The sequence below is a fragment of the Ruegeria sp. CJ9 genome, assembly GCF_056536625.1.
Genome location: NZ_JBQFPY010000001.1, coordinates 507,511 through 729,861, shown reverse-complemented (window position 1 = coordinate 729,861; position 222,351 = coordinate 507,511). Strand labels below are relative to the sequence as shown.

Genomic DNA, 222,351 nt, shown 5'->3' with positions numbered 1-222,351 from the left:
GAGTTCTGGCGTGACGTTATGGGGATCACTTGTCAGCCGCAAGCCGATGCTGGGTATTCCGAGCCGCCAGGCAGGTCAATTTGGTCTTCAAATTCCACCGGAAACTTGAGGGGTCTGTTGCCTATCGGAAACTTTCGCACTAATTGACGCCTGCATGCCAACGTACACAATGCGGGAGAATTGACTTATGAGCGGCAGAGAAACCCGGAAAGGGCTGCAGATTGCCTGGGAGCTGGCGGATTTCATCGAAAATCAGGCATTGCCTGGAACAGGTGTCACGCCCGAGGTGTTCTGGTCCGGATTCGCCCGCTTGGTTGATGAGCTTGGCCCAAAAAATCGGGAACTGCTTGCTAAGCGGTCGGAAATTCAAAGCCGTCTTGATGGTTGGCATCTGGAACGCAAGGGGCAGGCCCATGATGCCGCCGCATACGAGGCATTCCTGCGAGAAATCGGGTATCTGGTAGAAGAAGGCCCCGATTTCCAGATTGAAACGGCAAATGTCGATCCCGAAATCGCAGCAATCCCCGGGCCGCAGTTAGTTGTTCCGATTACCAATGCCCGTTTTGCCCTGAACGCTGCGAACGCCCGTTGGGGCAGTTTGTATGATGGGCTGTATGGCACTGATGCGATGGGTGATCTTCCCACTGGCAAAGGATATGACACTGAACGCGGCGCACGGGTGATCGCCTGGGCCAAAGGTTTTCTGGATGACGCTGCACCGCTGGCCAGCGGTTCGTGGGCGGATGTCTCGGGACTGCGTGTGGAAAACGGAGCACTGGTGCCCGCGCTGGCGGACTCCTCGCGTTTTGTTGGATATGGCGGCGCCGCTGAAAACCCCGAATTCGTACTGCTGAAGAACAACGGTCTGCACGTCAAAATCGTGATCGATCCGTCCAGCACGATCGGCGCATCCGACCCGGCAGGCATCGCCGATGTGGTCGTCGAAGCGGCCTTGTCAACGATCATGGACTGCGAAGACTCGGTTGCTTGTGTTGATGCCGAAGACAAGGTTGTGGCCTATGGCAACTGGCTGGGCCTGATGAAAGGTGACTTGACGCAAGAGGTTTCCAAAGGCGGAAATACCTTCACCCGCAAGCTGGCAGAGGATGTCGGTTACACCACCGCAGATGGAGAGCAGGCAACGCTGAAAGGCCGCTCGCTGATGCTGGTGCGTAACGTGGGTCACCTGATGACCAACCCCGCCGTACTGGATGCCGACGGCAATGAGACCGGTGAAGGTCTAATGGATGCGCTCTGCACCACTGTGATCGCAATGCACGATCTGCAGCGCGAAGGCGGCAATTCGGTCAACGGGTCGGTTTACGTGGTGAAACCCAAGATGCACGGGCCGGAAGAGGTGGCATTCTCGGTCGAGATTTTTGACTTGGTCGAAGACATTCTCGGTCTGCCGCGCAACACCGTAAAACTGGGCATCATGGATGAGGAACGCCGCACCTCTGCCAACCTCAAGGAATGTATCCGAGTTGCGAAATCGCGCGTGGCTTTCATCAATACCGGCTTTCTGGACCGGACGGGGGACGAGATTCATACCTCGATGGAAGCAGGTCCGGTGCTGCCCAAAGGCGACATCAAGAACACGCCCTGGATTGCGTCTTACGAAGACCGTAACGTCGATATCGGTCTGGCTTGCGGCCTGAAGAGCAAGGCCCAGATCGGTAAAGGCATGTGGGCGATGCCCGACCGTATGGGTGAGATGCTTGAGGTCAAGATCGGCCATCCGCAATCCGGCGCGACCTGCGCCTGGGTGCCGTCACCGACCGCTGCGACCCTGCACGCCACGCATTACCACAAGGTCGACGTTCTGGCCCGTCAGGACGAACTGGCCGCTGGTGGCGCCCGTGGCACGTTGTGGGATTTGCTGACGATACCGCTGCTGGATGGCCGCAACCTCAGCGAAGATGAGATCACGCGTGAGATCGAAAACAGCGCTCAGGGCATTTTGGGATATGTCGTGCGCTGGATTGATCAGGGCGTGGGCTGCTCGAAAGTGCCGGATATCAACGATGTGGGTCTGATGGAGGATCGGGCAACCTGCCGGATTTCCTCGCAAGCACTAGCCAACTGGCTGCATCATGGTGTCGTCAGTAAAGAACAATTGATGGCTGCGATGCAAAAAATGGCTGCCGTGGTGGACCGTCAGAACGAAAATGATCCTGAATACTCGCCGATGGCGCCGGGGTTCGACGGGATCGCCTTCCAGGCCGCGTGTGATCTGGTATTCAAGGGACGTATTCAACCTTCGGGGTATACCGAGCCGGTTCTGCATGCGCGCCGTCTTGAACTGAAAGCCAGCCTTTAACTTCGCAAAAACGTTAGGACACACCATGACCATTTCTCTGCGCAAAGCCCGCACGATCATTCGCAAAACTCTTGAAAAAGGCCGCGAGATGGAGCTGAAGCCGCTCTCGGTCGTGGTCTTGGATGCGGGTGGGCACGTCATCGCGTTTGAACGCGAAGATGGCGCAGCGCCCGGCCGTTTCGCTATAGCGCATGGTAAGGCTTATGGGTCGGTTATGCTGGGCATGGCGGGCACTGCGCAAATGCAACGTGCCGAAGCTCAGGCTTATTTCATGAATGCGGTGAACGGCGTTTATGGTGGTCAGGTTGTGCCGGTTCCGGGGGGAATTTTGCTGCGTGATCGCAAGGGCGCGGTGATCGGGGCCATTGGTGTGACAGGCGACACATCGGACAATGATGTCGTTGCGGGTATGACCGGGGTCGAGGGGGCAGGCCTGACCGGAGAAGCCTGATTTCGATCAGCCTGTGGTGCCGGTTTTTCCAGAGAATAGGGAAAAACTCTCAAAAACTTGGTATCATTTGTAATTCTGTTCCGACATTTGCCGTATAGCCCGAACGTTTTGTGCGCAGTTGAACACGTCCTTGCGCCGTCATGCAGGACGTGTTCTGTTGCACGTTCTTTCTGCTGAGGATAGCTTCCCTGTTAGTTACAGAAACTGCAAGGAATGCGGAATGTCTCGACCTGTCGTCGGTATCATCGGCAACTCTTACCTTATGAACGATGAATACCCTACCCATGCGGGTGGAACGATGAACTCTGAGGCCGTGGCAAATGTTTCGCATTGCCTGCCGCTGCTGATTCCATCCGACCCGCGCTTTGTCACGGTTGAGGAATTGCTTGAGGTCTGCGACGGGTTCCTGCTGACCGGTGGGCGCCCAAATGTACATCCCGAAGAATACGGCGAGGACGCCACTGACGCGCATGGTGAGTTCGACCGGGCGCGGGATGCGGTCACTTTGCCTTTGGTTCGCGCCTGTGTCGAGCGTGGTCAGCCCTTCATGGGCATTTGTCGCGGGTTTCAAGAGGTCAACGTCGCCATGGGCGGGACGCTCTACCCTGAAATACGCGATTTGCCGGGTCGAATGAACCACCGCATGCCCCCGGACGGAACTTTGGAAGAGAAGTTTGCCTTGCGACATGTGGTGACACTGGACGAAGGTGGCGTATTCAACCAACTATTCGGCGCGCCCGAAGTGATGACCAACACTTTGCACGGGCAGGGTATCAAGACAGTCGGTGACCGTGTTGTCATCGACGGCCACGCGCCTGATGGTACGCCCGAGGCGATCTATGTCAAAGATGCGCCAGGCTTTACTCTATCGGTGCAATGGCACCCTGAATGGGATGCAATGAACGATCCCGTTTCCCGACCTTTGTTCGAGGCATTCGGTGCCGCCGTACGGGCATGGGCCACCGGTTCGGATGCCAGTCTGGTACAGCAACGGGCGTGAATGTCGCGCTGATCCACAAAGGGGACCGGCGCATTGCAATCAAATCAACAGATCAAACTGCTGATTCAGAGGCAGCTTTCGGGCGCGTTCTCCGGTCAGATCAAACAACGCATTGCCAAGCGCCGGCATTGATGGCGGCGTTCCGGGTTCGCCCGCGCCACCCATGTGGCGGTTGGTTTCCAGCACGCGCACCTCAACCTGCGGAGCAGTATGCATTCGGATCGCATCGTAGTCGGGGAAGTTGTATTGCTCGACCTCACCTTCGGCAAAGGTGATCTCGCCGAAGCAGGCTGCTGACAGACCATACATCATGCCGCCGAACATCTGCGCTTTGACGTTCTCGGGGTCCAGAGCCAGCCCCGTATCACAGGCAATCCACGCCTTGTTGATGCGGATGGTGCCGTCTTCGTCTACCACCTCGATCACTTGTGCGACCGGAGTACCGAAACTGTAGGTGAACGCCACGCCGCGCCCCACGCCGTCCGGTGTCTGCCCGGTCCAACCGGACATTTCGCGCACCGCTTCAAGGCATCCGGCCGAGGGTGCATGTTCACCCTTCATCAGTTCCAACCGGAATTCCAGCGGGTCGCGGCCCGCGGCATAGGCCATCTCATCCATGAAGGTTTCGTGGAAGAAGCCGTTATGGCTGTTGCCGACCGACCGCCAGAACCCGACGGGGACGTCAAGTTTGGGGATGTGGCCGCTCATGCGGTAGTTCGGCACCGCGTAGGGCTGGTTGAAAAAACCTTCGACCAGAACCTTGTCCGGGCCGGCACCAGGCATACCAGTATATCGCGTCACGGCCTGCTGCGTGCAGGATTGCGCCGAAACTTTGCCGTCAATCAGAACTGCCTTGCCGTCCTGCACTGCCCCGCGCATCCGGGCAATGGCGCCGGGGCGGTAATAGTCGTGGCGCATATCTTCTTCGCGGCTCCAGGTCGTCTGAACCGGGGTGCCGGGCATGGCCATGGCAACCTTGGTGGCAATCTCGCCGAAATCCAGTTCACCCCGGCGACCAAACCCACCACCCAGATATGTGGTGTGGATTTGTACCGCTTCGGTGTCCAGATTAGCGGTGTTGGCCGCGCGAAACCGGATCAGGGTTGGGGCCTGATTGCCGCACCACAGCTCCAACGCATCGCCGGTATACAGCGCGGTGGCGTTCATCGGCTCCATCGTGGCATGGGCCAGATAGGGCACTTGGTACTCTGCGGTAATCTCGGTTGCGCCTTCGGGTGTGACGCTGACATCGCCATCGTCGCGCATTGTCGAATTCGCCGAGTCATCAAACGCCTCGGCGATCTTGGTGAAAATGCCATCCGTCTCGGGCGGGTAGGGGGCGTCACCCCAATCCACGTCGATGGCCTCGACTGCTTGATTGGCGAGCCACGTGTTGTTGGCAATCACGGCGACACCTGTGCCCAGATCAACGATTTTCTCGACCCCCGGCATGGATTGCGCGGTGCTGTCGTCATAACCGTGCATCGCGCCGCCCAGCTTGGGGTTCATGCGCACGGCCGCGAATTTCATCCCCTGCAGGCGAACGTCGACGCCAAACTCGGCGGTACCGGTTGCCTTTTCGACCATGTCCAGACGCGGCTGGGTTTGGCCCAGATAACGCCATTCGGACGGATCGCGAAGGGGCACTTCGACCGGCTCAAGTCCGGCGGCGTCAACGGCCAAGTCCGTATAGGCAATCTTGTCGCCATTTGGCGCGATGACATGCCCCGAGGCTGTTCCCAGTTCCGACGGGTCAACACCCAAACGAAGGGCCGCAGCGCGCTTCAGTGTGTCTCGGGCCGAGGCACCGGCCTGACGCATCCGCTCGAACCCATCCTTCATCGATGTCGAACCACCCGTGACCTGAAGGTGCAGAGCTTTGCCAAGCACACCCAGCGCTTCGCCCAGATTGTGCTGGAAGTCCGAGATGTCATAACCCTTGTTGGGCAGACCTTCCCCCAGCATGGCAGAGTTATAGTAGGCCGCTGCCGCCGGACCGTGCAGCACAGTGATCTGGTTCAGATCCACGTCCAATTCCTCGGCAATCAGCGCGGCCCATGTGGTCTTGACGCCCTGACCCATTTCAGCGCGCGGTGCAAAGAGGGTTACGCCGTTTTGGTCGATCAGGACAAACGGGTTCAACGCCGCCTGACCCTCGCCAGGTTTCAGCGGGTTCGCGGCGGGGCGGCTGACATAATAGGCGCCGAATGCTACGCCGCCGACAATTGCGGCCGAGCCGATCAGGAAAGTGCGGCGAAGGATTTTACCAACAGAAGCCATGAGTTACGCCTCCTTCAGTTTGCCAGCCGCGTCATGGATCGCAGCGCGGATACGGGGGTAGGTGCCACAACGACACAGGTTGCCCTGCATCGCCTCATCAATATCGGCGTCCGAAGGTGCAGGGTTTTCAGCCAGCAACGCAGCGGCCTGCATGATCTGGCCCGACTGGCAATATCCGCACTGCGCCACCTGATGATCGACCCAGGCTTGCTGGATTGTCGCCATCGTACCCGGCGTCCCGATACCTTCAATCGTGGTGACATCGCCCCAAACATCCGACAGGCTCACCTGGCACGAGCGCACAGCCTCGCCATCAATATGAACCGTGCAGGCACCACAGGCCGCCACGCCGCAGCCGAATTTGGTGCCGGTCAGGCCGACCTCATCGCGCAAGACCCAAAGCAAGGGGACGTCATCGGGCAGGTCAACCTGATGTTGCTTGCCGTTAATCTTCAGGGTGGTCGCCATGGCGCACCTCATCTGGCTGTGGCTGGTTGCTGACATATTTAGCGCAAAGTGTCAGTGTGTCAATTGACAAAATATACAAAAAATGTCAGAGGTTCTGGTATGACGGAAGCAGTTGACGATTTACGGCAAAAAACCATCCTGAATTCGGCTTTTCAGGCTTTTGCCGCCTATGGGTACCGAAAAACCTCGATGGATGACATTGCGCAGGGGGCGGGGATGTCCCGGCCGGCGCTGTATCTGCATTTCAAGAACAAAGAGGCGATCGTCAGTAAACTGACCGAGATCTACTATGTCGAAAAATGCGCGGCTGTTGCCGAGGCGCTGGCAACGTCAGGTTCAGTGTCCGAGGTTCTAGCCAGTGCGATTCAGGCGCAGACGGCAGGGATGGCCGCGATACTGGCCTCGCCTCATGGGCTTGAGATGCTGGACAACACCAAATCCTTGTCCGCCGAGATCATCGCGGAGGGTGAGGCTAAACTGTCAGGGCTATACGCGGATTGGCTGACACAGCAAGAACGAGCCGGGCGGGTGCGCCTGCTGGCCGGTGCGGCCGAGACTGGTCGGACGATTACGGCCACGCTTAAGGGGCTCAAGCTGATCGGTGCAGGTGCAGAGGTCTATGAACAGCAGGTTGCGCAGATCGCGGCGTTGATCGGTGCGGGGCTTGAGGTCAGGTAACCCGCTGCCGCACTTTGAATTCCGGTGCATCCCATAAACGGTTTTGCATAATGTCAGCCAAGATTTCGACAGCGCGCTCGACGTCCCTCGCGTCGATATACAAAGGCGTGAACCCGAAGCGCATGATATCCGGCGCACGGAAATCTCCGATCACGCCGCGCGCGATCAGAGCCTGCATGGCGGCGTAACCTTCAGTAAACCGAAACGAGACCTGACTGCCGCGCTGCTGCGGATCACGTGGGCTGGCCAGTTCCAACTCAGGGCAGGTGCCTTCGACACGGGCTATGAACAACTCGGTCAAGTCGATGGATTTGGCGCGCACATCAGCCATGTCCGCCATGTCCCAGATGTCCATCGCGGCGGACAGGGCGGTCATTTGAAGGATCGGAGGGGTGCCGACCCGCATCCTCTCGATCCCGCTGCCGGGGCGGTAGTCCAGGTCGAAGGCGAAGGGTGCCTCGTGCCCCAGCCAACCTGACAAGGCCGGACGGGCGCGATCTGTCAAGCGTGGCGCGACATAGATAAAGGCTGGCGCACCGGGGCCCCCGTTAAGGTATTTATATGTGCAGCCCACCGCGAAATCGGCGTTACAGCCGGACAGGTCCACTGGGATAGCTCCGGCGGAATGGGCCAGATCCCAGACAGTGACCGTCCCGTTTGCATGTGCCAGTTCGGTCAGCGCCTTCATGTCGTGTATGCGCCCGCTGCGATAGTCCACCTCGGTCAGCATCAACACGGCGACGTCGTCGGTTATGTTAGCGGCCACGTCCTCGGGTGCGACAACGCGTAGTTCATAACCCGGCCCCAGCGAGCGTAGTAGCCCGTCCACCATATACAAATCAGACGGGAAGTTGCCGTTATCCGACAGGACCACCTTGCGGTCCGGGCACAGTTCCAGCGCAGATGCCACGGCCTGATACACTTTGATCGACAGGGTGTCGCCGGTCACAACCGTCCCGGGTTCCGCGCCGATCAGACGGCCAATGCGGTCGCCCAGGCCGGTCGGCAAACCCATCCATCCGGCCTTGTTCCAGCCGGTGATCAGCATCTGGCCCCATTCCTTGACCATCATGTCACTGACACGATCACTGGCAGCCAGCGGCAACGGACCCAGCGAATTGCCGTCCAGATAAATGACATCCTCGGGCAGATCGAACATGGCTTTGGTCGCGGCAAAGTCGGTCATGGGCGGCTCACTACTTTGTGTTGTGTTGCTTTCTTTCGGCCTAGCCGATCCGTATCGGCCTGTCCATTGATGCGACAACCTGAGCTTTTGCCAATTCGGTTCGAAAGCGGTAGGACATCGGCCAGAAACGACATGCCTGTGCATGTTGTCAGTTGCGGGGATGCGCATGCACCGGATCGACATACCGCCCGTCTGGCTTGTTGGGTTCGCTTTTCTGGCCTGGCTGCAGGCGCGTCATTTCCCCCTGGGCTTGTCGCTGGACGGTGGACTGACTGACTTGTTAAGCGGGTTGCTGATCGGGGGCGGCATTCTGCTCGCCGTATTGGCGATTATGGAGTTTCGCCGTCACAAAACAACCGTTATCCCGCACGAAACACCTTCGGCGCTGGTTCAGTCAGGCATTTATAAACGCAGCCGCAACCCGATCTATGTTGGCGATGTTCTGATTCTGGCTGGTTTGGTTTTACGGTTTGATGCTGTGCTGTCTCTGATCCTTATCCCAATCTTCGTCTGGGTGCTTGAGCGCCGGTTCATTCTGCCCGAAGAAGATCGCCTGCGCCGTACTTTTCACGCGGATTTTGCCCGTTATGAACGTAAAACCCGACGGTGGGTTTAGGATGGACAGACCGATAATATCATATCGTGAATGCTGCACTTGCGAAATAATGTTGCGCAAGATACATGTTTGCTTAACGAAGAATACCGACCACCCGCTCAGCTTGAGTGAGAACTAGGGGGACTGCCAGTGAAGATAGGCACACCGAAGGAAAAATATGAGGGCGAGAACCGGGTTGCGATGACGCCGGACTCTGCGGTGCAGTTGCAGAAACTGGGCTATGAGTGCCTGATTGAGAAAGGCGCTGGGGCTGCTGCGGGCTTTTCGGATGCGGCGTATGAGGCTGCAGGCGTTGAGGTCGTCAAGACGGCGGCTGCGCTGTGGAAAGAGGCCGACATTGTTGCCAAGGTTCGTCAACCCGACGCAACCGAGCTGAAGCGTCTGACCAAGGGTAAGACGCTGATTTCGTTCTTCAACCCGGCAGGGAACGAAGAAGGGATGGAAGCGGCTAAGGCCAAGGGCGCCAACGTCATCGCCATGGAGATGGTGCCGCGTATTTCCCGCGCACAAAAAATGGATGCGCTGTCGTCGATGGCCAATATTGCCGGTTACCGCGCGGTGATCGAGGCGGGCAACAACTTTGGCCGGTTCTTCACCGGTCAGGTGACGGCGGCCGGTAAGGTGCCGCCTGCGAAGGTGCTGATCGTAGGGGCCGGTGTTGCCGGTCTGGCGGCGATCGGGACCTCGACCTCGCTGGGTGCGATCACTTACGCGTTCGACGTGCGCCCCGAAGTGGCCGAGCAGGTCGAATCCATGGGCGCCGAGTTCGTCTATCTGGATTTTGAAGAAGACCAGCAGGACGGCGCGGCCACCGGCGGCTATGCCAGCGTCCAGTCGGACGAGTTCCGCGAGGCACAGCTGGCCAAGTTCCGTGAACTGGCCCCGGAGATGGACATCGTCATCACCACGGCGCTGATCCCCAACCGCGAAGCGCCCGAGCTTTGGACCAAGGATATGGTCGAGGCGATGAAGCCCGGCTCGGTCATTGTCGACCTTGCAGCAGAAAAGGGCGGCAACTGTAAGCTGACCGTCGCGGATGAGAAGATTGTCACCGATAATGGCGTGACCATTATCGGCTATACCGATTTCCCCAGCCGGATGGCGGCGCAGTCCTCGTCGCTTTATGCAACCAACATCCGCCACATGATGACGGACCTGACCCCTGAGAAAGATGGTCAGATCAACCACGACATGGAAGATGACGTGATCCGCGGCGCGACCGTGACCCATGAGGGTGAGATCACCTTCCCGCCACCACCGCCCAAGGTGCAGGCGATTGCGGCACAGAAAAAACCCGAGGTCAAGGAACTGACCCCGGAAGAGAAAAAGGCGCAGGAAATTGCGGCCTTCAAGGCGCAGACCAAACAGCAGTTCACCCTGTTGGGTGTTGGTGGCGCGCTGATGCTGCTGGTGGGGCTGATCGCCCCGGCCAGCTTCATGCAGCACTTCATCGTCTTTGTGCTGGCCATTTTTGTGGGCTTCCAGGTGATCTGGGGTGTTGCTCACAGCCTGCACACACCGCTGATGGCGATCACCAACGCGATCTCGTCGATCATCATTGTTGGGGCCTTGATGCAGATCGGATCGGGGTCGTTCCTGGTTATTCTGCTGGCGGCGCTGTCTGTCTTCATGGCCGGGATTAACATCTTCGGCGGCTTCCTCGTAACCCGGCGCATGCTCGCCATGTTCCAGAAATCTTAAGGAGGCCGGGCACATGGAATTTGGCTTCACTACTGCCGCCTACGTTGTTGCGGCTGTTCTGTTCATCCTTTCGCTCGGCGGATTGTCGAACCAGGAAAGTGCCAAGCGCGCGGTCTGGTATGGCATCGTCGGTATGGCGCTGGCGGTTTTTGCCACGCTGGTTGGTCCCGGTTCGGGGCTGTGGCTGCTGTCGCTGCTGCTGATTGCGGGCGGTGGCCTGATTGGTCAGTACGTCGCACAACGCGTGCAGATGACCGAGATGCCGCAGCTGGTGGCTGCGATGCACTCGCTGGTTGGTCTGGCGGCTGTTTTCGTCGGCTTCAACGCGCATTTTGAGATTGGCAACGTGGCGCAGGTCATGGCCATTGCCGACAGCGCAAAAGAAGCGGACCTTTCTGATCTGGGGGCATTCGCCAAGCTGATTGCCAAGAAAACCTCGGCTGAGTTGGCAATCCTGCATGTGGAATTGTTCCTGGGCATCTTCATCGGTGCGATCACCTTTACCGGGTCGGTCGTGGCCTATGGCAAGCTGGCCGGCAAGGTCACATCGGCGGCGACCAAGCTTCCGGGCGGTCATGCGCTAAATGCGGCGGCTGCAGGTCTCTCGCTGATCTGCTTGGTCTGGTACACCTCGACCGGCGGCTTCTTCCCGCTGTTCCTGATGACGCTGGCCGCGCTGTTCATTGGCTATCACCTGATTATGGGAATCGGCGGTGCCGACATGCCCGTGGTTGTGTCGATGCTGAACTCGTATTCGGGTTGGGCCGCGGCGGCGATCGGCTTCTCGTTGGGCAACGACCTGCTGATCGTGGTTGGTGCGCTGGTGGGCTCGTCCGGTGCGATCCTGTCCTACATCATGTGTAAGGCGATGAACCGTCACTTTGTCAGCGTGATCCTGGGCGGCTTTGGTGGCCCGCAGGGCGAACAGATGGCCGTGGAGGGTGAGCAGATTGCCATCGAGGCCGATGGTGTGGCCGCAGCGCTGAACGATGCTGACAGTGTCATCATCATCCCCGGCTATGGCATGGCCGTGGCGCAGGCGCAGCAGTCCGTATCCGAACTGGTCCGCAAGCTGCGCTCCCAGGGCAAGAACGTGCGCTTTGCGATTCACCCGGTCGCGGGCCGTCTGCCGGGCCACATGAACGTGCTGCTGGCCGAGGCGAAGGTGCCGTATGACATCGTGCTGGAGATGGATGAGATCAACGACGACTTCCCCGAAACGGATGTGGCCATCGTCATCGGCTCGAACGACATCGTGAACCCTGCGGCACAGGAAGACCCCAACAGCCCCATCGCCGGCATGCCGGTGCTGGAATGCTGGAAGGCGAAACAGGTGTTCGTGTCCAAACGCGGTCAGGGCACCGGCTATTCGGGCATCGAAAACCCCCTGTTCTTTAAGGAAAACACCCGCATGTTCTATGGCGACGCAAAGGCCAGCTTGGACAAGCTTCTGCCCATGATCGACTGAGCTTGGGGTGTAACCAAATTGCAAAGGGCGCCTTCGGGCGCCCTTTTCTTATTTGTAGTGAAGGAGGCTCTGCCTCCGGACCTTGGGGATATTTGTAGCCAGATGAAGCAGGCGGATTTTGATAGACTGGTCTGACGTGGTGGGTGTCAGGAGAGTAGCCATGCAGAAAGTAAACGGCATAGGTGGTGTGTTCTTTCGTGCCCGCGACCCAGACGCGTTGAGCGCGCGGTATGAGAAACACTTGGGCGTCAATCATTACGATCCTTTGCCCTGGTAGCAGCGCGAAGGGTTTACTGTCTTTGCCCCATTTGCCGAAATTGCGGAATACTTCGGCCGCGCAGATCAGCAATGGATGATCAATTTCCGAGTAGACCATTTGGCGGCGCTGATAGCGCAGCTTGAGGCCGCCGGGATCACCGTAGAAACACGTGCTGAGTGGGACAGTGAGGTGGGACAGTTTGCCCGCATTCACGATCCCGAGGGCAATCCGATCGAGCTGTGGCAGCCAAATCAATGAGATAGAGGGAATGTATACAGCCGTATCCACTTAAGTATATGAAATAAAAAGAGAATTGATGTATTTTTGAGGTGGCGTATAGTGCCCCGGACAAAACGGAGCTCTGCATGACGCCCATTGATGATCACCCGCTGCGCTATGCGCTGGCCAATGAACTGCACGCGCGCCCCTTTCCGGTGGCCGCGACGCCGTGCACGGTGGTGTTCTTGGCGATCAAGAAGCCAGATGCAGCCGTGGCGCGGGACCGGAATGAGGATCTGGCCCATCTGATCAATCTGCTGGATCGCCACGGCGCACAACATCCGCAGCCGGAGGCGACGCATTACGCTGGTCAGATTGGCCGTCATTGGTTGAAATGGGAACAGCATACCGAATTCGTCACTTATACTGCGATTACACAAAATGTCAGCGATCGCCCCTTCAACCCGGCAGATTTCGAAGTCTTTCCCCCTGATTGGTTGATGGCCAGCCCAGGGCAGAGGGTGACGTCGGCCATGCTCCGCGTGGTTGAACGCCAGGACGACGAAGCGGTCCGGTCTTCTCTGGGGAACTGGTTCGAGCCTGAAAGCCTTGCCGTGGCCCGGGTGCTGGACGATACCGCCATTTGTGCCAGTGATTTCCGTATCGATCCGGCCGGGCACATGCGCTTTGCGCTGTTTGTCAGCAAGGGCACAGGGCGACGCAGGACGGGGCGGATCATTCAGCGTTTGTGTGAGATCGAGACCTATAAAGCAATGTCAATGCTTGGGTTTGCCCGCGTCAAACAGCTGACCGCACGTATCGGTGAATTGGACGGTAGGCTGACCGAGTTGATGGGGCAAATGACCGACAACACGGCCCACCCAGATGAACTGCTGCCCGATCTATTGTCCACCTCGACCGAGCTGGAAACGCTGTCCGCCCAGTGTTCTTTTCGGTTTGGGGCGACGGGGGCCTATGAGGCTATCGTGAACCAGCGGATCGAAGTGCTGCGAGAAGAGCGGTTTGAGAGTCGTCAGAGTTTCGCCGATTTCATGATGCGCCGGTATGATCCAGCCATTCGAACCGTCAAATCCACCGAGCGCCGCCTGCAGGCTTTGTCCGATCGGGCGATCCGTGCCGGAGAATTGTTACGTACCCGGGTCGATGTGGAACGCAGTGCGCAAAACCAGGCACTGCTGGAAAGCATGGATCGGCGTGCCCAGATTGCGCTGCGGCTACAGCACACCGTCGAAGGGCTGTCTGTGGTAGCTATCAGTTTCTACGCGGTGACGCTGGTTAGTGACTTTCTTTACCCGCTGACCGAGGATGGGATCAGTCAGGGACGGTTGACTTCGGTTGTGACGATCCCTGTCATTCTGTGCGTCTGGGTTGCCATCCGTCAGATTCGAAAGCGTTTGCAATAGCCCGCAATTGCGAATTACCTAGGGCGCTTTAGGAACAGCAAACTGCGCGTGGGAGTTTTCTGTGATCGGAATTATGTCTGCATGGCGGGCGGTGGCTGCCATGTTCATCCTGAACGGTGCGCTGTTTGGCATTTGGGCATCTCGCATTCCAGCCGTGCGGGACAGGCTGGAATTGACGCATGAGGCATTGGGCTATGGTCTGCTGTTCATGGCAGCGGGGGCCGTGTGTTCCTTTCCGGTGACGGGGCGGTTGTCTGATCGGTTCGGGGCCGTAGCCATCACGCGGGTTATTGCGGTGCTGTACACGTTGTCTCTGATCCTGTTGGCCGTGGCCGATGGGTTCTGGGCGCTGGCGGGGTTCCTGTTCGTATTCGGTGCCTTTCACGGTTCAATGGATGTGGCCATGAACGCCTGGGCCGCCGAGGTCGAGCAATCCTATGACAAGCCCGTCATGTCCTCGTTCCACGCGATGTGGAGTTTGGGCGCCGGGTTGGGGGCGCTTAGCGGATACGGGGCGGTGCAGCTGGGACTGACAGTGATGCAGCACTTTTTACTGGCTGGCGGAGTTGTCGTGGCGCTGGCGCTGGCCCTGTCCTGGGTTAAGTGGACGTCGCGCAGAGCTGTCTCACATGACGGCAGTGTCTTTGCCCTGCCGTCCGGTGCGTTGATCCTGGTTGGGTTCACTGCGCTGTGCGGCGCTTTGGGGGAAGGTGCCGTAGCGGATTGGAGTGCAATATTCCTGCGCGATGTGACCGGTGCCGCCGAAAGCGTCGCTGCGTTGGGATATGCCGTGTTTTCGGTGACGATGGTGGCGTTTCGGCTGGCTGGCGGATTTGCAATCGCGCGGTTTGGTCCTGTCGCAACGGCCCGTTTTGGAGGCATTTGCGCGGCACTTGGCGTGTTCGGAGTGGTCTCGGCATCAGAGGCGGGATTGGCCTTGGCGGGTTTTGCCCTGATGGGGGTTGGTTATGCTGTGATCATGCCGCTGGCCTTCAGCCGGGCAGCCAATGATCCGCATGTGCCGCCGGGGCAGGCCATCGCCAGTGTGGCGACGCTGGGGTATGGAGGGTTACTTATCGGCCCACCGCTTATTGGGATTTTGGCCGAGATGCTTACATTACGATTGGCATTCATGGTTTTGTTGCCCTTGGCCATCCTGATTGTCCTGTTGTCCGGCGCGCTGCGGCCTGCGTCTTTGGACTGACTTGAGAATTCCGCGCCGGGATAAAGCCGGGGCAAAGAAAAAAGATGGGAGAAGACTATGCCGATCAAAAACCGTTTTGCCGAATTGCAGAGTGAAATCACTGGGTGGCGGCGCGATATTCATGAAAACCCCGAGATTCTATTCGAAACGCACCGCACCAGCGCACTGGTTGCTGAGAAGCTGAAGGAATTCGGCTGTGATGAGGTTGTCACCGGAATTGGTCGCACCGGGGTCGTTGGGGTGATCAAAGGTAAGGTCGACACGGGGGGCAAGGTGATCGGTCTGCGGGCCGATATGGATGCACTGCCGATACATGAGGCGACGGGTCTGGAGTATGCCTCCAAGACCGATGGGGCGATGCATGCCTGTGGTCATGACGGGCATACGGCGATGTTGCTGGGAGCGGCGAAATACCTCTCGGAAACGCGGAATTTCGACGGCACCGTCGTGGTGATCTTTCAACCCGCCGAAGAGGGTGGCGGCGGAGGCCGCGAGATGTGCGAGGACGGCATGATGGACCGTTGGGGCATCCAAGAGGTCTATGGCATGCACAACTGGCCGGGTCGCCCGGTAGGCAGTTTTGCCATTCGTCCCGGTGCGTTCTTTGCGGCCACAGATCAATTTGATATCACCTTTGAGGGCAAGGGCGGTCACGCGGCCAAACCGCATGAGACAGTCGATACAACCGTGATGGCGGCGCAGGCGGTTCTGGCATTGCAGACGGTGGCGTCGCGCAATGCAGATCCGGTGGATCAGGTCGTGGTTTCAGTTACGTCGTTTGAAACCTCGACCACCGCCTTTAACGTCATCCCCCAAACGGTACAGATCAAAGGTACCGTCCGTACGATGAGTTCAAAAATGCGGGAAATGGCGGAAAAGCGTATCAAAGAGATTTGCAACGGAATCGCGGCGACGTTTGGCGGAACGGCCAATGTCACCTATTACTTGGGCTATCCGGTGATGGTGAACAGCGACGAGCAGACCGACTTTGCAGCGGATGTCGCGCGTTCAGTGGCGGGCAATTGCGACGAGGCACCATTGATAATGGGCGGCGAGGATTTCGCCTTTATGCTCGAAGAACGGCCGGGGGCGTATATTCTGGTTGGCAATGGCGACACGGCGGCGGTGCATCACCCTGAGTACAACTTTAACGACGAGGCCATTCCGGCAGGGTGCAGCTGGTGGGCTGAGATTGTCGAACAGCGGATGCCGGCGGCCTGATCTTGGCGTTGGATGGCGAGGGGCCAGCCCCTCGCGCTACCCGGTCCGTACTTAGTCAGATGACGTTGAACCCGACCCAGATAAGCTGAGTTCGGTGCATAGCGTCTCGACGATTGCATCCAGTGCCGATTGTTGGGTGTTTACGCAGGATTTCGCAGCCGCACGGGCTGTGTCCAGCGTGGTTTGGTCCGATAGCCAGGTTTCCACGGCCTCGGTCAGTTCGGAAGCAGATTGAACTTGTAGCGCCCCGCCGGATTCGATCAGCGGGGCGAATGTTTCGGCAAAGTTGAAATAGCCGGGGCCGGTGATTACAGCGGCACCCGCCTGTGCCGGTTCGAACGGATTGTGGCCGCCGATCTCTTTCAGTGATCCGCCAAGGAACACAATAGGGCACAGCGCGTACCATGTGCCGGTTTCACCCAGCGTATCTGCCATGTAGACCTGCGTTTTGTCGGTGATCTTGTCGTCATTCGATCGAATGGCCACAGTTTGCCTCGCTTGGGTTGCCAGACTGGCGACCTCGGCGCGGCGTTCAGGGTGGCGCGGGATCAGCAACAGCAGCAGGTCGGGCCAGCGTTTGAGCAGCTCTGCGTGGGCGGCAAGAACGGTTTCCTCTTCACCGGCATGTGTCGAACTGGCGATCCAGACGGGGCGGGCGCCGATCTGTGCGCGGATTTCGGACAACGTGGCCTGATCAATCGGCAAGGGGTCAGACATGGCCTTCAGGTTCGTGCCCGGCTGTACACGATCAGCGGGCGCGCCCATCACGATCAGGTTTTGCGCGGTCTTGTTGTTCTGGGTCAGGAACAGGCGAAAACGATCCAGAATGAACCGGGCTGTGTCCGGGCGTTTCTTCCAGCCTTCGACGGATTTGTCCGACAGGCGTGCGTTGAGCAGAGCCAAGGGCATGCCACGCTTGGCACCTTCGACAATCAGACGGGGCCAGATTTCGCTTTCGACGAAAATACCGGCATTTGGGTGCCAGTGGTCCAGAAAGCGCCGCACGGGGCTTGCGGTGTCTAGTGGAGGGTACTGGTGCCGCGTTCGTGGTGGCATGCGTTTTTCGATCAGCGCAGCCGAGGTTGGCGTGCCAGAGGTGATCAGAAACTCGGCATCCGGTAGACGTTCCCCCAACCGTTTGATCAGGCTGATGACCGAAAGGGTTTCACCAACGCTGGCGGCGTGGAACCAGATCATCTGGCCGTCGGGGCGGGGCAGGCTGGCACGGCCTTGGCGTTCCTGTTGTCGGGTTACGGAAACATCCGCGGCTTGCAGCTTGTTCCGTACGGTGCGCCAGACAAACGGCTCCGCAACAGAGGTCAGGCCGCAATACAGATGATACAGCAGCGTCGGTCGGCCCATCTGGTCCGGCACGTCAGCCGCCTGTGTGGCTCATGTGACGGCTCATCTTGCCGTCGACCGCCTGGCGGGAATAGTCGAAATCATGTCCCTTGGGCTTGAGGTTGATCGCCGCGCGGATTGCGTCTTCGAGCGGTTGCTCTGTATCGGGGTGATCGCGTAGTGGACCACGCAGGTCAGCCATGTCCTCTTGGCCCAGACACATAAACAGCTCACCAGTGCAGGTCAGGCGCACGCGGTTGCAGCTTTCGCAGAAATTATGCGACAGAGGGGTGATGAAGCCGATCTTTTGGCCGGTTTCCTCTAGGCGAACATAACGCGCCGGCCCGCCGCTGCGTTCTGCCAGATCGGTCACGGAATAGTGGTTCTCGTATTCCTTACGAACATCCTTGAGCGACCAATATTGATCCAGACGATCCTCATTGCCGATATCGCCCATGGGCATGACTTCGATCCAGGTCAGGTCCATATCGCGTTCCGCACACCATTCCGTGATCGTGGGCAATTCTTCTTCGTTGAAGCCCTTCAGGGCCACCGCGTTTATCTTTATCCTCAGCCCGGCTTTCTGCGCCGCGTCGATGCCGTTCAACACTTGTTTAAGACGGCCCCAGCGGGTGATCGCCGCGAATTTATCTTCGTCCAGCGTATCCAGCGAGATATTTACCCGGCGCACACCGGCTGCGTAAAGGTCATCGGCAAAACGGTGCAGCTGCGAGCCATTGGTGGTCAGCGTCAGCTCTTTCAACGCGCCGCTGTCCAGATGGCGGGTCATGCTGTTGAAAAACGTCATGATATTTCTGCGCACAAGCGGCTCACCACCGGTAATGCGCAGCTTTTCAACCCCCAACTTCACGAAGGTCGAGCACATGCGGTCCAGCTCTTCCAGCGTCAGCAGGTCTTTCTTTGGCAGAAACTTCATGTCTTCGGACATGCAGTAAACACAGCGGAAATCGCAGCGGTCTGTAACAGAGACGCGGAGATAGGTGATCGCACGTGCGAATGGGTCGATAAGCGGAGCAGTCATTCGACATAGGTAAAGCCGCGACCTGCCTGCGACAAGGGCGAAGTTTCCTTTGCGCTGGTACAGATGCGCACAGGGCGATAGGTTGATGGCATGAGATATATGCTATTCGCTTTGTGTATTCTGGTGGCCGGATGCGACACCGTACGGTCCACGACAGATCGGGTCTTTGGGGGCAAAAAGACGCCTTCTGAACCTGAAGACGCCGTGGTCGAAGAGGTTGTGGCAGAGGAAGCAGTTGAACCAGAACCCGTTGCGGCCACTGCTGCCGGCTGGGTGGGCGCAAAGACGACCATAGCCGGATTGGGCGATCCGACCACGCCGGGTCGTTGGTTGGAAACTCCGCTGGTCGACGTCGAATTCACCGGTCGCGTGGTCGTTCCCAGAACCGGCTCGCAGGCTTATATTACGCTGGTTCCAGCGCCAGGGCCCGAAAGCGGCGGCAGTCGGTTGTCTCTGGATGCGATGCGGGCCTTGTTGTTGCCATTCGACGAATTGGTTGAACTTGAGGTCTATTCCAACTGATCTTTCAGGTATTTTCCGGCTTCGCGGCGGGCGAAAGGCTTCATCGCGTCACCATGGGTTTTCAGAAAAGCGATGACGCGTTCCGCGTCGTGTTTGGACAGGTCACGCAGCCACCAAGCAATGGCTTTCTGAATGAACCAGTCCCGGTCCGGCACATAGCTTGCCGCCCAACCAAGGATGCGGTCGCGCCGTGCCAGATCGTCGGGTTTGGGGTGATTCTGCTTGGTCCAGGGAAGGGTGGCCACCAGCGCTGCGCGCCGTGTCCACATATGATCGGAAGTCGTCCAGATTTCCACCTGATCCAACCGGGTTGGGTCGGCTGACAGACGTTTTTGCATCGCCATGCAGGCGTGATCGGCCGCAGCCCAGGCGTCGAAATCGGGCAACCAGCTGTGCAGTAAATCCCAGACCGCCCCATCAGGCCGAATGCGGGCCTGGGTCAGCAGTTTGGCTGCGGCCAGACGGCCCTCGTGTATATTGGTCTGCCACAAGGCATCCGCCAACTCCACGCGCTCAGATACATCCAGGTCTTGACGCCATTCTTTCGTCAGGTCGTTCAGAACGGGGTTCGCGACACCCAGATAGGGGCGGTCGACCTTGTGATAGGCCGCCATTTGGCTCGCGCGTACGGGGTCGGCATGAGCTTTGATCTGGTCCAGATAGGTATTCAATGTTTGCCGCCCTGTTGGTGAAACGGGGCCGTGTGCGCGGCCCGATCTTGGCTTATTCGACGGTGACGGATTTCGCCAGATTGCGGGGCTGGTCCACATCGGTACCTTTGGCGACAGCCGTATGATAGGCCAGCAGCTGCGCTGGAACCGAATACAGGATCGGGGCAAGGCTGGGATGGATATGGGGCATGCGAATAGTGCTCCACACCCCATCCTCGGCCTCGGTCACGCCGTCATCATCCGAGACCAGTATGACCTTGCCTTTGCGCGCCATGACCTCTTGCATGTTCGACACGGTCTTGTCGAACACCGCATCGCGTGGGGCCATGACCACCACCGGCATGTGCTTGTCGATCAAGGCGATGGGGCCGTGCTTAAGCTCGCCAGATGCATAACCTTCGGCGTGTATATAGCTGATTTCTTTTAGTTTCAGCGCACCTTCCATAGCCAGTGGATACATCAGGCCGCGGCCCAGGAACAGCACATCGCGCGCCTCGGACAAGCGCTGGGCCGAGGCCTTGATGGACTGGTTCTGATCCAGCGCGGCATTTAGTGCGGTCGGCAACCCACGCAATGCGGCGGCATGATCAGCCAGTTCCTCATCGCTTAGGGTGCCCCGATCCGCAGCCGCCTTGAGCGCCAGCATCAGCAATACGCTTAGCTGACAAGTGAAAGCTTTGGTCGAGGCCACACCGATCTCAACCCCAGCATGGATCGGCAGGGCGATGTCGCTTTCGCGCGCGATCGAGCTTTCGGGGACATTGATCACCGAAACGATCTTATCGGCCTTGCCCTCGCAATAGCGCAGCGCGGCCAGCGTGTCGGCGGTCTCACCCGACTGGCTGACAAACAAGGCCGCCGTGCGATCGGGGATCGGAGGTTCGCGATAGCGAAACTCGCTGGCGATATCGACCTCGACGGGCATTCTGGCCAACTGTTCGAACCAGTACTTTGCTGTCAGACAGGCATAAAAGGCAGTTCCGCAGGCGACCATGGTCAGGCGGTCCAGCTTGCTGAAATCCAGCTCACAGGGCAGGGTGATCTCGTTGCCACCAGTGGGCAGGTAGGATTGGATTGCCTCGGCCACCACCACGGGTTGCTCGGCGATTTCCTTTGCCATGAAATGCTTGTGACCCGCCTTGTCGGCCCGTGTTTGATCCAGTTTGATCTGGCGGGTCTCGCGGTTGGCCAGTTCTCCGGCTTCATTGCGGATTTCAAGCGAAGTGCGGGTCAGGACCGCCCGGTCGCCTTCTTCAAGATAGGTGATACGATCCGTCAGCGGCGCCAGCGCAATGGCATCCGAACCCACATACATTTCGCCTTCCCCATGCCCAATGGCCAAAGGTGACCCCTTACGCGCCGCGACGATCAGGTCGTCTTGCCCGTCAAACAGAAATGCAAGCGCAAACGCCCCTTGAAGCCGGTCGATGGTTTTGAACGCCGCATCAACGGGCGATAGTCCATTGTTCAGATAATGCTCGGCCATCAGGGCCACGGTTTCGGTATCGGTCTCGGTGACGAAATCGACGCCATGTTCGGCTAACTCAGCCCGCAAATCGCGATAGTTTTCCACGATGCCGTTATGCACCACGGCCACGGGGCCTGCCTTGTGCGGGTGCGCGTTGGTGACTGATGGTGCGCCATGTGTGGCCCAACGGGTATGCCCGATGCCCGATTTTCCGCGCAGAGGATTGTGCACCAGCAAATCGCTGAGGTTGACCAACTTGCCCACAGCCCGACGCCGCCCAAGTTCACCGTCATTGACCGTCGCAATGCCGGCGCTGTCATAGCCGCGATATTCCAGCCGTTTCAGCGCCTCAACCAAAATAGGGGCGGCTTCGTGTTGCCCCAGTACACCTACAATTCCACACATAGATCAGGCTCCTTTGTCGCGGCGAGCCTTCTTCGCCTTCAACATATCAAACAACTTACGTGCATAACCCGGCTTGTTGTCCTGCTTGGCGCGGGCCACGGCCAGCGCGTCGGGCTCGACGTCTCGCGTTACAACCGTTCCTGTCGCGGTCATCGCCCCGTCGCCCACCGTCACCGGGGCCACCAGCATTGTGTTTGAGCCGACAAAAACATTCTCACCAATTGTCGTGCGATGCTTCATCACACCGTCATAGTTGCAGGTGATTGTTCCAGCGCCGATATTCGACGCCGCACCTACCGACGCGTCACCGATATAGCTGAGGTGGTTAACCTTGGCCCCTTCGGCGATCTCGGCGTTCTTTATCTCGACAAAATTGCCGATGCGGGCGTTTTCGGCCAACTCGGCACCTGGGCGCAGGCGGGCATAGGGCCCAACAATAGAACCGCGGCTGACGTGGCAGCCCTCCAAATGCGAAAACGACCGGATTGTAGCACCACTTTCGACTGTGACGCCGGGGCCAAAAACCACGTTGGGTTCAATCACAGTGTCGCGCCCGATGACGGTGTCAGCGGCCAGATAAACAGTATCGGGTGCCATCAGGGTGACGCCAAGATCCAACAGCTCGGCACGGGCACTGGCCTGAAACACAGCATCTGCCGCAGCCAAATCGGTGCGGGAGTTCACACCTAATGTCTGTGCTTCGTCACAGGCGACTGCGGTGACTTTCAGACCGCGCGCGCGCGCGATTTCCACGACGTCCGTCAAATAATACTCACCTGCCGCGTTGTCATTTCTTACCGTGTCGATCAGGGAAAACAACGCCTGCGCATCACAGGCCAAAAGACCAGAGTTGCAGAAGGTTATCGCGCGCTCTTCATCCGATGCGTCTTTGAATTCGACGATCCGCTCAAGACTGTCACCGTTCATCACCAGGCGACCATAACGCGCAGGATCGCCGGCCTCAAACCCCAGAATGACAAGATCGTTTTCTGCCCGCGCCGCGATCATGCGTTCCAGCGTATCGGGCTGCAGAAACGGCGTGTCGCCATACAAAACCACGACGTCGCCGGTGAATCCGTCCAAAGCCTTGCGTGCCTGCGCGACGGCATGGGCAGTGCCCAACTGCTCGTCCTGAACAGCGATTTGCGCCGCTTCATCCTCGGCAGTTGCAACTTTGGCTACGGCTTCAGCCCCGTGCCCGGTGACGATAACGGTCCGCTCGGGCGACAATATGGCCCCGGCGCGCATGGCGTGCACCAGCATCGGGACCTGCGCGATGGGATGAAGAACTTTGGGAATATCCGAATGCATCCTGGTGCCTTTTCCAGCGGCAAGGATGACAAGGGCAGTGCTCATGAAATCGATTTCTCTTTGTGTTTTGTTGCGCTCCGTTTTATCCGCTGAGGGCAAAGGCGCAAGCGGTTCACGGATCAAACAAGATTGCCGTTTGCAACACGAGACGGCAATAAACCGCCGAGGCAGGAGGCACAATGCGCACAGTAATCTTCGATCTGGACGGAACTTTGGCCGATACGTCGGGCGATTTGCTCGCGGCGGCCAACCACTGTTTTCGCCAGATGGGGCATGGGGATGTCTTGGTTCACGATGATGACGCAGCCGTTGCCTTGCGGGGTGGACGGATGATGCTGACCCATGGGCTGAAGCGGGTCGGTGCTTATGATGAGGATACTGTTCTGTCCTATTATCCCACCCTGCTTGAGGCTTACGCGAAGGACATCGACACCCACACTCGGTTCTATCCCGGTGCGCTTGAGGCTGTCGAAATGCTGAAATCCCAAGGTTATGGCGTAGGTATCTGCACCAATAAACCCGAGGCTCTGGCCCATCAGCTGCTGACCCAGATGGGCGTTCGGGATCAGTTTGCGTCTTTGGTGGGCGCAGATACGTTGCCCGTGCGCAAACCGGACCCCGAACCACTGCGCGAAGCCGCGCGCCGGGCCGGGGGACACCCCGATTTGTGTGTGCTGATCGGCGATTCCGACACCGACCGAAATACGGCGCGGGCAGCGGGCGTGCCCTCGGTGCTGGTGACGTTTGGCCCGTCCGGGGAAGATATGGCCGCATTGGAACCCGAAGCACTGCTGCATCACTTTGATGATCTGCCAGAGCTGGTCACCGGACTGATTGGTGCGGCGGCACAAATTCTTGACCCCAACCCTTTGCAGGATCAGAACTAGCCCATGACCGAAATATTCACTGGCAGCTTCACCCAGCAGGAACCTATTCCAGAAGAGGCGATTGACGCCGCCATCGCCGTTCTGCGCCATGGGCGTCTGCATCGCTATAACGTCGTCCCCGGAGAGTTGGGCGAAACCGCGCTGCTGGAGCAGGAGTTCGCGGCGCAAATGGGGGCGAAATACTGTCTGGCTGTGTCTTCTGGGGGTTATGCACTGGCCACCGCATTGCGGGCCGTGGGGGTGCAGCCGGGTGATCCGGTTTTGACCAACGCCTTCACGCTTGCGCCGGTGCCGGGGTCGATTGCCTCGGTCGGGGCAAGGCCGGTTTTTGTGGGCGTGACTGAGAATCTGACGATTGATCTGGATGATCTTGAGGCCAAGCTGGATCAGGCGCGGGTGCTGATGCTCAGCCACATGCGCGGACATCTGTGCGATATGGACCGGCTAATGCAGATGTGTGATACGGCGGGCGTTGCGGTGATCGAGGACTGCGCCCACACAATGGGTGCCGCATGGCGCGGGCAATTGTCGGGGCGTCAGGGGGCGATTGGGTGCTATTCCTGCCAGACGTACAAACACGTCAATTCCGGTGAAGGCGGTCTGCTGATCACCGATGACGAAGTGCTTGCGGCCAAGGCCACGATGCTGTCGGGTTCGTACATGCTGTATGAACGCCACCTTGCCGCACCGGGGCCCGAGGTGTTTGAAAAGATCAAATACACCACGCCCAATGTGTCCGGCCGCATGGACAATCTGCGCGCTGCGATCCTGCGCCCGCAACTGCGTGATCTTGACCGGCAGGTGCAGCGCTGGAACGAACGCTATGACGAGATCGCGACCGGCCTGCGGGACACCCCCGGCCTGACCATCGTCGAGCGTCCCGAGCAAGAGACCTATGTCGGTTCGTCGATCCAGTTCTTGCTGCTCGACTGGACGCCCGAACGCATTGCCGAGGTAATCCGTCGTTGCGGTGCACGGGGGGTTGAGATTAAGTGGTTTGGTGGGGCGGAGCCGACGGGATTCACCTCGCGCTATGACAGTTGGCGCTATGCCGAAAGCACGCCTTTGCCCGCAAGTGATCGTATCCTTGCCGGGGTGATGGATATGCGCGTGCCGTTGACTTTTTCGCTGGACGACTGCCGCCTGATCGCGCGCATCATCCGGGCCGAAGTTGGGGCTGTGTTTCAATCGTGATCCAATTGAGTGCGCCTTTGGCGCACGCTTTAATCTTGAAAAATGCCACCCTGTTCGGGGTGGCATTTTCTTTAGTGCTAGCCTTCTCATTGACCCGTGGAGGATTCGCTGTTACCTAATTATTGAACAAGTGTTCATTAATTCGATGAGGAGGTCGCAACATGTTCACGGCCACAATGCAATTTGATCTGGGTGAGGATGTGAACGCTCTGCGCGAGATGGTGCATCGCTGGGCGCAGGATCGGGTCAAACCGATGGCGGCCGAGGTCGATCAATCGAACGCCTTTCCCAATGAACTGTGGAAAGAGATGGGCGACCTCGGGCTGTTGGGCATCACCGTGCCCGAAGAGTATGGCGGGGCGGGGATGTCCTATCTGGCCCACACCGTAGCGGTGGAGGAGGTGGCGCGGGCCTCGGCTTCGGTCTCGCTGTCTTACGGGGCGCATTCGAACCTGTGCGTCAATCAGATCAAGCTGAACGGCAATGACGAGCAGAAGGCGAAATACCTGCCGCGCCTGATCTCGGGTGACCATGTTGGCGCGCTTGCAATGTCCGAAGCCTCGGCCGGATCAGACGTTGTGTCGATGAAGCTGCGCGCGGAAAAGCGTAACGATCACTACCGTCTTAACGGCAACAAATATTGGATCACCAATGGGCCGGACGCGGACACGCTAGTCGTGTATGCCAAGACTGACCCCGAGGCGGGTTCAAAAGGGATCACGGCCTTTTTGATCGAGAAAGAGATGAGGGGATTCTCGACCTCTACGCATTTCGACAAGCTGGGGATGCGGGGGTCGAACACAGCCGAACTGATCTTTGAAGATGTCGAAGTGCCGTTCGAGAACGTTCTGGGCGAAGAGGGCAAGGGCGTTGCGGTTCTGATGTCAGGTCTGGATTATGAACGCGTCGTGCTGGCTGGGATCGGCACCGGCATCATGGCTGCCTGTCTGGACGAGATCATGCCCTATCTGGCCGAGCGTAAGCAGTTCGGCAAACCGATCGGTAGCTTCCAACTAATGCAGGGCAAGATTGCCGACATGTATACCGCGATGAATTCCGCGCGGGCTTATGTCTATGAAGTTGCCAAGGCTTGTGACCGGGGTGACGTGACCCGTCAGGATGCAGCGGCGTGCTGCCTTTACGCCTCGGAACAGGCGATGACGCAGGCGCATCAGGCTGTGCAGGCGATGGGCGGGGCCGGGTTCCTGTCGGATTCAGCGGTCAGCCGGATATTCCGAGACGCCAAGCTGATGGAGATCGGCGCGGGCACCAGCGAAATTCGCCGAATGCTGATCGGGCGCGAGTTGATGAGCGAAATGTGCTGAGAAAAACGCCCCGCCAAAGGGTGGCGGGGCGTTAAAGACAAGGATCAGAAGCGATGGACGTAGGATACGCCGACCAGCCAGGGATCGATTTCTGCAGTGCCGATATCGGTGCCGTTCAGTTTTACGTCCGAGTCGATGTCGAACCAGCGCACGTTCAGACGCACGGCTCCTTTTTCGGTGACCATGTAGTCCAAACCGGCTTGCAGCGACACACCGAAGGAGTTGTCGATGTCCAGATCCCCAAGCGCGGATTTTTCGTCAAAGAAGATGGTGTAGTTCAGACCGGCGCCAACATAGGGCTTCCAGGCGCTGTTGGTCGCGAAGTGATAGTTCAGCGACAGGGTGGGCGGCAGGTGTTTGGTGCTGGCCAGATCGGTGCCCCCCAGCGCGATGCTGTGGCTGAACGGGGTCGCGGCCAGCAGTTCGATGCCAAGATTGTCCTGGACAAAATACTCTACTGTGAAGATCGCGCTGGTGTCTGCGTCAATGTCGGTATCGAGACCAGCCAGGGTTCCGTTGTCGGATTTCGGGTCCAGATAACCAACACCGACACCCACGGTCCAGTCACCTTGGTTCTGGGCCATTGCAGGGGCGGCAAGTGCGACAAGCGCAGTCGAGAGCGTCAAAGCGGCGAGTGTTTTGGTCATTTTATGGCCTTTGAATTTGTTGATGAGTCGCTTGTGCAGGACCGGACCGTTGCGAACTCTGATCTGCATCAAGTTCCTGTGAAAGCAGGGGGGCGCCCGCACCCGCCAAGGGTAAGAAAAACAAGGGGTTTCGCGCATGCATCCCGATAGGTGCATACCCGGTATGCGGAAGTCGGGCGTCTGGGATATTCCGGATCAACTCAATATGGCGCGACAATGCCTGGCGCATCCTCGTGACAATGTGGCCATCGTTGATCTGACAGACGGGTACCGCGAAGCCGTTACCTTTGGTCAACTCACGCGCATGACGAACGGGATTGCACGTGAACTGCATCAGCAGGTGCAGCCCGGCGACCGCGTGGGTGTGTTGCTGAGCCAGTCGCCCTGGTGTGCGGCGGCGCATCTGGCAATCTGGAAGCTTGGGGCGATTTCGGTGCCGCTGTTCAAGCTGTTCAAACGGGATGCGTTGGCCTCGCGCGTGGGGGATGCGGGTGCGCGTCTGGTGCTGACCGATGCCGAAGGAGCCGCGGTGCTGGGCGATCTGGCCCACCCGGTTCTGGTCGAACATATTGCACCATCGGATGATCCGTTCCCCTGCTCAGATACAGGCCCCGAGGACCCGGCGGTGCTGATCTATACCTCGGGCACCACGGGCAGCCCCAAGGGCGCACTGCATGGGCACCTGGTTCTGACCGGCCACCTGCCGGGTGTCTCGATCAGCCACAATCACCTGCGCGAAGGTGATTGCCTATGGACACCTGCGGATTGGGCCTGGATCGGAGGTCTGTTCGACGTATTGATGCCCGGGCTTGCGCTGGGTATTCCTGTGGTCGCGGCGCGGTTGGAAAAGTTTACGCCGGAAGCCTGTGCCGACGTGATCGCCCGCGGCGGTGTGCGGAACGTGTTCTTCCCTCCGACCGCACTTCGCATGCTGAAGGCGGCGGATCAGGCAATCCCCGGTCTGCGCTCGGTCGCTTCGGGCGGTGAGCCGCTGGGGGCCGAGATGCTGGCCTGGGGGCAACAGGCGTTTGGCCTGACGATCAACGAATTCTACGGCCAGACGGAATGCAACATGGTCGTCTCCTCCTGCGCCGAGGATTTCCCGGTACAACCCGGCTGCATTGGTAAGCCAGTGCCAGGGCACGAGGTTGCTGTGATCGATGAGGACGGCAATCCGATCAGCGAGGAGGGTGACGTGGCCATTCGGCGCGGTTCGGCCTCGATGTTGCTGGAATATTGGAATCGGCCAGAGGCGACGGCTGAGAAGTTTCGCGGCGACTGGCTGATCACCGGAGATCGCGGCGTGTGGGAGGGCGAGTATCTACGCTTTGTCGGTCGCGATGATGACGTGATTACCTCAGCCGGATACCGCATCGGCCCGGCCGAGATCGAGGATTGCCTGCTAACCCACCCGGCGGTGGCGACCGTGGGCGTGGTCGGCAAGCCCGACCCACTACGGACCGAGATCGTGAAGGCCTATGTGGTGCTGAAACCGGGGGCCGAGGCTTCGGGGTCGGAGTTGCAGGACTGGGTCAAGGCGCGTCTGGCTCAGTATTCCTATCCGCGTGAGGTCGCATTTCTGGAGGAGTTGCCGATGACGGTGACGGGGAAGGTGGTCCGGAAGGAATTGAAAGTGCGAGCGGCGGCGGAGGACAAACAATGCTGAATAAGTTGCACAGCTTTGATTTGCTTACTCTAGGCACTGTTTCAGTTCTCACCTTTGTGCTGCCCCAAGACCTTTGGGCACAGAACTATCAAGTTCAAGATGAGCACGGACAAACTACCGTGGACCAAGCCTACATGGATGCTCAAGTCCGTGGGTGTGTCGAAAGTGCTGGAGCACCAACAGACCTTTCCGACTGTATTGGTGCTTTTTCGGGCGATTGCATGAATGAAGATATTTCTTGGGGGCAAAGCACTCTGGGAATTTACTTTTGCGTCGAAGCTGAAACAGCGGTCTGGGACACGCTGGTGGACGAGAGTGCCGCAGACCTGCTGGTTCATTACAGCATGCTTGATAAAGGAGACGCTGAGAAAGCTTCCTCTCTACCTTTTAGAGTGCCGAGTTTAACCGAAGCACAAGAACGTTGGGAAGAAATGCGGGAGGCTGACTGCTTGGTGGAGTATCTTCAGTGGAGAGGGGGAACAGGTGCGAAACTCCTTGGGGCCGGGTGTCGCTTGGAGCGAACGAGCCAAAGAGTGGTTTGGTTAAAGACGTTGTTGGAGGAAAGATGATGCTTCTTATTTCGGCGGGTTTTCTGATGGACCAGGAAAGCAAAGAATGAAACTCACATCCAAAGCCATGCCCGCCTCTGAGGGCTTCAAGACAAATCGCACCGCTCATCTCGATGCGCTGGCACAAATCACTGCCGCCGCCGAAGCAGCCCGCATGGGCGGTGGTGAGAAATCCCGCGCGCGGCATGAATCCCGGGGAAAGATGCTGCCACGTCGTCGGGTGGCGAACTTGCTGGACCCGGGGTCTCCGTTTCTTGAGATCGGCGCGACGGCAGCGCATGGGATGTATGGCGATGCCGCGCCTGCTGCCGGGGTCGTCGCGGGTATTGGCCGCGTGCAGGGGCGTGAGGTTATGGTGGTGTGCAACGATGCCACTGTGAAAGGCGGCACTTATTACCCGATGTCGGTCAAGAAACATCTGCGGGCGCAGGAGATTGCTGAGGAAAACAACCTCCCCTGCATATATCTGGTCGATAGCGGCGGCGCGAACCTGCCCAATCAGGATGAGGTCTTCCCCGACCGCGACCACTTTGGCCGCATCTTCTACAATCAGGCAAGGATGAGCGCCAAAGGGATTGCACAGATCGCCGTGGTAATGGGCTCGTGTACGGCGGGTGGGGCCTATGTGCCTGCGATGTCGGATGTGACGATCATTGTGCGTGACCAAGGCACGATCTTTCTGGCCGGGCCGCCTCTGGTCAAGGCCGCGACCGGAGAGATCGTCAGCGCCGAAGATTTGGGTGGCGGCGACGTTCATACTCGCTTGTCTGGTGTAGCCGACTATCTGGCCGAGGATGACGCCCACGCGCTGGCCTTGGCGCGCCGCGCGGTCGGATCGCTGAACCTGCGCAAGCCGCAGACAGTGGACTGGGCCACCCCCGAGGACCCGGCCTATGACCCCGAGGAAATTCTGGGTGTAGTGCCCGCCGATCTGCGCACGCCGTATGACATCCGCGAGGTGATCGCGCGGTTGGTCGACGGCTCGCGTTTCGATGAGTTCAAACCGCGCTTTGGCGAGACGCTGGTGACTGGCTTTGCCCATGTCAAAGGCTGCCCTGTCGGGATCATTGCCAACAACGGCGTGCTGTTTTCCGAAGCTGCGCAGAAGGGCGCGCATTTTGTCGAGCTGTGTTCGCAGCGGAAAATCCCTCTGGTGTTTCTGCAGAATATCACCGGGTTCATGGTTGGTCGGAAATACGAAAACGAAGGCATCGCACGGCATGGGGCCAAGATGGTGACAGCAGTTGCCACGACGAACGTGCCGAAGGTCACGATGCTGGTCGGCGGTTCTTTTGGGGCCGGGAATTACGGCATGGCGGGACGGGCCTATCAGCCGCGCTTCCTATGGACATGGCCGAACTCGCGGATTTCCGTGATGGGAGGCGAACAGGCGGCGGGTGTTCTGGCCACCGTCAAACGCGACGGGATCGAACGGCAGGGCGGCACCTGGTCTGCCGAGGAGGAGGCCGAGTTCAAACGCCCCACACTGGAGATGTTCGAGGAACAGTCGCATCCGCTCTATGCCTCTGCTCGGTTGTGGGATGATGGCATCATTGACCCACGCAAAAGCCGCGATGTGCTGGCGCTGTCGCTGAGAGCCGCGCTGAATGCCCCGATTGAAGAGACACGTTTCGGCGTGTTCAGGATGTGATGCGCATGGACCTGAAAGAAGTAATGACCCGCTACCCGGACGCACAGACTTTTAAGTTCGGCGATAGCGCTGCCTTGAGTGCTGAATTGCTGGCATTGGTGCGCTCAGGCCAAAAAAAAGCAACTTGTGGGGCGCTGCGCGACTATCCGGGCGGAAGCCCTGAGACACCAGTTGTCGGGCGACGCGATATCGCTCTGGAATGGGATGACACCCCGGCTTTGGTGATCGAAACGGTCGATGTCACGATCTGTCGTTTTTGCGATGTGGCTGAGGACTTTGCTTTGGCCGAGGGTGAGAATGAAACGCTTGAAGGATGGCGCGAGGATCATCGTCGTTACTTCGAGCGCAATGGCGGTTTCGATCCCGAGATGGAGTTATTGTGCGAACGTTTCCGTCTTGTCGAAGATCTGGCTGTTGAGGGGTAAGACATGTTCAATAAAATCCTGATTGCCAACCGGGGCGAGATCGCATGTCGCGTCATGGAAACGGCTCAGAAAATGGGCGTCTTCTGTGTTGCGGTCTATTCAAACGCGGATGCCTCGGCAAAACATGTGCAGATGGCCGATGAGGCTGTCCGTATCGGCGGCGCGGCTCCCGCTGAAAGCTACCTGAAGGGCGACGTGATCATTCAGGCTGCGCTGGATACCGGAGCTCAGGCGATCCATCCGGGGTACGGCTTTCTCTCGGAAAACCCCGAATTCGTGGATGCGGTCGATGCGGCTGGTTTGACGTTTATCGGCCCTTCGGCGGATGCGATCCGCAAGATGGGTCTCAAGGATGCGGCCAAGGTTCTTATGGAGCAGGCAGGCGTGCCGGTTGTGCCGGGATATCATGGTGACAATCAGGACCCCGAATATCTGGCGGGCGCTGCTGAAACCATCGGCTATCCCGTGTTGATCAAGGCCGTGGCAGGTGGCGGCGGCAAGGGCATGCGGCTGGTCGAACGTCCCGAGGATTTCGCCTCAGCATTGGACAGCGCACGGGGCGAGGCCAAAACAGCCTTTGGCAATGACGCCGTTCTGGTCGAGAAATTTGTCGCCAAACCCCGCCATATCGAAGTGCAGGTGTTTGGCGACGGCACCCATGCGGTGCATCTGTTTGAACGAGACTGCTCGCTTCAACGCCGACACCAGAAGGTGATCGAGGAGGCTCCGGCCCCGGGTATGACCGAGGAGATGCGCGAGGCGATGGGGCAGGCGGGCGTGCGGGCCGCCGAGGCGATCGGGTACAAGGGCGCAGGGACGGTTGAATTCATCGTTGATGCTTCGGACGGACTGCGTCCGGACAGGTTCTGGTTCATGGAGATGAACACGCGCCTGCAGGTCGAGCATCCCGTGACCGAAGCGATCACCGGGGTCGATCTGGTCGAATGGCAATTGCGGGTCGCCGCTGGCGAGGCGTTGCCGAAACGTCAGGACGATCTATCCATCACCGGCCATGCATTCGAAGCCCGCCTCTATGCCGAGGACGTTCCCAAGGGCTTCCTGCCTGCAACGGGCACCCTGACGCATCTGCAATTCCCTACGACCTGCCGTGCCGATAGCGGAGTGCGTGCGGGTGATACGATCAGCCCATGGTATGACCCGATGATCGCTAAAGTCATCGTCCATGGCCCCACGCGCGAGGTTGCACTGGAACAGCTTCATCGTGCCCTGCAGCAGACCGAGGTCGCCGGCACCGTGACCAACCTCGCCTTTCTGGGCGCGCTGACCCGGCATGACGGTTTCGCCACAGGTGATGTAGATACCGGGCTGATCGGGCGGGATATTGATGCGCTGACAGAAGTATCTCCGATTTCGGCAGCGACATGCGTGGCGGCTGCGATGATGGCGTTGGACTTGGTCGATACGAAGAAAGAGACTGGGTTTTCCCTGTGGGCTCCGTTGCACCGTGCAGTTCAGCTAAAGGCAGATGAGACCCTTGATCTTGATGTTCAGGTTGAAGGTTCAAATCGCCAGGTTTGGCAGGTCGGGGAAGATACTGTCATTGCCGAGCGCAGCAACGGTATCTGGTCCATTGACGGCAGCCCAATGCCGCAGGTGTCGGTTTCGGGCGCGCGGATCACGGTCTTTGACACCTACGGGCAGGCGTTTGACATTGTTGATCCGCTGGACCGCGATGCCAGCGCTGCAGGCGATACTAACGTGATCGAAGCCCCCATGCCCGGATTGGTCAAGGCGGTGTTTGCCGCCGTGGGTCAAAAGGTAAGTGAGGGAGACAGGCTTGCCATTTTGGAGGCGATGAAAATGGAACATTCCCTTCTGGCCGCCCGCGACGGTGTCATTGCCGAGGTGCTGACTGAGGACGGCGCGCAGGTCGAAGCCGGAGCGGCCCTGATCAGATTAAAAGAAGAGTGACCTGTTCGCGCGCCGCATCGCGTGGCACAGTCAGGCCATCCGAACAGGACACGAAACAAAACCGGGAGGAGCGCGGCCATGGGTGAGCGGGTCGAGATTTTCGAAGTAGGTCCACGTGACGGCCTGCAAAATGAACAGCGTGAGATCCCGGTTGCCGAGAAAGTGGCGCTGGTCGACTGCCTCAGCCGCGCCGGGTTCAACCGGATCGAAGTAGCCAGTTTTGTATCGCCCAAATGGGTGCCGCAGATGGCCGGCAGTGCGGAAGTTTTGGCCGGAATAAAAAGGACAGATGGGGTGCGCTATGCCGCGCTGACGCCCAACATGCGTGGATATGAGGACGCCCTGACGGCCAAAACGGATGAGATTGCAGTATTCGCCTCGGCCTCCGAGGGATTTTCGAAAGCCAATATCAACGCCACGATTGCCGAATCCATCGAGAGATTTAAACCGATCCTCGAGGCCGCGCGCCACATTGATCTGCCGGTGCGTGGCTATGTCTCTTGCGTGACCGACTGCCCCTATGATGGCCCAACACCGCCCGAGAAGGTGGCCGAGGTCGCAGATCAGCTGTTTGGCTTGGGCTGCTATGAGATCTCATTGGGCGATACAATCGGGCAGGGGACGCCAGATACCATCGCGCATATGCTCTTAGCCGTACGAGAACGCGTGCCGGTAACCCGTCTGGCTGGGCATTTCCACGACACCAATGGCCGGGCGCTCGACAATATTGATGCTGCCCTGGCGCTGGGCGTGCGGACCTTTGATACGGCAGTTGGTGGATTGGGCGGCTGCCCTTATGCGCCCGGAGCTGCGGGGAATGTCGCGACCGAGGCCGTGGCCGCCCATCTGGAGCGGTTGGGCTATGAAACCGGACTTGATCTGGAAATCGTAGAACAGGCCGCGCAAATGGCGCGGGCCATGCGGCCAGAGTGAGGGGCGGGCATGTTTGAAACGATCTCGGTGACCACAGACGCGCGTGGAGTTGCGACTTTGACGCTCGACCGGGCGGAAAAACACAACGCGATGTCGGCGCAGATGATTGCCGAACTGACACAAGCGGCCGCGCAACTGGGTGCAGATGACACAGTTCGCGTGGTGGTTCTGACCGGGGCGGGCAAGAGTTTCTGTGCGGGCGGTGACCTGGGCTGGATGCAGGACCAGATGGCCGCCGACCCCGAAACGCGGTTTGCCGAGGCGCGCAAGCTGGCCGAGATGCTGCAGGCGCTGAACACCATGCCCCGCCCGCTGATCGGTGCGATTCAGGGCAATACGTTTGGCGGTGGTGTTGGGCTGACTGCTGTTTGCGACGTGGCCATTGGTGTGGACAGCGTAAAAATGGCCCTGACCGAGACGCGGCTGGGTCTGATCCCGGCCACGATTGGCCCATATGTGATTGCCCGGATGGGTGAGGCGCGGGCGCGGCGCGTGTTCATGTCGGCCCGTTTGTTCGATGCTGTCGAGGCGGTCGAGCTTGGGCTGCTGGCCAAAACCGTTCCGGCAACCGATTTAGCTGATGCGGTCGAAGCCGAAGTTCTGCCCTATCTTTCCTGTGCGCCAGGCGCGGTTGCATCGGCCAAGGATTTGGTCAGCAAGCTGGGACCCAATATTGACGATGCTGTGATTGACCAGACGATCGGAGCCTTGGTGGATCGGTGGGAAACCGACGAGGCGATGGAGGGAATCGGTGCGTTCTTTGAAAAGCGAAAACCTGCATGGAATAGTTAGGTTTAGGCCTTAATTTCATTGCAGTTGCAGTAGGAATCACCTTTCCCGGATCACAGGGCATGACAAGTGGATTATTACTCCCGTCTGCGACTGTGTTCGGTTGACCCTCTGACCCCGCGCGGATAGAGAATGTCCAGTCAACACGCCAATTGACGGCGCCCCCCGACCGGGTTGCGCAGGAAAGGAGCTATTCGTGGAAGACCTGCTACGGGAGTATCTCCCGATTCTGGTGTTTCTGGCCGTTGCTGTCGGCCTTGGAATCGTCCTGATTCTGGCGGCTGTGGTTCTGGCAGTCCGCAACCCCGACCCTGAAAAGGTCAGCGCATATGAATGTGGCTTCAACGCCTTCGACGATGCGCGGATGAAATTCGACGTCCGGTTCTATCTGGTCTCGATTCTGTTCATCATCTTCGATCTGGAAATCGCCTTTCTGTTTCCGTGGGCCGTCGGCTTCAAGGACATCAGCGATGTAGGGTTCTGGTCGATGATGGTGTTCCTGGGTGTTCTGACCATCGGCTTTGCCTATGAATGGAAGAAGGGGGCCTTGGAATGGGAGTGATGACGGGTGCAAACACTGCCGGTGTCGACAAAGAAGTCGCAACCCAGGCCCTGAATGCCGAGTTGCAGGACAAAGGGTTCCTGCTGACTTCGACCGAAGACATCATCAACTGGGCCCGTACCGGATCGCTGCACTGGATGACCTTCGGTCTGGCCTGCTGCGCGGTTGAGATGATGCACACCTCGATGCCGCGTTATGATGCCGAACGGTTTGGTATCGCCCCGCGGGCGTCCCCACGTCAGTCCGATGTAATGATCGTGGCGGGAACGCTGACTAACAAGATGGCCCCGGCGCTGCGCAAGGTTTACGACCAGATGCCCGAGCCGCGCTATGTGATCTCGATGGGGTCCTGCGCAAATGGCGGTGGGTATTACCACTATTCCTATTCGGTCGTGCGCGGCTGTGACCGCGTGGTTCCAGTGGATATCTACGTCCCCGGGTGCCCGCCAACCGCCGAGGCGTTGCTGTATGGCCTGATGCAGTTGCAACGCAAAATCCGCCGCACCGGCACCATCGTACGCTGAGGAGAGAGCTGATGAGCGAAGCACTCAAAGAACTCGGCGCGCAGCTTGAACTGAAACGGGCCGATTGCGTTCTGTCCTGGGATGTGACCCATGGCGAACTGAACGTGGATGTGGCGCCGTCGAACCTTGTGGAATTCATTGAGTTCCTGAAATCCGACCGGAATTGCCAGTTTTCGTCGCTGGTCGACATCACTGGCGTGGATTACCCCGAACGGGCCAAGCGGTTCGATGTGGTGTATCACTTCCTGTCGATGTACCAGAACCAGCGCATCCGCCTGCGGGTTTCAATTCGAGAAGAAGACATGGTGCCCTCGATCGTTGACGTTCACCCCTCGGCGAACTGGTTCGAGCGTGAGGTGTTCGACATGTTCGGCATCCTGTTCTCGGGCCACCCGGACCTGCGCCGCATCCTGACCGACTATGGGTTCCGCGGCCACCCACTGCGCAAGGATTTCCCGACCACCGGCTATACCGAGGTGCGCTATGACGAAGCGCAAAAGCGCGTTGTCTATGAGCCGGTGTCGTTGGTGCAGGAATACCGTCAGTTTGATTTCATGTCCCCGTGGGAAGGCGCGAACTACATTCTTCCGGGGGATGAAAAACAGGAGACTGAATAATGGGTGGCATCTGGTGGTTGATCCTTTCTGCACTGACCATCATTCCGATGGTGAAGATTTTGCCGTTTTTCGGGATCAACAAGTTCTGGTGCCTTCTTTGTCTGGTTCCATTTGGCACAATTGCGTTGCTGTGGTGGGTTGGGCTGAAACTGCAAGAGTTGGAGCGCCGCTGAGATGATGGGTGAACTTATCATTCTGGGTGCGCTGGGGGTGCTGCTGGCAGGTGCCGCTGCCAAAGCGGCCGAAGCTGAAAAGGTTCGGGTTCGGGCCGAAGCGAAAAAGAAAAAACGGGGGCGTTGATGGACGGCTCAAGATACGATGACGGCAGCACGGACGCGCTGAGCGGAGAACAGAAGATCCGCAACTTCAACATTAACTTCGGCCCGCAACACCCTGCGGCACACGGGGTTTTGCGCCTGGTGCTTGAGCTGGACGGTGAGATCGTCGAACGCTGTGACCCGCATATCGGTCTGCTGCACCGTGGCACCGAAAAGCTGATGGAAAGCCGGACGTATCTGCAGAACCTGCCGTATTTCGACCGCCTGGATTACGTGGCGCCGATGAACCAGGAGCACGCCTGGTGTTTGGCCATCGAAAAGCTGACCGGGGTTGAAGTGCCGCGTCGCGGCTCGCTTATCCGTGTTCTCTATTCGGAGATCGGGCGCATCCTGAACCATCTGCTGAATGTGACCACGCAGGCGATGGACGTCGGCGCGCTGACGCCGCCGCTGTGGGGCTTCGAGGAACGCGAAAAGCTGATGGTGTTCTATGAGCGCGCCTGCGGTGCCCGCCTGCACGCCGCCTATTTCCGCCCTGGTGGTGTCCATCAGGACCTGCCGCCGGAACTGCTGGACGATATCGAGGCGTGGAGCCACGAATTCCCCGCCGTTCTCGATGACATCGGCGGTCTGCTGACCGAAAACCGTATCTTCAAACAGCGTAATGCCGATATTGGCGTCGTAACCGAGGATGACATCCAGAAATACGGCTTCTCGGGCGTGATGGTGCGCGGGTCTGGTCTGGCATGGGATTTGCGTCGCGCGCAGCCTTATGAATGCTATGACGAGTTCGAATTCCAGATCCCCGTCGGCAAGAACGGCGACTGCTACGACCGTTATCTGGTGCGCATGGAAGAGATGCGCCAGTCGCTGTCGATCATCCAGCAGGCCATCGTCAAAATCCGTGAGTGCCCCGGCGATGTTCTGGCGCGCGGCAAGATTACCCCGCCGAAACGCTCAGACATGAAGACCTCGATGGAAAGCTTGATCCACCATTTCAAACTTTACACCGAAGGTTTCCACGTTCCCGCCGGTGAGGTCTACGCCGCCGTTGAGGCCCCAAAGGGCGAGTTCGGCGTCTATCTTGTCGCCGACGGCACCAACAAACCCTACCGCGCCAAACTGCGCGCACCGGGGTTCCTGCACCTGCAAGCCATGGACCACGTCGCCGGAGGCCACCAATTGGCCGATGTTGCCGCCATCATCGGCACCATGGACGTCGTATTTGGAGAGATTGACCGCTAATGCTCCGCCGCCTCCACCCCGAACAACCCGAAAGCTTTGCCTTCTCCGCTGCCAACCAGCAATGGGCCGAAGCGCAGATCACCAAGTACCCCGAAGGGCGCCAGGCCAGCGCGGTTATCCCGCTGCTGTGGCGCGCGCAGGAGCAGGAAGGCTGGCTGAGTCGTCCGGCGATTGAATCCGTCGCCGACATGCTGGGCATGGCCTACATCCGCGTGCTTGAGGTCGCGTCTTTCTACTTCATGTTCCAGTTGCAGCCGGTTGGTTCTGTTGCGCATATTCAGGTTTGCGGCACGACGTCCTGCATGATCTGCGGAGCCGAGGATCTGATTGCGGTCTGCAAGGACAAGATCGCTGCCAGGCCGCATGAACTATCTGCCGATGGCAAGCTGAGCTGGGAAGAGGTGGAATGCCTCGGGTCCTGTACCAACGCGCCGATGGCGCAGATTGGTAAGGACTATTATGAGGACCTGACCACCGAGAGCTTTGGCAAAATCCTCGACGATCTGGTTGCGGGCAAAGTTCCGACACCGGGCCCGCAGAATGGGCGTTATGCGGCAGAACCTCTCAAGGGTCTGACCAGTCTGACGGAATATGACAGTGGTCGAACCCAGTTTAACGCCAGTGTCGAACTGGCGAATGATCTGGGCGATACAGTCAAGCGGATTGATGGGACCGAAGTGCCCATCCTGACCCCTTGGCTGGGTAAGGACGGTAAGGTTGCAGCGACCAAGGCAGCACCGAAACCTCCGAAAGCGCCGGCACCGGGCAAGCCTGCGGTGAAACAGGCCGAAGAGGCGAAGGCGAAAGAAGACCAGCCGGAAACCCTGACCGCGCCGCGCGATGGAAAAGCTGATGACCTGAAGATGCTCAAAGGTGTCGGACCCAAGTTGGAAGAAACGCTGAACGAGTTGGGCTTTTACCACTACGACCAGATTGCGGCCTGGACATCGGAACAGGTGGCTTGGGTTGATGCGCGGCTGAAGTTCAAAGGTCGGATCGAGCGGGACGGCTGGATCGAACAGGCCGGTAAGCTGGCGGCGGGCGAGGAAACCGAGTTCGCCAAACGTGCCAAGGAAGACGGCACTTACGAAGACTAGGACGCATGCCCATCCGGGGCATGAAGGATGAGATGGACAAGGACAAAGAACAGGCCATAGCCCGCAAGGGTCGTCACATAGGTATCGTCATTGCAGTGACGATGACCATTTGGCTTGCCATGAACCTGTTCATTGGCCCCGCACTGGAACTGACGACGCGCCATGCGTTGTTGTTTGATCTCGCCGCTCTGGCGGCGTTCGTCTATGCGGGCGTCAACATATTTCAACTCTGGCGCATGCGTCAGGATAGCTGAAGGTAACACGCGATGCTGAAGGATCAGGACCGGATCTTTACCAACATCTACGGGATGCACGAGCGCACGCTGAAAGGTGCGCAGGCCCGCGGGCATTGGGACGGCACAGCTGGCCTGATTGGCAATGGGCGCGACTGGATCATTCAGACGATGAAGGACTCGGGCCTTCGTGGGCGCGGTGGCGCGGGTTTCCCAACCGGTCTGAAATGGTCGTTCATGCCCAAGGAAAGTGATGGTCGTCCGGCCTATCTGGTGGTGAATGCGGATGAATCCGAGCCCGGCACCTGCAAAGACCGCGAGATCATGCGCCATGATCCGCACACGTTGATCGAAGGCTGCCTGATCGCGTCTTTCGCGATGAACGCACACACCTGCTATATCTACCTGCGCGGCGAATACATCCGCGAGCGCGAGGCGCTGCAGGCCGCGATTGACGAAGCGTATGACGCGGGTCTGCTAGGCAAGAACGCCGCCGGTTCGGGTTGGGATTTCGATCTGTTCCTGCATCACGGCGCCGGTGCCTATATCTGCGGAGAAGAGACCGCCCTGATCGAAAGCCTTGAGGGCAAGAAAGGTATGCCGCGGATGAAGCCTCCGTTCCCGGCGGGCGCGGGGTTGTATGGCTGCCCGACCACGGTGAACAACGTAGAATCCATCGCGGTTGTGCCGACCATCCTGCGCCGTGGTGCGGACTGGTTTGCGGGATTCGGTCGACAGAACAACGCGGGAACCAAGCTGTTTGCCATTTCGGGTCACGTGAACAACCCCTGCGTGGTCGAAGAGGCAATGTCTATTCCCTTTGAGGAGCTGATCGAAACCCATTGCGGCGGCATTCGCGGCGGTTGGGACAATCTTCTGGCGGTTATTCCGGGTGGTTCTTCGGTACCCTGTGTGCGCGGTGAGAACATGCGCGATGCGATCATGGATTTTGATCATCTGCGCAACGATCTGGGCTCGGGCCTGGGAACGGCGGCGGTGATCGTGATGGACAAGTCCACGGACATTATCAAGGCGATCTGGCGGCTGTCGAAATTCTACAAACATGAAAGTTGCGGTCAGTGTACGCCCTGCCGTGAAGGCACCGGCTGGATGATGCGCGTGATGGACCGTCTGGTGCGCGGCGAGGCCGAGCTGGAAGAGATTGACATGTTGTTCGATGTGACCAAACAGGTTGAAGGTCACACGATCTGCGCCCTCGGCGATGCGGCTGCCTGGCCGATCCAGGGCCTGATCCGTAACTTCCGCGAAGAGATTGAAGATCGCATCAAGGCCCAGAAAACGGGTCGGATGGGTGCGATGGCGGCGGAGTGATCGAGATGCGGAGCTTTCGAACAACTTGTGTCGCACTCTTGCTTATCGGGGCTGTAGCAGCCCCAGCCGCAGCTGCGAAACGTGCGGCATACGATCAGGCTGTCGGTGAAGTTCTTGCGGCTCATTTCATAAAAGACAGATGCAGCGGTCTGGCCACTGTTGGCGGTTCTGATTACCAGAGTTACGTGCTGACTGCGACAGAACTGACTGCGGTTCAGGGATTGCGTCGGCAAAAAATGCGCAAGTTCTTATTCTATGGGAGATCCGATTGGCTTAAGGGGCAAGTAAGGAAGGTTCTCGACGACAGAAATGTAGAAATTTCAAACAAAAAATCTCTTTGTGCGTTTGGACGAGGCGTGGCAGGAACCGAAGATGCTATCGGGCGATTTCTGGTAAAGGAGTGACCTAGATGGAATTTCTAACCGACTACTCCCACGCAGTTACTTCGATAGTGATCTTCACGCTCGTGCTTCTGTTCATGTCGCCATTCACGGCTTTGGCGAAACAAAGCAAAGGGTTGGCGCCGGGGGCCACACCCGAACAAGACTATGCTGACAAGGCCTATCGCCTGAATCGCGCCTACCTGAATGGGACCGAGACGCTGCCCGCCTACCTGACGGTCATTGTCGCGGCCATTCTCATGGGGGTCAGCCCATTTTGGGTCAATTTGCTGGCTTCGGTCGCGTTGCTGGCGCGCCTGATAATGCTGGTGGTGCATATTCGCGGTATCGGCAAACCGTCTGCTGGTTTGCGCTCGGTTCTGTATGTCATCGCCTGGGCCTGTATGGTCGTGATGGGGATTATGGCAATAGTGGCGGCGTTTTGATGAAGACTTGGGGAAAGAATCAGATGCTAGGACGTAAAAGTGTTGCCGGTCGCGTCTCCATGTTGGCCGGCGTCCTTACGTTGTCACTTGTTTCGGCGTGCGGCGGCATCACGTCGTCCAGTGATCGTGTCCTTTTTGACGGTAAGTATTTTCGGGCCAAAGCAAAGCCCGTCGATAAAAAGAAGATGCCGACCGAATTCACCGTGGTTGTGAATGGGGTTTCTGCCTCGTTGGACGGCGCGCGCGAAGCGGGACGGTACGAGGGGACGAAATTCTGCATCAAGAACTTCGGTTCTTCCAGCATCGCGTGGAAGGTCGGCCCGGATACTGAACCCCAGAACTTGCGTGTCAGCGACGACAAGTTGACCTTTGCAGGAGCTTGCCAGCGACCATGACGCGCGTGTTCGCATATCACTCGATGACACGGGGGATGTTATTGCATAGCACCCCGACTGCCGGTCGTCTTGGGTTTCCCAAGACGAAAGGATTTGTCATGTCCAGTGTGAAAATGCTGACGCTGCTGTCTGTGCTGGCTTTGCCCACCATCGTTGAAGCGAAACCGCCCTTGCGCGAAGTCAAAGAGATCGACAACGAACTCTATTACATCGCCATTGCAAATGAGATTTCAGAGTATTGCCCCTCGATCAGCGGGCGGCGCCTGAAAGCGATCGGTGTGCTGTGGGGATTGAAGTCGCAAGCGAACAATCTGGGATACTCGGACAATGAAATCCGGGCGTATGTGGATTCGGATGCTGAAAAGGACCGGATGCGCGCCAAGGGCGAGGCGTATCTGGCCCGACACGGCGTCACCTACGAAAACCCCAATTCCTTCTGCACGCTGGGGCGGGCAGAGATTGAAAGAAACAGCGCCATTGGCGTGTATTTGAGGGCGAACTAGACGATGTCTGACCTCCGTAAGATCAATATCGACGGGCAGGAAATCGAAGTCGATGGTGCGATGACCCTGATCCAGGCTTGTGAGCAAGCCGGGGTCGAGGTGCCGCGCTTCTGTTATCACGAACGTTTGTCGATCGCAGGGAACTGCCGGATGTGCCTGGTTGAGGTTGTGGGCGGCCCGCCCAAACCTGCGGCGTCCTGCGCGATGCAGGTGCGCGATTTGCGCCCCGGCCCCGAAGGGCAAGCGCCGGAGGTCAAAACGAACTCACCCATGGTCAAAAAGGCCCGCGAAGGGGTGATGGAGTTTCTGCTCATCAACCACCCGCTGGATTGCCCGATCTGTGATCAGGGCGGCGAGTGCGACTTGCAGGATCAGGCGATGGCCTATGGTCTGTCGGGCAGCCGCTTCAAGGAAGCCAAGCGCGCGGTGGACGATCTGGATCTGGGACCGCTGGTTGGCACTGCGATGACCCGCTGCATCAGCTGCACCCGTTGTGTGCGGTTCACGACCGAGGTTGCCGGGATCACTCAGATGGGTCAGACGGGGCGCGGAGAAGATGCCGAGATCACCTCGTATCTGAACCAGACGCTGGATTCGAACCTGCAGGGCAACATCATCGACCTGTGTCCGGTGGGGGCGCTGACCTCGAAACCTTACGCCTTTACGGCTCGTCCGTGGGAATTGACCAAGACCGAGAGCATCGACGTGATGGATGCCTTGGGCTCGAACGTCCGGGTGGATACCAAGGGGCGTGAGGTCATGCGCTTCCTGCCGCGCAACCATGACGGTGTGAACGAAGAGTGGATCAGCGACAAAACCCGCTTTGTGTGGGACGGTCTGCGGCGTCAGCGTTTGGACCGCCCATATATTCGCGAAAACGGCAAGCTGCGCCCGGCCTCGTGGCCCGAGGCGCTGACCAAAGCGTCCGAGGCGCTGAAAGGTGCCGAGAAACCGGCGGGTATCGTGGGTGATCTAGCGCCAGTCGAAGCGGCCTTTGCGCTCAAACAGATGATCGAAAGCCTGGGCGGTGTTGTCGAGTGTCGCACCGACGGTGTCCGACTGCCTGCGGGTAACCGTGGGGCTTATGCCGGGACTGCTGCGATCGAGGATATCGACAGAGCCGAGCGTATTCTGTTGATCGGCACCAACCCGCGTGAGGAAGCTCCGGTTTTAAACGCACGTATCCGCAAAGCATGGGCGCACGGGGCCGAGGTTGCTCTGGTCGGTCCGGCTGTCGATCTGACCTATAAGTATCACCACATGGGTGATGACCGCGCAGCACTGCAAAAAGTCGTCGATATGGGCGGCGATGATGTGATCAAAGGCAAGGCCTCTCTGGTTGTTGTGGGGCAGGGTGCGCTGCAAGAGGCTGACGGTGCCGCTGTTTTGGCCACTGCGCAAGCCATTGCTGCAAATACAGAAAGCGGTCTGATCGTTCTGCATACAGCAGCCTCGCGCGTGGGTGCGATGGACGTGGATGCGACAAACGAAGGTGGTATGGACGCGATCAGCGCGGCGGACGTAATCTATAACCTTGGCGCGGACGAGGTCGAGATCGGTGAGGGCGCGTTCGTCATCTATCAGGGCAGCCATGGCGACCGGGGCGCACACCGCGCCGATGTGATCCTGCCAGGCGCCGCCTATACTGAGGAAAACGGCCTGTTCGTGAACACCGAAGGCCGTCCTCAGCTGGCCATGCGCGCAGGCTTTGCACCGGGTGAGGCCAAGGAAAACTGGGCGATCCTGCGGGCCTTGTCGGCCGAATTGGGCGCGACGCTGCCTTACGACTCGCTGGCGCAATTGCGCAGTGCGCTGATCGAAGCAGTGCCGCATCTTACGCGCATCGACGAGGTGATCGAAAACGAAGTGCAATTGATGGAGGCTGGCCCCCTAGGTACAGCCACTTTCCGCAATGCGATCAAGGACTTTTACCTGACCAATCCCATCGCCCGCGCCTCGCAACTGATGGCTGAGCTGTCGGCGCAGGCACAGGCACGCAAGGCCGGGAAGATCGCGGCGGAATGAAACAGACCTGTTTCATATCGCTTTTAGGCGCCTGCAATAAGGTGGCTGTGAAAATGCGCGTGAGACGCAACAATAAGGGTGGCGTAAGTGCGGCGGATGCTGTTTACACCAACGCGCCGACCCAGCCGCAGTTTGCGCAGGCAAATGGCCTTCGCAATTTACGCGGAAAACGGAATACCCACGGTGTGAGGACCAATGGCTGATTTCTTTAACACCCCAGGCGGAATAGCCATCATCATTCTGGCGCAAGTGCTTGCCGTTGTTGCCTTTGTGATGATCTCGCTGTTGTTCCTCGTTTATGGCGACCGCAAGATCTGGGCGGCGGTACAGATGCGCCGCGGTCCCAATGTGGTGGGCGTCTATGGCCTGCTGCAATCGGTGGCAGATGCGCTGAAATATGTGGTGAAAGAGGTGGTCATCCCCGCCGGGGCCGACCGCACGGTTTTCATTCTGGCACCGCTGACAAGCTTTGTTTTGGCGATGATCGCCTGGGCGGTAATCCCGTTCAACGATGGCTGGGTCCTGTCAGATATCAACGTCGCCATCCTGTATGTCTTCGCCGTATCCTCGTTGGAGGTTTATGGCGTGATTATGGGCGGTTGGGCGTCGAACTCAAAGTACCCGTTCCTAGGATCGTTGCGCTCGGCTGCGCAGATGATTTCTTACGAGGTTTCCATCGGCCTGATCATCATTGGTGTGATCATTTCTACAGGGTCGATGAATTTCGGCGACATCGTACGCGCGCAGGATGGCGGGCTGGGCCTATTCAGCTGGTACTGGCTGCCGCATTTCCCGATGGTCTTCCTGTTCTTCATCTCGGCGCTGGCGGAAACCAACCGCCCACCGTTTGACCTGCCCGAGGCGGAATCCGAACTGGTTGCCGGTTATCAAGTCGAATACTCGGCCACACCCTTCCTGCTGTTCATGGCAGGCGAATACATTGCGATCTTCCTGATGTGCGCGCTAACATCGCTGCTGTTCTTCGGTGGCTGGCTGTCGCCGATCCCGGGCCTGCCCGACGGAGTGCTGTGGATGGTCGCCAAAATGGCGTTCTTCTTCTTCCTCTTCGCAATGGTCAAGGCGATCACGCCGCGTTACCGCTATGACCAATTGATGCGATTGGGTTGGAAAGTGTTTTTGCCATTCTCGCTGGCCTGGGTGGTGTTTGTGGCCTTTGCGGCGAAATTCGACTGGTTCTGGGGGGCATTCGCCCGTTGGAGCGTAGGAGGTTAATCATGACGCAGATCGACTATACCCGCGCTGCCAAGTACTTTTTGCTGCAGGATTTCTGGGTCGGCATGAAACTGGGGTTGAAGTATTTCTTCGCCCCCAAGGCCACCGTGAACTACCCGCACGAAAAGGGCCCTCTGTCCCCGCGGTTCCGGGGCGAGCACGCCTTGCGTCGTTATCCGAATGGCGAGGAACGTTGCATCGCCTGCAAACTCTGCGAGGCGGTTTGCCCGGCGCAGGCCATCACCATCGACGCCGAACCGCGCGAGGACGGCAGCCGTCGAACCACGCGCTATGACATCGACATGACCAAGTGCATCTATTGCGGCTTCTGTCAGGAGGCCTGCCCGGTCGATGCAATCGTCGAAGGCCCGAATTTCGAGTTCGCCACCGAAACCCGCGAAGAGCTGTTCTACGACAAGCAAAAACTGCTGGATAACGGCGAACGCTGGGAAGCCGAGATTGCCCGCAACCTGGAAATGGATGCGCCGTACAGATGAGTGACAAGCCCACAAACCCATTCGAGCAAATGCTCAAACAGGCACAGGACATGGCCAAGGCGATGAACCCGGGGCTCGAGAATTTCTCGCCCAAGGGGTTCGAAGCGCTGTGGCCGACCATGCCCAAAGAGGTCATGGAGATGATGTTCGGCAACACCGTCAACAAGGACGGATTGGACGCCAAGACCCGCCTGCTGCTGACGCTGGCCGGGCTGACCTGTCAGGGCGCGCAGGCGGATTCAGCGGTGCGTCAGACCGTGCGTCACGCGTTGGAAGCGGGCGCAAAGAAACAAGAGATCGTGGAAACGATCGGCCAGATGTCGGTCTTTGCCGGCATCCCGGCCATGACCCGCGCGCTGGATCTGGCGCAAGAGGTCATGGGCGATAACGAGGATGAGGATCAATGACCGTCTTTGCCTTCTACCTGTTTGCCATCAGCGCCATCACCGGCGGGCTGTTCACGGTGATCAGCCGCCAGCCGGTGCATTCGGTGCTGTGGCTGATCCTTTCCTTCCTCTCCTCGGCCGGGTTGTTCGTGCTGCTGGGGGCCGAGTTCGTGGCAATGCTGCTGATCATCGTCTATGTCGGCGCGGTCGCGGTGCTGTTCCTGTTCGTGGTGATGATGCTGGACGTGGACTTTGCCGAGCTGAAGGCCGAGATGGCGCGTTACATGCCATTGGCCTTGTTGATCGGTCTGGTCATTCTGATGCAGTTCGTCATGGCCTTTGGCGCATGGGACAGCGCGCAGGGTGCGGCGGCCAATCTGGCGCAGCCGGTTCCGGTGGACCGCCACAACACCGAGGCGCTGGGCGTCATTCTTTATGATCAATACTTCCTTCTGTTCCAGCTGGCGGGCCTGATCCTGCTGGTGGCCATGATCGGCGCCATTGTTCTGACGCTGCGCCACCGTCAGGACATCAAGCGTCAGGACATCATCGGCCAGATGATGCGCGACCCGGCCAAGGCGATGGAGTTGAAGGACGTGAAACCGGGGCAGGGACTTTGAGACGATGATCGGACTTGAACACTATCTTACGGTCGCGGCGACACTGTTCGTCATCGGCATCTTCGGTCTCTTCCTGAACCGCAAGAACGTCATCATCCTGCTGATGAGCATCGAGTTGATGCTGCTGGCGGTAAATATCAACCTCGTGGCGTTTTCCAGTTTCCTCGGCGATCTGGTCGGGCAGGTGTTTACGCTGTTCGTGCTGACCGTTGCAGCGGCCGAGGCGGCGATTGGTCTGGCCATTCTGGTCTGCTTCTTCCGCAACCGCGGCACCATCGCGGTTGAAGACGTCAATATGATGAAGGGGTAAGAGAACATGGAAACTACCATCCTCTTTGCCCCGCTGGTGGGCGCGCTGCTTTGCGGGTTCGGCTGGCGATTCATTGGCGAAAAGGCCGCCATGTGGACCGCCACCGGCCTGCTGTTTCTGGCCTGTTTGCTGTCGTGGATCGTGTTCTTCACCTTTGACGGGGTGACCCAGCAGGTCGAGATCATGCGCTGGATCGAGAGCGGCTCGCTCTCGACAAGCTGGGCCGTGCGTTTGGACCGGCTGACCGCGATCATGCTGATCGTGGTGACGACCGTATCGGCGCTCGTACACCTGTATTCCTTCGGCTATATGGCCCATGATCCGCAATGGCGCGAAGGCGAGAGTTATAAGCCGCGCTTCTTTGCCTATTTGTCCTTCTTCACATTTGCCATGCTGATGCTAGTGACGGCGGATAATCTGGTTCAGATGTTCTTTGGCTGGGAAGGTGTGGGTGTCGCGTCTTACCTGCTGATCGGCTTCTACTACCGCAAGCCATCGGCCAACGCGGCGGCGATGAAAGCGTTCATTGTCAACCGGGTGGGCGACTTTGGCTTTGCGCTGGGGATTTTTGCTCTGTTCTTCCTGACGGACAGCATCAATTTTTCCGACATTTTCGCGTCGGCCCCTGAACTAGCGGAAACGCAACTGCACTTCCTGTGGGGTGAGTGGAACGCCATCGAGGTGATTTGTGTGCTGCTGTTCATCGGTGCGATGGGTAAATCGGCGCAGCTGATCCTGCACACCTGGTTGCCGGATGCGATGGAAGGCCCGACACCGGTGTCGGCACTGATCCACGCAGCGACGATGGTGACAGCAGGTGTCTTCCTGGTGTGCCGCATGTCGCCGCTTATGGAGTTCGCACCGGGTGCGACCGGGTTCATCACCGTACTGGGCGCTTCGACCGCGTTTTTCGCCGCAACTGTGGGTCTGGTGCAGACCGACATCAAGCGCGTCATCGCCTATTCGACATGTTCGCAGCTGGGCTACATGTTCGTGGCCGCCGGTGTGGGCATGTATTCGGCTGCGATGTTCCACCTGTTCACGCACGCGTTCTTCAAGGCGCTGCTGTTCCTTGGGGCCGGTTCGGTGATCAACGCTATGCATCACGAGCAGGAAATGACCGAATACGGCGGTCTGCGTAAGAAAATCCCTTATACCTTCTGGGCGATGATGATCGGGACACTGGCTATTACCGGCGTTGGTATTCCGCTGACCACCATCGGGTTCGCCGGGTTCCTGTCCAAGGATGCCATCATCGAGAGTGCCTATGCTGGTGGGTCGGCCTATGGCTTCTGGCTGCTTGTGATCGCGGCTGCGTTCACTTCGTTCTACAGCTGGCGCCTGATCTTCCTGACTTTCTATGGCGAGCCGCGGGGTGATCAGCATACGCATGAGCATGCGCATGAAAGCCCGATGACCATGTTGATTCCTTTAGGCGTGCTGTCCTTGGGTGCGGTCTTTGCCGGGATGATCTGGTATGGCAACTTCTTTGGTCATGCGGACAAGGTCGGCAAGTTCTATGGCATTCCGGTGGCCGAGGCGTCGGAGCATGCCGAGGCGGTCGATCATGGCACTGCGGATTCACATGCGGATGATGCACACGCTGATGAGGGGCACGCAGAAGATACTCATGCCGATGATGGGCACGGCGAGAAGGATGCGCATGGCGGTGATCACCACTATGTCTTCGCGGGTGAGCCGGGCGAGGGCGCGATCTATATCGCGCCGGACAACCATATTCTGGACGATGCGCATGCCGCCCCGAAATGGGTCAAGGTCTCACCCTTTGTCGCGATGGCGCTGGGTTTTGTCATGGCCTATTGGTTCTATATCGTGAACCCGTCCCTGCCGGGGCGTCTGGCACAGAACCAGCGTCCGCTTTACCTGTTCCTGCTGAACAAGTGGTACTTTGACGAGATCTACGATGCGATCTTTGTCAAACCCACCGTTGCGCTTGGTCGGTTCCTGTGGAAACGCGGTGATGGCAATACTATCGACGGCTTCCTGAACGGGGTTTCGATGGGCGTTATTCCCTTCTTTACCCGCCTCGCAGGCAAGGCACAGACGGGCTACATCTTTACTTATGCCTTCTGGATGGTTCTGGGTATCGCTGCCCTGGTCACCTGGATGTCGATCGGCGGAGGCGCACACTAATGGATAATATCCTCTCGATCGTCACCTTTATTCCGGCAGTGGCGGCAGGCATCCTGGCCCTGTTCCTGCATGGTGAGGACGCGGCTGCGCAGCGCAACGCGAAATGGGTTGCACTGGTGGCGACCACGGTGACCTTCCTTGTCTCGATCGGTATCTACACAGGGTTTGATCCGTCCAATACCGGCTTTCAGATGGTGGAAGAGGCCGAGTGGCTGCTGGGTCTGAAATACAAGATGGGTGTAGACGGTATCAGCGTTCTGTTCGTACTGCTGACCACTTTCATCATGCCGCTGACCATTCTGGCCAGCTGGCAGGTCACCGACCGCGTCAAAGAATACATGATCGCCTTCCTGCTGTTGGAAACGCTGATGCTGGGCGTGTTCATGGCGCTGGATCTGGTCCTGTTCTATCTGTTCTTCGAGGCCGGCCTGATCCCAATGTTCCTGATCATCGGCATCTGGGGTGGGGCTAACCGGATTTACGCGAGCTTCAAGTTCTTCCTCTATACTTTCCTGGGCTCGGTGCTGATGCTGGTGGCGATGGTTGCGATGTATTCCGATGCAGGCACAACTGATATCGAAGCCTTGATGAGCCACCATTTCTCGTCCGAAGGGTTCAGCGTGCTGGGCGTTTATATCGTCGGCGGTATGCAGACGTTGATGTTCCTGGCCTTCTTTGCATCGTTTGCGGTGAAAATGCCGATGTGGCCGGTTCATACCTGGCTACCTGACGCACACGTTCAGGCGCCGACTGCAGGCTCGGTTGTGCTGGCGGCGATCCTGCTGAAGATGGGCGGCTATGGCTTCCTGCGGTTCAGTCTGCCGATGTTCCCAGTCGGGTCAGCGGTGATGACCGATCTGGTCCTGTGGATGTCGGCCATCGCAGTAGTCTACACCTCGCTGGTGGCGCTGGTGCAGGAGGATATGAAAAAGCTGATCGCTTATTCCTCGGTTGCTCATATGGGCTTTGTGACTATGGGTATCTTTGCTGCGAACCAGCAGGGCATTGACGGCGCGATCTTCCAGATGCTCAGCCACGGGTTTATCTCGGCCGCGCTCTTCCTGTGTGTCGGTGTCATCTATGACCGGATGCACACGCGTGACATCGACGCTTATGGCGGTCTGGTGATCCGCATGCCCGCATACGCGCTGGTCTTCATGCTGTTCACAATGGCCAATGTCGGCCTGCCGGGTACATCCGGGTTCATCGGTGAATTCCTGACGCTGATGGGCGCGTTCCAGGTCAATACCTGGGTGACGGCTGTGGCTGCATCTGGCGTGATCTTCTCGGCTGCCTATGCGTTGTGGCTGTATCGCCGGGTCGTGTTTGGCGATCTGATCAAGGAAAGCCTCAAGGCAATGACGGACATGAGCTCGCGCGAGCGGTTGATCTTTGCGCCGCTGATCGTGATGACCATCCTGCTGGGCGTTTACCCGTCGCTGGTAACCGATGTGATCGGCAATTCGACCGCCGCGCTGATTTCGAACTATGACTCGGCTCTGGCCGCGGCTGAGGCCGCGACCCAGACGGCCGCCTCGCATTAAGGGAGCTTTGGAGACATGATCCAGGCTGATCTGACAATAATCCTGCCGGAAATCGTTCTGGCCGTGTATGCGATGGCCGCCCTGATTGGGGCAGTTTACACGACGAAAGACGCGCTGGCGCCAATTCTGGTGTGGACGACGGCGGGGCTGATGGCGCTGCTGTCCTTCTGGATTGCAACCAATGGCGATGGCACCAACGTGGCGTTCAACGGGATGTTCGTCGATGACGGGTTCTCGCGGTTTGCCAAGGTCGCGATCCTGCTGTCGGCTGCGGCTGTTCTGGTGATGAGCCAGGAATATATGACCCGCCGCGATCTGTTGCGGTTCGAATACCCGTTGCTGGTGGCACTGGCTGCTGTCGGTATGATGATGATGGTCAGCGCAGGCGATCTGATGTCCTTGTATATGGGGCTGGAGCTGCAATCCCTGTCGCTGTACGTCGTGGCTGCGTTGCGTCGTGACAGCGCCAAATCAACTGAGGCCGGTCTGAAGTACTTCGTACTGGGTGCGCTCAGTTCGGGGCTGCTGCTGTATGGTGCATCGCTTGTTTATGGCTTTACTGGCACGACGCTGTTTTCGGGCATCATCCAAACGGTCCACCATGACGACATCTCGGTTGGTCTGCTGTTCGGCCTGATCTTCCTGATCTCGGGCCTTGCCTTCAAGGTTTCGGCTGTGCCCTTCCATATGTGGACGCCGGACGTGTACGAAGGATCGCCCACGCCGATCACCGCCTTCTTTGCTACCGCACCAAAAGTGGCGGCGATGGCGCTGTTTGCCCGCTTGATGCATGACGCCTTTGGTGACGTAGTGAAAGACTGGCAGCAGGTGATCGTACTGCTTTCGGTTCTGTCGATGCTGCTGGGTGCGGTTGCCGCGATTGGTCAGCGCAATATCAAGCGGCTGATGGCGTTTTCATCGATTGCCCATATGGGTTATGCGCTGATCGGTCTGGCAGCGGGTACGGAAATGGGCATCAAAGCGATGCTGATGTATCTGGCAATTTACGTGACCATGAATATCGGCACCTTTGCCTTCATCCTGATGATGGAGCGCGATGGCAAACCCGTCACTGATATCGATGCGCTTCGCCAGTTTTCCAAACGCGATCCGGGTAAGGCCCTGGCTGTTCTGATCCTAATGTTCAGCCTTGCTGGCGTTCCGCCAATGTTGGGCTTTTTCGCCAAGTTCGGCGTCTGGCAGGCTGGTATCAGCGCGGGTCTGACCGGGTTGGTGATCGTGTCGGCCATCGCTTCTGTGATCGGTGCGTTCTATTACCTGCGGATCGTGTTCTACATGTATTTCGGGGCCGAGAACGAGGATCCGATCGAAACCCACTCGACCCCGGTTCTGTGGGTCGCGCTGATGGGGTCGGCGGCGCTGATGCTGGTGGGCGTTTTCTATCAGTTCGGCATCGAAGGCGCGGCTGCAGCTGCGGCGGCGACGCTTGTCAACTGACGTGTTTAACATCCAATTTCAGGGGGCTCGGTCAAAAGGCCGGGCCTTTTTGACGTGACTGATTGGCCGCAAGGATACGGACTGCACATCGTGCAGGAAGTCGACAGTACATTGAATGAGGCTGCCCGGCTTGCCCCTACGGCGCCGGGCCCTGTGTGGATCATGGCGCATCACCAGACGGCGGCGCGGGGACGACGGGGTAGGGCGTGGGCCAACCCCAAGGGCAACCTGGCGGCGACCTTGTTAATGCGACCGCAGGGTAATCCGGAACAAGCGGCCTTGCGCAGCTTTGTGGCGGCCTTGGCGCTGTTCGACGCCTGTGTCGCGGTCACCGGTCGCGCCGACGGGCTGTCATTGAAGTGGCCCAACGACGTGCTGCTGAACGGGGGCAAGCTGGCGGGCATCTTGCTGGAAAGCACCGGAAAGGGCGGGGGCGTGTCGTATCTGTCGATTGGCATCGGTGTAAATCTTTCCCAGGCGCCCCCAGCCTATGCGGTGGAACAAAGCGCGGTGCGGCCAGTCTCTCTGTTGTCGGAAACCGGTGCCGCAGTGCTGCCCGAGGATTTTCTGACCGAATTGGCCGCGGCTTATGCACAATATGAAACTCAGTTCGTGACCTACGGGTTCGAGCCGATCCGCACTGCCTGGCTGTCTCGTGCCGCTCGCTTGGGTGAAGTGATCACAGCGCGAACCTCGACATCTGAAACGGTTGGAACCTTTGAAACCGTGGACTCGGGCGGCAACCTTGTCCTAAAGACCGCAAAAGGCCGTGTCAGCATTCCTGCGGCGGACGTGTACTTCTAAAGGGGGCTCAGATGCTTCTGGCTATCGACTGCGGCAACACCAATACCGTTTTCTCGATCTGGGACGGCGAAAAGTTCCTGTGTACCCTGCGCACCTCGACCCATCATTCGCGTACGGCGGATGCCTATTTCACTTGGTATTCGACGCTGGTGAAACATTACGGGATCGAAGCGGAGATCACTGACGTGGTGATCGCCTCGACCGTGCCGCGTGTGGTCTTTAACCTGCGTATTTTTGCTGATCGCTTCTTTGGGTGTCGGCCGCTGGTTGTGGGCAAGCCTGAATGCCTGTTGCCCGTGGCACCGCGCATTGACGAAGGAACAATCCCCGGCCCGGACCGGTTGGCCAATGCCGTGGGCGCGTTTGACCGCCATGGCGGCGATGTTGTTGTGGTCGATTTCGGGACGGCCACGAATTTCGATGTAGTGGCCCACGACGGTGCCTATGTTGGCGGCATCATTGCACCGGGTGTGAACCTCAGCCTTGAGGCACTCCACCAAGGCGCGGCTGCATTGCCGCATATCGACATTACCCGCCCGGAAAAGGTGATTGGTACGAATACGGTTGGATGTATCCAGTCCGGCGTGTATTGGGGCTATTCCGGCTTGATCGAGGGGCTGATTGCCCGGATCAAGGCAGAATACGGCATGCCGATGAAAGTGGTCGGCACCGGTGGGCTTGCGCCTTTGTTCGATCAGGCGGATGTCGGGTTTGATGCGATCGAAGAAGATCTGACGATGCACGGGCTGACCGTGATCCATCGCTATAACAAGGATAATGGCTCGACATGAGCAGTGAACGACTGATCTATTTGCCGCTGGGTGGTGCCGGCGAAATTGGCATGAATGCGTATGTCTATGGCTATGGAAAGCCCGGGAAAGAGCGTCTGATCCTGGTGGATCTTGGCGTGACCTTTCCGGATATGGACACGACGCCGGGCGTTGATCTGATCCATGCCGATATCTCGTGGCTGCGCGAAAGGGCGGACCGGCTTGAGGCCGTATTCGTCACCCACGCGCACGAAGACCACGTCGGCGCCGTGGCCCATTGCTATGAGGCACTGGGCGCACCTGTCTATGCACGCGCATTCACCGCCAACATTGCCCGTCGCAAGATGGAGGAACATGGCCACCCCGAGGACGCGGTCCGCACGGTATCGGCCTGGCCCGAGCAGGTCTCGGTCGGTCCCTTCACGATTGGCTTCCTGCCTGTGTCGCATTCGATCCCCGAAAGTGCTGCGCTGGTGATCGACACGCCCAAGGGGCGGATTGTGCATACTGGTGACTTCAAGCTGGATGAAAACCCCGTGGTGGGTGAGCCCTTTGATCCCGATCTGTGGGCCGAGGTCGCGAAATCCGGTGTTAAGGCGCTGGTCTGTGACAGCACCAATGTTTTTTCTGGACATGCAGGTCGTTCGGAATCCGAGGTCGGCCCCGAGATCACCAAACTGGTTGAAAGCGCCGAAGGTATGGTGGTTGCGACCACCTTTGCATCGAACGTTGCACGGGTGAAAACACTGGCCGAAGCGGGCCAGCGCGCCGGGCGTTCGGTTGTGTTGCTGGGTCGTGCCATGCGACGGATGATCGAAGCCGCGACTGAAACTGGAATCCTCACGGATTTTCCCAAGGTTGTCAGTGCCGAAGAGGCCGTGGACATGCCGCGCCAGAACCTGATGCTGATCGTGACCGGCAGCCAGGGCGAACGCCGCGCCGCCAGTGCCCAACTGGCGCGGGGCAAATACCGCGGGCTGGAGCTGAAAGAGGGTGATCTGTTCCTGTTCTCATCCAAAACCATCCCCGGAAATGAGCGCGGCGTGATTTTCATCATGAACCAGCTCAGCGAAAAGGGTGTGGATGTGGTGGATGACAGTTCAGGTCTGTACCACGTGTCCGGCCATGCCAACCGACCGGATCTTGAAAGAGTTCACGCCCTGATCGACCCGCAGATGGTGATCCCGATGCACGGCGAGCATCGGCATTTGCGTGAACACACTAAACTGGCCGAGGCCGGTGGGCGTACGGGCATTCTGGCCGTCAACGGAACGATGGTTGACCTGACAGGCAATGCGCCGCAGGTGGTGGATTATATTGAAACCGGCCGCACCTATCTGGACGGCACCGTCAAGGTCGGGGCTCTGGACGGGATCGTGCGTGACCGTATTCGCATGGCTTTGAACGGGCACGTGACCGTGACGGTCATTTTGGACGAAGAGGACGAGCCGCTGGGTGAGCCGTGGTGCGACACGATGGGCTTGCCTGAAATCGGGACGTCGCGGGCGGCGCTGATTGAAGTGTTGGAAGAGGACCTGAACCAATTCCTGATGCGGGCCGATGCCAAGACGTTGCGCGACGATGACAAGCTGGAGGAAGCTTTGCGCCGCATCGTGCGCCAGACCGCCAAGTCAGAAATCGGTAAAAAGCCCGAGGTGACGACGGTTATCAGCCGGATGAGGTGACGCCTAGTCCGCGTCGGGCATGGGATAACCCTTGAGCTGCAAGAACAGGCTTTGTTCTTCGGTATGCAGATATAGCGGCACGGTGGCGGGTGGTTCGGGATTTGTAGCCCGGGCCGCTATTTCCGCAAGAACGACCTCGGTAATGAAGGGCAGGTCCAGTTCGCGCGCGCGGTCCAGCGGGACCCATTGCAAATGGGACAGCTCATCCGACGCGCGGCTGAAATCATCCAGATCCCCCTGAACGGCGTTGGCATCGACCAGAAAGAACCGTGCGTCGAAACGGCGTGGGCGCCCCGGAGGGGTCACAGCACGGAACACAAATTGCAGCGCGCTGGCCGATGGGCGGTAACCCAAGTCGGCAAAGCCCTGCCAATCCTCCGGAACTGTGCCGCTCCACCCGCCGGGATCCCCCAGGATCAGCCCGGTTTCTTCCCACAATTCACGAATTGCGGCTGCGGCCAGTGCGTTTTGCAATCCCGGTTCGGACTTTTCGTCCAGCCTATCGCTGCACAACGCGGGCAGGGGCGTGGCCAAAGGTACCGAGCTGTCCTCGGCATCGACGGCACCGCCGGGAAACACGAACTTATTGGGCATGAATACGGCCTTTGCACCGCGTTGCCCCATCAGGATGGACGGCTCGATCATACGATCTCGAAGAACGATGACCGTTGCCGCGTCCCGTATCGCTGATTTGTCGACTGTCATGTTCTGTGCGAGCCGATGAGCGAGGTCATTGCGCTTTTTCGAATCCGTGCATGCGACGTGCCCATTGGTACGCGACAACCGCACCCTTCAGCCGAGGCAGCAGGAACAAGGACAGGGCCGTACAACCGATGGCAAAGATCAGGAACATGGTCATCGGTTCCGGGCGAAACTCTACATAAGACACGTGAAGGGCCGGTGCCATCAGGTGTCCGACCAGCAGAATGGTCAGGTACGCCGGACCGTCATCTGCCCGATGGTGAAACAGCTCTTGCCCACAAGAGTCGCAGCTGTCCTTGACCTTCAGATAGCCTTTCAGAACCTTGCCCTCGCCGCATTTGGGGCAGCGGCAGCGGAAGCCTTTGACCAAAGCAGGCCAAGTGGGGCGGTCATTCTCAGTCGTGGTGTCGATCGTTTGATCTGTCATTGTAAAACTCGCGCGTTCGTTTGAGCCGGATAATGCGCTTGTTTTGCCCTGAAAAAAAGAGGGGTGCGTCGCTTTGTGGCGTGGGGTTTTGGTAAAGGCCTGCAAAGTTTTTTGGATTTTTGCGACGGAAAGCATCCAGCCCTGCGTTTGAACTTATGTGAGCAGCGGCGATGGGGCCGCCAAACAAAGGGAAAACGACATGAAAAGCGCCAAATTCATTCCGGCCATCCTTATCTCGGCTATTACAATCACAGGCACGTCCGTATTGGCGGCCGGACCAAAGGATCGTGAACCTGCAAGCTTTCAAGAACTGGATGCCAATGGTGACGGTCAACTGACGCAGGAAGAATTGGAGGCCCACCGCACGCAGCGATTCTCGAACGCTGACGCTGACGGCGACGGCAAACTGAGCGTCGAAGAAATGCAGGCCGCTGGCCAAAAACGCGCCAATGACCGCGTGACCAAGATGTTCGAAAAACACGACGCCAATCAGGACGGCTTTCTGAGTGAAGACGAGTTGCCCAAACCGCGCCGCGCTGGCAAGATGTTTGACCGTATCGACGCGGATAACAGCGGAACGATCTCGGAACAGGAATACGCCGATGCGAAAGAGCGGATGGGTCGCAAGCACAAGAAACACGGCAAGGCGGACTCTGACGACAGCTGATGAAGGATGGAGGATCTGACCTCTCCATTTCAAGATGTCCGCGGCGCAGAATGTGCCGCGGATACGACAGATGATGCGTTGCTGCGGCAGTTCGCGGGCGGCGACGCGGCGGCTGCCCGTCAGTTGACTGACCGGTTGGGGCCGCGTTGTTTTTCAGTCGCGATGCGAATGCTGGGCAACCGCGCCGAGGCCGAAGACGTAACGCAGGACGCCATGATGCGGCTGTGGCAGATGGCCCCCAAATGGGTGCCGGGGCAGGCCAAGGTGTCCACCTGGCTCTATCGCGTTACGCTGAACCTGTGTGTGGATGTGCAGCGCAAGAAAAGGCCGGACCGTCTGGACGATGTGCCCGAGCCCGAGGATGAAGACCTGAGCGCTACCGAGCGGCTACAAGAAGCGGCGCGTAAGGATGCGCTGCAATCAGCGTTGTCGCAATTGCCAGACCGCCAACGGCAAGCGGTGATTTTGCGGCATATCGAAGAACTGCCCAACCCTGAAATCGCCGGGATCATGGGCATTTCGACTGAAGCGGTAGAAAGCCTGACCGCGCGTGGAAAGCGTGCCTTGGCGGCAATACTGGCAGGACGGCAAGATGAACTGGGGTACGAAGATGGCTGAAGATGACATGAAATTGGACCAGTTGTTTGCTCAGGCACGGCAAGCCCGGCCGGAACTGCCCGATGATCTGGCGGTTCGCATTCTGACGGACGCCGAAACGGTGCGTCTTGACCGGATGAAACCTGCAGATCCACCGCGTTCTGTCTGGGCGCGGCTGCTGGACGGGATCGGAGGCTGGCAGAGCATGGGTGGTTTGGTCGCGGCCAGTGCCGCAGGGGTTTGGATCGGATTTGCCGCGCCCGACTTTTTACCTGACCCGGCAACGATTATTTTTCCGCAGGACACCAGCTTTGTGGTCGCTGACCTTGGCCTGGACACAACTTTTCTGGAGGACGCCGAATGAGCGATAATGCCAAACCCAAAAGACGGTGGGTGACGGTTCTTTTGACCGTATCGCTGGCGCTGAACCTTTTGGTTGTCGGGGTCGCTTTGGGCACTGTTTACAGGGTCAAAGGCGGGCATCACGGCAAGGGTCCGCCCGGATTTGCCCCAACGTTGTACCGGGCGCTGCCCAAAGAAGAACGGAAAGCGTTGCGCGGTGAGTTGTCTGAGCGGCATACCAAGGGGGCGAAGATGCGGTCGCAGGACTTTGCCGCGCTTGAGGCAGCCTTGCGCGCGGAACCGTTCGATCCCGAGGCGGTACAGGCGCTGCTGCAGCAACAGGCGCAAGCCATGGCCGAATTGCAAAGCGCATTACAGGATAAATGGCTGGGCCGCATCACCGCGATGACTGACGCGGAACGTCAGGCTTACGCGGACCGGCTGCAGGAAGTGGTCGAGCGCAAGGCGCATGGGCGCAAGCACAAGGATTGATCGGTTCAGGCTGCGCTCTGCCGGACCCGAACCTGGTTGCGCCCAGCCGACTTGGCAGCATAAAGCGCGGTGTCGGCCGATTTGATCAGCCCCTCCAACCGGGGTAGTTGATGAGATTGCGACCACCCGTTTGGTTGGGCTGCGATTAGTCCGATGCTGATCGTGACCGGTATTGGAGCAGGAGCGTCTGGCAGCTCAAAAGGTTTGTCACGGATGCAATCACACAAGCTTCTTGCTAGTTTCAGTGCTTTGGCCTGCGTTGTTTCGGCGAGGCCAACCATGAACTCTTCGCCACCGATTCGTGCGATGAACCCGGCCGAGCCAATCGTTTGTTTCATCCGGGCCGCTGCCTCGGCCAGCACCAGATCCCCGCCGGTGTGGCCGAAGGTGTCGTTGATACACTTGAAGTGATCCAGGTCAGCCAGCATCACCGCAAAACCTTGCTCGGTCCGCGCAGCCTTGTGCATGATCTGATTCATCGCGCGCATCGCATATCGGCGATTGTGCAGGCCGGTTAACGGATCGACCCAGGAATCCTCCAACCCGCGCCTGAGCGACGCGCGCATCTGGTCCAGCCGGGCCTTTCGCGCAATCTGGTTTTCCAGGCGCAACAGCGTTTCTTCGGGGCAGAAACTACCCATGCAAATCGCGTCGGCACCCCGATCAAGCGCTTCGGATGCCAATTCGGTATTCTCTTCCTCAAGAACACCAATCAGAACCGTATGCCGCGTAGTGCTTCGCGATTTCAGATCGGCCAGCAGTTTGAGGTCCGACGGGTTTGCACTGACCTCGAACACGATGGCATCAGGGACAGGTCCCGACAGAATACCCCGAAGGTTGGATGTTGTATGAGCGGATAGGTTGTGCGGTGTTTGCTTGAATAGAGCCTTTTTCCACAAAGCGCTGGTGCATGACGATTGTGTCAGAATAGCGACTCGACCGGTTTTCGCAGGCATGATCAGCGCAGAGCTGGGTTCGGCAAATCCGATGGGGTGCGAACTGGTTCCAACCTGCAATTCTTGGGTATCGGCGCGCGCGCGCAACAGGCTGCGAACCCGCGCAAGCAGGAACGTATCCTTGAACGGGTGGGCCAGAACATCGTCCAAGCCGTCAGCCAGCGCCTTCAACCGCGCGGCCTTGTCGTTTTGCTGTGCGATCGCAACCACCGGCACATCGGTCAAATCCGGGTCTGCCATGACAAGCTTCTTTACGTCAGCGGCAGTGCCGTCCGGCAAGGTTTGCGAGGTCAGTACCAGGTCGGGCCTGGCACGCCGTAAAAGCCCGGGCAGACCCTGAAGCCGTTCACCCTGAACAACGTGATACCAAGCCGCAGTTAGCTGAACCTTCAGCATGATGCGATTGGTTGAGGCCTCGTCGAGGACAAGGATGGTTCCCTGCACGGACATATCGGTCACCATTGATTGCATGCGTTGCTAAAGTGTTTATGAGTCTGGTTAACAAACCCTTTCCAAGACCTGATCCGGGGCTATTTTATGTCAATGAACGCCCAATCTGCCGAAACGCTGGCGCTCAATGTTCTGGGTTGGCTGGTGGGCAATGAAGAATTGCTGCCAATTTTCCTTGGCTCAACCGGTGCATCGACACAGGACCTGCGCGAAAGAGCAGGCGAGCCCGAGTTTCTGGGGTCGGTGCTGGAGTTTCTTATGCTTGACGACTCGTGGGTAATCGCCTTCTGTGACGCGAATTCCGTGCCCTATGACCTGCCTGGACAGGCCCGCGCGGTTTTGTCCGGTGGCGCTGACGTCCACTGGACCTGACCCACAACTTTGCAGGAGCATGCAATGCCTATCGACGCGATCCTGTTCGACAAGGACGGCACCTTGTTTGACTTTGCCAACACCTGGGGGGCTTTCGGGCGCAATGTCGTGTCGCGCCTGGCCGACGGAGACCCTGCACGCGCTTCAGAATTGGGGCGTGTTATCGGCTTTGACGTGGAAAAGACCACCTATTCCGAGGACAGCATCGTCATCGCCGGTACGGTTGATGAAATCGCCGAAGCCTTGGTTCCGCATCTTCCCGACATGACGCAGGAAGATCTGGTCGATGTCCTGAACACCGAATCGGCGTCGGCTCCGCAGGCGCAGGCCGTGCCATTGGCCCCCTTTCTGGAAGGTTTGAAACAGGCTGGGCTAAAGCTGGGCGTGGCCACAAATGACGGTGAGATGCCAGCGAAACAGCATCTCTCATCGGTCGGGATTCGCGATCATTTTGACTTTGTCGCGGGCTATGACAGCGGCCACGGGTACAAACCAGGGCCCGGGCAGTTGCTTGCCTTTGCGACCCATGTAGGCGTGGCACCTGAACAGGTGGCCATGGTGGGCGACAGTCTGCACGACCTGCAAGCTGGTCGCGCTGCCGGGATGACGACAATTGCCGTTCTCACGGGCATGGCCCCGGCCGAAGCACTGGCGCCCATGGCGGATGTCGTGTTGCCGGATATCGGGCACATTCCCGACTGGCTGGCGAAAAACTGATCACGTTCCAGCCAATTTCGTCGCATCGGGATAAAAAACCGACAAAGTCTGTCGCAGACAGAGCGGCCAGCCCCCGACCTTCGAGGCTTGCTTGTGATAGAGCAAGCTCCGGAGGATCAGATGGCAGACACAAAAACTCGTAGGCGTCGTGGTGGTGGACGTGCCGGGGCCGCTGAACGCAGAGGTACTGCGGTAATCGACCAGATGCCGTGGAGCCCGCCAATCAACATCGACCGCCCGACTGAACCGTTGGATCAGGACGGGATCGAGGCGATCCATGAAGGGGCCATGCGCATCCTCGAAGAGATCGGGATCGAGTTCTACAACGAAGAAGCCAAAGGCATTCTGCGCGAGGCAGGGTGTACGGTCGAGGGCGACAATGTTCGCATGGGCCGGGACTTTGTCATGGAGATGGTGGGCAAAGCCCCTTCAAGCTTTACGATTACTCCGCGAAATACGGACCGCACGATTGAGATCGGCGGAAAGAACATGGTGTTCGGCAACGTATCATCTCCGCCGAATTACTGGGATATGGAGATCGGTACCAAGGTTCCCGGCAATCGAGATATGTGCCGCAACCTGTTGAAACTGACGCAATATTTTAATTGCATTCACTTTGCGGGCGGGTATCCGGTTGAACCCGTCGATATACATGCCAGTGTCCGGCACCTAGATGTGCTTTATGACAAGCTGACCCTGACCGACAAGGCGATGCATGCCTATTGCCTCGGGAAGGAACGGGTCGAAGATGTGATGGAGATGGTCCGCATCGCTGGCGGGCTGAGCCACGAGGAATTCGAGGCAACGCCTCGGATGTATTCGAACATCAACTCGACGTCACCGCTGAAACACGACCACCCGATGATTGACGGTTGCTTGCGTTTGGCGCGGCGGGGGCAGGCGATTGTTGTGACGCCGTTCACGTTGGCTGGTGCAATGGCTCCGGTAACGATGGCGGGGGCTGTAGCGCAATCGCTGGCCGAAGCCTTGTGCGCAATCGCTCTGTTCCAATACGTGCGCCCGGGGATTCCCTGCGTAATCGGGACGTTCACATCCAATGTGGATATGAAGTCAGGCGCACCTGCCTTTGGTACACCGGAGTACATGCGTTCCACCCAGATGACTGGGCAAATGGCACGGTTCTACAACCTGCCGATGCGGTCGTCGGGGGTGTGTGCCGCAAACGTGCCCGATGGCCAATCAGTTTGGGAGACCTCGAACTCTCTGTGGGCGTCCGTTCAGTCGGGTACCAATATGGTATACCACGCAGCAGGTTGGCTTGAGGGAGGGTTGATCGCCAGCCCCGAGAAATTCATCATGGACTGTGAAATATTACAGCAAATTCAGCGCTATATGCAGCCTGAAATTACCGCGACCGGTCCAGATGAAATCGCGTTGGATGCGATCCGGTCGGTGGGCAATGACGGCCATTTCTTTGGTATTCAGCACACTCAGGACCGCTACACCACCGCATTCTATCAACCCTTTCTGAGTGATTGGAAGAACTTCGAGGGGTGGAATGTTGCGGGTGGCATTTGGACGGCGGAGCGGGCCCATCACATGTTCAAAGAGATCATCACCAGCTTTGAACCACCGGCGCTGGATGATGCGATCCGGGATGAGCTTGCCGACTTTGTCGCCCGTCGCAAGGCCGAAGGTGGGGCGCCGACGGATTTCTAGTTCTCTGTCAAAGACTTCTACTGTGATATTTGTTCAGATTGTTGGAATCCAACGTCCTATCTTGGGGGTTTGTTAAGGAATCTCGGGCCAGATTGGAGAAGTAACCAATCTGGGGCATTTTATGCATGGTCTGATCAATCGGGCGGTACAATCTTTCGTACGCGCCACCTACGGGCAGACGTGCTGGTTGCACGTGACCGAGATGGCTGAGCTGGGATTTACCGAGTTCGAGGCCATGCTCGTCTACGATGACGACATGACTGCCCGGGTTTTGGACACACTGTGCGGCGAACTAAAGCGCCCACGTGCCGAAATACTCGAGGATTTGGGAACATATCTGGTGTCTCACCCGAATATGGAGGATCTGCGCCGTCTGCTGCGCTTTGGCGGCGTCACTTATGTAGAGTTCCTGCATTCCCTGGATGACTTGTCCGACCGTGTCCGTTTGGCAGTTTCCGACCTTTGCCTGCCAATGTTGGAGCTTATTGAGGTGAGCCCAACAGAATATCAATTGTATTGTCATCCCGGATTGGCCGGATATTCCAGCGTTATGGTCGGGGTTTTGCGCGCTATGGCCGACGATTACGGTGCCTTGGCTATGTTGTTCCATGACGGGCAAGAGGGCGAGGCCGAAGTCATCTCAGTCGTACTTGTGGAAAGCGCTTTTGCCGAAGGGCGTCATTTCGATCTTGGGGCGCGCAAATCATGATGGATACTGGCGATCTGGGTTCTTTGCTGGAAACACTATGTCCAATGTTCGTTCTGGTGAGCGAAACTGGGCGGATAACACGCGTAGGGCCGACATTGCAGAAACTTCGCCCGGATCAACCGATGGATGGGAAAGAATTTCTGGACGTATTCGAGTTGTTACGCCCGCGCGCTGTCACAACCCTTTCGGCGCTGATGTCGTTGGCTGGCGCAAAACTGCACCTGAAACTCCATGATACGCCACGAACGGCGTTGAAGGGATTGATTGCTCCATTGCCCAACGGAAAAGGCGCAGTAATTAACCTGTCCTTCGGCATTTCGATTTTGGATGCTGTAAGCGATTATGCGCTGACCAGTGCGGACTTTTCTGGCACCGACCTTGCGATCGAACTGCTGTACCTGGTCGAGGCTAAATCGGCCGCGATGGAGGCTTCGCGGTCGCTTAACCTGCGGCTGCAAGGGGCGATGTTGGCCGCCGAAGAACAAGCCTTTACCGATATGTTGACCGGGTTAAAGAACCGTCGGGCCATGGACGTGGTGCTGGGCCATCTGATATCCGGGAATTCGCCTTTTGCCCTGATGCATCTGGATTTGGATTTCTTCAAGTCGGTTAATGATCAATATGGGCACGCTGCGGGGGATCACGTGTTGCAGCAGGCCGCCCGGATCATGGTAGAGGAAACCCGCAACGATGACACAGTGGCCCGCATCGGCGGGGATGAGTTCGTTATTATCTTCAAGGGTTTGATGGATGAATCTGTCCTTTCAGCAATTGCGTCACGTCTTATTGACCGGTTGCAAAAACCAATGGTGTTCGAGAAAAACCCTTGTCAGATATCAGCCAGTATCGGGACCGCGTTGTCCACGCAGTTTTCGCCCCCCAAATCCGCGGAAATTCTGAACGCGGCTGATTTGGCGCTGTATGAGGCGAAGAGGAAAGGCAGATCTCGGCATTGCTTATACTCGACACTGGTGGGGCGTCGGCAAGGCGACCCGGCATCCGGGGTTCGTTTGGATTAAAATCGCGCGGACCCGGCTTAGATGCGATCAAGGCTAATCGAACACACGGCTCAGAGTGTTTGCAATATGGCGCTTGATCGGTGGAAGCTCTCCGACAACTGGCATGAGTTGTCCTTTGAACGTGGCTTCAGCCAACTCTTGCGGCAGGTCCTCCAGAACGTGACCGCCGGTGCAGGCAAAATAGGGCAGGCAAATAGCTTGCGCCGACAAACCTGACGCGGCCTCGGAGATGGAAGGGGATTCTTCGACAAAACCCACACGAATGGACCTGAATGCCAGATATTTTTCTAACGTGCTAGCGAAAGCAAAGGCAACGGCAGATGGGTTGCGACTGCGACCTGAGCCATGAGCCGCCACAACGAGATCCGTTTCCTGCGCCGTCCACTGGTTTTCCACCAACCTGTCGCGCAGCGCCCCGGCCACAAGTTTTGGAAGTTCAGGGTCGATACCAAGCGGGTCCAGAATGCGTAGATTTCGCCCGGCAAGACGTTTGGGTAGGGCGCTGGTGACAAACCACCCTTTTGCCATGAACAGCGGGTAAATCACTGCGTCATCTGTCAGCTTTGAAACGCGCTCTTCGAATATACCCGGTGCCGCCAGCGTTGCCGACCGCACAGTCACCTTTGCGCACAGTACGTCGACCTCGGCGGCATACTCGGCTAAGACCTGTTCGGCCGGGGTCGGGTCCGACGGTTGGCCATGGGCGACGATAAGGGCGTGGTGCATTCGAATTGTCCTGTTAGCTTTACCGATAGGTGCGTCCCGCCGCGCCAGAGTCAATCCAAACTAAGGAGCCATCAACCTAAAAGTGTCAGCCAGAACCAGACCGTCAGAATCGAGGTCGCCGTTCCAATCAAAACGGATGAGGCTGCCACCCGTTTTGCGTGTCCGTACATGTTGGCAAATATATAAGCGTTGAAGCCGGGCGCCATCGCCGCTGTGAGAACGCCCGAGCGGAACAAATCCTGAGGCAGACCAGCAGAGGTCCCAAACAGCCAAACCAGGGCGGGGTGCAGGATTAATGAAATGCAGCAGACATAGGCAATCGCGCGCAGATCGCCCTCGGGCTTGTATTTGACTAGAACCCCGCCCAGCGCAAACAGGGCGCCGGGCAGGGCGGCACGAGTAATAAGGCCAAGCGCTTCGTCCAAAACTGAAGGTACGCCAATTCCTGAAAGGTTAACGATAAATCCCAGCGCGATACCGAGGATCAGCGCATTGCGGAACATTGCCGACATCACCGACCGGATCATGCGCCTGCCGCCATTCCCCCGGTTTCGGACAACTTCCATCACCGTGATGCCGATGGCATAGCAAAATGGCGCATGGAAGGCGATGATGGCGTAGTTCCCGTCCAAATTCTCGGACCCAAAGGCGCGTTCCGTGATCGGAAGGCCCAGCAAAACCGAGTTCGAGAACAAACAGCAAAAGCCGATGGCGACGCAATCTTCCCACTCGCGGTGAAAGATCAGGCGGGCGCCGAAAAAACCGGCGGTGAAACACAGGGTTGCCGCGGCATAAAAGCTGCCAAGTAGCCGGGGATCGAAACTTGCACTTAGATCCAGATGTGCGATGGCCAGAAACAGCAGGCAGGGAATCGCGAAGCCCTGGGTGAATTTCATCAACCCTTCGACATGGGCTTCTTTGAAATACCCCAGGCGGGTCGCGGCGTATCCGGCACCGATCACAAGAAATACCGGCAGGATAACTTCGATCAGAGTTTGCAGCATCCAGCCGCCCCAGAGTGTTTCGCGGGCTGCAACGGCAGTGCCCTATAAATCCTGATGGATCACCATACCGTCATAGGCAGGGGTGATGTGATCGGCGGTTTCGGCGTCAACCGTGACATAGTCGAGGTCGATATGCATGTTGGTCAGAACCGCTCGTTTGGGTTTCAGCTGCTCAATCCATTCCAACGTTTTATCCAGATGGGCGTGTGTGGGATGAGGGCTACGGCGCAGGGCGTCAATGACCAGACAGTCCAGCCCTTCCATCATAGGCCATGCGTCGTCATAAAGTTCGGCGACGTCCGGCAGATACACCAGCTTACCCATCCGAAAACCCAAAGAATCGATCGAGCCATGATTGACCTTGAAGGGGTGAAACGGGATCGAACCGCCGGGGCCGTCGATTTCGAACGGGCCGTCGATGGACTTCAAGTCAAGGATCGGCGGATAGGGAGAGCCTTCGGGTTGGATGAAGGCATACCCAAACCGCCCCAGCAGGGCGTTCTGCGTATCACCGTCGGCCCAGACCGATACTCTCTCGCGCATGTTATAGACGATCATGCGCAGGTCATCGATGCCGTGGACGTGATCGGCATGGGAATGAGTATAAACCACGCCATCCAAACGCCCTGTTCCAGTACTCAGCAATTGGCTGCGCATGTCGGGGGTGGTGTCGATCAGCACCGTGGTCGTGCCATCTGGCCCGTCACGTTCAACCAGCATCGAACAGCGGCGGCGAATATTCTTGGGGTTCTGCGGATCGCAATCCCCCCAATGCCCGCCCAGTCGCGGTACGCCGCCGGACGAGCCGCAGCCAAGGATGGTGCAGCGCAGCTGGGTCATGCAGCCGCCTTGTAGGTTGCGGCCTTGGTGAACAGACGGTCGAAATTGGCCTGCGTCTGGGCCGCGAAATCGGCATAGTCCAACCCGAACACTTCGGCCCCTTTATGGGCGGTGTGGGCGGTATAGGCCGGTTCGTTACGTTTACCGCGATAAGGCGGTGGGGCCAGATAGGGGGCGTCAGTTTCCACCAGAACGCGGTCGACGGGCGCGGCAGCGAAGATATCGCGCAATTCCTGGCTTTTGGGGAAGGCGGCGATGCCGGACATGGACAGGTAGAAACCCAGATCCAGCGCGGCGCGGGCCAGTTCCGCCGAGGATGAGAAACAGTGCATTACGCAGGAATAGGGCGCATTGCGGTGTTCCTCAGCCAGAATGCGCGCCATGTCATCATCAGCTGCGCGGGCGTGGATAATCAGCGGCAGACCGGTGTGCTGGGCGGCCTCGATATGAACGCGCAGCGATTGCTTTTGTACCGAGGCTGAGTCAGCGGTGTAGTGGTAATCCAGACCGGTTTCGCCGATGCCGACAAATTTCGGGTGCCGGGACAGCGCGATCAGTTCGTCGACCGTGGCCATCGGCTCATCCGCGGCGCTCATGGGATGGGTGCCTGCGGCATAGAAGATCGGCGCGTGTGCCTCGGCAATGGCACGAATGGTGGGTTCGTTGCGCAAGCGGGTGCAGATCGTGACCATGCGGGTCACGCCTGCTTCGGCGGCATTGGCGATGATCTGGTCCAGCTGCCCCTCAAAATCGGGGAAGTCCAGATGGCAATGGCTGTCGGTGATCTGGGGGGTGTCGCTCATCTGCTCTGACCGGCGGTTTCCTGTATCTTGAACACCGTATCTAGGACCAGAGCGGCAGGGTCAAGGTTCACCGCCTGACCATGGCGCGCGCGGGCCGTGATTGTCGCCGCAACCTCGGCCCATTGACGGGCCTGATGCGGAGATGGGGACAAACGTGACAGCGTTTCCGCCTCATTCGGCGCAGCCGCGGGTAGTGGCGGCGCACCGGTTGCGCCGGTCAGCGCCAGGCGCGACAGGACGACGTCGATCAGGGTCAGCAGCAGTTCGAACCGCTCTGCCGCACCGCGTTGGGCAGCGGCTTCGGCCAGGGCCAGCGCGCGCTGGCGATCCATGCGCGGCAGAGTGCCGAGAATGGCGATCAGTTCAGCATAGATCTCTAACCCACCCAGATTGATCAACCGCACCGCATCGCCGACCGACCCGGCGGCCAGCGCCGCCAAATGGTCGTTCTGCGCGGGCAGGTCCGCACCCGTTTGCACGAGGGCGGCTTGCATATCCTCAGGTCCAAGTGGAGAAAGGCGCAGGGTTCGACAACGGGATCGGATCGTTGGCAACAGGCGTGACGGCTGGTGCGAAACCAACAGTAATGTCGTGCGCGCAGGTGGCTCTTCGAGCATTTTCAGCAGGGCGTTAGCCGCGCTGACATTCATCTCATCCGCTGAATCGACGATTACGACACGCCGCCCGCCATCGGCCGAGGACAGTCCGAAGAATTTCCCCAGCTTGCGAATATCATCAACGACGATTTCGTTCCGCAACCGCCCCTGATCATTCACGGATCGGGTGATGGCGGCCAGCCCCGGCTCGGCCCCGGCCAGAATGCGGTGCGCGACCGGATGTTCGGGATCAATCGCAAGGGTTTCAGGTGGCGGAGGGGCACCGAACAGCCCATCCTCTTCTACCGGCGGCGTTGCCAGTAAAAACCGTGCAATCCGCCAGGCCAGGGTTGCCTTGCCCACCCCGCGCGGGCCAGTCAAAAGCCAGCCGTGGTGCAGCCGGTCCGAGGTGTAGGCGCTCAGAAATGCCTGTTCAGCCGCAGCTTGCCCAAACAGTTGCTGGGTTTCGCGCGGGTGCGGGGCACCGGGGGCCTGATCCGGGGTTGGGGTATCGTCGCTCATCTATCGTCAGTCACAAAGCTTGCAGAACGATATCTGTCACATCCTGTGCAACGCTGTCCATGTCGCGGTTGCCGTCAATCACGCGAAAGCGGTCCGGAAACTCATCGGCCAGCGCCAGAAATCCGGCGCGCATCTTTTGCTGCAGATCGATGCCGAAATCTTCGAACCGTTCTTCTGTGCCCTGTCGCCCCTTGGCGCGGGCCAGACCGGTTTGTGGGTCCATGTCGATCAGCAGTGTCAGATCGGGTTCGCGCCCAATCACCAAGCTGTGCAATTGATCAACCACCCCGCGCAAATCGCCGCGCGACAGGCCCTGGTACATGCGAGTACTATCGGCAAATCGGTCACAGATAACCACTTTGCCAGCGGCAAGAGCGGGCTCGATTGTGCGTTCCAAATGATCCCGCCGCGCGGCAGTGAACAACAGCAATTCCGTTTCGGCCGACCAGCGGTCGGGGTCGCCTTCCAAAACCAGGCGGCGGATCTCTTCGGCCCCGACCGAGCCACCGGGTTCGCGCGTCAGCACGACCTCATGACCAAGATCGCGCAAACGCTCGGCCAGCATGCGTGCCTGCGATGATTTGCCTGATCCATCAATGCCTTCGAAGGTCAGAAACAACCCGGGCTTTGTCACAATGCGTCCAGTGGATTGCCGATCACATCGGTCAGAAAGATACCGCCCACGGTCATCATACGCACCACGAAGCCTCCGGCCGGGACGCTTTCAGACGCCACCAATGGGCGGCGGATTTCCGGCAATCCTTCCGGTTTGATAACCAGCTCAGCCATTTGTTGGCCCTTTTCAATTGGCGCGTTGACCGGCCCGTCATAGACAACCTCGGCCTCGATATTCTTGTCACCCAGAACTGGGAACAGCAGCGACAGGTCCTCTTCCGGGACCAGACCCACGGTCTTTTGCGCGCCCATCCAGATCTTGGCCTCGGCTATTGGCGTGTCCGCGTTGGCAACTGTCCTCTCGACAAAATTTCGAAACGACCAGTTAACCACGGCCTCAGCCTCCTCTGCCCGTTTGCCAGTGCTGTCGAGACCTGAGAGTACAAAAATCACCCGACGGTCACCCTGTTTGGCCGACCCGACAAGGCCATACCCGGCCTCTTGCGTGTGGCCGGTCTTCAGACCGTCGGCGCCGATCCCCAGCTTGAGCAGCGGGTTGCGATTGCGTTTGTTCGACGGCGCGCGGCCATCGAATTCAAACTCTTCCTCGGCGAACAGGGGGTAGTATTCCGGGAAATCCGAAATCAGATGATTTGCCAACACAGCCAGGTCATGGGTGGACATCATATGACCAGCAGCGGGCCAGCCGTTCGAGTTAGCAAAGTTGGAATTGTTCATGCCCATTTGCTGCGCACGTTGCGTCATGTATCGGGCAAACCCAGCCTCGGTTCCGTCAGGGCTGAGCGCCTCGGCGATCACCACGCAAGCGTCGTTGCCCGACAATACGATAATGCCGCGCAACAGGTCCTCGACCCGGACGCGGTCCTGCGTGTTCAGGAACATGGTTGAGCCGCCATAGCTCATGGCGTGTTCCGAAACCGGCAGTGTTTCATCCAGTGTCAGGCGGCCATCGCGCAGTGCCTCGAACGCCACGTAAAGCGTCATAAGCTTGGACATAGAGGCAGGCGGTAAGGGCAGATCGGCCTCTTTGGACAGTAGAACCGTACCTGTGGTCTGATCTACCACATATGCCGCGCGGGCTGTTGTATCAAAGGCTTGGGCGGGCAGGGCAAACACAGCCAGCCCAAGGGTCAAAACGGATGATCGCAGTGAGGACAGCACGAGGGGCCTCCTTTGTTTCAATTCTTGACAGAGAACGCGTCAGAAAAACCAAGGTCCTTGACGTCGCTTTGCAATGCGTTGCGTTCCGAGCGGGTTTTCGCCGGGCCAACCAATACGCGCCAGACCGTTTTGTCGTTGGTCTTCAGCTCGCGAACATTGGCAGTCATTCCGTTCCGCTCAATTTTTTGCGCCGCGCTCTTGGCATTGGCTTCGACATTGAAGGTTCCAACCTGAACAAACGGCTTGGTCAGAGATCGTGGTGCTGGATCCTGAGCCGCCGGAGCAGGCGCGCTTACCGGGGTGGGGTCGGCCGCTTCAATCGCGGCTGCAGCACCTGCAACGGGGTCAAGCGGCGTTTCAGTGATCTCGTTAGGATCTTTCTTTTGCCACCACTTCCGTTTGGCCGGTTTGTCCTTGGGTGGGGTGACTTCGGGGTCAGACAGAGAGGGGGCCGCGGTGGGCTGAGTTGCGGTTTCTACCACTTCTCCCACCGCATCAGCGGTTGCCTCAGCTGCGGTGTCGCTTGTTGCCGCCGCGGTAGCTCCGGCTGCGCCTGTTGCGGCAACCGGTTCCTTCTTTTGCCACCACTTCCGTTTGGCTGGCTTTTCCTCGGGCGAGGTGACTTCAGGGTCAGATTGAGTAGGTGACGCTGTTGCCTGAGCTGCGGTTTCAACCACGTCTTCCGCGGCATCGGCGGTTGCTTCAGCTGCGGCGTCGCCTGTTGCCGCTGCAGCGGCTCCGGCTGCACCTGCTGCGGCAACCGTTTCCTTCTTTTGCCACCATTTCCGCTTTGTGGGCTTTTCGGCATCTGCCGTAGCCGTTTCTATGGCTGCGTCTTTTGATTTTGCTTCATCGGTGACCGATTTATTCTCGGTAGTCGCGGTTTCTTCGGGCTTGGGTTCTTCTTTTTCTACGGGTTTGCGCCGCAGGGCAGTAACCTGAACCTTGGTCGGCGCACCCGCAAGGATACCCAGCTTGCCAGCGGCCGCAGAGGACAGTTGTAAAGCCGGGCCGGGCAGGTTTCTTTCCCGCCGGAACAAGGCGCCATTCACAGATTTGTTGTTTTTCGGATTCTTGATGACAACACGTTCGGGTTGGGTCACATCCGGGTGGGCAACCCAGATACCGCCCAAGGACGGACGCCCATCCCACAGCGCGGCCTCGGTCACATTGAAGGCCTCTGGCGCTTCGACCGTTGCGCCTGATTTGTCTGAATGACCGGGAAACAGTTCGACAGTACTGCTGGTCTGGGTGCCGTCACTTGGTGCGTCCGACAATGCTTCCTCGGTCGACAGTGTCTCGTCACACCCCGCCAGAATTGCCAATGTCACGGCCAGCACCGCCCACGATCGCGGTTTTACGCGTGTCTCAGTCGCTCGCTTCATTTTGTCATCCCTTGCCTGAAGGGGTCTCGTTTCCTGAACCCCGCCGCCAATTGCCGGTTCTGTCTTGCCGGTCTGTTACGGTCTTTCCTGCAAAGCATAACGTGGGTGAGGTGTCATGGAAAGACCACTGCACATGCTTAGGCGAGAATTCCCTATTTGCTCTTGCCACCGATTTCAGTTGGCCTTAGACCCTGCCCCACGCGGGGAGGTGGCAGAGTGGTCGAATGCGGCGGTCTTGAAAACCGTTGAACGTGAGAGCGTTCCCAGGGTTCGAATCCCTGTCTCCCCGCCACTTATCAACGATTTACAGGTCGGCCACACCACTTCCAGCTAGTCACCATTTGCGTTTCATTTGCATTACAGCAGTGAATCACGGACCGCAGCGGCTGCTTTGCGGTCATCATCATCGTCAACAGTGATGTATCCTTGCGTTGATCTGATGTCGGCATGACCGGCCCGCGCACGGATAGTCAGGCCATCAACACCAGCCTTGTGCAACTGGGTCAACGCATAGTGCCGTGTACCGTGGAAGGGCGAAACGTCCTGCGATACCCCAGCAGCGTCACGGATCGACCCTGCAATTTTGGTCACGTTTTCTAATACCAGAATCTCACCCGTAGGGTTGCAGAAAACGAATCCGTTGTCGGCCCGGTCTTGTCAGAAGAACTTTGCGTGAGCGGGGTAGGGGTGTTGCGTAGCTTTTGCCCATCACCAGACCCGCCTCTTTCAAATACTTCAAAACCAATCCCGAGATTATCCGCTTGGCGGTGATGCTGTACATCCGTTTCCCGCTCTCGCTTAGGAATGTCGAAGATCTGTTGCACGAGCGAGGCATCGACGTGAGGCACGAAACTGTCCGGTATTGGTGGAACAGGTTTGGCCCAATGTTTGCTGCTGAGATCAGACGGAAGCGTGTTCAGCAACTGCGCGCGTTCTCCAAATGGAAGTGGCACGTGGACGAGGTTTTCGTGAAGGTGAATGGCAAGAGACACTACCTCTGGCGGCCGTCGATCACGAAGGCGAGGTACTCGAAGCCGTTGTCACCAAACGCCGAAACAAGCAGACAGCACTGAAATTCCTCAAGAAATTGATGAAGCGATACGGTAAAGCGGAAAACGTCGTCACGGATCGCTTCGCCTCATACAGAACCGCGCACAGAGAGCTGGGCGCGCTCAAAAAACAACAGACGGGCAGGTGGCTCAACAACCGCGTTGAGAATTCCCACCTTCCTTTCCGACGACGCGAACGCGCCATGCAACGGTTCAGGCGCATGCGAAGTCTACAGAAATTCGTCTCGGTCCACTCCTCTGTCTACATCCACTTCAACCAAGAAGGATCGCTCGCAAGCCGAGATACCTTCAAGCTGACCCGCGCCGCCGCTCTTAGCGAGTGGCGTCAACTTTGTTCCGGATAGGTTTGCGGTTTCCGCGGCAAACTGAGACTGGTTAGAATTCGTCTGACAGCACCCCTTGCAGACTCTTGAAGTCAAATGGCTTACTATGGGGCAATCGTGCATTAGGGCTTAAAATTTATGCGCAATAGGAACCTTCAATATGAATAGGAGATTGTCTACGATCTTGGCCGCTGATGTTGTCGGTTATTCCACTCGAATGCGTGAAGATGAAGTCGACACGATAAATCGTGTTACCCTGTTAAACGAGTTAATCGGAACTGTTGCGTCCACGCACAATGGGCGGGTCTTCAACCGCGCGGGTGATGGCTTTCTTTTGGAGTTTTCTAGCCCGGTGGCGGCTGTTCGCTGTGCTTACAACTTACAACTTCAACTCGCTGCACCAGTAACCAAGCGAGAGATTGGACTAGAAATCAGGGTTGGGGTCCATCTTGCCGATGTCGTAGTAGATGGCGACGATTTGCTTGGCGATGGGGTAAATGTAGCGAGTCGTATTGAGTCTGAAGCCGAGCCGGGTACGGTCCTCGTAAGCAATGCTGTGTTCGATCACGCCAAGCGGTCGGCCCAGCTAAAATTTGAGAACAAGGGCACCCGAAAGCTTAAAAATATTTCCGAACCAATTACGGTCTACGCTGTTGCAGGCGAGCTTGGCACGCACAGTTGCGGAACCGCCCTTATCGAGGACAGTAGCCTTCCCTACGTGGCGGAACTTCAAAAGTCCACCAACTCAATTGTTGTGCTTCCCTTCAAGAACATGAGCAATGATCCCGAGCAGGAGTATTTTTCCGATGGCCTGACGGAAGACATCATTACAGAGTTGTCCCGGTTCCCAGACATTCTCACGATCTCCAGGAATACTAGTTTTGGGTTAAAAGGGGTTGCGGCGGACGCTCGTGAACTTGGACAGAAACTCGGCGTGGGTTTCTGTCTTGAGGGCGGGGTTCGCAAGCTTGGAAATCGCATACGGATCAACGCGTATCTGACGGATGCAGTGTCAGGCGAACAGCTTTGGGCAGAGCGGGCGGATTGCAATCTGGAGGATCTTTTCGATTTCCAAGATGACCTTGTTGCCAAAATCGTCGCTAGTGTGGCTGGCCAGATCGAACGGCAAATGGAAGCCACGGCACAGCGCAAACGTCCGGGTGACCTGGAAGCCTATGAATGTTTAATCCGCGGTTTGTACTATCACCGGATTGGTGGAGTCACAAAGGAGAATGCACAGGAAGCAGTTCATTGGTTTGACGAAGCGCTGAAACGAGATCCAGGATATGGTCGAGTTCATGCGTGGAGGGCGTGCGCTGTCGCTACAGTAGCAGAATGGACCGGTGAAGATGTATGGAATGAGTTGGTCGAAGCGGGGAACCTAGCTGTCGAGCTGGATGAAACGGACGCTGAAAGCCATCGAATTGCCGGTTCCTTGGCGCTCTATGTTCGTGACTTTGAACGGGCTAAGTTCCACTTCAATCGCGCTCTGGAGTTAAACCCCAATCACGCGTTCATTGTCGGACGAACCGGTGAACTCCATAACTTTCTCGGAGATGGAAAGACTGCTCTTGAGTACCAAAAGCGTGCAAAGATGCTTGATCCCTTTTTGCCCGAATATTGCCGCGAACTAGAGGCAATTGCCTACTATGTCATGCATGATTTTGAGGCTTGTTTTAACACCGTGGATGAATTTGCGAGGCTCACTCGGCGGGCGGCAGCTTATCGGACTGCGGCCGCAACTCACTTGAATAATGACTGCAAGCTTGAACGAGCAGTTCGCGATTTGTTGCTTCACGATCCGGACTTTAGACCTTCTACATTCATTCAAACTGAATACTTCAAAGATCGCGAGATATCTAAGAGATTGAAAGCCGAATTGAGGAGCGCTATGGCGACAACCTCACTTCGCCTCGCTGGTTGAGTACACAATTTGCTAACTTAAAAATTGAGGATTAATGCGTCTTCTCTGTGTAAGAAAAGGTCTTGGATCGCCGGAGTCTAACGACCATTTTGTCCGCAAAGCAGTCGTACGAGCAACTAGCAGCGAATGGCCGCTTCCGAGCCCATAGTGACTGCTGCTGCGCGATCAACCGACGGCGGCTATGCGGTCAAAACTAACATTCCGGTCTACTGAATGTGGTCGTCATTTTCTTGCAAAAGATTACCTGAGCGGACCTACCTACCGTTCGCCGGGTATCAGAAAGCCGAAACAGAACTCACATTTTTTTGGCATGTGATCTGTTCACAAAACAGAAGAAACGACTCCCAACGTTTATCGGGAGCCGCATTTACTGAATAGGAGGGGCTTCGGAAAATCAGGCGTGTCCACCACCGATCAAGCCGATACCCGAAGTCAGACCGAACCAAGCTTTAACCCGCAGACCGACTGCCTTGATGATACCCATAGCCTGGATCCCGTGGGCAACAAGTGTTCCCTCCATGTCACCTTCAAATTTGGTGGTGTAGGATTGGACGATGCAACCACTACCTGGCACCAAAAGTTCGCGGTGTTCTGGGTGCACCAGATCGAGATGCACAACGATCTGACCCCGTTTCGCCTTTTCACTCGGCTCAATCAGGCGACCGCTAGGCGCGAGCTGACCCGAAGAAATCTGCTCCTGAATACGTACGATCCTTGCAGGAAGAACGGTGTTGCGCATTGAGATGTTGAAGTTGCTTTCGCATGCCACCTCTGCGGCCATACCTTCGTACAGTTCGGTGCGAGAAACCTGTGAGAAGCCGGCTACGACGCGTCCTTTCTCTACATCTTTTCGGTCGGGTACAATCAGCATGGCGGGGCTCATTGCGGCTTGCGCTGCGCGTGAACCAACATTCAGGGTAACTTGTTCAACTACACCATCGACAGAGCTGCGCGTCAGGGTCTTTGAGAGTTCCACCTGAGCCTGCTGTAACGATGCACGCGCCGATGCAAGTTGGGCGGGCAGAACAGCCGTTGCCTGAACTTGCGCCACACCAAGTTGCGTTTCAGCAGCCTCAACCTCTGCTTCCCGAGTGCTCAAGGTCGCCTGTGCGCGTTCCAGCTGGCTTACTTGAAATGCCGCTGAGCCTTTTGCTTGAAGCGCTTCGTGGTCCATCAGCACCAACTCAGCCTGTTCTCTAGCGGTAACTGCGGCATCCACAACGGCCTGCGCGGTCTGGACCTGCAACTCTGCTGCCAGTTTCGCGCTTTCTATCTCTTCAACTTTGCGCATCGCAAAATCTACAGCGGCTTGTTCCGACGCATTCTCGACTGCAAACAGTGGATCGCCCGGTTCGACACGATCGCCGCCCTTTACATAGATGTCCGTAACGGTTCCGCCGTTCTCGGCGACGACCGGAACAGTTCTGAATGGCACGAGGCCGGTGTAGGACTTGGGATAGTAGTAGAATACAGCAAAGAACACGATCAGGGCGAGAACGAACCACATGAAGAGCGCTCGGTGAACATTGTAGAGGGTGACCGGTAGCCCGCGCCATTTCAGATAAATCACGCGCAGGACAAACGGAAAAGAGGTTACTAGAAGCTCAATCATTTTGCCAACTCCTCTTTCGATGGACGCCACCACAACATGAAGTCGCGAGCGATTGCGGTCAGGATTAAGGCACCCGGCAGTAGACTGCTGAAGTGGCTCAGGGCAGGCATCAGCTCATACGCCAAGGCGACAGTGAGCATTGTCGGAATAGTTGTGCGCAGCGGAGTGCCGATTGACTTGTGTTCGGTGTAACGTTCAAAGCGCGCGTACAGATGTACGACCAGCAGGATCGCAAGGGCGAGAACGACCAAGCCTACCCATGCATAGGTGTCGGTTTGGTTGGGCGCGACCCACCATCTGGGATCGCCGCCAGCGGCGAAGGCCGGAGTTGAAATGACGCCAACTAAGGGCGCCATTAGGAACGCGGGTGGTTTCATTTTTCAGTCCTTTTGTTACGCAGCCACGCTGCGCATGTAGATTTTCAGTGTTTGGAGAACGTCAATTCTCGGTGGGTTGTTGTGCGGGTTCTGAGGGCTGTTCCTGCGGGGCGTAGGGTGGATCCCAACGACGTCCGTTCGGTGTTTTCTCGCCAAGTGGCGAACTGCGCAGACCGTGGATGTTCCCCCCGGACCACTCTTGCTTGGCGGAGTTTTGGATTGCCTTCAGTACGCGGTAGTACCTTGCGAAGTAGATCATGGTCGTTTCCTTTCTGATGACCCGGACCTAACCGTCGTCGCGCCTGCAATCCTGAGGGTTCTGGACATTTGTTGTTGGCTTCTGGACAATTGCTGTGACTGCAGGGAGTTGCGTGCCATTCAGGGGAGGACGCGAAAGTGCCACGCATCAGCACTTACAGACTGCGAAACGTCGGGCTGCGTTATTCTCAAGAACCCGGCGCGCGCATTCCGTTTCCCGAAGTCCTGGAAATGGCGGGGGCACCCGTTGATATCGGCGATAGCCCCGACGCAACTGTCGAGCTGCTACATGAGGCGGGCGCAGTTGAAACTGCCTGCCGGGTTTTGGAAGACAAAACTTTTGCCGCGCGCGTTGGGCTTTCGGCGCAAGGTCCCGGAACACTTCTGGCCTACATCGTGCGGGCAGCCGAAACGGTGGAAGACGCGCTGGTATTGACGCAGCGCTTTTATGCAATGCAGGATCCTGACTTGCGTCTTGACGTAGTGGGGGGGGGCGAAAAGCCAAAGATCACTCTGGAGAGCAGTGTTATCCCGGCACATCAATACCCTCGCCACCGTGAAATGCTGATATTCGGTCTTTATAAGCGTGTTCAACAAATCACCTCTGGCGGGCTTGCCCCGATCTCTATCGAGTTGGAAACGGACGATGCCGAGCACTGTCGGCAGCTGGCGGATTTGGCGGGATGTGATGTCGTAGGCTTCAAGTCTGGATACGCCTTGGCCCTGCCCACAAACGGCATGAGTTTTAAGATACCAACGGCAGACCCCACCTTATTGGGACATTTACGAAGGCACGGAGAAGAGCAACTGAAGGCGCAGCCTGATGCAGTCCGTAGTCTGTCCGACCGCATAATGGATATGCTCGGCGAACGTCTTCCCGGACCGATACCAAACGGCGACGATATAGCCGGAGAACTTGGCCTGACGCGTCGGACCATGACACGGCACCTGTCGGCCGAGGGAACAAGTTTTAAGGCTCTTCTGGAAGGTGTGCTGTGCGACCTGTCCAAACGCATGCTGCGCAGCGGTGAGGGTGTTGCCCGTGTTGCCTTCATGCTTGGATTTGCGGATCAGGCCGCCTTTTCGGTGGCGTTCAAGCGCTGGACAGGTGAAACGCCTGCCAGATTCCGTAAAGCTGGCCGCTAGAGGGACTGGCACCGGGGATCGAAAGATGTCCAAGATCCACAAAACCTTGTCCCGTCTCCAAAAGAAAGCGGGCCATCGGGTCACCTAGTTCAATGGCACACAGCAGCCACGGTGGTTGCTAACCCAGAACAAGGATGAACCCTATGAAGACCTCGAAGAAATTCATTATCGCCCCGATCTCAGGCGCACTTCTGATCACCATGGCGGCAACAGCTCATGCTGACTACGTCACCGACAAGGCGATCAAGGGTGCAGTTGTCGGCGCCACTGTCGCCGGTATCGCAGGCGAAAGCATCGTAGGTGGCGCGGCCGCTGGTGCCGCAGTCGGAGCCGTAGGCGGCGCGATCCAAAAGGACAATTTCGAAGACGCGCAGGACGAAGCCCAGGAGCGTCGCGACGACTTTAAAGAAGAACACAAAGACTGGAACGACTAAGACACCACCCCCAGTGAAGCAAACAAGGAGAAACACAGCCGAACAAACCCGACCGGTCAGCATGCGCTGTTAGCATCCAGACGCAGTTTGACTGACCATCCCGCACAGAACTCGCACAGTTTCTGATAGCTTGCCATCCAGCTCACAAACGAGCCGGGTGGCAACTTTGTTTCGAGCCCTCGAACGCAATTGTTTCCTGAAGGCGCGGTTTCAACTTTCAGCCTCAGTCCCAGCCAATGGGAACTGGGTTTTGTCCAAAACCCAAAAACAACCGTCCAGAACCCAAATGAACTGAAACAGGCAACAACCCAAATCCGGCTCATCTGAATGACATCGATGAGCTGGCAGCCGAGGTACTTCTGTTCACTGCCGCACTTTGCAACCCAATGCCAAAGGAAACGGCAATGAACTTATTCGCAAACTTTGACGCAGAGACTCTGGCACGCATCCAGTTTGCCTTTACTGTGTCGTTTCACATCATCTTCCCGGCCTTTTCCATCGGCTTGGCAAGCTTCTTGGCCGTCCTCAATGGCCTCTGGTTGTGGCGCAAGGACAAGGTTTACCTCAACCTGTTCAACTACTGGAAAAAGATCTTCGCAGTTGGTTTTGCGATGGGTGTCGTATCCGGCATCGTGATGTCGTACCAATTCGGTACGAACTGGAGCACATTCTCGGATACCGCAGGCCCTGTAATCGGGCCCTTGATGGCTTACGAGGTCATGACAGCCTTTTTCCTGGAGGCAGGCTTTCTCGGCATTATGCTTTTCGGTCGCGAACGCGTCGGTCCGAGCTTGCACATGATGGCCACAGCGATGGTCGCTCTTGGCACTCTGATATCGGCTACGTGGATCTTGTCGGTCAATTCCTGGATGCAAACCCCGGCTGGGTTTGACATCAACGAACTGGGGCAGTTCATTCCCGTTGACTGGTGGTCGATTGTCTTCAATCCGTCCTTCCCATACCGCCTGACACACATGGTTCTTGCCGCCTATCTCACCACTGCTTTTGTGGTGGCCGGGGTTGCGGCCTGGCACTTGCTACGCCGCAATCGCACGGCTGAAGTCACTCGAATGTTCTCGATGGCAATGTGGATGGCCGTCTTAGTCACCCCTCTGCAGATCGTTGCCGGCGACCTTCATGGTTTGAATACGCTGGAGCATCAGCCGCAGAAAGTGATGGCGATGGAAGGTCACTTTGACAGCCACCCCGAAGGTGCACCGCTAATCCTGTTCGGCATTCTAAACGAAGATGAAAAGCGTGTGGACTACGCCATCGAAATCCCGAAACTATCATCGCTGATCCTGAAACATGACCCCAACGCGCCGCTTGACGGGCTGGACACTATCCCCGACGACGAAGAACCCCCGGTCGCGATCGTATTCTACAGCTTCCGCATCATGCTCGCCATCGGCTTTGCCATGCTGGGCATCGGCTTGTGGTCGCTTGTTCAGCGGGTTCGCGGCCGTCTCAACGACGATCGCTGGTTGCAGAGGACATCCGTTCTATTGGCACCCAGCGGGTTTGTAGCGGTACTGGCCGGTTGGATCACCACCGAAGTGGGGCGCCAGCCGTACACGGTGTACGGGCTGATGCGGACATCGGACTCACTCTCACAAGTGGATGCACCTTCTGTTGCCGCGTCTTTGATAGCCTTCATCGTAGTGTATTTCGCCGTGTTCGGAGCGGGCACGTTCTACATGCTGCGCCTCATGGGCAAAGCACCCGCCGAAGGTCCTCGGGAAAACTACAGAACTATTGAAATCCCGACTATGGCGGAGGCGGCGTAATGCTTGAACTCTCGACAATCTGGGCAGGCATAATAGCGTTTGCCGTTTTAACCTACGTGATCCTGGACGGTTTCGATCTTGGAATTGGAATCCTCTTTCCATTCGCGAAAACCGACAAAGATCGGGACGTTATGATGAACTCAGTCACTCCGGTATGGGACGGGAACGAAACCTGGCTGGTCATGGGCGGCGGAGGTTTGTTCGCTGTTTTCCCGTTGGCTTATTCCGTGGTGATGCCCGCGATCTATTTGCCCGTTATCACCATGCTTCTTGCGCTTGTTTTCCGCGGTGTCGCCTTCGAATACCGGTGGCGAACGGTGCGTGGGCGCTGGCTGTGGGATGTCGCGTTTCACGGCGGTTCAACCGTGGCTGCCTTCTGCCAAGGCATCACGCTTGGCGCGCTGGTCCAGGGCATCCCGGTCGAAGATCGGCTGTACGCAGGTGCACAGTGGGATTGGCTGACGCCGTTCTCTGTCCTATCGGGTGTGGCCTTGGTGATCGGGTATGCCTTGCTGGGCGCGACCTGGCTCAATATGAAAACAACGGGCGGAATACAGCACCAGATGCGTTCCTATGCACGTCCACTGATGCTCATGACGCTCGGGTTGATTGGCCTCGTCAGTCTTTTGACCCCGTTCCAAGATCCGATCTATCTGATCAGATGGTTTTCATGGTCCGGTGTAGTTTTCTCTGTGTGTGTGCCGGCTGTTGTTGCTCTCATTGCTTGGATGCTTCATCGCGGCCTGAAGACACAGCGCGACTATCAGCCCTTCTTCTGCGCCATTGCCTTGTTTGTCGTGTGCTTCATTGGCATTGGGATCAGTTTCTATCCCTATATGCTACCCCCAAGCCTCACGATTGCCGAAGCCGCAGCACCTGACAGCAGTTTGGCTTTCGCTCTGGTCGGAGCCGTCATTCTGCTGCCTGTGATCCTTGCTTACACCGCCTACACGTACTGGGTATTCCGCGGAAAGATCGATCCAGAGGAGAGCTTCCATTGAAACTGATAAAGCAAGTTTTCTGGTTCAGCGCGATATGGTTCGGCAGCGTCTTGTGCCTAGCCAATGTCGCTTACGTAATCAGGTTGTTCATCACCTGAAATTGCAAAGATACCAATGCTCGCGCGTCGGCATGCCCAGCTCGCGCAAACATTAGTCCAAGCGCCGAAAGAAACCCCGTTCCAGCTCACCAGATTTTCAATAACACGCGGCTGGCTGGGTCGTCTCAAACTTAACAATGCAAGGGGGCTGTAATGCTTTCTCGTCAAAAACAAATGTCTGTGCAGTGGGATCAGATTGACCCGGTTCTGCCCACTCTACCTAAGCAACAAAAGCTGGGCGATAGCCGCTCGTCTGGCATGTTGCCAAAGCTATTCACAGGGCTCCTTGCAGCAGGGTTTGCGACCTTCGTTCTATTGCCATTCACTTCGGCCCTTACAGGAACTGTTACGAAAGACCTCTTCCCAATTGTCCACATATTGCTCGTCCTGCTCTTTGCGCTTGTCGTCTTTGCTTCCACAGCCGCAATAGTACTGAAAGGATCAACACTGCGAGCCGTCCTTGGGCGAGGATTGGCCTCTCTCGGTGCAGCGCTTATCATTTCGCCCGTAGGGCTTTCGATCCTGTTCGCATTATACCTGAAAGACTGGGTATCGATCGTAGTAGACACGTCTATCGAGCAGGCGGGAAGAACAGCGATATCCCTGTTTGGCGGTATCTTCGTTGCCAATGCCCTCGCTATGGGATTGGCGTTTGGATGTTTGTCTCTGCTACTTGGGATCAGGCTAATGCAAAATCGTCCAAAACCACTCGCTTCGCCTTAGGCGAGTAAACTTTCGTTTTGGGCTCAACGCGGTCATCTGACAAAAAATGTCGGATGACGGCTTTGCGGACAAAGCCGCCGTTCAGTTTTTGGGTGGTTCGTACGGATCAGGCGTTCCCGGTGGGGTTGGAGGGTGTTCCTCGAAGGTTGCAATGTGCTCCTGCAACTGCGGCAGCGCCTTTTCGGCTGCCCATGTGTGCGGGAAGAGTACGCTTTCACGCTCGTGTGGATCATTCAAAAGGTCTTGTCAGAAGAACTTGGGTTGAGCGGGGCAGGGGTGTTGCGCAGCTTTTTCTCATGACCAGACCTGCCTCTTTCAAGTACTTCAAAACCAATCCCGAGATTATCCGCTTGGCGCTGATGCTGTACATCCGTTTCCCGCTCTCGCTTAGGAATGTCGAAGATCTGCTGCACGAACGCGGGATCGACGTGAGCCACGAAACTATCCGGTATTGGTGGAACAGGTTTGGCCCGACGTTTGCTGCTGAGATCCGAAGAAAGCGTGTTCAGCAGCTGCGCGCAGTCTCTAAATGGAAGTGGCACCTGGACGAGGTTTTCGTGAAGGTAAATGGTAAGCGGCATTATCTTTGGCGGGCCGTTGATCACGAAGGCGAGGTGCTGGAAGCAATCGTCACCAAACGCCGAAACAAGCAGGCTGCACTGAAATTCCTCAGGAAATTGATGAAGCGATACGGTAAAGCGGAAAACGTCGTCACGGATCGCTTCGCCTCATACAGAACCGCGCTCAGAGAGCTGGGCGCGCTCGAAACACAAAAGACGGGCAGGTGGCTCAACAACCGCGTCGAGAATTCACACCTTCCTTTCCGACGACGCGAACGCGCGATGCAACGGTTCAGGCGCATGCGAAATTTGCAGAAATTCGTCTCGGTCCACTCCTCTGTCTACAACCACTTAAACCAGGAAGGATCGCTCGCAAGCCGAGATACCTTCAAGCTGACCCGCGCCGCCGCTCTTAGCGAGTGGCGTCAACTTTGTTCCGGATAGGTTTGCGGTTTCCGCGGCAAACTGAGACTGGTTCGAATTAGTCTGACAGCACCAACTGCTGCAATCTGACCTAAAGCAGACACTGGTCTAAACTTCAGGCTGTGTATGGACTTCTTTCTTCTCTGACAGAGTTAATGCATTGTGCATGAGCATGTTTCGAGGATTGCATGAAGATAGACGAATACGATTTTGTCATTGTTGGCGCCGGTTCGGCCGGCTGTGTCGTTGCCGAAGGATTGAGTCGCGATTCGTCAGTTTCTGTCTTACTTCTCGAAGCCGGGCCAATTGACCGTAACGTCATGATACAAATTCCCGCCGGAGTTTATCGGGCCTTCCGAAACAAACGGATCAATTGGAATTACGTATCGGAACCCGAAGCCGGGTTGAATGGCCGCCGGATACCAACCCCGCGAGGGCGAGTTGTGGGAGGGTCTTCTTCGATCAATTCAATGGTCTATATGCGTGGTCATCCAGACGATTTTAACCGCTGGGAGCGCGATCATGGACTTGCGGGTTGGGGGTATGCCGACTGCCTTCCTTATTTCAAGGCAGCCGAAAGCTATGATCAAGGAGCCAATGATTGGCGAGGAAACTCGGGCCTTCTAAAAGTAACACGCACAGATAACACTGACCCACTATTCGACGTTTTTCTTGAGGCTGGCGCACAAGCCGGACAGGGAGCAAGTGATGATCTGAACGGTCAGCATCCTGAGGGCGTGGCGCGCTATGACGCTACGAAAAGCCGCAATCGCAGGTGCAGCGCTGCAACAGCTTACCTGACCCCGGCATTACGGCGCCCGAACCTTAAAATGCAAACTGGAGCCCATGTCGAAAAACTGGAAATTCGCCGTCACCGCGTTGAGGGTGTGACGTTCCAGCTGGCTGGGGAGCATAAGACTGTAAGGGCGAAACGAGAAGTTGTCTTGTGTGGCGGAGCGATCAACTCGCCTCAATTGCTCATGTTGTCCGGTATAGGTCCGGCGGATCATTTGCGTGATTGCGGCATCCAAGTTCTTGCTGATTTGCCTGGCGTTGGCCAAAATCTTCGGGATCATGCCAAGATAAAGCTGCAGTTTGCCTGCCGCAAACGGCTTGCATTTCACCGCATCGGCAATCCTTTGGTCAGGGCGACCGCAGGGGTGCAATGGGCCCTGACCGGCCAGGGCATCGCTACGTCCAACATATGGGAAGCGGGTGGCCTCATACGCAGCAACGATGATGTTTCCCATCCCAATCTTCAGTACCATTTCGGCCCCTTGGGATTTACGGTTCAAGGGGATCGTATCACGATCAATCAGGCGTTCTCAGTCAACGTAGATCATGCAAGACCACGAACGAAAGGCTACATCGAACTTAACCGCACCACGCCTCGGGGACCACCAAGGTTGCATTTCAATTATCTTGCCGACCCCGACGACCTGCGCGAAATGGGAGAAGGTGTGCTCCGCGCGCGCGAGCTTGTGGCGCAACCGGCCTTTGACGAGTTTCGCGGCGCGGAAATGACTCCGGGTGCCGATTGTCGAACAAGTGAGGATATCGAGGCCATGCTGCGCGAGAGAGTGGAAACCGCTTTTCATCCGTCGTGCACCTGTCGGATGGGCCATGATGGACTGGCGGTGGTTGATAACAAATTTCGTGTGCACGGAATTGAAGCCTTGCGCGTAGTGGATGCTTCGGTTTTGCCAGAGATTACGAGCGCCAATCTCAATGCACCTACGATGATGATCGCGGCCAGAGCTGTGGATTTCATGCGGAATGCACCACAGTTGAAACCGATGCACGAAGAGGCGGTCCGCACAGGTAAGGAGCGCGCGCGATACAATTCTGTTGAATGTTGACACAGGCTTTCTGGTCGCTGACAGCACAATGGGCATCTAAGCTGACTTTTGCGTCAACTGTAGCGAATTTACGCTTCGTCCCCCAAACTGTGAGTTCGGACAGCACCATAGCGCGCAATCGCAGCGAAAGACCGGTAAGCGGATTGCGGCTGCAACATCGTGAGGGTGGGACGAAGGTCCGGAAAGGGCCGTGACACTCAGTTGGGGCGGGCAGCCGCGCTGCCTGCCCTGGAACAATACTGTCCTCTCATGCCGAGGCTGTCTTGGGGCCAACTGCCTTCAACAGCCGTGCAAAGATCATCACATGCGTGACCAAAAGTACCGGCACAAAGAATGTTGGAATGAACCAAGTGGGGCCAAAGTAGTTAATTGCCTCGGCCTGGCGCAAGGCGTTCACCAGATCGACAGTACCAAGGATGTTGAAACCCCACACCAACGGAAGGGCAACCACTGATCTCCATCGCAAAGCGATAAGCGCGGCGATTGCTAGAAACGCCGAGAGTAGATCGCCATAGCTGGCGCTGGTTGCGAACACCTCGGGCAAACCTCCGTTGTTGAGATTTGGTACCATGAAGCTCATTCCGATGTGTCGGAAAGCATGCGGCAGCAGCAGCATTGAGAGCGCCGCAGCCACCGACAGCCGTGCAAGCCAAGGTGCAACGTACCATGCCGCGATCAGAGCAAAGACAAAGAGACTCATCGCGAATTGAAGAAGGAATATCACTGTGGGGGTCATCTGATCGATCCTTTCGATATGCGTCTTTTTACGTGAATTGGGGGTGGGCAGACCGTCATGCTCGAGCCGCAGTTTGCGATACGCTCGCCTCGGCCCGGATCGTCTCCAGTGAAGCGGCAGGAGTAATCTCTTGGGCTTTTCCAGTGGCGACATCGTAAAGCAAGGCCGAGACGGTGATCGCGTCCGGTACCTCCGGTGCTGCCGCTAGACGCTTGATGTCTGCCGAAAGGTCGCTTTCCTGATCCGTGATCGCGTATTCGGATACGTCAATCCCAAGCTTTTTCAACAGCGCGTCCTGAAGGTCCGGATTGGACAGCCGCTCGGCTCCACATTGTGTGTGCTGCATCAGGATGACGTTGAACCCCTGTTCGCGGCCCTCCGTCATAGCGCTCACAAGAAAGGCGAGGGTGGCGATTTCTTCGATTGCGGCGCGCGTAACCCGTCCGCCATTGTTTCGGATCACAACCGCGTCGCCAAGCTCCAGTCCGAGGATGTGCGCGGGATCGACCCGGGCATCACCGCAGGTCAGAACAACCGTTCGCAACTTTGGCAGGATCGGCAGGTCAGCACTGTCAAAGCCCGCCGCGAATTCCTGGTTTCGGGTGATGAGTTCGTCCTGAACGTTCATGAAGAGGTCCTTTCGTCTTGGGGGGCAATCCTTCGTCGTTTGCGGTCTCAGGCAACACGCTTCGGTTCGGTTTGTACGTCCTTGGGTTGGTGCTTTTCTGTCCAGGCCGCATTGTCCTGACAGTACGAAGCGGATGAGAGCTGCACGTAGTCTCGCTGCTTCTGAGCGTGATCAAGATCGAACGGGCGCGTCGTGAGAATCTTCAGGAAAATGCCGATCGCGCCTATGCTGCGGGACAGGCTGCGCACCAGGTCGGGTTGTTCAGCGACCTTGCGCCGTACAATGCTTTCGAAGGCTTCAGGTTCGTGTCCGCTGACTTGGAACACATCTTCGGTTGGGGCATTCACCGCGAAGGCGCCTCGCCGGTACTCTTCTGAATAGATTGCAAGCTGGGTGACTGCCGCTTCCGAATAGTTTGCAGGGCGAAGGGCTTTCAGCGCCTTGACCATCATTCGTTCGGAAATATCGGCATAGCGTACCCGCCGCCCCAGCGCGCGGCCCATTGCTTCGGCGATCTCGTTGGGCGACAGCAGCGTTGGACCCGTGGGACGATAAGTCTTGCCTGCATGGTGTGCCGGATCCGTCAAGGCACCGACAACCACGCGGGCAATGTCTTCGTTTGAGGGGGCGGCATTCTTCTTCACGTCGCCGTCGCCGAGCGGCATCGTGAACTTCCCAAGATGGGCCGCCATGCCCAGTACCATCAGGTAGTTTTCGGCAAACCAGCCGACATTCACCGTGGTCACAGACATCTCGGGACGCATGCCGATCAGGATATCGCCCAGGTATACTTCACGTGTAAACAGTGATGGGTGATCTACGCTCGAAAGCCATTGGCTAAGTGTAACGACGTGTTCGACCTTTGCTTCGTAAGTCGCAGCGGTGAAGACCGCACTGAAGTGCAGCCCATTGGGTGCTGTGGGAGCGCATTGATACGCCCGCTGCACGCCTTTCATCGCCGAGCGCATGTCGCTCAGGGAATACTGGTCACCCACGAATAGTTCAGCGCCCGCGCGTTCGAGAATATCAGAGCGATGATCCCTCTGCCGTATGAAAGCGCGGACAGGATAGGCTTTGGCTCTGAGCTGAAGCGCGACTTGCAGCCCGGTCTTACCGCTTGCGCTGGTGACGAGGATCTTAGGCTTGGCAGGCACGGGCGCACTCCTTTAGATGATGCTTGCAATCTATAATTTAGATGATACATGTAATCTTAATTGTCAACCCCGCCTAGGAGCGCGAAAATGCCGAGAATGTCGGAAGCGGAAAAAAAGCGCAGTCACAACAGGATACTGGATGCTGCAGCACAGTTGTTCCGCGAACGCGGGGTCGAAGCGACAAGCGTCGCTGACGTCATGAAGGCAGCCGGAATGACACATGGTGGTTTCTACCGGCACTTCGAGTCGAAAGAGGATTTGATCGCGACAGCCTTCCGGCACGCGATCGACGATGTTGTTTCAGGCATGGAACGCGAGGAATCCAGCGAAGGGCGAGGGAAGGAACGTCAGGACTACATAGCCAAGTACCTGTCCCAAGCTCATGTTCAAGACAGTCGGCATGGATGCCCGTTGGCGGCGATGGGAACCGAGCTTGCCCGCACCAAGGGCGCATCTAGGCACGCGGGCGCTCAAGCTTCGGATCGCATGGCGGCCCTTTTGCGGGACACGCCGGAAACCGGCTCGGACCAGGGCCTGGCTGCGATGGCACTCCTGATGGGTACGATCACTCTGGCTCGTTTGGCAGGAACTGAAGACGAGGCGGACCGAGCTCTGGAGGCCGGACGCACTGCCATAGTTTTGCTGCAGGATCATTGGCCGAAAGGCAGGTCTTAAACTGCGGCAGGGTATTCCGCGAGATTGGCGGCTATGTTGTGCGTTGTGTGAATTCGTTCTGTCGTTGATCATGCAGCGGCAGCGAATGGCAGCTTCGAAGGGCCGCACAGCCGCAATCAGAACCTGTAGTCAAAGTCGGCTCTGGGCCGACGTCGGCTGGCGTAATGCTGCAGGTCCGCCAATGACTGCGAAGGAGCCCAAAGTAAGGTCTTGTCAGAAGAACTTGGCCTGAGGCGGGCAGGGGGCTTTCGTAGCTTTTGCCCATGACCAATCCTGCCTCTTTCAAGTATTTCAAAACCAGTCCTGAGATCATCCGCCTTGCGGTGATGCTGTACATCCGTTTCCCGCTCTCGCTTCGGAATGTCGAAGACTTGTTGCACGAGCGAGGCATCGACGTGAGTCACGAAACTGTCCGGTATTGGTGGAACAGGTTTGGCCCGATGTTTGCAGCTGAGATCCGAAAAAAGCGTGTTCAGCAACTGCGCGCATTCTCCAAATGGAAGTGGCGCGTGGACGAGGTTTTCGTGAAGGTGAATGGCAAACGGCATTATCTTTGGCGGGCTGTTGATCACGAAGGTGAGGTGCTGGAAGCCGTTGTCACAAAACGCCGAAACAAAGCTGCAGCACTGAAATTCCTCAAGAAATTGATGAAGCGACACGGTAAAGCGGAAAACGTCGTCACGGATCGCTTCGCATCGTATCGGGCTGCTCTCAGAGAGCTTGGTGCTACCGAAAAACAGCAGACGGGCAGGTGGCTCAATATCCGGGTTGAGAATTCGCACCTGCCGTTCCGACGACACGAACGCGCGATGCAACGTTTCAGGCGCATGCGAAGTTTGCAAAAATTCGCCTCCGTCCATTCCTCCGTCTACAACCACTTCAACCAGGAAAGATCGCTAGCCAGCAGAGATACCTTCAAGCTGACACGCACCGCCGCTCTTAGAGAGTGGCGTCAACTTTGTTCCGGATAGGTTCGCGGTTTCCACGGCAAACTGAGACTGGTTAGAATTCATCTGACAGCACCGCCATAAAAAAGGCGAAATCGACCACCTTCTGACTGCCTTTTGAACCGGCCAGTGTGCCGACTTTTCACAATACAATTGAAAATTTCTGGCTTTGGCAACCTCCGGCCAACAGTCACCACGTGATGCGTATCGGTGACATCGCCCAAACCATTGTTGCCTCTTTCTCCGTCTTGTTGCGAAAGCGATGCGCGATCATGGATGGGTAGGAAAAGCTGTCTCCTTCGCGCAATGAAATGATTTCGTCCCCGAGACGTAGCTCAACTTCACCGCTAAGAACTATGGCGTGTTGCTCACCTTCAAAAGAATAGCCTTTGAGTGGCTCGGGTGGTTCTCCTGCGCCGGGGCGGAACCGTGATAGGATCAAGTAACAATGGCCGGACAATGTGCTTGAAAGCAACTCGTCCTCAAAACCTAATTCATCAGTTGAGCGCGTGTACATCGCGGACAGCGCCCTACGGTTTTCGCGTCGCACGACGTGCTTTCGCTCAAGAGGCCCGTTGCCTTCCTGTTTGGGAAAGAACCAATTGGGTTCTACTGCAAGCGCATCGCTGATTTCGCCAAGCAGGTCGTTCGACACCTTGGCCGCCCCAAGTTCAATTCGGCTGAGATAGGCTTTGGAGCACGACACCACCTCGGACAGGTGTTGTAGGGTCAATCCACGCGCTTTGCGCACTTCGCGAATTTCACTGCCGAGCCTTTGGGCGTCGGTCTGAGACACGTCACTATTCATGACTTCAGAATAAATGATTTTAGTTGACTTTTCGAGCTCAAATCAACTTAGTTGAAAAGAAGGGGAAAAATCAACTGATTTTCCATCGGCTGGGAGAAAGCTATGCGCTTTGATTTGATTGCCAATTTTAGCCCCGGTGAGACGATTCCATGGACGCGCACGCTGGAGATGATCCTCGAACAGTGTTCGCTGGCCGAGCAGGCAGGGTTCACGACCGCATGGTTCACCGAGCATCATTTTGCCCATAACGGTTACATGAATGCGCCGCCCAACCCGATCCAGATGGGGACCCACGTTGCCGCGCATTGCAAGACGCTGCGGGTTGGAACAGCGCCCATCATTTTGCCTGACTGGCATCCTTTGCGCGTGGCTGAAGATGCCGCGATGCTGGATAATATGACGCTGGGCCGTTTTGATTTCGGCGTCGCCAAGGGCATCAATGAACGCTCGACCCTCCAGTTCAATAAAGATGCGGACCGGCGCGACAATGCCAAGGTTATGCGGCTGTATCAGGAGAGCCTTGAGATTATCCTGAAAGCCTGGACCAACGAAGCGTTCACCCATCATGGTGAGTTCTATCAATTCCCTGTTCCCGGCTGGAAAGAGAGCAACCGGTTCTTTGACCCTCTGGATCCGCGTTATCACGATAAAGATGGCGAATACAAAGCGATGTATGTGCATCCGCGCCCCTATTCCAACCCTCACCCTCCGGTCTGGCTGATGTCAAATGCACCGCCCACATTCAAACTGGCCGGGGAACGCGGTTGGGGCGTGATCTCGATGGCGGCTGGCCCCAAGGTGACGCTGGCCTGTTGGGAGCCCTACCGCCAGGCCCTGTCGCAACGCGAAGGGCGCGAGGTAAGTCTTGGCGAGGGCGTTGGTGTCTGCACAGCGTTTTATGTCGGTGAAAGCATGGAAGAAGCGGTGAACACAATCCGTGGTCCGATCAATGCCTATTACGAATTTCTCGGCGGGTCGCGCCCCAAGGGGGAATGGACCAAGCACGGCTATCTGGATGTCGGCGAAGAGATGACCCCCGAAGATGAGGACATGGACTGGTTTGATTTCCTCAATAAACGCGGGATCATTGTGGTGGGAGATGCCGAATATGTTGCGGATCGTTTTGCAGAACGGCAGGAAACCATCGGCCTCGATCACCTCATGCTGATGCAGCAATATACCGGCGTTCCTTACGAGAAAATTCTGGCCAGCTGGCATCGTCTGTTTGAGCATGTCGTTCCCAGGTTCGGCACGCAGTCCATCGCGCAAAAAAGGATGCTGGAAAATGCTTGAGATTTGGGGGCGACCCTATTCGTCGAACGTCATTCCGGTGATCTGGACAGCGAATGAACTGGGGTTGGACTACGCGCTGCAACTTGCCGGGGGCAGCTTTGGCAAGCTCGACACCGAGATGTATGCGCAGATCAATCCCAACAAGATGATCCCGGCGATCCGCGACGGGGATTTTGCGCTGTGGGAAAGCCTTGCCATCGTACGCTACCTCTGTGATCGATACGGGGCAGGAACGCTGAGCCCGTCCGATATTCAGACCCGCGCGATTGCGGATCAATGGATGGAGTGGTCGGCAAGCCGCGCCTTTGGGCCGGTGATCTATCTGTTCTTCGCAACGGTGCGCACGCAACCGGGCAAGCGTGACCCTGAAAAGATCGCCAAGCTGCGCGATGAGGCGCACGAGGCCCTGACCCTTCTGGACCGGCACCTTGCGGAGCGCACCTATGTCTGCGGCGACAGCTTCACCATGGCGGATATTCCCTTGGGATGTGTGGCCTATCGTTATTTTAACGTCGAGGTCGACCGCCCGTCCTTGCAGAATGTCGAGGCCTGGTATCAGCGACTGGCGGAACGCCCCGCCTATCAGGATCACGTCATGCGCCCGTTCGGGACCAACCCCGATGAATGGGCTGCCTTGGAAAAAGCCTGTGCCAGCGAAGGGGTGCTATGATGGACGTCCGAGAATATCGCCGCGCACTTGGCGCCTTTCCGACGGGTGTTACCATTGTAGCCACCTATAACGCGGACAGAGAACCGTGGGGCCTGACCGCCAACTCATTCACTTCGGTCTCATTGCAGCCGCCGGTGATCTCGGTCTGTGTTGCAAAGTCAGGCCGGGTCTTCCCAACGCTGTCGCAATCGGATCATTTTGCGGTCAATATCCTGTCGGCCGAGCAGAAAGACCTTGCTATGCACTTTGCAAGCGATGTCGAAAACCGATTTACCGACACCGATTGGATCCCCGGAACCGCGACCCCCTTGATCCCCGGTGCCTCGACGCAATTGGAGTGTACGGTTCACAGCAGGGTCGACGCAGACGATCACGAGATCCTCTTGGGCCGCGTCATCAACTACGCCCACGCGCCCGCTCCGCCCCTTGTCTTTTGCCGCGGCGCGTTCTTCTCCGCGCCCCAACCCGAGGCTTCATCATGAGCGATCATCTGACCTTTCACACACGCTTCGGCCCTGATGAATTCGACGCTCAATATAATCTAAGGGCAGGGCGACCGGACTATGAAGTGACCGTCATTCCCGGTTGGAGCAGCGATAGCGAGACAGCGCGCGCCACCTGCGATTGCAGCCTGGACCTCCGCTATGGGGAAGGCGAGAAGCAAAGGTTGGATGTCTTCCGCTGCTTGGACGCGGCTGCGCCGACATTGGTCTATTTCCACGGCGGCTATTGGCAGCGTGGTGACAAATCGATTTACAGTTTCATAGCGCCACCCTTTGTTGCCGCGGGGTTCAATGTTGTCGTCGTTGGCTACGATCTTTGCCCATCCGTGACCATTACGCGTATTTCAGAAGAAGCGCGTGAGGCCATGGCCTATATCTGGCGCAACGCGCGCGATCTGGGCATCAATCCAGACCGCATCACCGTGATGGGTCATTCCGCTGGCGGACATATCACCCAGATGATGATGGCGACTGATTGGCCTGCGTTTGGTGATGATCTTCCCGCGGACTTGATAAAATCCGGTATCCCGGTGTCACCGCTCAGCTATCTCGAACCGGTCCGTCTGACCGAAGCGCTGAATGCGGGCATCCGCATGGATCCAACAGAAGCCGAGGCTGAAAGCCCGATGACCAACCACCCCCCGGTCACCAATGCGCCTCAACTGGTTGTGGTCGGCGGTGCGGAAACCGAGGAATTCCACCGACAGGCACGCATGTATGTCGAAAAATACGAAACAGCAGATCGCAAGGTGGGTCTCTATTTCGTGCCGGGCGTGGATCACTTTGACGAACTGAATGTGCTTGTCGACCCGGCAAGCCCCTTCTTCAAACACACTTGCGACATGCTTCAAGGAAAAGGACTGCAATCATGACCGCTTTGACCCGTGACCTTGTCGACTCGGTCGGCGACGCTTTTAACGCGAACGACATTGACGCTGTGATGAAGCATTTTGCAGACGACGCGACATTTGACCATGCCGTTGGCCCCGAAGAACATGGCATACGTCTGGAAGGTGCCGAGGCCATTCGCAACGCCTTTTCAACCCTGTTTGAAAAGGTTGCGAACGTGCATTGGGAAACACTTGACTGCACCATTTCTGGAAACAAAGCCTGTTGTGAATATCGCCGCACGGCCACGCACAAGGATGGCACCAAGGAAGAGTTTCTAAGCGTCGACATCTTGACCTACCGCGATGGGCTGATCGTTCACAAAGACACGTATTATAAGCAACGCACAAGCTGATCCGACAGTCTCGGACGCAGCCAGACACGCAGTCGTTTTACCGAACCTTTCCCAGTTTGGTGCCGCTGGGGTTGCTGGCCCGAGCGGCTGTGACTTCTAAAGCCAGGTTTCATTTCCAGATTGGGGCTAAGCGCTTCTGGCGTAGAAATTCAGGTGTTGAAATCCCGATCTTTGAACGTCATGTGTCCACTGGATGCAATCTTAGGGCGAGGCCGGTTTGGACGTTCAGCCGAGATGTAAGATTGCGGATCTATCGGGTGGTGAAGGCCGAAAATTGTTGCCATTGAAATTCACACCTAAGCATATGAAAATCGGCAATGCTAAATGGTGGCGCACCATATTATTTACAAAAAATATTATTATTCGTGAATTTTTTTACAAAATTATGTTTCAAAAATAGGAATTTATTGAGGAATTTTCATTCCGCTTTCCATTATTGAGATGCACAAAAGTGCGCTTTTGTCCGCTGGAAGAGGAGCCAGAGGGCGAAAGAACGAAAATGGGAGGAATGAATGACCAACAAATCTGTCACACGCCGCGGCGTGCTGAAGTCTGGTGCCGTTGCAGGTACCGGTCTGGCCCTGCCTACAATCTTTACGGCTTCGTCGGCTGCTGCTTTCACCAACGAACCGACAGGGGCATCTGTCACTTTGGGTTTCAATGTTCCGCAAACCGGACCTTACGCCGAAGAAGGCAATGACGAACTGCTTGCTCAGCAACTGGCCGTCGAACATCTGAACGGCGAAGGGGACGGGGGTTGCCTTAATACCTTCACATCCAAGGCGCTTCAGGGGAACGGCATCCTTGGCAAGAAAGTCGAATTTGTTACGGGTGACACGCAGACCAAATCGGACGCCGCGCGTGCCTCTGCCAAATCGATGATTGAAAAAGACGGCGCGATCATGATCAACGGTGGCTCGTCTTCAGGCGTGGCTGTCGCGGTTCAGGGCCTGTGCCAAGAGGCCGGCGTGATCTTTATGGCGGGTCTGACCCACGCGAACGACACCACGGGCAAGGATAAAAAAGCCAACGGGTTCCGTCATTTCTTCAACGCCTATATGTCGGGTGCAGCGCTTGCACCGGTGTTGGCAGCTGAGATGGGCAAGGAACGTCGCGCGTATCACCTAACGGCCGACTATAACTGGGGTTGGACCCAGGAAGAGTCGATCGTTGCCTCGACCGAAGCCTTGGGATGGGAAACGGTCAACACGGTTAAGACACCACTCGCGTCAACGGACTTTTCGTCCTATATCGCCCCGGTTCTGAACTCGGGCGCGGATGTTCTAGTTCTGAACCATTACGGCGGGAACATGGTGAATTCGCTGACCAACGCAATTCAATTCGGCCTGCTGGACAAGGTCGCCAATGGCAAGGACTTCAAGATCGTCGTGCCGCTGTATTCCGAGTTGATGGCCGCTGGTGCGGGTGAAAACATCAAAGGCGTCTTGGGGTCGATGAACTGGAACTGGCAGCTGCAGGATGAGGGCACCAAAGCCTTCGTGAAATCCTTTGGCGAGAAGTACGGCAAGCCTCCGTCCAACTCGGCCCAGACCTGCTATGCGCAAGTTCTGCTTTATGCGGATGCGTGTGAGCGGGCAGGAACCTTCAATCCATGCGGTATTGTCGAAGCTCTGGAAGACTTTGAGTTCGACGGGCTGGGCAATGGTCCGACTTGGTATCGCGGTGCGGATCACCAGTGTTTCAAGGACGTGCTGGTCGTGCGGGGCAACGAGAACCCGACCAACGAGTACGACACGCTGGAAATCGTAGAGATCACGCCGCGTGCGCAGGTCGAGTACGATCCGGAACACCCGATGTTCGCCGGTGGTGAACTGGGTAAGTGCAACCCGGGCGCTTAAGGCCTTTGGCTGATGTCTGACCGCCGGTCTCGGCGGCCAGACCCCTTGTGGCCGGGCGCTAAAACCCGGTCACGACCACTCAATTACACTGACCAATCTTGAGGTGGGGCCGATGGACGCCATCCTACTGCAAATTCTCAACGGGCTGGACAAGGGCTCGGCCTATGCGCTGATCGCGCTGGGCCTGACGCTGATTTTCGGAACGCTGGGTGTTGTGAACTTTGCCCACGGGGCGCTGTTCATGATCGGAGCGTTCTGTGCGGTGACCTTACAGAAGCTTCTTAACCTGAGTTTCGAAACGCTTGACGAAACCCAGAAGGACTTTCTGGGCAACCCGCTGAAAGTTGAAACGCCTTATGTCGAGGCCTGGTTCGGCCCCGAGGTCGGAGCCACCATCATTGACTGGTCCGTTCCGCTGGCGATCCTTTTTGCGATCCCCATCATGTTGCTGGTTGGCTATGTGATGGAGCGTGGGCTGATCAAGCATTTCTACAAGCGCCCTCATGCGGATCAGATCCTTGTGACCTTTGGACTGGCTATCGTGCTGCAGGAAATCGTCAAGTATTTCTTCGGCGCTAATCCGATCCAGACCCCGCCGCCAGATGCGCTGAGCGGGTCGGTCGATTTGGGCATCATGGTTGGGTTCGACCCCAACGCGATCATCTATCCGATCTGGCGTTTGGTCTATTTCGGATTTGCGGTGGGCATCATCGGTGCGGTGTTCTCATTCCTGCAATTCACTACGTTTGGTATGGTCGTGCGTGCCGGGATGGCGGATCGCGAAACTGTCGGTCTGCTGGGTATCAACATCGACCGCCGGTTCACCATCATGTTCGGCATCGCCGCTGCCGTGGCCGGCCTTGCCGGGGTGATGTACGGCCCGCTTAATCCGCCAAATTACCATATGGGCATGGACTTTCTGGTTCTCAGCTTTGTTGTGGTCGTTGTGGGCGGCATGGGTTCATTGCCAGGCGCGGTGCTGGCCGGGTTCTTGCTGGGTATTTTGGAGAGCTTTGCCTCGACAACCTGGGCAACCACTACGATCCCGGGCATCAATCAGATCATCATCTACCTTGTCGCCATCATCGTGCTGCTGACACGTCCACGCGGTCTAATGGGCCGCAAGGGCGTGATGGAGGAATAAGCCCATGCTGGGACTAAACAAAAAAGACACCGGCCTGCTGATCATCGTTGCAATCCTGACATTGCTGGCCCCCTTCATCCTGAACCCGTTCCCCGAAGGCAGCGCCATGGCGCAGTTCAATGCGGGTTACCCGGATCTGATGCAAAGGTTCGTGATCTTTGGCATCTTCGCCATCGGCTTCAACATCCTGTTCGGTTTGACGGGATACCTGTCTTTCGGTCACGCGGCCTTTCTGGGGGTGGGGTCTTATTCCGCCGTTTGGATGTTCAAGCTACTCAGCTACAACATCATTCCGGCCATTGCGCTAAGTGTGGTCGTCGCCGGATTGTTTTCGCTGCTGATCGGCTTTGTCAGCCTGCGCCGGTCAGGAATTTACTTTTCAATCCTGACACTGGCCTTCGCGCAGATGAGTTTTGCGCTGGCTTATTCGGTGCTATCGAACCCCAAGTTTAACCTGACGAACGGGGAAACCGGCCTGCAAGTCTATGCAGATGATCCGCAGATCCTGCAGGGCGCCAATGCGCCGGACCTGCCGCACCTGTTCGGCTTGCCGATGCGTGCGACCTACACAATGGACGTAGGCGCGTGGAGCTTTGATTTCAACGCGGGCTATTACCTGTGCGCGGTTGTTCTGATGGTGGTGTTCTACCTGTCTATCCGCATCTTCCGGTCGCCCTTTGGCATGATGTTGCGGGCGGTGAAATCAAACCAACAGCGGATGAATTACACGGGTTTGAACTCGAAGCCTTACACGCTGGCGGCCTTTGTAATCTCGGGCATGTATGCCGGTCTGGCCGGTGGTCTGATGGCCGCGATGGACCCGCTGGCTGGTGCTGAACGGATGCAATGGACAGCCTCGGGAGAGGTGGTCCTGATGACTATCCTTGGCGGCACCGGAACACTGATAGGTCCGGTTCTGGGTGCTGGATTTATCAAGTATTTTGAGAACATCTTCTCGAAGATCAACGATAACGTCCTGCACAGCTGGTTCGCATTCCTGCCTGATGGGCTGGAGGATGCGGTTGTCTTCGTGATCCATCCGTTCATCGGAAAAGGTTGGCATTTGACGCTGGGCATCCTGTTCATGCTGGTCGTCATCTATCTGCCAGGCGGTCTTGTCGAAGGTGGCCAACGATTGCTCAACCGCTTTAAGCGCAAGAAATCTAATACCGACGATGCAACGTCGGGCAAAACAGAACCGGCCGAGTAGGGGGCGAACCATGGCAATTCTAAGAGTCAAAGATGTCAGCAAGCGCTTCGGTGGTCTCAAGGCGCTGACGGATGTAAACCTCAATGTCGAAGAGAACTCGGTCCACGCCATCATCGGTCCCAACGGTGCAGGTAAGTCGACGCTGTTGAATTGTTTGGTGGGCAAGCTGATGCCGGACACCGGGTCCGTTTTGTTCAACAACAATTCGGTACTTGGGTTGGAGCCGTTCCAGATTAACCAGATGGGCATCAGCCGCGTGTTTCAGACGCCCGAGATATTTGGCGAGCTGACGGTGATGGAAAACATGTTGATCCCGATCTTCGCAATGCGGGATGGGGCTTTTCGGATGCACGCCTATGAGACCATCGCCAATGAAAAGGCGGTTGTGGAACAGGCCGAGGCGATGCTGGAAGAGATGAACATGGCTGACAAACGCGAAATGCACGCCGCTTCGCTGTCTCGTGGTGACAAGCGGCGGCTAGAGATCGGCATGTGCCTCAGTCAGAACCCGCGCTTGCTGCTGTTGGACGAACCCACGGCGGGCATGGCGCGGGCTGATACCAACAATACCATTGATCTGCTGAAGCAAATCAAGGACGAGCGCGACATCACCATCGCGATCATTGAACATGACATGCACGTGGTCTTCAGCCTGGCCGAACGCATCACGGTCTTGGCGCAAGGCACTCCCCTGGTTGAAGACACGCCTGAAAACATTCGTGGCAACCCAAAGGTCCGAGAGGCCTATTTGGGCGAAGCAGCGTAAGGAAAAGCTATGAACGAGAAACCTGACTTTTCGAAAAACGCGAACAGGGCCAGTACCGCACCTGCGTTTCTTTCGGTGTGGGATATGCATTCATACTACGGAGAAAGCTACATAGTTCAGGGCGTCAGCTTCAATGTACATGAAGGTGAGATTCTAGCTCTTCTTGGGCGAAACGGCGCTGGCAAGACCTCGACGCTCCGTTCCATCGCAAGGGTCGGAGAGCCGGAAGTAAGGCATGGCGAAATCTGGCTGGATCACCAACCGCTGCACAATATGACAAGTTACGAAGCGGCTGCTGCGGGTCTTGGTCTTGTCCCGGAAGATAGGCGAATTATTCCGGGCCTAACTGTCGAAGAAAACCTGCAGCTTGCGCAAATCGCGCCGCCGATTGGATGGTCGTTGGAAAGGTTATACGAGTTGTTCCCGCGCTTGGGCGAGCGCCGCAAACAAGAGGGAACTACGTTGTCCGGCGGCGAACAACAGATGCTGTCAATCGCCAGAGCACTGGCCAGAGACATCAAGGTCTTGCTTTTGGATGAGCCTTATGAAGGTTTGGCCCCTGTCATCGTCGACGAGATCGAAAAAACGCTTATTCATGTCAAGCAACAGGGCATGACCACGATCATCGTCGAACAGAACGCCGTTCGTGCTTTGGAACTGGCGGACCGGGCGATTATTCTGGATACTGGGAGCATTGTGTTTGACGGGACTGCGAACGAGGTGCTGGAAGATACCAATCTTCGGGAAGAGTATCTGGCGATATAAGTATCCTGTTTAGCCGCATGAAAAGTCTAAAGATATTAGGCTTTTCAGGTGCTTGAAATTCGCTGATTTGGGCGGTTTCGGATAAACCATTGCCCGTCTTTCAAAGACAGTTAAACCTGCTGGCCACGCACGTCACCAACCCATTCTGTGTGGGGGTTGGCCTTCACTTCCTCGAGCATTTTTAGAACTTCGGCTTTCCAACCAGCCTTGATCTTTAAGGCCAACTGAGACGGCGGGCGGTGAGCGGGTTCAAGGATCGCATATTCATACCTGAGCGGATTGTCCAAAGGCACGAACACAACCTTGTCGTTGGACAGGTTCATCTCACGTTCCGTTGCGACGGTCAGCGGATCAACTATCGTGCAGCACTGGCCCGAACTTACAAACGGAATGAGCGGTAGGAAATACTGACAGGTCACGGTCGGGTTATAGTTGGCGGATATGTCCTGAAACTCTCGCCGGACTTTGCGCTGAAACGGATGGGTTGCGTATAGCCCGCCCATCGGCGTTCCGTCCAAATCGGAAATCGTAATGCTGTCCTGGGACGCAAGCGGATGATCGCAATCTATTGCGCAGAAACAGTCTGCCTGAATCAGTTCGACCGAATATTGTGCTTTTCGCCCGGCTGAATGCTCGAAATCAGCAAAGCCGAAATCGATATTCTGCGTTCCCGCAAGTTCCATAATTTGCGGAGAGCTCCGCGAGGACAACGTGATTTGAATGTCCGGGTTTTCACCCACCGACTGACTGATGAACCGCGGGAACAAAAAGGCCGAAGGGCCCGGCATCGTTGCGATATTCAGGCTGCCGGAATGCCCTTTGATCAAACCCTCCATGGTGTTTGAGATCGTTGACAGGCGATCCAGAATGCCTGCGGTCTCGGCCAGAAGGTAATGCGCCTCGGGGACCGGAACCAGCCGACGTCCTTTGCGTTCAAACAATGTCAGGCCCAAAGATTTTTCGAGGTTCTTGAGGGCAAGGCTGATAGCAGGCTGCGTCCGATGCAATTTCTTGGCAGTCTGAGAGATGGAGCCGGACTCCATCACCTCGCGAAAAACGGTGAGTTGGGTGAGGTTCATGTTCAATGTATAAGTTAAAATTTAATTTTGTGAAATATAACAAATTTGTATTTATGAGAATTGCCTTTACGCTTGCAGGATCGAAGTCGGGCGAACCGAATCCGACGTTCCAACTTGGGAGATGACAATGAAACTAGTGAAATGCTTGACTGGACTGGCTTTGGCTGGCGCGCTGGCCGCACCGGCGTTGGCGCAGGACCCGACCTTTTTCCGCATCGGCACCGGCGGTGCTGGCGGAACCTACTTCCCCATCGGCGGCACCATCGCAAACGGTATCTCGGCCCCTCCGGGTTCCCGCCCCTGTGAAGAAGGCGGCCAGTGCGGTGTTCCTGGTCTGATCGCGATTGCACAATCGACCACCGCGTCGGTGTTCAACAACGCGGCTGTTCAGAACGGTGAGTTGGAAGCTGGCCTTGCGGCGGCGGATGTCACCCGCTCGATGTATCTGGGTGAGGGCAAGTTCGAAGGCAAACCGCACCCCAAGCTGCGCATTGTCGCCAATCTGTTCCCCGAAGACCTGCACCTGGTGCTGCCCGCCGGATCGACGATCAACGATCTGGGTGATCTGGAAGGCAAGCGTGTCGGTATCGCGCAGGCTGGCTCCGGCACGCAGGTTGCCGTGCTGCAGATGCTGGACGCCTGGGGTGTTAACCGTGACAACATGGACGAAGCCGAACTGAACAACAGCCAAAGCGCCGAGCGTTTGGCCGATGGTCAGCTGGACGCCTACTTCTATGCCGCAGGCTGGCCGGTTGCCGCGATGGTACAGCTGTCCTCGACCAAGGGTATGAACCTGCATTCCTTCAGCGACGAAGATCTGGCCAAGATCAACGAGATCATTCCGGCCTATATCCCCTCGGCCATTCCGGGTGGTGTTTATGAAGGTATCGATGGCGAAACCAAGACCCCGGCGGTCAGCGCGATGCTGGTTGTGTCCTCGGACCTGTCGGATGATCTGGTCTATCAACTGACCAAGGCGATGTGGAACGACAACACACGCAAGCTGCTGGACAATGGCCATGCCAAAGGCAAGCAGATCACGCCGGATACCGCGCTGGACGGCGTCGAAGCGCTGGGCGTTCCGCTGCATCCGGGTGCCGAGAAGTTCTATAAAGAAGCTGGGCTTCTTCAATAATCAAATCTCACCGTAACCTATCGTCCGGTGCCCCATTTCGGGGCACCGAACACTTGAATTATGCGAAATCAGGGGGCCATCATGACCGAGACCCAGAAACTTGATGACCACGAACTGACGGCCGAAGAACTTGCGGCCATCGAAGAACAGTTCGACGAAGGCGCCGCTGTTCGGCAGGTCACACCAACCACCGGTAAGGTCCTGCGCGTTGTTGCCCTGATCTTTGCGTTTTACGAATTCTTTACTGCCGGGTTCGGCCTGCCTGCCGACCACTGGCATATGGGCATCTATCTCGCCCTGCTGTTCATTCTGGTTTACGCGACCATTCCGATTATCGGATCGCAAAGCCTGTATGCGCTCAAAGTCAGCCGGTTCCGCATCGGCAACATCCCCCTTTACGATCTGGTCTTCATGGCGCTGGGCATCATTGCCGCGCTGTACGTCGGCTTCGCCTGGCGTGGCATTCCCTTTTTGGGGATCGAGGAGCAGACGTTCCGAATGGGCAACCCAAACGGCTATGACGTGTTCCTGGGCGTCGTCATCATTCTGCTGGTGCTAGACATCGCGCGCCGCACGCTGGGTTGGGTTTTGCCGCTGATCATCTGTGTATTCATTTCATACGCGCTGCTGGGGCCGTATTTCCCCGGTCTGCTGCAACATCCCGGTGTGAACTTCAAAACTTTCGTGTCGTCGATGTATTTCCCGCAAGAGGGTATTTATGGCGTCACTCTGTGGGTTGTCTCAACAATCGTGTTTCACTTTGTCCTGTTCGGCGTGATTGCGCAGCGCACAGGTCTGGGACAGCTTTTCATCGATAACGCCACGATTTTGGCGGGCCGCTATACTGGCGGTCCGGCAAAAGTGTCGGTGGTATCCTCGGCCTTCTTCGGCACGATCTCGGGTTCTTCGGTGGCCAACACCGTATCAACCGGCGCGCTGACTATCCCAAACATGAAGCGCCTAGGATACCCCGGCCATTTTGCAGGCGGGGTCGAGGCCGCGTCTTCGGCTGGTGGTCAAATTACACCGCCGATCATGGGCGCTGCGGCGTTTATCATGGCCGAGTTCCTTGAGGTTCCGTACACCACCATCGTGATTGCGGCGATCTTCCCAGCGATCCTGCACTATGTCGGCGTCTTCGCCGTTGTGCATCTGATGGCGCGTAAACTGAACCTGCAGGGTCTGGCCAAAGAGCAGTTGCCGCAGCTCAAGGCTGTCTGGGCCGAAGGCTGGGCTAATATTGTGCCTCTGATCGGTTTGCTGGTGGTTCTGTTCACCGGTTACACGCCGTTCATGTCAGCTTTCTGTGGTATCTCGCTGGCGGTGATTGCGGGCATGTCGCGGATCAAGCAACCTCCGACTTTGATCTACGCAGCCGCCTTCCTGGCCTTTGTCCTTTGGAAATTCTCGGATGGCGGATTTGATCTGACCATGACGGCCATTCTGTGCGGACTTTCGGTTGTCGCAACGCTCAACCCGCAAAAACGGATCGAAGTGCCGGAGATGCTGCAGGCGGTCGAGTTGGGCGTGAAATATTCGCTGGCCGTGGGTGCGGCTGCTGCAGCAGTGGGCATCGTGGTCGGAGTGATCAACACTACCGGCATCGGGTTCCGCATCGGGTTTATGGTGACGCAGGGCGCAGGCAATCTGGCGTCGGATCTGTACAACATGATCTCGTTTGGCAGCTTCCAACTGTTTGCGATGGAAGACCTGCAACTGTTCATCTCGCTGGTCTTCATCGCCATCGTCTGCATCCTGATGGGCGCGGGTATCCCCACCACGGCGCTGTACATCATGCTGGTGTCCGTCGCCCAGCCTGCGCTGGCGCAGCTTGGTGTCCCGCCGATCGCTAGCCACCTGTTTGTGCTGTACTATGGGGTGGTCTCGGAAATCACGCCGCCAGTCTGTACCTCGGCCTATGCGGCAGCGGCCATTGCGAACTCGAACCCGTTCCGTACCGGGCTATCTGCCTTTACGCTCGGGTTGGGCAAGGTGATTGCACCGATGGCTTTTGTCTATGCGCCGGTTCTTCTGTTTGTGTCTTCGACCGGGTTTGACCTGTGGGAATTCACCTATACGGCATCAAGCTGTATCGCCGGGGTTATCGCCCTGTCCGCAGCCGTCGTGGGATACTGGCTGAGCCCGTTGAACATGGTGTCGCGTATCCTGATGGCGGTCGCCGGGGTCATTTTCGTGGCGCCGACCCTGACTGCCGATCTGGTCGCGCTGGCCGTGGCTTCGCCAGTCATCATCACGCAGTTGATCGCCCGCAATCGCAGTCATTCGGCGGCCTGATGAAATGACAGAACAAGTCACCATTATCGGTGCCGGCATCGTCGGCATCTGCTGCGCCTTGTCGCTGCAAGAGCGTGGCATTCCGGTCCGGCTTGTCGATAGGGGCGAGCCGGGTCAGGAAACCTCGTTCGGGAATGCGGGTGTGGTGTCGCCCTGGTCGATTATCCCGCAGGCGATGCCGGGGATCTGGAAGAAGCTTCCCCAAATGCTTTTGGATCCGAAAAGCGCGCTTTCGGTGCGGCCCAATTTCTGGCCAAAGATGATCCCCTGGGGTTTACGTTTTTTGGGCAATTCCGGCGAAAAGACCGTTCGCGAAGTGTCGGATGCGATGGATCTTTTGTGTCGCCCGTCAATTGACCTGTACCGTCGGCACCTGCAAGGCACTGGCTGCGAAGATCTGATTACCGACAGCTACTATGTTCATGCGTTCCGTCGTCCCGAACAGGCTGATTTGGAAGGTCTCGACTATCTTATCCGTCAGGAAAAAGGTGGTGATCTTGAGCGTGTTGACGGGCACGAACTACTGCGTCTTGAACCTGCGCTGACGTCCGAATTCAAAGCGGCGGTGCTGATCAAAGGTCAGGCCCGTTTAACCTCGCCGGGGCGCGTTGGCGCGGTTCTGGCGGAAAAAGCCCGCACGCAGGGGGCAGAGATCGTAAAGACCGAGGTCACTGGACTGACCTTTGTCCAAGGTGGCGGATGGCATCTGTCCACACCGCAAGAAACGCTGCTCGCGCGCAACATTATTCTGGCGGCTGGCGTATGGTCTGCTGAATTTTTGAAACCGCTGGGTCTAACCGTTCCGCTTGTCGCTGAGCGGGGATACCATGTTCAGTTTCAGAACCCTGCTGCCAGCCTGAACAATTCGGTCATGGATGTGGATGCAAAGGTCGTTGCCAGCTCGATGGTCGATGGGCTTAGGGTTGCCGGAACGGCCGAGTTTGCAAAGGTCGACGCACCGGCCGATCCGCGCAAAGAAAAAATTTTGACAGAGCAAGCCAAGGCGATGGTGCCGGATCTTGATACCAGCCAGGCACAGTTCTGGATGGGTCGGCGGCCTTCATTCCCAGACAGCCTTCCTGCGATTGGGCAACTTGACGGGCAGGCCGGGCTTTTTACGGCGTTCGGGCATTCCCATTATGGCCTGATGATGGCCCCTAAAACCGGCGAACTGGTTGCCGATCTTGTGTCGGGACGCAAGCCCAACGTCGATCTGGCGCCATTTTCACCGACCCGGTTTTGAACTTGCGGCACACTCACGTTGAAAGGATTTGAATACCATGCCGATTTATGAAGGCGGTCAGAATATCTGTGGGGCCTCAATAGGCGTTCTTTGTCTTGAGAGCTATTTCCCCAAACCTCCGGGGCATATCAAGAATCCGTCCAGCCTGCCGTTTCCGGTCCTTTATGAAATGATCGACGGCGTTACTGTCCCGACCCTGCTGAACAACCCCACACCCGAGCTGCTTGACCCATTCATCAAAGGTGCGCAGAGGCTAGAAGCTGAAGGCGTACGAGCCATTACCGGCAGCTGTGGTTTTCTCGCCCTGTTTCAGAAGGAACTGGCAGCAGCAGTGTCTGTTCCTGTATTTGCGTCCAGCCTGATCCAGGTGCCTCTGGCCTTTCACATGACCGGAGCCAAGGCGCCGGTGGGCGTGGTGACCGCAGATGCATCGGCACTGACGGACCGGCATTTCGAAGGCGTCGGAGCGGCTGGTATTCCCGTGGTCGTACAAGGGTTGGAGCACACCAGTGAATTCGCCGAAGTGATCCTGCGCAACACAAGAACCCGTATGGACACCGATCTGATCGAGGCCGAATTGATGGATGCAGTGCGCAACCTGAAGCGGCAGTCGCCTGACATCCGGTCCATCGTTCTGGAATGCACCGATCTGCCGCCCTACGCCGCGCGGATTCAGCAAGAATTTCAGCTGCCAGTATTTGATCTGACGACATTGGCTCAGATGGCGCATTCCGTTGCCACGCGCAGCGCGTATTCCGGGATCATGCCCTGGACGTAAAAATCTGCAGGCCAGGCGCTTCGTGCCATATCGGAAAGGCATGGACCCCGGTCCGCAATTGCGGATATGCCAATCCTTGCAAGGGGTGACAATGACCAAGGGGGTGTGGAAGTGTCTGTCGAACTATCCATCCTGATGGTCGCCATCTGCTTAGGCGCAGTACTTCAGGTCGGGGTAGGGATCGGGTTCAGCATCATTGCAGGCCCGCCAATGATGATCATGTTGGGTACATCGACAGCTGTGCCCGTTTTATTGCTGTTGAACACCATTGTGTCCGTGGTCGCCACTGACCGGCGCATCCTTGCGATCGAACGAAAGACAACCCTCATCGGCATTGCCGGTTGCCTTGTCGGTGTGATCGCTGGCCTGGCAATCTACCCGTTTCTAAGCGACGTGTTCGTTCTGACCCTGACGGCCTGCTTGCTACTGATCGGGTTGATTACAACCCTTATCCCGTTTCACCGCGCCATTGGTACGGCGGGTTTCTCAGCCGTGTCAGGGTTATCCGGGCTTGCAACCGTTTGGGCAGCGACGCCCGGGCCCCTGATGGTGTTCGGTCTGATTGCGAAAGGTCATCAGGCCAAGGAAGTCGCGAAGCTGGTCCAACCCATTGCTCTGGTCGCCTATGGCACCGCGTTTTTGCTGCATAGTTTGTCTTCGGTGCAGACAAACCCGTTCGGGCCGCAGTTATGGGCGTTCGCTTCGGTTACTTTGGTCGGTAGCCTGATCGGCCGCGCCATCGGCCCGTACTTGCCGCAACCACTTATCACTGCTGCAATTCGGCTGGTTTCGCTGATTGCCTGCTGTGTTCTCTTTCAACGTGCCTATGCGATGGCTTATCTCTGAGGGGCAAATGATGACACGCACTGATATACTGGCCCAATTCCCACGCGCTAAGCTTATGTCCGGCCCAACGCCGCTGGAGCGCCTGAACAAAATGTCCAACGAACTGGGCATTGATCTGTGGCTGAAACGCGATGACCTGACGGGGCTTGGTTTTGGGGGAAACAAGACACGGCAGCTCGAATTCTATTTCGGTGACGCCATACAGCAAGGCGCTGATACTGTTCTGATCACAGGTGCGGTCCAATCCAACTATGTGCGTTCCGCCGCCGCAGCAGCTGCACGGTTGGGCATGCAGTCGGTCCTGCAACTGGAAGAGCGTGTGCCAGACATGGCCCCCGACTATTACACCTCGGGGAATGTTCTGTTGGCCAAAATACTCGGCGCGGAACACATGAGCTATCCTCTGGGTGAGGACGAAGCCGGCGCAGATGCAGCCCTGCATGCGCGCGCGGATGAGTTAAAGGCACAGGGGCGCAAGCCTTACGTCATTCATCTGGGGCTACATCACCCTCCGTTGGGTGCTTTGGGGTATGTCGCAGCGGGTCAGGAACTGTGCCAGCAGATGCGTGATTTTGATGCGGTTGTCGTGCCGTCGGGCAGTGGGGCGACACATGGTGGCTTGCTAACCGGCGTCGCGCTGTCAGAGGTGTCCGCGCCGGTCTTCGGTGTCTGCGTGCGTCGCGGCAAAACCCAACAGCATGCGCGCATGGAAACTGTCCTGCAAAAGCTGGCAGATTTGCTGGGCATCGAAGCGGACCCTCTGAAAGACAGAATTGAGGTTATGGACGAGGCCTTGCCCCCGGGTTACGGCAAGTTGAGCGCTAAGACACAAGCCGCATTGCAAAAGATGGCCCGGACAGAAGGAATATTCCTTGATCCCGTTTATACCGCAAAGACCTTTGCGGGGTTGTTGCATTTGGTTGAAACAGGGAAAATTCAACAAGGACAGAAGGTTGTCATGCTGCATACCGGAGGATTGCCTGCGCTGTTTGGTTACCAAAGCGAGTTGTTGGGCAGCCTGCAGTAAGACGGCCTGCTGCTTATGGGGTGGCGTCTGCAAGCCAATCCATAATATTCAAAGCAGCCGCATTGCTTTGCGCGCGCTCTGTCAGGCACACGAAGTACCCCCGTTCAGTATTTAGGCGCCGTGAGGTCACCGGCGTCAATTGCCCAAGGTCAAAATGGTCCTGCAACAGTGTTTGCCATCCCAGGATCACACCATCCCCGTTCAAAGCAGCCTGCAGGTAGACCATGAAACTGGTAAATTTCCGCTCGGACACTGGCGGGGGCGGTGTAAGGCCAGTATCTGCGAAGAACGTATTCCAGTCGTCGGTGTGATTGCCCATTGTAAGGTGGAGAAGCGGGCTTTGCGCCAGGGCCGCCAGGGTGTCAGGGATGGTGTTCGCGACTTCAGGATGCGCCACTGCAACCATGGTTTCCTGAAAGATCAGGCGGTGCCTGATCCCCGGCAACCTGTCCGGGTGGTCAAACGCAATGATGATGTCGGCACCAGACCCATATGCGTTGTTTTGGTCCCGGGAAATCAACTCGACTGAGATTTCGGGATGCGCGGTACGAAAGGCAGGCAGGCGCTGCATCAAGTAACAGCTGGCGAAGCCAATGGTGGTGTTGACGGTGATAACATCTTTGTCCGGACGGCGGCAAATCTGTTCTGCCGCGCTGCTAACTTGTAGAATGCTGCTGGCAACGGCGCGGAACAGAACTTCGCCTTCGCGTGTTAATGAGACGTTGGGGCGGGTCCGATTTAACAGTCTGACGCCAAGTTCCGTTTCAAGCGCGGCAACGCGGCGGCTGATTGCCGGTTGCTGAACATTCAGTTCTTGCGCGGCACGCGTAAAGCTGCGGTGTCGTGCAGCTGCCTCAAAAGCGGTAAGTAGTTTCCAATTTGGCGCGGCCATATCATTCCTCAATGGAATGTCGAGTATAAGGTTTTTCGATCTTTCCGGAAAAAACAAGCGGAATTAGCATTCTTGAAGAATAACAGCATTCCAAGAATGAGGTGCATTATGAAAGTGCAAATAGCAGTTCATTGTGATCCGCAATCACGGATGCGGGCCGAAGCATTGGATCCGCCGTGCCAGGCGCCGGATGAAGGTTTTTCTGAATGAAAACCACGGGTATCATCCTGTTAAACAAAGGTGTGCCATGACCCGACCCGCCCTTTGTCGGTTGGCCCGCTTTGTGGTCGACGATCCGCTTACGCCCGACCCGGATACCCTGGCCGTGCTGCGCGATGGGGTGATCGATACGCTGGGCTGCATTCTGGCAGGTGTAAGAACCGAAGTGGCCTTCAAAGCACGCGCAGCAGTGCAGGCTATGTCAGTGGAAGGCGGGGCTGAGGTGCTGGGTGCCAAAATGAAAACCTCGCGCCCGCATGCCGCGTTTCTGAATGCAGTTGCGGGACACGCGCTGGACTTTGACGATTGGGAATTGCCCGGCAATACGCATCCGACCGTTGTTTTGCTTCCCGCGATGCTGGCTGTTATGGGGTCAAAGGCAACGGGTCGTGATCTGGCGCAAGCTTATTTGGCGGGGTTTGAAGTCATCGCACGTCTGGGTGAGGCGTTGAATTTCGAACATTACGACGCTGGCTGGCATTCTACCGCGACTTTTGGGGCTCCGGCCGCTGCTGCAGCTTGCGCGCGATTGATGGGGCTGGACGCATCGGAAACGACCCATGCGATGTCTCTCTCAATCAGTGCGATTGGTGGATATACCTGTCAGTTCGGCTCTAATGCCAAGCCGGTTCAGGCGGGGTTCGCTGCGCGAGCAGGGGTCGAGGCCGCCTGTTTGGCTCGCGCCGGTGTCACCGGTCAAGCACATGTGCTGGATCATGAGCGGGGGCAGGCGGTTTTGATGGGCGGGCTTGTGCCTGATCGGTTGCAGGCGGCGCTGGGCAAACTGGGAACGGGATACGCTCTGGTCGAATACGGGCTGGTTCTGAAACCCTGGCCAAGCTGCGGGTATACCCATCGGATCATGACCTGCGCACGTCGCCTTTGTGACCGGATTGATCCGACGAAGATCACCGCGATTGACCTTTATGTGCCCGATTTTCACGCCGCCGTGCTACCATTCGTGCAACCCAGGTCCATCCCAGAGGCTCTGTTCAGCCTGCCATTTGTAGCGGCTATGGGGTTGGTAAATGGTAATTTGACGCTTGCCGATCTCACGCAGCAGGCGTGGAAGAAACCGATGATTGAACGCCTGATTGGCAAGTCTCGCGTGCATGCTTTTGCGCCCAATCAGTCCGGTCAAAACTATTCGGCCAAGGACCCAGACCGGCTTGTGGTGACGTTCCAAGATGGGCAGATCATCGAGGAAAGCTGCAGCTTTCCCACAGGTGCGCCGCAGTCGCCGATGTCACAATCACAGCTTTGGGAGAAGTTTGCGGCCAATACCGGGCCAGTGCCCGAAAGCTGGGTCGAAAAGTTGCGGATCTGGCCCGAGCTACCTGCCGTGTCCTCGTTGTTCTGCCGTCAGGGAGAATACGCATGAGCCGCGTAAGATCAGGACGGGCCGCCCGCAAGGCTCAGCGAAAGGGTGGGGCGGGAACTGGCTTAACCACCGCGATCTGGCCGGGCATCGAAGGTGGGCGATATCGCCCAATCTCAACTGAGGGGATTGCGGCCATCCACAAAACCACACTTCGCATTCTGGCCGAGATTGGCATGGCCAACGCGACGCCCCGCTGTGTCGACACCGTCGTTGCTGCCGGGGGATTGGTTTCGGATGCTGGTCGGCTTTTGTTTCCGTCCAAGTTGGTGGAGCAAGTGTTAACAACGGTTGGCCGGGGTTTCACGTTGTACGGTCAACGGCCGGAATACGACCTTGATCCAAGCGGTACGCGCATCCACCTTGGTACCTCGGGCGCGGCGGTCCATATCGTCGACAGCGCGACAGGTGAGGTGCGCGACAGCACGCTGAAGGACCTGCACGACATGGCGCGGTTGGCCGAAGCGCTGCCCAACATTCACATGTTTCAGCGCACCGTGGTCGCCCGGGATATTCCTGACACGCATGCAATGGAGATGAGCACGGCCTTCGCCTGCGCAGCGGGTACCGCCAAGCCAATCGGAACGTCCTTCAGTTCTGCCGAAACAATGCGTGCGGCGATTGAGATGTTCCATATGATTGCGGGCGGCGAAGCGGCTTGGCGGGCAAGGCCGTTCTGCTGTGTTTCCACGTGTTTTATCGTGCCGCCCCTGACTTTTGCTGCCGAAGCACTGGGAATAATCGAATGCGCAGCCGAGACCGGGACACCGTTAAAACTGGTGTCGGCAGGGCAGGCGGGTGCGACAAGCCCCGCGCCTTTGGCGGGCGCCGTTGCTCAGCAAACAGCCGAAGTTCTGGCCGGGTTGGTCTATCTGAACCTGCTGAATCCCGGGCACCCGGCGTTATTTGGTGCCTTGCCCTTTGTCAGCGACCTACGCACCGGCGCGATGTCCGGTGGCAGTGCCGAGCAGGGCGTGCTGATGGCGGCCTGTGCGCAGATGGCGCAATATTATGGCATTCCCTGTGCGGTGAGCGCGGGGATGACGGACAGCAAGCTGCCAGACTTTCAGGCAGGGTATGAAAAGGGCATCACCGAATTGCTCAGCGCGTTGGCGGGGGCCAATCTGATTTACGAAGCCGCTGGCATGTACGGCTCGCTTCTGGCGGCGAGCAAGGAAAGTTTTGTCCTGGATAACGACCTGATTGGATCGGTGATGCGTGCGACACGCGGGTTTGAGATCACCGAGGATGCGCTCGCCTTCGATGTGATCCGCGACATGTGCCTGAACGGTCCGGGGCATTTTCTGGGCGCGAGTCAAACCCTGGGCCGCATGCAAAGCGACTATTACTATCCCGCACTTGCGGATCGGACGACACCACAGGCGTGGTCCGATGCAGGATCACCCAGTCAGATCGATTCTGCACGCGTCCGGACCGACGCGATTCTTGCCGGCGATCCAACGCCCGTGTTCGGCGTAAAAACAGCAACCGACATCGCGCAGCGGTTTCCCGAGATTGGCAGATATTTTCCATGAGAATGGGCGACGAAATCGAACCTTGGGTTTCACGGCGAGAGTTGTCGCAAAGTCCGATCCAGCACCGCCCGTACCTGCGCCCCGATTTGTGGTGCTTCCGAGGCACGGGGGCCGGCGATGTTCAGAACCGACACCGGGTTTGCCTGCAGCCACTCACTGACATGCGCGGCACTGGTCGCTATTCCTTTTCTGACATCGACGGTCAGATGTAACTTCCCAGTTTCTTCAGCGAAAACAATAGTTTGCTGCGTTCCGGGGCTGATTGAGCCATCCACAAAGATCAAGGTAGCATCGCTCGATAAGACATTGCAGCGGGTGCGTTCCACAACGTCTTCGGAGTGCGTTTCGGTCAGACCGTCGAATTGGGCCGGAATCCTTCCATCCTCGTTCATGCGCCCTTTGGGGACCCAGCCACCGTATGCAAAACCGTTTTGGCGTGCGAACTCCAAAGCAGCCATATCTACGCCAGTCTGTCCACCTGAGACAATTTTCATGACTCACGCCCCTATTTGTTGTGGTCTAGATTAGTCAGGTTGCCGGTGTACCGCAAACCGGCGAAATTCAAAGGGCTGGAGGTATTCACCCCTTGCGCGAAACGGATTTTGAGCGGTTCATGGGATCGTCAAACTGTCACCTGAAGGTCGGTTTGTCGCCTTGGACGCAATTGCCGTACGGTCAGAGTGGTCCGAATTTGTCCTGTAGTTCCTGTACGGCTCTCAGGTAGTGCAAGAGGAACTGGGGGCTTACCGGGCAGTTCCCCCAACAGAACCAGAGAAGTGCCCGCATTCAAAAAGGCTAATAAGGCATGGCGACACAATCTGACAGCAAGGCGGTCTTTCTGACGGGCAGCCTGATGGGGCACGTGACCCGGATGTCCTTGACCACCAGTATTGGTCTTATGGCAATTTTCGCCGTTGATTTCGTCGACATGATTTTCATCTCGATGTTGGGAAACGATGCGCTGGCCGCAGCTGTTGGCTATGCCGGGACGCTTTTGTTCTTCACCAACTCGGTCAATGTTGGCCTTTCGATTGCGGCAGGGGCCCTGGTCGCTAGGGAACTTGGCGCCGGGCGGCACGAACAAGCCCGCCAATTCGGCACCAGTGTGGCTGTTCTGGGGGCCGTCGTCGGGTTGATCGTGTCTGTAATCGTCCTGTTCAATCTGACGTTCTTTCTGTCGCTTCTGGGCGCAGAAGGCGAGGTGCTGCGGTTGGCTGCCCGCTATACCTCGATCATTTTGCCAACCATGTGGGTGATGGCTGTGGCGATGACCGGTATGGCGGTTCTGCGCGCTTACGGAGATGCTCGGCGTTCGATGTTGGCCACGATTTATGGCGGTGTGGCAAACGCCGTGCTGGACCCGATCCTAATTTTTGCTGTCGGGCTGGGGCTGGATGGGGCGGCCATCGCATCGGTGATTGCGCGTATTTGCATGTTGATCGCGACGGTCAGACCGGCGGTGCGGGTACACCGCGGGTTTGGTCGGCCCTCTTTGCAGCAGCTTGGGGCGGATATTCGTCCGGTCAGCGCAATTGCCGTACCTGCCGTTCTGACCAATATCGCCACCCCCATCGGCAATGCCATCGTCATTCGCGAGATTGCACAGTTCGGAACGGATGCGGTGGCTGGCATGGCCGTGATCGGGCGGCTATTGCCCGTGGCATTTTCGGTCATTTTTGCCCTGTCCGGGGCCATTGGACCTATTGTCGGGCAGAATTTCGGGGCGGGGCAGTTCGACCGTGTAAAGCAGAGTTTTCTGGCCGGGGTCAAATTCACCGCTGTTTATGTCTGCCTGATGGCCGCCACCTTATACTTGTTGCGCGCGCCGATTGCCGATCTGTTTCAGGCGCAGGGGGAAACGCGCGCACTGATTTACCTGTTTTGTGGGCCGCTGGCCTTGGCATCGTTCTTTAACGGTGTGGTTTTTGTTGCGAATGCCAGTTTCAACAATCTGGGTCACCCCGTGTATTCGACCTGGGTGAACTGGGGGCGGCATACCTTGGGCACATGGCCCTTTGCTGTAGCGGGCGCCTATATCGCGGGGGCACCCGGCGTTCTGCTGGGGCAGGCCCTGGGCGGCGTGATCTTTGCGGGGGTCTGCTGGGTTCTGGTCCGCCGGGTCGTATCAAAACTGGCTACGCCGCAACCGATGGACCCGTTTGCCGGGCAGACCCGATTGCAGGCGCTGTTTGGGCGGCGAGGTTGGTAGATCAATCAGTTGCCCTGATTGCGCGCCTCTAGCCGTTCCAGGTTGACGACAGTCGACAGCATCAGCCGATCGTGGCTCCAATCCTCGGTCTGTTGGATCGAAGCGGCACCGAGGCCTAGAACCAGTGCAAACAAGATTGTCAGGCCTAGGAACATGAACGGCATAGATGAGTTAACCGAAGGCGCATCGGCCAGTGCGATTACGCGTTGCCGCAGAACCCGCTTAGCTTTGCCTCCCGTAACCAGAGCAACATTCAGCACACGCGGGCTGCCGCGCACAACTGTTCGGGCGCAATAGTCCAAAAGACAGCTGGTGTAGTCCTGCGTGTCGATGCCTTTGCGGGCAACGACCGATTGATCACAGGCCAACTCACGCAGGCGGTCGAACTGGTATTTTAAGACCAGATAGGCGGGGTTCCAGAAAAGAAGGGGACGCAGCAGTTCGAACCCCAGCTCCCACTCTACATCACCGGCGCGGATGTGTTGCAGCTCATGCGCAAGGGCAAAGCGCATTTCGTGCGGGGAATCCAGCAGATGGCTGGGCAGCACTACATGGCGTCGACGCAGGCCGCGTACAGCAAAGGGAACGGCGATGCGGTCGGACAGGCGGATGTCCACCTTGGCAGAGCGTCGCCAAAGAAAGCTGGTGTTCACTGTCTCGCGGATCGACAGCCCGTCGCGGATGACGCGCAGGGTATAAATCAACGCTGCCAGCGCCAACAGCGCAAGGATCACCAAAACAACGGGGTGATCCCCGCTGAACAAAACATCGACCCAACGCTGGCGTGTGTTCAGCAAGGCTTCGAACTGGGTGGCTGGCATGGCAATATCACCACGCAGATAGGCCGCCACGGCGATGTCACCGATGGCTACAGTGCCTTTTGCCGGGGTGTGAGTGGCCAGCACGGACACACCCAATGCCAGAACGGGGCTGAGGACGACGCACAGGCAAAGCGCCTTGAGCGCGCGCAGTTGCGCCACAAATCCGTGGCTGAAGGATGTTTTGGACAGAATGCCTCGGGCTGCCAGCCACACAAGCGCGGCTAACCCAAGGACCAGATTCAATTCAAGATACGCGTCGAGAACCGGTTTAACCGCTGTCATTTTGCAGTCTCCTCTCTACCAGTGCTCGAATTTCCTCCAGATCGGCTTCGCTGAGCCCTGCGTCGTCAACCAATCGCGCGACCAGTGTGGCGGGCGTGTCGTCGAACAGGGTCCGCGACAAGTTTTGCAGCGACCGCGCCTGATATCTGTCCTTCTCCAGCAGCGGCGTATAGATCAGCGTCTTTCCATCCTTGCGGCTTTCGACAAATCCTTTTTCATCGAGAATACGCAGGATGGTGGCGCCAGATGTATAAGCCAGATTGCGTTCGGCTGGCAGGCGATCAAGCACGTCACGGACCGAGCCCTGACCCAGCGCCCAGAGCTCGTTCATGAACTCAAGTTCTACTTCGGTCAGCAGGTTTGTTGTTTTTTTCTTTCGCATCGGTCTTTCGTGTCGCATTTTTTAGTATGCCTGACAGACAAGCATCCTTTCGCTGTTTCGCAAAGCTTAAACTTTCCAGAAGACGAAGATGCCCCAGCCGACGGACAGAAAAAGTGGTGTCCAGACCGGCTGACCCACCAGACCAAGCCAGGCCAGAAAGATATAGGCTGATCCCAGCAGGGTGATGAACAGCCGGTCGCCCAGCGTGGTTGTCAGGCCTAAAACACCCCGTCGTTCGATGCCGTCGCGGTACTTGAAACCTTCGAGAACGCCGATCAGGGCAATGGCCGAAAAGATGCCTACGAATACGGCCAATGTGGCCGGGGTCCAGGCCATCCAGAAATCGGGCCACAGGGGTGCGGTCCAGGAAAAGCCCTTTTCCTCTTGCTGGCCGACATTGCCCCATCCGGCCTGAGCCTGTGCAAAAGCCGTCGAGGGCAGGAAGGGAAGGATGAGTAGCAATTTTCGCATTTCGAACCTCATACACGACCCATCGCGAAACCACGCGCGATGTAGTTGCGGACAAACCAGATGACGATGGCGCCAGGGATGATGGTGAGCGTTCCGGCGGCGGCCAGCAGGCCCAACTCATACCCCGCGCTGGACGCGGTGCGGGTCATCACGGCTGCGATAGGTTTGGCCTCGACCGCGGTCAGGGTTTTGGCCAGCAGCATCTCAACCCATGAGAACATGAAGCAAAAGAACGCCGCGACGCCCACGCCCGCTTTGATGTTGGGCAGGAAGATGGTCACGAAGAAACGCGGGAAGGAATAACCATCGACATAAGCCGTCTCATCCAGTTCCTTCGGGATGCCACGCATGAAGCCTTCCAAAATCCACACCGCAAGCGGTACGTTGAACAGCGTATGCGCCAACGCCACGGCCAGATACGTGTCGAACAGGTGGATCGACGAATAAAGCTGGAAAAACGGCAGGGCGAAGACCGCCGCTGGGGCCATACGGTTGGTCAGCAGCCAGAAGAACAGCTGTTTGTCACCCAGAAACCGATAGCGCGAGAACGCATAGGCGGCAGGCAAAGCCACGCAGACAGAAAGCACCGTGTTCAGAGTCACATAGGTGATCGAGTTGATGTAGCCCCAATACCATGTTGGGTCAGTGAAGATGGTGATGTAATTTTCCAACGTAAAGGTCTGGGGAAACAGGGAAAAGCCCGACAGGATTTCATTCGTGGTCTTGAAGGACATCGCCACCAGCCAATAGATCGGTAGCATCAGGAATGCGATATAGAGGATCGGGATGATGGAACGCTTTTTCATTCTGCGTCATCCTTTGTCATCAGAGTGTAGAATAGCCACGACACAAGCAGCGTGATGGCGAAATAGATCAGGCTCATCGCGGCCGCAGGACCAAGGTCAAATTGCCCCAGCGCGATCTTCACAAGGTCGATCGAAAGCAAGGTGGTCGAGTTGCCGGGGCCGCCGCCGGTCAGAACGAATGGCTCGGTGTAGATGTTGAAACTATCCATGAACCGCAACAAGACTGCGATGGTCAGAACCGTTTTCATCTTGGGCAACTGGATATAGCGGAACACCGACCACGGGGTGGCACCGTCGATCTTGGCCGCTTGGTAGTACGCATCAGGGATCGACACGAGCCCCGCATAGCACAGCAAGACCACCAGCGAGGTCCAGTGCCAGACATCCATGACGACGACAGTGATCCAAGCCGAGATTGGCTGTTGGGTCATGTCATAATTGATGCCCAAAACGTCATTCAGAAAGTAACCCAACAGGCCGATCTGGGGCAGGGTGAAGATATTCCACATCGAGCCGACCACATTCCACGGGATCAGCATCGGTAGCGCCATAAGCACCAGACAAACCGGCACCCAGAACCCTTTGCGTGGCATCGACAGAGCCACGATGATACCCAGCGGGACCTCGATGATCAGGATCAGGAAGGTGAACAGAAACTGCCGCCCCAGTGCGGCCTGGAATCGGTCAGATCGCAAGATTTGTTCAAACCAACCAAGACCTTCCCAGAAGAACTGGTTGTTGCCGAATGTTTCCTGCACCGAGTAGTTGACCACGGTCATCATCGGCACCAGCGCGTTGAACGCGACCAGCGCCAGAACGGGTAAGACAAAGAACCATGCCTTTTGGTTTTCGGTTCTCATTGCACCCGCTCCTCGGTTGCGATCCAGCCGTCACGATAGACGCGGGATTGTTCAGGTTTGAATTGCAGAAAGACTTGTGATCCGGGCTCGGGTACACTGTGTTCGGTCACAGCCTTAAGGGCCGTGTTCCCGACCATCGCACTGACAACAAAGTGGCGGCCGATATCGGCCACTTTGGTCACATGCGCCGGGATGCCGGTGTCCCCAAAGCCCACATACTCAGGGCGGATTCCCAGGTGTGTACGGCCTCCGTCACCAAGGGTGGGACCTTCCAGCATCACCTCGTGGCCTTCGAACACGGCGCGGTCGCCTTTGGCCTCGCAGGGCAGGACATTCATACCGGGTGAACCTATAAAGTGTCCGACAAATGTGTGCTGGGGGCGTTCAAACAGTTCGACTGGAGTGCCGATCTGAACCACTTCGCCTTCCTGCATTACGACGACTTCGTCCGCGAAAGTCAGCGCCTCGGTCTGGTCGTGGGTCACATAGATCATCGTGGCCTGCACGCGCTGGTGCAGTTCTTTCAGCTTTGACCGAAGTTTCCATTTCAGATGCGGGTCGATCACCGTCAGCGGTTCGTCAAACATCACCGCGTTTACATCATCGCGCACAAGACCGCGCCCCATCGAGATTTTCTGTTTGTTGTCAGGGCTCAGGCCCGATGCGCGGGTGTTGAGCATATCCGTGACGTCCAGCATTTCGGCAATCTCATCCACGCGACGTTTGATTGTCGCTGGGTCCACGCCGCGGTTTTTCAGCGGGAAGGCAAGATTTTCACCCACCGTCATCGTGTCGTAGATCACCGGGAACTGGAACACCTGCGCAATGTTGCGTTGATCGGGGGGCAGGGCGGTGACGTCGCGGTCATCGAACAGAATCTGCCCCTCGGACGGCGTCAACAGACCCGAGATGATGTTCAGCAGAGTGGACTTGCCGCAGCCCGACGGGCCGAGCAGCGCGTAGGCCCCACCATCGCGCCAGGTCACATCGATTTCCTTTAGCGCGTAATCTTCCGGGCCTTTTGGCGTTGGCATATAGCTGTGTCGCAGGTTTGAAAGTTTGATCTGTGCCATGTCAGGCCACCCTTTTGCCGTCTTGGCCGAAATACCGGCAATGCGCCGGGTTCATGTAAAAGCTGTGATCCTCACCGACCTGATAGGGATGCACACCGGCAGCCAGCGAGACCCACGCTTCATCCCCATGTTGGAAATGCGCGCTGGAATCGGAACCGGACAGTTCAGTGACGATCACACGACCGGTCAGTTCCACATCTGCGTCCGAGGTGCGGACCGGTGTCACGCGGTGCGGACGCACAGCAACCATGTATTCTCCATCAGCCATATCCGTAACGGTCCAGCCGCCCCCGCCCGCCAGTTGCGCCTGAGCGCCAGTGACCGAGACTCGAGCCACATTGATTGGCGGGTCCGAGAACACCCGCGCAGCGGCGATGTTTTCGGGATTGCGATAGATATCAGCGGTTGGGCCGAACTGAGTAACGTGGCCGTCTTCCATCAGAGCGGTGTACCCACCTAACAGCAGGGCCTCTTCTGGTTCCGAGGTGGCATAAACCACGACGGCACCGCGACCTGCAAACAGGTCTGGTAATTGTTCGCGCAGCTCTTCGCGCAATTTGTAGTCAAGGTTCGCCAACGGTTCATCCAGGAACACGGCGCGGCTTTCTTTCGCGATGGCACGGGCCAGCGCGGTACGTTGTTGTTGCCCGCCCGACAGCTCATGCGGGCGACGGTTAAGCATCGGGCGCAATTGCAGCAGATCGGCGGCCTCTTCCACGCGGCCCTCGATCTCGGATTGCGCCATACCAGCCACGCGCAGGGGCGAGGCGATATTGTCGAAAACACTCATATGCGGGTAGTTCACGAAGAACTGGTGTACCAAGCTGATCTGACGCTTTTGCGTGTTCAGCCGTGTCACATCCTGCCCATCCATCAGAACCTTGCCCGAAGCGATCGGGTCCAACCCGGCCATCATCTTGATCAGAGAGGTCTTGCCCGAGCCCGTCGCGCCTAACAGCACGTTGAAATGGCCCGTTTGCAGCGTCAGGTTGGTGGGTTTGATATGGATGACGTTGCCAACCCGTTTGGTGGCATCTTTTAATTCGATCATGTCCGTGAGTTCCGGTCCTTCAGTGCATCGCACTGGTCTTTGGGGTGGGGATGCCTGAACCGGCACCCCCGGGTTTCAATGGTCTATTGAGCCTGCCAGCGCTGAACCAGTTCGTCATAGTTGACGGTCTGGCCTTGCGGTTTTTCGTTCTCAAGCTTGGCCTTTGGCGAACCCTCTTTTTCCAGCCAGAAGGCAGGATCCTGCGGGTCGTTCAGGCGTGGACCACAACCACCGTACACACCGGCGCTTTCGTCCGCGGCCTGCATACGGGCCATGGTGATGTCCATCTCTTCAGCCAGACGGTCCATCGCCTCTTGCGGGGTAAACGCACCCGAGTTCACGTCACCGATCTGCTGCCACCAGATCTGGGCCAGCTTCGGATAGTCCGGCACGTTGATGCCGGTGGGCGACCATGCCACACGGTCAGGCGAGCGATAGAACTCGACCAGACCACCCAGCTTGGGTGCGCGCTCGGTGAAGGACTCGTGATTGACCGAGCTGTCGCGGATGAAGGTCAGACCCACGTGGGACTTCTTCACATCGACAGTCTTGGAGGTCACGAACTGGGCATAGAGCCAAGCCGCCTGAGCACGATCCGCAGGGGTCGATTTCAGGAAGGTCCAAGACCCCACGTCCTGATAACCAACCTTCTGGCCTTCTTCCCAGTAGGGGCCGTGCGGGCTGGGTGCCATCCGCCACAGCGGCGTGCCCTCGTCATCCACGGTGTTGTTACCTTCGGATTTCGGCTTCACCATGTCGGCAGTAAAGGCGGTGTACCAGAAGATCTGCTGGGCGACGTTGCCTTGGCTAAGCGCTGGTAGCGACTGGTAGAAGTCATAGGACGCCGCACCCGGAGGCGCATAGGCCCGCAGCCACTCATCCCATTTGCGGATCGCATAGACCGCAGCGGGACCGTTTGCAGCGCCGCCGCGGGACACGGATGCACCAACAGGGTTACAGGTGCCCGCTTCCATGCGGATACCCCACTCATCAACCGGAATGCCGTTCGGCTCGCCAACGTCGCCGGCACCGGCCATTGACAGCCACGCATCGGTCATACGCCAACCAAGGTCAGGTGCGCGCTTGCCGTAGTCCATGTGGCCATAGATCGCCACTCCGTCGACTTCCTTCACGTCATTGGTGAAAAATTCGGCAATGTCTTCGTAAGCCGACCAGTTGACCGGAACACCCAGGTCATAGCCGTACTTTTCTTTGAACGCGGCTTTGTTGGCTTCGTCGTCGAACCAGTCCTTGCGGAACCAGTAAAGGTTCGCGAACTGCTGGTCAGGCAGCTGGTACAGCTTGCCGTCCGGACCGGTGGTGAACTGAATGCCCATGAAGTCATCCAGATCCAGCGTCGGCGAAGTTGTCGCCGCCCAATCGCCAGCCATCATGTCGGTCAGCGGATAGGCCAGTTGCAGGCGCGAGTGGGTGCCGATCAGGTCACTGTCGTTGACATAGCCGTCATACAGATTCCGGCCGGTCTGCAGCTGGGTTTGAACCGCCTGAACCACTTCGCCTTCACCGAGGATCTGGTGGTTGACTTTGATGCCAGTGATTTCCTCGAACGCCTTGGTCAGGACCTCGGATTCGTAAGAATGTGTCGGGATGCCTTCGGACAGGACGTTGATTTCCATGCCAGCGTAAGGCTGTGCAGCTTCGATGAACCACTGCATTTCCGACATCTGTTCGTCTTTCGACAAGGTCGATGGCTGGAATTCGTCGTCGATCCAACGTTGTGCTGCGGCTTCGTCGGCCCAAACGGGACCGTGCCCCGCAATGACGGCAGCCGCCGCCACTGCGGAAAGTAGATGTCTCCGCATCTGTCTCCTCCCAAAAATTATGGTTGTCCGGTGCTAACCGGATGACCGACAGCATCAGCGATTTTCTGCGCACCTGTCAAACTAAATTTTTAGTAAATGAAAATTCCGCCGGTTTCGAAGGGTTGATTTATCCTCGGTTGCCAATTTCTGAATTCGTTGTAAGCTGTCCTTACAATTACAAAAAATGCCACTGACCACCGTGGCGAATTTACTGAAAATCTCTTTGACGCATGGGGGTAAGTGATGTCCCGAAGCCTGTTGAAGTACACGCGTGTTCTGGAAATTGTCGGTGACACGATCAAGGTTCGGGTGCCGATTGATGGCGCGCGCGACCCAGCCGTTCGCTTCAACGATCTGGCGGTGATCGAGACGGTGGATGGCCGCAAAACTATGGCTCAGGCGATCTTAATTGATCGGGACGTGGTGACGTTGCAGGTGTTCTCGGGCACCAAGGGCATATCCACCGAGGCGACGGCGACCTTTCTTGGCCACCCAATGCAGACGCCCTATTCGGCCAACATTTTGGGGCGCGTGTTCGACGGGGCGGGGGTGGCGATCGACGGCGGACCCGACCTGACTGCCGAGCCGCGCATCGACATCGGTGGTCCGACCGTAAACCCGGCCGAGCGTGCGGTTCCCAACAAGATGATCCGCACGGATGTGCCGATGATCGACGTGTTCAACACGCTTGTCGAAAGCCAGAAAATCCCGATTTTCTCGGTTTCAGGTGAGCCGTTCAACGCCTTTCTCAGCCGAATCGGTATTCAGGCGGATGCCGATATCGTGGTGTTCGGCGGGCTGGGATTGATCTTTGATGACTATTACACGTTCCGCACCTCCTTTGAGGATGCGGGCGTGTTCTCGCGCACCGTGATGTTCGTCAATCAGGCGATGGACCCTCTGGTCGAACGCTTATTGGTGCCGGATATGGCGTTGGCCGTGGCCGAGAAATTCGCGGTGGAAGAGGGCAAGCGCGTGCTGGTTCTGATGACTGACATGACCGCTTTCGCCGATGCGATGAAAGAAGTGGGGATCAGTCAGGAACGCGTTCCATCGCAGCGCGGATATATGGGTGACCTCTATTCGCAGTTGGCGCGCCGGTACGAAAAGGCGTGTGATTTCGCCAAGGGCGGGTCGGTCACCGTGTTGACCGTGACGACAATGCCAGGCAATGACGTGACCCATCCGGTGCCGGACAACACGGGCTATATCACCGAAGGCCAGATTTACCTGCATTCGGGTGTGATCGACCCGTTCGGCAGCCTGTCGCGCCTCAAGCAGAACGTAGTTGGTAAGACGACCCGCGAAGACCACGGGCAGATTATGAACACGATGATCCGGTTTTATTCGGAAAGCCGGGACGCCGCGCAGAAGCAGGCGATGGCCTTTGACCTGTCGGATTACGATCACCAACTGCTGAAGTTTGGCGCGCTGTTCCGCAAGCGATTCATGGATATCAACGTCTCGATCCCGCTGGAGGATGCGCTTGATCTGGGCTGGAAAACCCTGGCTGAGTGTTTTGCCCCAGAACAATTGCTGATGAAGCAATCTCTGGTCGACAAATATTTCCCAAAGGATGCCGATGGCGCGGTTGCAGCTGAATAAATCGTCGCTCGCCCGCGAGCAGACGCAGCTGAAAAGCTATGAGCGGTTCCTGCCGTCACTGGACCTCAAGCGCCAGCAATTGATGGCGGAACGTGTGAAAGCCCGTGAGGAGGTGAGACGGCTAGAGGACGAGGTGCAAGACCTGGCCCAGCAGGTGGGGGCAAAGCTGCCAATGCTGGCACAGCAAAGCATCGATCTGGACGGGCTGGTGGAACTGAAAGACTACAGGGTCAAAGAGGTCAACGTGGTGGGCGTCAAGATGCCTGATCTGGACCGGATCGAGGTTGCTGTGCGCCCTTATTCGCTGTTGGCAAAACCCCATTGGGTGGATGCCGCGGCGCAGTTGCTGCATGATATGATCGAGGCGCGCCTGCGGGTCAAAGTGGCCGAAGAGCGGGTCAGGATTTTCGACAAGGCCGTTGCCACGATCACGCAGCGGGTGAACCTGTTCGAAAAGGTTCTGATCCCGCGCGCCAAGGCCAATATCAAGAAGATCCGCATCTACCTGAGTGATGAGCAGATGCAGGCCGTCGTCCGCTCGAAAATCTCCAAGCGTAAACATGCGCAAGAGGCGGCGTCATGAGTATCGCCCGCCTCAAAAAGCTCTCGCTGGTAGGACGAGCAGCGCAGAAAACCGAAACGCTTGAGGCTTTGCAGGAACTGGGGTGCATGCATGTATTGCCACTGGCCCCGCCACCATCTGAGCCGGAAAAGATCAGCGCGCGCGGTGCAAGAGATGCCTATAAGGCGTTGCGATTCCTGACAGATGTACCTGAGCCACGCCGCCAAATTCAGCGCGACACGGACTTTAATATGGATCAGTTCGTCAAGGATGTGCGCGACCTGATGCAACGCAGCCGCGACATGACAGACAGGCGGGATTTTCTGGCCGATCGCATTGCGAAGGTGCGGCCGTGGGGCGATCTGGATTTTCCGCCCGATGACGTTCTGGCGGGCAACCGGCTATGGTTCTACCAACTGCCGTTAAAGCGTCGAGATGCTTTGAATGACCTGACGCTGCCCTGGGCGATTCTGGAGCATGATCATCGGTTTATCTATGCGGTCCTGATCTCGTCGGATGAGCCCGCCGACGACATTCTGCCAGTACCGCGCACCCATACGGGGTCACTGCCCATTCATGAGCTTGAGGCCCAGTTGGAAGAGGCGGAAATTGCCATCGAAGCGCTTGAGGCCGAACGGGTCGCCCAGACCCGCTACTTGACGCTGATGCGGCGTAACCTCTCGGTGGCTGAGAGCGCGGCAGAGCTTGCCCATGCGACGCAGAAAGTGCGCGACGAAGAGGCGATGTTTGCCCTTCAGGGCTGGGTGCCAGAAGATCGCGTTGATGCCGTGTTGGACATGGCGAAGGGTAAGGACGCCGCGATTCTGATCGAGGACCCAGGCCCCGAAGACTCGCCACCCACTCTGTTGGAGCAGCCGGAAAAACGTAACGCTGCCGTAGATTTGGCGCTGTTTTATCAAGTTCCAGGTTACAAAGATTGGGACCCAAGCGTCATCGTCGCCGTGTCCTTCGCGTTCTTCTTTGCCATGATTGTAGCTGATGCAGGGTACGGCGCGACCATACTGCTGGGCTTGCTGCTGTTTTGGAAACGAATGGACGGAACTGCCGGGCAGAAATCATGGCGTCGGTACGGATTGATCATTTCGGGCGCGACGATTGTATATGGCGTTCTGGTGGGCAGTTATTTCGGTGTGTCACCGCCGGAAGGGTCGATCCTCGCCAAGGTGAAACTGCTCGATCTGAACAATTTTGGTGCCATGATGATGGTCTCGATTGTTGTGGGAGTTCTGCATCTGGTGCTGGCCAATGCACTGGCCGCCCACGCTGCCTGGGGACAGCGCAATGCGATTGCCAATCTGGGCTGGATCGCTGCACTGATTGGCGGATTTGTTTTGTGGCTCAGCTATGTGAAGGGAAACTCTGCAACACCCGGTGCGGTGATCCTTAGCGCGGGCGTTCTGGCGATCCTTTGGTTTTCCAGCGATCGCCAGATCAACAAGCCAATCGATTGGTTATGGCGTCTGATTGGCGGCATCCAAGCCCTGGCCGGAGCGATGGGGGCGTTTGGTGACGTACTCAGTTATATGCGCCTGTTCGCGCTGGGCTTGGCCTCGGCCTCGCTGGCGATCACATTCAACGATCTGGCGGTGTCAGTGATGCACGCGCTGAAGGGACCCGGGATCCTGTTCGCTCTGCTGATCCTGATCGTCGGTCACGCCCTGAACTTCGCCCTAGCGATGATGAGCGGCGTCGTCCACGGGCTGCGTCTTAATTACATCGAATTCTTTAAATGGGGTTTGCCGGACGAAGGCATCGTCTTTCGCCCGTTTGCCCGCAAGGAGGTTCAGGAATGAATGAGCTTGTTCTTACATTGGGTTGGCTGGGGATTTACGCACCGATGGCACTGGGTGCGGCTGCAAGCGCCATTGGCTGCTCCATTGCTGGTATGGCCAGCATCGGCGCCATGACCGAGACCGAGGGGGGCTATGGTCGGTTCGTCGGCGTTTCTGCCTTTCCGTCGACCATGGTGATCTATGGCATCGTCATCATGTTCACCCTGAACCGTGAGGTGACGCCTGAAAATGCGGGTGGGTTGTTCGGGATCGGCATCTTGTCGGGCATCGCCTTGATGTATTGCGGTATCTGGCAGGGCCGGGCCTGTGCAGCAGCGATCAATGCAACTAAGGAAAAGCCGGAAATCTTCGGGCTGTCGTTGGCACCGGCCGCGATCATCGAAGGCTTTGGCGTTTTCGCCTTCGTCTTTGCCTTGGTCATCAGCGCGGGGATAAGCTGATGGCACAGGATGGCATGATCTCTCACGGTGTTGACGCGCTGATCGACAAGTTGCGCAACGATGGGGTGGCCGCTGGCCAGGCGGATGCAGATAAACTGCGCGCCGATGCCAAGGCCGAAGCGGCAAAGATTCTGGCCGACGCCAAACGCGAGGCTGACACGTATCAAAAGAAGGCACGCACGGATTCTGACAACTACCGTGCAGCGGGCGAAGAGGCGCTGAACACCGCCATGCGGGATGCGGTGCTGACCATGAAAGCCGGGCTGACGGACCGCTTCCGCGAAGATGTCGAACGTCTGGTCACCAAGGAAATGGCCGATCCAGACCTGCTGAAGCAGATGATACTCGAAGTTGTGGGCCGTGCGGCAGAAGGCGCCAATCTGGACGGAAAGGTAGAAGTCATTTTGCCTGCCAAGATCGCCACGCAAGAGGATATCAAACAGAATGCCGACGATATCCAGTCTGGCAAGCTCACCAAATACGTACTGGGCCTGACCGCTGAAATGCTGCGCGAGCAGGTCGAACTGCATGCCTCGGATGATGCCGAGGGTGGCATACGGGTGCGGGCGGACGATCAAGGCGTGGCTTTGGATCTGACGGATAAAGCGGTGGCCTCGTTGCTGATGGAGCATCTACAGCCGCGTTTCCGGGCCGTTCTAGAGGGGGTGATCCGTTAGAATGCCAAACCCTGACGCCTATATCGCGCTGATCAGCAGCTTACCGGGGTCGGAGCGGTTGTTTGTCGCCAAACAGCCGCCCTTGTCGCGGTTGCGGCTGGATCGACGTTTAACGGCGCTGACACCCGAGGATGCGCGCGTTTTGAAGGTGTTGGAGCATGCTTTGAACTGGGGCGACTACGACATCGGGGTAACCGACGCGCAGGCCATTGGGCGCTGCAACGAGGCGTTGCACGATATCTCGCAGCCCACCTTGCGCAAGATGCTTATTGAGCGGATGGACTTGCGTACTGTAGTGGCCGCGCTGCGCCTGCGCAAACAGGGGGTCAGCCCACCTGCCGGATCGTTCGGTATGGGGCGTTGGGCTCGCCATATCCCTGCCAATTGGAACGACCCGAGCTTTCGATTGGAAGGTCCGATGCCTTGGATCAAGGAGGCCCAGCAACTATTGGACGCCGCAGATCCTTTGGGCTTGGAGCGGCTGCTCTTGTCGGTCAGCCACAAGCAACTGAAACGCCACGCTGCCCGCCATTATTTCGATTTCGAAGCGGTGGTGATCTACGTGCTGATCTGGAACATTTTCGACCGCTGGGCGCAAAGCAATGCGCAGGAGGCGGCCAAAAGATTTGAGCATCTGGCCCAGCAAGCCATGGCTAATGTCGCCGATATCGATTTTGACGGAGCAAACGCATGACCGCCCCAACCTCTGCCAAACAGACCGCCACCGCCCGTGTCGTCTCGGTGCAAGAGGGGTTGGTGCAGATACGGGCCAACCATGACGCCTCGGGCCAGCCCGGGCAGTTGGTCAAGAACGAAGTGGTCTTTATTCTGCCAACACGCCCCGGGCCAGGTGGGCGGCTGGAACGCCTGAAGGCCGAGGTGCTGCGGGTGCGTGGTGATACGGCGGATGTGCAGGTCTATGAAAGCACCGACGGGGTTGCCGTGGGTGACCCGGTCGAACAATCTGGCCAATTGCTGTCGGTCGAGCTGGGGCCGGGTTTGTTGGGGCAGGTGTTCGACGGGTTGCAATCGCCTTTGCCCAAAGTAGCGGCTGATTTTGGCACCTTCCTGCCCCGCGGGGCTGATGTCGCTCCGCTGGACGATCAGGCAAAATGGTCGTTCAGCCCTTCGATCAAGGTCGGGGATACGGTGACCGCCGGTGACAGCATCGGAACGGTCCCCGAGGGACATTTCACCCACAAGATCATGCTGCCGTTTAACTGGATGGGCGATTACAAGGTCATCTGGGTACAAAAAGGCGCGGCCACGATCCACGACATAATGGCCCGTCTGGAAGATGAGCAAGGCGGCGAACACACGCTGACCTTATGCCAGAAATGGCCAGTGCGGCGACCTTTATCGGAAAGCATTCTGAAACGCACGCTGTCCGAGCGGTTGTATCCGACCGAACCGGTCCTGACCTCTCAGCGCCTGATCGACACGTTCTTTCCCATCGCACGCGGGGGGACGGCCTGTATTCCTGGGCCGTTTGGGGCGGGCAAAACGGTTCTGCAAAACCTGATCGCGCGCAATGCCAAGGTGGATATCGTCATTGTCGTAGCCTGTGGCGAACGTGCGGGTGAAGTGGTTGAGACGATCCACGAGTTTCCCAAGATGACCGACCCAACCACGGGTGGCAGTCTGATGGATCGTACGATCATCATCTGCAACACGTCGTCCATGCCGGTTGCCGCGCGCGAGGCCTCGATCTTCACCGGTATTACGCTGGGCGAATACTATCGACAGATGGGCTATGACGTGTTGCTGATTGCCGACAGTACCAGCCGCTGGGCGCAGGCGATGCGCGAAACATCCGGGAAACTTGAGGAAATCCCGGGCGAAGAGGGTTTTCCTGCCTATCTGGAAAGCTCGATCAAGGGGCTGTATGAGCGTGCCGGAGCAATGAAAACCAATGACGGCGATTTGGGCAGCCTTACCTTGATCGGAACCGTCTCGCCCGCCGGCGGCAACTTTGACGAGCCGGTCACGCAATCGACCCTGTCCACAGTGAAATGTTTCCTCGGCCTGTCTTCGGAACGCGCCTACAAGCGGTTTTATCCTGCGGTCGATCCGATGCTCAGTTGGTCGCGCTATACGGATCAATTGTCCGACTGGTACGACAAAAACGCCGAACCGGGTTGGACCGGCAAGGTCCGGGATTTGCTGGCACTGATCGAAAAAGGCGAACAGGTCGATCAGATGATGCAGGTGACGGGGGAAGAGGGCGTCACGATCCAAGATTTCGTAACCCAGCAAAAAGCGCTGTTTGTGGATATGGTTTATCTGCAGCAGGACGCTTTTGACAAAGTGGACGCGACGGTGCCGCTGGAACGTCAGAAAATGACCTTCAAGCTGGTCTACGACGTGACCCAATCAACTGCGGAGTTCGCTGAAAAGGCCGAGGTTCGGCAGGTGTTTACGCAGCTCACAGGATTGATGAAGAACTTTCACTATGCGGCGGAAAACACACCGGAATTCAAGTCGACCTGGGGGCAGATACAAAATCTGTGCCGCGAGAAGTTTGGTGTCTAAATAGGGAAGTGGTAGCCCGTAGGGGAATCGAACCCCTCTTTCCAGGTTGAAAACCTGGCGTCCTAACCGATAGACGAACGGGCCATTTGGTATGGCGCAAGCACAAGTGGTAGCCCGTAGGGGAATCGAACCCCTCTTTCCAGGTTGAAAACCTGGCGTCCTAACCGATAGACGAACGGGCCACGCTGGCTTGTGGAGGGCCTTTTACGGTTTCGCCCGGACCCCCGCAAGCCGAAAAATGCAAGGACGTGAAAGTTTTTTCCAAGGCCTGAAATCGGGCTTAAATGGCCTCTGCTGCGTCTTCCAGCCGAAGTTGCACACTTTGACGTCCACCCCACGTGTTCACTTCCAGCCGTCCGGCGAAATGAAAGCGTGCGCCGCCGTGATTTGACAGCTTTTCGCCCATCGGACCGTCAAAGGCCCCAAAGGCAATGGCATCCAGACCGCCGCCAACACCGTCGGACAGGGACAGTTTCAGATGGGATTCACCAACGCGTTTGGCAAAACGCACCTGCAGGTCCGGCAGCGCATATCGCGGGGCAGGGGCGCTGGCCCCGAACGGACCTGCCTTTTCGATCTGTTCGATCAGATCAATAGTGGCTGCACCAGGCATCAGGGTGCCGTCTAGTTTCAAATCGGCCGGACCGCCTTCACCCGCGCCTTGCTTGGCCAGCAATTCGCTGAGCCGCGCCATGGCAGGTTCCAACTGGTCGCGCATCACGGTCAGCCCCGCCGCCATCTTGTGGCCGCCACCCTTCACCAATAACCCTTCGGCCGCTAGCCGCTGGATCGACGCACCCAGATCAACGCCCGAGATCGAACGGCCCGAGCCTTTGCCCTCATCCCCGTCGAAACCGATGACAATCGCGGGGCGGTTGGCGTTTTCCTTCAGGCGTGAGGCCACGATGCCGACCACACCAGGGTGCCAGCCTTCACCCGCAGCCCAAACAAGCGGCGCATCCAGACCACGTTCCTCGGCTTGCTCTAACGCTGCGGCACGTACAGCGTTTTCGATGTCACGACGCTCGGTGTTCAATTCATCCAAGCGTTGCGAGAGCGCCTGCGCCTCATGCATCGATTCTGTGCTAAGCAACCGCGCGCCCAAATCTGCCTGACCAATGCGCCCACCCGCATTAACGCGCGGACCCAGCAGAAACCCCAGGTGATAGCTGTTAGGCGCTGAATCCATGCGCGCCATATCCGACAGCGCCACAAGACCGGGCCTTTGCCGTTGGGCCATAACCTTCAGGCCTTGTCGCACAAGCGCCCGGTTTGCCCCGATTAGCGGGGCCACATCAGCCACGGTCGCCAGCGCCACGAGATCCAGCAGACCAATCAAGTCAGGCCCCTTTACACCTGTCTCACGCAGTTGACGTCCGGCTTCGATTAGCATCAGAAACACGACACCGGCGGCGCAGAGAAAGCCCAGATCGCCGCTTTCATCCTGCCGGTTAGGGTTCACCACGGCGGCACAATCGGGCAGAGTTTCGCCGCCCAAGTGGTGATCCAACACGATCACATCCGCGCCCTTGGCGGCTGCAATCGGTTCGTGACTCAGCGTGCCACAATCGACGCAGATGATCAGGTCATGCGTGGCGGCCAGTTCCTGCATCGCGGGCACGTTGGGGCCATAGCCCTCGTCAATTCGGTCGGGCACGTACAAAGTAGCCTGCCGGCCCATCTGCCGCAGCCAAACCAGCAGCAAAGCCGCAGAACTGGCGCCATCTACGTCATAGTCCGCGAACACTGCGATCCGCTCATTGTTCGTGACCGCTGACAGGAATCGCATTGCGGCTTTTTCCATATCCTTCATGTCGCGCGGGTCAGGCAGCAGTTCTTTCAGTTTGGGTTCCAGAAACCCGGACGCCTCCATAGCAGAGACGCCGCGTCGCGCCAGAACCTGACACACCGCGCGGGGCAGACCGGCCTGTTGGATCAGCATTTCCGCGGCCCGCTCAAGGTCGGGCGCTGGGCCGACCCAACGTCGCCCGGATAGTGACTGCTCAACCCCAAGATAACTCATGGTGTGCCTCTTATGCGCCAAGGCCGGACCCTCTCGGATCCGGCCTCTTCATCTTTTTCCAAATACTCTTGCCGAAGGCAATAGCGCAAGCCATCACGCTTTGTCGTGGGGCCACATCGGCGTGCGATACGACATGCGGCGGACCGAGCCGGTTTTCGACCGCATCAGCAGCGTGGTGGTTTCGACCCAGCCGGGTTCGCGCTTGATGCGCGGCAACAGCGAACCGCCGGTGACACCGGTGGCAGCAAAAATCACGTCGGCGGTGACCATTTCGTCGCGGGAATAAACGCGATCCAGATCGGTGATGCCTGCCTTGGCGGCGCGGCCGCGTTCGTCATCGTTGCGGAACAACAGGCGGCCAAAGATCTGCCCGCCCATGCATTTAAGCGCAGCAGCAGCCAGAACGCCTTCGGGCGCGCCACCCGAACCCATATACATGTCGATGCCGGTCTCTTCGCTTTCGGCACAGTGCATGACACCGGCCACGTCACCATCGGTGATCAGGCGGATCGAGGCGCCGGTTTCACGGACTTCAGCGATCATCGCTTCGTGACGGGGACGCTCCAGAATGCAGACGGTGATATCGGCAGGCTCACAACCCTTGGCCTTGGCCAGTGCTTCGACCCGTTCGCGGGGCGACATGTCCAGATTGACCACACCTTCGGGGAACCCCGGACCAATGGCCAGCTTGTCCATGTAAACGTCCGGTGCATGCAACATCGAGCCGCGCGGGCCCATGGCGATCACGGTCAGCGCATTTGGCATGTCCTTGGCGGTCAAGGTGGTGCCTTCCAGCGGGTCCAGCGCGATATCCACACCAGGTCCGTTTCCGGTGCCGACTTCTTCGCCGATATACAGCATCGGCGCTTCGTCGCGTTCACCTTCGCCGATAACAACCACACCCGCGATATCCAGCAGGTTCAGCTGTTCGCGCATGGCGTTTACTGCTGCCTGATCGGCGGCTTTTTCGTCGCCACGCCCAACCAGAGAGGCGGACGCCAGTGCGGCCTGTTCTGCGACCCGCGCAAGGCCCAGAGACAACAGTCGGTCGTTGAAATCAATCTTGGCAGCACTCATTTTTCACTATCCTCAGGTCAGTATCGGCGTTTTCTTCGGCATAGCCTGCGTCTTGGGCAGGCCGCAAGGGTCAAACCTCTTCGATGCGCAATGCAACTGGCTCATCCGCCACCACATCGGTGTCCCGTAGCCCTTTCAGGGCAACGTCCAGCGTGGCGCGCGTGGTTTTGTGGGTGACGATCAGAACCGGAGCGGTGCTTTCCGTATGCCCGTATTGGCGCATCCGGTCGATTGAAACACCTGCATCGCCCAGAATAGCCGCCACTTTGGCCAGCGCTCCAGGTTTATCGAAGAGGGCAAGCCGCAGATAATAGGGGGCGGGCAGTCCGGTCACCGCAGGCTTGGCATCTTGCAACGAGGTTGCGGGGCGACCAAAGGTCGGGATTTGCAGCCCGCGTGCCAGATCGCAGACATCGCCCATCACTGCGCTTGCCGTAGGGCCTTCGCCAGCTCCGGGGCCGCGCAGCACGACTTGCTCGACCGCGTCGCCCTCGATCACCACCATGTTTGTGCCGCCTTCCAACTGCCCCAAGGGCGAGCTGCTGGGCACAAGGCACGGCTGCATACGCTGTTCCAAACCACGGGCCGAGCGTTGCGCGACGCCCAGCAGTTTGATGCGATAGCCCATATCGGCGGCTTGATGAATGTCTTCCAGGGTGATCTGCTGAATGCCTTCGATCTGGATTCCATCGAAGTTCGGCTTGGTGCCAAAAGCGATCGAAGACAACAACGCCAGCTTATGCGCCGCGTCGATGCCGCCAACGTCCAGGTTCGGATCGGCCTCAAGGTACCCAAGCTGCGCGCATTCTTCGAACAGCGCGTTATAGCCCAGCTCCTGCGATTGCATGCGGGTCAGGATATAATTGCAGGTTCCGTTCATCACGCCCATGACGCGGGTGATCTCATTTCCGGCCAGCCCTTCGGTCAGCGACTTGATCACCGGGATACCGCCTGCAACGGCGGCCTCGAACCGGATGACACGACCAGCTGCTTCGGCCTTTTCGGCTAGGTCCTGACCGTGGATCGCCAGCAGCGCCTTATTGGCGGTCACCACGTCCTTGCCAGTGGCCAGCGCCGCCTCGACCGAGGCTTTGGCCGGGCCGTTTTCGCCGCCGATCAGTTCGACAAACACATCGATGTCATTGCGCTTCGCCAACGCCACGGGATCGGTTTCCCAGGCGTAGTCCGACAGGTTCACACCGCGATCCTTATTCGCATCGCGCGCCGAAACGGCAACGATCTCGACAGATCGGCCCGTGCGCGCCTGCAGCAGGTCTGCGTGGCGGCGGATGATCTTTACGACACCCACGCCAACCGTTCCCAAGCCCGCAATTCCCAGCCGCAGCGCCTGTGTCATCCCGTGGGTTCCTTTCCGCTCGAAATTTCCGTGGTTTCGGGCCTTTTGCCCGTTCAGCGCTGCCTTAGCGGGTTCAGCGCTAGGGTGCAATGCGTCCTGGTCCCGGACGGGGCTGAATCGTAGGGGCTTAGTTGATTTCCGCGTTCTGGAGTTCTTCTGACTTTTTCTCAAGTTCCTCACGCCGCGCGATCAAGTCTTCTTCGACCACGGCGGCCTCGTTCACCGGATCAACGGCGGGGCCCAGTTTTTCCTGCAGCGGGATAAGCTTAGGATAGCGTGCCGACTCCAGCTCCGGCAACTCGCGCCCTTCCAATTCTGGAATATCGGTGCATCCGGCACATGCGAGCATCAGTATCAGCAAAGGCAGGGGTTTCATGCAGAACTCTTTCAACATCAACTGAAACTGTGATGCACCTTTTAGTGACTTGGTTCAAGCGGGGTTCTATCTGAACAAACGTTCAGATACTGTGTGGGAATGGCACGTACGCAAGGATCACATTCCGATATTACCGGCCCACGCATCCGCAAGGCGGCGCTGGGTTTGTTCGCCCGTCACGGCTATGCGGCCGTTTCGATGCGCCAGATCGCGTCCGAGGTCGGGGTGCAGGCAGGGGCTCTGTATAACTACACGCCGGATAAACAAAGCCTGCTATACCGTCTGATGCACGAACACATGCAAGAGCTGCTTTTGGCTTATGACGACCTTGACCATCCTGCCGATGCGTCCGAGGCGTTGCGCCAGTTCGTAGGGTTTCATATCCGCTTTCACCTGGAGCGCCCAGATGAGGTGTTCATTGCCTATATGGAATTGCGCAACCTGACACCGGAAAACTTCTCGGAAATCGAGGCCTTGCGCCGCAGCTATGAAAACGCGCTAGAGACCATCTTGCGCAGCGGGCAGCAGGGCGGGGTGTTCGATATCGCGGATACCAAGATCGCCACCCTCGCCGTCATTGCCATGCTGAACGGGGTGATGACTTGGTATCGCGCCGGAGGGCGTTTGTCGCTGGACGAAGTTGAGCAGGTCTATTGGGACATGGTGCGTAGATCGGTCTCGATCTAGTGTGCCGGTCGAATGAACGTGCCATTACGCAATTCGCGAAAGGCCTGTTCCAATTCGGACCGTGTGTTCATGACAATGGGGCCGTGCCAAGCCACAGGTTCGGCAATCGGTGCCCCTGAGATCAAAAGGAATCGCACACCCTCAGGGCCGGCCTGCACCGTGATCTCATCGCCGCTGCCAAAGCGCACAAGGGTTCGATCACCGGACATGTCCCGAATGTTAACTTCTTGCCCTGCAACCTCTTTTTCCAGCAGGACGCCACTAGGATGCGACGCGTCGGCAAAGGCAGCCTGACCTTCAAACACATATGCGAAGGCCCTGCGATAGGTATCTATCCGGAATGTTTTCTTGACCCCTGCGGGGATCTGAATGTCCAGATATTGCGGGTCGGCTGCGATCCCATCGACCGGGCCGGTCTTGCCCCAGAACTCTCCTACAATCACACGCACAGTTGTTCCGTCATCATCGGTGATTTCCGGGATGTCCTTGCTTTGCACGTCCTGATAGCGCGGCGCAGTCATTTTCTGTGCCGACGGCAGGTTGCCCCACAACTGGAAACCATGCATTTGGCCAGCGGCGTTACCCGTCGGCATTTCCTGATGCAAAATCCCAGACCCGGCTGTCATCCACTGCACATCTCCGGCGCCCAATGTCCCGCTGTTGCCCAATGAGTCCGAGTGGTCAACTGTGCCAGCCAGAACATAGGTGATCGTTTCGATTCCACGATGAGGGTGCCATGGGAAACCCGCTTGATAATCCTGCGGGTTCTCATTGCGAAAGTCGTCAAACAGCAGGAATGGGTCCAGTTCAGATGGGTCCTGAAACCCAAACGCGCGGTGCAATTTTACGCCCGCGCCCTCAAGCGTTGGTGTGGATTTGCGGGTTTCCAAAACTGGTCGTAGGGACATTGTGACCTCCAATAGCTTTGGTTTGCATGTATGATAAGCGCAGGTCCGGTCAATCAGCAGAAAAGAACGGGTGCTGTGCGGAAATCTACCCCTCTGTCCTTCCCGGAACAAAACCGTTAAACCGTGGCGAAAATATCGGGGAGTCACATGCAACAAGAGGTTTTGGCCACCATCAGGCCCTCAATCGCCAGACGTTGGCTGGGCACCGGAATGTTGGGCTGTGTCGGTGTGCTTGTTCTGTATGTCGCGTTGTCGCATCCATCCGAACCGATATGGCTGGTTTTCCTGCTTGTGGTGGGTGGTGCGTCTTTCTGGTTGGCCTACCGAATGTGGTTCGCGACCGATGATGCGATCGAGTTGACGCAAACCGAACTCAGAACCGGGGCAGGGCGGCTGATCGCCAAAGTCGAAGATATCGAGAGCATTGACCGGGGTGTCTTTGCGTTCAAACCCTCAAACGGGTTTCTTCTAAAGACACGGCAAAGTGCCGAAAATAGCTGGGCGCCTGGCCTGTGGTGGCGATTGGGACGCCGGGTGGGTGTCGGCGGGGTAACAACGGCCGCCGAAACCAAGTTTATGTGCGAAATACTGCAGGCTCTGGTTACGACTGGCAGCCCTGTTGAGAAACAACCCCAATAATCTGATTTTCGAAGCGCGGACGCGTGAAGATGTAGTTCTCGAATTGATAGTCGGTATCCAGCCAGGCGGGCTTGACTGTCCATTCATAATCGTTTGACGATTCCACGATAATCATCGGCTCTAGGTCGGCCATGGGTGGAAGTCGGTCGCGCAACCTGTCGATATTGCCGTTGTCCCATATCCCGGGAAATCCGCAGGTTGTTGACCATTCCACATCGTAGTAGTCGTCGCCACCGTTTTCGAAATACCGGATGAATGACACACGCAATCTCATCTCGGCGGTGCTGTTTACCATCCGTTGCATCAGGGTGTGCATGGACTCGATGTAAGTGTCAGTAACAGTGTCTTTTTCCCGCGAGAGCAGATCGCTTACCGTATACGCGGCTTTCACGTTCAAAGTGCTTTGGCGAAAGCCGTCAAAGAACGTGTAGGTCAGCGAGATCGTCATAACGAAGATCGGGAATAACAGCAGGGACTCCAGGGTGAGGCTCCCGCTCTCACGCCGTGCGGAGCTTCTCAGATACTGTCGGATTCTAGTAAGAAAACGCATTGTATCAAGGCTCCTGAACAAAAGCGGTCGTTGAAGTTAGAGAGATCACACCATCGTCACTGACTAAGGCGACTGCCATGTCTGATCCGGGGAAAACCGGATCAATCTGTGCGCAAGCGCGCAAGATCATCAGCTCATTTGCCGGACCATTCGTGAATTCCCGAACGGGTTTTGTCGGTTCCGCACGGTCCGTACAGTCCGGTGACACAGGCAGCGTGACGCCAGTGAAGGCGCTCTGACGGATCATTTCCAGCTGCAAGTTACTCGTGCAATCGTCAATTACGAGGGATCTTTCGCAAATTGCATCCTTGATTTGATCGTGCGTGGGCCCTGATCCGGTCCCAAGGCGAATATCACGGACAACCATATCGACAGCACGTTCCAGCATAACTTGTTTTACGGAAACCAGTGCATATTCCACGGCGCACAGTATGACGACGAGGTACAAGGGGAACAGGATGACGAACTCAACCGCCAACCCGCCTTTCTCGGACCGTCTGAACCGTAGTATATTTTTCAGAAACCCACGGGTCATTGCGTCAACTTCAATTGTTTGATCGAAGCAGCGATGGATTCGAACACCTGTTGAAGGGTCAGATTGGCGCTGCCCAACGTCCCATCGCTGTTGACTGCATAAACTGTGCTGGGGCTGCTGGCGCAATCCTCGATGGTGGTCACGCCGACTGCAGGTGCTTCGAAGGCAATGCCGTAGACGATCACACCCTTATTTTTAGCGGCCGCACAAATATCCGAGGTGCGAATATTTTTAGTGGACGAACCGATAGAGTTATATGCACCGTAATACCAGTTGTTGATACGATTGCTGTCAAAGCGGTAGTTGTTTTCGGCGTTCCAGCGCAGAGACGCACGGTTGAACAATTCAGGATAAGTCAGGCGAATGGCATCACCATCCTCTTGATCGCCATGACGGTGGTTACGGTATTCCTGCTGACGGGACCAATAATAAACGGGCGGTTCTACGCCAGGTTCCGTAATTCTGACGCTGTATTCACCTACTTTGCCGTCCCAATGCGTGTAACCAGCGTTGAACCAGACATCCGAATTCCCGTCACGCAGATCTTCTTCCAGCCTGTATTGTGAGGTATTTTCGCCATCGGTAAACACAATGAGAATTTTTTCTACATCGTCTTCATAGTTTTTCGGACGGTCACCGAAAGTAGCAGGAACAATGGTCTCGGTCGAAGACGAGCTGACTCTCTGTGCCGACAAGTCATTTATGATGTCCTGAAAATCGGGGTCCAGCAACGCCATGCCCCACTTTACGCCGATGTCGATCGAAGTGTTGCCCTGCGCCGTAAGATCGTCGATCCGGTCATGCAATTTATCGATATCGTTTGTATGAGCGGTGATTTCACTACCGTCCCGCGTTGGGCAAGTAAGATACCTGGGTTCTTCCCATTGCGTTCTGCTTGTCCGATAGCGATCAAAATGGGCGGTGCGGTCAAACGAGGCGGTTGGGTCCAAAGCAGCCTGCCGGAAATCTGATGAGCTAAAGTTCAGGCAATGCGAGTAATTGTGTTCATTTGTTACGTTTGTGAACTTGCCCAGAATATCCTCGCCCGCGTTCACTTGCGTGGCGTAAGGGATGATCGAGATTGAAATCTTATCCGGATTTTCTTTCTCATACATTGTGTCCACGAAACTTTTAGCCGCATCGCGCAGAACCGCAATTTTGGATCGGCCTTCCGTGGCGGATGCCCGAGTCATCGAACCGGACATGTCCAGAACTAGGGAAATTTCAACAGAACCAACAGATTCTTCCGCGGTACTTGTCGCTGAGGCGGTCAAAGTGTCGATGTACACAAACCTCATGAAGTTTGTTGTGACGGTTTTATCTGCCGACGCGATCACTTTCCGAGATCCGATGCCTTCAATGACCTCGATGTCGTAGTTGACGTCACCCAACCCAGATTTCTTGATGTACTCTTCAGCCACCAGCTTGGGGTCTACATCAACTTGATCCAAGTTGGCAGCAGCAAGGACAGCGCGATCCAACGTTGCTTGCATCGTCGCTCTTTCGCGCTCGAACTTCATGATGTCGACGCCCAGACCGGTTGTCGCAAACATCATCAGAAGGCCGATAAGCACAAAAAGCGTGAATACCGCACCACCTTCGTCTTTGGCGAAACGGCGGGCGACCGAAGCCTTTTTTTCAGATCTCTTTGAGCCGCTTTGAAATACGCGCTTATTCATCTTGATGACCTCGCTGAGCAGACATCCAAACTGCTAAGGAAATATTAACTCTCAAAAATTAACGCCGAATCGTGGCGGGATTTAGGCGAAAAAGCTGCTGACTTGACTGATTTACAAGCAAAAGCGGGATAATTCGCGGGCGATGGGCGCTTCTGTCTTCGGTTGGGCGACAATTTCGAAGTCGGGTGCCGAATTGGGCGACTCAGCGACCGTCACAGTATTTTTGATGCGTTTTTCGAGTTTTATTTCTGCTTAATTATTGATCGTTTACCCAATGGGTGCGACAAAACGTCAGAACGTAAACCGTTCGCTGGCACGGAGGATTAAATGACGGCCATTAAAGAACCCAGCTTTCGCGAGAGTGTGGACCTTATGTTCAACAGGGCAGCGTCCCTGATGGACCTGCCTCCGGGGTTGGAGGAGAAAATCCGGGTCTGCAATGCGACCTACACCGTGCGTTTCGGCGTTCGCCTGCGGGGTGAGATTCATACTTTCACCGGATATCGGTCGGTTCACTCTGAGCATATGGAGCCGGTCAAGGGCGGTATTCGCTATGCTCTGGCCGTGAACCAGGACGAAGTCGAAGCTCTGGCGGCACTCATGACTTACAAGTGTGCATTGGTTGAGACACCGTTTGGCGGCTCGAAAGGTGGCTTGTGCATTGATCCCCGGCAGTATGAAGAACATGAGTTGGAACAGATCACGCGGCGTTTTGCTTATGAATTGGCCAAGCGCGATCTGATCAACCCGTCTCAGAACGTGCCTGCGCCCGATATGGGCACGGGCGAGCGCGAGATGGCGTGGATTGCGGACCAGTTCGCACGAATGAACACAACCGATATCAATGCGCGTGCCTGTGTCACCGGCAAGCCGCTGAATGCCGGTGGTATCGCCGGACGTGTCGAAGCCACAGGGCGGGGCATTCAATACGCATTGCGTGAGTTCTTCCGCCACCCTGAGGACGTGCAGAAGGCAGGCCTGTCCGGCAAGCTGGACGGCAAACGCGTTGTCGTGCAGGGGTTGGGCAACGTGGGATATCACGCCGCAAAGTTCCTGAGTGAAGAGGACGGCTCTCGTATTGTCGGTATCGTTGAATGGGATGGTGCGCTCTATAATCCCGACGGGATTGACGTTGAATCGGTCCGGCAGTGGATCGTCAAGCATGGCGGTGTTAGCGACTATCCGGATGCAACGCATTCTGCCGAAGGTGCCGAGGTTCTGGAAGCAGACTGCGACATCCTCATTCCGGCGGCCCTTGAAGGTGTCATCAACCTAGCCAACGCCGAACGGATCAAGGCACCCTTGATCATCGAGGCGGCGAATGGTCCTGTGACGGCGGGTGCGGATGAAATCCTGCGCAAAAAAGGCACCGTGATCATTCCGGACATGTACGCGAATGCCGGCGGTGTGACGGTGTCTTACTTTGAATGGGTGAAAAACCTCAGCCATATCCGCTTTGGCCGGATGCAGCGTCGTCAGGAAGAAGCGCGCCACGAGTTGATCGTCAGCGAGTTGGAGCGGCTGGATCGGTATCTGGGCGATGCGTGGTCGATGTCCCCGGACTTTAAGGCCAAATACCTCAAAGGTGCGGATGAGCTGGAATTGGTTCGTTCCGGCCTCGATGACACGATGCGCATTGCCTACCAATCCATGCGCGAGGTCTGGCACAGCCGTGATGATGTCGAAGATTTGCGGACGGCGGCTTATATCGTAGCCATTGATCGCGTCTCGAAAAGCTACCGCGCCAAAGGGCTTTGATCCTTTGCATTACAGGGGCGGTCGGGCCACGATCCGATTGCCCCTGTTGCTGTTCGACCTAAATTGACCGCAAGCGGTGAAAAGGAAGATGGCAGGCAGTGCGCCTGACAGGTAAGCTGCCGCGAAAGAAACGATTCCGGGAGATCCCCATGTTGCGTACCGCCATCGCGGCCCTTTTGTTGGCCACACCTCTGGCTGCTGAGGAAACCAAAGAACAAAGCTGCCAGTATCAGGCTGATGTCGTTGCGGCAATCCAAAAGGCGCGTCTGGACAGGGTCAAGGAGCGCGACGTACCGCAGGCGGTGGCTGATACAAGCCCGACCTGGCCCGAGAACTACAACGCGGCCATTCCGTTGATCGCCCCCTGGGTTTACGAGCAAAAGATGCGCGACGTGCGCAAAAAGGATCTGGGCGCCGCGTGGCTTGAGCTGTGTTTGCAGCAATAATCCACAGCACCATCATTTCCCTGTGGACAAACGCGCGTCATACCCTTGGCGCGCGTTCCTGTTTCTGTCAAGTTTAACCCATGTCACTGTCCCCCGGATTTCTGGATGAACTGCGCACCCGGCTGAGCTTGTCTCAGGTCGTTGGGCGTAAGGTCATGTGGGATGCGCGCAAGTCCAATCAGGGCAAGGGTGACATGTGGGCACCGTGCCCGTTTCATCATGAAAAGACCGCCTCTTTCCACGTCGATGATCAAAAGGGGTTCTACTACTGCTTTGGTTGCCATGCCAAAGGCGATGCGATCAGCTTTGTGAAAGAAACCGAGAATGTATCGTTCATCGAAGCGGTTGAGATTCTGGCGCGTGAGGTCGGAATGCCGATGCCTGCGCGCGATCCCAAAGCACAGGAAAAACAGGATCGCCGGTCGCAACTGGCCGGTGTCATGGAGCAGGCAGTGCAGTTCTTCCGATTGCAGCTCAAGACCGGGGCAGGGGGAGCAGCGCGTGACTACCTGGCCAATCGCGGGCTGGATGTGCAGGCGTTGGAGCGGTGGGAAATTGGTTTTGCCCCTGACGGCTGGCAATCGCTCTGGGATCATCTGTGCGGAAAGAACGTGGCTGAGGATCTGATCCTTGGTGCAGGTTTGGCCAAACCGTCGAACAAGGGCAAAAAGCCTTATGATACGTTCCGCAACCGTATCATGTTCCCGATCCGCGATCCGCGCGGGCGTTGCATCGCCTTTGGCGGGCGGGCGATGGACCCGGCCGACAACGCCAAATATCTGAACTCGCCTGAGACTGAGTTGTTCGACAAGGGACGCAGCCTCTATAACCACGGGCCCGCACGGCAGTCTGCGGGCAAAGGGCTGCCCTTGGTCGTGGCCGAAGGGTACATGGACGTGATTGCGTTGGCTGAGGCCGGGTTTGGCGCCTCGGTCGCGCCGCTAGGTACCGCGATTACCGAGCATCAGTTGCAATTGCTATGGCGTATCTCGGACGAGCCGATCATTGCACTGGATGGCGATACGGCGGGTCTGCGGGCCGCCATGCGGGCGGTTGATCTGGCTCTGCCGTTGCTGGAGACCGGGAAATCCCTGCGCTTTGCCCTGATGCCCGAAGGCAAGGACCCCGACGATCTGTTGCGTGCCGAAGGGGCAGGGGCGGTGCAGGCCGTGCTGGATGGGGCCATTCCGATGGTCAAATTGCTGTGGCAGCGCGAAACCGAAGGCAAGGTCTTTGACAGCCCGGAACGTAAGGCAGCTTTGGATAAGGTGCTGAGGGACAAGATCAAACTGATCCGTGACCCTTCGATCCGCTCTCATTACGGGCAAGAGATTAAGGATCTGCGGTGGCAATTGTTCCGCCCGCAGCGGCAATCTGGGAACCGCCAATGGCAACCTCGGGGCAAGTGGCAACCGCAGAAACAGCCAGCAACGCCTGACGCGCGGGCATCGTTTTTGGCTTCGTCCGAAGGTGCCGAGATTCAACTGCGCGAAGCGGCTATTCTTGCAATTGCTGCGCTTAACCCCGAAGTCGTTGTGCAGTTTGAGCATCAATTGGAGGATATGGAGTGCCGCGATTCCGACCATGCAGCCCTGCGCCATGCGATCCTGCGGCACGCGATTGATGATCCTGACAACCTGAAAGACCACATTGCCGAAACTTTGGGGCCCCAAGCCCTTGAAAACCTGCTGGCCCTTCGCCATGTCGCAGTAATCCCTTGTGTGTACAAACCAGGCGACGTTGAAAAGGCCGAGATGACGCTGGCCGAGGAACTCGCAAAGATCAAAGCGCTCCGGGGGTTGGATGCTGAGATTGCCGAAGCTGCAGAGGAACTGTCCGATCTGGCCGATGAGGCGTTGACGTACCGATTGGCGCAAGCCGCCGAAGAACGCAACCGCACAAGCCGCAGCCAGAACGAGGACAGGGCCGTTTTCGACATCGCCGACAATGGCGCGCGGATCAACCGCGACGAGAAAGATGCGTTCAAGGCAATCATGTCGGGCATCAATTTTGAACGGAAACGCCGGTGAAGTGGTGTTTTCGTAAGGCACTGGAAAAGAAAAACAGGTAAACGGGTGGCCGAATCACTTCTACGCGCTAATGATTCGGTTGAAACGAATCACCCATCCCTGCAGGAGCATTGAATGGCCGCCAAGGATACGAACGAAGACCGCAAATCCGACGAGCAGGAACAGGAAATCTCGTTGGACATGAGCCAGGCCAACGTCAAGAAGATGATCGCCGAGGCCCGCGAGAAAGGTTACATCACCTACGACCAGCTCAATCAGGTGCTGCCGCCTGACCAGGTCAGCTCGGAACAGATCGAAGACGTTATGTCGATGCTGTCCGAAATGGGCATCAACATCATCGAAGATGAAGAGGCCGAAGAGGAAGAGAACAAAGGCTCGACCGAACTGACCACCACGGAAAGCAACCGTGAGGTTGCGTTGTCCGGTGCTGCAACGGAAAAGCTGGACCGCACTGACGACCCCGTGCGCATGTATCTGCGCGAGATGGGCAGCGTCGAACTGCTAAGCCGTGAGGGCGAGATTGCGATCGCCAAGCGGATCGAGGCCGGTCGCAACACCATGATCGCCGGTCTGTGCGAAAGCCCGCTGACCTTCCAGGCGATTACCATCTGGCACGACGAATTGTTGTCCGAAGACATTCTGCTGCGTGACGTCATTGACCTGGAGGCCACATTTGGCAACCAGTTGGACGAAGACGGCGATGTCGAAGAACCGGTCGTCGACACGTCAGCCGTACAGGCGGCAAAGCCAGCCAAGGACAGCGGACCGGAACTGGACGCGGATGGCAATCCGATCGCCAATGATGACGATGATGACGAAGATGATCAGGCCAACATGTCTCTGGCCGCGATGGAAGCGGCCCTGAAAGATCAGGTGCTGACCACGCTGGAGCGAATCTCGACCGATTTCGCGATGCTTTCGGAAATGCAGGACAGCCGGATTTCGGCCACGCTGAACGAAGATGGCACGTTCAGCGCCAAGGACGAAGAGACCTATCAAAAGCTACGGGCCGAGATTGTTGAACTGGTGAACGGTCTTCACCTGCACAACAACCGTATCGAAGCGCTGATCGACCAGCTTTACGGTATCAACCGTCGTATCATGTCGCTGGACAGCGCGATGGTGAAGCTGGCGGACCAAGCCCGTATCAATCGTCGCGAGTTTATCGACGCTTATCGTGGCCGTGAACTGGACCCGAACTGGCTGGCCGAGATGGCTGAAAAACCCGGTCGGGGTTGGCAGATGTTCATCGAACGCTCGACTGCCAAAGTCGAGGAACTGCGCAACGATATGGCTCAGGTCGGGCAATATGTCGGTCTGGATATCCCCGAATTCCGCCGCATCGTGCAGCAAGTTCAGAAGGGTGAAAAAGAGGCGCGGCAGGCCAAGAAGGAAATGGTCGAGGCAAACCTGCGTCTGGTGATTTCGATTGCCAAAAAGTACACGAACCGCGGCCTGCAATTCCTTGATCTTATTCAGGAAGGTAACATCGGCCTGATGAAGGCGGTAGACAAGTTCGAATACCGCCGCGGCTATAAGTTCTCGACCTATGCGACCTGGTGGATTCGTCAGGCGATCACGCGCTCAATTGCGGATCAGGCCCGTACAATCCGTATTCCGGTCCACATGATCGAGACGATCAACAAGCTGGTTCGGACCGGCCGTCAGATGCTGCACGAGATCGGGCGCGAGCCGACGCCAGAAGAACTGGCTGAAAAGCTGCAAATGCCGCTGGAAAAGGTTCGCAAGGTGATGAAGATCGCCAAAGAGCCGATCAGCCTTGAGACGCCGATTGGCGACGAAGAAGACAGCCAACTGGGCGATTTCATCGAGGACAAGAATGCCGTGCTGCCGCTGGACAGCGCCATTCAGGAAAACCTCAAGGAAACGACGACACGGGTTCTTGCCTCGCTCACCCCGCGCGAAGAGCGGGTGCTGCGGATGCGTTTTGGCATCGGCATGAACACCGACCATACGCTGGAAGAGGTCGGTCAACAGTTCAGTGTGACCCGCGAACGTATCCGTCAGATCGAAGCGAAAGCATTGCGCAAGCTGAAACATCCCAGCCGGTCGCGAAAACTGCGGTCTTTCCTGGATCAATAAAACCAAGGCGCCCCGAGAGTGGCGCCTTTTTTCTTTCACCCCACGCGCTTTCACATTGTCCATTGGAAAGATCAAATTGGCGGGAAGTCACAAGGCAAGACCCCTGCACCTATTTATATCCGCATTGTCCACTCATGGGACAGGCCGGGGTGAGGCTTTGCGGCTGATGACCCCCGGCCACTTGCCATATAGCGCATCCGATTAATCCAGACGACTGCGGAAAGTGCTGGGGGCCTGACCGGTCCAGCGTTTGAAAGCGGTCGAAAAGGCCGGTTGATCGGCGTAGCCCAACGAATAGGCAATCTCGGACAGCGCCATGCCGTTGGTGATAAAGGTTTGCGCCAGATCGCATCTAAGATCGTCAACGATATCGCGATAGGTTGCCCCTTCGTCCTTGAGCCGCCGCGTGAAGGTACGCGGACTCATCCCAAGATTTGCGGCGGCCTCATCGGCGTGAATGACAGTGCCGGGCAGCGAGCGGGTAATCAGCCCTTCGACCTGTGCGCGCAGTTTTTGCTTGGGCGAGCGTCGCTCTGCCAGGACACGTTCACCATATTCCAGAAGATGCAAGCGCAGGTTTGAATCGTAGGTCGGAACCGGCAAATCCAACGAGGATACGGCAAAGACGATTTCCAGTCTCTCTGCACCGAAAACAACGGGAAACCCTGCAAGTATTTGAAATTTATCGCTGTTTCTCCCAACCTCGTGCTGAAACCGTATCTCAATGGGACGGAAATTCGATTGCGTCAGGGTGCGCATGCGGGCCAATCCGGCGAACATGAGGAATTCGGTCCGGCGGTGATACCGGGCAAAACTGGCATCCTTCCATTCGGCCTCAATAGTGGCAAAGTTTCCGGCAAGGCGCAGTGCAAAGGCTATGGCCGGGTCGATGAACATATGAAAGCGCGAGGTGTTCTCGATCACCTGCCGCAGGTCGCGCGAATACTTACTGATATACGCCGTCAGGCTAGAGGACGAAGAAAACTGCAACCCGGTCTGCGCGGCAAAGGTAATATCTCCGACGGTATCGCAGGCATAGCGTGCAAACAGGGCTTCTTGATGGGCGCTGCACGTTGTGGTCGGCGCTGCAATTCTATCCCGTGAGAGTTTACACTTTTCCAGTATACGGTCAGATGCTTCGGCGCCGTTTGTTCGTTGATCAAGCGCTTTGGTCAATAACTGAATGCGGGCGATATCAACTTCCATGGCTGTTCCACCGTGTTTTCAATCGGGTTTAATGCCGTTGTTGCGTATTGGGCGTTTGTCGATCCCATGTATTGCTTCAATGTCTGGAATTCGAATGGTTTTGGCCGGCAAACACAAGACCCAAGGTCAGACATTTTGTATTTCCCGTCCGTTGTCGGGTTAGCACCTTGTGGGGATGAGGTCAGAGCCCTGGATAAAAAACCACCAAAACCGGTGGCTCCCCGGCACATTCACGCGTTTGAAGCAGACGGCCTCATGTCGCATTGCCCGGTCCGGACCATGGTGAAAGGGTGCGGGTAGGAAAGCTAACGGGCGCAACAGATATGCCAAACTTTGCCGTCTCAGAATTGGTGGATGCTCAGGATGCCATTGTTTTTGATGGGGAATGTGTTCTGTGTTCAGGTTTTTTTCAATTCATGACGATGAGGGATAAAGCGCAGCGTTTTAAATTCGCAACGGCGCAATCGCCGCTAGGGCAAAGGCTGTACCAAGAGCTTGGATTGCCCATGCAGGATTTTGAAACCAACCTGGTGATCGTGAACGGCAATGTACATCAACGTCTGGATGCCTTCGCCGCGGCGATGGGCGCGCTGCCGGGGATTTGGCCGATCTTGTCTTTTTGTAGGTTCCTGCCCAGTTGGATCAAAGACCCGCTGTATCATGCCATTGCACGTAACAGGTACAAGATATTCGGACGCAATCCGACCTGTATGATCCCGGATGCCGCACTGCGATCCCGTTTTTTGCCCGAGGGATTTTGAGTGGAACCCGATCCGTTTTTGCAATCCCTTCCTGCCGGGGTAGAAGTGCCCTTGGCCCTTCAGCAGTTGCATTCCAACACAGGTCACTACGCGGGACGGTGCGATATTGTCGAGGGACGAGGGTGGCTGATCAGGCTTGCTTTGCACCTCGGACGGTTTCCTCGAAGCGCCAACGACATACCGGTGCAAGTTCGGATAGACCGTGACGATGACACATGGCAGTGGGTACGTGATTTTGATGGCCACACGACTCGATCCCTCCTGACATTTGATCACGGCGCAGATTGCGTTCGTGAAAAGCTGGGCTGGCTGACGCTGTGGCTGGAACCCGAGGTCGAAGCTGAACACCTGTTGATCCACATCCGGGGCCTGAGCATTTTGGGTCTTCGTTGCCCGGCATTTTTGCTGCCACGCTCATCAACCGTAGAATGGCAGAGCGAAACAGGGGATTTTTGCTTTGATGTCTCGGCCAAAGTGCCGGGCCTTGGGGTATTGATCCGGTATAGCGGCTGGTTGAAACTTGTTCACGTACAGATGGACCCGGATTGAATTCATCGTGAACCGGCTTTGTTTGAATTTAGAGTACACTAGGTCAATACCTACCTCGAAACAGGAAAGAGTGTGATTATGAAAAAGGTTATGACTTACGCGGTATTCGCGGCGTTGGTGTTGACCACGCCGGCATCGGCGACGTTCGCTCGGTTTGGCTATCAGACCGTAGCGCTTAGCAACACAGTCTTTGAGGTGATCCCGCGCGGACGGACCGATATAGACGGGTATTGGTGTGCCGCTTCAGATTTTGCACGCAGAACACTGGGCGCCAGCTGGCAACAGCGGATTTATGTCAAACGCGGTTATGGTCCAAGTGAAGCCACGGGGCGCAGAACAGCCGTGCAGTTTTCGCTTACGGCACCGGAGACCGTTCAGCAGCAAAGCAGTGGTGTTTTCTCGGCGGGGTTTCAGCCGGGTTTCAGTATGTCAGTTTCGGCCGCCAATGGCCGGTGTACTGCTCGGCCAATCTTTGACTAATACAGGCCTGTCCACCTAATGAAGACCGAGTTTTTAATTTCAGCGCGGGGTCCCGGACTTTATGAGTTCACTCCGGATGTGCGTGACTGGCTGAACTCAGTCGGGGGGGATGGGTTGCTGACACTGTTCGTGCGGCACACCTCTTGTTCGCTGGTCATTCAGGAAAACGCGGACCCCGAAGTGCAGGCGGATTTGCGTGCGTTCTTCGATCGGCTGGTGCCGCCGTCGGATCACCCGTCGATGGCGTATCTGCGGCACACCTATGAAGGTCCCGATGATATGCCAGCCCATATCAAAGCCGCGCTTTTGCCGGTTTCCCTGTCGATTCCTGTGGTGTCCGGACAACCCGTTCTGGGCACTTGGCAGGGTATATATCTGTTTGAACATCGAACTGCGCCGCATCACCGAAAGGTTGCGGCGCATTTCGCGTAGATTCATGATCTAGCGGTTAAAATTTCCGACTACCCAAATCCTAGCGGCTGCCCTATAGTTGTGGATAACTAAGCCACTGCGCTTACAATAAGAAGCGGAACAAGGGACGAGGAGAGGGCGAATGCGCTGCCCGTTTTGCGGTAATATCGACACTCAGGTCAAAGATTCACGCCCGGCAGAGGATCACGTCGCGATCCGCAGACGTCGGTTTTGTCCCGCTTGTGGGGGGCGTTTTACCACATATGAACGTGTACAATTGCGCGATCTGGTGGTGATCAAAACCAACGGAAAACGAGAGGATTTCGACCGGGATAAGCTGGAACGTTCGATCCGCATTTCGATGCAGAAACGCCCCATTGATCCTGACCGGATCGACCAGATGATTTCGGGCATTGTCCGCCGTCTGGAAAGCATGGGTGAAACCGATATCCCGTCCAGCAAGATCGGTGAGATCGTTATGGAAGCTCTGGCGCGGATCGACACCGTGGCTTATGTTCGCTTTGCGAGTGTATACAAGAATTTCCAGGCGGCCGATGACTTCGAGGAGTTTGTCCACGAACTGCGCCCGCCGCAGCCTTCGACGGACGAGTGAGCGAAACAGATAAGCGATATATGGCGCTGGCCTTGTCATTGGGGCAGCGCGGTCAGGGCACGTGTTGGCCCAACCCTGCGGTAGGGTGTGTTATCGTGCGCGACGGTCGGATCGTCGGGCGTGGCTGGACCCAACCCGGTGGTCGACCGCATGGTGAAACCCAAGCGTTGGCCCAAGCGGGCGAGGCCGCGCGAGGCGCAACTGCGTATGTCTCACTGGAACCTTGTTCTCATCACGGTCAAACACCGCCATGCGCCGAGGCGCTGATCAAGGCAGGTGTGTCGCGGGTGGTTTCCGCGATTGAGGATAGCGATCCGCGCGTCGCAGGGCAGGGGTTTGCCATGTTGCGCGAGGCTGGGATTGAGGTCACCACCGGTGTTTTGGCGGAACAAGCCGCACGTGATCACGCGGGGTTTTTCCTGAAGACCGAACAGGGGCGCCCGTTTGTGACGCTCAAACTGGCCAGCAGTTTTGACGGGCGCATTGCGACGTCGACCGGTCACAGCAAGTGGATTACGGGACCGAAAGCGCGGCGGGCGGTCCACGCGATGCGCGCGCGTCATGATGCGGTGATAGTCGGAGCAGGGACAGCGAGGGCTGATGATCCGTCTCTGACTGTTCGCGATCTGGGGGTCGAGGCGCAGCCAGTGCGAGTGGTAGTGTCACGCCACATGGATATTCCGCTGATGGGGCAATTGGCACGTACGGCTGCTGAGATACCGGTTTGGTTATGCCATGGTCCGTCCCCGGATGCCGATCGGGCCCGCGCGTGGGAGGGGCTGGGCGCACGTCTGATCCCCTGTGCGCTGCAGGAACATCACATAGATGCCGCTGACCTGTTACAACAACTTGGCCAGGCCGGGTTGACGCGCGTTTTCTGCGAAGGTGGGTCGGCGCTTGCGGCGTCCTTGCTGGCCGATGATCTGGTGGATGAGCTGGTGGGCTTTAGCGCGGGGCTGACAATTGGTGCCGAAGGCTTGCCCGCCATTGGATCAATGGGGCTGGACAAGTTGGACGCCGCCCCCCGGTTTGACCTGATCGAAACCCGCGCCATCGGGCCGGATGTTTTGCATCGCTGGGCGAGGGCGCTGCGTTAGCGGCGACGCCATAGGCGAGCGTGCGTGGCAAGCGCGCCTTGCAGTTTCGATAACAAGCGCAGAGAAAAACCGCCCTTGCGTTCATTGCCCTCTGTCAGGCGTTGCAACGCGACCTCGACGGGGCAGGGCAATCCGGTAAGCGGATCGTGGTATCGTGGATAATCGATCAACGCGGCATGAACCAAACCCAAGATGGACGGTCTTGCGCCACGTCGCGCCGGTACCGTTCCCAGATCGTTCGTCAACCCCCACCCAGCATAAAACGGGGCCCCAAGCGTGGTCACACGGACCCCGCGCAATAGGGCCTCGAACCCAAGCAAAGAGGTCATCGTCCAGACTTCTTGTGTTTGTGCAAGCAGCGCGGCTGGATCAGTGTCTGTGGCGATCACGTCGGCGAGACTTTCGGCGTCAATCGACCCTTCGCGCAGTCCGGCCTCGACATCAGGATGCGGCTTATAGATCAGGATCGCATTTGGGTTCGCCTCACGCGCGGCCCTCAGCAAGTCGGTGTTTGTGCGGACAGTCGTAGTGCCAAGCAGGATTGAGGCATCATCCTCGACCTGACCCGGAACCAGAATGCGATGCCCTTCGGGCAGTTCCGGGGGCGCTCCGCCGGTATTGTATTTGCTGAGTTGGCCCGAAACGATCTGCGCCACCAACCGTTCGGCCCGCAATTCCTGATCCGGGCGCAGGGTTTCACGTGCGGTGATCAATTCCTCCAACCGGCTTGGATGTGTCGGGTCGTAGTAGATGCCCAGATCGTCCGTTGCCAAAGACAGGGGCGGCACCAGATTGGCGCCAAGCCCGCGGGACCTCAGAAAACCGTCCTCGATCCTGATCGCGCCTTCCGCATCGCGGGCGTGGTTGGCCCAAACCATATGCGGGCAGTCGGGTGTTTCGGGCGGGGTCGGAGTGAAGCGAATCTTCTTTTCGCGACCGAACATCTCTTGCAGGTGTTTGCGCTTCCACAGCCGCATGCCGGAGGCTGTCCACCCCTTATGATCCTGACGCCACGCCCTCGTTTGCGCCTCGAGCGTGTCCAGCACAGTTTCCAACTCGCACAGCTGATCCCGGTATGGGTCGTACCATGTAGGATAGAGGATCATTGCTGCGGCAAATAACTGTGCCCGGGTCAGGTTGCGCTGGCGGCGAGGGAAATAGACCTCATCCTGTGTCAGCCCCCATCCGGCATAGAAGGGCTGGCCAAAGACACGCGGCTTGTGGCCAGCCATTATAGCCTCAAAGCCCAACTGCGATGACAGGGTGTAGACGCCGACCGCACCCTCTAGCAGAGTCCATGGGCTGATGGGCTCGGTTACAAACGAAACCCGGTCGGTCATATCTTGATCCGAGTAATACCCGCTGCGATATCCGGCAGCGGTTTCGGGATGTGTCTTGATCAGGACACGGGCACCGGGGTTTTCCTCTTGTGCCATGACCAGCATCTCGCGGAAGCGTGCGTCATCACCCTCGCTGGCCGTGACCGAGGCATCATCTCGCGCCTGATCGACCACTAGAACATAACCTGGTTCAGGTGGGGGCAGGGTGGGATCGACGGCAGAATACTTGCTGAGGTGCAATTCGCGCATCCTTTCGGTCCCATACCGGGCCCGATTCAGCAGGGCGGTATCGTCCAGCGGATGCGTGGCCAGTAGGGTTTCAAGATCCGAAGGCTGCGCAGGATCGAAATGAACCCCCGACCGATCAAGCAACAGACCCAGCGGCGGCTCACCCGTCCGCCCTGGATGTAACGAGCGCAAAAAGGCGTCTTCGACACGCAGAATCGGTGCGTTGTGTCGGGCCGCGATGCTAAAGCCGCGATGCGCAGTTGGGCTGTTGCCCCAAACACCCACTACGTCTCCGTCGCGGGGAAGACCCAGCCGGATGTCGTAACCATTGAAGTGTAGGATGCGCCGTATGCGGCGTTGGGTCAGGAAACCACCGTTATAGACAAGCAACCGGGTCCGTTGTGCCCCGGCTGTTGGGTCAAGTTGCATCAGCCGCCCGTCAGCGTGGCGACGTTTGCAACCGGTGTCAGGCCACCAGCGATCAGAGAGATCGATTTGCTCCACTGCGCATACGGGGCTTCGGTCACATAGATCGTGTCGTCGTCACGGATGACGAAGTCCCGAGCGACGAACAATCCATTGGGCGCGGTCAGGTTCAACAGATAGATCATGCGCTGATCGCCCTGCAGATCCTGGCGCCCCATGACGTTGCGCGCGATGTCCTGCCGTTCCTTACGTAGTACGAAAATACCGGTCGGGTCCGAGGACAGGGATTGCAAACCGCCCACCTGTGCTAGAGCTTCAAGCGCCGAAAGGTCTTGTGTGTCGAACGCCACGCGCGACTGTCCGGTGGCCCCAAGCGCGATGTAGGACCGGCTGTCAGCTTCGACCAGAATGCGGTCTCCGCCGCGCAGCGCGACGTCCAACTGGGGATTGCGCACCAGATCGTCATACCACACCGTCCCGCGGTCATTTCCGCGGATCAGCGTCACCAGCGCGATGTCCGAACCCACGACAACGCCGCCGGCCTGCGACAGCATTCCGGACAGGGTACGGCTTGGCCGTTCGATTGGATAAATGCCCGCTGCCCCAATCTCACCGCTGAGTGATACTGTAGCACCATCCCCCGCCACACGGCGGACTTCGACTTGCGGATCAGGTGTTTGTTCCTGCAATTCGTTGGTGATCAGTTGGCGCAGTTGCTCGGGCGTGTTGCCCGAGGCCCGGATGCGTCCGGCATACGGCACAAAGATGAAACCGTCGCTGTCGACCTGTATCTGTTCTAGGATAGTGGAGGAGCTTATTTCACCGGACAGCAAGCCGTCATCGACGTTTTCCCAAACCGTCAAGCCAAGGACGTCACCGGGGCGAACAGTGTCTGCCGCCAGGCGTTGCGCACTGCGGAAAGAGGACGAAAACCCGTATTGAGGGATGGCCGAAGTGGCCTTTGCGACGCGGTCATCAACTTCGACCACAAAAGCATTGCCACCTTTTTCCGTGGAGCCCGCCAAAATTTCAGACTTGTTGGGCCCTGATTTCGGAAGTTGACACCCGGCCAACAGGCCAATTGCGGTCACAAGGGATATCCCCCGTATCCATCGGATTGGAAAGCGCTGCACTGCCGGTAATCCTCGGTCGTTTTTGTTATGGTCTTTTGTTGGGCGCAGGCTACCCGGTTCGCGCGATAACTTCTAGCGCCAACCGGCCAGTTTTACTCAACAAGCTTTAACTGTGGCGTCTGCGCCTCTTTGTGGGACAGGACGGATTGATAGGGGTCTGCGGCGTTCAGCATCATATCCGCCACGCCACGCAAAAGCTGCCTGCGGCCCCGGCGGGAATAGAATCCTCCGGGCACCTGACTCGTTTTCAACAAAAACCGGCGATAGGTCTGATAGGCATCCTGATCCGGGGGCATCGGGTCCGCAAAGAACGCCGCCAATGGTTGGCGCGATACAAATTCGGGTTTGTCATAGACCGATTTGCCAAAGATGCGCAGCGGGATGCCACGCCACAAAACCTGCTGCCCGGCAGTAGAATTGATCGTCACGGCAGAACTCGCACCATCCAGAAGCTTGGCGAGCTTGCCGCCGGGCACATAATGCACGCGATCCGCAATTCCATGCGCTTGAGCCAGCGCATACACACGGTGGCGTAGTGGTTCGCGGTGGTTTTCCAGCGGATGTTCTTTCACCACCAACCGATGATGCGCGGGCGCGCCGTTGGCAAAACCACGGATTACATCCGCAAGAAAGTCGGACATGCAGGAATAGTCCGAATGGGATTGAACCGAGCTGTCATGCCCCAGTTGCAGCAGCGCCAGATGGTAAGGGTGACTGCCCCCCAGAACGCGCGCTGTGGCCCAGCGGCGCTGAAGCCGGTGAAACGGCATCAGTGCCAGCCGTTTGAAATACAAGCCAAATTCCTTTGATACAGGTAGGTCGCGATGCCGCTGGAAGTTTCGATAACGTCGGTTCCGAAACAATACAAACCAATGATAGAGCGCCCCATAAAAGATGTGCTGCCGCATATCCCCCCAATGCGAAGGTGGCGGTGGTGTCTGCGCTGTCGACTGATTCAGTGCATGTCGCATTTGATCGACGCCCAAAGACATCAGGTGTGAGTTTCCGTTTGAGCCGAACCGCTCATACGTTACCCACCAGGGGCGTAGGTAACCTTCCTCAAACACGTGAACAGTGACACCGTTGGCTTGGGCAATCTTAATGGCGCTGGCGTGAATTGGGCGCGTGTCGCCGTACAGGACAATATCCGTGATTTCGCGATCTGCGATCAACTCAGACAACCTGTCCGGCCAAAGCTCGGGCGTGTCGAGGAATGGGATGTACGAGGCCTTGTCAAACCAGAACGCCTGATCCCCGGCGTTGAACCCCACGCGCCAAACCTCGGCCCCCGTAGAGCGCAGCATACGCCCGAGCCCGTTGAAAAACGGGCCATGCGGTCCCTGCAAAAACAGGAAAACACGGCGGTTCAGGCCTTTGGCTTCGGGTGACATCACTACTGCTCTTGCTTTTTGTTCAGGAAATTATGCCTGTTTCAACCTTTCCCGGCAAGGTGGGGCTTGCCCGTCACGCCGCTTGCGCTTACCTCGGCTTGGAACACTGGATCAGGTTAAGAGCTGAGGGTTAGCAGAATGTTTACAGGGATCGTCACCGATATCGGCACCGTCACCGAGCTGGATCAGCAAGGCGATCTGCGGGCCCGGATCAAAACGGATTACGACACGGCAGGAATTGATATCGGCGCCTCGATCGCCAGTGATGGCGTGTGCCTGACCGTGATCGCGCTGGGCGATGATTGGTATGAGGTGCAGATCAGCGCTGAGACAGTTTCGAAAACCAATCTGGACAGTTGGCAGGTCGGTAAGCGCGTCAATCTGGAACGCGCCCTGAAAGTCGGGGATGAGCTGGGCGGTCATATCGTTTCAGGTCACGTGGACGGTGTGGCCGAGGTGGTCGCCGTGCAGGACGAAGGCGACAGCACGCGCGTGACCCTGCGCGCACCCAAAGAACTGGCCCGGTTTATCGCGCCAAAAGGTTCGGTTGCATTGAATGGAACCTCGCTGACCGTCAACGATGTGGATGATTGTGATTTCGGTATCAATTTCATCCCCCACACCAAGGAAGTCACAACCTGGGGTGATGTAGGGGTTGGTGACAAGGTGAACCTTGAGATCGACACACTGGCCCGCTACGTCGCGCGCCTGGCCGAAATGTCCTGAAACTACGTCGCGCCGGGATTGCCTGGTGCCGCAAGTGCTCTGGCCTTTGACCGTCTGGTAGTCTATCCACCGGGTCAAACATGCTCTGTGAAAGGCTGCCTCATGAGCTTTGAAACCCCAGGACCCGTCGAAGCCCAGCTGCGCGACGCGATCAGCCCGATCGAAGACATCATCGACGAGGCGCGCAAGGGCCGGATGTATATTCTGGTCGACCACGAGGATCGTGAAAACGAAGGCGATCTGGTGATCCCCGCCGAGTTTGCCGATGCCGACGCGATCAACTTTATGGCCACACATGGGCGCGGGCTGATCTGCCTGCCGATGACGGCCGAACGGGTGGACGCCCTTGAACTGCCGATGATGGCGGTGAACAACTCATCCCGACACGAAACTGCATTCACCGTTTCGATTGAAGCGCGTGAGGGCGTGTCGACCGGCATTTCCGCCGCTGACAGGGCATTGACGGTCGCCACTGCGATTAACGAACAGAACACGATGGCGCATATCGCCACCCCCGGCCACATCTTTCCCCTGCGCGCCAAGCGCGGCGGGGTGCTGGTCCGTGCGGGCCACACCGAGGCCGCCGTGGATATCTCGCGTCTGGCTGGGCTGAACCCTTCGGGCGTGATCTGTGAGATCATGAAGGCTGACGGCACCATGGCGCGTCTGCCTGATCTGGTCGAATTCGCCAAAGAACATGACATGAAGATCGGCACGATCAGCGACCTGATTGCGTATCGGTCTCGCAATGACAATCTGGTGGTCGAAACATCGCGTGAGACTGTTACCTCGGAATATGGCGGAGAGTGGGAGCTGCGTATTTTCACCGATCAGACCCACGGCATCGAACATGTCGTCATGATCAAAGGTGACATCACCACACCCGACCCGGTGCTGACCCGCACACACGCCCTGCACGAAGCACCCGATATTCTGGGTCTGGGCCCGAAATCCTCTCGCGAACTGCCGCGGGCAATGGAAAAGATCGCCGAAGAGGGCCGCGGCGTGGTGTGCCTGTTCCGTCAGCCGCGCAACTCGCTTTACGCGGTCGAGGACGAAGGCCCGCGCACCATCAAGCAAACCGGCCTGGGCGCGCAGATCCTGTCCAAGATGGGTATCCAAGAGCTGGTACTGCTGACAGATTCGCCGGAAACCGTATATCTGGGGCTCGACGCTTTTGGCCTGTCCATCGTCGGCACCCGCTCAATCCTTAAGGATGACTGATCGTGGCTGAACAAGACAAACACGGCGTTCTGCCGACACCGACCTTCGACAAACCGGCGAAACTGCTGATTGTGGTCGCCCCGTTTTATCGCGCCATCGCCGACAATCTGGTAGCCGGTGCAAAAGCCGAGATCGAAGCGGCTGGTGGTACTTGTGACGTGGTCGAAGTACCCGGCGCGTTGGAAATCCCGACCGCCATTGCTATGGCGGACCGTCAGTGCAATTTCGACGGTTACGTCGCGCTGGGCTGCGTCATTCGTGGCGAGACCACGCATTATGAAACGGTGTGCAATGACTCCAGTCGCGCCATCCAACTGATGGGTTTGCAAGGTCTGCTCATCGGCAATGGTATTCTGACGGTGGAAAATGACGATCAGGCCGAAGTCCGCGCAAATCCAGAAAAGATGAATAAAGGTGGCGGGGCTGCCGCTGCGGCCTTGCATCTGATCGCGCTCAGCCGTAAGTGGGGCGCCTCACAAAAGGGCGTTGGCTTCAAGCCCCCGTCCGAGTCCATCCTTGTGGCGGGCGACAGCAACGGACCCACGACAGCATGACCCAGACAGATGCGCCGAAACCGGCCAACCAGAAACGCCTGATGAAATCCGCCGCCCGGCTTTATGCCGTGCAGGCTCTGTTCCAGATGGAGCAGTCGGGTCAGACGACCGAACAGGTTGTGAATGAGTTTCTGGATCACCGGTTCGGCGCTGTCTATGAGGGCGAAGAGATGTTGGACGGCGATATCCGCGTGTTCCGCAAACTGGTCGAGGACGCCGTGAACTATCAGGCACCCATTGACCAGATGACCGACCGCGCGTTGGTCGCCAAATGGCCCATTGCGCGCATCGACCCGACCTTGCGCGCCACGTTCCGTGCCGCCGGGGCGGAGCTGACTCAGGGCGACACTCCGCCCAAAGTCGTCATTACCGAGTTCGTCGATGTAGCCCGTGCCTTTTTCCCGGAAGGCAAAGAGCCAAAATTCGTCAACGCCGTACTGGATCACATGGCGCGCGAGGCCCAGCCCGAGGCGTTCTGACGCCTTTACCATGGTCCGACACGCGCTAAACTACCTGTACAAGCGCAATGAGGTCCGCCATGCCCAAACTGATCCGATTGTACATCACTCAGGTTATCTGGGGATTTGTCATCTCGGCCATCTTTGTCGGGGTGCTGTTGGCGCTTAACGTGGCCAATTTGCGCGGTTTGATCAGCGGATCGGATATCGGTCTGATAGCGCTGTTCATGATCTGGTTCATGAACGGCATTGTCTTCGCAGGTGTTCAATTTGCCTATTCCATCATGAGCTTGGCAGAGAAACCGGGTGGTCCGCGTCGTGGCTCACCCGTCGTACACAGCTTTGAACCTGTTGCAGTTCAACAGAACGCGCCTGCGCCGAAGTAATTTTGTTCAGAAAAATGTGGCGGGACCGCCAGTCAACCGTGCGGTGTGATTCCCGAGGACCTGTATGTACAGGTGGGCGCCAGGTAATCAGGCCAGGACCTGAACAGAGCCAGCCCCCTCGGAATTGCTTAAGGCCACCAGAATGCTACCTATCACAAGAAGGGCAGAACCCGCCACGCGCCTAAGTAGGGGTTGCGGCGGGTTTGCACAAGGGGTCAGGCATCGACTGTTTCGTGCAGGGCGGTGCGCATTTTGACGAAATGCTCATCCCAGCCGCTATCGAGCGACAGGATCAGACCAAAGGCTTCGGCACTCTGAGGCAGCCCTTCGTGTTGCAACGCAAGCCGTGTACCGCCCGAAACGGGTTCGAGCGTCCATTTCACCACGCTGACGGCGTCCCCCATGGGTTTGACGGTGAATGTGTATTCCAGGTATTCCGGTGGGCGCGCAACGCGCACTTCTCCCCAGATCAACAGATCACCACTGGTTGTTCCGAACATCTCAAGCTTTTGTCCGGCGGCCAGCGGGCGTTCGGGTTTGTGAAACCATTCGGCCAGACGGTCCGGGTCCGTCAAATAGGCCCAGACGGTTGTGGGCTCGGCCCGTAGAAAGATCGTTTTTTGCAGAACGGTATGTGTCATGTGTCTTTCCTTTCAATGGCTTCTTTCAGTTTGTTCAGGCGGTCGTCCCAGAACTGGTCGAAATAGCTGAACCAGTCGAGAACAGGGGCCATCCCCATTGGTTCCAGTCGGTTGATACGTTCCCGCCCGCGTGTCTCGACCGAGATCAGACCGCCATCCGACAAGACAGTCAGATGCTTTTTGACGGCGGCGCGGGTCATGTCGAACCGTTCGGTCAATTGAGCGATGGTCATGTCCTGCGCGGCGAGCATCTGAACGATGTCCCTGCGGGTAGGGTCGGCCAGCGCACGAAATGCGTTTTGGGTTTGAGGCTGCATGTGCTTCACCATTCGTAATACCTTTTGGTATCATATTTAATGCAGTACCAAATGGTATCGTGTCAAGCCTGAAGTGGTTCTTGATTTTTGTTCACGAATTGTTCACATTTCTAAAATGACACTCGATCTGCAACCCGGACAAAAGCTAGCCCGCGGCGTGGCGCGCCATTTATCGGCGCATGGTTTTGTTTCAGTTGAAGAATTCGTGCCGATGCGCGGGTTGCGTGTCGATGTAATGGGGCTGGGCCCAAAGGGTGAACTTTGGGTGATCGAATGCAAATCCAGCCGAGCTGATTATCAGTCCGATTCCAAATGGCAGGGCTATCTGGAGTGGTGTGATCGATTCTTCTGGGCCGTCGATATCGACTTTCCAACCGATCTGCTTCCTGCGGAAACCGGTCTGATCATCGCCGACGCTTATGACGCCGAGATTGTGCGCATGGCGCCGGAAGACAAGGTTGCACCGGCGCGGCGCAAGAAGATGATCCAGAAATTCGCAACCGACGCGGCGCGCAGGTTGCAAGCGCTACGTGATCCCAGGATTTAAGCGATTAGCTTTGGACAGCGCGGGCGGCCTGAGCAGCAGCGCGAATTTCATCCGCGATTTCCTCGGCCTCTTCGGGATCGAAATCCATTGGGATTTCGAGGTTGTCTGCCTCGATGAATAACCGCACCATGCCGTGATCAGTGGGCCCGATCTGCAGGTTTGCCTGAATGTCGCGTTCGGTATTGATGCCCATGTTCGCCTCCGGGACTAGGTGTTCGTGCTAACGCGCAAAGGGTTGAGAATCAAGCTGCCTTTGCGGTCTGATGAGGTATGGAGAATATTCAGATCAGACCCTTTCGCGCCACTGATGCAGCCTGGCTAGTAGAGCAGCACGGCCGGTATTATGCGCGCGACGAGGGGTTTGATTCCTCGTTCGGCGCTTTGGTGCAGAGCATTCTGGAGGATTTTGTGGCCAGCCATGATCCGACGTGTGAACGCGGCTGGATAGCGGAAAGCGACGGCCAAAGACTTGGCAGCATATTCTGCGTCGCATTGGACGAACATACTGCAAAACTACGGCTCTTTCTGTTGCTGCCCGAAGCACGGGGGAGGGGGTTGGGAAAGCGCATGCTGGACACCTGTATGGGCTATGCGCGTGGTGCAGGGTACGCGGAAATGCGGCTTTGGACCCACGAAAGCCACAGGGCGGCCTGTACGCTGTATCGTGCGAATGGATGGCAGTTGCTGGACAGTAAGCCAGTGCATTCCTTTGGTGTCGATCTTGTCGAACAAAGCTGGAAAATTCGGCTTTAATCCTCTTGCATTCCTTGGATGCGTTCGATACATCGCCCCTCACGAGTGCCGCCTTAGCTCAGTTGGTTAGAGCGCTGGATTGTGGATCCAGAGGTCCCCTGTTCAAGCCAGGGAGGCGGTACCATCTCCCTCAATATAGTCTGAAAAAACGTGCAAAATGTGCTGCTTGGAGCAGTGACTGTTTTTGCTGTAGTTGTTGGCAGATTTGACGACTGGCGCGCCTGTGATTAGCGCGCCAGGTTCAGTTTCAGCTTCATTTTGCTCCGCTTTTCTGCGGGCAAATGTCGGTTCAAGTGCTTATTCACGCGACCAAAGCTCCAGATGACCACGAGGGTCAGCAGGATAAAGTAGAAGGCCAGAATCGGGTAGGGGATGAACGGGTTAAATGTTTTGTCCGCAAAATAGCCCGCGTAGTACAGCGCATCGCCACGTTGCTGCCAGACCGGGAAGGCCGAGAAGAACACCAGCGTAGTGGCATGAAAGAGGAAGATCGCCTCGTTCGTATAGGCAGGCCAGGCCAGCCGCAGCATGGTTGGCCACACGATGCGGCGGAACCGTGCCCAGCCTGTCATGCCATAGGCATCAGCAGCCTCGATATCACCCTTGGGGATCGACCGCAGCGCGCCATAGAAGATCTCGCCGGAATAAGCGGCGGTGTTGAAGAACAGCACGATCAGCGCGCCAAGCCAGGCCGAGGTGAGCGCGTCGAGGAACGGATAGCTCTGCTTCAGCGACAGGAAAAAGAAATAGGCGAAGAAGAACTGGATAAACAGCGGTGAGCCTCGGAACAAGAAGATGAACCACTCTGCCGGTTTGCGCAGCCACTTATTCGTGGAAGCCTTGCCCATGGCAAGCGCGGTGGCAAGAAAGAACCCGGTCACCAGCGCCATGATCCCGAAATAGATGTTCCAGATCATGCCCGAGCCGATCAGGGTAAACTGTTCGCACAGGGTGAAATCGTTTCGTGGCAACAAACGTTCGCCTATCCCGATCGAGCGCAGGCCGTAATCCTGGATCGTTTGCAAGCAGCTCATGCGGTGGTCTCCTTGCGCAGCAGCTCTCCGCCCGAGGTCGCCTGACCGTGGGACAGGCGGCGCATCAGCCGTTCAAGACCGATTTCCGAGACTCGGGTCATGCCAAGATAGAACACCAGCAGGGCTAGGAAGTACCACATGCGCCAGTCGCCATGCGGGTATTGGGTGAATTTCGGGTTCTTGTACCCACCCAGCTCGCGCGCCCAATAGACGATATCTTCGATGCCCAGCAGGAACAGCAGCGGTGTAGCCTTGATCAGCACCATCCATAGGTTTGACAGGCCGGGCAGGGCGTATACCCACATCTGCGGCACGAGAATACGCCAAAAAGTCTGGCGGCGGGTCATGCCATAGGCCTCGGCCGTTTCCAACTGAGCACGTGGGACAGCGCGCATACCGCCAAATAGTACGTTGGCGGCAAAGGCGCCGAAAACGATTGAGAATGTGATGACGGCCAGAAAGAAGCCGTAAGTTTCGTGTACCCATTCGGGGGCAGTGCCAAGCGGCAGCTTGGCGGCCTGACAGACGATAAAGTCATTGCCTTGTCGGATCGGATCAGTCCATTCCGGGCACAATATTTGATGACGAGTCCATTCGAACGCCTGATCCAGTGCGATCACGAAGAACATGAAGAAGGCAATATCCGGCACACCGCGCACGACGGCGATATAACCTTTGCCCAGCAGGCTGAGCGGCAAGAAATGCGACCGAGCCGCCATAGCGCCCAAAAACCCAAAACCCAGCGCGACCGGCGCCGTAATGGCCAGCAACAGCAAGACCTTGAAGAAGGACAGGTAGAACACCCAATGCACACCGTTGGTCAGATAACACGAGAACCAGCGGAACGTGCCGAGTGTTTCGGGATCAGTGCAGAACGAGAAAATGGCGGGCCTCTTTGACTGGCAAGGGCGCATGGGCGGCGCGCCCAAAGATCAGGCGCGCCGCTGAATGTAAGATCAGAAGGTCGAGGACACTTCCCACTTGGTGATCAGCTCGTTCAGGCTGCCGTCGTCCTTCATGGACTGGATGGCGGTGTTGAACTTTTCTTTCAACTCACCGTCGGATTCACGGATACCCATGCCGACGCCACCGCCCAGCGGAACTTCGTCGCCAACAAAGACTAGACCCGAGCCATCTTCGGTGAAAGGCACCAGGAAGGATTTGTCTGCCAGAACTGCATCCGCTTCACCACCGCGTACGGCGGCAATGGTTTCTTCCGGGCTTGCGAACTCAACCAGAGTTGCGCCGGAATCAGCAACGTAACCGGCCTGAATAGTACCGGTCTGCGCCGCGATCACGCCGCCTGCCAGATCAACGCCATCGGACATGGCGATATAGGCCGACGGATCCGGCGGGGTGTAGTTGTGGGTGAAGTCGATGACTTCGTCACGTTCGTCGGTGATCGACATACCTGCGATGATCGCGTCGTAGTTGCCCGACACCAGGTTCGGAATGATCGAATCCCAATCGTTCTTGACCCATTCGCATTCCAGGTCGGCACGCTTGCACAGCTCATCGCCCAGCTCACGCTCGAACCCGTCGATCTCGCCCGCGTCATTGACGAAATTCCACGGTGCATAGGCACCCTCGGTGCCCAGGCGGATGGTGTCTGCCATGGCCATACCAGCGCCAAGCGCCAGTGCTGCAGTAGTCAGAATCAGTTTTTTCATTGGATACTCCCCAGTTTTGTTTTCTGTCCTGAAGTTAAGCCGCCTGAGTGGCGGATAGAAAGCCCCGAAGCCGTTCGGATTCGGGGGACGTAAAGACATCTTCTGGCAGGCCCTCTTCTTCGATCAGGCCCTGATGCAGGAACACGACGTGGCTTGAGATGTCGGCCGCCATTTTCATGTCGTGGGTCACGATGATCATGGTGCGCCCTTCGGCGGCCAAATCCTTGATCACCTTGATCACTTCCTGTTCCAGTTCCGGGTCCAGTGCCGAAGTGGGTTCGTCGAACAACAGCGCCTCGGGCTCCATACACAGGCCGCGGGCGATGGCTGCGCGCTGTTGCTGACCGCCCGAAAGCTGCGCCGGGTAGACATCGCACTTATCGCCAATGCCAACCTTCGCCAGGTATTTTCGGGCGCTATCCTCGACCTCTTTCGGGTCGCGGCCCAGAACGGTTACCGGGGCCTCCATCACGTTTTGCAGGATGGTCATATGAGCCCACAGGTTAAACTGTTGAAACACCATCGACAGGTTGGTGCGGATGCGCATCACCTGTTTTGGGTCGGCGGGGCGGCGATGGTGAAGGTCACCGGCCCAGCGTACGGGTTCACCCTTGAACAGAATCTCGCCCTGCTGGCTGTCTTCCAAAAGGTTACAGCAGCGTAACAGTGTGGATTTGCCGGACCCGGACGATCCGATAAGCGAAACCACATCCCCGCGTCTTGCCGTAATATCGACCCCTTTCAGCACCTCGAGATGGCCGAAACTTTTGTGGAGGTTTTTGATTTCGATAACGGGAGTGGAATCTGTCACGGGTGGCCCATGTGTTGTCGGTGTTGGTGCGGTAATAGGGCGCAAAAATCGGGGCAATGCAATGCGCAATTGACATCATCGGGTGCTGAAACCGTCAAATTGACCAAACGTACTAACCAAAATGATCACCGATTGGGTCAGATGGCACAATCTCGGACCGGATTGGGGACTGACAAATAGTTCTCGGCAGGGATGGTGATCAGGCCGCGGAGATGCAGCAGGTCGCGATCTTGTGGGTTCAGGTCATCAATTGCTGCGCGAACAGCGCGGGCGATACCTGGTGCATCCTGCCCGATGGCCGTGATATAGGGTAGGGCGGGCGTCGGCGGCGTCGTTCCAACCTCGCGTAGGGACGCGTCAAGGTCGGAATGCGTCTTGAGCAATTCCCAGGTCAATGCATCCAACGCCGCGTAGTCAGCCTGGCCATCGGCCACAGCGTCGGCAGAAAGCGCATGCCCACCAGTTTCAAGTATGGTTTTGGGGCACAGGTTGAGCGCCTCTAGATGAACCATTGGCGCAGCCCACCCCGATTGTGACAGGCCCTCGTTATAGGCAAACGTGCCGTTCGAAAGTCCGTGCAGATCGCGCGGATCATTTTTTCGGGCCACAAAAACGGAGTGATAATAACCGGGCGGGCACCCCTCAAGCCCATAGTCCGGGGTGCCGACCAGCTGTACGTTGCCATGTAGGCGGGTGCGGTAAGGCATGCCGCAGGTCTGCGCAAAGGTCAGGTCGGGGTGTTGCCAGACATCCCAGAAATCGGTGTCTCGCGTTAGCTGATCCGGGCCAAAGCCCAGGTGATCGCGAATCAACGCCCATAACCGATCATTCGCAGGCTGTAATGCGGGCATGTCATACATGCCCAGCATCGCGATCACGACTTGGCGGCCTTTTGACGTGCCAGGGCGGAATCTACGTCACTGACGCCCAGCAGGCTGACCACCAGCCGCAACAGCGAATCCTCTTCGCCCGAGCGCTGTCCGTCGGCCAAAGCGACGGACCACATCGCCTGCACCACGGCCAGACGGTCGTCATAGGCCACGGCCTCTTTGATCGCGCGGGTGAAACGGACCGTGTCGGGGGCCTCAGACTCTAGGTCTTCGGCCCGGGCGCGCAGGGCGGCGGCCTCGAACGGGGACAGGCCATAACGTTCGGCTGAAATCTTGTCGATTCGGGCCATCTCGGTATCGGCATAGTCGTTGTCGGATCTGGCGATGCGCACCAGCAGGGCCGTCAAGGCCAGACGGGCATCATCATCGGCAAGCGGGTCGGGGGCGGGCTGTGTCAGCCGGGACAGGAAATCACTAAACATGGGTTAGATATAGATGGGGCTTAATGCTCTTCCAAGCTTCTTTGAACACGCTCGCGGGCGGTCTGGCTGTCATTGAAGCTAAGGCCCATGGCGATGCGTGCCTCTTCCACGATCTTAATCTCACCTTCGTCTGTATCGCCATCGGCCAGAACGACCTCCCACAGGGCGTCCAACGCGGCAAGGCGTTCGTGAAGGTCGGTGGTTTCGCGGATCAGCTTGCCGAATGTGTCCGTCTCAGGTGCGGCGGCGTGCAGCTTTTCGCAGGTCGCGCGAACCTTGGCAGCTTCGATCGCATTGTGTTGATAGAGCCGCGCAAGGATGCGGTCGATCAGGCTGATTTCCTCAAGCTTATAGTCACGATCCGCCTGCGCCACACGCACCATAAGCGCACCCAGAGCCAGCTCGGCATCCGGGTCGGGCAGTTTATCGTGCTGCGGTGGGCGAAAAGCCTGAAAGAACTTCTTCAACATGCGCTCAGGTTATTCCATATTTTGTGGGCCGCCAAGCACAGACCACCCGTCATAGGCAGAATGGTCGCAAGACTGTCGGATTTGGCAGGAACACGCTGAGCGCGATCCACCTGCGGATGGATCAACCCGCCTGAAGCGCCTGTTTTGCCTGCTCTTGCAGCCAGCCCAGCATCTGCCGATAGGGGACAGGGCCATAGCTGACCCGCGCCACGCCCAGTGACGCCAGAGTGGCCGTATCGGGGGTGCCGGGAAGGGCAATAATGTTGACGGGCAACTCGGTCGATTCGCAGAGCCGAGCGATCAGCCCTTCGTCTTTGAGACCCGGCGCAAAGAACCCGCTGGCCCCGGCATCGGCATAGGCCTTGGCCCGTGCGATCGCATCGTCCAGCATCGAATTATCATGAGTGTCGGGCTTGGCTTTCAGGAAGATATCTGTGCGGGCATTGATGAAGGCCGGGATGCCGGCAGCATCGCAGCCTTCGCGCATTGCCTGGACGCGTGCTTCCTGCGTTTCGATGTCGTAGAGGTCGCTGGTGCCAACGATTTGGTCTTCAAAGTTAAAGCCGATGACACCGGTCTGCAGCGCAAGTTGAACATTGGCGGCGACGCTTAGCACATCCTCAGCATATGCGCCTTCGAAATCCAGCGTCACGGGAAGGTCCACCGCGGCAACGATCCGGCGTGCATTGTCCAGGGCAGAATCCAGTGAGATTTTCTGCCCGTCCCCGAACCCTTGCGCCATCGCAACCGGCGCGCTGCCAGTCGCAATTGCCTTGGCGCCTGCATCGCGGACAGCCCCGGCGCTGCCCGGATCCCAGATATTGTACAGGATGACCGGCTCGCCCTTTTTGTGTAGGGCGGCGAATTCTTCTGCTTGGGTAATCTGGTTGGTCATGCCGGTCTCCTGTCGCTGCTATGGCGGCAGTTAACCGTGCAAATAGTCGGCGCGTAAAGATGTTTCGCGCCGACCAACACAATACAGTGATTTGTCCGAGGTCAAACCAGCCGCGAACTGTCCTTGGCTGCGCGCACAAAGTCGCGGAACAAGGGGTGGGGGTCAAACGGTTTGGATTTCAGTTCGGGGTGATATTGCACGCCGATGAACCAAGGGTGATCTGACCATTCAACGATCTCGGGCAAACGTCCGTCCGGTGACATGCCCGAAAAGTTCAGGCCCGCCTTTTCCAGCTTTTCGCGGTATTTGATGTCCACTTCGTAACGATGGCGGTGGCGTTCTTCGATATTGGTGCCACCGTACACCTCGGCCACTTTCGAGCCCTCGGCTAGTACCGCGTCATAGGCGCCCAAACGCATGGTGCCGCCTTTATCGTCGCCGACTTTACGTTCGACTTTGTGATTGCCCTGCACCCATTCTTTCAGGTGATAAACTACCGGCTCGAAACGTTTTTTCCCGGCCTCGTGGTCGAATTCCTCGGACCCGGCTTCGGTGATCCCCGCCGCATTTCGCGCAGCCTCGATCACGGCCATCTGCATGCCCAGACAGATGCCCAGATACGGCACTTTGTGTTCGCGCGCATATTGCGCCGCTTTGATTTTGCCTTCGGTACCGCGTTCACCAAACCCACCCGGCACGAGGATCGCGTGGAAGCCTTCCAGATGGGGGGCGGCGTCTTCTGTATCGAAAACTTCGGCATCCACCCATTCGACCTTGACCTTGACCCGGTTGGCCATGCCGCCGTGGGTCAGCGCCTCGGCAATCGACTTATAGGCGTCTTCGAGCTGAGTGTATTTGCCCACAATGGCCACCTTAACTTCGCCCTCGGCGTTGTGGATGCGGTCGCTGACGTCTTCCCACTTGGTCAGATCGGGTTTAGGGGCCGGGCTGATCTGGAACGCGTCCAGTACGGCCTGATCCAAACCTTCGCGGTGATAAGCCAGCGGGGCGTCGTAAATGGTGGAAAGGTCCTGCGCCGCAATTACGCTGTCGGGGCGCACGTTGCAGAACAACGCCAGCTTTTCGCGTTCCTTGGTCGGGATCGGGCCCTCGGACCGGCAGACCAGAATATCGGGTGCCAAACCGATCGAGCGCAGCTCTTTGACCGAGTGTTGCGTCGGTTTGGTTTTCAACTCGCCAGACGCCTTGATGTAGGGCAGCAAGGTCAGGTGCATGAACAGGCACTGACCACGGGGCTTGTCCTGGCTAAACTGACGGATGGCTTCAAAAAAGGGCAGGCCCTCGATATCGCCGACGGTGCCACCGATTTCACACAGCATGAAATCAACTTCATCCTCGCCGATAGCGATGAAATCCTTGATCTCGTTAGTGACGTGCGGGATCACCTGAATGGTCTTGCCAAGGTAGTCGCCGCGACGTTCTTTTTCCAGCACGTTGGAATAAATCCGGCCCGAGCTGACCGAGTCGGTTTTGCGGGCCGCCACGCCAGTGAAACGCTCATAGTGGCCCAGGTCCAGATCAGTCTCAGCCCCGTCATCAGTGACGAATACTTCGCCATGTTCGAAGGGCGACATCGTGCCGGGGTCGACGTTCAGATAGGGGTCCAACTTGCGCAAACGCACCGAGTATCCCCGGGCCTGCAACAGGGCACCCAGAGCCGCCGAAGCCAGCCCTTTGCCCAAGGACGAAACCACACCACCAGTGATGAAAATAAAACGCGCCATGTTTTTCGGCTGCTCCCGTGAGACGTCAAAATCAGCTGCCCGACGGTTCCGAAAAACCGCTGCATCACGGGACTTCACGTATAAAGGATTCGCGCCAATAGCGCAAGAGAACCGCAAGATGCTGTTGCAGCTCTCTTTCAGATTTCTAGGTTTTGTGGATCAGTTGGCCTGAGGAATCAGAGGTGCGTTGTCGCCCTGCGCCGGTGGCAGCAGATCATCCGCCGACGGAACCGCCGGGGTGCTTTCTTCGGTTGCCGCAGGTGCCGGAACGCCCAAACGGTCGATAACCGAGCTGCCCGAAGACTTCTGAGCCGCCAAAATGGTCAGCGTGATCGAGGTCACGATAAAGCAGGATGCCAGAATCCAGGTCACCTTGCCCAAAGCGGTCGCTGCCGCGCGACCTGTCATGGCGCCACCGCCACCACCGCCCATACCAAGGCCACCGCCTTCGGACCGCTGCATCAGAACAACGGCAATCAGGCCCAGGGCCAAGAGGAGGTGGATGATGAGAACGACGTTTTCCATGGTGTTCCTGTACAGCGTGGCGTGTATCGCGTGGTACTTATGCAAGTTTGCCTTCGGGGGCAAGGGATGAGTTGGCATCACGAACGGTGATATTCCAGATCACAGCAAAGGGACTGGACAGGCAGATGATACGTAACGCAGGCTGCGGCCATGCCTCATGACGATCACGACCACCCGCACGCCCTGTTGCCGCCCGATCCCGCGCTTCGAGTTAAAGCGCTTGAGACGATTCTGACCCGTAAGGGTCTGATCGACCCGGCGGCGCTGGATGAGATTATCGACACGTATCAAAACAAGATCGGTCCACAGAACGGCGCGCGCGTTGTCGCCAAGGCGTGGGGCGATTCTGCGTTCAAGCAAGCCCTGCTTGCAGACGCGACGTCTGTTGTCGCTGATCTTGGGTTTTACGGGCGGCAGGGCGAACATATCGTAGTGGTCGAGAATACGCCGGAACAGCACAACATGGTCGTTTGTACCCTATGCAGCTGCTACCCGTGGCCTTTGCTGGGTATTCCACCGGGTTGGTACAAGTCCGACGCCTACCGCGCTCGAGCGGTACGTGAGCCGCGCAAGGTCTTGGCCGAATTCGGTGTCGAATTGACGCCAGAATCATCCGTGCGGGTATGGGATTCGACCGCAGAGATTCGCTACCTCGTGCTTCCCATGCGCCCGGAAGGCACAGAAGGGCTGGGAGAAGAGGACCTTGCTGCGCTTGTTACCCGTGACAGCATGATTGGCACGGGCCTGCCTAAGGTGCCGTCATGACCCGTGTTCACGATATGGGTGGTCGGTTTGGGGACGGTCCGGTCACGCCCGAGGCCGAAAGCGCCCCGGTCTTTGCCGAGGACTGGCATGGTCGCGCCTTGGCCGTGACGCTGGCGGTCGGGTTTCTGGGGCAATGGAATATTGACGTCTCGCGCCACGCGCGCGAAAGGCTGTCGCCCAAGGACTACGCACGGTTCTCTTACTATGAAAAGTGGATATCCGGTCTGGCCGACCTGCTGGTCGAAAAGGGGGTGCTGACCTTGGATGATTTGTCGGGCGCAGGCACCGACGACCCACACCCGTTGGCAGCCCGTGTTCTGAAAGCCGGGACCGTCTCGGGAGCCTTGGCCAAAGGCGGGCCAGCAGACCGGGCTTCGGACGTGCCGATACAGTTTGAAGTCGGGCAGAATGTCCGAACTGTGGATCCGGCAGCCAATCGTCTAGTGAGTGGCGGCCATACGCGACTGCCAATCTATGCATCGGGTGCAAATGGCCGAATTTTGCGGTTGCACGGTACGCATGTGTTGCCAGATTCAAATGCACATGGTTTGGGCGAGGCGCCAGAACCCCTTTATGCGGTGGCATTTGCCGCGTCCGAGTTGTGGGCTGACCCGGAGCATCCCAAAGACGAGGTCGTTCTGGACTTGTGGCAAAGCTATCTGGAGCCCGTATGAGCACCTGTACCACCCATTCCGCACCAGAGCCGGTTTTTGCCGAACCCTGGCATGCGCAGGTCTTCGCCCTGACAGTTGCATTGAACGAAGCTGGACAATTCGAGTGGTCAGATTGGGCCGATCGATTTTCGCATACTTTGAAATTGCACGGGTTGGACAAGGAACTGGATGGCGGGAATGATTATTTTCACGCGTGGCTGGAGAACTTGGAGCAATTGTTGGTCGAACAAGGTTCGACGTTACCAGGTGACATTCAACGCATGAGAAATGCTTGGGAAGAGGCTTATTTGACGACGCCACACGGTCAACCGGTGCATTTGGCGGCAGGCGAATAGGAGGGGCGCTGCCCCCGCCGCCTGTTCTGGGCGACTCCTCCAAGATATTTGAGGCCGGATGAACAGGGGAGCCATACTTCATCTGGCCGAAACTATCCCCGCCGGAGGCACCGCACATTGCGCGGTTCTGAACTGCGGCGAATTACCGGTTTCCCTGCCGCTTTGACCCCGCTATATGAGCCGAGTTTGATAATTCAGCGCAAAAGGACCGGATATGGCCAATGTGGTTGTTGTCGGCGCCCAGTGGGGCGACGAAGGAAAAGGCAAGATCGTCGACTGGCTCAGCGAACGGGCAGACGTGATCGCGCGTTTTCAAGGCGGGCATAATGCCGGTCATACGCTGGTCATTGATGGTGAAGTTTACAAGCTGCATGCGTTGCCTTCAGGCGTCGTGCGGGGCGGCAAGCTGAGTGTCATTGGCAATGGTGTTGTGTTGGACCCGTGGCACCTGATCAAGGAAATCGGAACCATTCGGGCGCAAGGTGTCGATATCTCGCCCGAGACTCTGATGATTGCCGAGAATACGCCGCTGATCCTGCCTATCCATGGCGAGCTGGACCGTGCGCGCGAAGAAGCTGCCAGCAAGGGCACCAAGATCGGGACGACCGGTCGCGGAATTGGTCCGGCGTATGAGGACAAAGTGGGCCGTCGCTCTGTTCGTGTTGCCGATCTTGCTGATGAAGCCACGCTTGAGGCGCGCGTGGATCGTGCACTGCAACACCACGACCCGCTGCGCAAGGGGCTTGGGATCGAGCCCGTTGACCGGGACGCGCTGATCGCCCAATTGAAAGAGATCGCGCCGCAAATTCTTCCGTTTGCCGCTCCGGTCTGGAAGGTGCTGAACGAAAAGCGCAAGGCTGGTAAGCGTATCCTTTTTGAAGGGGCGCAAGGCGCGCTGCTGGATATTGATTTCGGCACCTATCCGTTTGTGACCTCGTCCAATGTGATCGCGGGGCAGGCGGCGACTGGTGTGGGTATCGGTCCAGGGTCGATTGATTTCGTTCTCGGTATCGTCAAAGCCTATACGACCCGCGTGGGTGAAGGACCGTTCCCGACCGAATTGGATGACGCGGACGGTCAACGCCTTGGTGAACGTGGACACGAATTCGGCACAACCACAGGCCGCAAACGTCGCTGTGGCTGGTTCGATGCCTGCTTGGTGCGGCAAACCTGCGCGACAAGTGGTGTAAACGGCATCTCGCTGACCAAGCTGGACGTGCTGGACGGGTTTGAGACACTGAAAATCTGCGTGGGGTATGAGCTGGATGGCGAGCGTCTGGACTATCTGCCTACCGCAGCTGATCAACAAGCGCGCTGCAAACCCATCTACGAAGAAATGCCGGGGTGGAGTGAATCCACCGAAGGCGCACGCAGCTGGGCCGATCTGCCTGCCAACGCGATCAAATACGTACGTCGCGTTGAAGAGTTGATCGAGTGTCCCGTGGCCCTTCTGTCTACCAGTCCGGAGCGGGACGACACCATTCTGGTGACTGACCCGTTTGCCGACTGATGAGCGATCACGGCAAATCCGGTCTGAGCTACAAGGCCCGGCGGCGTTGGTCGCTGGTGCTGCTGTTGATTGGGCTTCCCATCTATATTGTGGCGGTTGTAACGGTGGTGAGTTGGCTCGACCGTCCGCCCATTTGGTTGGAACTGCTGGTCTATGTTGGTTTAGGCATCGTGTGGGCGCTGCCGTTCAAATTTGTTTTCAAAGGTGTTGGCAAAGAAGACCCAGAGCAAAACTCGGATTGATCACCGGCAATTCAGGTGATGAAGAGAAAAGGGCCAGAGTAACCTCTGGCCCTTTTTCTATTGTACCAGTTGGGGGGATTATCCCGCGGCGCGCTCGTCATCCGGGCGGAACCCGATCTGGGTCGAGGCCGCGAAACGCCCGCCGCCCGCTTTTTCAATCTTTCCATCGCGCAGCAACTGACCGAAGGACCGCAGGCTTTCTTCGCGGTTGAAGTCATTTTGCTTGAGCGAACGGATTTTGTTCATCAACTGCGGGCGCGAAAACTGTTCCTGACCTTCGATGAACGACAGGTACGCGGCGGCAGCCTCAAGCAAGTCGGGGAGGGACTGCGCGCCCTGTTCCTGCGCGAACAGAGCAAAGCCACCTTCCTCGGGTGTTTCGTCTTCGGCTTCAGTTTCGGATTTTACGCGGCGAGGGGTAACTGGTCCGGCGTCTACGGTTTGATTGTCGATGCGCTGTTCAGCGACCAGCTTAAGAGGGGCTGCATCGTCACTGCTGGGGCGCATGCTGGTGACCTGAATTTCCGGGCGGCGAGGGCTGACGACCGAGGAAAGATCTCCACGATAGCCCTGTTCCTCACTGTCCTGTGCTGTGGCCTTACCGTCGCCACGTTCAGCTTCGGTTGCGGCGACGGCCGCCCGCAGATGCGTGTAGGCCTCGCGCTGATCGCTGGTGTCCGGGTCGTTCAACTGTTCGCCGGCCTTATCCATCAGGCGCGATACGTCCCGATCCAGATCTGACGTTTCAGTGTCTGTATTGGCCGAGCGTTTTGCCAGTACAGCTTCCACGCTTGAAATCTCTTCCAGCAGGTCGACTTCATCCTCTTCCGTCAACACACCTTCGTCGGTGGCTTCGACGACGTCTTCATCTGCGCCGCCGTCATCGAGAATGTTGGCTTCCTCTTCAGAATCGCTTTTCGCAATGTCTTCAAGGTCCGAGAACAGCACGTCGGATGTGTCTTCCTCTTCCGCTTCGGTCTGGTCTTCCGATGTCGCGTCAAACACCTCTGAATCCAGATCCTCGGCTTCGACTTCCAGTGCAGGTGCTTCGTATTCTTCGATCTGAGGCATCTCAGCCTCGGCTTCTTCTGTTTTCGGTGCTTCGTCTTGCGTTTCGACGTGCGCGCTGGCCTCTTCAGTGTCGTCCAGATCCGCGGGGTCAAGCGAACCAGCTGCGAAGGCCGCAGCCACTGCATCAGACGGAGCGGCGCTTTTCATCAAGGTCGTGTCTTCGTCTTCCGTGTAGATGACCGAGTTTTCTTCGGAGTGAGAGACAACGGCCCGGATGCGCTGCAACTTGGCGGCAATACTGTCAGCGGCAGGCGCCGGGGCATCTTCTACGGTTTCCGCGTCAGAAAAAACGGGCTGAGAAGAGGGCGGCGTGTCGATAACATTCAAACCCTGAGCGCTGGCGGCGGATTGGTGGGATGGGGCGTTTTCTTCGGTTGCGCGGATCAGCAGGCCAGAGTCGTTCTGACTGGCTTCGACCCTGCGGGATGCGTCACGCTGCGCGATCCGTGTCAGCATTTCGGTGTCAGGCTGTGGGGGTTCAGAACCAAAGTAGCGATCATCAGCCGCGAGATCGCGGAAGTATTCGGCAATCGCTTTCATCGTTTCAAAGGAATCATCAAAGCCTTCCAAAGTGCACGAGAAGGTTCCATAAGAAACGGTCAAAACCTTGTTATTCTGTACCATCAGACGCACGTCCTCTACAAACTACAAGAGCCACCCACCCAATAGAGGGCACACCTATGGCTCGAAACTCTCTGCATGAACCTACCATTTTGTGGTCTCAATGTGTCCAAATCCGGGAAAAATGATCAATCTTAAAAAAAATCAGTCGATTGTACGGTCTGAGGAGCCAATCGCAGTGGTCGGAGGCGGAGAAATCGGTCCAGATGACCTAAATTTGGCGCTGATTCGCGTCAATACCGTTGTTGCCGCGGATGGCGGAGCGATCCCGCTGATGGATTCGGGGCGGATGCCGGATGCGGTTATCGGTGATTTTGATTCGCTGAGCAGCGCCTATCGCGACCGAATTCCGGCAGAGCGATTGTTTCCGATCCGCGAGCAGGACAGCACGGATTTCGACAAGACCCTGCGCAGTGTCGAGGCGCCGCTAGTGCTAGGGGTTGGGTTTCTGGGCGGGCGGCTGGATCACCAATTGGCGGTGCTGAGCGCTTTGATCCGACTTCAGGATCGTCCGTGCATTTTGCTAGGGGAGCATGAAGTCGTGTTCCACGCCCCACCGCGGATCGCTTTTGACCTTTCACCCGGCGATGTGGTTTCGCTGTTTCCGTTTCAGAGGGTAACGGGGCGCAGCCGTGGATTGGAATGGCCGATTGATGATCTGGTGTTAGAGCCGAGCGGTCGCGTCGGGACCTCCAATCGCGCGTTGGCTGATGTAGAACTGGAGGTGGACAGGCCCGGCCTTTTGGTCATGGTTCCGCGCAACGCCTTGGATCAGATCATGCAGGCGTTTCTGTCGGAGCTGACCGGGCGTTGGCCCGCTCGTGCAGAATGACGTAAAGGCCCGCGGCAATGGTGATGGCTATGCCGATGGCCGCGATCCCGTTGGGCAGGTCATGAAAGATTAGCCAGCCGAATAGGGTGGCCATTGGAATTTCCAGATATTGCATCGGGGCCAGCGTTGCCGACGGCGCAAAGCGCAGCGACCATGTCATTAACAGATGCGCGACGGTTCCCAGCAGCCCGATTGCGATCAGCAAAAGGTGAATGTCCGGGGGAGGTAAGATCAGCGATACGGCCCAACTGCCGCCGATTGTTCCGGCCAACAGAACTGGCAGCATTAGGATTATAGCCATCATGCCCGATGCCGCTTGTAGGGTGATTGGGTCTGTTTCTTTGGCGATTTGGCGCGTCACCAGCATGAACAGGGAAAAGAGCAAAGCTACCACAAGCGGTAGCAGGGCTGCGGCCCCCACTTGTACAAAGCTGGGCTGAATGACCAGCAAGGTCCCAACAAAGCCAACGGCGCAGGCTATCAGGCGGCGTGGGCCAACGGTTTCCTTCAGTATGTATTTGCCCAGGATCAACATTATGAACGGCATGACAAAGACGATGGCGATCGCGTCGGCCAGCGGCAGGAAAAGCAGTGAGCTGAACATGGCTGAAAGGGCGAGGATATGCAGAACCGTGCGAATAAATGTCAGCCACAGGATACGGCCACGCATGCGCAGGGATCGCCCGGTCAATACGGCCAGTGGGACCAGCACCAGCGCCTGAACGGCAAAGCGGACAAAGACAAGCATGCCGACAGGTGTGGTTTCGGCCAACAGCTTTGCCATCGCGTCGCCCATCGGCGCGATGATGCAAAAGCCAAGCATCAGGACGATGCCAAAGACCGGACGATCCTGCGTCATAAGGGCGACGCTACGTGGTTTGGGGCCCGGTGGGAAGCGTCTAGGGCAGGGGTTGAACCTTGGTATAGTCTGGACCGATGCAAGTGGGCAGACCGTCACCCAGTTTCAGCCAGTTCAGCTTTTCCTCATGCGCCACGTGCAACGTTGGCTCCAACTGGTTCGGGTCTTCCAGTGTTGCCACGTACAGATGCAGCACGTCCGACATGGCTTGTGATCGGAATGATATCGGAGTGCCGCAATTGGGGCAGAAACTGCGGGTGACACCGGGCGACGAGGCAAAGGTTTTCGGCTCGTCCCCGGTCCAGCGCCACTGACCGTCGCGCACGCCGAAATAGGTGGTCATCGGCGCGGCGCATTGCCGTCTGCAACTGTCGCAATGGCAAGTAACGCAGGACAGGACCGGAGGTGTAACCTCGTACCGGATGGTGCCGCACAGACAATGTCCCCGCATGATATCCCCCTTATTGCGGCATCAGCAGTTGGGTACGTTCACCGCCAGGCCGCCCAGTGACGTTTCCTTGTATTTTTCGTGCATATCATGGCCGGTTTGGCGCATGGTCTCGATCACGGAATCGAGCGGAACAAAGTGTTTTCCATCACCGCGCAATGCCAGAGAGGCCGCTGAAACGGCTTTGATTGCAGCCAGCCCATTGCGTTCGATGCATGGAACTTGCACCAACCCGGCAACCGGGTCACAGGTCATGCCCAGATGATGCTCCAGCGCGATTTCAGCTGCGTTTTCAACCTGCTCCGGTGTGCCGCCCATGACGGCGCACAGGCCTGCGGCAGCCATGGCTGACGCACTTCCAACCTCGGCCTGACAACCTGCTTCGGCGCCAGAGATCGAGGCGTTATATTTCACCAGCCCGCCAATGGCGGCAGCGGTCAGAAGGAAATCTTCGATATGGCTTTCCGACGCGCCGGGCACGTGATCAAGGTAATAGCGCAGGACCGAAGGCATCGTACCTGCCGCGCCATTGGTCGGGGCGGTCACGACCTGCCCACCGGCGGCGTTTTCCTCGTTCACCGCCATCGCATAGACGCTCATCCAGTCATTGATGGTGTGCGGCGCATTCAGGTTCATGCCTCGTTCGGCCAGAAGGGCATCGTGTATGCCCTTGGCGCGGCGTCGCACGTTCAGGCCACCGGGCAAAATGCCGTCAGTATTCAGGCCGCGCTCGATGCAATTGTTCATAACTTCCCACAGACGCGCAGTGCCCTTGGCGAAGCTGTCGGCACAGCCGCGCGCGATTTCATTATCGCGCTTCATCTGAGCGATGCTTTTGCCGCTGGTCTTTGCCATCTCAAGCATTTCGGCGGCGGATTTGAACGGGAACGGGACTGGGTCGCCCTCGTCGGTTGCCTTGCCTTCGGCCAGTTCCTCTTCGGTCAGGACAAAGCCACCGCCGACCGAGTAGTAAACCTGCCGCAGGATCACATCGCCTTGTGCGTCGGTGGCCATCAGGATCATGCCATTGGCGTGGCCGGGCAGGTTGTTGTCATAGTCAAAGATCAGGTCGGTCTTTGGGTTGAACTGAAGCGTCGGCAACCCTTCGGGCGTCACCGAGTTCGTCTGGGAAATTTCGGCCAGCGCGGCATCAGCCTTATCGTTGTCGTAGGTGTCGGGCACAAACCCGGCCAGTCCCAGAATGGTGGCACGGTCGGTGGCGTGACCGACCCCAGTAAAAGCCAGCGAGCCGTGCAGCGATCCGCGCAGCCCCGCAAATTCGAACGGGGACGCGCGCATCATGTCCAGAAAACGCGCGGCGGCCACCATCGGCCCCATGGTATGAGACGAAGACGGGCCGATGCCCACTTTGAACATATCGAAGACAGATAGAAACATATCAGGTAGCTGAGCCTTCTTCAGGTGTAGCGTAACGTGGTGAGGTGAACGGCGTAACCCCCAACCCTTCGGCCGCGATGGCGGCCTGGGTCGCAGGGCGGGATTCGAGCCGCGTCAGGATGTCCTGCAGATGGGGCGTGTCCCTAAGCTGAAACCAGCTGCGATCCGCGCTGGCGGGGTACAGCGCCATCCAACGCATTTGGCACGCCAGATAAAAGCTTAAAACCGATGGGGTGTCGGCCTGCAGCCAATCCGGCGCTTTCTGGGCTTCGGCATCCAGTACACGCAAATGTTGGCGCAGGCGCGGGCGGATGCCTTCACGCAGGGTCTCGGCCTGCGCGGGGTCGATGTACTTTTCAGCATAGAAAAGAATGCGCAGATCGGCGTGCAGCGTGTTGGACGCAAAAAACAACCATTTCAGAAACGCCACCCGATCCGGGCTGTTGGGGGCAGGGGCCAGTTGCTTGTGCGTATCCGCCAGCCACAACAAAATGGCTGCCGTTTCAAAGATCGGTCCTTGCGGGGTGTCCAGCACCGGGATCAATCCATTCGGGTTCAAGGCCCGATAGGCCGCGCTGTCCTGTTCGTTCCGGCGGCGGTCCACCAATACGGTCTCAAAAGGAAGGCCCATCTCTTCCAACACCAGTCTGATCACCAGCGAGGCGTTGTCGGGGGCATAATGAAGGCGATAGGGCGCGGTCATGGCCCCTATGTAACTTGCGGGGCGAATGCCGGAAGCCTCGATTGCGACGTTTCCCTTCGGAAACGCGTATTTTCCACGCATGTTTACGCGTGATGGCGGCGATTTGGCACTCGCGGTTGGTTGCCGCATTTCGTATAAGTCTGGCAGTAATAAAGGGAAACGCTGCCATGACCCGTGATCTGTCACCCATCGATAACGCCAAATATGTCGCCGCTCGTCGCGCTGCTGACATGGTGCAAGACGGAATGCGTGTTGGTCTGGGGACAGGGTCAACAGCCGCTTGGATGGTGCGTCGCATCGGTGAGCGGGTCAAAAAAGAAGGGCTGCGGATCAAGGGTGTTCCGACGTCGATCCGCACCGCGCAACTGGCCTGCGAAGTCGGGATCGAAGTGGTCTCGTTGGATCAGGCGGGGTGGCTGGATCTGACCATTGATGGCGCGGATGAATTCGATGGCGAACTGAACCTGATCAAAGGTGGCGGTGGCGCGCATCTGCAGGAGAAGATCGTCGCCACGGCCAGCGACCAGATGGTCGTCATCGCCGATGCCGGCAAAGAGGTCGAAACCCTGGGCGCCTTCCCTTTGCCGGTCGAGGTGATCCCCTTTGGTTGGCAAACCACCCGCACTTTGATCCAAGAGGTGCTGGACACGATGGATGTTCTGGGCACTTCGGCCATGCTTCGGATGGATGGTGAAGCCCCTTTTGTGACAGATGAAGGCAACCACGTTTTGGATTTGCACCTGCAGCGCATCGGCAACGCGCGCCAGTTGGCGCTGGTGCTTAATCAGGTGCCAGGTGTGGTCGAGAACGGGTTGTTCATCGACATCTGTGACAAGGTCGTGATTGGCCACGGGGACGGCCGGGTCGAACTGCGCGACATCAACGCGGGTACCACCGAGCTGGACGAATTGGTGGACAGTGGTGAGAACCTGTTCTCGGATCTGGCTGACTGACGAATGTCAGAGCTTTCGGCATTACAATTCGGCGAAGTCAGTTTCCAAAAACCGGACGGCACATTCGAGAGCCTGCCCCTCCAGTTGCAATCTATGGCGAAACCCATATCTGAGCGGTTCGTAAGGACGGTTGAGCATTACTGGCCGATTTTTTTTTGCGTCCTGGCAAGATCAACTGTCTCACCAGAACGGTCTGGACTGTGGTGAGCAATAAGATACACCCGTGGCGTCGCTTTGATGGCGCTTGCTGAAAACTGAAAGAGGCACGGTAAATGAGCTTTGATTATGATCTGTTCGTCATCGGAGGCGGCTCGGGCGGGGTTCGCGCAGCGCGTGTGGCTGCTGGTGAGAATGGTGCCAAGGTGGCGCTGGCCGAAGAGGATCGTTATGGCGGGACCTGTGTCATCCGAGGCTGTGTTCCGAAAAAGCTGATGGTCTTTGCCAGTGAGTTCTCAGGGACAATGCAGGACGCGCAAGCCTATGGTTGGGATGTTAAACCCGGCGGGCTTGATTGGAACACGTTCCACGACAAGCTGGTCGCGGAACTGGATCGGCTTGAAGGTGTTTATCGCAATATCCTGAAAAACAACGGTGTCGAAAGCTTTGATCAGCGTGCCCATGTGGTTGATGCGCATACGGTTGAGCTGGCCGATGGCACGCGTAAGACGGCCAAGCACATCCTGATCGCCACCGGCGGTCGTCCGGTCGTGCCCGAGTTTCCGGGCTCGGATCTAGCCATCACCTCAAACGAAATCTTCCATCTTGAGAAATTACCTCAATCCATCTTGATCGTAGGTGGCGGCTACATCGCCAGCGAGTTCGCAGGGATCATGAACGGGATGGGTGTGAAGACCACTCAGTTCTACCGCGGCGCGCAAATTCTGCGCGGCTTTGATGAGGAAGCACGCGGCCTGATCTGCGAGGAAATGCGCCAGAACGGTATTGATGTACGTCTGGGCACCAATGTGTTGGAGATGACCAAGGAAGGTAACAAAATTCGCGTCAAAGCCACCGACGGCACCGAGGATCAATTTGATGTTGTCATGTACGCCACTGGTCGTGCGCCCAATGCCGACAACCTAGGGCTTGAGGCAGTGGGCGTTGAACGGGGTCGTAAGGGCGAGATCGTTGTGGACGAATACAGCCAGACGGGCGTGCCTTCGATTTTTGCAATTGGGGATGTGACAGATCGGGTGAATTTGACACCGGTTGCGATCCGCGAGGGCATGGCTTTTGTCGAAACAGTGTTCAAAGGCAACCCGACGCCGGTCGATCACGAGCTGATCCCGACCGCGATCTTCACCCAACCGGAGTTCGGTACCGTGGGATTGAGCGAGGAAGACGCTGCCGCGCAAGAACCGGTCGAGGTATATGCAACCTCGTTCAAGCCGATGCAAAAGGCGTTTGCGGGTGGAACGCAGCGGGTGCTGATGAAGCTGATCGTCAGTCAGGCGACCCGCAAAGTGTTGGGTTGCCATATCGTGGCACCGGGCGCGGGCGAGATGATCCAGCTGGCAGGAATCGCCGTTAAAATGGGTGCAACCAAGGAAGATTTCGACCGCACGGTTGCCGTTCACCCGGTTATGGCCGAAGAACTGGTGACAATGCGGCAACCTGTTCGCACTGCTTGATTTGCAAGCGCGCGCACACAAGTTACAAGGGACACCGTGATCACACGGTCCAACACGAAGGAACAGATACATATGGCGGGCAACAGCGGTGGCCCCTGGGGGGGCGGAGGCTCTTCTGGAGGCGGAGGAAATCGGGGTAATAATGGGGACGGACGCAAGCCTCCCGAAGGCGACGGCCCGCAGATCCCCGAGATCGATGAGCTGATGAAAAAAGGCCAAGAGCAGCTGCGCGTTCTGATGGGCGGTCGCGGCGGCGGTGGCCGCGGCGGCGGTCAGGGAACGGGCGGCGGTGGTCCGGTTTTCACCAAAGGCACGGTAGTAATTGGTTTGCTGGTTGCCGCGGGTCTGTGGGGAGCTGCAAGCTTCTACACGGTCAAACCGGAAGAACAGTCGGTTGAGTTGTTCTTGGGTGAATTTTCGGCCGTTGGGAATCCGGGTCTGAACTTTGCGCCTTGGCCGTTTGTGACCGCCGAGGTGATCCCGGTAACCCGTGAACAGAATGAAGACATGGGCGGTGCGCGCGGCAGTGACGATGGTCTGATGCTGACCGGCGACGAAAATGTGGTCGACATCGACTATCAGGTTGTCTGGAACATCAACGATCCGGCTAAATATCTGTTTAACTTGCGCGATCCGCGTCAGACGATTCGGGCCGTTTCTGAATCGGCGATGCGCGAGATCATCGCACAGAGCGAGTTGGCACCGATTCTGAACAGGGACCGGGGCATTATCGCAGACCGGTTGCAGGAATTGATTCAGCTGACAATGGACAGCTACGATTCTGGTGTGAACATCGTCCGCGTAAACTTTGACAAGGCTGACCCTCCACAGGACGTGATCGCAGCGTTCCGTGATGTTCAGGCTGCGGCGCAAGAACGTGACCGCCTGCAAAACGTGGCCGACGCTTATGCGAACCGTGTTCTGGCTGAGGCCCGTGGTGAAGCCGCGCAGGTTCTGGAAGAGGCCGAAGCCTATCGCGCCCAGCAGATCAATGGCGCGCAGGGTGAGGCCAGCCGCTTTAGCGCGGTTCTGGAAGAATACTCCAAGGCACCTGATGTGACGCGCAAGCGTCTGTATCTGGAGCGAATGGAGCAGGTTCTGGGCGACGTAGACAAAATCATCCTCGACGAGAACTCGACAGGGTCGGGGCAGGGCGTCGTGCCTTATCTTCCGCTGAACGAGCTGCGCCGCAATCAGACTGAGGAGAGCAACTAATGCGTAAGTCACCTATAATCCTCATTTTGGTTGTGATCCTGGGTGTAATCGGCCTGTCCTCGATTTTCATCGTGGACGAACGTGAACGTGCGCTGGTTCTGCAATTTGGCCGCGTCGTTGCCGTGAAGGAAGAGCCCGGTTTGGCGTTCAAGATTCCGCTGATTCAGGAAGTTGTGCGCTATGACGACCGTATCCTGTCGATCGACGTGCAGCCGCTTGAAGTAACGCCACTGGATGACCGTCGTTTGGTTGTTGATGCGTTTGCACGTTATCGGATTTCCGATCTGAACCGCTTCCGTCAGGCCGTCGGTGTTGGCGGTATCCCGGTCGCCGAGGATCGTCTGGATCGCATCTTGCGCGCCGAAACCCGCGAAGTGCTGGGTTCGGTTTCGTCCCGCGATATCCTGAGTTCCGACCGTGCCGCCTTGATGCTGCGTATCCGCAACAGCGCGATCGCCGAAGCGCAGGCGCTGGGCGTTAACGTCATCGACGTGCGCTTGAAAGCAACTGACCTGCCGCAAGCCAACCTAGAGGCCACCTTTGACCGGATGAAGGCCGAGCGTGAACGCGAGGCGACCGATGAACGCGCCCGTGGTAACGAGGCGGCCCAGCGAGTGCGCGCCCAGGCGGATCGTACTGTGGTTGAACTGGTGTCGGATGCTCGTCGTGAGGCCGAGATCATCCGCGGTGAAGCAGATGCCGAACGTAACGCGATCTTTGCCGAAGCTTACGGCGCGGACCCTGAGTTCTTTGAATTCTACCGCTCTTTGTCGGCCTATGAAAATGCGTTGGGCGGTAGCAACAGTTCGATGGTTCTGAGCCCGGATTCCGAGTTCTTCAATTACCTGAAATCGCCCACCGGGCAGGCTGGTCGGTAATGGGCCTGATCCTTCTGGCCTTCGGGCTGGTACTGATTGTCGAGGGGCTGGCCTATGCGCTGGCCCCTTCGCTTATTGAACGTATGCTTGAGGCGCTTCGGTCACTGCCTGAACAAGCCCGTCGTCTGGCCGGTCTGCTATGTGTTGTCAGCGGTCTGGTGTTGTTGTGGGGTGCATTTCAGCTCGGGTTTTGACACGTTGATTTCAATTGCCGGTGAATTCCCCGCGATCCCGAGTTGCGGGCTTGGGTAAACTGACTACATTGGTTTCCAAGAGGGGTTGCTATGCGGCACCCTTATGACGTTGTTCGACAAGGAGTTCCCAAGTGCAGGCACAAGCGCGCAGTATTTCCGTCCAAAGGGACGACAGTGTTGGTTTCATGCGGCTGATGTGGTTGGCCTTTGCGGGGATGTTGCTTGTTCTGGCCCAATCCGTCGCCGCGCAGGCGCGGAGCGAAAGCCTGGCGCCGCTGGCCGAAAAGATCAGCCCGGCAGTGGTGAACATCACCACATCGACCCTGATCGAAGGGCAAACTGGCCCGCAAGGGATCGTGCCCGAAGGCTCTCCGTTCGAGGATTTCTTTCGCGAGTTTCAGGACCGAGATGGTGAAGAGGGCGACCGCCCACGCCGCAGCAATGCGCTGGGATCGGGTTTTGTGATTTCCGAGGACGGTTATATCGTCACCAACAACCACGTCATTGCGGAAGCTGATGAAATCCTTGTGGAATTCTTTCCAGGCGACGGCCAGCCCAAGAAAGAGCTGCCCGCCAAGGTGATTGGCACAGATGAAAAAACAGACATCGCGCTGCTCAAGGTCGAAGCTTCGGGCCCGCTACAATATGTGCAATTCGGTGACAGCGACATTGCGCGTGTGGGGGATTGGGTGATTGCCATGGGTAACCCGCTGGGGCAGGGCTTTTCTGTTTCGGCTGGTATCGTTTCGGCCCGCAACCGGGCGCTGAGCGGTTCTTATGACGACTATATTCAGACGGACGCAGCCATTAACCGGGGGAACTCGGGCGGGCCGCTGTTTAATATGAACGGCGAGGTGATCGGCGTGAACACCGCGATCCTGTCGCCCAATGGCGGCTCCATCGGGATCGGGTTCTCGATGGCGTCCAACGTGGTCGTTAAGGTCGTCGACCAACTGCGCGAATTCGGTGAAACCCGCCGTGGCTGGCTGGGCGTGCGCATTCAAGACGTGACCGAGGACATGGCCGAGGCGATGGGGCTGGACAAACCCGGCGGCGCGCTGATCAGCGATGTACCGGACGGTCCGGCCAAAGATGCGGGCCTGCTTGCAGGTGATGTTATCCTCAGCTTTGACGGGGTCGAGGTCGAAGATACGCGCGGTCTGGTGCGTCAGGTGGGCGAGACTACGGTTGGCAAGTCGGTTCGTGTTGTGGTGCATCGCGACGGGGGCACTCAGACCGTTCTGGTCACGCTGGGCCGTCGAGAGGAAGCGGAACGCGCGGATAGCGAGGAAGAGGAAACACCAGATGCCGCGCCTGAGGAAAACGCCGATATTCTGGGCCTGACGATTTCACCCCTGACGGATACGTTGCGCACCGATCTTGATTTGGATGCGGAGGCAGAAGGGCTGGTTGTGACTGCGGTGGACGAAGCGTCCGAAGCTTTTTCCAAGGGGCTGCGCGCCGGTGATCTGATTACCGAAGCCGGTCAGCAGAAGGTCAGCTCTATTGAAGATCTCGAGGCCCGCATGGAAGAAGCGCGTGAGGCAGGCCGCAAGTCGTTGTTGTTGCTGGTGCGCCGTGGCGGTGAACCGCGCTTTGTGGCGCTGAGCCTGGGCGAGTAACTGACACCAAAATAACCCAAAAGGCCGGGGTTATCGCTCCGGCTTTTTTGCGTTTTTGGGGGGTGGAAAAAAGGTGAGCCACACGCCGGGGAGGCGCATGGCTCTGATACAGGGAGAGGTCAGTGGACAGATATCGGGGATGATTCTCTGACCTCCTACGGTAACAACTAAGAGATTAGTCTTGATGTTGTAAAAGGTCTGTGAAGCAGGTCACAGGGATCAGATCAGGTCGGATTCTGCCAGTTCGCGCAGGGCTTGGAAATCCTGAATCATCAACCCGCCACGCGAAGCTTCGACCACGTTGTCGCGTTTCCAGGTCGAGATCGTCTTGGACACCGCCTCGCGCGTGGCGCCAACGAATTCGGCAAGTTCGCTTTGCGACAGGGTGATCCGGGTCGATGGGTCATCCTGAAGTCCGGACAGGTGTAACAGCTTGCGGGCCAACCGGATTGGCATCGGCAGGAACACCTGCTCATTCAGCTGCGACCCCATCCACCGCATGCGCAGACCGGCCAATCGGATCAAGTCAACCGCCAGATCGGGGTGCTGGCGAATTTGCTCCATCACATCCCCCTGCCGGACACGCAGAATGCGCGAGGATTCTGCCGCGGCGATGGTGGCTGTGCGAGGGCCGCTGTCGAACAGTGCAATCTCTCCGAACACCTCACCAGGGCGCATAAGGGTCAGCGACAGCTTGCGGCCGCTCATGGCCAGAAAGGACACCTCAAGCGTACCTTCGAGAATGGCGTACAATGCGTCACCCTCGTCACCCTGTTCAAACAGGACGTCACCACGTTCCAGTGCGATTTCAGTCGCCTGGGCGGAAAGCATGGCTTTCAACCCGTCGGATGCCTCGGACAGGAAGCCGCTGTCTGGGAAAGCCGTCATGAGTTCCAGATTCTCCGGCTGTGAGTGTTTTGGTGGTGACACAACTTTCCACAGGTTCGGCGTTAAGCCAAGGTTTTTGTCGGCATCGGCCGACAAACCATCGCAAACGTATGAGGCGAACGCCTTCCCAACCGGTTCATCTACTGGTGGTCGGGGTCATCCATATAGCTTTGCAGCAGATTGAATTGCAGCATCAGAAACACCATCAGCGCTATGGGAAAGCCGAATGTTTCGATCTTGACCCAAAGGTCGGTGGACATCGTCCGCCAGACAAATTCGTTGGCCACCGCCAGAACCGCGAAACAACCGCAGAGTCGCCGGGTCAGGATCATCCAACCCTCGTGGCGCATCGGCAGCATCTCGTCCAGGACATAGGCGAGGTAGGATTTGCCTTGCAGCAGACCGATGCCAAGCATGATTGAAAAGAAGCCGTAGACCAGCGTGGTTTTCATTTTGAAAAACCGCTCGTCATTGAACCAGGCGGTCAGGCCGCCAAAGAAGATGACCATGAATGCGGTGAAAATCTGTATCCGGCTGAGCTTACCGGTCAGGAACCAAAGAACCCCCATCGCGGCCAGCATCAGCGGCACGAAAAGGATGGTGGCAATGATAAAACCGGAATACTCGATGCCGCCGATCAGGAAGCTGTCGTCGCGCAGGCGTAGGTAGATGAAGAAAAAAGCCAGTGGAGGCCCAAGCTCCAGCACTTGTTTCAGAAACGGGTTGATCTCTTTTTTGCCTGACATAGTGGTTTCCTGCTGCTTACCCGCCCATTTCAACTATTACGGCGCCGAGTGCAATCAATGCCATCAGTGCAATCCGCCGTGGCCCCACGGTTTCCTTCAACACCAGCCATCCGATCAGGGCCGCAAAGACGGTTGAGGTTTCACGTAGGACTGCCGCTTCGCCGACCTTGTCGAGCCTTGTGGCCAGCATGATGGCTCCGAAAGACATTGGGGCGATAATGCCGCCTGCAAGGCCGCGCAGCATCAAAGGCCCAATGGTAGGCCGATTGATCATCGCGCGCCATCTCAGAAAGGCATAGATCGGCATGGTCGCACCGTCGATCATGAAGAACCAGGCCAGAAAGGTGAACGGATCGGCAGTGGCGCGGATGCCATAGGCGTCATAGGTGGTGTAAAGCGCCACGAACAAGCCGGTCGAAACGGCCAATACCAGCGCTATGCCCAGCGTGTCGCGGTTGGTTTCGAGAAACCGAAAGTTATAGGCGGCCAATCCAAAGATACCAGCCAGCAGGACAGCCACGCCGAACCACTGGGTACCGGTGAAGGTTTCTCCGAACAGCAGGTAGGCACCGATGACGGTGAACAGGGGGCCTGTGCCGCGGACAACCGGATAGACGACAGTGTAAGAGCCCTTGGTATAGGCCATCGCCTGCAGAACTTTGTAGGCGACATGGATCAGCCAGACGGTGGCAAAGATTGGCCACATGTAGGGTTCTGGCCACGGTACTACAAAAAAAGCGAACGGGGCGGCCATCAGGCAATAGCTAGCGTCGATCGCACCGCGTGATAGCCATGGATCGTGGCGGCCTTTTTGCAGGGCGCCGAACACTGCGTGCAGAAAGGCGGCCATCAAAGCAAGCCCCAGGGCGAGTTGATGGCCTGCTTCCGTGCCTTCGAGAGAGATCAGCCAGTCGCTCAAGTGTCAGATCATTTCGCTGGGAGGGGGCGGGGATTTTCCATCCCCAGTCGCCCGGAGGGTATTTGAGGCCAGATAAAGCTGCGGTTCAGGACTGATCCAGACCAGTGAGCGCGGCGGCGAATTCTTCGGGGTCGAAAGCAGCGAGGTCATCAATCTGCTCTCCGACGCCGATGGCGTGAATGGGCAGGCCGAACTTGTCAGCCAGTGCGACCAGAACGCCGCCCTTGGCCGTGCCGTCCAGTTTGGTCATCACCAGGCCCGAGACATCGGCTAGATTGCGGAAAGTTTCCACCTGGCTCAGCGCGTTTTGACCGGTGGTGGCGTCCAGCACCAGCAATGTGTTGTGCGGTGCGGTTTCGTCTTTCTTGCGGATAACACGGACGATCTTAGCCAGTTCTTCCATCAGGTCGGCGCGGTTTTGCAGCCGACCGGCGGTGTCGATCATCAGCAGGTCGGCTCCGTCCTCTTGCGCCTTGGTCAGCGCGTCGAAGGCAAGGCTGGCCGGATCGGACCCTTCAGGGGCGGTCAGGACGGGCACGCCCGCGCGTTCGCCCCAGACTTGCAGCTGTTCGACAGCGGCAGCGCGGAAGGTATCTCCTGCAGCGATCACGACCTTTTTGCCGGCAGCTTTGAACTGGCTGGCCAGTTTGCCGATCGTTGTGGTTTTACCTGAGCCGTTCACGCCGACGACCAGCACCACTTGCGGACGTTTGGCATAGATAGGCAGGGGTTTGGCGACTGGCTCCATTACGCGGGCCACTTCCTGCGCCAAAAGCTGTTTGATTTCCTGGGTCGAGAGTTTGCGGCCAAAGCGCCCTTCGGCCATGTTGGCGGTGACACGTAAGGCAGTATCTACCCCCATATCCGAGGCGATCAGCAGCTCTTCGAGCTGTTCCAGCATGTCGTCGTCCAGCGTACGGCGCACGGCGGTTTTGGCCTCGCTGCGACCGAACAGTCGACCCAACACGCCTTTGGAAGGTGTCGCCTCGGGGGGCGGGGGGGCAGGTGTCGGATCAACAGGCGCGGGCTCGGGTACCTCAACCGGTTGCGGCGCTGGCGTAGGTTCGGGCACCTCTGGGACTGGTTGGGGAACTTCCGGTACGGGTTCCGGCTGCGGCTCGGGGTCCGGGATGATCGGGTCGGGTGCGATTGTTTCCTCGCCCCCATCTTCAACAATGGCCTCAAGCCCCTGTTCGAGGCGGGACGAGGATTTGAACAACTTGTCCTTGAGCTTTGAGAAAAACGCCATTTTTGGTCTCCGCAGGTGTTCCCCTCACCTAATGCGGATTTGCGGCAGTTGCAAAGGGTCAGAGGAACGCAATCAGCAGACCCGCCTGAGCACCCCAATAAAGTGGCCAGACCAGATAAGGCGTGATCTTCAGGGCGGGGTGGCCCTTGGGCAGCAGGAACTTCTCGGTTGCCAAGATAAGATCCGAGGCAATGAAGGCCAGAGCTGCAGGCAAGGCCCATCTCAGGGCGTCGGTTTCGGGCAGTGTCAGTACGGCGACGCCCATCCCCAGAATGATCGGAATATAGCCCAGAACAGGACCTTTGAGGTCCCCGGCCCGTGGGGCCAACAGGGTGGCGGCGACAATGCCCAGAATGAAAAGGGACCAGAAATATCCAGGCTGGTCGAAAATCAGGGCAAGATTGCTTGAAGGATGAGTGAGAAACAGGGCGATGTATGCAAGGTGACCTGCGGCAAAGGCCCCAATCCCGGCCATGAAAGTGCTGTCAGTTTCGCGCGACAACAGCGCGTCGCCAATGGCGCACAATAAGAGGGCGACCACCAGAAGAAGCGGACCTGCACCCAACAAGGCAGTCACGGCCAGCAGTGCGACGGATGCAGTTTTCAACACGGATCGCAATGTGCTGGCCGGACGCGGCGACAGCGTTAGGTAGGCCAAAGCGCAAGCTGCCGCGAGCCAGAACAGTACAGTTGTCATAGATACCTCTCCGTTTTCAGCAGCTTGTGACGGGTTGTTGATTCACCTCAACCGTGACGTTGAGGCAGGGATCCTGCGGAAATGGTGATTGGCGCCGGACAATTGCTTCTGACACAATGTGGCTATGCTCAGATATCTTGTGATTCTTCTTCTGCTGCCCGCGTATTCAGCGACGGCTCAATCAGCCCTGTCGGGTGCGGATTTTGACGACTACACGCGGGGGAAAACCCTGTTCTACGGTTTTCAGGGGCAGGTATATGGCGTTGAGCGGTACTTGCCCAATCGCCGCGTCATCTGGTCGTTTCTGGATGGCGATTGCAAGCATGGCGTCTGGTACGAAAAGGATGCCCAGATCTGTTTCATCTACGAAGACCGTCTGGACCCACAATGCTGGGTGTTCACCCGATCTGGGGGTGGTCTGATCGCGCAATTCGAAGGCGACCCGGAAGAAACCGAGCTTTATGAGGCCGAGGATGTCGACGAAGAGATGATCTGCTATGGGCCGGATGTTGGAGTCTGAGATCGGCTCAGAACAATGAACCCTGATCTGGCGCGTCTTTTTTGGGCGTTTTTTTCGTAGCTGATCGTGGGGCAGCTGTTTGACCGGTGGTCAGCACGCCATCGGCGAACTCTATCTCAAGTGAGCCATGCTTTGCAGCCTGAGCTTTTGTCGTGACAACCTGATCCTCGGCGCGGACCACGGCATAACCCCGTTGCAATGTTGCCTTGTAGCTGAGCGTTTCGCGTAGGCGGTCGGTGGCGTCCAGCTTTTGTCGCATCCGGTCCAGGCGCGTTGTTTGGGCGGCGTTCATACGCTCGGCCAACCGGGTGATGGACTGGCGCTGTATCTCGATTTCACGCTGAATGGGACGCAAGGACAGGCGTGACGACAGACTTCGCACGGCTTCTTGTCGGCTTGAAACAAGATTGCGCAAGGTCGAAGGGCGCAAATGGGCGGAAAGTTTAACCACTTGTAGGCGGCGGTTCTGCACACCGCGCTCAAGCGCCGGGGTCAGGCGATCTGCAATCAAATCAAGCCGTTGGCGCGGGGTATTCAACAGGCTGTCCGGTCGCGGTAGCGCACGCGATAGGTCGCGCAGGCGCTGCGACCGACGTTGGACCGCATCGGTTGCGGCACGCGACAGACGTGCGCCTTGTTCGCCGGTCCAGGCCAGCAGCTCTATCCGTACAGGTACGGCCAGTTCGGCGGCGGCGGTCGGGGTGGGCGCGCGACGGTCTGAGACGTAGTCAATCAGCGTCGTGTCCGTCTCGTGCCCCACGGCCGAGATCAGCGGGATATCTGATCCCGCAGCGGCGCGCGCCACGATTTCCTCATTAAATCCCCACAGATCTTCGATCGATCCGCCGCCTCGGGCGACGATGATCAGGTCGGGGCGCGGTAGAGCCCCGCCGGGTGTTAATTTGTTGAACCCGTTGATCGCATTTGCAACTTCGGGGGCACAGTTCGACCCCTGCACGGCGACTGGCCAGATCAGAACCTTACGCGGGAACCGATCCCGCAGGCGGTGCAGTATGTCCCGGATCACCGCCCCTGAGGGAGAGGTCACAACACCGATGACCTGTGGCAGATAGGGCAGCGGTTTTTTACGCTCGGGGGCAAACAGCCCTTCGACCTCAAGCTGTTTCTTGCGTTTCTCCAGCAACGCCATCAGCGCGCCTTGTCCGGCAACGGCGACCTCATCGACGTTCAAGTTGTATTTCGACTGCGCGCCAAATGCGGTCAGTCGACCGGTGACCACAACCTCCAACCCTTCTTCGGGGACAACGGACAAGCCCGAGATCTGGCCTTTCCATGTGGTGCAGGCCAGCACATTCCGGTCATCCTTGATGTCGTAATAGAGATGACCCGAGCGCGCCTTGAACACGCGCCCGACCTCGCCGCGCACACGGATTCGACCGAACGTGCCTTCTAGCGTGCGTTTCACCTCGCCCGAGATGTCCGAGACAGTGTATTCAGGGGTGTTTTGGCCGGGAATGGGGTCGTCAAGCAGGTCGGACATTTCAGCGCCTTGTGTCAAATGCCCGGCCAGCTTAGAACGCGCGCAAGGCGAGGCCAAGCAGATCGGAGTGCATTCATGAATATCCTCATTCTCGGCAGTGGTGGGCGGGAACACAGCCTGGCTTGGGCGGTGATGCAGAACCCTAAATGTGACCGTCTGATCGTGGCGCCGGGAAATGCCGGGATCGCGCTGATCGCGGATTGTGCCGCGCTGGATATTGAGAACGGTGGGGACGTCGTTAGTTTTGCTGAGGAAAACGCGATTGACTTCGTGATTGTAGGCCCCGAGGCACCCTTGGCTGCCGGCGTGGCGGATCGCCTGCGCGAAGCAGGCGTGCTGGTTTTTGGGCCTTCTGCGGCGGCAGCCCAGTTGGAGGCGTCGAAAAGTTTTACCAAGGAAATCTGCGATGCGTCGGGCGCACCGACCGCAGCCTATGCGCGGTTTACCGAGGCTGAACCAGCCAAAGCCTATATTCGCGAACAAGGGGCTCCGATTGTCGTCAAGGCTGACGGATTGGCCGCAGGCAAGGGCGTGATCGTGGCGATGGATGACCAAACCGCTCTGGACGCCATCGACGACATGTTCGGCGGTGCTTTTGGCGGGGCAGGGGCCGAGGTTGTCATCGAAGAGTTCATGGATGGAGAAGAGGCGTCACTGTTCGTGCTGTGCGATGGCGAGAACATCCTGTCCGTCGGCACCGCACAAGACCACAAGCGCGTGGGCGAGGGTGATACCGGACTGAATACTGGCGGTATGGGCGCCTATTCACCGGCACCGGTTTTGAGTGCTGAGATCGAAGAACGCGCGATGGAAGAGATTATCAAGCCCACCGTGGCCGAAATGAAGCGTCGTGGTATGCCGTTTCAGGGCGTCCTTTATGCCGGTCTGATGATCAAGGACGGTCAGCCTCGGTTGGTAGAATACAATGTGCGCTTTGGTGATCCCGAGTGTCAGGTTCTTATGATGCGCCTCGGTGCGCAGGCGATGGATCTGATGCATGCCGCTGCCGAGGGCCGGTTGGCCGAGGCGCGGGTAAACTGGGCGGATGATCATGCCCTGACCGTGGTGATGGCGGCGAATGGATATCCGGGTGCGTACGAAAAGGGCAGTGTGATCAATGGTCTGGAGGGCCTTCCCGAGGATAGCGGGAATATGGTGTTCCACGCCGGAACAAAGGCTTCGGAGGGTCAGATCGTGGCCTCTGGCGGTCGCGTACTGAATGTCACTGCCCGTGGAGGCACATTGCAAGAGGCACGGGACCGGGCCTATGCGGCGGTCGACGGGATTGACTGGCCCGATGGGTTTTTCCGCCGCGACATTGGCTGGCGGGCGCTCTGATCCAAAACGCTCCCGCGTCCTGACGCTGCATCAAAGATGCACCGCCAAAGGCCTTGGGCCGGGCAGCCCGCTGGCGCGGGCTGCGGTCGGTTCTATTTTGGACAGGTCAGTGCCCCTTTCATTGCGGATGGGGTAAAGGGCAGCAGTTCCCGTTTTTTCCAGCCATCATCGTAGTTGACGCTGACAATGCTGCTCCAGTCAGCGTTGACCACAATAATTTCACGGTTTCCTTCGCATTTGCGAATGCCACCGGTGATGAAGTCCTCTCCAATCTGGTGATTGGTCAGACCGGGTAGGGTTGCGATCTCGGTCAGTGCGCTGTTCTGAAATCGCCAAATGCGCAGGGTTTTGGCTAGATGCGGGCGGTCGATGTAAGCAATCTCGACTAGCCCGTCACCATCCAGATCTGCAGCGCCAATTGGAGCGAGCCAGCGAAAGCGGGTCCCAATGTGGGGCGTGGCTGCGATCTTTTCTCCGCGTGCATCATAGATTGCGAGTTGTGCACCGGCATGGACGTTGGACTCCACGACGATCACTTCGTTTGATCCATCTAGATTGATATCGACTAGACGGGGACTGAGGTCTTCAAAGACGCGATCAAGCGGCAACTTGATGGTCAGAACCGAGCGTTTGTATACCGGCTGGATGAAGAGCGTTTTAGTTGACGTATTCGAAACTTTGAGTTCAAGCGCGCCATATTCGATGTCGTCGCCCAGTACGCCGTGGGCATAGCGCGTCGTTGGCTCAGTGAAGCGGGCGCTTGTGATGGTGTCTGCAGCTGCTGGTCCCATCTCCGCCAGCCACATACTCAACGCCAGCACCGCGCCGCGTGCCCGATGTTGCCACAGACAGGCGGGCAGACGCGGCGCTTTGGAAAGCATCAGATCTGCTTTTCGGGCATCTGTACCACCAGACCGTCCAACTCATCCGTGACCTTGATCTGGCAGGTCAGGCGCGAACGGGTCGGGTCGGGCTCATAGGCAAAATCCAGCATGTCTTCTTCCATGTCATCCTTGCCTGGGACTTTCTCGACCCAGTCGGGGTGGATGTAGACGTGGCAGGTCGAGCAGGCGCACGCGCCGCCGCAGTCGGCCTCGATGCCGGGGATGTTGTTGTCGCGGGCCCCTTCCATGACTGTCAGCCCGTTGGCGACCTCGACTGTATGTTCGGTACCGCCATGCTCGACATAGGTGATCTTTGCCATTGCGTGCGTCTTCCTTTTTCGGTTTTCGAATTCTTCCTTAGTGAAGGCGTTTAGGTCTTTCCAGTACCATTTGCGACTCAACACGCCGTGTCTGGACTTTCCTGCAGTTTGTTCTATTTTTGTTCTCATGCTTGTTGCCCCTGTTCATCCTGCGGTTTCAAACCGGAACTGGCCGCGCCCGCCGACCTGTTTGCCAGCCAACCGGCTGGACGACCCGCCCGAAGGCGCGCGCGTGGCTGTCGCCGGGCTGGTGATTCTGCGGCAGAGACCGGGGACAGCCAAGGGGGTGATCTTTGTCACGCTTGAGGATGAGACCGGTATCGTGAACGTGGTCGTCTGGCGGAAAATCTACGAACAATTCCGCCGCGCGGTGATTTCCGGGCGCCTGTTGCGGGTCACGGGCCGGATGCAGCGGGCGCATTCGGTGACCCATGTGATCGCGGAAGAGATCGAGGATATCTCATCAATGCTGGATGTATTGGTACGGGGGGAGGGTTAGGCCTCTAGCGACAAACAGATCCGCTGCGGCGGCGCGCTGTGTCAAAATGGAAATGCCCTTTGTGATAGCGGTCGGCGTCCGGACCCAGAACTGTGCCGAACAGACCGCAAGCACCTGCATGAAGCTCACGCATGGCGTCGCTTGTATCTTCAGCTGTCCACCCGTCGCGTACCGTGATCACAGTGCCATCCATGAGTACGAAAGATGAGATATCAATCGCGCGACCGCGGGCGTGTTCCGACATTCGCGCGCGCGGCTGATTGTTCTGTGTCTTGCACGCATAATGGCCGGCCAGACGAATTCCTTTCAAACCGCCACCCTGATCCGCAAAGGTCGGTTTGGCCGTGTTCTCCAGCCAAGTCTTGAGCGTGATGGCGGTTTCGCAATCCATCAGCGCCAATTGGCTGAGAAAGACATCAGACACCACGCGGATACGCACGGGATCGGCAATGCCGCATCCCCTGTACTTTCCTCTAAAGGGTTTTCGGCTCTCGCCGAGAATGGTCCAGTCACCACACACCGCACCGCGATCGCGCATCCGTTCGCGGCCAACCTCGATCTGACGGAATTTGCAGGGTCGCAGTCGCGGTCTGGGTGATACAGTCAGTTCGCGCTTGGCGGGGGCTGCGACGGCGTCTTCCTCCAACAGGACGTCCAATTCAGCGGACAGGTCATAGGCCACCAGTTCATGCGGTTGAGCCTGCGCAGGCTCCTCGCAATCTGGCGCGGCACTCGCCATTCCTGCGCATAAAATAAACAGAGGGGTTAAAACTCGCATAAAACAACTCGTTCATTTTCCGGCCCGACCGATGGTCGCCTGACCAGCCTCAAAGCAGGTGTCGAGGCGTGGACCAGTCTAGGCTTTGAAAATCCTTTTCCTATTCAAAGCCAGAGTATAGCAGGGATTTCTCATCGCTTGAACAAATTGCTCTGTGCTGGCTTTCCCTTGTTGCCACAGCGCATGTCGAAATGCTGTGCGCATTTGGTGCCCAATTTGAACGCAGAGATGTTGAGGATATCTCGCGGAGCTGGATGTGATGGTGCGGGCGGGGGATAGGTCTGCAATGCGGACAAATCTGCCGTTCGAACGCAGCGTAGCAAAGTCCCCTTTAGAACCAAGAGTTCGAATGCGGGGATGTTGAATCAAGAAATTGGTTAAAACTGTCTGCCAATCCGAAATGAAGGTTTACTACTACATTCGCTGTCGTTTCGTATCTTTAGCGACTTGAGCCACTCAAGTAAGCGCAAGACACAACCACCTGCCTCACACACCTTGAGTTGTGACAAGTTGGAAATGTAGAACCTGTTCATTTCAACAGGTTCTCCTTTCCATAAACTGGCTAACGTTCAGGCAAGCTCACGCGCAATGTGGCGTGCTTGGGCCTGAGCTGAGGCGACCGAAGCTTTGTGACGCTCATCAGCGAATTCCTGGTACTCGGCCGCAGCTTCGAACATGCGTTCTGCGCCCAGGTACTTGCGCAATGTGCTGATATGCGCAGAAAGGTGACCCGAGTCATTGCGAATCCCACCGTCCTCAAAGCCGAATTCGCCAGCCGATGTCAGCAGCACCAGGGTTTTGCCGGACATGATCGGTTCCAGAGGGAAGTCGCCGCGCGCCAAATCAAACGTAAACGTCTTGTTGATCCGGATGATCTGATCAAACCAAGCCTTCAGCGCTGCGGGCATGCCGTAGTTGTACATGGGCGTCGAAATCAGCAGGATGTCGGAGCGGTCGAGCTCGTCAATCAGCGTGTCAGACAAACTGACCAAAGCGCTCTGTTCAGGAGTACGTTCCTCTTCTGCTGTAAAGACGGACGCGATCCAATCGTTGGAAATGAAATCTGGCGGGGTCATTCCGACGTCACGCACAATAATTTCAACGTCGGGATCAACCGTTTTCCACTCTTCCACGAAACTGTCCGCCAAAGCGCGGGAAATGGAGTTATAGGCCGCAACAGGGTTGTCGGTGTGGCGCACGCTGGCGTCAATTCTCAGGATTGTGGTCATCTTGTCACCTAGTCAGTTTGCAATGGACCATTCAAAGGTGAAGCCAGTGACACGCAGGTACAAATGAAGAGAATTCTGAATGGAGTGAAATGACCTCAGCCATCTCTAATCGCTGAAAAAATCTTCTCCAGATAAGACGCCGTCGCAAGTACATCCGCGTCCCTGTTTGCGCCGCCGCTCAAGGATAGGCTGACCCCCGGTCTCCGTTCTCCAAATGGAATGGAAATTGTTGGCGCATTGAGGAAAGCAGCTTTCATCGATACCGACAGGATAAGGGCGTTTTCCCGTGCAAAGACCCCTTTATCGAGGGTCACGGCCTGAACAGACGGCGGGTACGACGGCAATGTCGGGTAAAGCAGCATCTTCCCTGCCAGTTCCCTGCCAAAGTCCGGGATGAGGGCCCGCCGGATTTCGAGCAATGCCTGCAGATCTTTGCCAAGTATTGAAGCCGCCTGAGCAAGCCGATCCTGCACATTTGGGTCCAGTCTGGCCTGCTGGTCTCCGACCAAACTTGGCAGAAGACGAAAGGCTTCGGCACTCACCAGCGTTCCGCAGGTTTGGAAGACCTCCGTGACATGAGTGAAACTTCGGATATCAACTCTTTCCAATTCGATGCCATGCTCGGACAAATGCTGCTGAGCCTGTTCGTACATAGCCTTGATTTCCGGGGTGAATCCCACCAGGGCATCTTCCCTCAGGCACAGAATTTGACGGCGGGCGTGCCCGGTTTCTTTGCAATCCGACAAAGCGCGATCCACAGCGCAAATCTGACTGACGTTTAAAGCGAGTGAGCCTGGCGTATCCATAGAAGGCGCCAGAGGTAAAATCCCGGCGCTTTCATAGCGGTCCATAGTTGGGCGAAACCCCACCAGGCCCTGACAGGCGGCCGGAATGCGCACGGAGCCGGAGGTATCTGTGCCCAATGCGATGTCGGCCAAGCCCATGGCAACGGCTGACGCCGATCCGCTCGAGGACCCTCCAGGCACCATTGTGCTGTCCAACACATTCAGAGGGGTGCCGAAATGCGGATTAACTCCGAGCCCCGAGAAGGCGAACTCTGACATGTTCACATGGCCTAAGACGATCGCGCCCGCAGAACGGAGCCTGGCGACGATCGGGGCGTCATTGTCTGCTGGTTGAGGATCGATGGCCAAGGATCCCGCATGGCTTCGGAACGTTTGCACGTCGATATTGGCCTTGACCGCAAGAAACTGGCCGTCCAACGGGCCAAGCAGCCTTCCTTCGGCCTGCCGCGCGGCGGCGGATCGGGCATCCTGCAACAGTCTATCTGGCGCAACGCTAAGGAATATCTCGCGATGCGCGTCGAGCGAATCCAGAAAGTCGCGCGTCCGTTGAAGGATATTCATGCCGTCAGAACCGGAGTCTGATAATAAGGCAGTTCTTCAACCCGTACGCTTTGCCGGTCTGCCTCATATTGCATGCGCACGTGCTGTGCGATCTCTCCGAGAGTAGCGAACCAGACGTCACCCCTGTTCAAGACAGAATCCATCCAGTCTTCCACCTGCCGCCACCGCGCCAAACGCCCGGTCAGGAAGGGATGCCAGATGCCAATCCAGAAGCCACCTTCTTCGTATTGGGCTTCGAATTCCTCCCAAAATGGGGTCAGCCCGGCGCGTGGCCCGGCGACGGGCATCATGTAACCAATTTCCTCATAGTGGGCGAATTGCGGCCAGTCGTCGGTCCCCCAATGCGATGGAAGTTCGACCAAAGTCCGGCCGCCTGATCGCATGAGGTATGGCACATCATCCGCCATCAGCGAACTGTCATAGTCGAATTCATGCTTGTTCAGCAGGTCGATGACGGCTTGCGTCACATTGTAAACCGGTGCGCGATAGCCTTTTGGAACATTGCCCAGAACCCGCTTATGCGACTCCAGCGCGCGTTCGAACCAATAGGCTTGTTCAGACGCGCTGTGGTTTGTCGGGTCTTCGTGCAAATAGCCATGATGGCCGATTTCATGACCATCTTTCAGGATGGCTTGCATTGCATCTGGATATTGCTCCACGACCCATCCGGGGGCGAAGAAGGACTGTTTCAGCCCGAGACGTTTGTAGGTTTCTAGAATCCGAGGGATGGCAACCGTCGGCCCGTAGCGCCCCATGGAGATCGGATAGAGGCGATCATGCCCATCGACCGGCCTTGCGATATGGATCAGGCTGTCCGCATCGATATCAAAGGTGATCGCACAGGCGCATCGCGCGCCGTTTGGCCAGATTATTTTCTTCTGCATGGTCTTGCTCCTCTGTCACAATTGCTGGGCGTTGTTCGTCAGCCAATCGTCATACCAGCGCTGCAATGCGGATTTGACGGCGGCATATTCACTAGCGCTCAGCCTTTGATCCGCGGCGCGCTGCATGCCGTCGGTGATGTTTTGAAGAATTTTCTTTTCGTCGCACTTTTTGGTCTCGCCGTGCGAAACGGCCAGTTGTCCGCCGGTGAAGACGCTCTGGATATCCGTAGATTTTGCCGAGCTGACCAACAGCTCAACCGGATCAATGCCGGGGTCCAACCAGGGACCTTCAAGACGGTCCAGGCGCAGGATCACAAAGTCGGCGCGCTTGCCGACGGACAGGCTTCCGATGCTGTGATCCATTCCCATCAAACGCGCGCCACCCATAGTGGCCATGTCGAAAACATCCTTCGCGGTCAGGCTAGGGTTCGCCCGATCACTTGACCAATAAAGGCTTTGCGCCAGACGCATTTCGGCGAACATGTCGTCATCACCTGCCAGGCTGGTCCCATCCATCCCCAGTGCGAGGTTGATGCCCATCCGCTTCATCAATGGCGCGGGTGCAATGCCGGAACGCAGCCGCAAATTGGAGCTGGGATTACACACGATATGCGCCCGCACCTCGGCCACTCGCGCCAGATCTTTTTCGTCCGCCCAGACCATATGCACCAAAGACAAGCCGTCAGTGAGCAGGCCAACTTTGCCCAATTCTGCAATGGCACCCTGAAAACTCCAGGCTGTAGCCGACAGGTGTTGCAGTCGAGACTCCTCGGCATGGGTGTGAATGCGCTGGCCACTTTCGCGAATCTTCCTGGCGATGTTGCGCAGGGTCTCTCGGCCCGTCCAATGCGGTGCCGTGGGACCAAACCACACATCAGCGCATTCTGAAGCCGCGTATTCGCCATGCATCCGGGACAGAAGCCGCACAAAACTTTGCGGTTCAATACGTGCGCGCGCAACGTGCTGGCGCTGCAGTTTGCATCGCAGAACCTCGGGCAAGGTAGTCAGAAACGACTGGCTTTGCCCATATGGATGCACAAGCTGGTTGTGCCATCTCTCGCCCGGCGCGATGGCGCAAGACAGGCCAAGCCCGTTATATACGGCGATTTTGTCCCATATCTTCGCTTCGGCAATGGCCGCTGTCTGACCCGCGGTGCAGGCATCCACAACAGCCGTTACCCCATTCTTCAGCAAGCGCATTGCCGCGTATTCGGTGGCGAGGCGCGGCGCAACGTCGGCTGCGCCAGCGGAGGCGAAAATCCAAGGCTCTAACAGGTCATCCCGTATCCCTTGGTTTATCAGGTTCACCCCATAGCAATGGTGATGCGCATTCACAAACCCGGGCAGGATCGCCGTGTTTGTGTCCAAGTGCACCCTTGCGCTGGGATAACGTGACTTCAATACGGCCAGAGGCGCCAATCCACCTATTCTGCCGTCTAGAACATAAAGCGCGAAGTCGTCGTGACTGTGAAAGGCATCTTCGATGATCCAGCGGGCAGAAAATATGTCGCCGCCATCAGCCGTCATGAACAACAAATTCCAGTGCGCTCGGCTTGCCTTCGTCCCCGTTGACTGGAGTGATATCTTGCGGGCAGGCCGACATAACGGCGTAGACTGGCATCTCAGCTTTGAAGGTCATGCTGTCCCCCGGCTTTGACACTGGCGCAGCCCAGGCAAGGCTGCCATCTGGGTGAACTGGTACGTTCATCCACAGATTGAACGGAGCTGGCACATGCGGTGCTTTTTTCCCGATAGCAAGCAAGGCCTGCCTCAAGTTGTCGGCGCAATTGTCGTGGTAATCGGTGACGCCCATTTGCTTGTACCGGTTGGCATCGCAAGCGGCGATCGTTGTGTCATGAACACCCGGCGATGTGTCTTGGGTCAGCGTCAGAAGAGGATTGCGCAGATTGCTGACCAACCTGTCACCGATCTTTGGGAAAACAGACAGAAGATCCGTATGCACATGCGGCATGGACAAATATTCATGCAGCTCTGCCGCATTGAACGCCCAGAAATCGCAGACTTGCCAGCCGGTCGGATTGGTGATGGTCAAAGTTTGTTCGGCTGTCAAACGCACCGCGACGCCGCGACGTGCTGGCACTGTATACCGTTCTGCAATGACCGGGACGCCGTCGGCAGAGACCGTGCTGTCCAGAGTTTGATTGAAACCATCGGGTTGGGAAGGGTCAAAACTATGCATGCGCAAGAACTCCTGATTAGGGGTTCAGAAACGCATGCTTCTCGGCAATTTAGAAATGACAAAAATTCAAGCGACGGATTAGATCGTTGCAGACGCGCTATTCTTCAAAAAACCTTTGACCGACGACGCTGTCGCGAAACTCATCTGCTTGGTCCAATAGCCATTCCCGGAACACACGAACGCGTGCACGATTGGCGTAAGTTTCCGGGCAGACGAGAAAATAGCTCTTGTTCTTCAATGCCGCGTCAAAGGGGGCGACCAGCATATTGCGTTCCAGAAAACGCGCGGCGGCCAAAAGGCTGACCAAGGCCACACCATGACCATCGCTTGCCGTCAGCAAGCAGATGTGTTCCTCGGAATAGGTGACATAGGGCTCGACGTCACTAGTTTGCAAGCCAGCCGCGTCCATCCATCGCTCCCAACTCGGATCCGCATCAGAAAACCCGCTCCATTGGTATTCGATCAGACGAGACTTCAGAAGATCTTCGGGGGAACCCAGTGACTTCGCCTTTTCCACGCTACAGACAGGGGCCACCCAGTCATTCAAGACCCAAGCCACATTGCTGTCAGGATAATCGCCAAAGCCATACCGAATAGCCACATCCACATCGCTGGATTTGAAATCCACCAGTTGATCACTAGACAGAACCCTTACCGAGATATCCGGGTATTTCTCGTAAAAGCCTCGCAGCCGCGGGCTAAGCCAATTGGCGGCAAAAGACCCGGTTGTTGAGATTGTCAATGTGCCCGCAAGGTCGTCTTCCTCCAGCGCGAGAGAGGCGGCTTCAATGTTCTTGAAGGCTTCAATGATGTGGGGCGCGTAGTTGGCCCCATCCTCCGTCAGTTTCAAGGCGCGGGTAAGCCGGTGAAACAGGGGCACCCCAAGTTGATCCTCCAGCGATTTGATCTGATGAGAAATGGCAGTCGGAGTGACGCATAGTTCATCGGCGGCATCCTTGAAACTCAGATGCCGGCAGGCCGCTTCGAAGGCCTGAATACTTTTCAACGACGGTATCTTCGCCATGACGCGCGGCTTTGCTCTCCTGATGCGATGCTAATTCGTCGCTCCACTCTAACCCGATTGCCGGCTCACATGTGGGCGAAATTCTCAGCTGTGAGGTGAAAACATCTAATTTGAGAAGATAGGGCATTCTCTCTTGAATTTGCGTGAAAGTTGGGAGGTTGTCTTGGATCCATTTTTGAAAGTCACTGGCATCGACAAGTCGTTTGGCGCCGTTCGTGCATTGCACAATGTCAATCTGCTGGCCTCGAAGGGCGAGTGCATTGCGATTTTGGGTGAGAACGGAGCAGGTAAAACCACGTTCGCAAGCGTTTTGATCGGCCTGTATCAGCCCGATAACGGCGAAATCAAATTGGGCGGAACACCTGTTTCGGTGACCAGCCCAGCAAAAGCTATTGAGCATGGGATCGGCATGATCCACCAGCATTTCAGCCTGGTCGGCGCGATGAACGCCGAAGAGAACATTCTGATCGGCTTGCCCAGCACAAAGCGGGGTGCCGAAGCGCGGGCGCGCATTCGGCAGCTTTGCAGCGACTTTGACTTTAACGTCGATTTCGACATCCGTGTCACGGAAATGCCTGTGGGCATGAAGCAAAGGGTGGAAATCCTTAAGGCGCTGTTTCGCGATGTATCGATCCTGATCCTGGATGAACCCACCAGCGTTCTTGCCCCGACCGAAGTCGCGCCATTTCTCAAAGGAGTGCGCAAGTTGGTCGCCAACGGCTGCCTTGTCTTTTTCATCAGCCACAAGCTCGATGAAATCCGCGAAATTGCCGATCGCGTCATGATAATGCGCCATGGGCGTGTCGAGGGAGTTCTTCCGGTTGCGACCACGCCCATGGCCCAGATGTCAGCGCTTATGATGGGAGACAAGCCGACCGGCGAAACGGTCGTGATGCTCAAGGCCAAAAAGGCGCGCAATGACATCAGCTCAGCACCGGACGCTCTGGTTGTCTCTGATGTCTGCCTGATCGATCCAGGCGGGGCGGAAATCCTGCAGGATCTGACCCTCTCCGTGAAGGCTGGCGAAATTCTTGGAATCGCTGGGATCGATGGCAATGGTCAGACGGAGTTGAGCGAGGTGATCACCGGCCTCAAAAGGCAAACTAGCGGCGCCATCCACCTTAATGGCACGGAGATATCAAGCGCCTCCATCGCTTCGCGCATTGCAGATGGCATAGGCTTCGTTCCCGAGGACCGCCATGCCGAAGGCTTGGTCCTCTCGCTCAGTGTCGAAGAAAACTTGGCCTTTCGATCCATTGGCGAAGACAGGTTCATGTCTGGCGGTCTGATTTCCCGGCGTGCGATGCACAAGATCGCAAGCAACGTGGTCGCGGCCTTTGACATTAGGCCCCCTGACCCAAAATTGAACGCTTCGGCTCTATCCGGTGGCAATCAACAAAAAATTGTTCTGGCCCGTGAAGTGGCCCGGGCGCGCAATCTTTTGGTCGTCGTGCAGCCGACTAAAGGGCTTGATGTCGGCGCAACGGAATTTGTTCAGAACCAGATCCGCGCCGTCGCCCAAAGCGGCGTGGGGGTTCTCTATATCTCCACTGAACTTGAACATGTGCTCGACATCTCTGACCGTGTCGCCGTGATGGCCTTTGGTCGGATCAAGGGTGTTGTCGATCCAGAAAACACAACTCTTCAAGACATCGGGCTCTTGATGACCGCAGCGCCGGAGGAGGTACAATGAACAGATTTACCATGCAACGCCGGATTGCGATTGCCTTACTGTTAGCGCTGAGCGTTGGCGGCGTGCTGATCCTGCTCGACGGGCACAACCCGTTTGAGGCCTATAAGGTTCTGTTTCTGGAATCTTTCCTGAATTACTGGGGTTTCTCCAATACGCTGGTCAAAGCCTCACCGATGCTTCTGGCGGGGCTGGCCGTAATCATTCCGATGCGCGCCGGTGTGTTCAACATCGGTGGCGAGGGGCAGATCTATATTGGTGGGTTGTTCGGCGCCGTCTTCGCTTTGGCCATCCCCGATCTGCCCGGTCTATTTGGCGTGCCGCTGATATTTGTCGCCGCCGCCGCCGGCGGGGCGTTCTGGGCGGCAATTCCCGCGTATCTAAAAGCCTATCGGGGTACGAATGAGGTCATTGTCACGCTGCTGATGAACTTCATTGCAATCCACATAGTCAGCTACGCCGTGGCAGGGCCGCTATTGGCCGAAGGCGCGCCATATCCTTATTCGGAGGAAGTCTCAGAAGCCTATCGCCTGCCTATTCTGATGCCGCGATCTGATACCCATGTGGGCTTTGTATTCGGGCTGGCCATGACGGTCATCTTGTATTTCTGGCTGCGCTTCACGCCATCGGGTTTCCAACTGGACCTTGTGGGGCGTAATGCCCGCGCTGCGGCCTATGCCGGTGTGGACCAGAAAAAGACCATCATACGCGCCATGTTGATTGGCGGCAGCCTTGCAGGCATGGCCGGCGCAATCGAGGTGATTGGGTTGAAGTACCGCCTGTTCCACCTGTTTAGCGATGGCTACGGCTATGACGGAATTGTCGTCGCCTTCCTTGCGGCTCTTAACCCAATTGTCGCGCCTTTGACCGCGCTGTTCCTTGCCGGGCTTTCTGCTGGCGCGGGAACGATGCAACGTGCCGTCGGGGTCGACAGTTCCGTCATTGAAGTGGTCGAGGGGCTTGTTGTGGTTCTGGTCGCCGCCGCCCTCGTGACACCGCGAACCAGGTTAACATCCGTTCTGAAACCCCTGGCAAAAAACCGGCGGCTGCGCCGCCAAACACAACGCCAAAAGAAAGAGGCATAGGCTATGATTGATCTTGTTTTGCTGGGCGACGTCCTTGCCGGAACCGCCCGATTGGGTACGCCAATTGCCTTTGCTGCCCTTGGCGGGGTGATTGCGGAACGTGGCGGGCTGTACAACATCGGCCTCGAAGGTCAGATCCTCGCCGGTGCGCTCGGCGCCGCTGCTGGTTCTTTCGCAACGGGCTCCGCCATGATCGGGCTCGGATGCGGGATCATTTGCGGCCTGCTCTCAGGCCTGCTGCTTGGGTATATGTCGATCTGGCTGCGCATCAACCAGCTGGTTGGCGGTATCGCCGTCAACCTGCTGCTGGCCGGACTCACAGCTTTTCTGTCCCGTCATATTTTTGGAGCTCAGGCCGGAGGGGCGCGGGTAGACGGGTTCTCGCAGATCGATATTCCCTACTTGTCAGATCTTCCCGTAGTTGGCCCGTCCCTGTTTTCCCAGGATCCGCTGTTCTACCTTTTGATCGGATTGGCAATAGCCGCCTGGTTCTGGCTGATGAAATCCCACAAGGGTCTGGACCTTCGCGCCGTTGGCGAAAACCCGAAGGCCGCGGACTTGGCTGGGGTTCCTGTCTTTCGCATGCAATATCTCGCAATTGCAGTCAGCGGTGCCCTCGCGGCACTTGCTGGGGTGCATCTGGTCTTATCGCAAGTCTATGTGTTTGCGGAAGGCATGAGTGCGGGCAAAGGCTTCATTGCGCTTGCGGCAATCATCTTAGGACGTTGGTCGCCCATCGGCGCGATCTGCGCGGCGCTTTTCTTCGGCTTCTGTGATGCGGTGCAATTCAAACTGCAATTCACCTCGCCAGAGGTTCCCTATCAGCTCTTCCTGATCTTGCCTTACCTCGCATCGCTCATCGCACTTGTGGTCCTCGGCGCCAAGGCCAGCGCACCTGCAAGCGTTGGACTCCCCTACGACCGGGAGCATCGATAGATCTCAGCCGTGACGTGAGAAACCATCGTTTTTCACGTCGCGATCCTCCCGTCACCCTGACAACACATATCCAATATGGGAGAACAACAATGCAATTAAAGTCCAAACTATTGGCGGGGCTTGCGGCACTGATGTTGGCCGGGCCTGCGGTCGCTGACGGGATCGAACGCGCCGCGATCGTTATGCCCGGATCGATTTCTGATAACGGCTGGAACCAAGCCGGATTCGAAGGTCTCACCAAGGCAGGTGAAGTGCTTGGCTTTGAAGCCGCTTTTTCCGAAAGCGTGCATCAGCCGGAACAAATCGAAGTCCTGAGCGACTACGCACGCCGAGGGTATGACCTTGTGATCGGCCACGGCGGAGAGTTCCAGGACGCAGTGGAACGTGTCGCAGCACGCTTCCCGGAAACCATGTTCATGGTGAACAACGGACTGGGCACAAAAGACAACATTGCCAACGCGGATTTCTATTTCAGCCAAATCGCTTATCTAATGGGCTACGTCGCGGGCTCCATGTCAGACACAGGCACCATCGGCATCATCGCGGCGCAACAGTTCAAATTCACGACCGACACGGTTGCTGGATATGAAGCGGGGGCCAAAGCGGCCAATCCGGACATCAGAGTTTTGGTTACCTGGACCGGCGACTGGGATGACATCGCCAAGGGCAAAGAAGCTGCTTTGAACCAAATTTCCCAAGGCGCCGATGTCGTCTGGCCGACAATGGACAGCGCGACGCTGGGCTCCATGCAGGCTGTTCAGGAAAAAGGCGTCTATGGCATCGGCATCTATCGTGATGCGATCAACGAATGGCCGGAAATACTACAGTCCGCTATTCTAGATGTCCGAGGCAACATGCGGTCCTACCTGGAACTGGCAGCTGCTGGCAAACTGGAAGGTGCGCTCTACCGGGCGGATATGGGCAATGAACTGGCCATGCGGATCGGGTCGTTCCACCCAGACATCCCGGTGGACGTTGTCGATGAAGTTAACAAACTGATCGACGCCATGAATTCCGGTGCTTTGGTTGTGAATCCACAATAAGGCATCCCTTGTAATCGCTCCTCTATAACTCTCGCCCCCAAGTCTGGGGGCATTTTTTATTGTTAGAGAAATCAATGATTGAAGCCTTTCGCTTGTACCGCGTGGGATTGCGTTACCCCCAATTTCGCCGGATTCGCTATGCTTTCTATTCCTGTTTATTAGGTCGACAACACCCGAAAATGAACAAATCCAGGACTGCCTAAGATCCAACCATGCAAAACGCTCAATCAACATCATCCTTGCAAAATCTATGACCAGACATCTATGCGCATTGCAGCATCGGTCGAACTGGGCTCACAGCTAAAACTGGATCGATTTGATTTATCGCTTAAACAAGGTCTCTTGCGACTGCTTGTCACGATTATCTGTACGCAATTCGGCATGCAGTGCGCGACCGGCTTGGACGCCGGGACGGGCACTGACCGTCTCCAGCCAGCGGGTAAAGTGCGGCTTGTCCTCTAACACCTGCTGCTGGCCTTCCCATAGGCTGGCCCAGCCCCAGATTGACATGTCGGCAATGGAATAGAAGTCGCCCGCGACATATTCGTTGTCGGCCAGCCGTCGATCCAGCACGCCGTATAAACGCCCGACCTCGGTACGGTAGCGGTCTTTGGCATAGGGCAGGTCCTGCGGTGGGTCCATGTAGGGTGCGTATTTCAGGAAGTGATGCGCCTGACCGGCCATTGGGCCAACGCCGCCCATCTGCCACATCAGCCATTCTTCGACTGCTATCCGGTCACGCTCGGTATTGCCATAAAACCGCCCGGTCTTGCGAGCCAGATACATCAGGATTGCCCCGCTTTCGAACACGGAAACCGGCGCGCGGTCGGGCCCGTCAGGGTCAAAGATTGCAGGCATACGGTTGTTGGGCGAAATCTTCAGGAACTCGGGGTCGAACTGATCGCCCTTGCCGATGTTGATCAGATGCGTGGAATAGGGCAACTCCATCTCTTCTAACGCGATGGATACCTTCCACCCGTTGGGGGTAGGCCAAAAATACAGATCAATCGGGTCCGCCATCTGCCCTCCTTTTGTTGAAAGGATCATGCGGGTTTCTGACGGGGCGGCAAGGGCCGATTACGCAACCGTGACCGGGGGAACGCCGGGCTTGACGGCAAACCGCCCGAAGCGTATTGCCTCTCGCAGAGCTACGTGGCGATTTGTTACCGGATTGCGGGCCACGCTAAACAACACCGCTAAAAGGTCAGGATGAAAGGCCCCTTTCGCTTGACCGCGTCTGGGGTTTTTTTGATGCCTTTGCCGGGCAAAGGTCGAGAGGAATGACATGAGCGAAAGCTGGAACAAACGCACCCAAGCCGTCCATGGCGGCATCCGTCGCAGCCAATACAATGAGGTTAGCGAGGCGATCTTTCTGACCCAGGGGTTCGTCTATGAGAATGCCGAACAGGCCGAGGCCCGTTTTCTGGAATGTGGCCCGGATGAGTTCATCTATGCCCGCTATGGCAACCCCACCGTGTCGATGTTCGAGCAGCGTATCGCGGCGCTTGAGGGGGGCGAGGATGCTTTCGCCACAGCTTCGGGCATGGCGGCTGTCAATGGCGCGCTGACCTCGATGCTGAAGGCAGGCGACCACATCGTTTCGGCTAAGGCGCTGTTCGGCTCATGCTTGTATATTGTCGAGAACATCCTGACCCGGTTTGGTGTAGATGTAACTTTCGTAGACGGCACCAATCTGGACGAATGGAAAGCGGCGATCCGGCCCGACACAAAGGCTGTGTTCTTTGAATCCATGTCGAACCCGACGCTTGAGGTGATCGACATCTCGGCCGTCGCCGAACTGGCCCATGCGGTTGGTGCGATGGTGGTCGTGGACAATGTGTTCTCGACCCCAGTGTTTTCGCGTGCGATCGAGCAGGGCGCGGATGTTGTGATCTATTCGGCGACCAAACATATCGACGGGCAGGGGCGTGCGCTGGGCGGCGTAATCATCGGCACCAAGGACTTCATCCGCGGCACCGTTGAGCCTTATCTGAAGCACACCGGTGGGGCGCTGAGCCCGTTTAACGCCTGGATCATGCTGAAAGGTCTGGAAACGATGACCCTGCGTGTCAATGCTCAGGCTGAGACGGCCCAGATCGTGGCTGAGGCACTGGAGGGTCACGCCGCGTTGGAACGCACATTGTATCCGGGGCTAAAGACGCATCCGCAGAATGCGCTGGTTCAATCACAGTTGGGCGGTAAGGGCGGCACCGTTCTGTCGCTGGATATCAAGGGCGGAAAGGAGGCTGCGTTTGCGTTCCTCAACGCGATGAAGATTCCGGTGATTTCGAACAACCTGGGCGACGCCAAGTCGATTGCGACCCATCCGGCGACCACGACCCACCAACGGCTGAGCGATGAGCAGAAAGACGAGTTGGGCATTACTCCCGGCCTGATCCGCCTGTCCATCGGTCTGGAGGATGCGGGCGACCTGCTTGCCGATATTAAGCGCGCTTTGGACGTTTCTCAGCGCTAACTACGCTCTATATCCTGTTATGCCTTGGGTGAAACTGCGTAAACGCGGCGTAACTCCCGCGATGTTTGCGGATTTTCATCCGGGCCGTACTTTGATGCGTATACGGTTAAACTGGAAAAAGCGTCGAACCTGTATATAGTCCGGCGACCAACCGAGGAACCCCGTTCGATGAATGTGTACCCCCGCACCATTGAAGACGCACCTGACAATGAAGACGCCGCCGCCGCGCTTAGAACGCTGCGCAAATGGGCCGAGTCCGCGAGTGAAGCTGAGATCAGCCAGCTTGATCCTGCAATTGCGCGCCTCGTGCCTGGACTGGTTCCGGTGAATTATCCTTCGCTGTCGCGAGAATATGCCGAAGACTTCACAGTTGACGCGGCCTATCGGGCATCGTTGCCGGACCTTCAAAACGGACCGTCCAGCCTGATCCGCGGGGCCATGCAACAAATTCAGCATGTGGGCATTTCTAATTTCCGTTTGCCGATTCGGTTCCACCGTAAACATGGTGAGGATCTCACGCTTGAAACCTCGGTCACCGGAACGGTCAGCCTTGATGCCGAAAAGAAGGGCATCAACATGTCCCGCATCATGCGCTCGTTCTACAAACATGCCGAGCGTACGTTCAGTTTTGAGGTCATGGAGGCTGCGCTGGACGATTATATGACCGATCTGGACAGTTTCGATGCGCGTATCCAGATGCGGTTTTCCTACCCGGACCGGGTGGAAAGCCTGCGATCGGGTTTGCAAGGGTATCAGTATTACGACATCGCGTTGGAACTGGTCGAACAAAACGGCGTACGTCAGAAGATCATCCATCTGGACTATGTCTATTCGTCCACCTGTCCATGTTCGCTTGAGCTGAGCGAACATGCGCGGTCCACACGGGGGCAACTGGCGACACCGCATTCCCAGCGTTCTGTTGCGCGGATTTCCGTTGTTGTTGATTGCAAAGCAGATTGCCTGTGGTTCGAAGATCTGATTGCCCTGTGCCGCCGCGCCGTACCGACCGAAACGCAAGTGATGGTCAAGCGCGAGGACGAACAGGCCTTTGCCGAGCTGAATGCCGCGAACCCAATCTTTGTCGAAGACGCCGCGCGCTTGTTTTGTGCCGAGCTTCTGGCCGATCATCATGTCGGTGATTTCCGTGTTGTGGCCAGCCATCAGGAAAGCCTGCACAGCCACGACGCAGTGTCGGTGCTGACCGAAGGGCCAACCTTTGTTTCCGCCAGCTTGGATCCACGCTTGTTCTCGACCCTGTTTCACATCGGGTAGATCGAAAAGAGCATCCTGTTGTCTCATTTTGATCCAATTGGCGAAAAATTGCCGCATTGCAGCAATATTTCTGCACGCGCAGTGTGTTTCGCGTTAAACTATCCGTGAACGCAGCCATGGTGTGAGGGCGTGTCAGCCCTCGGGCCACTCTGAAAAGGAAGCCGCGACGTGCGATGTCCGGGGATTTCAGGCCTTGGTCACTCGCCCCTAATACCGGGGTGGGGCAGAGCGGTTCTTTTCTTGGAAGGTTGCTTCGCTTTTACAGGAGAAATGACTAATGAATCCGATTACCCAACCGCTTGAGTTTCAGGCGGCGGCCATTCGACTGGCCGGTTATGCAGTCAGCAACCAACTGAAGATCATGCAGATTTTGGCGAATTCGGCCATGGAGCTGCCTTTCGTTCCAGTGAATGCTCTGCACGCGTCTTCGTCGGTTCCTGCACCTGCCAAAAAGAAACCGGAATTCAAATCCAAGGCGGCAGCTGCCAAGCCTGTAGCCAAGGTCAAAACGACCGCCGCACCAAAGTCCAAGCCGCGCGTTCGGGCCAAGACGGCAGCGACCCCAAAAGCCGAATCACCTAAACCGGTTGTAGCAAATGCGGCCTCCCAGCCAGCAGTGGCCAAGGTTGCAGCGCCTAAACCTGCGGCCGTCAAGCCCGAGGCAAAACCTGCCGCACCCAAACCTGCCGCAAAACGCGTGGCTCCAAAGGCAGTAGCGAAACCTGCCGCACCCAAGGCCACAGCCAAGCCAGCCGCGCCCAAAGTGCAGGCGGCGAAATCGGTGACGGCAAAACCAACGGCTGCACCTGCCGCCAAGCCTGTGGCCCCCAAAGCCGAGGCGAAACCTGTGGCGCCTCTGGCGAATACAGCCAAGTCTGCGGCACCTCAGAACCGGACGCGCGCGCCTTCAAAACCGCCCGCAATGCCCACACCCGTCAGCAAAACCGACGAGTAAACGGGACATCCGCTTGACACAGTCGTGCAGGCGCGCCAACGCTGCGCCTCATGACGGATATGCGCCCGGTTGGATATGTGATTGGCCTGTTGGTCGCCATTCTTGGGGCGACCATGATGCTTCCCATGCTTGCGGATTTCATCGAAGGCCGGGGCGAATGGCCTGTTTTTCTGGGAAGCGGCGTGATCACCATGCTGACGGGCGTTATCCTGTCCATCAGTTGTTCGAACGGAGTGGGCGAAGGTCTGACGATCCGTCAGACCTTTTTGCTGACCACCGGCGTTTGGGTGGCGCTGCCCTTTTTCGGCGCAATCCCGTTTTTATTCGGCGAGACCGAGCTGCGCTTTGTCGATGCTTATTTTGAGGCAATGTCGGGGCTGACCACTACTGGTTCGACTGTCATTTCCGGGCTTGATAATCTGCCACAGGGTTTGCTGTTGTGGCGCGGATTGCTGCAATGGCTGGGCGGCATTGGGATTATTGTAGTCGCCATGGTGTTCCTGCCCGAACTTCGCGTGGGGGGGATGCAGATCTTCCGTTCGGAAGGGTTTGAAACCATGGGGAAAATCCTGCCGCGCGCGCAAGAGATCGCTGGGCAGATATCCCTGATCTATGTCTTTTTGACCTTTGTCTGCGCGCTTGTCTACGCCGGCTTGGGGATGGGGTTTTTCGATGCCGTGGTGCATGCGATGACAACCATCGCGACCGGAGGGTTCTCGAACTACGACACGTCCTTCGGCAGTTTCTCGGGGCCGACCGAGTATGCGGCTGCGGTCTTTATGATCCTCGCGGCGCTGCCTTTCGTGCGCTATGTTCAATTCGCCAATGGCAACACGAACTCACTGTGGCAGGACAGCCAGATACAGACATTCCTGGCGACAATCCTGGTGCTGGTCGTGGTCATGGCGGTGTTCCTAACCGTAGTCTTTCCACATCATTGGGAACAGGCGTTCCGGGAATCGCTGTTCAACATCACCTCGATCATTTCGGGTACGGGTTATGCCAGCGTTGATTACATGACGTGGGGCAGTTTCCCGGTCATGCTGTTCTTTTTGATCGGTCTGATCGGCGGATGCGCGGGCTCGACCGCCTGTTCGATCAAGATTTTCCGGTATCAGCTGCTGTTTGCGTCGATCAAAACGCAAATTCGCCGTATCCGGTCACCGCATGGCGTTTTTGCCCCGCGATATGGCGGGCGCACGATCGGGACGGATGTCCTGACTTCGGTGATGAGTTTTTTCATGTTCTTCGTGCTGTCGCTGGGTGTGCTGGCCTGGGCGTTGGCGCTGACGGGGTTGGACTTCATCACTTCGGTTTCGGGGGCTGCGACCGCACTGGCCAATGTGGGGCCGGGACTGGGCAGCCAGATCGGTCCGGCAGGAAATTTCGCCGGGCTGAATGACACCGCCAAATGGTTGTTGTCCATCGGCATGTTGGTCGGACGGCTGGAACTGCTGGCCGTCTACGCGTTGTTCACCGTCCAATTCTGGAGAAACTAATGAAAAGACCCTTGGGGGCCCAGATTTCGCATATGTTGAAAGATCGGGGCGTTGACGTGATTTTTGGCATTCCGGGTGTTCACAATCAGGAAATGTATCGCGGCATCGAAGAAGCTGGCATCACACATGTGTTGGCCCGGCATGAACAGGGGGCCGGGTTCATGGCCGATGGCTATGCCCGCGCGACCGGCAAGCCGGGCGTCGCCTATGTGATCACCGGGCCGGGGCTGTGCAATATCATGACACCGATGGGGCAGGCCTATACGGATTCGGTGCCACTGCTGGTGATGTCTTCTTGTCTGGATGAAACGCAAGCGGTGCATGGGCAATTGCATCAGATGAAGGATCAGCTTGGGGCGGCTGAAACCGTGACTGACTGGTCGCGGCAGGCCAATTCCGCACAGGCCGCCTATGGTCTGGTCGAGCGTGCTTTTGAAGAGTTCGAACTGTCCCGACCGCGCCCCAAACATATTCAGGTGCCGATTGCCCAGCTTGAGGCCGATGCCGACCCCGCGCCGTTTCCCAATCAGCCGGGGCTGCGCACCAAGGTTTTGCCGCCCGATATTGCTCCGGTCATGTCTTTGTTGAATATCGCGCGCAGGCCGTTGTTCATTTTGGGCGGTGGCGCGCGGTCTAATCTGTGGCGGCAGATATTGACGGAACTGGGAGCAGCCTGCTTCACAACTTTTGCTGGGCGTGGGATGGCCGGGCAGGGCTATGCGTTGGACTTTGGTGCCATGCTGACGCGCCCCGGCAGCGCCGAGGTGATTGGGTCCGCTGACCTTGTAGTCGCCGTAGGTGCCGAACTGGGCGAGGTCGATCTGTGGCGCGACAACCTGGGGCACAGCGCTCATCTGGTGCGGGTCGATCTTGATCCCAGGGTTCTGTCCGATCACCATCGTGCAGGCATCAAGCTGCAGGCTGATGGGGAAAGCTTTGCGCATGCCTTGTGGGGTGCGATTGACAAGGTAAAACCTGCAACGGGTTGGACGCCGGAAGAAATCACCGACGCACGCAGACGCTGGCGCGCCGAGGTCGATGCCGAGCGGCCGGGGATCGTTCCGGTGCTTGATGCTCTGCGCGATGCCATGCCGGCGGATACGATGATCTATTCCGACATGACCCAAATCGCCTATGCCGGGAAAGAGGTCTGGGACATGGCCTATCCCTATCACTGGCATCACCCGACCGGCTTTGGCACGCTGGGATATGGCTTGCCCGCTGGTATTGGCGGTGCGGTTGCGCGTCGGGGCAAACCAACAGCCGTGATCGCCGGGGATTACGGGTTTCACTATACGATGATGGAACTTGGTGTAGCGGTCGAGCTGGGTCTTTCACTGCCCATTATCCTATGGGACAACGGCAAGCTGAAAGAGATCGAGGACAGCATGGTCCGAGGTCAGATCGCGCCGAACGCGGTGATCGCCCACAACCCGGATTTCTGCAAACTGGCTGAGGCTTTCGGGGCCCTGTCTGCCGCGCCTACCAGTTTGGCAGAGATGCAGACTGCAGTGCGCGCGGCCTTTGACGCGCCGGTTCCAACCCTGATCCGCGTAACGCCTGATATCGTGTAAACAAAAAAAACGCCGCCCAAAGGGGCGGCGTTCCACTTTTGGGGATCAAATTAATCCCAACAATGCACCAGAACAGTCATTCCATTGGCTCTGCGGCTAAGTTCGTTGGGTGAGATCTCGGCAGTCGATTGACCCGGTTGGCCCGAGACGCCTGCCTGTTCAAGCGCCGCGTTCAACCGCTCAGCCGTGGCTGCCAGACTGACCGAGGCGGGTAGGGTGCGCCCATCGGACGGAGTGGGTAGCAACATGCCGACAACCTGACCGGCGTCATCGAAAACAGGTCCGCCAGCATCGCCCGGCTGGGCGGCCATCGCCAGACGTTTCACTCCGTCTTCTCCGTTCAGGCCGCGCACGTCAGTGATCTGGCCATAGGTCAGCGTCGGCGCTCCCAGTGCGCCCTGATACGAAAAGCCCGACACTGCGACCTCGGATTGGATGCGCGGTTGATCGGTGCCGAATTCCGCGACGCTGATCGGCGCAAGGTTGTTCCGGGGCCGCAGAACGGCCACGCCCAAATCAGCATCGGCCCAGGCGACCTGAACTTCCTGATCGTCGTTCAGGGTGATCCGTGTGCAGCTGTCGGTGGCCTCGGATACCGTCAGGATTGTACCGCTAGCATCGGTGAAAAAGCCGGACCGGGACAGGCGCGGCTTGCGGATTTGCAGGCCGGAAACAAGATCGATCCGTTGCTCGGCATTTGCACCGGCCCCTGCGTCTAGAACGGCGCTGTTTGTGGTGAAGCTGGCCTTGAGCGCGGCCAGAACCCGTGCCCGGCGGGCTTCATCCCCTTCGGGCCAGACCAGCGTGAAGCCTTTGATCTGGCCGTCCTTCAGCGCGGCTTGGGTGTACGAGACAACCCCGTTCCCGCTACCTTCCAGTGTAAAGCGATCACCGCGCAATTGTCGGGGGCCGTCCAGTGGGACGATCTCTAGCGATTGCATGACCTCGTAGAGCGCGCGTAGGGTCGCCTTGTCGCCTTTCTGACTGATCAGCAGCGCTTTGGCATCCAGGTCGGTGGTGCCTTTGAAATGCGCGAACGGGGCCTCATAGCGGTCAAAGGCAAGAACATCCAACGGCAGGTCGAGATCAATACCGGCCTGCGGGTCCGAATATCGCGCCATGCCGACGCTGATCAGCGGCGCGTTATAGTCATCCATCAGCGACTTGCGCTGCGCTGTGGTCAGAACGCCGGTGGCTTCAAAACCGTTGAATCGTTGCCAGTCACCCATCGATCGGCGCGTGCCTTGACCAAACGCGCCGTCGATAGTGGCGTTGTAAAACCCTGCGGCCTGCAAGGCTGTCTGCAAATCCCGACGCTCTTGCGCAGTGAGCAGGCGTTCGGACTGTAGGGCTTGCGAGCGGGTTTCATCTGCGGGCTCAGCCGACAACCCCGAAACGGTCGCTTCCGGTTGTGGAGTGTTTTCGACGGGCGGTGTCACCACGCCCCGGTTCAGGATATTCGCACCGACTGGCCAGAACTGCTGACCCAGAGAGCTGGTGAAGGCTATGTAACTGTCAGCCGGTATCTGCCTTTCGGCCCGGTAAACGTCCAGTACCTGTTCAGCGTCACTGCGCAAATAAGGCCCGATAACAATGGCATACCAGCCAGAGTTCAGGCGAAACCCGTTTACGTCCGGCAAAAGGCTCGAATAAGCCTGCGCGCGCTCTTGTGCCTCGCGCAGCGAAGGGCGCGCCTCGACCTGAACCCAGACGCCAGCGTCCTGTTGCGCTGATACGGCGCCTGCGCCGATAGAAAATAGAAACAAAATTACAGTGAATATGCGTGTCATTGTCTGCCCGTGTTCGCAGTGTTTTAGCTTTGCGGCAGACTACGCGAATTGAACCGCAGAAAGCCATGCCTGGAATACGGGGAATTTCCAGTGTGGCGGTGCAGTGACAGCCCAACCCGATTGGCCCGTTGACGCCCCTTGGCCCCTTGCATAGGAAGGACAAAACCGACCGGAACAGGGCGCAGACGTGCCCAAAGGGAATGTCATGACCGAACCGTCCAGCGCACCACGTTCTTTTCAGGAAATTATCCTGCGACTTCAGACCTATTGGGCTTCGAAAGGCTGCGCGATCCTGCAGCCCTATGACATGGAGGTCGGTGCAGGTACGTTCCACCCGGCCACCACGCTGCGCGCTTTGGGGTCAAAGCCGTGGGCGGCGGCCTATGTGCAACCCTCGCGCCGTCCAACCGATGGGCGATACGGTGAAAACCCCAACCGGTTGCAGCACTATTACCAGTATCAGGTGCTGATCAAACCCAGCCCGCCGGATCTGCAAGAGCTGTATCTGGGTAGCCTTCAGGCCATCGGTATCGACATGGACCTGCATGACATTCGCTTTGTTGAAGATGACTGGGAAAGCCCCACACTGGGCGCCTGGGGTCTGGGTTGGGAGGTCTGGTGTGACGGCATGGAAGTCAGCCAGTTCACCTATTTTCAGCAAGTCGGCGGCCATGACTGCACACCCGTTTCGGGTGAACTGACCTATGGTCTGGAACGTCTGGCAATGTATGTGCTGGGCATTGATCACGTGATGGACATGCCCTTTAACGATCCGCAATCACCCAGCCCGCTGACCTATGGCGACATCTTCAAACAGACCGAAGAGGAATACGCCCGCTGGAACTTTGACGTGGCCAACACCGAAGTTCTGCTGCGTCATTTTGAAGAGGCCGAGGCCGAATGCGCCGCCATTCTGGCGCAGGAGCATGACGACCCAAAAACCGGCAAGCGTATTATCATGGCGCACCCGGCCTATGATCAGTGCATCAAGGCCAGCCACATGTTCAACTTATTGGACGCACGGGGGGTGATCTCGGTCACGGAACGGCAGGCCTATATTGGTCGCGTGCGGGCGCTGGCTAAGCAATGTGCCGATGCGTTTGTACAGACCGGGGCAGCCGGGTTCGAGGCCTGATGGCGCGCTCAGGCCAATCCCGGCAACAGCACTTTCAGGCCATCCGCGATCATGCTGATCGCGATGGCCGACAGGATCATGCCCATGAAACGGCTCATGATTACGCGCGCGTTGTCGGACAGGCGTTTGGCCAGGGCCGAAGCGTTCCAGAAGGTGATGAACAACAAAAACAGAACCACCAGAAACACGCCCGCATAGATGATGGCGTCCATGGGCTTGGAAATATGGTGAGCGTACAGGATCAACGTTGTGATCGTGCCGGGCCCGACCAGAATGGGGAAGGCCAGCGGGTAAAACGCCACCGTCGCGGGTTCGGGGTAGGCTTGCTTTTCCCCCTTGGTTCCGTGGTGCGAGGTGCTTTCGTTGCCGTTCAGCATGTTCAGGCCAATCATAAGAACGACCAGACCACCCGCGACACGCAGATCGTCGACACTGATCCCAAACAGGCCAAGCGTCTGGTTGCCGATAGCTGCGAAGGCTCCGCCCAGGATCAGGCAATACGTGGCTGTTTTCGCCGCGACTTTGCGCTGATCAGCGGGCGTCAGGCCGTCGGTAACGCTCAGGAAGACGGGCAGATTTGTAATCGGGTTCATGATCGCAAACAGCGCGCCGAAGAACCCAACGGCAAGGGTCATGTCCATTCGAATAGCCTCGTTCCGACCTGTATCAGTTTGGAAACTGGCCTATTTTCCGCCAAGTTGAAAGAGGCCGCGTGATCGGGATGTTGAGAAGATGACCGGAAAACTGCTTGCAATCATCCTTATTGTTTCTGCGGCTTTGGCCGGGGTGGGCATGTATTACCTTCAGGTGTACGGGTTCTACTATGACGTCGCGCCCCAGCCAGGGAAGGACGTGGAATTGCTTGTTGAGGGGGCAGAGGAACCCCAGCCGATCCCGTACACGGCGTTTCACGCGATTGATGCGGACAGCTCTCCGATCCGATACCGGGCGTGTTTTGAGACCGAGATGACGAGCGATGATCTTGCGGCTTTTCAGCCGGTCGAAAACCCCGAACCGCTGACCGCTCCGGGCTGGTTTGACTGCTACGACGCGGTTGCCATTGCCGAGGCTCTGAAGTCTGGACAGGCGCAAGCTTTTTTGGGGGCCAAGAACATACACTATGGCGTGGACCGCATTGTGGCCGTGACGGCAGATGGCAAAGGCTATGTCTGGCACGCGCTGAACAATTGCGGTGAAAAAGCCTATGATGGAACGGTTGTGGGCGAGGAATGCCCGCCACGGCCGGGGGACTGAGATGCCCGAAGTCGAGGAAATGCTTCACATTCCCAATTTTCTGACCGCCACGCTTGGCATTGCGGTCTATCTGATTGGGGCCGAGATCAACTCTCGGGTCGCTCCGCTGCGTCAATTCAATATCCCTGAGCCTGTCACCGGCGGGTTGCTGGCGTCTCTTGTATTGCTGATTCTGTATGTCGTGGCAGGGCTTGAGCTGACGTTCGACCTTGCCTCGCGGGATTTTCTGCTGATCGTGTTCTTTGCCGGAATTGGGTTGAATGCGCGGCTTGCCGATTTGATTTCCGGCGGCAAGCCTTTGTTCCTGTTGCTCATTCTGACGTTGGTGACAATCGTTGCCCAGAATGCCGTCGGTGCCGCCGGAGCAGTTGCCTTTGGCTATCCGGCCCAAGCTGGGGTTCTCTTTGGCTCTGCGTCTCTGATTGGCGGGCATGGTACCGCCATCGCGTGGGCCCCTGAGGTTGGCGCAGTCACCGGGCTTGAGGGCGCGACTGAACTCGGCGTGGCCGTGGCGACGCTTGGCCTTGTGCTGGCTGCGCTGGTGGGCGGGCCGATTGCCCGTCTATTGGTCGAAGGCAAGAAATTGACCCCGGAACGCCCGGACGAAGAACACACAGTTGGGCTGCCGGATGATGCCACCGAGGCCGAGACCATGATCGACCACCTGACCATCATGCGCGTGTTGCTTTATCTGAATCTGGCGATCATCTTCGGATATTTTTTGAGCGAGGCAATCGCGGCTACCGGGTTGAAACTGCCCTTGTTCGTGCCCTGCCTGATCATGGGGATCGTCATTGCCAATGTTCGCGCAGCTCTGGCCCCCAACGCGCCGCCGGTGTCCCGGACCCCCTCGCTGGCGCTGATATCCGAGTTTTCGCTGGGCGCGTTTCTGGCCATGTCGCTGATGAGCCTGCAGCTTTGGACCATTGCCGAACTGGGGTTGGCCATCGTCGTTATCATGGGTGCGCAGACCCTGTTTGCCGTGGCGTTCGTGATCTGGGTTCTGTTTCCGGTGATGGGCGGCAACTACCGCGCCGCCGTACTGTCTGCGGGGTTTGGCGGTTTTGCACTGGGCGCGACCCCGACCGCTATCGCCAATATGACCGCAGTTACCAAGCGATATGGCCCGTCGCCTATTGCCTTTATCGTGCTGCCCCTTGTATCCGCCTTCTTTGTGGATATCGCCAATGCCATCGTCATTCAGACGATCGTTAATTTCTAAGGACCGAAAATGCCCGACCTGCTGATCGAACTGTTTTCCGAGGAAATCCCCGCCCGCATGCAGACCCGCGCCGGTGAGGACCTGAAAAAACGGATGACCGACGGTTTGGTTGAGGCCGGTCTGACCTATGCCGGGGCTGCCGCCCTGACCACGCCGCGTCGCCTGACGCTGGCGATCGAAGGTCTTCTGACTGAGAGCCCAACGATCCGCGAAGAGCGCAAAGGGCCGAAAGTCGGCGCACCGGACAAAGCCATCGAAGGCTTCCTGCGTGGTGCGGGCCTGACCCGCGATCAGTTGGAAGAACGCGATACACCCAAAGGCGCGGTCTATTTCGCGACTATCGAAAAAGCCGGACGCCCCGCGGCCGAGATTGTGGCCGAGGTGCTTGAAACCACCATTCGAAACTTTCCCTGGCCCAAGTCTATGCGCTGGGGCGGCGGTTCGCTGCGCTGGGTGCGCCCGTTGCACTCAATCTTGTGCATTCTGTCCGATGAGGCTGGCGCGCAAGTCGTGCCGCTTGAGGTCGAAGGGATCAAAGCGGGCGACACCA

General features: G+C 57.5%; 225 protein-coding genes, 4 tRNA genes, 1 pseudogene and 1 riboswitch (1 of these 231 only partly in view). Of the genes and pseudogenes, 142 read left to right on the top strand and 88 right to left on the bottom strand.

Features of this window, described 5'->3' with window-relative positions; translation table 11 throughout:
* Positions 1–187 precede the first annotated feature (187 nt).
* The 3 genes from ACR0AJ_RS03650 (at position 188) to ACR0AJ_RS03640 (ending at position 3,771) form a co-directional block, all read left to right on the top strand.
* Positions 188–2,320, top strand: coding sequence for a malate synthase G (locus ACR0AJ_RS03650; RefSeq protein ID WP_480740111.1), 2,133 nt, complete (start codon positions 188–190; stop codon positions 2,318–2,320).
* Between the two features lie 25 nt (positions 2,321–2,345).
* On the top strand, positions 2,346–2,771 hold the full coding sequence (locus tag ACR0AJ_RS03645; RefSeq protein WP_170348089.1) for a GlcG/HbpS family heme-binding protein: 426 nt from the start codon (positions 2,346–2,348) through the stop codon (positions 2,769–2,771).
* A 220-nt stretch (positions 2,772–2,991) separates the two neighbouring features.
* On the top strand, positions 2,992–3,771 hold the full coding sequence (locus ACR0AJ_RS03640) for a gamma-glutamyl-gamma-aminobutyrate hydrolase family protein (RefSeq protein WP_170532768.1): 780 nt from the start codon (positions 2,992–2,994) through the stop codon (positions 3,769–3,771).
* Positions 3,772–3,810: 39 nt separating this feature from the next.
* Here ACR0AJ_RS03640 and ACR0AJ_RS03635 read toward each other — a convergent pair whose 3' ends face one another.
* Both ACR0AJ_RS03635 and ACR0AJ_RS03630 read right to left on the bottom strand, forming a co-directional pair.
* Complete coding sequence (locus ACR0AJ_RS03635; protein WP_480740109.1) at positions 3,811–6,051, bottom strand: xanthine dehydrogenase family protein molybdopterin-binding subunit; 2,241 nt, start codon at positions 6,049–6,051, stop codon at positions 3,811–3,813.
* 3 nt (positions 6,052–6,054) lie between these two features.
* Entirely contained in the window at positions 6,055–6,519 is a 465-nt protein-coding gene (locus ACR0AJ_RS03630; RefSeq protein ID WP_170348095.1) for a (2Fe-2S)-binding protein, read from the bottom strand.
* A 99-nt stretch (positions 6,520–6,618) separates the two neighbouring features.
* Between ACR0AJ_RS03630 and ACR0AJ_RS03625 the strand changes: the two genes are divergently transcribed.
* Positions 6,619–7,197, top strand: a complete 579-nt coding sequence (locus tag ACR0AJ_RS03625; RefSeq protein WP_170348096.1) for a TetR/AcrR family transcriptional regulator — start codon at positions 6,619–6,621, stop codon at positions 7,195–7,197.
* On the opposite strand, the gene kynU is transcribed toward ACR0AJ_RS03625, so the two are convergent.
* Positions 7,190–8,383 carry a kynureninase gene (gene kynU / locus ACR0AJ_RS03620; protein ID WP_170348098.1) on the bottom strand — a complete coding sequence of 398 codons (1,194 nt, stop codon included), beginning with the start codon at positions 8,381–8,383 and terminating at the stop codon, positions 7,190–7,192. The genes ACR0AJ_RS03625 and kynU overlap by 8 nt on opposite strands.
* A gap of 166 nt (positions 8,384–8,549) precedes the next feature.
* On the opposite strand from kynU, the gene ACR0AJ_RS03615 reads away from it, so the two are divergent.
* The 7 genes from ACR0AJ_RS03615 (at position 8,550) to ACR0AJ_RS03585 (ending at position 16,495) form a co-directional block, all read left to right on the top strand.
* Positions 8,550–8,999, top strand: a complete 450-nt coding sequence (locus ACR0AJ_RS03615; protein WP_170348100.1) for a methyltransferase family protein — start codon at positions 8,550–8,552, stop codon at positions 8,997–8,999.
* A 129-nt stretch (positions 9,000–9,128) separates the two neighbouring features.
* A complete protein-coding gene (locus ACR0AJ_RS03610) occupies positions 9,129–10,700 on the top strand; it encodes a Re/Si-specific NAD(P)(+) transhydrogenase subunit alpha (RefSeq protein WP_170348102.1) in 1,572 nt (523 codons plus the stop codon).
* A 13-nt stretch (positions 10,701–10,713) separates the two neighbouring features.
* The gene (locus ACR0AJ_RS03605; RefSeq protein WP_480646141.1) at positions 10,714–12,168 is read left to right on the top strand and encodes an NAD(P)(+) transhydrogenase (Re/Si-specific) subunit beta; all 1,455 of its coding nucleotides are present in this window, start codon (positions 10,714–10,716) and stop codon (positions 12,166–12,168) included.
* Between the two features lie 352 nt (positions 12,169–12,520).
* Positions 12,521–12,685, top strand: coding sequence for a VOC family protein (locus ACR0AJ_RS03600; protein ID WP_480704047.1), 165 nt, complete (start codon positions 12,521–12,523; stop codon positions 12,683–12,685).
* Positions 12,686–12,792: 107 nt separating this feature from the next.
* Entirely contained in the window at positions 12,793–14,070 is a 1,278-nt protein-coding gene (locus ACR0AJ_RS03595) for a DUF3422 family protein (protein ID WP_480740107.1), read from the top strand.
* A 61-nt stretch (positions 14,071–14,131) separates the two neighbouring features.
* Entirely contained in the window at positions 14,132–15,274 is a 1,143-nt protein-coding gene (locus ACR0AJ_RS03590) for an MFS transporter (RefSeq protein ID WP_480740105.1), read from the top strand.
* Between the two features lie 57 nt (positions 15,275–15,331).
* On the top strand, positions 15,332–16,495 hold the full coding sequence (locus ACR0AJ_RS03585; RefSeq protein WP_170348108.1) for a M20 aminoacylase family protein: 1,164 nt from the start codon (positions 15,332–15,334) through the stop codon (positions 16,493–16,495).
* Between the two features lie 51 nt (positions 16,496–16,546).
* On the opposite strand, the gene ACR0AJ_RS03580 is transcribed toward ACR0AJ_RS03585, so the two are convergent.
* Positions 16,547–17,857, bottom strand: a complete 1,311-nt coding sequence (locus tag ACR0AJ_RS03580; protein ID WP_480740302.1) for a 3-deoxy-D-manno-octulosonic acid transferase — start codon at positions 17,855–17,857, stop codon at positions 16,547–16,549.
* 13 nt (positions 17,858–17,870) lie between these two features.
* The gene (moaA, locus tag ACR0AJ_RS03575; protein ID WP_480636035.1) at positions 17,871–18,878 is read right to left on the bottom strand and encodes a GTP 3',8-cyclase MoaA; all 1,008 of its coding nucleotides are present in this window, start codon (positions 18,876–18,878) and stop codon (positions 17,871–17,873) included.
* 90 nt (positions 18,879–18,968) lie between these two features.
* On the opposite strand from moaA, the gene ACR0AJ_RS03570 reads away from it, so the two are divergent.
* Positions 18,969–19,400: a hypothetical protein gene (locus ACR0AJ_RS03570; RefSeq protein WP_480662323.1), complete on the top strand. Its 432-nt coding sequence runs from the start codon at positions 18,969–18,971 to the stop codon at positions 19,398–19,400.
* Here ACR0AJ_RS03570 and ACR0AJ_RS03565 read toward each other — a convergent pair.
* From ACR0AJ_RS03565 to glmU, 3 genes are read right to left on the bottom strand one after another with little or no spacing between them, the layout of a single operon-like run.
* Positions 19,388–20,071 carry a DNA alkylation repair protein gene (locus tag ACR0AJ_RS03565; RefSeq protein ID WP_480740103.1) on the bottom strand — a complete coding sequence of 228 codons (684 nt, stop codon included), beginning with the start codon at positions 20,069–20,071 and terminating at the stop codon, positions 19,388–19,390. The two genes, ACR0AJ_RS03570 and ACR0AJ_RS03565, sit on opposite strands and share 13 nt — an antisense overlap.
* 52 nt (positions 20,072–20,123) lie before the next feature.
* Positions 20,124–21,944 carry a glutamine--fructose-6-phosphate transaminase (isomerizing) gene (gene glmS, locus ACR0AJ_RS03560; RefSeq protein ID WP_170360198.1) on the bottom strand — a complete coding sequence of 607 codons (1,821 nt, stop codon included), beginning with the start codon at positions 21,942–21,944 and terminating at the stop codon, positions 20,124–20,126.
* Between the two features lie 3 nt (positions 21,945–21,947).
* A complete protein-coding gene (gene glmU / locus ACR0AJ_RS03555) occupies positions 21,948–23,300 on the bottom strand; it encodes a bifunctional UDP-N-acetylglucosamine diphosphorylase/glucosamine-1-phosphate N-acetyltransferase GlmU (protein WP_480740101.1) in 1,353 nt (450 codons plus the stop codon).
* 134 nt (positions 23,301–23,434) lie between these two features.
* On the opposite strand from glmU, the gene ACR0AJ_RS03550 reads away from it, so the two are divergent.
* The 3 genes from ACR0AJ_RS03550 to ACR0AJ_RS03540 all read left to right on the top strand — a co-directional run bounded on the left by ACR0AJ_RS03550 (position 23,435) and on the right by ACR0AJ_RS03540 (position 26,661).
* Entirely contained in the window at positions 23,435–24,142 is a 708-nt protein-coding gene (locus ACR0AJ_RS03550; RefSeq protein WP_170348119.1) for an HAD-IA family hydrolase, read from the top strand.
* A 3-nt stretch (positions 24,143–24,145) separates the two neighbouring features.
* Positions 24,146–25,336 carry a DegT/DnrJ/EryC1/StrS family aminotransferase gene (locus ACR0AJ_RS03545; RefSeq protein ID WP_480740099.1) on the top strand — a complete coding sequence of 397 codons (1,191 nt, stop codon included), beginning with the start codon at positions 24,146–24,148 and terminating at the stop codon, positions 25,334–25,336.
* A gap of 161 nt (positions 25,337–25,497) precedes the next feature.
* The gene (locus tag ACR0AJ_RS03540) at positions 25,498–26,661 is read left to right on the top strand and encodes an isovaleryl-CoA dehydrogenase (protein ID WP_480646157.1); all 1,164 of its coding nucleotides are present in this window, start codon (positions 25,498–25,500) and stop codon (positions 26,659–26,661) included.
* Between the two features lie 44 nt (positions 26,662–26,705).
* Here the strand turns inward: ACR0AJ_RS03540 and ACR0AJ_RS03535 are convergent, their stop codons facing one another.
* A complete protein-coding gene (locus ACR0AJ_RS03535; protein WP_170348125.1) occupies positions 26,706–27,308 on the bottom strand; it encodes an OmpW/AlkL family protein in 603 nt (200 codons plus the stop codon).
* 136 nt (positions 27,309–27,444) lie between these two features.
* On the opposite strand from ACR0AJ_RS03535, the gene ACR0AJ_RS03530 reads away from it, so the two are divergent.
* The 31 genes from ACR0AJ_RS03530 (at position 27,445) to ACR0AJ_RS03380 (ending at position 56,371) form a co-directional block, all read left to right on the top strand.
* A complete protein-coding gene (locus ACR0AJ_RS03530) occupies positions 27,445–28,974 on the top strand; it encodes an AMP-binding protein (RefSeq protein WP_480740098.1) in 1,530 nt (509 codons plus the stop codon).
* Positions 28,968–29,543 (top strand): lysozyme inhibitor LprI family protein, encoded by a 576-nt coding sequence (locus tag ACR0AJ_RS03525; RefSeq protein WP_170360184.1) that lies wholly within the window; start codon positions 28,968–28,970, stop codon positions 29,541–29,543. The genes ACR0AJ_RS03530 and ACR0AJ_RS03525 overlap by 7 nt, the downstream gene beginning before the upstream one ends.
* A gap of 46 nt (positions 29,544–29,589) precedes the next feature.
* Complete coding sequence (locus ACR0AJ_RS03520) at positions 29,590–31,194, top strand: carboxyl transferase domain-containing protein (RefSeq protein WP_480740097.1); 1,605 nt, start codon at positions 29,590–29,592, stop codon at positions 31,192–31,194.
* Positions 31,194–31,619 (top strand): ASCH domain-containing protein, encoded by a 426-nt coding sequence (locus ACR0AJ_RS03515; protein WP_480740095.1) that lies wholly within the window; start codon positions 31,194–31,196, stop codon positions 31,617–31,619. Before ACR0AJ_RS03520 ends, ACR0AJ_RS03515 begins: the two co-directional genes overlap by 1 nt.
* Positions 31,620–31,622: 3 nt before the next feature.
* Complete coding sequence (locus ACR0AJ_RS03510; protein WP_480740094.1) at positions 31,623–33,551, top strand: acetyl/propionyl/methylcrotonyl-CoA carboxylase subunit alpha; 1,929 nt, start codon at positions 31,623–31,625, stop codon at positions 33,549–33,551.
* 78 nt (positions 33,552–33,629) lie between these two features.
* On the top strand, positions 33,630–34,484 hold the full coding sequence (locus ACR0AJ_RS03505) for a hydroxymethylglutaryl-CoA lyase (RefSeq protein WP_480740093.1): 855 nt from the start codon (positions 33,630–33,632) through the stop codon (positions 34,482–34,484).
* Positions 34,485–34,493: 9 nt separating this feature from the next.
* Positions 34,494–35,276, top strand: coding sequence for a crotonase/enoyl-CoA hydratase family protein (locus ACR0AJ_RS03500; RefSeq protein ID WP_480740092.1), 783 nt, complete (start codon positions 34,494–34,496; stop codon positions 35,274–35,276).
* 193 nt (positions 35,277–35,469) lie between these two features.
* Positions 35,470–35,835: an NADH-quinone oxidoreductase subunit A gene (locus tag ACR0AJ_RS03495; RefSeq protein ID WP_050602775.1), complete on the top strand. Its 366-nt coding sequence runs from the start codon at positions 35,470–35,472 to the stop codon at positions 35,833–35,835.
* Positions 35,826–36,359 carry a NuoB/complex I 20 kDa subunit family protein gene (locus tag ACR0AJ_RS03490; protein WP_010442777.1) on the top strand — a complete coding sequence of 178 codons (534 nt, stop codon included), beginning with the start codon at positions 35,826–35,828 and terminating at the stop codon, positions 36,357–36,359. Before ACR0AJ_RS03495 ends, ACR0AJ_RS03490 begins: the two co-directional genes overlap by 10 nt.
* A gap of 11 nt (positions 36,360–36,370) precedes the next feature.
* Positions 36,371–36,976, top strand: coding sequence for an NADH-quinone oxidoreductase subunit C (locus tag ACR0AJ_RS03485; protein WP_170395739.1), 606 nt, complete (start codon positions 36,371–36,373; stop codon positions 36,974–36,976).
* Positions 36,976–37,149 (top strand): hypothetical protein, encoded by a 174-nt coding sequence (locus tag ACR0AJ_RS03480; protein ID WP_058274391.1) that lies wholly within the window; start codon positions 36,976–36,978, stop codon positions 37,147–37,149. Before ACR0AJ_RS03485 ends, ACR0AJ_RS03480 begins: the two co-directional genes overlap by 1 nt.
* Position 37,150: 1 nt before the next feature.
* Positions 37,151–37,276, top strand: a complete 126-nt coding sequence (locus ACR0AJ_RS03475; RefSeq protein WP_264187107.1) for a hypothetical protein — start codon at positions 37,151–37,153, stop codon at positions 37,274–37,276.
* Positions 37,276–38,499 (top strand): NADH-quinone oxidoreductase subunit D, encoded by a 1,224-nt coding sequence (locus ACR0AJ_RS03470; protein ID WP_480740090.1) that lies wholly within the window; start codon positions 37,276–37,278, stop codon positions 38,497–38,499. The genes ACR0AJ_RS03475 and ACR0AJ_RS03470 overlap by 1 nt, the downstream gene beginning before the upstream one ends.
* Positions 38,499–39,596 (top strand): NADH-quinone oxidoreductase subunit NuoE, encoded by a 1,098-nt coding sequence (gene nuoE / locus ACR0AJ_RS03465; protein ID WP_480740088.1) that lies wholly within the window; start codon positions 38,499–38,501, stop codon positions 39,594–39,596. Before ACR0AJ_RS03470 ends, nuoE begins: the two co-directional genes overlap by 1 nt.
* Positions 39,597–39,628: 32 nt before the next feature.
* Positions 39,629–39,850 (top strand): DUF5337 domain-containing protein, encoded by a 222-nt coding sequence (locus ACR0AJ_RS03460; RefSeq protein ID WP_170349358.1) that lies wholly within the window; start codon positions 39,629–39,631, stop codon positions 39,848–39,850.
* 12 nt (positions 39,851–39,862) lie between these two features.
* Positions 39,863–41,161, top strand: coding sequence for an NADH-quinone oxidoreductase subunit NuoF (gene nuoF, locus ACR0AJ_RS03455; protein ID WP_170348145.1), 1,299 nt, complete (start codon positions 39,863–39,865; stop codon positions 41,159–41,161).
* Between the two features lie 409 nt (positions 41,162–41,570).
* Entirely contained in the window at positions 41,571–41,987 is a 417-nt protein-coding gene (locus tag ACR0AJ_RS03450; RefSeq protein ID WP_480740086.1) for an MAPEG family protein, read from the top strand.
* Complete coding sequence (locus ACR0AJ_RS03445) at positions 41,987–42,382, top strand: hypothetical protein (RefSeq protein WP_425080960.1); 396 nt, start codon at positions 41,987–41,989, stop codon at positions 42,380–42,382. The genes ACR0AJ_RS03450 and ACR0AJ_RS03445 overlap by 1 nt, the downstream gene beginning before the upstream one ends.
* A 98-nt stretch (positions 42,383–42,480) precedes the next feature.
* Entirely contained in the window at positions 42,481–42,885 is a 405-nt protein-coding gene (locus tag ACR0AJ_RS03440; protein ID WP_480740084.1) for a DUF5333 domain-containing protein, read from the top strand.
* Positions 42,886–42,888: 3 nt separating this feature from the next.
* Positions 42,889–44,910, top strand: a complete 2,022-nt coding sequence (gene nuoG, locus ACR0AJ_RS03435) for an NADH-quinone oxidoreductase subunit NuoG (protein WP_480740082.1) — start codon at positions 42,889–42,891, stop codon at positions 44,908–44,910.
* 195 nt (positions 44,911–45,105) lie between these two features.
* On the top strand, positions 45,106–46,143 hold the full coding sequence (gene nuoH / locus ACR0AJ_RS03430; RefSeq protein ID WP_170348155.1) for an NADH-quinone oxidoreductase subunit NuoH: 1,038 nt from the start codon (positions 45,106–45,108) through the stop codon (positions 46,141–46,143).
* A gap of 2 nt (positions 46,144–46,145) precedes the next feature.
* A complete protein-coding gene (gene nuoI, locus ACR0AJ_RS03425; RefSeq protein ID WP_170395751.1) occupies positions 46,146–46,640 on the top strand; it encodes an NADH-quinone oxidoreductase subunit NuoI in 495 nt (164 codons plus the stop codon).
* The gene (locus ACR0AJ_RS03420) at positions 46,637–47,047 is read left to right on the top strand and encodes a carboxymuconolactone decarboxylase family protein (RefSeq protein ID WP_170348159.1); all 411 of its coding nucleotides are present in this window, start codon (positions 46,637–46,639) and stop codon (positions 47,045–47,047) included. The genes nuoI and ACR0AJ_RS03420 overlap by 4 nt, the downstream gene beginning before the upstream one ends.
* Entirely contained in the window at positions 47,044–47,646 is a 603-nt protein-coding gene (locus tag ACR0AJ_RS03415; RefSeq protein ID WP_170348161.1) for an NADH-quinone oxidoreductase subunit J, read from the top strand. Before ACR0AJ_RS03420 ends, ACR0AJ_RS03415 begins: the two co-directional genes overlap by 4 nt.
* 4 nt (positions 47,647–47,650) lie before the next feature.
* A complete protein-coding gene (gene nuoK, locus ACR0AJ_RS03410) occupies positions 47,651–47,956 on the top strand; it encodes an NADH-quinone oxidoreductase subunit NuoK (protein WP_005984024.1) in 306 nt (101 codons plus the stop codon).
* 6 nt (positions 47,957–47,962) lie between these two features.
* Positions 47,963–50,110: an NADH-quinone oxidoreductase subunit L gene (nuoL, locus tag ACR0AJ_RS03405; protein ID WP_480646174.1), complete on the top strand. Its 2,148-nt coding sequence runs from the start codon at positions 47,963–47,965 to the stop codon at positions 50,108–50,110.
* Positions 50,110–51,654 (top strand): NADH-quinone oxidoreductase subunit M, encoded by a 1,545-nt coding sequence (locus ACR0AJ_RS03400; RefSeq protein ID WP_170348165.1) that lies wholly within the window; start codon positions 50,110–50,112, stop codon positions 51,652–51,654. Before nuoL ends, ACR0AJ_RS03400 begins: the two co-directional genes overlap by 1 nt.
* A gap of 15 nt (positions 51,655–51,669) precedes the next feature.
* Complete coding sequence (nuoN, locus tag ACR0AJ_RS03395) at positions 51,670–53,112, top strand: NADH-quinone oxidoreductase subunit NuoN (protein WP_480740080.1); 1,443 nt, start codon at positions 51,670–51,672, stop codon at positions 53,110–53,112.
* A 54-nt stretch (positions 53,113–53,166) separates the two neighbouring features.
* Positions 53,167–53,916, top strand: a complete 750-nt coding sequence (locus tag ACR0AJ_RS03390) for a biotin--[acetyl-CoA-carboxylase] ligase (protein WP_170348169.1) — start codon at positions 53,167–53,169, stop codon at positions 53,914–53,916.
* A gap of 11 nt (positions 53,917–53,927) precedes the next feature.
* Positions 53,928–54,707, top strand: coding sequence for a type III pantothenate kinase (locus ACR0AJ_RS03385; protein ID WP_170360150.1), 780 nt, complete (start codon positions 53,928–53,930; stop codon positions 54,705–54,707).
* The gene (locus ACR0AJ_RS03380) at positions 54,704–56,371 is read left to right on the top strand and encodes a ribonuclease J (RefSeq protein ID WP_170348172.1); all 1,668 of its coding nucleotides are present in this window, start codon (positions 54,704–54,706) and stop codon (positions 56,369–56,371) included. Before ACR0AJ_RS03385 ends, ACR0AJ_RS03380 begins: the two co-directional genes overlap by 4 nt.
* 3 nt (positions 56,372–56,374) lie before the next feature.
* Here ACR0AJ_RS03380 and ACR0AJ_RS03375 read toward each other — a convergent pair whose 3' ends face one another.
* Positions 56,375–57,076: an NUDIX hydrolase gene (locus tag ACR0AJ_RS03375; RefSeq protein WP_170348174.1), complete on the bottom strand. Its 702-nt coding sequence runs from the start codon at positions 57,074–57,076 to the stop codon at positions 56,375–56,377.
* Between the two features lie 25 nt (positions 57,077–57,101).
* Positions 57,102–57,500 (bottom strand): DUF983 domain-containing protein, encoded by a 399-nt coding sequence (locus tag ACR0AJ_RS03370; protein ID WP_170360144.1) that lies wholly within the window; start codon positions 57,498–57,500, stop codon positions 57,102–57,104.
* A 199-nt stretch (positions 57,501–57,699) separates the two neighbouring features.
* On the opposite strand from ACR0AJ_RS03370, the gene ACR0AJ_RS03365 reads away from it, so the two are divergent.
* Genes ACR0AJ_RS03365 through ACR0AJ_RS03350 form a run of 4 tightly spaced genes read left to right on the top strand, consistent with a single transcriptional unit; the run spans position 57,700 to position 59,598 of the window.
* On the top strand, positions 57,700–58,167 hold the full coding sequence (locus ACR0AJ_RS03365) for an EF-hand domain-containing protein (RefSeq protein ID WP_480740077.1): 468 nt from the start codon (positions 57,700–57,702) through the stop codon (positions 58,165–58,167).
* A gap of 6 nt (positions 58,168–58,173) precedes the next feature.
* Positions 58,174–58,785: an RNA polymerase sigma factor gene (locus ACR0AJ_RS03360; RefSeq protein ID WP_170348177.1), complete on the top strand. Its 612-nt coding sequence runs from the start codon at positions 58,174–58,176 to the stop codon at positions 58,783–58,785.
* Positions 58,760–59,128 carry a hypothetical protein gene (locus ACR0AJ_RS03355; protein ID WP_254428647.1) on the top strand — a complete coding sequence of 123 codons (369 nt, stop codon included), beginning with the start codon at positions 58,760–58,762 and terminating at the stop codon, positions 59,126–59,128. The genes ACR0AJ_RS03360 and ACR0AJ_RS03355 overlap by 26 nt, the downstream gene beginning before the upstream one ends.
* Positions 59,125–59,598, top strand: coding sequence for a periplasmic heavy metal sensor (locus ACR0AJ_RS03350; RefSeq protein ID WP_170348178.1), 474 nt, complete (start codon positions 59,125–59,127; stop codon positions 59,596–59,598). The genes ACR0AJ_RS03355 and ACR0AJ_RS03350 overlap by 4 nt, the downstream gene beginning before the upstream one ends.
* Before the next feature lie 5 nt (positions 59,599–59,603).
* On the opposite strand, the gene ACR0AJ_RS03345 is transcribed toward ACR0AJ_RS03350, so the two are convergent.
* The gene (locus tag ACR0AJ_RS03345) at positions 59,604–61,004 is read right to left on the bottom strand and encodes a diguanylate cyclase (RefSeq protein ID WP_480646178.1); all 1,401 of its coding nucleotides are present in this window, start codon (positions 61,002–61,004) and stop codon (positions 59,604–59,606) included.
* Between the two features lie 87 nt (positions 61,005–61,091).
* Here ACR0AJ_RS03345 and ACR0AJ_RS03340 point away from each other — a divergent pair, with 87 nt between their 5' ends.
* From ACR0AJ_RS03340 to ACR0AJ_RS03320, 5 genes are all read left to right on the top strand, one after another.
* Entirely contained in the window at positions 61,092–61,376 is a 285-nt protein-coding gene (locus tag ACR0AJ_RS03340) for a DUF3572 domain-containing protein (protein WP_480646180.1), read from the top strand.
* Positions 61,377–61,400: 24 nt separating this feature from the next.
* Positions 61,401–62,093 (top strand): HAD family hydrolase, encoded by a 693-nt coding sequence (locus ACR0AJ_RS03335; protein ID WP_480740075.1) that lies wholly within the window; start codon positions 61,401–61,403, stop codon positions 62,091–62,093.
* Positions 62,094–62,213: 120 nt separating this feature from the next.
* On the top strand, positions 62,214–63,773 hold the full coding sequence (locus ACR0AJ_RS03330) for a trimethylamine methyltransferase family protein (RefSeq protein WP_170348182.1): 1,560 nt from the start codon (positions 62,214–62,216) through the stop codon (positions 63,771–63,773).
* Positions 63,774–63,894: 121 nt separating this feature from the next.
* Positions 63,895–64,482: a heme NO-binding domain-containing protein gene (locus tag ACR0AJ_RS03325; RefSeq protein WP_480740073.1), complete on the top strand. Its 588-nt coding sequence runs from the start codon at positions 63,895–63,897 to the stop codon at positions 64,480–64,482.
* Positions 64,479–65,501 (top strand): GGDEF domain-containing protein, encoded by a 1,023-nt coding sequence (locus ACR0AJ_RS03320; protein ID WP_480740071.1) that lies wholly within the window; start codon positions 64,479–64,481, stop codon positions 65,499–65,501. Before ACR0AJ_RS03325 ends, ACR0AJ_RS03320 begins: the two co-directional genes overlap by 4 nt.
* A gap of 33 nt (positions 65,502–65,534) precedes the next feature.
* On the opposite strand, the gene ACR0AJ_RS03315 is transcribed toward ACR0AJ_RS03320, so the two are convergent.
* The 8 genes from ACR0AJ_RS03315 to ACR0AJ_RS03280 form a co-directional block, all read right to left on the bottom strand.
* Complete coding sequence (locus ACR0AJ_RS03315) at positions 65,535–66,227, bottom strand: CbiX/SirB N-terminal domain-containing protein (RefSeq protein WP_480740069.1); 693 nt, start codon at positions 66,225–66,227, stop codon at positions 65,535–65,537.
* A 71-nt stretch (positions 66,228–66,298) separates the two neighbouring features.
* Positions 66,299–67,231, bottom strand: a complete 933-nt coding sequence (locus tag ACR0AJ_RS03310) for an AEC family transporter (protein ID WP_170348186.1) — start codon at positions 67,229–67,231, stop codon at positions 66,299–66,301.
* Positions 67,232–67,273: 42 nt separating this feature from the next.
* Positions 67,274–68,071: an MBL fold metallo-hydrolase gene (locus ACR0AJ_RS03305; protein ID WP_170348187.1), complete on the bottom strand. Its 798-nt coding sequence runs from the start codon at positions 68,069–68,071 to the stop codon at positions 67,274–67,276.
* Positions 68,068–68,874, bottom strand: a complete 807-nt coding sequence (locus ACR0AJ_RS03300; RefSeq protein WP_170348188.1) for a TatD family hydrolase — start codon at positions 68,872–68,874, stop codon at positions 68,068–68,070. Before ACR0AJ_RS03300 ends, ACR0AJ_RS03305 begins: the two co-directional genes overlap by 4 nt.
* Positions 68,871–69,992: a DNA polymerase III subunit delta' gene (locus ACR0AJ_RS03295; protein WP_480662289.1), complete on the bottom strand. Its 1,122-nt coding sequence runs from the start codon at positions 69,990–69,992 to the stop codon at positions 68,871–68,873. Before ACR0AJ_RS03295 ends, ACR0AJ_RS03300 begins: the two co-directional genes overlap by 4 nt.
* 10 nt (positions 69,993–70,002) lie before the next feature.
* Positions 70,003–70,626: a dTMP kinase gene (tmk, locus tag ACR0AJ_RS03290; protein WP_170348190.1), complete on the bottom strand. Its 624-nt coding sequence runs from the start codon at positions 70,624–70,626 to the stop codon at positions 70,003–70,005.
* The gene (locus ACR0AJ_RS03285; protein WP_170577384.1) at positions 70,623–71,789 is read right to left on the bottom strand and encodes a D-alanyl-D-alanine carboxypeptidase family protein; all 1,167 of its coding nucleotides are present in this window, start codon (positions 71,787–71,789) and stop codon (positions 70,623–70,625) included. The genes tmk and ACR0AJ_RS03285 overlap by 4 nt, the downstream gene beginning before the upstream one ends.
* A 17-nt stretch (positions 71,790–71,806) precedes the next feature.
* On the bottom strand, positions 71,807–73,174 hold the full coding sequence (locus ACR0AJ_RS03280; protein WP_480740066.1) for an SPOR domain-containing protein: 1,368 nt from the start codon (positions 73,172–73,174) through the stop codon (positions 71,807–71,809).
* 202 nt (positions 73,175–73,376) lie between these two features.
* On the opposite strand from ACR0AJ_RS03280, the gene ACR0AJ_RS03275 reads away from it, so the two are divergent.
* Positions 73,377–73,466, top strand: a tRNA-Ser gene (locus ACR0AJ_RS03275).
* Between the two features lie 65 nt (positions 73,467–73,531).
* Here ACR0AJ_RS03275 and ACR0AJ_RS03270 read toward each other — a convergent pair.
* Positions 73,532–73,765, bottom strand: a complete 234-nt coding sequence (locus ACR0AJ_RS03270) for a tyrosine-type recombinase/integrase (RefSeq protein WP_368039709.1) — start codon at positions 73,763–73,765, stop codon at positions 73,532–73,534.
* 110 nt (positions 73,766–73,875) lie between these two features.
* Between ACR0AJ_RS03270 and ACR0AJ_RS03265 the strand changes: the two are divergent.
* Positions 73,876–74,588: pseudogene (locus ACR0AJ_RS03265) on the top strand (IS6 family transposase).
* A gap of 163 nt (positions 74,589–74,751) precedes the next feature.
* Entirely contained in the window at positions 74,752–76,491 is a 1,740-nt protein-coding gene (locus ACR0AJ_RS03260) for an adenylate/guanylate cyclase domain-containing protein (RefSeq protein WP_480646197.1), read from the top strand.
* A gap of 394 nt (positions 76,492–76,885) precedes the next feature.
* On the opposite strand, the gene ACR0AJ_RS03255 is transcribed toward ACR0AJ_RS03260, so the two are convergent.
* Together ACR0AJ_RS03255 and ACR0AJ_RS03250 are read right to left on the bottom strand one after the other, a co-directional pair.
* On the bottom strand, positions 76,886–78,103 hold the full coding sequence (locus ACR0AJ_RS03255; protein ID WP_170349366.1) for an HlyD family secretion protein: 1,218 nt from the start codon (positions 78,101–78,103) through the stop codon (positions 76,886–76,888).
* Positions 78,100–78,480: a hypothetical protein gene (locus tag ACR0AJ_RS03250; protein ID WP_170347760.1), complete on the bottom strand. Its 381-nt coding sequence runs from the start codon at positions 78,478–78,480 to the stop codon at positions 78,100–78,102. Before ACR0AJ_RS03250 ends, ACR0AJ_RS03255 begins: the two co-directional genes overlap by 4 nt.
* Positions 78,481–78,876: 396 nt before the next feature.
* Here ACR0AJ_RS03250 and ACR0AJ_RS03245 point away from each other — a divergent pair, with 396 nt between their 5' ends.
* The 8 genes from ACR0AJ_RS03245 to ACR0AJ_RS03210 all read left to right on the top strand — a co-directional run bounded on the left by ACR0AJ_RS03245 (position 78,877) and on the right by ACR0AJ_RS03210 (position 86,769).
* Positions 78,877–79,884, top strand: a complete 1,008-nt coding sequence (locus ACR0AJ_RS03245; RefSeq protein WP_480740064.1) for a helix-turn-helix domain-containing protein — start codon at positions 78,877–78,879, stop codon at positions 79,882–79,884.
* Positions 79,885–80,027: 143 nt separating this feature from the next.
* Positions 80,028–80,318, top strand: a complete 291-nt coding sequence (locus ACR0AJ_RS03240) for a glycine zipper domain-containing protein (protein ID WP_058283947.1) — start codon at positions 80,028–80,030, stop codon at positions 80,316–80,318.
* Positions 80,319–80,722: 404 nt separating this feature from the next.
* Positions 80,723–82,105, top strand: coding sequence for a cytochrome ubiquinol oxidase subunit I (locus ACR0AJ_RS03235; protein WP_480740062.1), 1,383 nt, complete (start codon positions 80,723–80,725; stop codon positions 82,103–82,105).
* Positions 82,105–83,106, top strand: a complete 1,002-nt coding sequence (gene cydB / locus ACR0AJ_RS03230; protein ID WP_480740061.1) for a cytochrome d ubiquinol oxidase subunit II — start codon at positions 82,105–82,107, stop codon at positions 83,104–83,106. Before ACR0AJ_RS03235 ends, cydB begins: the two co-directional genes overlap by 1 nt.
* The gene (locus ACR0AJ_RS03225; protein WP_170362893.1) at positions 83,103–83,204 is read left to right on the top strand and encodes a DUF2474 family protein; all 102 of its coding nucleotides are present in this window, start codon (positions 83,103–83,105) and stop codon (positions 83,202–83,204) included. Before cydB ends, ACR0AJ_RS03225 begins: the two co-directional genes overlap by 4 nt.
* Before the next feature lie 153 nt (positions 83,205–83,357).
* Positions 83,358–83,927, top strand: a complete 570-nt coding sequence (locus tag ACR0AJ_RS03220; protein WP_480740059.1) for a hypothetical protein — start codon at positions 83,358–83,360, stop codon at positions 83,925–83,927.
* Positions 83,928–84,223: 296 nt separating this feature from the next.
* Positions 84,224–84,931: an IS6 family transposase gene (locus ACR0AJ_RS03215; RefSeq protein ID WP_480646209.1), complete on the top strand. Its 708-nt coding sequence runs from the start codon at positions 84,224–84,226 to the stop codon at positions 84,929–84,931.
* A gap of 167 nt (positions 84,932–85,098) precedes the next feature.
* A complete protein-coding gene (locus ACR0AJ_RS03210; protein ID WP_480740057.1) occupies positions 85,099–86,769 on the top strand; it encodes a GMC family oxidoreductase in 1,671 nt (556 codons plus the stop codon).
* A gap of 247 nt (positions 86,770–87,016) precedes the next feature.
* On the opposite strand, the gene ACR0AJ_RS03205 is transcribed toward ACR0AJ_RS03210, so the two are convergent.
* The 3 genes from ACR0AJ_RS03205 to ACR0AJ_RS03195 are packed head-to-tail and all read right to left on the bottom strand — an operon-like array spanning position 87,017 to position 89,287.
* Positions 87,017–87,505, bottom strand: coding sequence for a hypothetical protein (locus ACR0AJ_RS03205; RefSeq protein WP_170357719.1), 489 nt, complete (start codon positions 87,503–87,505; stop codon positions 87,017–87,019).
* Between the two features lie 55 nt (positions 87,506–87,560).
* Entirely contained in the window at positions 87,561–88,133 is a 573-nt protein-coding gene (locus ACR0AJ_RS03200; protein ID WP_170415104.1) for a carbonic anhydrase, read from the bottom strand.
* A gap of 47 nt (positions 88,134–88,180) precedes the next feature.
* Entirely contained in the window at positions 88,181–89,287 is a 1,107-nt protein-coding gene (locus ACR0AJ_RS03195; protein ID WP_170415100.1) for an NmrA family NAD(P)-binding protein, read from the bottom strand.
* Positions 89,288–89,374: 87 nt separating this feature from the next.
* Here ACR0AJ_RS03195 and ACR0AJ_RS03190 point away from each other — a divergent pair, with 87 nt between their 5' ends.
* Together ACR0AJ_RS03190 and ACR0AJ_RS03185 are read left to right on the top strand one after the other, a co-directional pair.
* The gene (locus ACR0AJ_RS03190; protein WP_480646216.1) at positions 89,375–89,962 is read left to right on the top strand and encodes a TetR/AcrR family transcriptional regulator; all 588 of its coding nucleotides are present in this window, start codon (positions 89,375–89,377) and stop codon (positions 89,960–89,962) included.
* Positions 89,963–90,225: 263 nt separating this feature from the next.
* Positions 90,226–90,933, top strand: coding sequence for an IS6 family transposase (locus ACR0AJ_RS03185; protein ID WP_480646218.1), 708 nt, complete (start codon positions 90,226–90,228; stop codon positions 90,931–90,933).
* A gap of 166 nt (positions 90,934–91,099) precedes the next feature.
* Here the strand turns inward: ACR0AJ_RS03185 and ACR0AJ_RS03180 are convergent, their stop codons facing one another.
* Complete coding sequence (locus ACR0AJ_RS03180; protein ID WP_170374670.1) at positions 91,100–91,705, bottom strand: helix-turn-helix domain-containing protein; 606 nt, start codon at positions 91,703–91,705, stop codon at positions 91,100–91,102.
* A gap of 114 nt (positions 91,706–91,819) precedes the next feature.
* Here ACR0AJ_RS03180 and ACR0AJ_RS03175 point away from each other — a divergent pair, with 114 nt between their 5' ends.
* The 10 genes from ACR0AJ_RS03175 (at position 91,820) to ACR0AJ_RS03130 (ending at position 101,170) form a co-directional block, all read left to right on the top strand.
* Positions 91,820–93,010, top strand: a complete 1,191-nt coding sequence (locus tag ACR0AJ_RS03175) for an LLM class flavin-dependent oxidoreductase (RefSeq protein ID WP_480740056.1) — start codon at positions 91,820–91,822, stop codon at positions 93,008–93,010.
* A complete protein-coding gene (locus ACR0AJ_RS03170) occupies positions 93,003–93,680 on the top strand; it encodes a glutathione S-transferase family protein (RefSeq protein ID WP_170348206.1) in 678 nt (225 codons plus the stop codon). The genes ACR0AJ_RS03175 and ACR0AJ_RS03170 overlap by 8 nt, the downstream gene beginning before the upstream one ends.
* Positions 93,677–94,162, top strand: coding sequence for a flavin reductase family protein (locus ACR0AJ_RS03165; protein ID WP_170348207.1), 486 nt, complete (start codon positions 93,677–93,679; stop codon positions 94,160–94,162). Before ACR0AJ_RS03170 ends, ACR0AJ_RS03165 begins: the two co-directional genes overlap by 4 nt.
* Positions 94,159–95,055, top strand: coding sequence for an alpha/beta hydrolase (locus tag ACR0AJ_RS03160; RefSeq protein WP_170374673.1), 897 nt, complete (start codon positions 94,159–94,161; stop codon positions 95,053–95,055). The genes ACR0AJ_RS03165 and ACR0AJ_RS03160 overlap by 4 nt, the downstream gene beginning before the upstream one ends.
* Complete coding sequence (locus tag ACR0AJ_RS03155) at positions 95,052–95,426, top strand: nuclear transport factor 2 family protein (RefSeq protein WP_170348209.1); 375 nt, start codon at positions 95,052–95,054, stop codon at positions 95,424–95,426. The genes ACR0AJ_RS03160 and ACR0AJ_RS03155 overlap by 4 nt, the downstream gene beginning before the upstream one ends.
* 512 nt (positions 95,427–95,938) lie before the next feature.
* Positions 95,939–97,285, top strand: a complete 1,347-nt coding sequence (locus tag ACR0AJ_RS03150) for a substrate-binding protein (protein ID WP_170348210.1) — start codon at positions 95,939–95,941, stop codon at positions 97,283–97,285.
* Between the two features lie 112 nt (positions 97,286–97,397).
* The gene (locus tag ACR0AJ_RS03145; protein ID WP_425080889.1) at positions 97,398–98,429 is read left to right on the top strand and encodes a branched-chain amino acid ABC transporter permease; all 1,032 of its coding nucleotides are present in this window, start codon (positions 97,398–97,400) and stop codon (positions 98,427–98,429) included.
* 4 nt (positions 98,430–98,433) lie between these two features.
* Positions 98,434–99,639, top strand: coding sequence for a branched-chain amino acid ABC transporter permease (locus ACR0AJ_RS03140; RefSeq protein WP_170393454.1), 1,206 nt, complete (start codon positions 98,434–98,436; stop codon positions 99,637–99,639).
* A gap of 10 nt (positions 99,640–99,649) precedes the next feature.
* On the top strand, positions 99,650–100,405 hold the full coding sequence (locus tag ACR0AJ_RS03135; RefSeq protein WP_170348213.1) for an ABC transporter ATP-binding protein: 756 nt from the start codon (positions 99,650–99,652) through the stop codon (positions 100,403–100,405).
* A gap of 9 nt (positions 100,406–100,414) precedes the next feature.
* A complete protein-coding gene (locus tag ACR0AJ_RS03130; protein ID WP_480646222.1) occupies positions 100,415–101,170 on the top strand; it encodes an ABC transporter ATP-binding protein in 756 nt (251 codons plus the stop codon).
* Positions 101,171–101,280: 110 nt separating this feature from the next.
* Here ACR0AJ_RS03130 and ACR0AJ_RS03125 read toward each other — a convergent pair whose 3' ends face one another.
* Complete coding sequence (locus ACR0AJ_RS03125) at positions 101,281–102,249, bottom strand: LysR family transcriptional regulator (RefSeq protein ID WP_170348215.1); 969 nt, start codon at positions 102,247–102,249, stop codon at positions 101,281–101,283.
* A gap of 127 nt (positions 102,250–102,376) precedes the next feature.
* On the opposite strand from ACR0AJ_RS03125, the gene ACR0AJ_RS03120 reads away from it, so the two are divergent.
* From ACR0AJ_RS03120 to ACR0AJ_RS03095, 6 genes are all read left to right on the top strand, one after another.
* Complete coding sequence (locus tag ACR0AJ_RS03120) at positions 102,377–103,384, top strand: TAXI family TRAP transporter solute-binding subunit (RefSeq protein WP_170348216.1); 1,008 nt, start codon at positions 102,377–102,379, stop codon at positions 103,382–103,384.
* Positions 103,385–103,465: 81 nt separating this feature from the next.
* Positions 103,466–105,679, top strand: a complete 2,214-nt coding sequence (locus ACR0AJ_RS03115; protein WP_170348217.1) for a TRAP transporter permease — start codon at positions 103,466–103,468, stop codon at positions 105,677–105,679.
* A 4-nt stretch (positions 105,680–105,683) separates the two neighbouring features.
* Positions 105,684–106,922, top strand: a complete 1,239-nt coding sequence (locus tag ACR0AJ_RS03110) for an NAD(P)/FAD-dependent oxidoreductase (RefSeq protein ID WP_170348218.1) — start codon at positions 105,684–105,686, stop codon at positions 106,920–106,922.
* Between the two features lie 37 nt (positions 106,923–106,959).
* Entirely contained in the window at positions 106,960–107,700 is a 741-nt protein-coding gene (locus tag ACR0AJ_RS03105; RefSeq protein WP_170348219.1) for an aspartate/glutamate racemase family protein, read from the top strand.
* 111 nt (positions 107,701–107,811) lie between these two features.
* Entirely contained in the window at positions 107,812–108,546 is a 735-nt protein-coding gene (locus ACR0AJ_RS03100) for a TSUP family transporter (RefSeq protein ID WP_170348220.1), read from the top strand.
* Between the two features lie 7 nt (positions 108,547–108,553).
* A complete protein-coding gene (locus tag ACR0AJ_RS03095; protein ID WP_480646228.1) occupies positions 108,554–109,573 on the top strand; it encodes a D-cysteine desulfhydrase family protein in 1,020 nt (339 codons plus the stop codon).
* A gap of 13 nt (positions 109,574–109,586) precedes the next feature.
* On the opposite strand, the gene ACR0AJ_RS03090 is transcribed toward ACR0AJ_RS03095, so the two are convergent.
* Positions 109,587–110,465: a LysR substrate-binding domain-containing protein gene (locus ACR0AJ_RS03090; RefSeq protein ID WP_480646229.1), complete on the bottom strand. Its 879-nt coding sequence runs from the start codon at positions 110,463–110,465 to the stop codon at positions 109,587–109,589.
* A 247-nt stretch (positions 110,466–110,712) separates the two neighbouring features.
* Here ACR0AJ_RS03090 and ACR0AJ_RS03085 point away from each other — a divergent pair, with 247 nt between their 5' ends.
* Positions 110,713–112,065: an MmgE/PrpD family protein gene (locus ACR0AJ_RS03085; protein WP_480740052.1), complete on the top strand. Its 1,353-nt coding sequence runs from the start codon at positions 110,713–110,715 to the stop codon at positions 112,063–112,065.
* Complete coding sequence (locus tag ACR0AJ_RS03080; protein WP_480740051.1) at positions 112,062–113,597, top strand: trimethylamine methyltransferase family protein; 1,536 nt, start codon at positions 112,062–112,064, stop codon at positions 113,595–113,597. The genes ACR0AJ_RS03085 and ACR0AJ_RS03080 overlap by 4 nt, the downstream gene beginning before the upstream one ends.
* A 29-nt stretch (positions 113,598–113,626) precedes the next feature.
* Here the strand turns inward: ACR0AJ_RS03080 and ACR0AJ_RS03075 are convergent, their stop codons facing one another.
* Positions 113,627–114,091 carry a putative molybdenum carrier protein gene (locus ACR0AJ_RS03075; protein WP_170348224.1) on the bottom strand — a complete coding sequence of 155 codons (465 nt, stop codon included), beginning with the start codon at positions 114,089–114,091 and terminating at the stop codon, positions 113,627–113,629.
* A gap of 311 nt (positions 114,092–114,402) precedes the next feature.
* Between ACR0AJ_RS03075 and ACR0AJ_RS03070 the strand changes: the two genes are divergently transcribed.
* Positions 114,403–115,806, top strand: coding sequence for an MATE family efflux transporter (locus ACR0AJ_RS03070; RefSeq protein ID WP_480646237.1), 1,404 nt, complete (start codon positions 114,403–114,405; stop codon positions 115,804–115,806).
* Between the two features lie 5 nt (positions 115,807–115,811).
* Here the strand turns inward: ACR0AJ_RS03070 and ACR0AJ_RS03065 are convergent, their stop codons facing one another.
* From ACR0AJ_RS03065 to ACR0AJ_RS03030, 8 genes are all read right to left on the bottom strand, one after another.
* Positions 115,812–116,909: a M56 family metallopeptidase gene (locus ACR0AJ_RS03065; RefSeq protein ID WP_480646239.1), complete on the bottom strand. Its 1,098-nt coding sequence runs from the start codon at positions 116,907–116,909 to the stop codon at positions 115,812–115,814.
* Positions 116,896–117,291, bottom strand: a complete 396-nt coding sequence (locus ACR0AJ_RS03060) for a BlaI/MecI/CopY family transcriptional regulator (protein WP_170348226.1) — start codon at positions 117,289–117,291, stop codon at positions 116,896–116,898. The genes ACR0AJ_RS03065 and ACR0AJ_RS03060 overlap by 14 nt, the downstream gene beginning before the upstream one ends.
* A 66-nt stretch (positions 117,292–117,357) precedes the next feature.
* On the bottom strand, positions 117,358–117,762 hold the full coding sequence (locus ACR0AJ_RS03055; RefSeq protein ID WP_170348227.1) for a DUF2160 domain-containing protein: 405 nt from the start codon (positions 117,760–117,762) through the stop codon (positions 117,358–117,360).
* 8 nt (positions 117,763–117,770) lie between these two features.
* Positions 117,771–118,568 carry a carbohydrate ABC transporter permease gene (locus tag ACR0AJ_RS03050; RefSeq protein WP_155139158.1) on the bottom strand — a complete coding sequence of 266 codons (798 nt, stop codon included), beginning with the start codon at positions 118,566–118,568 and terminating at the stop codon, positions 117,771–117,773.
* Positions 118,565–119,428 (bottom strand): carbohydrate ABC transporter permease, encoded by an 864-nt coding sequence (locus tag ACR0AJ_RS03045; RefSeq protein ID WP_170348228.1) that lies wholly within the window; start codon positions 119,426–119,428, stop codon positions 118,565–118,567. Before ACR0AJ_RS03045 ends, ACR0AJ_RS03050 begins: the two co-directional genes overlap by 4 nt.
* Positions 119,425–120,501 carry an ABC transporter ATP-binding protein gene (locus tag ACR0AJ_RS03040; protein WP_480740048.1) on the bottom strand — a complete coding sequence of 359 codons (1,077 nt, stop codon included), beginning with the start codon at positions 120,499–120,501 and terminating at the stop codon, positions 119,425–119,427. The genes ACR0AJ_RS03045 and ACR0AJ_RS03040 overlap by 4 nt, the downstream gene beginning before the upstream one ends.
* A gap of 1 nt (position 120,502) precedes the next feature.
* Complete coding sequence (locus ACR0AJ_RS03035; RefSeq protein WP_480740046.1) at positions 120,503–121,552, bottom strand: ABC transporter ATP-binding protein; 1,050 nt, start codon at positions 121,550–121,552, stop codon at positions 120,503–120,505.
* A gap of 83 nt (positions 121,553–121,635) precedes the next feature.
* Positions 121,636–123,375 (bottom strand): ABC transporter substrate-binding protein, encoded by a 1,740-nt coding sequence (locus ACR0AJ_RS03030; protein WP_170348231.1) that lies wholly within the window; start codon positions 123,373–123,375, stop codon positions 121,636–121,638.
* A 243-nt stretch (positions 123,376–123,618) separates the two neighbouring features.
* On the opposite strand from ACR0AJ_RS03030, the gene ACR0AJ_RS03025 reads away from it, so the two are divergent.
* The 7 genes from ACR0AJ_RS03025 to ACR0AJ_RS02995 are packed head-to-tail and all read left to right on the top strand — an operon-like array spanning position 123,619 to position 131,005.
* Positions 123,619–124,980, top strand: coding sequence for a V-type ATP synthase subunit B (locus ACR0AJ_RS03025; RefSeq protein ID WP_480740045.1), 1,362 nt, complete (start codon positions 123,619–123,621; stop codon positions 124,978–124,980).
* Entirely contained in the window at positions 124,958–125,563 is a 606-nt protein-coding gene (locus ACR0AJ_RS03020; protein ID WP_480646241.1) for a V-type ATP synthase subunit D, read from the top strand. Before ACR0AJ_RS03025 ends, ACR0AJ_RS03020 begins: the two co-directional genes overlap by 23 nt.
* On the top strand, positions 125,560–127,356 hold the full coding sequence (locus ACR0AJ_RS03015; protein ID WP_170348234.1) for a V-type ATP synthase subunit I: 1,797 nt from the start codon (positions 125,560–125,562) through the stop codon (positions 127,354–127,356). Before ACR0AJ_RS03020 ends, ACR0AJ_RS03015 begins: the two co-directional genes overlap by 4 nt.
* A complete protein-coding gene (locus ACR0AJ_RS03010; protein ID WP_170348235.1) occupies positions 127,353–127,796 on the top strand; it encodes an ATP synthase subunit C in 444 nt (147 codons plus the stop codon). Before ACR0AJ_RS03015 ends, ACR0AJ_RS03010 begins: the two co-directional genes overlap by 4 nt.
* Positions 127,796–128,473, top strand: coding sequence for a hypothetical protein (locus ACR0AJ_RS03005; protein WP_480740043.1), 678 nt, complete (start codon positions 127,796–127,798; stop codon positions 128,471–128,473). The genes ACR0AJ_RS03010 and ACR0AJ_RS03005 overlap by 1 nt, the downstream gene beginning before the upstream one ends.
* Position 128,474: 1 nt before the next feature.
* Entirely contained in the window at positions 128,475–129,167 is a 693-nt protein-coding gene (locus ACR0AJ_RS03000; protein WP_480636181.1) for a hypothetical protein, read from the top strand.
* Positions 129,164–131,005, top strand: a complete 1,842-nt coding sequence (locus ACR0AJ_RS02995; RefSeq protein ID WP_480740041.1) for a V-type ATP synthase subunit A — start codon at positions 129,164–129,166, stop codon at positions 131,003–131,005. Before ACR0AJ_RS03000 ends, ACR0AJ_RS02995 begins: the two co-directional genes overlap by 4 nt.
* A gap of 9 nt (positions 131,006–131,014) precedes the next feature.
* Here the strand turns inward: ACR0AJ_RS02995 and ACR0AJ_RS02990 are convergent.
* The 6 genes from ACR0AJ_RS02990 to ACR0AJ_RS02965 form a co-directional block, all read right to left on the bottom strand.
* Positions 131,015–131,089, bottom strand: a tRNA-Glu gene (locus ACR0AJ_RS02990).
* A 23-nt stretch (positions 131,090–131,112) separates the two neighbouring features.
* Positions 131,113–131,187, bottom strand: a tRNA-Glu gene (locus tag ACR0AJ_RS02985).
* 98 nt (positions 131,188–131,285) lie between these two features.
* Positions 131,286–133,028: a single-stranded-DNA-specific exonuclease RecJ gene (recJ, locus tag ACR0AJ_RS02980; protein ID WP_226688624.1), complete on the bottom strand. Its 1,743-nt coding sequence runs from the start codon at positions 133,026–133,028 to the stop codon at positions 131,286–131,288.
* A gap of 93 nt (positions 133,029–133,121) precedes the next feature.
* Positions 133,122–134,105 (bottom strand): class II fructose-bisphosphatase, encoded by a 984-nt coding sequence (gene glpX, locus ACR0AJ_RS02975; protein WP_170393480.1) that lies wholly within the window; start codon positions 134,103–134,105, stop codon positions 133,122–133,124.
* A gap of 70 nt (positions 134,106–134,175) precedes the next feature.
* Positions 134,176–135,462, bottom strand: coding sequence for a homoserine dehydrogenase (locus tag ACR0AJ_RS02970; protein ID WP_480740040.1), 1,287 nt, complete (start codon positions 135,460–135,462; stop codon positions 134,176–134,178).
* Between the two features lie 127 nt (positions 135,463–135,589).
* The gene (locus ACR0AJ_RS02965) at positions 135,590–135,838 is read right to left on the bottom strand and encodes a hypothetical protein (RefSeq protein ID WP_170348242.1); all 249 of its coding nucleotides are present in this window, start codon (positions 135,836–135,838) and stop codon (positions 135,590–135,592) included.
* 99 nt (positions 135,839–135,937) lie between these two features.
* On the opposite strand from ACR0AJ_RS02965, the gene ACR0AJ_RS02960 reads away from it, so the two are divergent.
* Positions 135,938–136,525 (top strand): TetR/AcrR family transcriptional regulator, encoded by a 588-nt coding sequence (locus ACR0AJ_RS02960; RefSeq protein WP_170357779.1) that lies wholly within the window; start codon positions 135,938–135,940, stop codon positions 136,523–136,525.
* On the opposite strand, the gene ACR0AJ_RS02955 is transcribed toward ACR0AJ_RS02960, so the two are convergent.
* Positions 136,522–137,433: a pirin family protein gene (locus ACR0AJ_RS02955; RefSeq protein ID WP_480740038.1), complete on the bottom strand. Its 912-nt coding sequence runs from the start codon at positions 137,431–137,433 to the stop codon at positions 136,522–136,524. The two genes, ACR0AJ_RS02960 and ACR0AJ_RS02955, sit on opposite strands and share 4 nt — an antisense overlap.
* Positions 137,434–137,580: 147 nt before the next feature.
* On the opposite strand from ACR0AJ_RS02955, the gene ACR0AJ_RS02950 reads away from it, so the two are divergent.
* Complete coding sequence (locus ACR0AJ_RS02950) at positions 137,581–138,072, top strand: hypothetical protein (protein ID WP_226688621.1); 492 nt, start codon at positions 137,581–137,583, stop codon at positions 138,070–138,072.
* Here ACR0AJ_RS02950 and ACR0AJ_RS02945 read toward each other — a convergent pair.
* From ACR0AJ_RS02945 to ACR0AJ_RS02935, 3 genes are read right to left on the bottom strand one after another with little or no spacing between them, the layout of a single operon-like run.
* Positions 138,035–138,622 (bottom strand): TadE/TadG family type IV pilus assembly protein, encoded by a 588-nt coding sequence (locus ACR0AJ_RS02945; protein WP_170348246.1) that lies wholly within the window; start codon positions 138,620–138,622, stop codon positions 138,035–138,037. The genes ACR0AJ_RS02950 and ACR0AJ_RS02945 overlap by 38 nt on opposite strands.
* A gap of 4 nt (positions 138,623–138,626) precedes the next feature.
* A complete protein-coding gene (locus ACR0AJ_RS02940) occupies positions 138,627–139,157 on the bottom strand; it encodes a TadE/TadG family type IV pilus assembly protein (protein ID WP_170348247.1) in 531 nt (176 codons plus the stop codon).
* Complete coding sequence (locus ACR0AJ_RS02935) at positions 139,154–140,836, bottom strand: TadE/TadG family type IV pilus assembly protein (RefSeq protein ID WP_170357787.1); 1,683 nt, start codon at positions 140,834–140,836, stop codon at positions 139,154–139,156. Before ACR0AJ_RS02935 ends, ACR0AJ_RS02940 begins: the two co-directional genes overlap by 4 nt.
* 327 nt (positions 140,837–141,163) lie before the next feature.
* On the opposite strand from ACR0AJ_RS02935, the gene ACR0AJ_RS02930 reads away from it, so the two are divergent.
* The 4 genes from ACR0AJ_RS02930 (at position 141,164) to rpoD (ending at position 147,173) form a co-directional block, all read left to right on the top strand.
* Positions 141,164–142,594, top strand: a complete 1,431-nt coding sequence (locus ACR0AJ_RS02930; RefSeq protein WP_170374714.1) for a Glu/Leu/Phe/Val family dehydrogenase — start codon at positions 141,164–141,166, stop codon at positions 142,592–142,594.
* A 149-nt stretch (positions 142,595–142,743) separates the two neighbouring features.
* Positions 142,744–143,040 (top strand): hypothetical protein, encoded by a 297-nt coding sequence (locus tag ACR0AJ_RS02925; RefSeq protein ID WP_170357791.1) that lies wholly within the window; start codon positions 142,744–142,746, stop codon positions 143,038–143,040.
* 80 nt (positions 143,041–143,120) lie between these two features.
* On the top strand, positions 143,121–145,070 hold the full coding sequence (gene dnaG, locus ACR0AJ_RS02920; protein ID WP_480740035.1) for a DNA primase: 1,950 nt from the start codon (positions 143,121–143,123) through the stop codon (positions 145,068–145,070).
* A 114-nt stretch (positions 145,071–145,184) separates the two neighbouring features.
* Positions 145,185–147,173 (top strand): RNA polymerase sigma factor RpoD, encoded by a 1,989-nt coding sequence (gene rpoD / locus ACR0AJ_RS02915; protein WP_170348252.1) that lies wholly within the window; start codon positions 145,185–145,187, stop codon positions 147,171–147,173.
* Positions 147,174–147,374: 201 nt separating this feature from the next.
* On the opposite strand, the gene ACR0AJ_RS02910 is transcribed toward rpoD, so the two are convergent.
* The gene (locus ACR0AJ_RS02910; RefSeq protein WP_170348253.1) at positions 147,375–148,379 is read right to left on the bottom strand and encodes a helix-turn-helix domain-containing protein; all 1,005 of its coding nucleotides are present in this window, start codon (positions 148,377–148,379) and stop codon (positions 147,375–147,377) included.
* Between the two features lie 323 nt (positions 148,380–148,702).
* Here ACR0AJ_RS02910 and ACR0AJ_RS02905 point away from each other — a divergent pair, with 323 nt between their 5' ends.
* From ACR0AJ_RS02905 to ribD, 6 genes are all read left to right on the top strand, one after another.
* Entirely contained in the window at positions 148,703–149,140 is a 438-nt protein-coding gene (locus ACR0AJ_RS02905; RefSeq protein ID WP_170374718.1) for a thiol-disulfide oxidoreductase DCC family protein, read from the top strand.
* On the top strand, positions 149,141–149,689 hold the full coding sequence (locus tag ACR0AJ_RS02900; protein WP_170348255.1) for a DUF4166 domain-containing protein: 549 nt from the start codon (positions 149,141–149,143) through the stop codon (positions 149,687–149,689). It abuts the gene before it with no gap.
* Between the two features lie 78 nt (positions 149,690–149,767).
* Entirely contained in the window at positions 149,768–150,169 is a 402-nt protein-coding gene (locus tag ACR0AJ_RS02895; RefSeq protein WP_170348256.1) for a hypothetical protein, read from the top strand.
* Between the two features lie 18 nt (positions 150,170–150,187).
* Complete coding sequence (locus ACR0AJ_RS02890; protein ID WP_170348257.1) at positions 150,188–150,601, top strand: secondary thiamine-phosphate synthase enzyme YjbQ; 414 nt, start codon at positions 150,188–150,190, stop codon at positions 150,599–150,601.
* A gap of 121 nt (positions 150,602–150,722) precedes the next feature.
* Entirely contained in the window at positions 150,723–151,193 is a 471-nt protein-coding gene (nrdR, locus tag ACR0AJ_RS02885) for a transcriptional regulator NrdR (protein ID WP_005983889.1), read from the top strand.
* Positions 151,190–152,290, top strand: coding sequence for a bifunctional diaminohydroxyphosphoribosylaminopyrimidine deaminase/5-amino-6-(5-phosphoribosylamino)uracil reductase RibD (gene ribD / locus ACR0AJ_RS02880; protein ID WP_480646263.1), 1,101 nt, complete (start codon positions 151,190–151,192; stop codon positions 152,288–152,290). The genes nrdR and ribD overlap by 4 nt, the downstream gene beginning before the upstream one ends.
* Here the strand turns inward: ribD and ACR0AJ_RS02875 are convergent.
* From ACR0AJ_RS02875 to ACR0AJ_RS02865, 3 genes are all read right to left on the bottom strand, one after another.
* Complete coding sequence (locus ACR0AJ_RS02875) at positions 152,287–154,287, bottom strand: capsular polysaccharide biosynthesis protein (RefSeq protein WP_480740032.1); 2,001 nt, start codon at positions 154,285–154,287, stop codon at positions 152,287–152,289. The genes ribD and ACR0AJ_RS02875 overlap by 4 nt on opposite strands.
* A complete protein-coding gene (locus ACR0AJ_RS02870; RefSeq protein WP_170504924.1) occupies positions 154,287–155,417 on the bottom strand; it encodes a polysaccharide biosynthesis/export family protein in 1,131 nt (376 codons plus the stop codon). Before ACR0AJ_RS02870 ends, ACR0AJ_RS02875 begins: the two co-directional genes overlap by 1 nt.
* Positions 155,418–155,509: 92 nt before the next feature.
* Positions 155,510–156,808 (bottom strand): capsule biosynthesis protein, encoded by a 1,299-nt coding sequence (locus ACR0AJ_RS02865; RefSeq protein WP_480740030.1) that lies wholly within the window; start codon positions 156,806–156,808, stop codon positions 155,510–155,512.
* Positions 156,809–156,946: 138 nt separating this feature from the next.
* On the opposite strand from ACR0AJ_RS02865, the gene ACR0AJ_RS02860 reads away from it, so the two are divergent.
* The 5 genes from ACR0AJ_RS02860 (at position 156,947) to ACR0AJ_RS02840 (ending at position 160,156) form a co-directional block, all read left to right on the top strand.
* Positions 156,947–157,534: a riboflavin synthase gene (locus tag ACR0AJ_RS02860; protein WP_170348262.1), complete on the top strand. Its 588-nt coding sequence runs from the start codon at positions 156,947–156,949 to the stop codon at positions 157,532–157,534.
* Between the two features lie 102 nt (positions 157,535–157,636).
* Positions 157,637–158,758, top strand: a complete 1,122-nt coding sequence (gene ribB / locus ACR0AJ_RS02855; protein WP_170348263.1) for a 3,4-dihydroxy-2-butanone-4-phosphate synthase — start codon at positions 157,637–157,639, stop codon at positions 158,756–158,758.
* 2 nt (positions 158,759–158,760) lie between these two features.
* Positions 158,761–159,312: a 6,7-dimethyl-8-ribityllumazine synthase gene (locus ACR0AJ_RS02850; RefSeq protein ID WP_170348264.1), complete on the top strand. Its 552-nt coding sequence runs from the start codon at positions 158,761–158,763 to the stop codon at positions 159,310–159,312.
* A complete protein-coding gene (gene nusB, locus ACR0AJ_RS02845) occupies positions 159,309–159,791 on the top strand; it encodes a transcription antitermination factor NusB (protein ID WP_170348265.1) in 483 nt (160 codons plus the stop codon). Before ACR0AJ_RS02850 ends, nusB begins: the two co-directional genes overlap by 4 nt.
* Positions 159,792–159,850: 59 nt before the next feature.
* Positions 159,851–160,156: a hypothetical protein gene (locus ACR0AJ_RS02840; protein WP_170348266.1), complete on the top strand. Its 306-nt coding sequence runs from the start codon at positions 159,851–159,853 to the stop codon at positions 160,154–160,156.
* Positions 160,157–160,371: 215 nt separating this feature from the next.
* Here ACR0AJ_RS02840 and ACR0AJ_RS02835 read toward each other — a convergent pair whose 3' ends face one another.
* Entirely contained in the window at positions 160,372–160,797 is a 426-nt protein-coding gene (locus ACR0AJ_RS02835) for an SRPBCC family protein (RefSeq protein WP_170348267.1), read from the bottom strand.
* Complete coding sequence (locus ACR0AJ_RS02830; RefSeq protein WP_170348268.1) at positions 160,794–161,114, bottom strand: ArsR/SmtB family transcription factor; 321 nt, start codon at positions 161,112–161,114, stop codon at positions 160,794–160,796. Before ACR0AJ_RS02830 ends, ACR0AJ_RS02835 begins: the two co-directional genes overlap by 4 nt.
* A 115-nt stretch (positions 161,115–161,229) precedes the next feature.
* Between ACR0AJ_RS02830 and ACR0AJ_RS02825 the strand changes: the two genes are divergently transcribed.
* The gene (locus ACR0AJ_RS02825) at positions 161,230–161,661 is read left to right on the top strand and encodes an MmcB family DNA repair protein (protein ID WP_170348269.1); all 432 of its coding nucleotides are present in this window, start codon (positions 161,230–161,232) and stop codon (positions 161,659–161,661) included.
* 4 nt (positions 161,662–161,665) lie between these two features.
* Here ACR0AJ_RS02825 and ACR0AJ_RS02820 read toward each other — a convergent pair whose 3' ends face one another.
* On the bottom strand, positions 161,666–161,854 hold the full coding sequence (locus tag ACR0AJ_RS02820; protein ID WP_226688614.1) for a DUF6324 family protein: 189 nt from the start codon (positions 161,852–161,854) through the stop codon (positions 161,666–161,668).
* Positions 161,855–161,931: 77 nt separating this feature from the next.
* Between ACR0AJ_RS02820 and ACR0AJ_RS02815 the strand changes: the two genes are divergently transcribed.
* Entirely contained in the window at positions 161,932–162,414 is a 483-nt protein-coding gene (locus tag ACR0AJ_RS02815; protein WP_480646278.1) for a GNAT family N-acetyltransferase, read from the top strand.
* A 47-nt stretch (positions 162,415–162,461) separates the two neighbouring features.
* Positions 162,462–162,538, top strand: a tRNA-His gene (locus tag ACR0AJ_RS02810).
* A 103-nt stretch (positions 162,539–162,641) separates the two neighbouring features.
* Here ACR0AJ_RS02810 and ACR0AJ_RS02805 read toward each other — a convergent pair.
* From ACR0AJ_RS02805 to secG, 10 genes are all read right to left on the bottom strand, one after another.
* Positions 162,642–163,448 (bottom strand): ABC transporter permease, encoded by an 807-nt coding sequence (locus ACR0AJ_RS02805; RefSeq protein WP_170348272.1) that lies wholly within the window; start codon positions 163,446–163,448, stop codon positions 162,642–162,644.
* Positions 163,445–164,332: an ABC transporter permease gene (locus tag ACR0AJ_RS02800; RefSeq protein WP_170349373.1), complete on the bottom strand. Its 888-nt coding sequence runs from the start codon at positions 164,330–164,332 to the stop codon at positions 163,445–163,447. The genes ACR0AJ_RS02805 and ACR0AJ_RS02800 overlap by 4 nt, the downstream gene beginning before the upstream one ends.
* A gap of 72 nt (positions 164,333–164,404) precedes the next feature.
* Positions 164,405–165,118, bottom strand: coding sequence for a transporter substrate-binding domain-containing protein (locus tag ACR0AJ_RS02795; RefSeq protein ID WP_170348273.1), 714 nt, complete (start codon positions 165,116–165,118; stop codon positions 164,405–164,407).
* A gap of 34 nt (positions 165,119–165,152) precedes the next feature.
* A complete protein-coding gene (locus tag ACR0AJ_RS02790) occupies positions 165,153–165,929 on the bottom strand; it encodes an ABC transporter ATP-binding protein (protein ID WP_480646280.1) in 777 nt (258 codons plus the stop codon).
* A 137-nt stretch (positions 165,930–166,066) separates the two neighbouring features.
* Positions 166,067–166,807: a phosphate/phosphite/phosphonate ABC transporter substrate-binding protein gene (locus ACR0AJ_RS02785; protein WP_480646282.1), complete on the bottom strand. Its 741-nt coding sequence runs from the start codon at positions 166,805–166,807 to the stop codon at positions 166,067–166,069.
* The gene (locus tag ACR0AJ_RS02780; RefSeq protein ID WP_170348276.1) at positions 166,804–167,241 is read right to left on the bottom strand and encodes a tellurite resistance TerB family protein; all 438 of its coding nucleotides are present in this window, start codon (positions 167,239–167,241) and stop codon (positions 166,804–166,806) included. The genes ACR0AJ_RS02785 and ACR0AJ_RS02780 overlap by 4 nt, the downstream gene beginning before the upstream one ends.
* 20 nt (positions 167,242–167,261) lie before the next feature.
* Positions 167,262–167,711, bottom strand: coding sequence for a tellurite resistance TerB family protein (locus tag ACR0AJ_RS02775; protein ID WP_170348277.1), 450 nt, complete (start codon positions 167,709–167,711; stop codon positions 167,262–167,264).
* A 121-nt stretch (positions 167,712–167,832) separates the two neighbouring features.
* A complete protein-coding gene (locus tag ACR0AJ_RS02770) occupies positions 167,833–168,606 on the bottom strand; it encodes an isocitrate lyase/PEP mutase family protein (protein ID WP_480646284.1) in 774 nt (257 codons plus the stop codon).
* Between the two features lie 101 nt (positions 168,607–168,707).
* Positions 168,708–170,351 carry a CTP synthase gene (locus ACR0AJ_RS02765; protein ID WP_170348279.1) on the bottom strand — a complete coding sequence of 548 codons (1,644 nt, stop codon included), beginning with the start codon at positions 170,349–170,351 and terminating at the stop codon, positions 168,708–168,710.
* Between the two features lie 159 nt (positions 170,352–170,510).
* Positions 170,511–170,876, bottom strand: a complete 366-nt coding sequence (gene secG, locus ACR0AJ_RS02760) for a preprotein translocase subunit SecG (RefSeq protein WP_170348280.1) — start codon at positions 170,874–170,876, stop codon at positions 170,511–170,513.
* 150 nt (positions 170,877–171,026) lie between these two features.
* On the opposite strand from secG, the gene nthA reads away from it, so the two are divergent.
* The 5 genes from nthA to ACR0AJ_RS02735 all read left to right on the top strand — a co-directional run bounded on the left by nthA (position 171,027) and on the right by ACR0AJ_RS02735 (position 174,402).
* A complete protein-coding gene (nthA, locus tag ACR0AJ_RS02755; protein WP_170348281.1) occupies positions 171,027–171,641 on the top strand; it encodes a nitrile hydratase subunit alpha in 615 nt (204 codons plus the stop codon).
* Positions 171,638–172,315 (top strand): nitrile hydratase subunit beta, encoded by a 678-nt coding sequence (gene nthB / locus ACR0AJ_RS02750; RefSeq protein ID WP_170348282.1) that lies wholly within the window; start codon positions 171,638–171,640, stop codon positions 172,313–172,315. The genes nthA and nthB overlap by 4 nt, the downstream gene beginning before the upstream one ends.
* On the top strand, positions 172,312–172,650 hold the full coding sequence (locus tag ACR0AJ_RS02745; protein WP_170348283.1) for a nitrile hydratase accessory protein: 339 nt from the start codon (positions 172,312–172,314) through the stop codon (positions 172,648–172,650). The genes nthB and ACR0AJ_RS02745 overlap by 4 nt, the downstream gene beginning before the upstream one ends.
* A 214-nt stretch (positions 172,651–172,864) precedes the next feature.
* Positions 172,865–174,160: an adenylosuccinate synthase gene (locus ACR0AJ_RS02740; RefSeq protein WP_170348284.1), complete on the top strand. Its 1,296-nt coding sequence runs from the start codon at positions 172,865–172,867 to the stop codon at positions 174,158–174,160.
* Positions 174,160–174,402, top strand: a complete 243-nt coding sequence (locus tag ACR0AJ_RS02735) for a DUF2842 domain-containing protein (protein ID WP_170357820.1) — start codon at positions 174,160–174,162, stop codon at positions 174,400–174,402. The genes ACR0AJ_RS02740 and ACR0AJ_RS02735 overlap by 1 nt, the downstream gene beginning before the upstream one ends.
* Positions 174,403–174,480: 78 nt before the next feature.
* On the opposite strand, the gene ACR0AJ_RS02730 is transcribed toward ACR0AJ_RS02735, so the two are convergent.
* The gene (locus tag ACR0AJ_RS02730) at positions 174,481–176,097 is read right to left on the bottom strand and encodes an RNA polymerase sigma factor (RefSeq protein WP_480740025.1); all 1,617 of its coding nucleotides are present in this window, start codon (positions 176,095–176,097) and stop codon (positions 174,481–174,483) included.
* 121 nt (positions 176,098–176,218) lie between these two features.
* Here ACR0AJ_RS02730 and ACR0AJ_RS02725 point away from each other — a divergent pair, with 121 nt between their 5' ends.
* Complete coding sequence (locus ACR0AJ_RS02725) at positions 176,219–176,926, top strand: thiamine diphosphokinase (protein ID WP_480662208.1); 708 nt, start codon at positions 176,219–176,221, stop codon at positions 176,924–176,926.
* On the opposite strand, the gene ACR0AJ_RS02720 is transcribed toward ACR0AJ_RS02725, so the two are convergent.
* Genes ACR0AJ_RS02720 through ACR0AJ_RS02705 form a run of 4 tightly spaced genes read right to left on the bottom strand, consistent with a single transcriptional unit; the run spans position 176,871 to position 180,334 of the window.
* Positions 176,871–177,785 (bottom strand): DMT family transporter, encoded by a 915-nt coding sequence (locus tag ACR0AJ_RS02720; RefSeq protein WP_480740023.1) that lies wholly within the window; start codon positions 177,783–177,785, stop codon positions 176,871–176,873. The genes ACR0AJ_RS02725 and ACR0AJ_RS02720 overlap by 56 nt on opposite strands.
* A 40-nt stretch (positions 177,786–177,825) precedes the next feature.
* On the bottom strand, positions 177,826–178,236 hold the full coding sequence (locus tag ACR0AJ_RS02715; protein ID WP_170348289.1) for a GFA family protein: 411 nt from the start codon (positions 178,234–178,236) through the stop codon (positions 177,826–177,828).
* Positions 178,237–178,257: 21 nt separating this feature from the next.
* Complete coding sequence (locus tag ACR0AJ_RS02710; protein WP_480740022.1) at positions 178,258–179,631, bottom strand: L-serine ammonia-lyase; 1,374 nt, start codon at positions 179,629–179,631, stop codon at positions 178,258–178,260.
* A gap of 1 nt (position 179,632) precedes the next feature.
* Positions 179,633–180,334: a glutathione S-transferase family protein gene (locus ACR0AJ_RS02705; RefSeq protein ID WP_170348291.1), complete on the bottom strand. Its 702-nt coding sequence runs from the start codon at positions 180,332–180,334 to the stop codon at positions 179,633–179,635.
* 167 nt (positions 180,335–180,501) lie between these two features.
* On the opposite strand from ACR0AJ_RS02705, the gene rpiA reads away from it, so the two are divergent.
* From rpiA to ACR0AJ_RS02675, 6 genes are all read left to right on the top strand, one after another.
* Positions 180,502–181,287 carry a ribose-5-phosphate isomerase RpiA gene (gene rpiA / locus ACR0AJ_RS02700; RefSeq protein WP_170348292.1) on the top strand — a complete coding sequence of 262 codons (786 nt, stop codon included), beginning with the start codon at positions 180,502–180,504 and terminating at the stop codon, positions 181,285–181,287.
* 272 nt (positions 181,288–181,559) lie between these two features.
* Positions 181,560–182,918 carry a glutathione-disulfide reductase gene (gene gor, locus ACR0AJ_RS02695; protein WP_480740020.1) on the top strand — a complete coding sequence of 453 codons (1,359 nt, stop codon included), beginning with the start codon at positions 181,560–181,562 and terminating at the stop codon, positions 182,916–182,918.
* A 72-nt stretch (positions 182,919–182,990) separates the two neighbouring features.
* A complete protein-coding gene (hflK, locus tag ACR0AJ_RS02690; RefSeq protein WP_170374761.1) occupies positions 182,991–184,133 on the top strand; it encodes an FtsH protease activity modulator HflK in 1,143 nt (380 codons plus the stop codon).
* Positions 184,133–185,011 carry a protease modulator HflC gene (hflC, locus tag ACR0AJ_RS02685; RefSeq protein WP_170348295.1) on the top strand — a complete coding sequence of 293 codons (879 nt, stop codon included), beginning with the start codon at positions 184,133–184,135 and terminating at the stop codon, positions 185,009–185,011. Before hflK ends, hflC begins: the two co-directional genes overlap by 1 nt.
* Complete coding sequence (locus ACR0AJ_RS02680) at positions 185,011–185,205, top strand: DUF2065 domain-containing protein (RefSeq protein WP_170348296.1); 195 nt, start codon at positions 185,011–185,013, stop codon at positions 185,203–185,205. The genes hflC and ACR0AJ_RS02680 overlap by 1 nt, the downstream gene beginning before the upstream one ends.
* 185 nt (positions 185,206–185,390) lie before the next feature.
* Positions 185,391–186,827: a DegQ family serine endoprotease gene (locus tag ACR0AJ_RS02675; protein WP_174820436.1), complete on the top strand. Its 1,437-nt coding sequence runs from the start codon at positions 185,391–185,393 to the stop codon at positions 186,825–186,827.
* Positions 186,828–187,046: 219 nt separating this feature from the next.
* Here the strand turns inward: ACR0AJ_RS02675 and ACR0AJ_RS02670 are convergent, their stop codons facing one another.
* The 5 genes from ACR0AJ_RS02670 to ACR0AJ_RS02650 all read right to left on the bottom strand — a co-directional run bounded on the left by ACR0AJ_RS02670 (position 187,047) and on the right by ACR0AJ_RS02650 (position 191,326).
* The gene (locus tag ACR0AJ_RS02670) at positions 187,047–187,715 is read right to left on the bottom strand and encodes a Crp/Fnr family transcriptional regulator (RefSeq protein ID WP_170348298.1); all 669 of its coding nucleotides are present in this window, start codon (positions 187,713–187,715) and stop codon (positions 187,047–187,049) included.
* A gap of 140 nt (positions 187,716–187,855) precedes the next feature.
* Complete coding sequence (locus tag ACR0AJ_RS02665; RefSeq protein WP_170357834.1) at positions 187,856–188,461, bottom strand: inner membrane-spanning protein YciB; 606 nt, start codon at positions 188,459–188,461, stop codon at positions 187,856–187,858.
* Positions 188,462–188,477: 16 nt separating this feature from the next.
* The gene (locus tag ACR0AJ_RS02660; protein ID WP_170348300.1) at positions 188,478–189,380 is read right to left on the bottom strand and encodes an EamA family transporter; all 903 of its coding nucleotides are present in this window, start codon (positions 189,378–189,380) and stop codon (positions 188,478–188,480) included.
* Between the two features lie 85 nt (positions 189,381–189,465).
* Positions 189,466–190,629: a signal recognition particle-docking protein FtsY gene (gene ftsY / locus ACR0AJ_RS02655; RefSeq protein ID WP_480646297.1), complete on the bottom strand. Its 1,164-nt coding sequence runs from the start codon at positions 190,627–190,629 to the stop codon at positions 189,466–189,468.
* A gap of 58 nt (positions 190,630–190,687) precedes the next feature.
* The gene (locus ACR0AJ_RS02650) at positions 190,688–191,326 is read right to left on the bottom strand and encodes a lysoplasmalogenase (protein ID WP_480646299.1); all 639 of its coding nucleotides are present in this window, start codon (positions 191,324–191,326) and stop codon (positions 190,688–190,690) included.
* Positions 191,327–191,450: 124 nt separating this feature from the next.
* Here ACR0AJ_RS02650 and ACR0AJ_RS02645 point away from each other — a divergent pair, with 124 nt between their 5' ends.
* The gene (locus ACR0AJ_RS02645; protein WP_170348303.1) at positions 191,451–191,846 is read left to right on the top strand and encodes a hypothetical protein; all 396 of its coding nucleotides are present in this window, start codon (positions 191,451–191,453) and stop codon (positions 191,844–191,846) included.
* A gap of 7 nt (positions 191,847–191,853) precedes the next feature.
* On the opposite strand, the gene xseA is transcribed toward ACR0AJ_RS02645, so the two are convergent.
* The gene (gene xseA, locus ACR0AJ_RS02640; RefSeq protein ID WP_480740018.1) at positions 191,854–193,347 is read right to left on the bottom strand and encodes an exodeoxyribonuclease VII large subunit; all 1,494 of its coding nucleotides are present in this window, start codon (positions 193,345–193,347) and stop codon (positions 191,854–191,856) included.
* Positions 193,348–193,422: 75 nt separating this feature from the next.
* Here xseA and purD point away from each other — a divergent pair, with 75 nt between their 5' ends.
* Positions 193,423–194,685, top strand: coding sequence for a phosphoribosylamine--glycine ligase (gene purD / locus ACR0AJ_RS02635; protein WP_170409356.1), 1,263 nt, complete (start codon positions 193,423–193,425; stop codon positions 194,683–194,685).
* A 92-nt stretch (positions 194,686–194,777) separates the two neighbouring features.
* On the opposite strand, the gene ACR0AJ_RS02630 is transcribed toward purD, so the two are convergent.
* Both ACR0AJ_RS02630 and ACR0AJ_RS02625 read right to left on the bottom strand, forming a co-directional pair.
* Positions 194,778–195,566 (bottom strand): FG-GAP repeat domain-containing protein, encoded by a 789-nt coding sequence (locus ACR0AJ_RS02630; protein WP_480740016.1) that lies wholly within the window; start codon positions 195,564–195,566, stop codon positions 194,778–194,780.
* A complete protein-coding gene (locus tag ACR0AJ_RS02625) occupies positions 195,566–195,889 on the bottom strand; it encodes a 2Fe-2S iron-sulfur cluster-binding protein (protein ID WP_170348307.1) in 324 nt (107 codons plus the stop codon). The genes ACR0AJ_RS02630 and ACR0AJ_RS02625 overlap by 1 nt, the downstream gene beginning before the upstream one ends.
* Before the next feature lie 127 nt (positions 195,890–196,016).
* On the opposite strand from ACR0AJ_RS02625, the gene ACR0AJ_RS02620 reads away from it, so the two are divergent.
* Positions 196,017–196,388, top strand: a complete 372-nt coding sequence (locus ACR0AJ_RS02620) for an OB-fold nucleic acid binding domain-containing protein (protein ID WP_170348308.1) — start codon at positions 196,017–196,019, stop codon at positions 196,386–196,388.
* Between the two features lie 4 nt (positions 196,389–196,392).
* Here ACR0AJ_RS02620 and ACR0AJ_RS02615 read toward each other — a convergent pair whose 3' ends face one another.
* The 7 genes from ACR0AJ_RS02615 to gcvA form a co-directional block, all read right to left on the bottom strand.
* On the bottom strand, positions 196,393–197,127 hold the full coding sequence (locus ACR0AJ_RS02615) for an extensin-like domain-containing protein (RefSeq protein WP_226688602.1): 735 nt from the start codon (positions 197,125–197,127) through the stop codon (positions 196,393–196,395).
* 608 nt (positions 197,128–197,735) lie between these two features.
* Complete coding sequence (locus ACR0AJ_RS02610) at positions 197,736–198,395, bottom strand: FMN-dependent NADH-azoreductase (protein ID WP_170348310.1); 660 nt, start codon at positions 198,393–198,395, stop codon at positions 197,736–197,738.
* Between the two features lie 95 nt (positions 198,396–198,490).
* Positions 198,491–199,762, bottom strand: coding sequence for an amidase family protein (locus ACR0AJ_RS02605; protein ID WP_480740014.1), 1,272 nt, complete (start codon positions 199,760–199,762; stop codon positions 198,491–198,493).
* The gene (locus tag ACR0AJ_RS02600) at positions 199,759–200,646 is read right to left on the bottom strand and encodes a polysaccharide deacetylase family protein (RefSeq protein ID WP_170348312.1); all 888 of its coding nucleotides are present in this window, start codon (positions 200,644–200,646) and stop codon (positions 199,759–199,761) included. The genes ACR0AJ_RS02605 and ACR0AJ_RS02600 overlap by 4 nt, the downstream gene beginning before the upstream one ends.
* Before the next feature lie 15 nt (positions 200,647–200,661).
* Positions 200,662–202,173: an amidohydrolase family protein gene (locus ACR0AJ_RS02595; protein ID WP_480740013.1), complete on the bottom strand. Its 1,512-nt coding sequence runs from the start codon at positions 202,171–202,173 to the stop codon at positions 200,662–200,664.
* Positions 202,163–202,846, bottom strand: coding sequence for a DUF1989 domain-containing protein (locus ACR0AJ_RS02590; protein WP_170348314.1), 684 nt, complete (start codon positions 202,844–202,846; stop codon positions 202,163–202,165). Before ACR0AJ_RS02590 ends, ACR0AJ_RS02595 begins: the two co-directional genes overlap by 11 nt.
* 97 nt (positions 202,847–202,943) lie before the next feature.
* On the bottom strand, positions 202,944–203,870 hold the full coding sequence (gcvA, locus tag ACR0AJ_RS02585) for a transcriptional regulator GcvA (protein WP_170348315.1): 927 nt from the start codon (positions 203,868–203,870) through the stop codon (positions 202,944–202,946).
* A 133-nt stretch (positions 203,871–204,003) separates the two neighbouring features.
* Between gcvA and ACR0AJ_RS02580 the strand changes: the two genes are divergently transcribed.
* The 4 genes from ACR0AJ_RS02580 to ACR0AJ_RS02565 all read left to right on the top strand — a co-directional run bounded on the left by ACR0AJ_RS02580 (position 204,004) and on the right by ACR0AJ_RS02565 (position 208,624).
* On the top strand, positions 204,004–205,563 hold the full coding sequence (locus tag ACR0AJ_RS02580) for an ABC transporter ATP-binding protein (protein WP_480740011.1): 1,560 nt from the start codon (positions 204,004–204,006) through the stop codon (positions 205,561–205,563).
* Complete coding sequence (locus ACR0AJ_RS02575; protein WP_480646307.1) at positions 205,560–206,645, top strand: ABC transporter permease; 1,086 nt, start codon at positions 205,560–205,562, stop codon at positions 206,643–206,645. The genes ACR0AJ_RS02580 and ACR0AJ_RS02575 overlap by 4 nt, the downstream gene beginning before the upstream one ends.
* Positions 206,646–206,663: 18 nt before the next feature.
* A complete protein-coding gene (locus ACR0AJ_RS02570; RefSeq protein WP_480740009.1) occupies positions 206,664–207,581 on the top strand; it encodes an ABC transporter permease in 918 nt (305 codons plus the stop codon).
* 89 nt (positions 207,582–207,670) lie between these two features.
* On the top strand, positions 207,671–208,624 hold the full coding sequence (locus tag ACR0AJ_RS02565) for a BMP family protein (protein WP_170348319.1): 954 nt from the start codon (positions 207,671–207,673) through the stop codon (positions 208,622–208,624).
* 321 nt (positions 208,625–208,945) lie between these two features.
* Here ACR0AJ_RS02565 and ACR0AJ_RS02560 read toward each other — a convergent pair whose 3' ends face one another.
* Positions 208,946–209,644, bottom strand: a complete 699-nt coding sequence (locus tag ACR0AJ_RS02560; RefSeq protein ID WP_170348320.1) for a glutathione S-transferase N-terminal domain-containing protein — start codon at positions 209,642–209,644, stop codon at positions 208,946–208,948.
* A 122-nt stretch (positions 209,645–209,766) separates the two neighbouring features.
* Positions 209,767–209,844, top strand: a riboswitch (SAM riboswitch).
* A 65-nt stretch (positions 209,845–209,909) separates the two neighbouring features.
* Between ACR0AJ_RS02560 and metZ the strand changes: the two genes are divergently transcribed.
* From metZ to ACR0AJ_RS02535, 5 genes are all read left to right on the top strand, one after another.
* A complete protein-coding gene (gene metZ, locus ACR0AJ_RS02555; RefSeq protein ID WP_480662191.1) occupies positions 209,910–211,100 on the top strand; it encodes an O-succinylhomoserine sulfhydrylase in 1,191 nt (396 codons plus the stop codon).
* 168 nt (positions 211,101–211,268) lie between these two features.
* The gene (gene folE2, locus ACR0AJ_RS02550) at positions 211,269–212,372 is read left to right on the top strand and encodes a GTP cyclohydrolase FolE2 (protein WP_170374801.1); all 1,104 of its coding nucleotides are present in this window, start codon (positions 211,269–211,271) and stop codon (positions 212,370–212,372) included.
* Positions 212,373–212,649: 277 nt separating this feature from the next.
* The gene (locus tag ACR0AJ_RS02545) at positions 212,650–213,327 is read left to right on the top strand and encodes a hypothetical protein (RefSeq protein ID WP_480636256.1); all 678 of its coding nucleotides are present in this window, start codon (positions 212,650–212,652) and stop codon (positions 213,325–213,327) included.
* 50 nt (positions 213,328–213,377) lie between these two features.
* Entirely contained in the window at positions 213,378–214,826 is a 1,449-nt protein-coding gene (locus ACR0AJ_RS02540; protein ID WP_170348324.1) for a TrkH family potassium uptake protein, read from the top strand.
* The gene (locus ACR0AJ_RS02535; RefSeq protein ID WP_480646316.1) at positions 214,826–216,400 is read left to right on the top strand and encodes a thiamine pyrophosphate-binding protein; all 1,575 of its coding nucleotides are present in this window, start codon (positions 214,826–214,828) and stop codon (positions 216,398–216,400) included. The genes ACR0AJ_RS02540 and ACR0AJ_RS02535 overlap by 1 nt, the downstream gene beginning before the upstream one ends.
* 50 nt (positions 216,401–216,450) lie before the next feature.
* Here the strand turns inward: ACR0AJ_RS02535 and ACR0AJ_RS02530 are convergent, their stop codons facing one another.
* Positions 216,451–218,190, bottom strand: a complete 1,740-nt coding sequence (locus ACR0AJ_RS02530; protein WP_170348326.1) for a serine protease — start codon at positions 218,188–218,190, stop codon at positions 216,451–216,453.
* Between the two features lie 205 nt (positions 218,191–218,395).
* Here ACR0AJ_RS02530 and ACR0AJ_RS02525 point away from each other — a divergent pair, with 205 nt between their 5' ends.
* Positions 218,396–219,325 (top strand): glycine--tRNA ligase subunit alpha, encoded by a 930-nt coding sequence (locus ACR0AJ_RS02525; protein WP_170348327.1) that lies wholly within the window; start codon positions 218,396–218,398, stop codon positions 219,323–219,325.
* A gap of 8 nt (positions 219,326–219,333) precedes the next feature.
* Here the strand turns inward: ACR0AJ_RS02525 and ACR0AJ_RS02520 are convergent, their stop codons facing one another.
* A complete protein-coding gene (locus ACR0AJ_RS02520) occupies positions 219,334–219,966 on the bottom strand; it encodes a MarC family protein (protein ID WP_170348328.1) in 633 nt (210 codons plus the stop codon).
* Positions 219,967–220,057: 91 nt separating this feature from the next.
* Between ACR0AJ_RS02520 and ACR0AJ_RS02515 the strand changes: the two genes are divergently transcribed.
* The 3 genes in view from ACR0AJ_RS02515 to glyS are tightly spaced (at most 9 nt apart) and all read left to right on the top strand, a layout consistent with a single transcriptional unit that may run on beyond the window.
* The gene (locus ACR0AJ_RS02515) at positions 220,058–220,579 is read left to right on the top strand and encodes a DUF6446 family protein (RefSeq protein WP_480646320.1); all 522 of its coding nucleotides are present in this window, start codon (positions 220,058–220,060) and stop codon (positions 220,577–220,579) included.
* Position 220,580: 1 nt separating this feature from the next.
* Positions 220,581–221,801: a sodium/glutamate symporter gene (gltS, locus tag ACR0AJ_RS02510; protein ID WP_170348330.1), complete on the top strand. Its 1,221-nt coding sequence runs from the start codon at positions 220,581–220,583 to the stop codon at positions 221,799–221,801.
* A 9-nt stretch (positions 221,802–221,810) separates the two neighbouring features.
* Positions 221,811–222,351: the 5' portion of a glycine--tRNA ligase subunit beta gene (gene glyS, locus ACR0AJ_RS02505; RefSeq protein ID WP_480662184.1), read on the top strand. Its footprint extends 1,721 nt past the window's final position; the window shows 541 of its 2,262 coding nt (coding positions 1–541); the start codon lies at positions 221,811–221,813; its stop codon lies off the right edge, out of view.

Bases quoted from the DNA above. Each gene is read 5' to 3' on its own strand.
- glmS (WP_170360198.1), bottom strand. From the start codon at position 21,944: ATGTGTGGAATTGTAGGTGTACTGGGGCAACACGAAGCCGCCCCTATT.
- gor (WP_480740020.1), top strand. From the start codon at position 181,560: ATGAGCTTTGATTATGATCTGTTCGTCATCGGAGGCGGCTCGGGCGGG.
- nusB (WP_170348265.1), top strand. From the start codon at position 159,309: ATGACCCAGACAGATGCGCCGAAACCGGCCAACCAGAAACGCCTGATG.
- ACR0AJ_RS03515 (WP_480740095.1), top strand. From the start codon at position 31,194: ATGCGCATGGACCTGAAAGAAGTAATGACCCGCTACCCGGACGCACAG.
- ACR0AJ_RS03375 (WP_170348174.1), bottom strand. From the start codon at position 57,076: ATGACAGTCGACAAATCAGCGATACGGGACGCGGCAACGGTCATCGTT.
- ACR0AJ_RS02605 (WP_480740014.1), bottom strand. From the start codon at position 199,762: ATGAATATCCTTCAACGGACGCGCGACTTTCTGGATTCGCTCGACGCG.
- ACR0AJ_RS02600 (WP_170348312.1), bottom strand. From the start codon at position 200,646: ATGCAGAAGAAAATAATCTGGCCAAACGGCGCGCGATGCGCCTGTGCG.
- ACR0AJ_RS03015 (WP_170348234.1), top strand. From the start codon at position 125,560: ATGAGTATCGCCCGCCTCAAAAAGCTCTCGCTGGTAGGACGAGCAGCG.
- ACR0AJ_RS02515 (WP_480646320.1), top strand. From the start codon at position 220,058: ATGACCGGAAAACTGCTTGCAATCATCCTTATTGTTTCTGCGGCTTTG.
- ACR0AJ_RS03040 (WP_480740048.1), bottom strand. From the start codon at position 120,501: ATGGCACAGATCAAACTTTCAAACCTGCGACACAGCTATATGCCAACG.
- ACR0AJ_RS03310 (WP_170348186.1), bottom strand. From the start codon at position 67,231: ATGCTGCAAACTCTGATCGAAGTTATCCTGCCGGTATTTCTTGTGATC.
- ACR0AJ_RS02905 (WP_170374718.1), top strand. From the start codon at position 148,703: ATGCCAAACTTTGCCGTCTCAGAATTGGTGGATGCTCAGGATGCCATT.
- ACR0AJ_RS02910 (WP_170348253.1), bottom strand. From the start codon at position 148,379: ATGGAAGTTGATATCGCCCGCATTCAGTTATTGACCAAAGCGCTTGAT.
- ACR0AJ_RS03635 (WP_480740109.1), bottom strand. From the start codon at position 6,051: ATGGCTTCTGTTGGTAAAATCCTTCGCCGCACTTTCCTGATCGGCTCG.
- ACR0AJ_RS03200 (WP_170415104.1), bottom strand. From the start codon at position 88,133: ATGAACGTTCAGGACGAACTCATCACCCGAAACCAGGAATTCGCGGCG.
- ACR0AJ_RS02650 (WP_480646299.1), bottom strand. From the start codon at position 191,326: ATGACAACTGTACTGTTCTGGCTCGCGGCAGCTTGCGCTTTGGCCTAC.
- ACR0AJ_RS02825 (WP_170348269.1), top strand. From the start codon at position 161,230: ATGACACTCGATCTGCAACCCGGACAAAAGCTAGCCCGCGGCGTGGCG.
- ACR0AJ_RS03210 (WP_480740057.1), top strand. From the start codon at position 85,099: ATGAAGATAGACGAATACGATTTTGTCATTGTTGGCGCCGGTTCGGCC.
- ACR0AJ_RS02860 (WP_170348262.1), top strand. From the start codon at position 156,947: ATGTTTACAGGGATCGTCACCGATATCGGCACCGTCACCGAGCTGGAT.
- ACR0AJ_RS03420 (WP_170348159.1), top strand. From the start codon at position 46,637: ATGAGTGACAAGCCCACAAACCCATTCGAGCAAATGCTCAAACAGGCA.
- ACR0AJ_RS03020 (WP_480646241.1), top strand. From the start codon at position 124,958: ATGGCGCGGTTGCAGCTGAATAAATCGTCGCTCGCCCGCGAGCAGACG.
- rpiA (WP_170348292.1), top strand. From the start codon at position 180,502: ATGACCCGTGATCTGTCACCCATCGATAACGCCAAATATGTCGCCGCT.
- ACR0AJ_RS03445 (WP_425080960.1), top strand. From the start codon at position 41,987: ATGAAGACTTGGGGAAAGAATCAGATGCTAGGACGTAAAAGTGTTGCC.
- ACR0AJ_RS03335 (WP_480740075.1), top strand. From the start codon at position 61,401: ATGCCTATCGACGCGATCCTGTTCGACAAGGACGGCACCTTGTTTGAC.
- ACR0AJ_RS02890 (WP_170348257.1), top strand. From the start codon at position 150,188: ATGAAGACCGAGTTTTTAATTTCAGCGCGGGGTCCCGGACTTTATGAG.
- ACR0AJ_RS03400 (WP_170348165.1), top strand. From the start codon at position 50,110: ATGGATAATATCCTCTCGATCGTCACCTTTATTCCGGCAGTGGCGGCA.
- ACR0AJ_RS03440 (WP_480740084.1), top strand. From the start codon at position 42,481: ATGTCCAGTGTGAAAATGCTGACGCTGCTGTCTGTGCTGGCTTTGCCC.
- ACR0AJ_RS03485 (WP_170395739.1), top strand. From the start codon at position 36,371: ATGAGCGAAGCACTCAAAGAACTCGGCGCGCAGCTTGAACTGAAACGG.
- ACR0AJ_RS03605 (WP_480646141.1), top strand. From the start codon at position 10,714: ATGGAATTTGGCTTCACTACTGCCGCCTACGTTGTTGCGGCTGTTCTG.
- ACR0AJ_RS03110 (WP_170348218.1), top strand. From the start codon at position 105,684: ATGACAGAACAAGTCACCATTATCGGTGCCGGCATCGTCGGCATCTGC.
- ACR0AJ_RS03340 (WP_480646180.1), top strand. From the start codon at position 61,092: ATGTCAATGAACGCCCAATCTGCCGAAACGCTGGCGCTCAATGTTCTG.
- hflK (WP_170374761.1), top strand. From the start codon at position 182,991: ATGGCGGGCAACAGCGGTGGCCCCTGGGGGGGCGGAGGCTCTTCTGGA.
- ACR0AJ_RS02745 (WP_170348283.1), top strand. From the start codon at position 172,312: ATGAGCACCTGTACCACCCATTCCGCACCAGAGCCGGTTTTTGCCGAA.
- ACR0AJ_RS03075 (WP_170348224.1), bottom strand. From the start codon at position 114,091: ATGAAAATTGTCTCAGGTGGACAGACTGGCGTAGATATGGCTGCTTTG.
- ACR0AJ_RS03470 (WP_480740090.1), top strand. From the start codon at position 37,276: ATGGACGGCTCAAGATACGATGACGGCAGCACGGACGCGCTGAGCGGA.
- glmU (WP_480740101.1), bottom strand. From the start codon at position 23,300: ATGAGCACTGCCCTTGTCATCCTTGCCGCTGGAAAAGGCACCAGGATG.
- ACR0AJ_RS03415 (WP_170348161.1), top strand. From the start codon at position 47,044: ATGACCGTCTTTGCCTTCTACCTGTTTGCCATCAGCGCCATCACCGGC.
- ACR0AJ_RS02615 (WP_226688602.1), bottom strand. From the start codon at position 197,127: ATGGCGAGTGCCGCGCCAGATTGCGAGGAGCCTGCGCAGGCTCAACCG.
- ACR0AJ_RS02960 (WP_170357779.1), top strand. From the start codon at position 135,938: ATGGCACGTACGCAAGGATCACATTCCGATATTACCGGCCCACGCATC.
- ACR0AJ_RS03570 (WP_480662323.1), top strand. From the start codon at position 18,969: ATGAGATATATGCTATTCGCTTTGTGTATTCTGGTGGCCGGATGCGAC.
- ACR0AJ_RS03645 (WP_170348089.1), top strand. From the start codon at position 2,346: ATGACCATTTCTCTGCGCAAAGCCCGCACGATCATTCGCAAAACTCTT.
- ACR0AJ_RS02770 (WP_480646284.1), bottom strand. From the start codon at position 168,606: ATGACCAACCAGATTACCCAAGCAGAAGAATTCGCCGCCCTACACAAA.
- ACR0AJ_RS02525 (WP_170348327.1), top strand. From the start codon at position 218,396: ATGACCGAACCGTCCAGCGCACCACGTTCTTTTCAGGAAATTATCCTG.
- ACR0AJ_RS03255 (WP_170349366.1), bottom strand. From the start codon at position 78,103: ATGATTGAGCTTCTAGTAACCTCTTTTCCGTTTGTCCTGCGCGTGATT.
- ACR0AJ_RS02995 (WP_480740041.1), top strand. From the start codon at position 129,164: ATGACCGCCCCAACCTCTGCCAAACAGACCGCCACCGCCCGTGTCGTC.
- ACR0AJ_RS03490 (WP_010442777.1), top strand. From the start codon at position 35,826: ATGGGAGTGATGACGGGTGCAAACACTGCCGGTGTCGACAAAGAAGTC.
- ACR0AJ_RS02730 (WP_480740025.1), bottom strand. From the start codon at position 176,097: ATGGTACAGAATAACAAGGTTTTGACCGTTTCTTATGGAACCTTCTCG.
- ACR0AJ_RS02925 (WP_170357791.1), top strand. From the start codon at position 142,744: ATGTTGCGTACCGCCATCGCGGCCCTTTTGTTGGCCACACCTCTGGCT.
- ACR0AJ_RS03000 (WP_480636181.1), top strand. From the start codon at position 128,475: ATGCCAAACCCTGACGCCTATATCGCGCTGATCAGCAGCTTACCGGGG.
- ACR0AJ_RS02560 (WP_170348320.1), bottom strand. From the start codon at position 209,644: ATGGCGGACCCGATTGATCTGTATTTTTGGCCTACCCCCAACGGGTGG.
- ACR0AJ_RS03045 (WP_170348228.1), bottom strand. From the start codon at position 119,428: ATGAGAACCGAAAACCAAAAGGCATGGTTCTTTGTCTTACCCGTTCTG.
- ACR0AJ_RS03050 (WP_155139158.1), bottom strand. From the start codon at position 118,568: ATGAAAAAGCGTTCCATCATCCCGATCCTCTATATCGCATTCCTGATG.
- nrdR (WP_005983889.1), top strand. From the start codon at position 150,723: ATGCGCTGCCCGTTTTGCGGTAATATCGACACTCAGGTCAAAGATTCA.
- ACR0AJ_RS03250 (WP_170347760.1), bottom strand. From the start codon at position 78,480: ATGAAACCACCCGCGTTCCTAATGGCGCCCTTAGTTGGCGTCATTTCA.
- ACR0AJ_RS03010 (WP_170348235.1), top strand. From the start codon at position 127,353: ATGAATGAGCTTGTTCTTACATTGGGTTGGCTGGGGATTTACGCACCG.
- hflC (WP_170348295.1), top strand. From the start codon at position 184,133: ATGCGTAAGTCACCTATAATCCTCATTTTGGTTGTGATCCTGGGTGTA.
- ACR0AJ_RS02710 (WP_480740022.1), bottom strand. From the start codon at position 179,631: ATGTTTCTATCTGTCTTCGATATGTTCAAAGTGGGCATCGGCCCGTCT.
- ACR0AJ_RS03475 (WP_264187107.1), top strand. From the start codon at position 37,151: ATGATGGGTGAACTTATCATTCTGGGTGCGCTGGGGGTGCTGCTGGCA.
- ACR0AJ_RS03135 (WP_170348213.1), top strand. From the start codon at position 99,650: ATGGCAATTCTAAGAGTCAAAGATGTCAGCAAGCGCTTCGGTGGTCTC.
- nuoF (WP_170348145.1), top strand. From the start codon at position 39,863: ATGCTGAAGGATCAGGACCGGATCTTTACCAACATCTACGGGATGCAC.
- ACR0AJ_RS03140 (WP_170393454.1), top strand. From the start codon at position 98,434: ATGCTGGGACTAAACAAAAAAGACACCGGCCTGCTGATCATCGTTGCA.
- nuoK (WP_005984024.1), top strand. From the start codon at position 47,651: ATGATCGGACTTGAACACTATCTTACGGTCGCGGCGACACTGTTCGTC.
- ACR0AJ_RS03175 (WP_480740056.1), top strand. From the start codon at position 91,820: ATGCGCTTTGATTTGATTGCCAATTTTAGCCCCGGTGAGACGATTCCA.
- ACR0AJ_RS03385 (WP_170360150.1), top strand. From the start codon at position 53,928: ATGCTTCTGGCTATCGACTGCGGCAACACCAATACCGTTTTCTCGATC.
- ACR0AJ_RS03295 (WP_480662289.1), bottom strand. From the start codon at position 69,992: ATGAGCGACGATACCCCAACCCCGGATCAGGCCCCCGGTGCCCCGCAC.
- ACR0AJ_RS02595 (WP_480740013.1), bottom strand. From the start codon at position 202,173: ATGACGGCTGATGGCGGCGACATATTTTCTGCCCGCTGGATCATCGAA.
- ACR0AJ_RS03240 (WP_058283947.1), top strand. From the start codon at position 80,028: ATGAAGACCTCGAAGAAATTCATTATCGCCCCGATCTCAGGCGCACTT.
- nuoG (WP_480740082.1), top strand. From the start codon at position 42,889: ATGTCTGACCTCCGTAAGATCAATATCGACGGGCAGGAAATCGAAGTC.
- ACR0AJ_RS02950 (WP_226688621.1), top strand. From the start codon at position 137,581: ATGCAACAAGAGGTTTTGGCCACCATCAGGCCCTCAATCGCCAGACGT.
- ACR0AJ_RS03355 (WP_254428647.1), top strand. From the start codon at position 58,760: ATGAACTGGGGTACGAAGATGGCTGAAGATGACATGAAATTGGACCAG.
- nuoL (WP_480646174.1), top strand. From the start codon at position 47,963: ATGGAAACTACCATCCTCTTTGCCCCGCTGGTGGGCGCGCTGCTTTGC.
- ACR0AJ_RS02820 (WP_226688614.1), bottom strand. From the start codon at position 161,854: ATGGGCATCAATACCGAACGCGACATTCAGGCAAACCTGCAGATCGGG.
- moaA (WP_480636035.1), bottom strand. From the start codon at position 18,878: ATGACTGCTCCGCTTATCGACCCATTCGCACGTGCGATCACCTATCTC.
- secG (WP_170348280.1), bottom strand. From the start codon at position 170,876: ATGGAAAACGTCGTTCTCATCATCCACCTCCTCTTGGCCCTGGGCCTG.
- ACR0AJ_RS03505 (WP_480740093.1), top strand. From the start codon at position 33,630: ATGGGTGAGCGGGTCGAGATTTTCGAAGTAGGTCCACGTGACGGCCTG.
- nthB (WP_170348282.1), top strand. From the start codon at position 171,638: ATGACCCGTGTTCACGATATGGGTGGTCGGTTTGGGGACGGTCCGGTC.
- ACR0AJ_RS02610 (WP_170348310.1), bottom strand. From the start codon at position 198,395: ATGACCACAATCCTGAGAATTGACGCCAGCGTGCGCCACACCGACAAC.
- ACR0AJ_RS03105 (WP_170348219.1), top strand. From the start codon at position 106,960: ATGCCGATTTATGAAGGCGGTCAGAATATCTGTGGGGCCTCAATAGGC.
- kynU (WP_170348098.1), bottom strand. From the start codon at position 8,383: ATGACCGACTTTGCCGCGACCAAAGCCATGTTCGATCTGCCCGAGGAT.
- ACR0AJ_RS02965 (WP_170348242.1), bottom strand. From the start codon at position 135,838: ATGAAACCCCTGCCTTTGCTGATACTGATGCTCGCATGTGCCGGATGC.
- ACR0AJ_RS03055 (WP_170348227.1), bottom strand. From the start codon at position 117,762: ATGCGAAAATTGCTACTCATCCTTCCCTTCCTGCCCTCGACGGCTTTT.
- ACR0AJ_RS02875 (WP_480740032.1), bottom strand. From the start codon at position 154,287: ATGCAACTTGACCCAACAGCCGGGGCACAACGGACCCGGTTGCTTGTC.
- ACR0AJ_RS03065 (WP_480646239.1), bottom strand. From the start codon at position 116,909: ATGACAGCGGTTAAACCGGTTCTCGACGCGTATCTTGAATTGAATCTG.
- xseA (WP_480740018.1), bottom strand. From the start codon at position 193,347: ATGTCCGACCTGCTTGACGACCCCATTCCCGGCCAAAACACCCCTGAA.
- ACR0AJ_RS03550 (WP_170348119.1), top strand. From the start codon at position 23,435: ATGCGCACAGTAATCTTCGATCTGGACGGAACTTTGGCCGATACGTCG.
- ACR0AJ_RS02840 (WP_170348266.1), top strand. From the start codon at position 159,851: ATGCCCAAACTGATCCGATTGTACATCACTCAGGTTATCTGGGGATTT.
- ACR0AJ_RS03080 (WP_480740051.1), top strand. From the start codon at position 112,062: ATGAGCCGCGTAAGATCAGGACGGGCCGCCCGCAAGGCTCAGCGAAAG.
- ACR0AJ_RS02705 (WP_170348291.1), bottom strand. From the start codon at position 180,334: ATGACCGCGCCCTATCGCCTTCATTATGCCCCCGACAACGCCTCGCTG.
- ACR0AJ_RS03115 (WP_170348217.1), top strand. From the start codon at position 103,466: ATGACCGAGACCCAGAAACTTGATGACCACGAACTGACGGCCGAAGAA.
- ACR0AJ_RS02540 (WP_170348324.1), top strand. From the start codon at position 213,378: ATGACGGATATGCGCCCGGTTGGATATGTGATTGGCCTGTTGGTCGCC.
- ACR0AJ_RS03510 (WP_480740094.1), top strand. From the start codon at position 31,623: ATGTTCAATAAAATCCTGATTGCCAACCGGGGCGAGATCGCATGTCGC.
- ACR0AJ_RS02835 (WP_170348267.1), bottom strand. From the start codon at position 160,797: ATGACACATACCGTTCTGCAAAAAACGATCTTTCTACGGGCCGAGCCC.
- ACR0AJ_RS02765 (WP_170348279.1), bottom strand. From the start codon at position 170,351: ATGGCGCGTTTTATTTTCATCACTGGTGGTGTGGTTTCGTCCTTGGGC.
- ACR0AJ_RS03280 (WP_480740066.1), bottom strand. From the start codon at position 73,174: ATGAAGCGAGCGACTGAGACACGCGTAAAACCGCGATCGTGGGCGGTG.
- ACR0AJ_RS02630 (WP_480740016.1), bottom strand. From the start codon at position 195,566: ATGCTTTCCAAAGCGCCGCGTCTGCCCGCCTGTCTGTGGCAACATCGG.
- gltS (WP_170348330.1), top strand. From the start codon at position 220,581: ATGCCCGAAGTCGAGGAAATGCTTCACATTCCCAATTTTCTGACCGCC.
- ACR0AJ_RS02715 (WP_170348289.1), bottom strand. From the start codon at position 178,236: ATGCGGGGACATTGTCTGTGCGGCACCATCCGGTACGAGGTTACACCT.
- cydB (WP_480740061.1), top strand. From the start codon at position 82,105: ATGCTTGAACTCTCGACAATCTGGGCAGGCATAATAGCGTTTGCCGTT.
- ACR0AJ_RS03005 (WP_480740043.1), top strand. From the start codon at position 127,796: ATGGCACAGGATGGCATGATCTCTCACGGTGTTGACGCGCTGATCGAC.
- ACR0AJ_RS02805 (WP_170348272.1), bottom strand. From the start codon at position 163,448: ATGAGCTGCTTGCAAACGATCCAGGATTACGGCCTGCGCTCGATCGGG.
- ACR0AJ_RS03120 (WP_170348216.1), top strand. From the start codon at position 102,377: ATGAAACTAGTGAAATGCTTGACTGGACTGGCTTTGGCTGGCGCGCTG.
- ACR0AJ_RS03185 (WP_480646218.1), top strand. From the start codon at position 90,226: ATGACCAATCCTGCCTCTTTCAAGTATTTCAAAACCAGTCCTGAGATC.
- ACR0AJ_RS02645 (WP_170348303.1), top strand. From the start codon at position 191,451: ATGCTCAGATATCTTGTGATTCTTCTTCTGCTGCCCGCGTATTCAGCG.
- ACR0AJ_RS02830 (WP_170348268.1), bottom strand. From the start codon at position 161,114: ATGCAGCCTCAAACCCAAAACGCATTTCGTGCGCTGGCCGACCCTACC.
- ACR0AJ_RS03640 (WP_170532768.1), top strand. From the start codon at position 2,992: ATGTCTCGACCTGTCGTCGGTATCATCGGCAACTCTTACCTTATGAAC.
- ACR0AJ_RS02625 (WP_170348307.1), bottom strand. From the start codon at position 195,889: ATGGCAAAGATCACCTATGTCGAGCATGGCGGTACCGAACATACAGTC.
- ACR0AJ_RS02565 (WP_170348319.1), top strand. From the start codon at position 207,671: ATGCAATTAAAGTCCAAACTATTGGCGGGGCTTGCGGCACTGATGTTG.
- ACR0AJ_RS03085 (WP_480740052.1), top strand. From the start codon at position 110,713: ATGACCCGACCCGCCCTTTGTCGGTTGGCCCGCTTTGTGGTCGACGAT.
- ACR0AJ_RS02795 (WP_170348273.1), bottom strand. From the start codon at position 165,118: ATGAAAAAACTGATTCTGACTACTGCAGCACTGGCGCTTGGCGCTGGT.
- ACR0AJ_RS02815 (WP_480646278.1), top strand. From the start codon at position 161,932: ATGGAGAATATTCAGATCAGACCCTTTCGCGCCACTGATGCAGCCTGG.
- ACR0AJ_RS02530 (WP_170348326.1), bottom strand. From the start codon at position 218,190: ATGACACGCATATTCACTGTAATTTTGTTTCTATTTTCTATCGGCGCA.
- nuoN (WP_480740080.1), top strand. From the start codon at position 51,670: ATGATCCAGGCTGATCTGACAATAATCCTGCCGGAAATCGTTCTGGCC.
- ACR0AJ_RS03165 (WP_170348207.1), top strand. From the start codon at position 93,677: ATGATGGACGTCCGAGAATATCGCCGCGCACTTGGCGCCTTTCCGACG.
- ACR0AJ_RS03320 (WP_480740071.1), top strand. From the start codon at position 64,479: ATGATGGATACTGGCGATCTGGGTTCTTTGCTGGAAACACTATGTCCA.
- ACR0AJ_RS03170 (WP_170348206.1), top strand. From the start codon at position 93,003: ATGCTTGAGATTTGGGGGCGACCCTATTCGTCGAACGTCATTCCGGTG.
- ACR0AJ_RS02865 (WP_480740030.1), bottom strand. From the start codon at position 156,808: ATGTCACCCGAAGCCAAAGGCCTGAACCGCCGTGTTTTCCTGTTTTTG.
- ACR0AJ_RS03220 (WP_480740059.1), top strand. From the start codon at position 83,358: ATGCTTTCTCGTCAAAAACAAATGTCTGTGCAGTGGGATCAGATTGAC.
- ACR0AJ_RS03480 (WP_058274391.1), top strand. From the start codon at position 36,976: ATGGGTGGCATCTGGTGGTTGATCCTTTCTGCACTGACCATCATTCCG.
- ACR0AJ_RS02720 (WP_480740023.1), bottom strand. From the start codon at position 177,785: ATGACGCAGGATCGTCCGGTCTTTGGCATCGTCCTGATGCTTGGCTTT.
- ACR0AJ_RS03035 (WP_480740046.1), bottom strand. From the start codon at position 121,552: ATGATCGAATTAAAAGATGCCACCAAACGGGTTGGCAACGTCATCCAT.
- ACR0AJ_RS03190 (WP_480646216.1), top strand. From the start codon at position 89,375: ATGCCGAGAATGTCGGAAGCGGAAAAAAAGCGCAGTCACAACAGGATA.
- ACR0AJ_RS02575 (WP_480646307.1), top strand. From the start codon at position 205,560: ATGAACAGATTTACCATGCAACGCCGGATTGCGATTGCCTTACTGTTA.
- ACR0AJ_RS03330 (WP_170348182.1), top strand. From the start codon at position 62,214: ATGGCAGACACAAAAACTCGTAGGCGTCGTGGTGGTGGACGTGCCGGG.
- ACR0AJ_RS03305 (WP_170348187.1), bottom strand. From the start codon at position 68,071: ATGACCCAGCTGCGCTGCACCATCCTTGGCTGCGGCTCGTCCGGCGGC.
- ACR0AJ_RS03365 (WP_480740077.1), top strand. From the start codon at position 57,700: ATGAAAAGCGCCAAATTCATTCCGGCCATCCTTATCTCGGCTATTACA.
- ACR0AJ_RS03545 (WP_480740099.1), top strand. From the start codon at position 24,146: ATGACCGAAATATTCACTGGCAGCTTCACCCAGCAGGAACCTATTCCA.
- ACR0AJ_RS03625 (WP_170348096.1), top strand. From the start codon at position 6,619: ATGACGGAAGCAGTTGACGATTTACGGCAAAAAACCATCCTGAATTCG.
- ACR0AJ_RS02930 (WP_170374714.1), top strand. From the start codon at position 141,164: ATGACGGCCATTAAAGAACCCAGCTTTCGCGAGAGTGTGGACCTTATG.
- ACR0AJ_RS03315 (WP_480740069.1), bottom strand. From the start codon at position 66,227: ATGCACCACGCCCTTATCGTCGCCCATGGCCAACCGTCGGACCCGACC.
- ACR0AJ_RS03460 (WP_170349358.1), top strand. From the start codon at position 39,629: ATGGACAAGGACAAAGAACAGGCCATAGCCCGCAAGGGTCGTCACATA.
- ACR0AJ_RS03525 (WP_170360184.1), top strand. From the start codon at position 28,968: ATGCTGAATAAGTTGCACAGCTTTGATTTGCTTACTCTAGGCACTGTT.
- ACR0AJ_RS03360 (WP_170348177.1), top strand. From the start codon at position 58,174: ATGGAGGATCTGACCTCTCCATTTCAAGATGTCCGCGGCGCAGAATGT.
- nthA (WP_170348281.1), top strand. From the start codon at position 171,027: ATGCCTCATGACGATCACGACCACCCGCACGCCCTGTTGCCGCCCGAT.
- nuoI (WP_170395751.1), top strand. From the start codon at position 46,146: ATGACGCAGATCGACTATACCCGCGCTGCCAAGTACTTTTTGCTGCAG.
- ACR0AJ_RS03090 (WP_480646229.1), bottom strand. From the start codon at position 110,465: ATGGCCGCGCCAAATTGGAAACTACTTACCGCTTTTGAGGCAGCTGCA.
- ACR0AJ_RS03095 (WP_480646228.1), top strand. From the start codon at position 108,554: ATGATGACACGCACTGATATACTGGCCCAATTCCCACGCGCTAAGCTT.
- ACR0AJ_RS02945 (WP_170348246.1), bottom strand. From the start codon at position 138,622: ATGCGTTTTCTTACTAGAATCCGACAGTATCTGAGAAGCTCCGCACGG.
- ACR0AJ_RS03650 (WP_480740111.1), top strand. From the start codon at position 188: ATGAGCGGCAGAGAAACCCGGAAAGGGCTGCAGATTGCCTGGGAGCTG.
- ACR0AJ_RS03150 (WP_170348210.1), top strand. From the start codon at position 95,939: ATGACCAACAAATCTGTCACACGCCGCGGCGTGCTGAAGTCTGGTGCC.
- ACR0AJ_RS02935 (WP_170357787.1), bottom strand. From the start codon at position 140,836: ATGAATAAGCGCGTATTTCAAAGCGGCTCAAAGAGATCTGAAAAAAAG.
- ACR0AJ_RS03205 (WP_170357719.1), bottom strand. From the start codon at position 87,505: ATGACCCCCACAGTGATATTCCTTCTTCAATTCGCGATGAGTCTCTTT.
- ACR0AJ_RS02775 (WP_170348277.1), bottom strand. From the start codon at position 167,711: ATGTTGAAGAAGTTCTTTCAGGCTTTTCGCCCACCGCAGCACGATAAA.
- ACR0AJ_RS03540 (WP_480646157.1), top strand. From the start codon at position 25,498: ATGTTCACGGCCACAATGCAATTTGATCTGGGTGAGGATGTGAACGCT.
- ACR0AJ_RS02535 (WP_480646316.1), top strand. From the start codon at position 214,826: ATGAAAAGACCCTTGGGGGCCCAGATTTCGCATATGTTGAAAGATCGG.
- ACR0AJ_RS02670 (WP_170348298.1), bottom strand. From the start codon at position 187,715: ATGACGGCTTTCCCAGACAGCGGCTTCCTGTCCGAGGCATCCGACGGG.
- ACR0AJ_RS02725 (WP_480662208.1), top strand. From the start codon at position 176,219: ATGATCAATCTTAAAAAAAATCAGTCGATTGTACGGTCTGAGGAGCCA.
- ACR0AJ_RS02590 (WP_170348314.1), bottom strand. From the start codon at position 202,846: ATGCATAGTTTTGACCCTTCCCAACCCGATGGTTTCAATCAAACTCTG.
- ACR0AJ_RS03585 (WP_170348108.1), top strand. From the start codon at position 15,332: ATGCCGATCAAAAACCGTTTTGCCGAATTGCAGAGTGAAATCACTGGG.
- purD (WP_170409356.1), top strand. From the start codon at position 193,423: ATGAATATCCTCATTCTCGGCAGTGGTGGGCGGGAACACAGCCTGGCT.
- nuoH (WP_170348155.1), top strand. From the start codon at position 45,106: ATGGCTGATTTCTTTAACACCCCAGGCGGAATAGCCATCATCATTCTG.
- ACR0AJ_RS03155 (WP_170348209.1), top strand. From the start codon at position 95,052: ATGACCGCTTTGACCCGTGACCTTGTCGACTCGGTCGGCGACGCTTTT.
- ACR0AJ_RS03070 (WP_480646237.1), top strand. From the start codon at position 114,403: ATGGCGACACAATCTGACAGCAAGGCGGTCTTTCTGACGGGCAGCCTG.
- ACR0AJ_RS03345 (WP_480646178.1), bottom strand. From the start codon at position 61,004: ATGTCCGTGCAGGGAACCATCCTTGTCCTCGACGAGGCCTCAACCAAT.
- ACR0AJ_RS02780 (WP_170348276.1), bottom strand. From the start codon at position 167,241: ATGTTTAGTGATTTCCTGTCCCGGCTGACACAGCCCGCCCCCGACCCG.
- ACR0AJ_RS03530 (WP_480740098.1), top strand. From the start codon at position 27,445: ATGCATCCCGATAGGTGCATACCCGGTATGCGGAAGTCGGGCGTCTGG.
- ACR0AJ_RS03630 (WP_170348095.1), bottom strand. From the start codon at position 6,519: ATGGCGACCACCCTGAAGATTAACGGCAAGCAACATCAGGTTGACCTG.
- ACR0AJ_RS02740 (WP_170348284.1), top strand. From the start codon at position 172,865: ATGGCCAATGTGGTTGTTGTCGGCGCCCAGTGGGGCGACGAAGGAAAA.
- ACR0AJ_RS03130 (WP_480646222.1), top strand. From the start codon at position 100,415: ATGAACGAGAAACCTGACTTTTCGAAAAACGCGAACAGGGCCAGTACC.
- ACR0AJ_RS03450 (WP_480740086.1), top strand. From the start codon at position 41,571: ATGGAATTTCTAACCGACTACTCCCACGCAGTTACTTCGATAGTGATC.
- ACR0AJ_RS03325 (WP_480740073.1), top strand. From the start codon at position 63,895: ATGCATGGTCTGATCAATCGGGCGGTACAATCTTTCGTACGCGCCACC.
- ACR0AJ_RS03235 (WP_480740062.1), top strand. From the start codon at position 80,723: ATGAACTTATTCGCAAACTTTGACGCAGAGACTCTGGCACGCATCCAG.
- folE2 (WP_170374801.1), top strand. From the start codon at position 211,269: ATGAATGTGTACCCCCGCACCATTGAAGACGCACCTGACAATGAAGAC.
- ACR0AJ_RS03520 (WP_480740097.1), top strand. From the start codon at position 29,590: ATGAAACTCACATCCAAAGCCATGCCCGCCTCTGAGGGCTTCAAGACA.
- ACR0AJ_RS03060 (WP_170348226.1), bottom strand. From the start codon at position 117,291: ATGCGAAAGAAAAAAACAACAAACCTGCTGACCGAAGTAGAACTTGAG.
- ACR0AJ_RS02545 (WP_480636256.1), top strand. From the start codon at position 212,650: ATGAATCCGATTACCCAACCGCTTGAGTTTCAGGCGGCGGCCATTCGA.
- ACR0AJ_RS02665 (WP_170357834.1), bottom strand. From the start codon at position 188,461: ATGTCAGGCAAAAAAGAGATCAACCCGTTTCTGAAACAAGTGCTGGAG.
- ACR0AJ_RS03535 (WP_170348125.1), bottom strand. From the start codon at position 27,308: ATGACCAAAACACTCGCCGCTTTGACGCTCTCGACTGCGCTTGTCGCA.
- nuoE (WP_480740088.1), top strand. From the start codon at position 38,499: ATGCTCCGCCGCCTCCACCCCGAACAACCCGAAAGCTTTGCCTTCTCC.
- ACR0AJ_RS03370 (WP_170360144.1), bottom strand. From the start codon at position 57,500: ATGACAGATCAAACGATCGACACCACGACTGAGAATGACCGCCCCACT.
- ACR0AJ_RS03615 (WP_170348100.1), top strand. From the start codon at position 8,550: ATGCACCGGATCGACATACCGCCCGTCTGGCTTGTTGGGTTCGCTTTT.
- ACR0AJ_RS03350 (WP_170348178.1), top strand. From the start codon at position 59,125: ATGAGCGATAATGCCAAACCCAAAAGACGGTGGGTGACGGTTCTTTTG.
- ACR0AJ_RS02970 (WP_480740040.1), bottom strand. From the start codon at position 135,462: ATGACACAGGCGCTGCGGCTGGGAATTGCGGGCTTGGGAACGGTTGGC.
- ACR0AJ_RS02895 (WP_170348256.1), top strand. From the start codon at position 149,768: ATGAAAAAGGTTATGACTTACGCGGTATTCGCGGCGTTGGTGTTGACC.
- glpX (WP_170393480.1), bottom strand. From the start codon at position 134,105: ATGAGTGCTGCCAAGATTGATTTCAACGACCGACTGTTGTCTCTGGGC.
- ACR0AJ_RS03600 (WP_480704047.1), top strand. From the start codon at position 12,521: ATGATCAATTTCCGAGTAGACCATTTGGCGGCGCTGATAGCGCAGCTT.
- metZ (WP_480662191.1), top strand. From the start codon at position 209,910: ATGAGCGAAAGCTGGAACAAACGCACCCAAGCCGTCCATGGCGGCATC.
- ACR0AJ_RS02735 (WP_170357820.1), top strand. From the start codon at position 174,160: ATGAGCGATCACGGCAAATCCGGTCTGAGCTACAAGGCCCGGCGGCGT.
- ACR0AJ_RS03215 (WP_480646209.1), top strand. From the start codon at position 84,224: ATGACCAGACCTGCCTCTTTCAAGTACTTCAAAACCAATCCCGAGATT.
- ACR0AJ_RS03160 (WP_170374673.1), top strand. From the start codon at position 94,159: ATGAGCGATCATCTGACCTTTCACACACGCTTCGGCCCTGATGAATTC.
- recJ (WP_226688624.1), bottom strand. From the start codon at position 133,028: ATGAGTTATCTTGGGGTTGAGCAGTCACTATCCGGGCGACGTTGGGTC.
- ACR0AJ_RS03030 (WP_170348231.1), bottom strand. From the start codon at position 123,375: ATGCGGAGACATCTACTTTCCGCAGTGGCGGCGGCTGCCGTCATTGCG.
- ACR0AJ_RS03300 (WP_170348188.1), bottom strand. From the start codon at position 68,874: ATGAGCGACACCCCCCAGATCACCGACAGCCATTGCCATCTGGACTTC.
- gcvA (WP_170348315.1), bottom strand. From the start codon at position 203,870: ATGGCGAAGATACCGTCGTTGAAAAGTATTCAGGCCTTCGAAGCGGCC.
- ACR0AJ_RS02620 (WP_170348308.1), top strand. From the start codon at position 196,017: ATGCTTGTTGCCCCTGTTCATCCTGCGGTTTCAAACCGGAACTGGCCG.
- ACR0AJ_RS03380 (WP_170348172.1), top strand. From the start codon at position 54,704: ATGAGCAGTGAACGACTGATCTATTTGCCGCTGGGTGGTGCCGGCGAA.
- ACR0AJ_RS02520 (WP_170348328.1), bottom strand. From the start codon at position 219,966: ATGGACATGACCCTTGCCGTTGGGTTCTTCGGCGCGCTGTTTGCGATC.
- dnaG (WP_480740035.1), top strand. From the start codon at position 143,121: ATGTCACTGTCCCCCGGATTTCTGGATGAACTGCGCACCCGGCTGAGC.
- ACR0AJ_RS02680 (WP_170348296.1), top strand. From the start codon at position 185,011: ATGGGCCTGATCCTTCTGGCCTTCGGGCTGGTACTGATTGTCGAGGGG.
- ACR0AJ_RS03025 (WP_480740045.1), top strand. From the start codon at position 123,619: ATGTCCCGAAGCCTGTTGAAGTACACGCGTGTTCTGGAAATTGTCGGT.
- rpoD (WP_170348252.1), top strand. From the start codon at position 145,185: ATGGCCGCCAAGGATACGAACGAAGACCGCAAATCCGACGAGCAGGAA.
- ACR0AJ_RS03580 (WP_480740302.1), bottom strand. From the start codon at position 17,857: ATGGGCCGACCGACGCTGCTGTATCATCTGTATTGCGGCCTGACCTCT.
- ACR0AJ_RS03125 (WP_170348215.1), bottom strand. From the start codon at position 102,249: ATGAACCTCACCCAACTCACCGTTTTTCGCGAGGTGATGGAGTCCGGC.
- ftsY (WP_480646297.1), bottom strand. From the start codon at position 190,629: ATGGCGTTTTTCTCAAAGCTCAAGGACAAGTTGTTCAAATCCTCGTCC.
- ACR0AJ_RS02675 (WP_174820436.1), top strand. From the start codon at position 185,391: ATGCGGCTGATGTGGTTGGCCTTTGCGGGGATGTTGCTTGTTCTGGCC.
- ACR0AJ_RS03145 (WP_425080889.1), top strand. From the start codon at position 97,398: ATGGACGCCATCCTACTGCAAATTCTCAACGGGCTGGACAAGGGCTCG.
- ribB (WP_170348263.1), top strand. From the start codon at position 157,637: ATGAGCTTTGAAACCCCAGGACCCGTCGAAGCCCAGCTGCGCGACGCG.
- ACR0AJ_RS03500 (WP_480740092.1), top strand. From the start codon at position 34,494: ATGTTTGAAACGATCTCGGTGACCACAGACGCGCGTGGAGTTGCGACT.
- ACR0AJ_RS03595 (WP_480740107.1), top strand. From the start codon at position 12,793: ATGACGCCCATTGATGATCACCCGCTGCGCTATGCGCTGGCCAATGAA.
- ACR0AJ_RS02955 (WP_480740038.1), bottom strand. From the start codon at position 137,433: ATGTCCCTACGACCAGTTTTGGAAACCCGCAAATCCACACCAACGCTT.
- ACR0AJ_RS02940 (WP_170348247.1), bottom strand. From the start codon at position 139,157: ATGACCCGTGGGTTTCTGAAAAATATACTACGGTTCAGACGGTCCGAG.